Origin of the sequence: Gordonia amicalis (genome assembly GCF_022059885.1) — a bacterium.
In the GTDB taxonomy this organism is placed as follows: Bacteria; Actinomycetota; Actinomycetes; order Mycobacteriales; family Mycobacteriaceae; genus Gordonia; species Gordonia amicalis.
Genome location: NZ_CP091855.1, coordinates 3571863 through 3802548, shown reverse-complemented (window position 1 = coordinate 3802548; position 230686 = coordinate 3571863). Strand labels below are relative to the sequence as shown.

Sequence of the window (230686 nt, the reverse complement as noted above, 5' to 3'; positions counted from 1 at the left end):
AGCTGGTGTGGGATCTGATCGAGAATACCGTGTCCAAGGCGGAGCTGCGTGCGGCGCTCGCGGCGATCGATGAGCTGGTGCCGCAGGCGGATCCGGAGTGCGACTCGCAGCGGCTCGAGGAGCTGGCGAACCGGTACGCCACGGTGCGGGCGTTCCTGCCCGCGATGATGCGCAACATCGATTTCGGTGCCACCGCCGATGCCGCGCCGGTGTTGAAAGCCGTTGCCGCGCTGGCGGATCTGATCTCTCCGCAACGCACTGGTCGCGGCGGGTTACCGGCCCGCTGGCTTGATGCCCGCCGTGTCGATCACGACCTGGTCGGGGGCGGCTGGCAGCGCCTGGTCTACCCGCCCGAGCGGCCGGAACAGACCGTGGACCGGGCCGCCTACACCCTGTGTGTGCTCGAGCAGTTCCACGGGCATCTCAAGCACCGCAACATCTTCGCCGAGAACTCCTCCAAATGGCGTGACCCGCGTGCGCACCTGTTGTCGGGCATGGCGTGGGAATCCGCCCGCGACAGCGGCATGAACGTCCTCGGCCTGCCGGACAATCCGCGCTCGATGCTGGGCGAGCTGGGCGAAAGCCTCGACGCCACCTACCGGGAGCTGGCCGCACGGTTGGGTGCCGACACTCCGGCGACGGTGGACGAGGACGGGAAACTGCACGTGGCGGCGTTGAACGCGGTGCCGGACCCGCCGAGCCTGGTCGATCTGCGCCGCCGCACCGCGGCGATGATCCCGCGTGTGGACCTGCCGGAGATGGTCCTGGAGGTGATGAGCTGGTATCCGGAATTCGGGGAGTCGTTCACCCACGTCGCCGGCACCAAGGCCCGCGTCGCGGACTTGGGTGTGTCGGTGGCCGCACTCCTGTGCGCCCAGGCTATGAATGTCGGGCTCACACCGGTGACCTCGCCTGGCGCCGACGCGCGATCGGCTGCGCCACGTCGACCAGCACTACCTACGGGCGGAGACGATGGCCGCGGCGAACACGGTGCTGGTCAACGCCCAAGCCGAGGTGGCGTTGGCCCAGCTGTGGGGCGGCGGCTGCGTCGCCAGCGTGGACGGGATGCGGTTCGTGGTACCTGTCCGGTCGATCCACGCCCGACCCAACCGAAAGTACTTCGGGCCGAAACGGGGCAGTACCTGGCTGAACATGCTCAACGACCAGGCCGCTGGGCTCAACGCGATGGTTGTGTCGGGCACGCCGCGCGACTCGCTCAACGCCATCGACGTGATCCTGCGTCAACCCGAGGGCAGCAAGGTTCCCGACGACATCATTTCCGACGCCGGATCATATTCCGACATTGTCTTCGGCCTGCTGCATCTGCTGGGCCGCAAGTACCGGCCGCAGCTGAAGCACTTGCCCGACCAGCGGTTGTGGCGCATCGACCCGGCCGCCGACTACGGGCCCCTGGACAAGGCCGCACGAGGGCGGATCGACATCGAGAAAGTTTGCTCTCACTGGGAGGACATGTGCCGGGTGGCGGTGTCGATGAACCGTGGTGAGGTCTCCGCGCACGAGGTCACGCGCATGATTTCCCGCGACGGCAATCCCACCCATCTCGGCCAGGCCATCGCCCACTACGGCCGGATCTTCAAGACCCTGCATATCCTGCGGCTGGCCGACGACGAACCCTACCGGCGGGAAGCCAAGGCACAGGCCAACCTTCAGGAAGGACGCCACGACCTGGGCCGTACCGTGTTCCACGGCCGCAAGGGTGAACTCGTGCGCGCCTACCTCGACGGCATGGAAGATCAGCTGTCCGCGCTGGGGCTCGTTTTGAACATCATTGTGCTGTGGAATTCGGTGTATCTGAGCCGTGCTCTGGATGAGCTGCGTGCCCAGGGCTACCCGGTGCGTGACGAGGATGCCGCCCGGCTGTCGCCGTTCGTCCGCCGCCACATCCGTCTCGACGGTCACTACTCCTTTCTGCTGCCCGACCTCGGTGGTGCGCACCGGCCACTGCGGGATCCGGACGCTCCCGATGATGACGACTGATGAGTCTCGAGCGCCGGGCGTTCGGAACCGATCGCCACTGTTCACGGGCTGTTATCGTTGTCCGATATCGGTTTGGTCATTGCTGGTGTGGAGGGTGGCATGCGGGAGTTTCAGCGGGGTGCGGTGCGGTTGCACATCCTGCACCACGCCGCGCTCGAGGATGTGCACGGTGCGTGGTTGACCGAGGAGCTCGGCCACCACGGGTACCGGATCAGCCCGGGGACGTTGTATCCGACGCTGCATCGGCTCGAGGCCGACGGGCTGTTGACCTCGCGGCAGGAGGTGGTCGAGGGCCGGGCGCGGCGGGTGTATCGGGCCACCGACGCCGGGCGGGCGGCGTTGGCCGAGGACCGCCGTGCCCTGCTGGAGCTGGCGAGAGAGGTCCTCGGAGACGAGCTCGGCGAGCGGTCAGCGTGAATCCGCGGTGGCGGACGTGGCGGGGCGCAGCCGGGCGTCGAGGGACCAGGCGCCGGCGCCGACGATGAGCAGGAACAGGCTGCCGCACAGTTGCGCGAGGTCGGTGCGGGATTCGTGGACGAAGTCCCACCACCCGGACTTGCCGGTGAACAACGCCGCATCACCCCACAGGATGGGCAGTTTCGTGATCAGTAGTGCGCCTGCCATGTTGACGATCATCGGGATCACGGCCAGGCGGGTGAGCAGTCCCACGAGAATGAGGGCGCCGCACGCGATTTCGAAGATGCCGTCCAAGGGTGCGAGGACATCGGGGGCGGGGATGCCGGCCTTGTCGAAGCGTCCGGTGCCGAGCTGGTCGGGGTAGAGGAATTTCTGGATGCCTTCGAACAGGAAGACCGCGCCGACGTAGAAGCGGATCAGGACCACCGCCGCGGGTGCGGTGGTGGTGGTCAGTCGGGCCTGCCAGGTGTCGAACGGGGACACGGGATACCTCTCTGATCGGATGTGTCGAGGGTCAATCGTTGTTGTGGTTGCCCTCGCCCGGCACGGGTGCTGTGCGTGCCAGCGCGCGGCGGGTGAGGTAGGCGAGGGCGCCGAGCGCCAGGACCGTGGCCCCGGCCAGTACCGAAGACAGCGGCAGGGAGAAGGCCAGCACGAGGCATCCGGCCAGGCCCACCACCATGATGGGGCGCGCGGGACGGCCTTCGGCGGGGGTGAGGGTCCAGGCGGCGGCGTTGGCGATCGCGTAATAGGCCAGGACACCGAACGAGGAGAAGCCGATCGCACCGCGCACGTCCACGGTCGCGGCGAGGACGGCCACGATCACGCCGACGGTGAGTTCGGCGCGGTGGGGCACCTTGAACCGGGGGTGGACCGCGGCCAGGGCGTGGGGCAGGTGCCGGTCGCGCGCCATGGCCAGACTGGTGCGCGAGACCCCGAGGATCAGCGCGAGCAGCGACCCCAGTGCGGCCACCGCCGCGCCGACCCGCACCACCGGGGAAAGCCAGCCGCAACCGGCGGCGCGCACGGCATCCGACAGCGGCGCGGTGGCCGTGGCCAGGGTATCCGGGCCGAGCACGCTCAGCACCGCGACGGCGATGACGGTGTAGACGACCAGCGTGATACCCAGTGCGAGGGGAATGGCGCGCGGGATGGTGCGGGCCGGGTCGCGGACCTCTTCGCCGAGGGTGGCGATTCGCGCGTAGCCGGCGAAGGCGAAGAACAGCAGGCCCGCCGCTTGCAGGACACCGGCGGCGGTGACGTCGCCTCCGAGGTCGAGCCGGGTGGCGTGCGCGGTATCGGAGGTGAGGGTGGCCACGGCGACGGCGGCGAGCACGGCCAGCACGATCGCGACGATCGTGCGAGTCAGCCACGCGGTCTTCTGCACCCCGGCATAGTTGACCGCCGTCAGCGCGACCACCGCGCCGACGGCGACGGCGTGCGAATGCGCGGGCCAGGCGTAGCTGCCGACGGTCAGCGCCATCGCCGCGCAGGAGGCGGTCTTGCCGACGACGAACCCCCACCCCGCGAGGTATCCCCAGAAATCGCCGAGCCGTTCCCGCCCGTACACGTAGGTGCCACCCGAGGCCGGGTATCGTGCGGCCAGCCGCGCCGAGGAGGTCGCGTTGCAGTAGGCCACCACCGCCGCGACCGCCAAGCCCAGCAACAGCCCCGACCCCGCCGCGCGGGCCGCCGGAGCCAGGGCGGCGAAGATGCCCGCGCCGATCATCGACCCCAGCCCGATCACCACCGCGTCGGCGACCCCCAGCCGCCGGTGCAGCTCGTCGGGCACGTCGGTGGCCCGCGCCGTGCCCGACGGGTTGCTGTTCGACACCACCGGTTTCTCCTATCGTTCTCCGATATCGGGAGACGATATACGCGCGGCGTGTTGGTCGCCACCCGTCGGTTCGCGAGTCGACCACTCTGTCGGACGTGTGTGTCGCCGGATGCCGATGCGTGACACCGGCTGGGGCAGGGGATCCGGCGGTGCCCACCGGGATCAGGGACGGGAGACGGCCGGGGTGCGCAGGTGACGGCGCAGGGGTGGCAGTTCGACCAGACCGGCGGCCAGCAACGCCGCGCAGATGGCGGCCAGTACGCCACCGAGGACATCAATGGGGTAGTGCACGCCCAGATACACCCGGGCCGCCGCCACGACCAGGGTTGCGGTGGCGCCGACGGCCCCAGCCAGGATGCGCCAGCCGCCCTGCGTCACGAGCACCGCGGCCAGCGCGGCGGCGGCCGCGAGGGTGGTGTGGCCGCTGGGGAAGCTCTGTGCGTTGTCGGGAGCGATCACCCACAGCCGGCTCGGGGGCCGGGCCTCGGCCACACCCAGCTTGATCACGGACGCGATCATCAGCGCACCGCCGAGCACCAGCAGTGTCTGTACCGCGTCGCGACCTCGGCGGCGCCACCACAGTGCGGCCGGAGCCAGGATCGTCGCCGCGACCCCGACCGCCGCGGACGCCGCGTGCGTCGCGGCGATCGACAGCGCGGTCGACACCCCGTTACGCCACCCGGCCACCGCGTCATCGACCGCGATACCCCATCGCGTCACCTCGGTGCTCGTTGCCGCCGCCCCCACGCCAAGGAGCACCATCAGCATCACCGAGGCCGCAGCAAGCCTCTTCCACGCCGGGGAAGTCACGGCGCTGGGTGATCCTCGGTGCCGCACGCGGCCACCGCCAGCGGCACCGCACCGAGCCCGATCAGGAACCTACGACGTGTCAGCACAGACAATTGCGCACCCTTCGTCACGATCACGAGCCCATCGCTCGCACCCACACAACAAGATATCGACTCACGATATCGAACTCCGATAGTGTTTCCCAGGTATGCAGCTGGGCTGCCCGGGGTTCGAGGAGGTCGGATGAGTGCGGCAGACTTCGGGTTCGACGATGTCGTGGTGGTGCGCGACAGTGTGCGTGCGCTCGATGGGTTCAGCGCGGTCGTCCCCGGCCACGGTGTGACGGCCATTTACGGGCCCTCGGGGTCGGGAAAGTCCACGCTGCTACGGCTGTGCAATCGGCTCGAGATTCCCACCACGGGACGCGTGCTCTACGGTGGCCGCGATATCGCCGAACTCGATCCCCTGCGGCTGCGCCGACAGGTGGGCATAGTGTTCCAGCGACCCACACCATTTCCCGGCACGATCGCCGAGAACCTGCACACCGCCGACCCGGACGCGGATCCGCCGCGCATGCGGGAGGTGCTGGCGCGGGTCGGGCTGTCCGGGTCCTGGCTCGACCGCGACGCGACCGCGCTGTCCGGGGGTGAGGCGCAGCGAATGTGCCTGGCGCGCACCCTGATCACCGGACCCGAGGTCTTGCTGCTCGATGAACCCACCTCCGCACTCGACGAATCGGCCGTAGACATCGTGGAACGCGCGGTACTCGGGCTGGCAGGCGACGGAGTGACCGTGCTGTGGGTGACCCACGATCCACAGCAGGTCCGGCGTGTCGCCGACCGGGTGCTACGCATCGACGCCGGACGATGCGTCGGCCTCGACCCGGTCAACCCGCCACCGGACACCCTCGAGGAGATCCCATCGTGAACGATCTGATCAGCATCGCCGGGCTGGCGACCTCCCTGGCCCTGGTCGGGGTCGCCGCCACGATCTCGCTGTGGCAGCGCCTCGGCTTGCACCGGCAGATCCTGTGGGCCGCGGTCCGGGCGCTGGTTCAGCTGCTGCTGGTCGGGGCCGCGCTGAGCCTGCTGCTCGAACCCGGCCGGTCACTGGCGTGGTCGTGGCTGTGGACCGCGGCGATGGTCGCCTACGCCGGCGACGTCGCCCGCCGACGCGCACCCGAGTTCCCCCGCATCATGGCGCTGACCATCACCGCGTTCGCCGCCGCCGCCGCGATCACCCTCGGCGTCGTCTTCGGATTCCGGGTCCTTCCCCTGGAAGCACGCACCCTGGTCCCCATCGCCGGGATGATGGTCGGCAACTCCATGACCGCCACCGTGCTGGCCGCCCGCCGCCTCGTCGAGGAACTGCGCGACAAGCGCGACGAGGTCGAGGCCCGGCTCGCACTCGGCCAACCCTCCAGCCAAGCCGCCCGACCGTACGTGCGCGCGGCACTGCGCTCGGCGCTGACACCGCAGATCGAAACCACCAAAGCCACCGGCCTGGTATTCCTGCCCGGAGCGATGACCGGACTCATCCTCGCGGGCGTCGCACCGGTACAGGCCGTGCGGCTGCAAGCCGTCGTCATGTTCCTGGTCCTGGCATCGGTATCCACCACCACCGTCGTCGTGACTCTCGGACTCGTGCGGCGCGTGTTCACCACCGACCACCGACTCCTGCCGCTACCCCGACCACAACAAACCAGCCACGGCAGCACCGGCCCCGCGACGACCTGACCGTTTCGATCCCGTCGGCAGGCTCAGCGACCCGGACGGCGACGCGCGGCCGGGTCGGTGTCGGCCTGATAGCGCCGCAGCCCCTCGTCGGAGACCCTCGCGTACTTGGCGAGGCTGCGCACCGACGTGTGCCCCGACAGCTTCATCAGCAGCGGCGTCGACGCGCCGTCCTCGGCCGCGTGCGTCAACCGGGAATGCCGCAACTGGTGCAGCGTGTACGGGCCGTTGTCGTAGTGCCCGGTGTGGGCCTCGAACAGCTCGGCCGCGCGCCGGTAGGACAACCTGGCCCGGCCCGTCACCGGGTCGACATCGTTGCGGGCCACCGAGGGGCGGGCCCTGCGGTCGGTGAGGAACAACGGGCCGGTCCTGCGGCCCGCCAGCATCCGCGGCAACAACCGTGAAGTGCCGGTCTGCCACGCGATGACCTCACGCGCCCCACCCTTACGGGTCACCACCGCACACCGGTTCGCGATGTCGAGATCGGGCACATCCAGCATCAACACCTCCTCGGCACGCGCCGAGGACTCATACAGCAAATGCCACAACACCCGCTGCCGCAGGCCCGCATCCGATCCCAAGATCTCCGCGACGCGGTCCCGGCTCAGCGCCTTGCTGGTGTCGGGCGGCGCGGGCCGTGCCCGCAGCCGCACCAGCGGATCACCGGCCAGCCACTGCTGCTCCCGCCAGTACCCGCACGCCGACCCCAGCGCGGTCAACCGGATGTTGAACGTCTTCGCCGACTTGCCACCCCACACGAACGTGAACCACCCACTCACCCGATCCGGCTCCGAACCCAGCAGCGCCACATCCGTATCCGCCCCGAAGTCGGCGACGAGGCGAACCAGCGCCGCCGCGTACGTCGCGCGCGTGTTCGGCACCGTGATCGTCGCCAGATAGATCCGCACCGCATCGGCCAGCCGCACACCACCCGCCGACCGCGGCAGCCTCCGAACCTGTCCCATCCCACCGACCTCCCCACGCACTACCGCAGATAGTTTCCCGAGTCGCCCCCGCCCACGAGACGCATCGCGCCAGGACTCGCCCGAGACTACCGCACATAGTGCGTCACTATGTGCGGTAGATGCTTAGCGCCAGTTTCCGCAGAAAAAATGGGCAGAAGGCGAAAATCCTTCCACGCGAACGACTCTCACTCCTCAACCAGGCGACACGCCGGCCACCCAGGGAAGTCGCCGCAGGCACCGTTTCGTCGCGACCGAGCGCTACGAGCCGATTTATCTGGCCCGAATCCGATGCCCCGAGGGATCCTCTGGGCATCACCACACCAGCACTCGCTAACGCCAGTCTTCGCTCAACTGGACCCCACATGCCGGCACCATCTCGATGTCCTCGGTCGGCACGAGATGACGAAGCACCGAACCGTCGTTCTCGATCGAGAACCACGAACGGAAGCTGTCGTGACGCCGGATGAACTCGTTGACCGCCGTGGTCATCGCCTCCACATCCAGCGGGGCCGCGACGTCGAATGCCATGAGGCACAACCGGGCGAACCGGAAACCGGCGGATTCGTTGCGCCACGCAACTTTCAGGTATTCCTCCTGCTAATGCGACGCGGGGACGGGATGGGCGGGCGCCTGTCCGGCGGCGGTGACCGAGGCGAGTGAGGCCACCCAACTCGTCAGATGACCGGGGCGCGGGTCCCACTCCTCGATCAGTCCGAACTTAATCATCGTGTGACCACCTCTTTGCTGAAGGGGATTTGCTACCGGGTGAACCGGGTTTCGAGGCGCTTGTCATTCAGGTGACTTATAGCACTTCGACGGTCGCCCGGACGCTACATGAGATTGGTCGACGATGTAACGGGGTTCCGACGGATGGGCCTCGTTCTGGTGAAAATGTCAGGCTTCCTGGACAATTGACCACATCTGATGTCAGTTGGTCCCCTGGTGGACACCGTCGCTCTCGTCCGGCAGACTGCCTCCGCATCGCCTGTGATGCGGATCGCATCGCTGTGGTGCTGTGGGAAAGCGGAGTGGATGAACGAACAAGGTCTCACCGGGGTGAACGGTCGCCGCATGTTCGGTGCAGTGGGTCTCGTCGCGCTGTCGTGCTGGCGATGATGGTCGGTCTGCCCAGCCGTGCTGCCGCGGAGCCGAACCCGGCGTCGATCGTCGCCGAACACGTGCAGCCTGCGGGTGAGATCGACCTGGCGGTGCGGTCGACGGCGATGCGTCAGACGGTGACCGTCAAAGTTCTTCCCGCACGAGGGGATCGGCCGGCGCCCACGCTGTACCTGCTGAACGGCGCCGCCGGCGGTGACGGCGGCAGCAGCTGGTTCGACCGCACGGACATCCGGACGTACTTCGCCGATCAGAACGTCAACGTGGTCGTACCCATGGGTGGCACCGCGAGTTACTTCACCGACTGGCAGCATCCGGATCCCGTGCTCGGGGTGCAAAAATGGGCCACGTTTCTCACCTCGGAACTGCCCGCGGTGATCGACCGTCGTCTCGACGGGAACGGCCGCAACGCGATCGCGGGCATCTCGATGGCCGGGGCCTCGGTGTTCCAGCTCTCGCTGCACGCCCCCGAACTGTACGAGGCGCTCGGCTCGTTCAGCGGGTGTGCCCAGACCAGCGACCCGATGGGCCAGGCGGTCGTGCGAATGGTCGTGGAGGGACGCGGCCACGGCAACACCCTCAACATGTGGGGGCCGCCGACGAGTCCGGCATGGCGGGCCAACGACCCGTATGTGCACGCGGCGTCGTTTCGCGGCAAGTCGATCTATGTGTCCAATGGTTCCGGCACACCTGGGCGCTACGACACGATCGATGGCCCGGGCATCGACGGGAACCTCTCCAAACTGTTCGATCAGCTCGCCGTCGGTGCGGTGATCGAGACCGCGACGGCCGAGTGCACGCGCAACCTCCAGCGCCGGCTGCGCGAGGTCGGGGTGCCGGCGACCTTCCACCTTTACCCCGGCGGCACCCACTCGTGGCCGTACTGGCAGGACGAACTGCACCGCGCCTGGCCCCAGTTCCGCGCGGCGCTCGCACGCTGACACCTACGCGTGTCGCGGGTCGCATTCGGTGAGGACGTACCATAGTTCTCCGAACCGACGAGTGAGGAAGCGAATGAGCGAAGCGCCCGATCCCACCCCATCCGATCTCGACAAGTCCGAGCGTTCCGGGTCCGGGCGTTCCGGATTCCATCGAGTCCTGTTGAAGCTGGGCGGTGAGATGTTCGGCGGGGGAGAGGTCGGTCTGGACCCGGACGTCGTCGCGACCGTGGCCGATCAGATCGCCGACGTCGTCAACTCCGGTGTCCAGGTGGCCGTCGTCATCGGCGGCGGCAACTTCTTCCGCGGCGCCGAGCTGCAGCAGCGTGGCCTCGACCGTAGCCGCTCGGACTACATGGGCATGCTCGGGACGGTGATGAATTGCCTTGCTCTGCAGGACTTCCTGGAGAAGCGCGGCATCAGCACACGCGTGCAGACCGCCATCACCATGGGTCAGGTCGCCGAGCCGTACCTGCCGCTGCGCGCCCAGCGTCACCTCGAGAAGGGACGCGTGGTCATCTTCGGCGCCGGAATGGGCATGCCGTACTTCTCCACCGACACCACCGCCGCCCAGCGCGCGCTGGAGATCAAGGCGGAGGTGGTCCTCATGGCCAAGGCCGTCGACGGGGTCTACGACGCGGACCCGCGTACCGACCCGAACGCCCGAATGTTCACCGAGATCACCCACCGCGAGGTCCTCGACAAGGAACTCAAGGTCGCCGACGCGACCGCCTTCAGTCTGTGTATGGACAACAAGATGCCGATCTTGGTGTTCAATTTGCTCCAACAGGGCAACATCGCCAGGGCGGTGGCCGGAGACCGGATCGGCACGCTGGTCAGCACCTGACGAACACCCGCGCCCCGCACGAGAACACGGCCTCGCCAGGCCCTACCGAACGGAACAAGGACGAAGATGATCGACGACGCGCTGCTCGACGCCGAGGAGAAGATGGAAAAGGCGGTCAACGTCGCCAAGGAGGACATGGGCTCCATCCGCACCGGACGGGCGAATCCGTCCATGTTCAACAAGATCAACATCGAGTACTACGGCGCGATGACCCCGGTGACCCAGGTCGCGTCGATCAACACCCCGGAGCCGCGCCTGGTCGTCATCAAGCCGTACGAGGCGTCGACGCTGCGAGACATCGAGACCGCGATCCGCAACTCCGACCTCGGTGTGAACCCGACCAACGACGGCACGATCATCCGCGTCGCCATCCCGCAGCTCACCGAGGAGCGTCGTCGCGACCTGGTCAAGCAGGCCAAGGGCAAGGGTGAGGATGCGAAGGTCGCCATCCGTAACGTGCGTCGCAAGGCCGCCGACGAGCTCAAGCGCATCCAGAAGGACGGCGAGGCCGGCGAGGACGAGGTCACCCGTGCCGAGAAGGAACTGGACAAGACCACGGCCACCTACGTGCATCAGATCGACGAGCTGGTGAAGCACAAAGAAGACGAATTGCTCGAGGTGTGAGCGAGAAGGCATCCGACCCCGAGAAGAAGTCCGGGCCCGAGAAGAAGTCCGGGCCCGAGAAGAAGTCACGGGCAGGTCGTGACCTCCCGGCTGCGATCGCAGTCGGAGGCACGCTCGGGGTCAGCATCATCCTGATCCTGCTGTTCGCGCCGATGCTCTGGTACGGCCTCGTCGCCGTCGCGTTCGCGATCGCCACCTGGGAGGTCACCAAGCGGCTGCACACCGCCGGGTACAACGTCGCCTTCTGGCCACTGCTCATCGGCGGCCAGGTCATCATCTGGATCAGCTGGCCGTACGGGCCCACCGGAGTGCTGGTCGCCTTCGTCGCGACCGTCCTGGTGTCGATGGTGTGGAAGCTGCTCGCCCAGGGCATCTCGAACGCACCGGAGGACTATCTCGTAGACCTGGCACTCACCGTGTTCGTGCTGGCCTGGCTGCCGCTCCTGGCATCCTTCGGCGTCCACCTGGTGACGCAGGAGGACGGTGCGGCCCGGGTCGCGACGCTCATGGTGGTCGTCGTCTGCTCCGACGTCGGTGGATATGCCGCCGGTGTCCTGTTCGGCAAACACCCCATGGCGCCGGCGATCAGCCCCAAGAAGTCGTGGGAGGGCCTGGTCGGTTCGCTGCTCGTCGGCACGGTCGGCGCGGTCGGCTGCATCACGTTCCTGATCGGCAGCCACTGGTGGATCGGATTGATCCTGGGACCCGTCCTGGTCGTGTGCGCGACTCTCGGCGACCTGGTGGAGTCACAGGTCAAGCGCGATCTCGGCATCAAGGACATGGGGACGCTGCTCCCCGGCCACGGCGGCATCATGGACCGCCTCGACAGCCTGCTGCCCTCGGCGTTCGTGGTGTGGGCGGTGCTGACCGCTCTCCTCTGAAACGTGGGGCGCTAGCTGTACTGACCCGCCAGGTTGGGTACGCGGTCGGCGGGTGAGTCGCCTCTGAGTGCGGTGTGGCTGCGTTCGTGATTGTAGATGCGCAGGAACTCGTCGAAGGCGGCCACGCGTTCGGTCTCGCTGTTGTAGGGGCGGGCGTAGGCCCATTCCTCTTGCAGTGTGCGGTTGAATCGTTCCACCTTGCCGTTGGTTTGCGGCCGGTACGGTCGTGTCCATTTGTGTTTGATCCCGTTGTCGGCCAATCGTTTCCGGAACATTCTGGACCGGTAACAGGACCCGTTGTCGGTCATCACCCGTGTGGTCGTGACGCCGATCGAGGCAAAGTGGGCCAAGGCACGCGTCATGAACGCGGTCGCGGTTTCCTTCTTCTCATCAGCGAGGATCTCCGAATAGGCGTATCGGGAGTGATCATCGACGGCGTGGTGCAGGTAGGCGTATCCCAGGTTGGGGCGGCCATGCACGGTGCGGGGCCGGGACGGATCGCGATGGGCACTGGAATTGCGGCCGCCTCGGGCGCGGCCGTGCACGCGGTGCCCACCACCGTCGGGGATCCTGCCCAGCTTCTTGATGTCGACGTGGATCAAGTCCCCGGCAGCTTCGCGTTCATACCGGCGAACCTCACGTCGTCGTGCACGCACCGGTGCTCCGGTGGCCGGGTCGGTCCACGACAACCGCACACACTGGTACCGGGTGAGGATGCGGTGGACTGTGGACACGTTCAACCCCAGGTGGAACCCGATCCGAGCTGGTCCCCAACGGCGCGACACGCGTAACCCCACCACCCGGCGTTCCCGGCGACGGGTGGTGCGATGCGGGCATGAGCGGGGCCGGCTTGAGCGGTCAACCATCCCTGCGGGCCCGTGGTCGCGGTAGCGGTCGGCCCACCGTTTGGCCGTGGTCACCGAGACATTGAAACGGTCCGCGGCACGCCGCAGCGGCCACCCATCCTCGACAACACACCGAGCCAGACGCAGCCGGCCAGTCGGGGACAACGGTGAATTACGGTGAGACATGAAGACCTCCGGGTTGAGGAGCGGTTCTTAGACAGCTCCACACCTCACTCGGAGGTCTTCCCTATGTCGCGCCGACTCGCCGAACCCCGTACCTAACGTCCCGGGTCAGTACAGCTAGCCGGCGGCCTTCTTCAATGCCCGACGCAACTGCAGCATGCGGAGTCCGCCGACCAGGGCGACGATCAGCGCACCCGCGATCGCGGCGATCAGCAGGCTCACGCCCAGCGGGAGATTGACCTCCCAGAAGAGCAACTCGATCCGCTGACTCTCCAGGTTCTGCACGATGAACACCAGCAGCAGGACCAGGATGATCGCCCCGATGACCACGCCGAACCACGTCGCGCGCGTACGGGTGTGCTCGACGTCGGCGACGGTCTGCCGCAGGCGGTCGCGCTCGGCGAGGACGGCGTCGGGGTCGTCGCCGGCCGCTGCCGGGGTCGGTGGCACGGGCGCGGGATCAGAGGCGGACGCGGAGCCGGGCTCTCCCCGCGAACCCCACTGCGGGACCGGGTTCCCGCTTCGGCGGTGATCGGGTGTGGTCATGGGTTCATCATGACATGCGACAATGGGTCGATGACCTCATTACCGCTGGTGTTCGACGCGCCCAAACGCGGGCTGCCGCCGACACACTTCGCCGATCTCGACGCCGCCGGCCGCGTCGCGGCGCTGGCCGAAGTGGGTCTCCCGAAGTTCCGGGCCAACCAGTTGGCCCGGCAGTACTACGCCCGCCTCAACGGCGACGTCGAGGAGATGACCGATCTGCCCGCGGCGTCCCGCGACGCCGTGCGCGAGAAGCTGTTCCCGCAGCTCCTGACGCCGGTCCGGCACATCTCGTGCGATGACGACTCCACCCGCAAGACGCTGTGGCGACTGCATGACGGCACTCTCCTGGAGAGCGTGCTGATGCGATACACCGAGCGCAACACCCTGTGCATCTCCAGTCAGGCGGGCTGTGGCATGGCCTGCCCGTTCTGTGCGACCGGCCAGGGCGGTCTCGACCGCAACCTGTCGACGGCCGAGATCGTCGACCAGGTGCGGGCCGCCGCCCGCGCCCTTCGTGACGGTGAGCTCGGCGAGCCGGGTCGCCTGTCGAACGTCGTGTTCATGGGTATGGGAGAGCCGCTCGCCAACTACAAGCGCGTGGTCAGCGCGGTCCGGCAGATCACCTCGCCGGCACCCGACGGGCTCGGCATCTCGGCGCGGTCGGTGACCGTCTCGACCGTCGGTCTCGCACCGTCCATCCGGCGCCTCGCCGACGAGGGGCTCGCGGTCACGCTGGCCGTGTCCCTGCACACGCCCGACGACGAGCTGCGCGACACGCTCGTCCCGGTGAACAACCGCTGGTCGGTGGCCGAGGTCCTCGAGGCCGCACGCTATTACGCCGACACCACCGGACGCCGCGTCTCCATCGAGTACGCCCTGATCCGCGATGTCAACGATCAGCCCTGGCGCGCCGATCTCCTCGGGCAGAAGCTGCACAAGGCGCTCGGGTCCCTCGTGCACGTGAACCTCATCCCGCTCAACCCGACACCCGGCTCGGAGTGGGATGCCAGCCCCAAGCCGGTGGAACGTGAGTTCGTGCGCCGCGTCCGCGAGCAGGGCGTGTCCTGCACCGTGCGCGACACCCGTGGTCAGGAGATCGCCGCGGCGTGCGGGCAGCTCGCCGCGGAAGAGCGCTGAGCGGGCGAGACGCAACCAGGACACGAAAAACGCCGAGCGGCCAGGCCGCTCGGCGTTTCTCGGGGTCTTGGTCAGTGGTGGTTCAGGACCACTTGCCGCGGTTCATCCACCAGCCGCGTACGACGAAGAACAGGACGCCGGCCGCAAACGCGATGAGCCAGATGTCCTCGACATGACCGGTGTGGTTACCGATGAGCATGAACAGCAGGAAGGCCGCGAAGAAGAGGGCGGCACCGTAGAAGGTCTTCGTCGCCGATCCGAACCAGCCGAAGCGGGCGGACGGTGCATCGGCGGGCTCACGGCGCCAGCCGGTGTCGATGACCTCGGCGTGTCCGCCAGTGTGCTCCACATCGGTGCTTGCCACAGCCACTCCTCACAGCGCGGGTCGTCAGATGTCTGACGAACGGTAGTAGTTCCCGATCAGCATAGCGGCACAGTGATCTCGGAGACCGAGCCCGGTCGGTGATTCGATGACAGAATGCGGCTCATGGCTTCGTCCGACTTCCGCGCGGGCCCGAGCGCGGGCCGTTCCCTCGCCGACTTCCGCACCGAGAACTATCCCCGCGACATGGTCGGATACGGTTCCACGCCACCGGACCCGCAGTGGCCCGACGGCGCGAAGATCGCCGTCCAGTTCGTGCTCAACTACGAGGAGGGTGGCGAGAACAACGTCCTCGAGAACGACCGCGGCAGTGAGACGTTCCTGTCGGAGATGGTCGGCGCTCAGGCGTTCCCGAACCGGCACATGAGCATGGAGAGCATGTACGAGTACGGGTCGCGGGCCGGGGTGTGGCGCGTGCTGCGGACGTTCTCGCGGCGCGGGCTGCCGCTGACGATCTTCGCGGTGTCCCAGGCGATGGCCCGCAACCCCGAGGTGGCGGCCGCCTTCGTCGAGCGCGGCGACGAGATCGCCTGTCACGGATACCGATGGCTCAACTACCAGCTCATCGACCCCGAGGTCGAGCGCGAGCACATGCGGGCCGGCATCGAACTGCTGACCGAGATCACCGGCGAACGACCCCGCGGCTGGTACACCGGCCGGGATTCGCCGAACACCCGGCGGCTCGTCGTCGAGCAGGGCGGATTCACCTACGACTCCGACAGTTACGCCGACGACCTGCCCTACTGGGTGAAGGTCCCGCGCGGCGACGAACTCGTCGATCACCTCGTCGTGCCCTACACGCTCGACACCAACGACATGCGGTTCGCCTCACCCGGCGGATTCCCGTCGGGTGAGCAGTTCTTCGCGCATCTGCGCGATGCCTTCGACGTGCTCTACCGGGAGGGCGTCGAGGGGGCGCCGAAGATGCTGTCGGTCGGACTGCACTGCCGTCTCGTCGGCCGGCCGGCACGACTGGCCGCACTGGAACGGTTCCTCGATCACATCCAGTCCCACGACGACGTCTGGGTCACCCGACGCATCGACATCGCCGACCACTGGCGGCAGACCCATCCAGCGGAGCACTGACGGAAGGTGCACCCGACCGGCTGACACAATGGATACGTGCCCACACGTGTGTTGATCCTCGGTTCCACCGGTTCCATCGGCGTCCAGGCGCTCGAGGTGATCGCGGAACATCCCGATCGCTTCGAGGTCGCCGGCCTCGGGGCGGGCGGCGGAAATCTCGACCGGCTGGCCGAACAGGCCGCTGCCTTCGGCGTCCCCGCCACGCGGTTGGCCGTGGCCGACGCCGCCCGCGCCTCCGAACTGTCGGAGCGTCTCGGGGCGCCCGTGCTCGGCGGACCAGACGCCATGTGCGACCTCGTCGACGCCGTCACCGCGGAGACCGGCGTCGACGTCGTGCTGAACGCCGTCGTCGGATCGATCGGCCTGGCACCCTCGCTCGCCGTCCTCCGGACGGGCGCGCGCCTCGCGCTCGCGAACAAGGAGTCGCTCGTCGCCGGCGGGTCGCTGGTCCTCGACGCGGCGGCGCCCGGACAGATCGTGCCGGTGGACTCGGAGCACTCGGCGATCGCCCAGTGCCTGCGCGCCGGGACCGCCGCCGAGGTGGACCGACTGGTCCTCACCGCGTCGGGTGGACCGTTCCGCGGATGGAGCGCAGAACAGCTCGAGGAGGTGACCCCCGAGCAGGCCGGCCGCCATCCGACCTGGTCCATGGGCCCGATGATCACCCTCAACTCGGCGACGCTGGTCAACAAGGCCCTGGAGGTCGTCGAAGCGCATCTGCTCTTCGGCGTCGACTACGACCACATCGACGTGACCGTCCATCCGCAGTCGATCGTGCACTCGATGGTGACCTTCGTCGACGGTGCGACCGTCGCCAAGGCCTCCCCGCCCTCGATGAAACTGCCCATCGCGCTGGCGCTGGGCTGGCCGGATCGCGTACCCGGGGCGTCGACCGCCTGCGATTTCTCCACCGCCTCCGCGTGGACGTTCGAACCCGTCGACGACAAGGTGTTCCCGGCGATCGAGCTCGCCCGGACGGCCGGACGGGGCGGGGGGAGTCTGACGGCGGTGTACAACGCGGCGAACGAGGCGGCTGCCGAGGGCTTCTTCGCAGGTGCGATCCGATTCCCGCGCATCGTCGAGATCATCGGTGAGGTGCTCGGCGAGGCAGATCAGTGGCGTGTCGCGCCAGGTACTGTGGAGGAGGTCTTCGCCGCCGATCGGTGGGCCCGGGAACGCGCAGCTCAGCTGGTCGCGGCCGCTGTGTAGCTGGATGGAGTGAGTACGTGAGTTTCGCGATCGGTGTCACGCTCTTCGCGTTGGCGCTGTTGCTGTCGGTGGCCTGGCATGAGTGCGGTCACATGTGGGCCGCACAGGCCACCGGCATGAAGGTGCGTCGCTACTTCGTCGGCTTCGGACCCACGATCTGGTCCACGCGCCGCGGCGAGACCGAATACGGACTCAAGGCGATCCCACTCGGCGGCTTCTGTGACATCGCGGGCATGACCCCGCACGAGGAGCTCGCCGCCGACGAGCAAGACCGGGCGATGTACAAGCAGAAGGCCTGGAAACGCCTCGTCGTCCTGTTCGCCGGTCCCGCGCAGAACTTCATCCTCGGTTTCGTCCTGATCATCATCGTCGGCCTGAGTTTCGGACTGCCCGACCTCAGCCCGCCGCCGACCCCGGCCAAGGTCGCCGAGACCCAGTGCGTGTCGTCGACGATCACCATCTCCGGCGGTGAGCAGACCAACTCGCCGTGCACCGGCGGCGGTCCCGCGGCAGCGGCGGGCCTGCGGCCGGGGGACGAGATCGTGGCCGTCAACGGACAGCCCGTCGGCCAGGCCTCCGACCTGACCCCGGTCATCCGGGAATCGAAGGGCCCGGTCGTACTGACCGTCGACCGCGGCGACGAACGACTCGAGCTGACCATGACCCCCGAACCGGTCACGGTGACCGCGACCCGGTCCGATGGCACGACCGAGACCGTCAACTACAACATGGTCGGCATCGCCTACGACGCCCCACCGGCGATCAAGGACTTCAGCGGCTTCGACGTCATCCCGGGCGCCTTCGTCTTCACCGGCGACCTGATCAAGGAGACGTGGAACGCGCTCCTGTCGCTGCCCACCAAGATCGGTGCACTCTGGACCGCGGTGACCGGTGGCGAACGCGCCCTCGACACCCCGGTCAGCGTCTACGGCGCCTCGGTGCTCGGCGGCCAGGCGGTCGAACGCGGCCTGTGGGACATGTTCTGGATGCTGCTGATCAGCATCAACTTCTTCCTCGGCCTGTTCAATCTGGTCCCGCTGCTCCCGCTCGACGGCGGACACATGGCGATCGTCGGCTACGAGAAGGGCCGCGACACCGTCCGTCGCTGGTTCGGACGGGCCCCCGGCGCCGCCGTCGACTACTACAAACTCCTCCCGATCACCTACGCCGCGGTGGTGGTGATGGCCGGGTTCATGGTGCTCACGCTCACCGCCGACATCATCAACCCGATCAATCCGTGGTGACCTCCCACAACGAATCCCCAGCAGAGACCCGACAGCCCACCCGAATCACAGAGGTGAATCAGATGAACGCCCCGACTCCTGCCAACGCCGTGCCGATCGGACTCGGCATGCCGGCCGGACCCCCGCCGGTGCTGGCTCCGCGCCGCAAGACCCGGCAACTGTTCGTCGGCTCCGTCGGCGTCGGCAGCGACCACCCGATCTCGGTGCAGTCGATGACGACCACGAAGACCCACGACATCAACGCGACCCTGCAGCAGATCGCCGAGCTGACCGCGTCCGGCTGCGACATCGTGCGCGTGGCGTGCCCGCGACCCGAGGACGCCGAGGCGCTGCCGATCATCGCCAAGAAGTCCAAGATCCCGGTCATCGCCGACATCCACTTCCAGCCGAAGTACATCTTCGCAGCGATCGACGCCGGCTGTGCGGCGGTGCGCGTGAACCCGGGCAACATCAAGGAATTCGACGGCCGCGTGAAAGAGGTCGCGAAGGCCGCGGGCGAGGCCGGCATCCCGATCCGCATCGGCGTCAACGCGGGCTCCCTCGACAAGCGCATCCTGCAGAAGTACGGCAAGGCGACGCCCGAGGCGCTCGTCGAGTCGGCGCTGTGGGAGGCGAGCCTGTTCGAGGAGCACGGCTTCGGCGACATCAAGATCTCGGTCAAGCACAACGACCCGGTGATCATGGTCGAGGCCTACCGCCAGCTGGCCGCCCAGTGCGACTACCCGCTGCACCTCGGCGTCACCGAGGCCGGTCCGGCGTTCCAGGGCACCATCAAGTCCGCCGTCGCCTTCGGCGCGTTGCTGAGTGAGGGCATCGGCGACACCATCCGGGTGTCGCTGTCGGCGCCGCCGGCCGAGGAGATCAAGGTCGGCGATCAGATCCTGCAGTCGCTCAACCTGCGTCCCCGCAAGCTCGAGATCGTGTCCTGTCCGTCGTGCGGCCGCGCCCAGGTCGACGTCTACAAGCTGGCCGATGAGGTGACCGCCGGTCTCGAGGGCATGGAGGTCCCGCTGCGCGTCGCGGTCATGGGCTGCGTGGTGAACGGGCCGGGTGAGGCCCGCGAGGCAGACCTGGGCGTCGCCTCCGGAAACGGCAAGGGACAGATCTTCGTCAAGGGCGAGGTCATCAAGACCGTCCCGGAGGCGCAGATCGTGGAGACCTTGATCGAAGAAGCGCTGCGGATCGCCGAGGAAACAGGGGAAACTGGAGACGGCACGCACGTAGGCCCGCCTGTGGTCACCGTCTCCTAGGCCCTGCATCTCGGACCGAACAGGCGCTGCGCGAGTCCCTTGTCAGGGAAGTGAGGAGCGGTGGTGCTGAAGCTACTGGGCGACAAACCGCTCGGCGCGCGTGACGCGGCTGCCGTCGAACGCGTGCTCATGTCCGACCCGGTCGCGATGTGCATGGTCGCCGCGAGGTTCGAGACGCACGGCATCAACCCGCGGCTGCTCGGTGGGGAGCTCTGGACCGCACAGGACCCTTCGACATCGCTGTGCTTCTCCGGCGCCAACCTGATCCCGCTGATCGGGTCCCCCGACGACCTCGACCACTTCTCCGACCGCGCGGTCGCCGCACCTCGTGCCTGCTCGTCGATCGTCGGCCGGGCCGACCTGGTGCTGCCGATGTGGCAGCAGATCGAACCCGTGTGGGGGCCGGCGCGCGAGGTGCGGCCGGTCCAGCCGCTGCTGGTCCTGACCGGATGCCCGGCGGTCCCGTCGGATCCGGCCGTGCGGCTGGTCACCCTCGATGACCTCGACGCATACATGCCGGCCGCGATCGACATGTTCATCGGCGAGGTCGGCGTCGATCCCACTGCCGGCGACGGCGGGCGTTCGTACCGCAGACGACTGTCCTCGCTCATCTCGGCACAACGGGTTTTCGCGCGTTTCGACGGCCCCGACGTCGTGTTCAAGGCGGAGATCGGGTCGCTGTCCCGGCGGGTCGGCCAGATCCAGGGTGTGTGGGTGTCGCCGGAACGACGCGGCGAGGGTCTCGGCCTGGGCGGCACCGCCGCGGTCGCCGAGGCGGTTGCCGCCCACGGGCGACTCCCCAGCCTGTACGTCAACAGCTTCAACGAGACGGCTCGAGCGGTGTACGACCGCATCGGGTTCACCGAGGTCGGCACCTTCGCCACTGTCCTCGTCGACTGATCCGATCCCGTCTCAGGTCACAGCGAGACCTCCCGCGTGGCTACCGGGGATCGGTGCGTCGCAGCCATAGACTCGACCGCGATGTGGCGCACGAGAACTCGATGGACCCCGGCGGTGATCGTCGCGGTCTGTGCTGTCGTGATCACCGCCACCGCCGCCTGTTCCTCCTCGGAGGACGACGGTCCGCGCGGGGCCGCCGAACGATTCCTCGAGGCGTACTCGCAACAGGAACTCGACGCGGCCGCCGCCCTCACCGACGTGCCGCAGACCTCGCGGTCGGCGATGGAGTCGGCGTGGTCGGGACTGGCCGCCGAAGAACTCGAGACGAAGGCCGGTCGGGTACGCGTCACCGGTGACACGGCCGAGGTGCAGGTCGGCTACACGTGGACGCTCCCGCGCGGCCGGGACTGGTCCTACGACGCGACCCTGCGCATGGGCCGATCCGACGCCGGCTGGGCGGTTCGTTGGGCGTCGACCGCGATCCACCCGAAACTCGGCGCCGATCAACGCCTCTCGCTGCAGATCATCGAGGCGCCGCGGGCGACGGTCAACGAGGCCGACGGTTCGGAGGTCATGGTCAACGGCACGGTCGTCGGCGTGAACTTCGATGCCGGAGAGGCCACCGAGCAGGGTGCTTCGGTGGCGACCTCGGTCACGAGCGCGGTCGGCGTGCTGCGCCGGCTCAACCCGGATCTCGACGAACAGCTGATCACCGAACAGGTCACCTCGAGTCGCCGGCAGTATCCGCTGGCCCGCCTGTCGCACGCCCAGTTCGACCGGCTCCGCGACCAGCTCGCGATCCCCGGTGTCGTCACCAACGAACAGGCCGAGCTGGTTCCCAAGGACCCCAAGTTCGCGCCGGCACTGCTGACCGAGGTCAAGAAGGTCGTCGACGGCGAGGTCGCCGGGCGTGCCGGCTGGCGCGTGGTCTCGGTGAACCCCAACGGACTCGACGCCGCCGTGCTCGCCGACCACGACCCCGACCCGTCGCCGGCGGTGTCGCTCAGCCTGTCGCGGACGGTGCAGAACGCGGCGCAGCGAGCAGTCAACGCCACCAACAGGTTCCAGGTCGCGATGGTCGTCGTGCAGCCGTCCACCGGTCGCATCCTCGCCGTCGCGCAGAACCCCGCCGCGGACACGCAGGGGCCGATCGCGACGACCGGCCTGTACCCGCCGGGTTCGACGTTCAAGATGGTCACCGCCGCGGCCGCGATCAACCGCAAGATGGCCGGGCCCGATTCCGTCGTGGGTTGCCCGGGGGAGGTCCAGATCGGACCGCGTCTGATCCCGAACTACAACGGCTTCGCGCTGGGCACCGTGTCGATGCTGCAGGCGTTCGCCGCGTCGTGCAACACCACTTTCGCCAAGCTCGCCAGCCAGATGGGACCGTCCGATCTCGCCCACGCGGCCGCGGCGATGGGGGTCGGCCAGCAGTACACGATCGCCGGACTCGACGCGGTGTCCGGATCGGTGCCCATCGAGAACGAACTGGTCGCACGGAGCGAGGACGGTTTCGGGCAGGGGAAGGTGCTGGTGTCGCCCCTCGGACTGGCGCTCGTCGCTGCGACCGTCGCCAACGGTGTCAAAACGCCGGTGCCGCAACTGATCCTGGACAAGCCCACCAAGGTCGAAGGCCCGACCCCGACGATGCCGCCCGAGGTCTATCAGCAACTGCGGCCGATGATGCGGGCGGTGATCACCAGCGGTACCGCGTCGGTGATCGACGGTCGCGGAGCGGTCTTCGGGAAAACCGGTGAAGCCGAGTTCGAGGGCGGGTCGCACGCCTGGTTCGCGGGGTACCGCGGCGACATCGCCTTCGCGACCCTCGTGGTCCGTGGTGGCGACTCGAACAACGCCGTCGCCGTCACCCGCGACTTCTTCGACGGGCTGGGGCCGGGTTACGCGGTCCGCACGCCCTAACGGCGTTCGGGCAGGATCACCCGGCGGCCGCCGTGGTCGATGACCTCGACCGGATGGTCGTAGGTACGGCTCAACAGCTCGGCGGTCATCACCTCGTCGGTGGGGCCGACGGCCAGCAGCTCCCCGTGCTTCATGACTGCCACCCGGTCGGCGTAGGCGGCGGCGAGGGTCAGGTCGTGCACCACGAGCAGCACGGCGTTTCCGGCGTCGCGATGAACACGCAGGATCTCGAGGACCTGCTCCTGGTGGTGGATGTCGAGTGCGGCGGTCGGCTCGTCGAGCATCATGACCGGCGTGTCCTGGGCCAGGGCCCGCGCCAGCGACACCCGCGCCTGCTGCCCGCCGGACAGCTGGGCGAAGGGCCGGTCGACGATGTCGGCGAGTTCGCACAGGTCGACGGCGTCGGCGATGACCGCGGGGGAGTCGGCGGCCTCCGGGGTCCGCAGCCAGGGGTAGCGCCCCATGGCGACGACCTCGGCGACGGTGAACGGGGTGTCCACCCGGTTCTGTTGGGTGACCACACTGCGATGACGCGCGAGCTCTCGCAACGAGGTGGTGGCGACGTTCCGGCCGTCGATCGTCACGCGGCCACTGTGCGGGCGGCGCGTACCGGACAACACCGACAGCAGCGTCGACTTGCCGCACCCGTTGGGCCCGACCAGTGCGACGAGCTCGCCGGGATGGACCTCGAGGGAGACGCCGCGCACGACCTCGCGCCCGCCGAGTTCGACCCGGATGTCCTCGGCCGCGATCCCCGGCGTCCCGACGGCACGTGCGGCGGTCACCAGCCGGCTCCCGCGTGACGACTGCGGCGCAGCAGGATGAAGAAGACGGGCCCGCCGATCAGCGAGGTGAACATGCCGAGGGGGAGATCGGCGTCGCCGAGCATCGTGCGGGCCGCGAGATCGGCGCCGGTGATGACGAGCGCGCCGCCGATCACGCTGGTGGGCAGCAGGATGGAGTGTTTGGGTCCGACGATCAGCCGCATCACGTGCGGGACGACCAGGCCGACGAAGGCGATGATGCCGGCGAAGGCGACGGCCGCGGCGGTGAGGACCGCGGTCAGCACGATCGCCTGGCGTCGAACGGATTCCACGTTGACGCCCAGGGACGCCGCCTGGATCTCGCCGAGGGCGAGGAGGTCGAGCTTGTGGACGAGCAGTGCGCAGGCGGCAACACCTCCGATGACCAGCGGTGCCACCACCCAGATCTCGCTCCAGGTGCGGCCGGCCAGCGATCCCAGCTGCCAGAAGATGATCTGCTCGCGGGCGGCGGTGGAGGCGACGAAGGTCAGGAAGGCGATGACGCCCGCGGCGAAGGCGTTCACCGCGATGCCGGTGAGCACCAGCATGATCGCCGACGACGATCCGTCGCGCAGCGAGAGGAGGTAGACCGCGGCGGCGGTGACGAGGCCGAAGAGGAAGGCGGCCCCGGCCAGTGCCCAATTCCCGCCGGCCCCACCGACTCCCGCCGTGCCGCCGGCCAGGACGATGACCAGGCAGGCGCCGACGGCCGACCCGGAGGACACCCCGATGATGCTCGGTTCGGCGAGGGGATTGGCCAGTACGCCCTGCAACAGACAGCCCGCAGCGCCGAGGGCTGCACCGACGAAGAGCCCGAGCACGATCCGCGGGAACCGCACGTTCCACAGAGCCCCCTCACCGTTGGGGTGCGAGGGAAGCGGCCCGATCTCGAGATGGAAGTGGTGGGCGATGCTGCCCAGGACCTCCAGCGGCGGGATCTCCACCTGACCGATTCCGGCGGAGACGATCGCCAGCGTCGCGGTGGCGATCAGCATCACGAGCACCACGGTGAGGTTGCGGACCCGGTGCGAGCGGCCGACCGGCGGCGCGGTCGTGGCGTCGGCGGTCTGGACGCTCACGTGTAGATCGCCTTCGCCAGGGCCGCGAGCACCAGGCCGACGTCGGGGCCGAAGGCGAGGATCTTGCTCTCGTCGATCTGCACGACGCGGCGGTTGCGACCGGCCTCGGTGTCGGCGACTCCGGGAAGGGTGAGCACTCCGTCCGGACCGCCTACCGTGTCCGCGCCCTGTGTCATGACGATCAGGACGTCCGGGTCGGCGGTGATCATCGCCTCCGCGGTGATGGCGGTGAAGGCGCCGGTGAGCTGCGCGGCCTCGCCGGCATCCCGGCCACGTAGTTCGGCGATCAGATCATCGGCGCCCGAACCGGGTCCCGCGAGGAGCAGGAGATTGCGGCCGCGGATGTAGAGAAAGGCCATCGTCGGGTCGCCGGAGGGGTCGGGGACGAGATCGCGGGCCGCCTCGATCTGCGCATCGGTGCGTTCGACGAGCTTCTCACCGGCCGCGGGGACACCGAGCGCCTCGGCGACCGACCGCATCAACGTGTCGTTGGACGCGAGGTCGCGGATGGCGGGGAAGACCACCACGGTGACACCGGAGTCGCGGATCTGATCCACCGCGGTCGCCGGGACCGTCGATTCGCTGACCAGCAAGAGCGTCGGCGCAAGCGCCAGAACGGATTCGGCGTTGAGGCTGTGGCCGCGGTTGGTCACCACGGGGAGACCGACCGCGGACGGGAACGCCGTCGAGGTGTCGCGGCCGACGACGTGGGAGCCCAGACCGAGCGCGAAGACGATGCTGCCTAGGGTGCCGCTGATGTCGGCGGCGATGATCCGGCTGGTGTCGGTGACGGTGACCGGTCCGTAGCGCACCGAGTCGACGGTGACCGGCAGCGTCGAGGTCGGGTCGTCCTCGACGGGTGTCACGTCGGTGTCGTCGAGGACAGCCGTCTGTGGGCCGTTGCGCAGGTGGGCTCCGGGAGAGTGCCGGTCCTGTTCGATCGGGGTGACGAAGCACGCCGAGACGGTCAACGCGGTGAGGACCACCACCAGCCAGGTCCGCACCGATCTGATCGACGCGCCCACCGCCACCACCTTCGATTCGGGTTCCGACGCTCAACGGCGCGGATGTCTTAGGGCGAGCTTAGTTGTCGCGTCCGGGTCGTCCGCGCGCCGGTCCGCTTCGGAGGAGGTGGATAAAGTGGTCGCATGCCAGTTCGCAGCGCCCTGACTCCCGGTACCCCTACGCCGATCCGGACCGTGCCCGACTCCATCGAGCGGCCGGAGTACGTGTGGAAGCCGACGGTCGCCGAGGGACACGAACCATGGGTGCAGACCCCCGAGACCATCGAGAAGATGCGCCTCGCCGGCAAGATCGCCGCCAATGCGCTCGCCGAGGCGGGCAAGGCCGTCGCACCCGGCGTGACGACCGATGAACTCGACCGGATCGCCCACGAGTACATGGTTGATCACGGTGCCTACCCGTCGACGCTGGGCTACAAGGACTTCCCGAAGTCGTGCTGCACGTCGCTCAACGAGGTGATCTGTCACGGCATCCCGGATTCGACCGTCATCGCCGACGGCGACATCGTCAACATCGATGTCACCGCCTACATCGACGGCGTCCACGGCGACACCAATGCGACCTTCCTCGCCGGGGACGTCGAGCAGGAGGTCGTCGATCTCGTCGAGCGCACCCGCATCGCCACCGAGCGGGCGATCAAGGCGGTCAAGCCGGGTCGCGAACTCAACGTCGTCGGACGAGTCATCGAGTCGTACGCGAACCGCTTCGGCTACACCGTCGTCCGTGACTTCACCGGTCACGGCATCGGGGAGACCTTCCACAACGGGCTCGTCGTGCTGCATTACGACGAACCCAACGTCGACACCGTCCTCGAACCGGGCATGGTGTTCACCATCGAGCCGATGATCAACCTCGGCGGGCTGGCCTGGGAGATGTGGGACGACGGCTGGACGGTCGTCACCGCGGACCGGAAGTGGACCGCGCAGTTCGAGCACACCCTCGTGGTCACCGAGGACGGCGCGGAGATCCTGACCCTGCCGGACGCCTGATCCGGGGCCCCGCCTGATCAGGCGGGGAAGCGCACGGCCTGCGGCTCGTTGCTCGTCGTGGTGGTGCCGTTGCCGAGCTGGCCCTTGCCGTTGAGTCCCCAGCAATACATCCCGGAACCGGCGACCGCACACACGTTGGCCGAGCCGGTGGTGATCGCGGTGACGCCGGACAAGCCGTTGACCCGGTCCGGCGCGTGGTCGGGAAGCGCGCTCCGCGAACCCCAGCAGTAGGCGGAACCGCCCGCCGCGGCGCACGCGCCGTAACCCGCGGTCGAGACCTGCGTCGCGCCCCGCACGTCGATCGGCGTCGGCCGCAGCCGGTTGACCTCGGTGCCGTCGCCGAGCTGCCCGGACTCGTTCTCCCCCCAGCAGAAGACGGTGCCCGAGGCGCCGCCCGAGCCGTCGGCGACCGCGCAGGTCGAGTAGAGACTCGTGCTGATCGAGGTGGGGGAATCGAGGTCGAGCTTCGTCGGAACCGCCCGGTTGGTGGTGGTGCCGTCGCCGACCTGCCCGTCGGCGTTGTTGCCCCAGCAGTAGGCGGATCCCGCCGCGATGGCACAGGTCGTCGTGTGCGCGGACGAGACCGCCGTCACGTCGGACAGGCCCGGGACCCGCGTCGGCACCGGGACCGACGCGCCCGTGCCCGCGCCGGTCTGCCCGTTGAGGTTGTTCCCCCAGCAGTACAGGTCGCCCGAACTGATCGCGCAGGTGGTGAGGCCGACCGAGACCGCGCTCACATCGCCGAGACCGGACACCTTGGTCGGCAGCGTGACCTGCCGGCCGGACTGTCCGGCGCCGTGGCCCCAGCAGTACAGGTCACCCGAGGCGATCGCGCAGGTCTTGCCGAGCCCACCCATACTGACCGCCGACACCTCGTCGACGCCGGACACCTTCGCCGGTCGCGAGCGGTCTGTCGTGGAGCCGTCGCCGAGCGTGCCGTACTGGTTCCCGCCCCAGCAGAACAGCTCACCGCCACGCACCGCGCAGGTACTGTCGCCGCTCGAGGCGATGGACTCGAGGTCACCGCCCGAACCCGGTGTGGTGCTGGATGATCCGCCGGTCGAGGAACTCGCGGACGTCGACGCCCCCGAGGCCGTGCTTGCGGGGGCGTCGTCAGAACCGAGAAGGACGATCGCGGTGACGACGAGCGCCAGGACGAGGACGAACGCACCCACCCCGACACCCACGAACAATCCCGTTCGCTTCTGCGGCCGGGGTGGGCCCCCGGGCGGTGGGTTGAAGCCGCCGGCGAAGGCCGGGGCGGGGGTGTGCGGGTTGTAGCCGAGCGGATGCGTCCGAGGGGGTTGCCGGGTCTGCGGGTAGCGCTGCGCGGGTGGCTGGGCCCGTGGGGGGAACGCAGGTGCCGGGGTGGTGGGCGCGGCTCGGCGCGGGCCGGTCGCGGCCGCCCGCTCGAGGGCGGTCGCGAACTCTGCGCACGACGCGTACCGGTCGCCGGGCCGTTTGGCCAGCGCCCGGGCGAAGACCGCGTCGAGGTGTGCCAGTGCCGGATCGAGGTCCGAGGGCCGGGATACGGGTGAGTTCACATGGCCGGAGATGAGTGCCATCGGCGTCGTGCCCGGGAACGGCTGACTGCCGGTGAGGAGCTGGAAGGGTGGTGCAGGCCAGGGCGTACTGGTCCGAGGCGGGGATCGCGGTCTCTCCGGTGAGCAGTTCGGGAGCGGCGTAGGCCAGCGTGCCCACGAACAGGTTGGTCGCCGTCATCTTGTTCCCGTCGACGAGGCGGGCGATGCCGAAGTCGAGGACGGTCACGCGGCTGATGCGGCCATCCGGTCCGCGGGCGACGACGATGTTCGCCGGCTTGATGTCTCGGTGGATGACCCGCTGACCATGTGCGTGATCGAGGGCGTCGGCCACGCGGCCGGCGATGGTGACGACCTCGTCGACGGGCATCGGGCCGGCGCCGGTGAGGTCCTTGCCATCGAGGTAGGTCATCGAGAACCACGGGCTGCCGTTCTCCACACCGTGGGTGTAGACGGTGACGATGCCCGGGTGATCGAGGGCCGCCGCGGTACGGGCCTCGTTGCGGAACCGCTCGTGGAAGCTCGGGTCCGAGGGGTTGGGCGAGATGATCTTCAGGGCCTCACGGCGGCCCAGCGTCGGATGTTCGACGAGCCAGACCTGACCCATGCCGCCGCGTCCCAGCAGAGAGATGACGCGATACCCGGCGAACGTCGCCCCGGGTTCCACGATCTGCACGCCCGACGACCCCCGTTCCCGACCTGCCCTCACGGGCTCTCCCGACCACGCCCTCGCAGGCGTTGACGTCACTGTAACCAGCGTGGGCGGGTCGCGAGGTGAGTGGTGGTTCGTGTGAACGACGCCACCACTACGCTGTCGTGGTGGCCGATCTCGGTGGGGCGTTGCTGATTGGCGGGACCAGCAGTGACGCCGGTAAGAGTCTCGTCGTCGCAGGCCTGTGCCGTGCCCTGGCGCGCGACGGTGTCCGGGTCGCGCCGTTCAAGGCGCAGAACATGTCGAACAATTCCGTGGTCACCCCCGACGGTGGTGAGATCGGACGCGCCCAGGCGCTGCAGGCCTTCGCCTGTGGCCTCGAACCCTCGACGCGCTTCAATCCCGTGCTGCTGAAACCCGGCAGCGACCGACGTTCGCACGTGGTGCTGCGCGGGCGTCCCGCCGGTGACGTCGGCGCGCGCGACTACCTGACCTGGCGGTCTCGGCTGCGTGAGGTAGTCGCCGAGGAGCTCGCCGCGCTCCGCCGCGACTTCGACATCGTTCTCTGCGAGGGCGCGGGATCGGTCGCCGAGATCAACCTCCGCGACAGCGACATCGCCAACATGGGCCTCGCCCGATCCGCACGACTCCCGGTGCTGCTGGTCACCGACATCGATCGCGGCGGTTCCCTGGCCTCGCTGTTCGGTACCACCGCGATCCTCGAACCCGCCGATCAGGCGCTGATCGCGGGTTACGTCATCAACAAGTTCCGCGGCGACCCGACGATTCTCGAACCCGGACTACAGCAGGTCCGGGCGATCACCGGTCGTCCCACACTCGGCGTCGTGCCGTTCGCCGACGATCTCTGGCTCGACGCCGAGGACTCCCTGTCCGCACCCGTCGGGCGGCGGGTCGGCCCCCCGCTCGAGCCGGCTCGTTCACGCGCGCGGCTCCGCGTCGCCGCGATCCGGTTGCCGCGGATCTCGAACTCCACCGATGTCGAGGCGCTCGCCTGCGAACCCGGCGTCGACGTCACCTGGGTCGACGACCCGGGTAGCGTCGCTGCGGCGGACCTGGTGGTGATCCCCGGTACCCGTGCCACGGTCGCCGACCTGACCTGGATGCGCGATCGCGGGATCGCCGACGCGGTCACCGACCGCGCGGCACGAGGTGCCCCGACCATCGCCGTCTGCGGCGGCTTCCAGATGCTGGCCCGCACCATCGACGACGCGATCGAATCCGGCCGTGGCCGCGTCGACGGACTCGGCGTGTTCGACCTCGACATCGCCTTCGCGGCCGACAAGACGTTGCGGCAGGTCACCGGCACCGGCGGCGGGGGAGAGGCCATCGGCGGCTACGAGATCCATCACGGCCGCGTGGTCGGGTCGCGGGAGGACACCTGGATCGTCGACGACGTCGCCGGGCCGGAGGGGGCCGTGCGAGGTGCCGTTCGTGGGACGCACTGGCACGGACTGCTGGCCAATGACGCATTCCGCCGCCGGCTGCTCACCGAGGTGGCCGGCGAAGCCGGGGTCGCAGACTTCCGGGTCGCCGGGGACACCGAGGTCGAGGCGATCCGACGACGTCAGGTCGACACGATGGCGGATCTGGTGAGCGAGCACCTCGACCTCGACGCGGTGATGCATCTCATAGCGAACGGACCCCCGGCCTCGGCGCCGGTCATCCGCCACCAACTCGACGACCGCACCGGCCGGTCCCAGACGCTATCGTGGCCCAATGACTGAAGATCAGCGTCAGGTGACCGTCAACGGCCTCACCTTCGACGTCCGGATCGGGGGCCCGGATCAGGGCCCCTGGGTCCTGCTGCTTCACGGATTCCCGGTCAACGGAACCTGCTACGACGCGGTGCTTCCCCGACTCCACGAATCGGGTCTGCGCACGCTGGTCCTGAACCAGCGCGGTTACAGCCCGGGCGCGCGCCCGCCGGCCGTCGAGGACTATCACCTCAGCCATCTGGTGTCCGACGTCATCGGGGTGCTCGACGAACTGAAGGTCGGATACGCGATCCTCGTGGGACACGACTGGGGCGGCATCGTCGCGTGGCATCTGGCCGGCAAGTACCCCGACCGATTCACCGGGCTCGTGGTCGCGAGCACCGGCCACCCTTCGGCGATGCGGGACGCACTCGCGGCGAGCGATCAGCGCGAACGATCCTCGTACATCCTCGATTTCGTCGCCGATGGCGCCGAGGAGAAGCTGCTCGCCGACGACGGCGCGAAGCTGCGGGCCGCCGGTGTGACCGCCGACGAACTCGCCCCGTTGCGTGAACCGGGCGCGCTGACAGCTGCGCTGAACTGGTACCGGGCCAACTTCGTCGGCGACATCAAGGGGACCATGGCGTGCCCGCCGGTGGAGATCCCGACGACCCTGCTCTGGAGCGACGCCGACCCCGCGCTCGGCCGGGAGCAGGCGCAGGGCAGCGGCCGATACGCCTACTCCGACTTCCGGTTCTGCGAACTCGCCGGCGTCGACCACTGGATCCCGCAGAACGCCCCCGCGGCCCTCGCCAGCGAGATCGCCCTGCGGTCGACGGTGTTCTAGATCTCCAGGCCGAGGAGCGCGTTCTCGAGGACCTCGGGCATCGCCGGGTGAATCCAGTACTGGCCCTTGGCGACCTCGAGCGCGGTCTGGCCGAAGGACATCGCCTGGATGACGGGCTGGATCACGGTCGGTGCCTGCGGGCCGAGGATGTGCGCGCCGAGGATCTTGCCGGTGCCGCGTTCGGCGATCACCTTGCAGAACCCGGTGGTGTCCTCCATCGCCCAGCCGTAGGCGACGTCGCCGTAGGCCTGGACCTTCACCGTGATGTCGTACCCGGCGTCGCGTGCCTCGTCCTCGGTCAGGCCGACCGAAGCGATCTGCGGGTGCGTGAAGACGGCCGCGGGGACGAATCGATGGTCGAACTCGATGAGATCGTCGGCGTCCCACCCCTTCAGCAGGTTGGCCTGCACCACCCGCTCCTCGTGGTTGGCGACGTGCTTGAGCTGATACGGCGAGCTGACGTCGCCGAGCGTCCAGACCCCGCGCGCGGCGGTGCGGCCGTGGGCGTCGCAGCGCACGCGACCCTCCTCGTCGAGTTCGACGCCGATCGAGGACAGATTGAGGCGGTCGCCGTTGGGCTTTCGGCCGGTCGCGACGAGCAGGACGTCGGCCTCCAGCTGGGCCCCGTCCGAGAGCTGTAGGCGTACGCCGCCGTCGGGCAGGTTCTCCGCACCGGAGATCCCGGCGTGGAGGTGGACGTCCCACTTGTCCTTGGCCACCTGCGTGAAGCGGTTGGAGATGTCGGCATCCTGCTTGCGCAGCAGGGCGGGTCCGCGGGCGATGATCGACACCTTGGCTCCGAGCGCACCGAAGACGTGCGCGAATTCGGCTGCGATGTAACCGCTTCCGACGATGATCAGCCGCTCGGGCAGCTCCGGGAGCCGCATGACGTCGTTGTTGGTGTAGTACTTCACGCCGGAGTCGGCGATGACCGGCGGGATGACCGGCCGTGAACCGGCGGCCAGGACGACCTCGCGAGCGAGAACCGTCGCGCCGTCCGCGGTGACGAGACGGTAGCGGCCGTCCTCGTCACGGCCGTCGAACTCCACGTGCGAGCTGTAGACGGTGATGTTCTCGCAACGGTCGACGCGATACTCCTTGCCGCCCTCGGAGATCGGGTCGATCCGCCCGAAGACACGCTCGACGATGCCGGGCCAGTCCACCGAGTCGACCTTGGCGTGCACGCCGAGCCGCGCGCCCTGCGTGGCGACCTCGGCGACCTCGGCCGCGTAGACGAACATCTTGGTCGGGATGCATCCGACATTGAGGCAGGTGCCGCCGTAGACCCCCTCCTCGAAGATGGCGATCGTCGTGTCGGCGTAGCGCTCGTCGGGGATGGAGTTGCCGCTGCCGGAGCCGATGATGGCCAGGTCGACGACCTGCGTGGCGGTCATAGGATGCTCTCTTTTCTGGTGGGTTCCGATGCGTCGGTGCCGGAAGAGTCGGTGGCCGGACGGATGGTGTGCGTCAGCCAGGTGTCGACCTCGCGATAGGCCTGTTCACGTGCGTGCGTCACGGAGAGGAAAACATCGTGGCGGGCGTCGAGGATGGGGACCGTCGACACGCGTCCCCCGAGGCATCCGCTCCAGCGGGCGATCTGCCGGACGTCGAGGACGGCGTCGGCGCGATCGGTGGACGCCGAATAGGTCTTCGCGAAATGTGTCTTGTCCGAACGTAATACGAGCGTCGGTGTGCCGACGTCGATACCGTGATGCAGGTGACGCTGCCCGCTGCGGACCGCGTCGAGAAAACCGAAGGTGACGGGGAAGCCGCCCATCGGCTTGAGGGCGAGGTCGTAGGTCCACTCGCCGTACGCACTCTCGTGGAGACTCTCGCCATATGCAGAGGACAGCTCCTGCGGGATCACCCGGGTCGGGGACACCGCGGCGATCGCCTTGATGAGCATCGTCACCGGCAGCGTCCGCAGCACGGCATCACCCTGGAGATCGAACCACGGTGAGTTGAGCAGCAGGCCGTCGACGAGGGCGTGGCGGTCCGGGTTCTGCTCACGCAACCGGTCCAGCCACAGCGCGGTGATCAGGCCACCCGTCGAATGTCCGGCGATGATCATGCGGGTGTCCGCACCGACCTCCTCGGCGATCAGCGCCAGTGCGAGGCCGAGCTCCTCGTCGTAGCGGGCGAGATCCGTGGTGAAGTGGGCGGTGTGGTGCGCCTCCCGCGACCGTCCGCATTTGCGCAGGTCGATCGCATAGAACGCATAGCCGCGGTCGGTGAAGAAATCGGCCAGCGGCTCATGGAAGAAGTAGTCGGTGAAGCCGTGGACATAGAGCACCGCGCCGGCCACGGGGCGGTGACCCGCGATCCGCGCACCCGCCTCGGCACGGCGGATCAGGGTCGCGGTGACGGGGGACTCCCCGTCCGGATCGTCGCCCAGCGGGATCGTGCGGAGTTGGTAGTGGTCCAGGAAGCGGTCGGGTTGCCAGCCGGTGCCTGTGGATACGCTCACAGCAGCCAGCTTAGTGACCTGCCCGCGGGTCCATGGGGCCGTCGGGGTGTCGCGGATACCACAGTTGAGCAGCTCGATTCTGTGACAGAACGTGCCATGCTGGACAATGGCCGATGAAAAGATCGTTGATCAGCTTGAAGTGGAGTCCAGGTGTCGAAAACGGTGATCAAGACCGATGTGGCGTTGGTGGGTGCGGGCATCATGAGTGCCACCCTGGGAGCGCTGCTCCGGCAGCTGCAGCCCGATTGGTCGATCAGCCTGTTCGAACGGCTCGACGCGGCCGCCGCGGAGAGCAGCGACCCGTGGAACAACGCCGGTACCGGGCACTCGGCGCTCTGCGAGCTCAACTACACCCCCAAGACCGCCGACGGCGACGTCGACATCACCAAGGCGCTCAACATCAACGAGCAGTTCCAGGTGTCGCGCCAGTTCTGGGCACATGCTGTCGACAACGGCATCCTGGGTGATCCCTCGGAGTTCATCAACCCGATCCCGCATGTCGCCTTCACCCACGGCGAAGCCGGCGTGAAGTACCTGCGCAAGCGCTACGACAACCTCGCCGGCCAGACCCTGTTCGAGGGCATGGAGTTCATCGACGACCCCGCCGAGTTCACCAAGCGTCTCCCGCTGATGTCGGCCGGTCGCGACTTCTCCGACCCGGTCGCGCTGAACTGGTTCGACCAGGGCACCGACGTCGACTTCGGTGCGCTCACCCAGCAGCTGCTCAACTACGTCGCGCAGGGTGCCGACATCTACTTCGGTCACTCGGTGACCAACCTCTCGAAGCAGTCCGACGGCAGCTGGATCGTCAAGGTCCGCAACGGTCGCACCGGAGACACCCTGAAGGTCCACGCGAAGTTCGTCTTCGTCGGTGCCGGCGGCGGTGCGCTCCACCTGCTGCAGAAGTCGGGCATCAAGGAGGCCAAGGGCTTCGGCGGCTTCCCGGTGTCGGGTGAGTTCTTCCGCTGCACCAACCCCGAACTGATCGGCGAGCACCAGGCCAAGGTCTACGGTCAGGCCGCCGTCGGTGCGCCGCCGATGTCGGTGCCCCACCTCGACACGCGCGTCATCAACCACAAACCGGGTCTGCTGTTCGGCCCGTACGCCGGTTGGTCGCCCAAGTTCCTCAAGTCCGGCAAGATCACCGACCTCCCTGCCTCGATCAAACCGGGCAACCTGCTGCCGATGGTGTCGATCGCGCCGCAGGAGTTCGGTCTGCTCAAGTACCTCATCGGCGAGCTCGCCGCGAACAAGGCCGATCGCGTCAACACGCTGTCGGAGTTCGTGCCGCGTGCGCTCGGCGCGGACTGGGAGCTCATCACCGCCGGCCAGCGTGTCCAGGTGATCCGCAAGACGGGTGTCGGCGGCAAGCTCGAGTTCGGTACGGCCGTCGTGACCTCCGAGGACGGCACCATGTCCGGCCTACTCGGTGCGTCCCCCGGCGCCTCGACCGCGGTCCCGGCGATGCTGTCGGTGCTCGAGAAGTGCTTCCCGGCCGAGTACGCCGGCTGGTCGTCGAAGCTGACCGAGCTCATCCCGTCGTTCGGCCAGAAGCTCAATGGCAACCGTGACCTGTACCGACAGGTGTGGGACTGGACCAACAAGTCGCTGCGGCTGACCGGTCGTGACGCGAGCACCGTCGAGACCGACGCGCTCGCCCCCGCCACCGCGGGGTGATCCGCGGCGGCCATCTGTGCTAACCACGACACATGAGCCCGCAACCGCAGGAACATCAGCGACCACAGGTACATCGCAGTACGGCTGCCGACATCGACGCGGCGACGCTGTATCGCATCCTGAGGCTTCGGGTCGACGTCTTCGTCGTGGAGCAGGCCTGTCCGTACCCGGAACTCGACGGGCGTGACCTGGAGCCGACGACCCGCCAGTTCTGGATCACCGACAGCGCTGACGGTGACGTCGTGCTGGCGACCCTGCGCCTCCTCGACGAGCCGCCGGGTGCCGACGGTGGGCCCGTGTACCGGATCGGCCGTGCCTGTACGGAACGCGCGCATCGTGGCCGCGGTCTGGTCTCCCGGCTCCTGACTGCCGCGCTGGACGAGGTCGGCGAGCACCCCTGCCGGATCGAGGCACAGGCCTATCTGACCGAGATGTACGGAAAGTTCGGATTCGTCGCCGACAGCGACGAATACCTCGAAGACGGGATCCCACACGTGTCGATGCTCCGCCCCGGTTCGCGATGACCGAGATCTCCGAGCAGACCCCGGTACCGGTCCGCTACCCGTTCAGTGCGGTCGTCGGGCAGGACCGGCTCAAGCTCGCCCTCATCCTGTCCGCGATCTCACCGGGCATCGGCGGCGTCCTCATCCGCGGCGAGAAGGGGACCGCCAAGTCGACGATCGTGCGCGGGCTCGGACCGCTGATCGGTGGCGACGACCGGTCGGGGCGCGTCGTCGAACTGCCGATCGGGGCCACCGAGGACCGCGTGATCGGTTCACTCGACCTGACCTCCGTGCTGCGCGACGGCCGCGCGGAGTTCACCCCGGGACTTCTCGCCCGAGCGCATCGGGGCGTCCTCTACATCGACGAGGTCAACCTCCTCGCCGATCATCTCGTCGACGTCCTGCTCGACGCCGCGGCCAGCGGACGCGTGACCATCGAGCGGGACGGTGTTTCCCACACGCAGGCAGCAGATTTCGTACTCGTCGGCACGATGAACCCGGAAGAGGGAGAGCTGCGCCCGCAGCTGCTCGACCGCTTCGGTCTCGCGGTCGACGTCGCGGCCGGCAAGGACCTCGACGAACGAGTCGAGGTCGTCCGGCGGCGGATGGCGTTCGACGCCGACCCGGCCGGGTTCGCGGCGGAACACCTCGCCATCGAACACGAACTCGCACAGCGGATCGACGAGGCCCGCCGAGCGGTGGGCGGGGTCGAGGTCCCGACGCGTGAGCTGCGCCGGATCGCAGGCATCTGCGCGCACCTCGACGTCGACGGGCTCCGCGGCGACATCGTCGTGGCGCGTACCGCCGCCGCACACGCGGCCTGGCGCGGGGCGACCACGGTGTCCGAGGAGGACGTGCGGGCCGCCGTCGAACTCGCCCTGCCGCACCGCAGGCGCCGCAACCCGTTCGACGAATCCGGCCTGTCCACCGACCAGCTCGACGACGCGATGTCGGCCGGTCAGGATGCCGCCGGTCCCGAATCCCCCGAACCTCCCGACGACGACCCGACCTCACCCGGGGGCGGCCCGGACGGTGGCGCGCCCGCCCCAGGTGATCCTTCGGAAACCTCTGAGGCGCAATCGGATTCAGAAACGCAGTCGCAACCGGCGCCGGGGCCCGCCTTCGGTGCCGCGCCGAGGCCGACGGGGCGTCGCGTACGCGCACTCCGCGTCTCCGGGGTGGGGGACGGAGACCCGGGACGCCGGTCGAAGGCGCGCAGCCGGCGCGGCCACACCATCCACGCGGTCGACTTCGAGGACGGCCGGCCGGTGCACCTGTTCGCCACCGTCCTCGCCGCGGCAGGTCGGGCACCGCAGTCGTCGGTCCGGATCGCCGCACCCGACCTGCGCTCCGCCGAGCGTATCGGCCAGGAGGCGAATCTCGTTGTCTTCGTGGTGGACCTGAGCGGTTCGATGACCGCCCGGCGTCGGCTCACCGCGGTCGCGGAACTGTGCGTGGAGATGCTGCGGGATTCCTACACGCGTCGCGACCGGGTCGCCGTCGTCGTCGCCCGCGGCGGTTCGGCGACGCTGGCCGTGCCGCCCACCAAGTCGGTGGACATCGCGGTGCGCCGCCTCGCCGAGATCCGTACCGGTGGCCGTACGCCGCTGGCCGAGGGGCTGACGCTGGCCGGTGACGTCGTCGAACGCTGCCGGCGTACCGAGCCGAACCGGCGACCGCTCCTGGTGGTCCTCACCGACGGTCGGGCCACGTCGGGCCGGGACGCACCCGCACGCGCGCGGCTTGCGGCGTCGGTGATCCGGCGCCGCGGGATCGAGTCGGTGGTCGTCGACTGCGAGCAGGGGATGGTGCGACTCGGTCTCGCCGCCGACCTCGCCGGACACCTCGGCGCCGAGTTGCTGACCATGGACGAGCTGTCCGCGACCGCGCTGACGCGCGGCGCGGCCTGAGTCCGCCGAAGAAGGAGACAACCAGTGCCCCAGGGGGTTCCCGCGTCGGTTCCCGACGACGGTCTGACCACGCGCCAGCGTCGTAACCAGCCGGTTCTCGCCGTCCACACCGGAGACGGGAAGGGGAAATCCACCGCCGCGTTCGGGATGGCGATGCGCGCCTGGAACGCCGGGATGCGGGTCGCCGTCTTCCAGTTCGTCAAGAGCGCCAAGTGGAAGGTCGGGGAGGAGTCGGCGTTGCTGACCCTCGGACAGTGTCACACCGACACCGGCGCGGGCGGTCCGGTCGAGTGGCACAAGATGGGCCAGGGCTGGTCGTGGTTGCGGGCCAATACCGAGCACGCCGACGACCACGCCGCCGCGGCGCGAGCCGGCTGGGCCGAGATCGCCCGGCGGCTCGACGCCGGCGAACACGACTTCTACGTCCTGGACGAGTTCACCTACCCGCTCGACTGGGGTTGGGTCGACACCGATGAGGTCATCGAGACCCTCGCCCGCCGCCCCGGGCGTCAGCACGTCGTCATCACCGGCCGACGCGCGCCGCAGAAGCTGATCGATACCGCGGACCTCGTGACGGAGATGCGCAAAATCGCCCACCCGATGGATGCCGGCCGTAAGGGTCAGAAGGGCATCGAGTGGTAGCGGCCGCGGGCGGAGTGCCCACCGTCGTGATCGCCGCGCCGTCGTCGGGCAGCGGCAAGACGACGGTGACGACCGGCCTCATCGGCGCGTTGCGCGCGGCCGGTCACCGGGTGGCACCGTTCAAGGTCGGTCCCGACTACATCGACCCCGGCTATCACGCCGTCGCCGCCGGGCGTCCGGGCCGCAACCTGGACCCGAACCTGGTGGGCGAGGACCTGATCGCGCCCCTGTTCGCCCATGGCTCGATCGGAGCCGACATCGCCGTCGTCGAAGGGGTGATGGGCCTGTTCGACGGCCGGATCACCGGCGATGAGGTCGGCGCAGCCGGCACCGACGCGCTGGGCATCGGCTCGACCGCGCACGTGGCGTCGATCATCGGTGCGCCCGTCGTGCTGGTCGTCGACGCCGGCGGACACAGCCAGTCCCTCGCCGCAGTGCTGCACGGGTTCCTGTCCTACGACTCCTCGGTGCACATCGCCGGGGTCATCCTCAACCGGGTCGGCTCGCCGCGGCACGAGATGGTGCTGCGCCAGGCGTGCGCTCGCGTCGGTGTTCCGGTGTTCGGAGTGGTCCGACGCGATCCGTCCCTGACCGTGCCGTCCCGTCACCTCGGACTCATCCCCGCGGCCGAACGCAGCGCCGACGCGGTCGCCGCGGTGGCGTCGATGACCCATCACCTGCGGGGCTCCCTCGACCTCCCGGCGATAGTGGCGGCAGCGCGGCAGCGCCGGAGTCCCGACGCCGCACCGTGGTCGGCGGCCGAGGCACTCGCTCCCTATGTGGACGGCGCCCCGGCCCCGGCTGCGCGGCCCGTCGTCGCCGTCGCCGGGGGAGCGGCGTTCACCTTCGGTTATGCCGAACACGCCGAGATGCTGCGTGCCGCGGGCGCCGAGGTGGTCGCCTTCGACCCACTCTGTGACCGACTTCCGCCGGATACCGCCGGAGTCGTCATCGGTGGTGGCTTCCCCGAGGAGCACGCCGAGGAACTCGGCGCCAACGTCGAACTGCGTGCCGACCTGCGTGCGCACGCGGCTGCCGGCCGGCCCATCCATGCCGAATGCGCGGGTCTGGTCTATCTGGCCGAACACCTCGACGGACGTCCCATGAGCGGTGTCCTCGACATCGCCGGCAGCTTCGGGCCGAGGCTGACGCTGGGTTACCGCGACGCGGTGGCCGTGTCCGACTCGGTGCTGTTCCGTGCCGGGGAGCGCGTCACCGGGCACGAGTTCCACCGCAGCACCGTGACGACCGGGGAGGGAGCAGCGACGCCCGCATGGGCGTGGCGCGATGCCGAAGGTCGAAGCGCCACGGACGGCGTCATCACCGCCGCGGTCCACGCGTCGTATCTGCATCTGCATCCGGCGGCCATCCCGGAGGCGCTGCACCGCTTCCTGGCCCGAGTAGGCTCCAGATCGTGCACGATGCCGACCAACTGTTAGACGCAGGTTCCCCGATGACGGCACGCCGACTGCGCGAGACCCTTGACGCGTTGGCCACCCACGGTGCCGACGACCCCGATCTGCTGCGTCAGCTCCTCGAGGCCGTGCTCGTCGTCGGGCAGGGCGTCGAACTCGACCGCGCGTTGCAGCGCATCGTCGAGGTGGCCGCCGGTCTGGTGGATGCGCAGTACGGAGCGCTGGGTGTGCGCGGTCCCGACGGTGGTCTCAGCGAGTTCGTCCACATCGGGATCACCGATGCGCAGCGGGCGACGATGGGGCATCTGCCGGTGGGCCGGGGCGTACTGGGACTGTTGATCGACGACCCACGACTGCACCGCATCCACGACCTCGGCGCACATCCGACCTCGGTCGGGTTCCCGCCGAATCACCCGCCCATGCACACCTTTCTCGGTGCGCCGATCCTGGTGCGCGGCGAGGTGTTCGGCAGCATCTACCTCACCGAGAAGCGTTCGGCCGACGACTTCTCCGAGGTCGACGAGACGGTCGTCGCCGTACTCGCGGTGGCCGCGGGAATCGCCATCGACAACGCCGGACTCTTCGAACGCGCGCGGACCCGGCATCGCTGGATGCAGGTGCTGGCCCGTCGCGGTTCGGAACCACTGGCCGGTATCGCGTTGTCCGACACCATGTCCCGGATGTGTGTCGACGTCGCCGACCTGGTGGGCGCGGTCGACGTCTTCCTCGTCACCGAACTCGACGGCGAGGTGGAGTTGCGTGGTCACACCGGTGACCGTCTCGAGATCGACAGCTTCACCGCACCGCCGGCGAACGCCCTGGCCGTTCTGCGCGCGGGCTCGATCGCGCCGTCGCTGGTTCGCCGCGGGGCCCGTTGGACGTCGGTGCAACCGCTGCAGCGCGCGTCGGGAGCGTTCGGCTGGATGCTCATCACCCATCGTGACCGGCCGTACTGGGACGAGGAGGAGATCGCCGGACTGGCCGGTGTCGCCGAGATCGCCTCGCTGGCGGTGGTCTACGCCGAACAGCAGCAGATCGCCCGCGATCTCGAGGTGCTCGAGGACCGCCACCGCATCGCGCGGGATCTCCACGACCACGTCATCCAGCGGCTCTTCGCGGTCGGCATGTCGGTGCAGACCCTGCTGGCCGGATCGACCGATCCCGCTGCCGCCACCGCGCGTCTCGAACAGATCATGACCGACCTCGATCGCACGATCGCGCAGATCCGGACCTCGATCTTCGATCTTCAGACGGCGACGGCCAACGCCGACGGTTCGACCCTGCGTCGGCGCGTCCTCGACATCGTCTCCGAATTGTCCGGGCATGCGTCGATCTCGCCGAGCGTCGAGTTCGACGGTCCTGTCGACACCGTGGTGCCGGACACGCTGGGACCGCACATCGACGCGGTGCTGCGCGAAGGGCTCAGCAACGCCTTGCGCCATGCGCAGGCCGACCACATCGCGGTGGCGGTCCGAGCCGACGACGTGCTGACCGTCGAGATCACCGACGACGGCGTCGGCATCGGCACCGACGTCACCTACCGCGGTCTGGAGAACCTGACCCGGCGCGCCGAGGAGTGTGACGGGACGTTCAGCGTGGTCACCCGTCCGCGCGGCAACCGCGACGAGGGCGGGACAACACTCACCTGGTCGGTGCCGTTGATCGGTTGACGCCGGTCGGCTCCGCGGATCAGCCCTTGGGGTCGCGGAGTTTGGTCGCCATCACCGCGACCTGGGTTCGGCGCTGCATGTCCAGCTTGCCGAGGATGCGGGACACGTAGTTCTTGATCGTCTTCTCCGCCAAGAACATCCGTTCGGCGATCTGCCGGTTGGTCAGACCCTCCCCGATGAGGTTGAACACCTCACGCTCCTGATGGGTGAGCTCCTCGAGAGGGTCCTTCTCGGCCTGCTTGCCGTCGCGCAACTTGGCCAGCAGGGCAGCGGTCGACCGGTCGTCGAGCAGCGAACCGCCCTGTCCCACGGTGCGGACCGCGGCCACCAGGTTGTGGCCGAGGATCTGTTTGAGCACGAAGCCCGACGCGCCGGCGAGGACCGCGGCGAGGAGGGCGTCGTCGTCGGCGTAGCTCGTGAGCATCAGGCACTTCACGTTCGGGTCGGCGGCGCGGACGTCGCGACAGAGTTCGACGCCGTTGCCGTCGGGCAGACGGACGTCGAGGACCGCCACGTCGGGCTTGGTCGCGAGGATGCCGACCAGGGCCTCACCGACGGACGCGGCCTCACCGACGACCTCGATGTCGTCAGCGGTGCCGAGGAGGTCGCGGAGTCCACGTCGGACGAGCTCGTGGTCGTCGACGAGGTAGACGCGGACCGGGGCGGGGGTCGAATCGTCAGCCATGGTCTGAACGTACCGGACCGTCTCAGCTGCGAGAACTCACGACGCGGGTGCTGTGTCGACGGCGACAGTGACATTGTGTCGCCGGCAACAGTGACATTGTGTCGCGGGCGACAGCGTCCCGACCGGATTCGCGACGTCGGGCCCCAACGATGCGGGACTTTCTCCCCACGAGCAACACCCGTCTCCGGGAGCAGAGTGGTTGTCGACGGATTCTCGATCCGCCTGTCCACCCCGAACTTCGGACCAGGAGAGCACGTGACCACCCTCATCGGACCCCCCGAAACGATCGACAACGGGATGACCGGATCGGACCTGCTGCGCGAACTGCTACCCGTGTGCGAGACCGAGGTGGAGCGTCACATGCGGATGACCAAGGACTGGCATCCGCACCATTACGTGCCGTGGGACGAGGGCCGGAACTTCGCGATGCTCGGCGGCATCGACTGGGACCCCGAACAGTCGCAGCTGTCGGAGACCGCCAAGGCCGCGATGATCACCAACCTGCTCACCGAGGACAACCTGCCGTCCTACCACCGCGTCATCGCCCAGAACTTCAGCCTCGACGACGCGTGGGGCTGGTGGGTCGGCCGCTGGACCGCCGAGGAGAACCGCCACTCCGTGGTCATGCGCGACTACCTGGTCGTCACCCGCGGCGTCGACCCGGTGGAACTCGAAGAGATCCGGATGGCCCACATGACGGCGGGTTTCAATCCGCTGCCCGAGGACGACGGACAGCGGGACCACAGCTTCGACATGCTGTACGCCGTGGCGTATGTCAGCTTCCAGGAACTCGCGACCCGCGTCTCGCACCGCAACACCGGCAAGGCCTGCGGCGACCCGATCGCCGACCGCATGCTGCAGCGCGTGGCCGCCGACGAGAACCTGCACATGCTCTTCTATCGCAACATCGTGGCCGGTGCCCTCGACCTGGTTCCCGACCAGACGATGGCCGCCGTCTACGCGATCGTGTCGAACTTCCAGATGCCCGGCGCCACGATGCCGAACTTCCGGCGCAACGCGGTACTGATCGCCAAGGGCGGTATCTACGACCTGCCCCAGCACATGTCCGAGGTGGTCATGCCGGTGCTGCGCAAGTGGCGCATCTTCGAGCGCGACGACTTCGGTCCGCTCGGTGAGCACTACCGCGAACTGCTCGCCGACTTCCTCGAGCAGATGAACGTCAAGGTCGAGAAGTTCGAGGCGTCGCGCGAACGCGCCCTGCAGCGCGAGCGGGCACGGAGCCGGGCATGACTCTCGCGGAGCCGGTCGGGATGGATGGGTTCGGGAGTTCCGTGGGCGCGGATGCGTGCGGTTGTGACTCCGGGTTCGTCACGGCGATCTCGATGGCCGAGGCGGCCGCGGACCGGAACCCGGCCTGGTGGAACGAGATCCGGACCAGCGCCGACGACGCGCTCGACGCGGCCTACTGCAGCTCCAAGCTGCTCGGTGCGCTGATCCAGCGGCCGCCCACCGGCTCGGCGTCCCGGCCGCCGACATCTGGGGCCACATCCGCCGCACCGGCGAGCTGCCGCTCTAGATCACACCGGCTGAACACCGAGGGCCAGGTCTCGGCCCGGTAGTGTCACCTCCCATGTCTGGTCACTACCTCGTCGGCCTCGATCTCGCGGGCCGCAGGGTCGTCGTCGTCGGCGGCGGGTCCGTCGCACAGCGACGACTGCCGAACCTCATCGCGGCCGGAGCCGACGTACACGTCATCGCCATCGACCCCACACCGGCCGTCGAATCGTTCCAGGGCATCACTGTGACCCGCCGTGCGTACGCCGACGGTGATCTCGCCGGAGCGTGGTACGTGATGGCGTGCACCGACGATCCCGACGTCAACGCGGCCGTCGTCGCCGAGGCCGAACGCCGCCACACCTTCTGCGTGCGCGCCGACGACGCCCGGTACGGAACCGCGGTCACCCCCGCCTCCGGCCGCCACCGCGACGTACAGTTCGGCGTCCTCGCCGGCGGCGACCACAAACTGTCGGCGGCACTGCGCGCCGCGATCAGCCGAGCGCTGTCCGACGGTTCGCTGTCGGTCGCCGACGCCGCGCCGCACGCCGCGGGTGTCGCCCTGGTCGGCGGCGGTCCCGGCGACCCCGACCTCATCACCGTGCGCGGCCAGCGGCTCCTCGCCGAGGCCGACGTCGTGGTCGCCGACCGGCTGGCGCCGCCCGAGTTGCTCGCCGAGCTGGGCCCGCAGGTCGAGGTCATCGACGCCGCGAAGGTGCCCTACGGACGCGCGATGAAGCAGGAGGCCATCAACGACGTCCTCGTCACCAAGGCGAAGGAGGGCAAGTTCGTCGTCCGGCTCAAGGGTGGCGACCCGTACGTCTACGGCCGCGGCTTCGAGGAGCTGCAGGCCTGTGTCGCCGCCGGCGTGCCGGTCACCGTGGTGCCCGGCATCAGCAGCTCGATCGCCGCACCCGCATCGGCCGGCATCCCGGTGACCCACCGCGGCGTCACCCACGAGGTGGTCATCGCCTCCGGCCACGTCCCGCCCGGACATCCCGACTCGCTGATCGACTGGTCGGCGATGGGCAGGTTGCGCGGCACCCTCGTGCTGATGATGGCCGTCGAGCGTGTCGACCTCTTCGCCGACGCCCTGCTCGAGGCCGGCCGGCCCGCCGACACCCCGGTCGCCCTGATCGAGAACGGATCCCTGCCGACGCAGCGCCTGCTGCGCACCGACCTCGCGCATGCCGCCGAGGTCGCGGCGGCGGAGGGATTGCGCCCGCCGGCCATCGTCGTCATCGGTGAGGTCGCCGGGTTCACCGAGGGCTCCTGAGCCCGGACATCGGGTGAGCGGGGACACCGAACCAACGGGGATTGGCACATCGGCGCGCTCGGCCGGTACCGTCGTGCCTTATGTCGACTCCCGGATCCGTGCACGCTGGAGCTGTGGACAACTCCCAGTTCCGTCCGGTCTTCGGACTGCCGATCCTGGTGCTGTCCGGAATGCAGCTTCTCATGGTGCTCGACGGCACTGTCGCGGCGCTGGCACTCCCACGCATCCGCGATGCCCTGAGCCTCTCCGAATCGAGCGCGAACTGGGTCATCAGCAGCTATGTCCTGGCCTTCGGCGGGCTGATGCTGCTGGGTGGCCGTCTCGGCGACACCTTCGGTCGCAAGCGGATGTTCATGGTGGGCGTCGTGGCGTTCACCCTGACCTCACTGCTCTGCGGACTGGCGTGGAACGAGGCGAGCCTGATCGTCGGCCGCGCGCTGCAGGGCGCGTCGGCGGCGGTGGCCGCGCCCACCGCGATGGCGCTGGTCGCGACCACCTTCGCGCCGGGTAAACCCCGTAGCCAGGCCTTCGCGATCTACGCGGCGATGACGGGTGTCGGCTCGGTGGCCGGGCTGATCCTCGGCGGTGTGCTGACCGAGGTGTCGTGGCGCCTCGTGTTCCTCATCAACGTGCCCATCGGACTGGTCGTCGTCATCGGTGCGATGCTCGCGCTGCGTGAGTCGCAGGGGGAACGGTTGCCCCTCGACGTCCCCGGCGCGGTGCTCGGCACCCTCGGCTGCACCCTGCTGGTGCTCGGTGTCAACGAGGGGCCCAACGGGTGGGACTCGCCGGTCGTGATCGTCTCGTTCGTGCTCGGCGCACTGGCACTCATCGCCTTCGTGATCGTCGAGCGCCGCGCTCCCAACCCGATCCTGCCGTTCTCCCTGTTCGACAACAGCTCACGCGTCGCGGCACTGCTGGCGATCCTGTTCGCCAGCATGATCATGATGTGCATGGCGGTCTTCATCTCGCTCTACCTGCAGGGCATCTTGAAGTACTCGCCGATCCAGAGCGGTCTGGCGGTCGTCCCGTTCGCCTTCGGTCTCGGAATCGCCGCGGCGATCGCGTCGAAACTCGCCCTGATGGTCCAGCCCCGCTGGCTGGTCCTGGTCGGCGGTGCGGTCATCCTCGCCGGCTGCTTCTATGCGTCGTCGATCGCCACCGATGCGCCCGATTACTTCCCGGGCATCTTCATCCCGGTCGTCGTGATCGGCTTCGGTGTGGGGCTCGCGGTGATCCCGCTGACCCTGGCCGTGGTCGCCGGCGTCGGACCCCATGAGATCGGTCCGCTGACCGCCCTCGCACAGGTCGCCCAGAACCTCGGCGGTGCTGTCGGTCTGGTCGTGGTCGGTGCGCTGGTGACGTCGCGGGCGCTGTCCAGGGGCGGCACCACCGAACCGGTCGAGACCATGAATCCCGCCCAGCTGGCGGCCCAGGCGGAGGGTTACGGTCTCGCCTTCGCGGCCTGCGCCGGTATCGCGGTCATCGCCGCGATCGTGGTCCTGTTCATGCGGTTCACCCCTGAGCAGGTCGCCGAGGGGCAGGCGGCCCAGGAAGCCGCCGACGCGGGCGTCGACAAGTGACCGACGATCAGTCGGTGAGCACCACGATCTGATCGGGTGCGGCGATCTCGACGCGCTGGCCCGCGTCGGACAGTACGGCGGCCAGACCGTTGACGTCCCGCACGTTCCGCCGCGTGCGGACCAGCTCGCGGGCCATCAGGCCCTTGTAGTGCTTGTTGAAGTGACTCACGACCTTGCGTGAGCCGTCGGGCTGTTCGGTCATCACCGTTGCGGTGACCGCACCGCGGACGGGGCCGAGCTGCTGGTAGACGCCCGACCGCAGATCGATGACGAAGTCGTCCACGGCGTCGAGGGCCGGCGACAGTTCCGGCTTCCAGATCGACGCGAGCGTCGGCATCCCGGGGAGCTTCGAACCACCCGACAGCCGGTAGGCGGGGATCGGGTCGGCGGCGCGCACCACACCGAACAGTGCCGATCCGATGGCCAGGCGTTCGGCGGCCTTGGTCTTGCCCGCCTTCGTCAGCGAGGCGTGATCCAGGGCGTCATAGAGCACGCCGGTGTAGCGCTCGATGGCCGGGCGGGTGGGGGAGAGCCAGAGGTCGGCGTTGCGGTCGACCTCGGCGAGCTGAGTCGTCCCCAGACCCAGGGCCCGGCGGCTCGCGTCGAGGTCGCCGGCGAGATCGACGATGGCCTCACCGATGCGTTTGCGGACGGGGTTCAGTTCCGGAAACGACAGCGTGTCCAGGTCGAGGGGAGCCCCGTGCCCACCGTCGGATTTGGTCTCGGAGGGAGGCAGGATGACGAGCACCGGAACACCATAACTAAGCTGGTTTGTCGTGATCACACGCATGTCGACCCTGTTCCTGCGGACCCTGCGCGACGACCCGGCCGATGCCGAGGTGCCCAGCCACAAGCTGCTGGTGAGAGCGGGCTACGTCCGCCGCGTCGCGCCCGGTGTCTACTCCTGGCTGCCGCTGGGTCTGCGCGTCCTCAAGGCCATCGAGAACGTGGTGCGCGAGGAGATGAACGCGATCGGCGGCCAGGAGATCCTGCTGCCGGCGCTGCTGCCGCGTGAACCGTACGAGGCGACCAACCGCTGGACCGAGTACGGCGACGCGCTGTTCCGCCTCAAGGACCGCAAGGGTGCCGACATGCTCCTCGGGCCCACGCACGAGGAACTCTTCGCGACGCTGGTCAAGGGCGAGTACTCGTCCTACAAGGACATGCCGGTCATCCTGTACCAGATCCAGACCAAGTACCGCGACGAGGAACGGCCCCGCGCGGGCATCCTCCGCGGTCGCGAGTTCGTGATGAAGGACGCCTACTCCTTCGACCTCGACGACGACGGCCTCAAGAAGGCCTACAACCTGCATCGCGAGGCGTACCAGAAGATCTTCGAACGCCTGCAGATCAAGTACGTCATCGTCTCCGCCACGTCCGGCGCGATGGGCGGCAGCGCCTCCGAGGAGTTCCTGGCCGAGTCCGAGGTCGGCGAGGACACCTTCGTGCGGTGCCTGGAGTCGGGTTACGCGGCGAACGTCGAGGCGGTCGTGACGCGTTCGCCCGAACCGAAGCCGATCGACGGCCTGCCCGAGGCCGTGGCACACGACACCCCGGACACCTCGACGATCGAGACCTTGGTGACGTGGGCGAACGAGACCCTCGACGGTGAGTTCGCCGCGGCCGACACCCTCAAGAACGTGATGGTGAAACTGCGTGCGCCGGGCAAGGACTGGGAGATCGTCGGCGTCGGCGTCCCCGGTGACCGCGAGGTCGACATGAAGCGTCTCGAGGCATCCGTCGAGCCGGCCGAGGTCGAGTTGCTCACCGACGCCGACTTCGCCGCCAACCCGTTCCTCGTCAAGGGGTACATCGGGCCGAAGGCCTTGGCCGCCAACGGTATCCGTTATCTCGTCGACCCGCGTGTGGTCGACGGCACGTCGTGGATCACCGGTGCCGACGAGCCCGGACGCCACTACGTCGGCCTCGTGGCCGGCCGTGACTTCACGCCCGACGGCACCGTCGAGGCCGCGGAGGTCCGCGACGGCGATCCGTCGCCGGACGGCGCCGGAGTGCTGGTGAGCGCCAAGGGCATCGAGATCGGGCACATCTTCCAGCTCGGCCAGAAGTACACCGATGCCTTCGAGGTCGACGTGCTGGGCGAGAACGGCAAGCCGGTCCGGCTGACCCAGGGGTCCTACGGCGTCGGCGTGTCACGTCTGGTGGCGGTCATCGCGGAGCAGTCGCACGACGACAATGGGCTGCGCTGGCCGAAGACCGTGGCGCCGTTCGCCGTTCACCTCGTCATCGCGAACAAGGACGAGGCCGCGATCTCCGGTGCCGAGCAACTCGCCGCCGATCTCGATGCCGCCGGACTCGAGGTTCTCCTCGACGACCGCAAGGCGTCGCCCGGCGTGAAGTTCAAGGACGCCGAGCTCCTCGGCATGCCGACGGTGGTGGTCGTCGGACGCGGTTACGCCAAGGGCACCATCGAGATCCGCGACCGCTTCACCGGTGAGACCACGGAGGTGGCCGTAGACGGGGCGGTGGACGCGATCGTCGCGGCCGCCCGCGCCTGAGAATCAGCCCCTGCTTGTGATCAACCCGAGACAGGCGACCCCGGGAACGCGACCGTGACCGGGGTCTTCTGCAGCAGCGCCCGCCAGGTGGCGGCGCGGACCGCGCAGTCCGACAGGCCGTCGACGCCGATCCGGCGGCCGGCCTCGTCATCGGCCTGCTCGAGCAGGGCCCGGTATGCCGTCGTGCAATCCACCTCGGCCGCGAGTGCGGCCTGCGCGGCGGATTCGGGATCGGTCACCTGTACGGGGAGTGTGTAGCCCGCCGCGGCGAGCGGCGGGGTGCCACCGGCGGCGGAGATCGTCCGGTCGATCTCGTCACGACGGGCACGGTGCTCGGCGGCGTAGTCGTCGACCATGCGACGACGCGCGGCCGCGACGTACGCGGTGATCACCCCGTAGGCGAAGATCGCGGCGTTCTCGGCGCCGGCGGCGACGGCGAGCGGATCGCCGCTGTCGGCCACGGGCGACGGAGACGGGACGGGTGTGGTCATGCCAGTTGCACCTCTCGCATCGAGGTCACGGCGGCCGCGACCGATCCGACCAGTCCGGCCGGGTACCCGGACAGGGATATCGCCACATCACGGGCCTCACCCGACGACCGCTCGAGTTCGGCCCGCAGGCTCACGAGGGTCGGCGGTGCGGCGGGTGCGGGTGACGTCGAGGGTTGCGGCTCGTCGACGGTCGCCGCGACCTCCTGGTCGAGACGGATGATCTCCTCCCGCAGCGCCCGCCCATGCTCGGCGCGCTGATCGGCCACGACGGTGAGCGCCGCCGTATACCCGGGTTCGGCGGTCGCGAGCGAGCGAGCGCTCTTCTCGTCGGCGAGAGCGCTCCGCACTAGGGGTACCAGTCGCTCGGCGGTGACGGTCTCCTCCGACGGCCCGGTGCTGCAGCCCGACACGCCGACAACGCCCAGGCCGGCCACCGCGACCCCGGCAACGAGTCCGCCGCGCAGCACGGTGCGCCGATCCAATGTGGTCACGCGACACATGATGCCAGCCGCGAAACCGAGGTGGTCGGGGCACGCCCGGCGATCCACTAGGATGTGTCAAGCAACGACGTGCGAAACCAGGCACGGCCCGACAACTGAAGACGAGGGGAGTGGCATGCCGATCAGCCCGCCGCAGGTGAGTGAACTCGTCGAAAAGCTTGTCGCAGAGCAAGGTTTCGACCTCGAAGACGTCACCGTCAACCGGCGCGACGGCCAGGACGAACTGACGATCGTCGTCGACCGCGACGGCGGCAGCGACCTCGACGTCCTCGCCGACCTGTCCAACCGGATCTCCGAGGTCCTCGACGCGGATCCCGAACTCGCCGAAGGCGACCCCTACGTCCTCGAGGTGACCTCGCCGGGGGTCGACCGTCCGCTGACCCTTCCGCGCCACTGGCGCCGCAACGCCGGTCGCCGCGTCGCCGTCGACGTGGCCGCGCGGGAGGGGAGTGAGGCCCGCTCCGTGACGGGCCGCATCGGCAGGCTCACCGGGGAGACCATCGAGATCGTGATGAACCACCGCGGGCGGATCGCGGTCGAGTCCGTCCCGCTCGACGCGGTGACGACAGCGGTCGTGCAGGTCGACTTCTCGCAGCCGAGCGTGACCGAGCTCGAACTCTGCGGCCTCGACGCCGACGAGATCGAACGCCGGCGGGCGCGAGACCGGACGCAACTGAACAACTGAACAACCACGGACGAGAGAACAGCAGCGACAAGTGAAAAGCGGGGGACAAGTGAATAGGAGCCAGACCGCATGAACATCGACATCGGCGCACTGCGCATGATCGAGGCTGACAAGGGCATCTCGATCGAGACGGTCATCACCGCCATCGAGACCGCCCTGCTGACCGCCTACCGTCACACCGACGGCTTCGCGCCGCACGCGCGCGTCGACATCAACCGCAAGTCGGGTGCCGTCCGGGTGATGGCGCAGGAGGTCGACCAGAACGGCGACGTCGTCCACGAGTGGGACGACACCCCCGAGGGCTTCGGCCGGATCGCGGCCACCACCGCGCGCCAGGTCATCCTGCAGCGGCTGCGCGACGCGGAGAACGAGAAGAACTTCGGTGACCTCGTCGCCCACGAGGGTGAAATCGTCGGCGGCGTCGTCCAGCAGGACTCCCGCGCCAACGCCCGCGGCATGGTCGTGGTGCAGATCGGCAGCGACGCCAACAGCACCGAGGGCGTCATCCCGCCCGCCGAGCAGGTACCCGGCGAGGTCTACACCCACGGTGACCGCATCAAGTGCTACGTCGTCGGCGTGAGCCGCGGCCCCCGCGGACCCCAGATCACGCTCTCGCGAACCCATCCGAACCTGGTCCGCAAGCTGTTCTCGCTCGAGGTGCCCGAGATCGAGGACGGCTCCGTCGAGATCGTCGCGGTCGCCCGCGAGGCCGGCCACCGCTCCAAGATCGCCGTCCACACCGGTGTGGCCGGGCTCAACGCCAAGGGTGCCTGTATCGGCCCGATGGGACAGCGCGTGCGCAACGTGATGAGCGAACTCGCCGGCGAGAAGATCGACATCATCGACTACGACACCGATCCCGGGGTGTTCGTCGGGAATGCGCTGTCGCCTGCGAAGGTTGTATCGGTCACCGTGGTCGACGCGGCCGCGAAGGCGGCCCGCGTCGTCGTCCCCGACTATCAGCTCTCCCTCGCCATCGGCAAGGAAGGGCAGAATGCCCGGTTGGCCGCCCGGCTGACCGGTTGGCGGATCGACATCCGCTCCGACGCCGCGCCCGCGGTCGAAGGAGCCGCCGAGTGACGCGTGTGACAGCCGATTGTTCGCGATCGGCCCGGTCGCGCTAGACTGATCGATGGTTCAGCGTTCCGCCCCCCGCACGTCAACCAACCACAGGCCCGTCCGGATGTGTGTCGGTTGTCGGCAACGGGCAGAGATCACCGAATTGGTTCGTGTCGTCGCGCAGAAGTGTGACGACACCACCGGACTCGTGGTCGATCCCGCGAAGACCATGCCGGGACGTGGCGCTTGGTTGCATGCGAGGGCGGAGTGCATCTCTGTCGCGACGCGACGCAGGGCCTTCGCCGCGGCACTCCGGTCCCCCGGTCTGACCGCGGACCCGGAAGATCTCGCCGAACAGCTCGGCGTGATCACCCACTAAAAGATGGCTCCTCGGAGCCGGAACAGGTTGCAGAAGACATGAGCACACCGTGAAGTCCCCACGATGAGCATGTACCGGACATAAATCGAGGCCGTAGCGGGTTAGCCGCTTGGCCTCCAACAAAGGAGAGCAGTGGCAGGCAAAGCCCGCGTGCACGAACTGGCCAAAGAGCTCGGCGTGACGAGCAAGCAGGTGCTCGAGCGCCTCAAGGAACAGGGCGAGTTCGTCAAATCGGCGTCGTCGACGGTAGAGGCCCCAGTGGCCCGTCGACTGCGTGAATCATTCCCAGGCAAGGACGGGGCGAGCAAGGACGGCGGTTCGTCGTCGGCACCCGGTCCTCGCCAGTCGGCCAAACCCGGACCCAAGCCGTCCGGTGCGCCGAAGCCCGGAGCCGCCCCGGCAGCGCCGGCGGCGGGTCGTCCCACCCCGGGACCCCAGTCCACCGCGCCCCAGACCGGCGCACCCCAGACCGGCGCACCCCAGACCGGCGCACCCAAGCCGGGCGGCCCGAAGCCGGGTCCCGCCCCGGTCGAGACCCCCGCACCGGCTGCGGCCGAGCGTCCCAGTCCGGCCCCCGCCCCCGGCGGTCCCAAGCCGGCACCGGCACCTGCGGCCCCGGCCGCGTCGGCAGCTCCCACGCCGCCGACCAAGGCCCCGGGTCCCCGTCCCGGCCCCAAGCCCGGCCCGCGTGCTCCGCGCGTCGGCAACAACCCGTATTCGTCGGCCCCGGCTCCCGCGCCGCGCCCGGCGGCTCGTCCCGGCCCCGGCCAGGGCGGTCCGCGTCCCGGTGGCGGTCGTCCCGGTCCCGCCGGCCAGGGCGGACCCCGTCCCGGTGGCGGTCGTCCCGCACCCGGCCAGGGTGGTCCGCGTCCCAACCCGGGCAACATGCCCCCTCGCCCCAGCCCCGGCGCGATGCCCTCGCGCGCGGCGCGTCCTGACGCCCGTCCGGGTGGTCGCGGCGGTGCCGGCGGCGGCCGTGGCGGAGGCGCCGGCGGCGGCGGTTACCGCGGCGGACCCGGTGGCGGCGGCGCGCCCGGCGCACCCGCAGGTGGTGGCTTCCGCGGTCGTCCCGGTGGCGGCGGCGGTCGTGGCCGCGGTGGTGCAGCCGGTGCGTTCGGTCGTCCCGGCGGCGCCCCCCGCAAGGGTCGCAAGTCGAAGCGCGCAAAACGCGCCGAGTACGAGAGCATGCAAGCACCGGCCGTCGGTGGCGTCCGGCTGCCGCGCGGCAACGGCGAGATCATCCGTCTCGCACGTGGTGCCTCGCTCTCCGACTTCGCCGACAAGATCGACGCCAACCCGGCATCGCTGGTCCAGGCGCTGTTCAACCTCGGCGAGATGGTGACGGCGACCGAGTCGGTCAACGACGAGACGCTCGAGCTGCTGGGCTCGGAGATGAACTACCGCGTCCAGGTCGTCAGCCCGGAGGACGAGGACCGCGAGCTGCTCGGCAGCTTCGACCTCACCTATGGCGAGAACGAGGGCGGCGAGGAAGATCTCGAACAGCGCCCGCCGGTGGTCACCGTCATGGGCCACGTCGATCACGGTAAGACCCGACTGCTCGACACGATCCGTAAGGCCAACGTCCGCGAGGGCGAGGCCGGCGGTATCACGCAGCACATCGGTGCCTACCAGGTGAACACCCACCTCAACGGTGAGGATCGCCTGATCACCTTCATCGACACCCCGGGTCACGAGGCGTTCACCGCCATGCGTGCCCGTGGCGCCAAGGCGACCGACATCGCGATCCTCGTGGTCGCGGCCGACGACGGCGTCATGCCGCAGACGGTGGAAGCGGTCAACCACGCCCAGGCGGCCGACGTCCCGATCGTGGTCGCGGTGAACAAGATCGACAAGGAAGGCGCCGATCCGCAGAAGATCCGCGGACAGCTGACCGAGTACGGCCTGATCCCCGAGGAGTACGGCGGCGACGCCATGTTCGTCGACATCTCGGCCAAGCAGGGCGAGAACATCGACGCACTGCTCGAGGCCGTGTTGCTCACCGCGGACGCATCGCTCGACCTGCGTGCCAACCCGGACATGGACGCCCAGGGTGTCGCCATCGAGGCGCACCTCGACCGCGGCCGTGGCCCGGTGGCGACCGTGCTGGTCCAGCGCGGCACGCTCCGCGTCGGCGACTCGATCGTCGCCGGTGACGCCTACGGTCGTGTCCGTCGCATGGTCGACGAGCACGGCGAGGACGTCCCCGAGGCACTGCCGTCGCGTCCGGTCCAGGTCATCGGTTTCACCTCGGTCCCCGGTGCAGGTGACAACCTGCTCGTGGTCGAGGAGGACCGCATCGCCCGGCAGATCGCCGACCGTCGCAATGCGCGCAAGCGCAACGCGCTGGCCGCGCGCAGCCGCAAGCGGATCAGTCTGGAAGACCTGGATTCGGCTCTCAAGGAGACCAGCCAGCTCAACCTCATCCTCAAGGGTGACAACTCGGGTACGGTCGAGGCCCTCGAAGAGGCCCTGCTGGGCATCGAGATGGGCGACGAGGTGTCGCTGCGCATCATCGACCGCGGTGTCGGTGGTGTCACCGAGACCAACGTCAACCTGGCGGCGGCATCGGATGCGATCATCATCGGCTTCAACGTCCGCGCGGAGGGCAAGGCCACCGAGCTGGCCAACCGCGAGGGCGTCGACATCCGGTACTACTCGGTGATCTACCAGGCCATCGACGAGATCGAGAGCGCGCTCAAGGGCATGCTCAAGCCGATCTACGAAGAGGTGGAGCTCGGCCGCGCCGAGATCCGCGCCATCTTCAAGTCGTCGAAGGTCGGCAACATCGCCGGTTGCCTCGTCCAGTCGGGCATCATGCGCCGCAACGCGAAGGCGCGCCTGCTGCGTGACAATGTCGTGGTCGCCGAGAACCTCACCGTGTCGTCGCTCAAGCGCGAGAAGGACGATGCCACCGAGGTTCGCGAAGGTTACGAATGTGGTCTCACGCTGACCTACTCGGACATCAAGGTGGACGACGTGATCGAGACCTACGAGCTGCAGGAGAAGCCGCGCGACTGATGCGCGTGGGCTCCGAGCTCTCGTAAGACAACTCTCGACCCGCTGCCGTGCGCGTCGTCCCCGACGAGGGGACGGCGCGCACGGCACCGCTTACGGAAGGACTCCCGATGGCTGATCCAGCACGGGCACAGCGCCTGGCCAAGCGGATCTCGACGATCGTCGCCTCGGCGATCGCCTCCGAGATCAAGGACCCACGCCTGGCCTACGTGACGGTCACCGACACCCGCGTGACCAATGATCTGCACGACGCGACCGTCTACTACACGGTGATGGGCGAATCCATCGACGCCGAACCCGACTACGACGCCGCCGCGGCCGGACTGGCCAAGGCGACCGGCGTGCTGCGGTCCAAGGTCGGTGCCGGAACCGGCGTCCGCTTCACCCCGACCCTGCGTTTCGTCCTCGACACGGTGCCCGACGCGGCTCGTCAGATGGAGGAGCTCGTCGCACGCGCCCGCGCCAACGACGAACTCGTCGCACGGCGTCGGGCAGAGGCGTCACCGGCCGGTGACGCCGATCCCTACCGTTCGGCAGACGACGCCGGCGACGACGAGTGAACGCTTCGGCGAGTGCCGCGATCGCCGCGGAGCTGGCGACCGCGTCGGCGGTGACCATCTGCTGTCACGTCCGCCCGGATGCGGACACGATCGGCAGCGGTCTCGCACTGGGACTGGCCCTCGACCGGCGTGGCGTCGACGTCGAGGTGTCCTATCCCGGTGCCGAACAGCTACCGGCATCGCTCGGCGGTCTGCCCGGCAGCAAACTCCTGTGTTCACCGAACCAGGTGATCGGGCACCCGGTGGTGGTGTCGGTCGACGCTGCGAACCTCGAACGCCTCGACTCGCTGGGCGCCGTCTTCAGTGCGGCCGACACCTCGATCACCATCGACCATCACGCATCGAATCCCGGTTTCGGCGACCTCGATCTCATAGACCCGGCCGCCGACTGCACGTCGGTCCTCGTGCTCGACGTCCTCGACGAACTCGGGGTCGAACTCGACGCCGACATCGCCACCTGTATCTACGCCGGGCTGACCACCGACACCGGGTCGTTCCGCTGGGCCCGACCGCAGTCCTTCCGGATCGCGGCGCGCCTGTTGGAGACCGGCGTCGACGCACGCAAGTGGAGCCGCATCCTCTTCGATTCGCACCCGTTCGAGTGGTTCGCCATGATGTCGGACGTGCTGGCGTCGGCGAAGCTGGTCCCGTCGGCGTGCAACGGCGAGGGACTCGTCTACGCGATCGTCGACCAGCGGGCCCTCGCCGGAATGAGCTGGGAAGAGTCCGAGAGCGTCGTGGACACCATCCGGACCGCCCGTGACGCCGAGGTGGCCGCGGTGTTCAAAGAGAGCGCGCCCGGCGTCTGGACGGTGTCGCTGCGGTCCAAGGACGTCGTCGACCTCGTCCCGATCGCCCGCGCCCATGGCGGCGGCGGGCACCGGCAGGCGTCCGGTTACAGCGACACCGGCACCGCCGACGAGGTGGTCGCGAGATTGTTGGAGTCGCTCTGAGCGATGATGCGGGTGTCGCGCGGATCGCGACGCTGACCGTCTCGGCGCTCGCGGTCCTGATCGCACCACCGCTCTACCTGCTTCTCGACCTCGCGGTCGTCGGTCGTCTCGGCGGCGAGCAGCTCGCCGCACTCGGCGTCGGAACGCTGGTCCTCTCGATCGTCAGCACCCAGCTCACCTTCCTGTCGTACGGCACCACGGCCCGTGCGGCGCGCAGGTTCGGCGCGGGTGATCGGGCCGGTGCGGTGCACGAGGGCGTCCAGGCCAGCTGGATCGCGGTCGCCGTCGGTGTGGTGATCGTCGCGGTCGCCTATCCGCTCGCGCCCGTGGTCATGAGGTTGCTCGTCGGTGCGTCGTCGCCGGATTCGGCCGCGGTGGCCGCCGACGCCGCCCACTGGTTGCGGATCGCGATGTTCGGGGTGCCGCTGATCCTGCTGTCGATGGCCGGCAACGGCTGGATGCGCGGCGTGCAGGACACGCGCCGGCCGGTCTTCTACGTGGTCATCGGGCTGTCGCTCGCGGCGGTACTGGTCGCCGGCCTCGTGCACGGCATCGGACCGTTTCCGCGTCTCGGCCTTCCCGGTAGCGCCGTCGCGAACGTGATCGGGCAAGGGGTCACGGGCATGCTGTTCGCGGTGCGGGTGATCCCCGAGGCGTCCGGGGAGTCGCAGGGATTCCGACCGGACCGTCCGATCATCGTCGCCCAGTTCGCGATGGCACGCGATCTGATCGTGCGCAGTCTCTCGTTCCAGATCTGTTTCGTCTCGGCCGCCGCGGTGGCCGCCCGGTTCGGCGTCGCACAGGTCGCGGCCCATCAGCTCGTGCTGCAGCTCTGGGAGTTCATGGCGCTGTTCCTCGACTCGGTCGCGATCGCCGCCCAGGCACTCGTCGGTGCCGCGCTCGGCGGTGGTCGCCTGACGATCGCCGACGCCGTGGCCCGCCGCGTGACCGGGGTGTCGGTGGTCGCCGCGACCGCGATGGCCGCCGTTTTCGCCGCCGGTGCGTCGCTCATCCCGCGCATCTTCACCACCGACGACGCCGTGCTCGACGCCATCGGGGTGCCCTGGTGGTTCTTCGTCGGCATGCTGCCGATCGCCGGGGTGGTCTTCGCGCTCGACGGCGTGCTCCTCGGCAGTGGCGACGCCGCCTTCCTGCGCACCGCGACACTGACCGGTGCGCTCGTCGGGTTCCTGCCGTTGATCTGGCTGTCGCTGATCTTCGACTGGGGCCTGGCCGGCGTGTGGTCCGGCCTGGTGGTCTTCACGGTCATCCGGCTCGCGACCGTCGTGTGGCGTATCCGTTCCGGCCGGTGGCGGCAGGCGGGGGTCGTACCCGCCTGACCTGGCCTCGTCCCCGGTCAGCGCTGATCGTCGCCGGGACGCCCGATCTGGGTGGTGCGGAACGACGGGTCGTCGGGACGCCGTGGGGGCTGAGCGAGCGGTGGCGGTGACACGGGATACCGTTCGGTCTCCCGCTGGTCGATCTGATGGGCCTGGGTCCGGTACAGCTGGGTGGCGCGGTGGTCCTCGACGCTCGCCGCGGCCGCGGGTGCGCCTGCCGCCCGGGGTCTCCGCGTGGCGAGGCCGATGCCGTCGCATGCCCACAGGATCAGGATCGCCGCGAGCACGAACGCGATCTCGAACGTCACCACGCCCACGTGGTAACCGAGGGGTAGAGTGCCCCCGCTCGTGAGGTCCGCGCCGAAGTCGGGCTGATGGAAGTAGATCGCCCACGTCCCCAGGGAGAGCACCCCGGCCGCCGGGATCACGCCCAGCCAGGTGGCTGCCGACTGTCGCCGGGCGATGGACCAGACGATGACGACGCCGCTGTCGAACAGGGCGATGTTCGCCATCGCCGCCGCGTCGAGTACCCGTGTATTCCAGTCGGCGATCACGGACGAGTCGAGATAGAAGGGGAGGATCGCGACTCGTTCCAGGGCCAGGAGGAGCAGTCCCACGGACAGCACGAGCGCAAGGCGCAGACCGCTGCGCGTCCACGCCGCGGTGATCAGCAGGAACACGAGCGGCACGACTGCCGACGCGCCGAATCGAGCCCAGGAGTCGGTGCCCGCCGAATCCAGGGCGTAGAGCGACATCACGAGGGCGACGGTGAACGCGACGAGGATCGCGGTACTCACCAGCGCCTGCACCCACCAGGGTCCTCGATTGCCTATCACCGTTCGATCGTCCCACGTGAGACCGCCCCCGGCACGGGGTGATCACGACCTCTGGCACGATGGATCCTCGTGGCAACTTTGTGGGCGATCAGCGATCTGCACGTCGCCCATCGGGGCAACGAGCACATCATCGACGACATCCGGCCGACATCGCCGGAGGACTGGCTCATCGTGGCCGGTGACGTCGCCGAACGCACCGACGACATCGTCGACACCCTCCGCCGCCTGCGGACCCGTTTCCACACCGTCATCTGGGTCCCGGGCAATCACGAGCTGTACACCACGGCCAAGGACCCGCTGCAGGTGTTCGGTGTCGCCCGGTACGACTATCTGGTGCAGGCGTGCCGCGACATCGGCGTGGTGACCCCCGAGGACATCTATCCGCTGTTCGATCCCGGTGACGGCGGCGACCCGGTCCGCGTCGTCCCGATGTTCCTGCTGTACGACTACACGTTCCGGCCGGAGGGCACGGCCAACAAGCTCACCGCGCTGGCGCTGGCGCGCGAACGCAACGTGGTGGCGACCGACGAGTTCCTGCTCTCGCCCGAGCCGTTCCCGACCCGCGACGCATGGGGCCGGGCACGCATCGAGATCACCCGCCGCCGGTTGCAGGCGCTCGACCCGTCGGAGAAGACGGTCCTGATCAACCACTGGCCGTTGCGCCGCGAACCGTGTGATGCGCTCATCTACCCGGAGTTCGCGCTGTGGTGCGGCAGCGAGCTGACCGCCGAATGGCACACCGAGTTCAACGCCGCGTGCTGCGTGTACGGGCACCTGCACATCCCGCGGACCACCTGGTATGACGGCATCCGGTTCGAGGAGGTGTCCGTCGGCTATCCGCGTGAGTGGAAGCGACGCGGCCTGCCGAATCCGTTGATGCGCAACATCGTGCCCGGTGACGGTCTCGGCGAGACCGATCTGCCCGAGCACGGGGTGCGCTTCGACCTGCCGCCCGACTATGCCGAGCGGGCCGCGGAATTCCGGGCGCGTGTGGAGCAGCGGCAGGCAGAGCGCCGGACCCGGCAGGTGGAACGGCAAGCACGAAAGGACGACCGGTGATCGAACAACTCCTTCCATCCGGGGTCGCCTCGGCGGAGGCGTTCGACGATCCGCCCGGGCTGACCCCGATGCCCGCCGAGCAGGCGCTCATCGGCAAGGCCGTCGAGAAGCGTCGCCGCGAGTTCACCACCGTCCGTCACTGTGCGCGGCAGGCGCTGGCGGAGCTGGGTTACGAGCCGGTGCCGATCCTCAAGGGGGACAAAGGCGCTCCGATCTGGCCGGCCGGGATCGTGGGCAGTCTCACGCACTGCGACGGCTACCGCGCGGCGATCGTCGCCCACTCGATGGGGGTGCGATCCCTCGGCATGGACGCCGAACCGCACGACGCGTTGCCCGACGGCGTGCTCGAGCACACCAGCCTGCCCGCCGAACGTGAGGTCCTGGCGACCCGTCCGTCCGGCCTGCACTGGGACCGGCTGCTGTTCTGCGCCAAGGAGGCCACCTACAAGGCGTGGTTCCCGATCACCAAGCGGTGGTTGGGTTTCGAGGACGCCCTGATCACCTTCGAACAGACCGCGGAGACGTCCGGGACGTTCATCTCCCGCATCCTCATCGACCCGGCCGCGGCCGACGGCGGCGCGCCGGTGCTCGAGTTCCACGGCCGTTGGCTCGTCGAGCGGGGCATCATCACCACGACGATCGCGATGGTCTGAATGGCCGACGCAACCATCGAGAAGGCCGGTCTGCTCATCGTGGACAAGCAGGCCGGGATCACCAGCCACGACGTCGTCTCGCGGTGCCGCAAGATCTTCGACACCCGCCGGGTCGGCCACGCCGGCACCCTCGACCCGATGGCCACCGGCGTCCTCGTCGTCGGGATCGAGAGGGCGACAAAGCTTCTCGGTCTGCTGTCGCTGACCACCAAGTCCTACACCGCGACCATCCGCCTCGGTGCCTCGACCACCACGGACGACCGCGAGGGCGAGATCCTCACCACCGCGGACGCCTCCGGTGTCAGCGACGACGAGATCGCCTCGGCCGTCGCCGATCTCACCGGCGACATCCAGCAGGTTCCGGCGAAGGTCTCGGCGATCAAGGTCGACGGCCGGCGCGCGCATGCGCTCGTCCGCACCGGCGCCGAGTTCGACCTGCAGGCCCGGCCGGTCACCGTGTCACGATTCGACGTCCTGGCCACGCGGCGTGCGGGGGACACCGACAACGACACCGCGGGCGTCGTGGATCTCGATGTCGCGGTGGACTGTTCGTCGGGCACCTACATCCGGTCGCTCGCACGCGATCTCGGTGCCGCCCTCGGCGTCGGTGGGCACCTGACCGCGTTGCGCCGTACCGCCGTGGGGCCCTTCACCCTCGAACACGCCCGCACGCTCGACGAGGTCCGCGAGGACGGCCGCGTCAGCCTCGACATCGACGAGGCGGTGAAGCTGTCCTTTCCCCGCCGCGACATCAGCGACGACGAGGCCGAATCCATCAGCCAGGGACGATGGCTCGAGCCGATCGGCATGAAGGGCGTCTACGTCGTCGTCGACCCGCACGAGCAGGCCATCGCGCTCATCCAGGAGAAGGGCCGCCGGGCGAGTTCGGTGATGGTGGTGCGTCCGGCCACCCTGCGCTAGCGCGGGACGACGAAGATCGCGCGCGCGGCGATGTCGCCGAGGTCGATCGGCGTCGCGTCGTCGAGGGACACCGAGATGGTGCCGGCGAAGGGCCGCTTCTCGGCGACGGTGACGACACGGTCGAGGGCCACGCCGACCTCGTCGAAGTAGCGGAGCATCTCCGGGTCGGTGTCGGAGATGCGGGCGATGCATCCCGACGCCCCGACCTCGAGGTCGGCGAGCAGTGCCGCGGCGGGCGTGGGGATCGAACCGTCGAGTGCGGGGATCGGGTCGCCGTGCGGATCCCGGTCGGGGAAGCCGAGTTTCGCGTCGAGCCGGGCCATCAGCCGATCCGAGACGGCGTGCTCGAGGATCTCGGCCTCGTCGTGCACCTCGTCCCAGCGGTATCCGAGTTCGCGGACGAGGAAGGTCTCGAGGAGACGGTGGCGCCGCACCATCAGGATCGCCGCCTCGCGGCCCTCGTCGGTCAGCGTCACCGCGCCGTAGGGCTCATGGGAGACCAGGCCCTGATCGGCGAGTTTGCGGATGGCCTCCGAGGCCGTCGACGGGGACACTCCGAGGGACTGGGCCAGCAGCTTGGTCGTGACCTTGACGTCTTCCCACTCCTGGCTGGTCCAGATGACCTTCAGATAGTCCTGGGTGACCTGTGACAGTTCGGTCACCGGACGGTCTGATCCCCTGGGCATGGGTATGAGCTTAGCGTCACCTTGTCTGCTCGCCGACATCTCGTCGTCGACACCCCGTCCGTTCGTAGGCGTGTGGCGGTGGTGGTTTGGAACTGGTGCTCCCCGTAGGCTGGTCGCGTGTTGCGATGGCGAGGTCTTGATGACATCCCCGCGGACTGGGGACGGTGCGTGGTCACCATCGGTGTCTTCGACGGTGTGCACCGTGGGCATGCCGAACTGATCCATGCCGCCACCAAGGCGGCCGAAGAGCACGGGGTGCCGTCCGTGCTGATGACCTTCGACCCGCATCCGTCGGAGGTCGTGCGGCCGGGATCCCATCCGCCGCAACTGACCACGCTGACGCGACGGGCGGAGCTGGCCGAGGAACTGGGGATCGACGTCTTCTGCGTCATGCCGTTCACGCCGGAACTCGCCGCGCGCTCGCCCAAGGACTTCGCCCACGACATCCTCGTGGAGACACTGCATGCCGCCGACGTCGTGGTGGGGGACAACTTCACCTTCGGGCGCAAGGCCGCCGGCGACGTCGCGAAACTGACCGAGCTGGGTGCCAAGTTCGGCTTCGAGGTGCAGGCCATCTCACTGTTCGGCGAACAAGCGGTGACCTACTCGTCGACCTACATCCGTTCCTGCGTCGCGGCCGGTGACATGGACCGCGCCGCCGAGGCGCTCGGCCGCCCGCACCGGGTGGAGGGTGTCGTGGTGCGTGGGGACGGCCGGGGACGTGATCTCGGGTACCCGACCGCGAACGTCGCGCCGCCGATGTACGCCGCGATCCCCGCCGACGGCGTGTACGCCGCGTGGTTCACGATCCTGGGCGTGGGACCGGCCGTCGGCGAGGTGCTGCCGGGAGAGCGGTACCAGGCGGCGGTGTCGGTGGGCACCAACCCGACCTTCTCCGGGCGCACCCGCACCGTCGAGGCCTTCGTCCTGGACAAGAACGCCGACCTCTACGGCCAGCACGTGGCCGTGGACTTCGTGCACCGCATCCGCGGCATGGTCCAGTTCGACGGGATCGACGACCTCGTCACCGCCATGGGCGACGACGTGGCGAAGACCAGGGAGATCCTGGCGGCGGCCGAGACGCCGTGAGTACACCGCGCACAGGTGGCGCGCAGACCTCGGCGGTCGCCGCGGCCCTCGCGTCGGTCGTGCTGGGCCTGGTGGTCGTGGCCGCCACCTTCATGGAGTGGGTCGACCTCGGTTCGGTGGGGCTCGCACCGCTCAACCCGAACGGTTTCGGGGTTCACAACGGGCACTACGCGCAGACACTCGGAACCCAGCTGACGCTGGGGTGGTTCACCACCGCACTCGGCCTTCTCATCATCATCGGTGGTCTCCTGGTCCTGTTCGCCGTCGTGCGTCGGGTGGGGGCGCCTCATCCGGGTTTCGCCCTGGTCGCCGGGGCCGGTGTGGGCGTCGTCGTCATGGCCGGTGCGGTACCCGTGCGGCCTCTCGGTCTGACGCTGCCGCTGGGCCAGATCGGGGCGACGTCGGCGGCCGCCGACGTCGGCGAACCGACCGCCGGGTTGTTCCTGCTGCTCGCCGCCGCTCTGACCTCGGTCGTCCTCGGCCTGGTCGGTGTATCGCTCACCGGTCGCGAGTCCGCCGGAGCGGCCCGTCGCCTCCTCGCGATCGCGATCGTCGTCGGCGCCCTCATCGGCGTCATCGCGGTCGCGCTGGTGTGGTGGTGGCTCGGCCGCGATGCGGCCCTGAGCATCCACGGATTTGGGTCCGCACCGGGCGACAGGTAGCCTGATCAGTCGGTGTTGCTGCAGTCCGCGGTGGCACACCAGTGGTTCTCTTCCAGACGCGGCACTGAGAAACAGGAGTATCTCCATGGCATTGACTGCCGAGCAGAAGAAGGAAATCCTCACCGAATACGGTCTGCACGAGACCGACACCGGTTCGCCCGAGGCCCAGGTCGCGCTGCTGACCAAGCGCATCGTCGACCTGACCGAGCACCTCAAGCAGCACAAGCACGACCACCACAGCCGTCGCGGTCTGCTGCTGCTCGTCGGCCGTCGTCGTCGCCTGCTGAAGTACGTCGCCAAGGTCGACATCAACCGCTACCGTTCGCTCATCGAGCGTCTCGGCCTGCGTCGCTGATCGCGGGCCTGCGCGGAACAGACTTGCCGACCGGCCACCTCCCATCGGGGAGGTGGCCGGTTTCGTCTGTGTGCGGGCTCGTCATATTGAGGTATTGACAGCACGCGGTGATAGGCTGACAGACGGATCGTTGCCGTGAACTGATGGCAGTGCGTGACGACGAGCCAGATCGGTCCTCGGTAGTGGCCGCCGGAGCAAAGGTTCCGGCCGCTTCGATCGAAGGCCGTCTGAGCACTCAACCGGGCGCGAACACGTCGCGCCATTCACCCGCTGCCGTGTTTTCTCGGCGCGTTCTGGGTCGGTCCGATCCGCGCGTGCGACGAGTTCGACAGCACGACTGCACCGGCATCGGTGCACGCTGCGCACCTCGCGATGACCACCCTCAACCGCACAAGCGGCCATGTCTGAGTGGCCGCGCATCATGACGGCCGCTTACGGCAGCCGCTACGAAGGGATTCCACCCCACATGACAGATGTGACCACCACCGAAGACTTCACCGACGAGTACGACGACGCGATCACCGAGGCCACCGCGATCATCGACAACGGGAGCTTCGGCACCCGCACGATCCGGTTCGAGACCGGACGTCTCGCCCTGCAGGCCGCCGGTTCGGTGACCGCCTACCTCGATGACGAGAACATGCTGCTCTCGACCACCACGGCGTCGAAGCACCCGAAGGAGCACTTCGACTTCTTCCCGCTGACCGTGGACGTCGAGGAGCGGATGTACGCCGCCGGCCGCATCCCCGGGTCGTTCTTCCGTCGCGAGGGTCGTCCCTCGACCGACGCGATCCTGACCTGCCGCCTGATCGACCGCCCGCTGCGCCCGTCCTTCGTCGACGGTCTCCGCAACGAGATCCAGGTCGTCGTGACCGTGCTGTCGCTCAACCCGGACGACCTCTACGACGTCGTGGCCATCAATGCCGCGTCGGCGTCGACCCAGCTCGCGGGTCTGCCGTTCTCCGGCCCGGTGGGTGGCGTGCGCGTCGCGCTCATCCCGACCGAGGAGAACAAGGCCGGTCAGTGGGTCGCGTTCCCGACCGTCGAGCAGCTCGAAGGTGCCGTGTTCGACATGGTCGTCGCGGGCCGCATCGTGAGCGGTGAAGGCGACACCGCCGACGTCGCGATCATGATGGTCGAAGCCGAGGCGACCGACAACGTCATCGACCTGATCGCCGGTGGCGCGCAGGCCCCGACCGAGGCCATCGTCGCCGAGGGCCTCGAGGCCGCCAAGCCGTTCATCGCCCGCCTGTGCGAGGCGCAGAAGTCGCTGGCCGCGGCCGCTGCCAAGGACACCGGCGAGTTCCCGCTGTACCCGCCGTACCAGGACGACGTCTACGAAGCCGTCGCCGCCGCCGGCACCGAGCGCCTCGCGGAGATCCTGACGATCGCCGGCAAGCAGGAGCGCGACGACAAGACCGACGAGCTCAAGGCCGACATCCTCGCCCAGCTCGGCGAGCAGTTCGAGGGTCGTGAGAAGGAGATCGGCGGCGCCTACCGTTCGCTGACCAAGAAGCTGGTGCGCCAGCGCATCCTGACCGACCACTTCCGCATCGACGGTCGCGGCATCACCGACATCCGTGCACTCTCCGCCGAGGTCGGCGTGATCCCGCGCGCCCACGGCAGTGCGCTGTTCGAGCGTGGCGAGACCCAGATCATGGGCGTCACCACCCTCGACATGGTGAAGATGGCGCAGCAGGTCGACTCGCTCGGACCCGAGACGTCCAAGCGGTACATGCACCACTACAACTTCCCGCCGTACTCGACCGGTGAGACCGGCCGCGTCGGTTCGCCCAAGCGTCGCGAGATCGGCCACGGAGCGCTCGCCGAGCGTGCCCTGATGCCGGTGCTCCCGAGCGTCGAGGACTTCCCGTACGCGATCCGTCAGGTCTCGGAGGCGTTGGGCTCCAACGGTTCCACCTCGATGGGTTCGGTCTGCGCCTCGACCATGTCGCTGCTCAACGCCGGTGTGCCGCTGCGCGCCCCGGTCGCCGGCATCGCCATGGGCCTCGTCTCCGACACCGTCGACGGCGAGACCCGCTATGTCGCACTGACCGACATCCTCGGTGCCGAGGATGCCTTCGGCGACATGGACTTCAAGGTCGCGGGCACGAAGGACTTCGTGACCGCGCTGCAGCTCGACACCAAGCTCGACGGCATCCCCTCGCAGGTGCTCGCGGGTGCGCTCAGCCAGGCCAAGGACGCCCGACTGACCATCCTCGACGTCATGGCCGAGGCCATCGACGAGCCCGACGAGATGAGCCCGTTCGCACCGCGGATCACGACCATCAAGATCCCGATGGACAAGATCGGCGAGCTGATCGGCCCCAAGGGCAAGACGATCAACGGCATCACCGAGGAGACCGGCGCCAACGTCTCGATCGAGGACGACGGCACCGTGTTCGTCGGCGCCTCGGACGGTGTCAAGGCACAGGCTGCGATCGACCGCATCAACGCGATCGCCAACCCGCAGCTGCCGAAGGTCGGCGAGCGCTTCCTCGGCACCGTCGTCAAGACCACCGCGTTCGGTGCGTTCGTGTCGTTGCTGCCGGGTCGCGACGGCCTGGTGCACATCTCGAAGCTCGGTAAGGGCAAGCGTGTCAACAAGGTCGAGGACGTCGTGAACGTGGGCTCCAAGCTCCGTGTGGAGATCGCCGACATCGACGAGCGCGGCAAGATCAGCCTCGTCCCGGTCGACGAAGAGGCCGACAAGGCCGAGGCCGCGGCTGCCGAAGCGGCCACCGCCGACGCCTGATCCGTTCTGATCGAACCCACACCGGGCCCGTCGTCCATCACGGACGGCGGGCCCGGTGTCGTCTTCGACTCTCGGCCGCGTCCGCCTATCATCCGAGGGATGAACGGTCCGTCCGACCAGTTGACCGTCGCGCACCGCCGCGACGCGCAGCGCACACCTTCCGCGCGAACCGTGGCGGATCTGCTGCGGACCGCACCGGTGATCGGGCGGGCCGACATGACCGTGCGGCAGGCCGCGGTGCTGATGACCGAACGCGGTCAGGATTACGTGGTGATCCCGTTGTCCGACGCTGGACAAGGACCGGGCGGACACGGACCGGGGAGCCACGGGCTGCTCACCGACGCCGACATCCGGGCGCGGGTCGTCGGCGCCGGACGAAGCATCGACACCCCGGTGGGTGAGGTCATCGACGGTCCGGCGTTCGTCGTCGACTCCCGGACGGCGCCGGTCGACGCCCTCACCGAACTCGTCGACCGCGACCTCGCGGTCATCCCGGTCTGCGATGCCGCCGGGGCGGTGCTCGGTGTAGTCGGCGCCGGGGACTTCGTCGCCGACCCTGCGGGCGCGAGTATGCCGCTGCGCGAACAGATCTCGCGGTCGCAGACGGTCGGGGAACTACAGGAGCACGCCCGCCGGCTACCGCAGCTGGTCGCCGATCTCGTGCGACGGGACCGGCCGGCACACGAGGTCACCCGGGTCGCATCGCTCATCGTCGACGCCGTCGTGGTGCGGGGCCTGGCATTGGTCGTCGATCCGCATCCCGGCGTCGATCCCGCTGCCTACACGTGGTTGTCGCTCGGCAGCAACGCGCGCCGGGAACCGGTGCTGAGTTCCGATGTCGACTCGGCGGTGGTGTTCGACGACGCTCTCGGCAGTTCTGACCTCGACGCCCATCGCACGGCGTTCGAGAAGCTGGACGACCTGCTCCGCGGTGCCGGGCTGACCGTCGACACCAACGGGGCGGTCGCATCGAAGCCCCTGTTCTCGCGGACCCGCGCCCAGTGGCAGACGGCGGCGCGCGGCTGGATCGACGAGCCGCTGGCGAACAAGGGGATGATCTTCACCTCGCTGATCCTCGATGGCCGGCCCCTGTTTGCGTCGCGTCGGGAACTGTCCGGTTCACGTCGGGAATCGACCACGCCGACACCGGGAGTCGAGATCATCGGCGCATTGCGTGCCGATCCGCGCACCATGCGTCTACTGCTGGCGGAGTCGTTGTCGACCAAGGCGCGGCTGCGGTCGATGCGCGATGTCCTGACGCGGCGCGGCGGGACCCTCGACCTGAAGACCCATGCGCTGACTCCGCTGATCAACATCGCCCGGTGGGCGGCACTGAGCGTCGAATCCACCGAGGTGAACACGCGGGCACGGCTGCAGGCCGCCGCGGGCAGTGCATTGCTGCCGACCGGCGATGCAGCGACGCTGATGGAGGTGTTCGACGTCCTGCAACGGGTGCGGTTGCGGTACCAGGTGGCGCAGTTCGATCAGGGTGAGACGCCGACCGACGTCCTGGAGATGAAGCGGCTGTCTCCGCTCGACCGGAGCCTGGTGGCCCAGGCGGTGCGGGAGATCGCCGGCGTCCAGCGCAGAATGGCCGGTATGAGCCACTACCAGGTGAACTGAGATGCCATGTGCCTGATCCTCTTCGCGTGGAATGCGCATCCCGAGCATCGTCTGATCGTCGCGGCCAACCGCGACGAGTATCACCGGCGACGCACGTATGCGCTGTCCCGATGGGATGACCTGCCGATCATGGCCGGACGCGATGCGCTGGCCGGCGGCACCTGGTTGGGTGTCTCCGCGGAGGTGCCCGGCCGTGTGGCGATGGTGACGAACGTGCGGGTCGGTCCGCCGGAACGCACGGGCGTCCGTTCACGTGGGCAGCTGCCGGTGGACTTCCTCGGCGGTGGCGATGACCCGAAGGTGTTCGCCGACCGCGTCGTCGAACAGGCCGCCGACTACGACCCGGTGAACCTGCTCGTCGGTGACACCGGGACCAACGGGGACGCCGACGACCTCTGGTGGGTGACGAACCGACCGCACCCGCAGGCCGAACGGGTCGCCGACGGTGTGCACGGCGTGTCCAACGGTGCGCTCGACAACGACTGGCCGAAGGTCGTCGACGGTACTGCTGCGCTGCGTGAGCTGATCGCCGGCGGCGCCTCCGACGAGGACTACTTCGCGATGCTGGCCGACCAGGACCGGCCCGATCCGGTGCGTCTGCCCGACACCGGTGTCGGACCCGAGTTCGAGGCGGCCCTGTCGTCGAAGTTCATCAACATCCCGGGGTACGGCACGAGGGCGTCGACCGTGCTGCGCATCGGCTACGACGGCCACGGCGAGATCACCGAACGCCGCTACGGGTGGCGCGGGAAGCGGCGAGGGACCACCACGCTCAGGTTTTGAACTGCGCTCAGGTTTTGAACTGCGCACCGGTTCTGAACTAGTTGTGTGCGAACGGCAGAACCGCGACCGGTAGGCCGAGGGCCTCGCCGACCTCGGCGGTGAACAGCTCGCCGCCATGGGTGCTCAACCCGGACGCGAGAGCTGGATCAACCGCGCAGGCCGTCTCCCAGCCCTGATCTGCCAGACGCACGACGTAGGGGAGGGTCGCGCCGGTCAGCGCCTGTGTCGACGTGCGCGCGACCGTGCCCGGCATGTTGGCCACGCAGTAGAAGGTGGTGTCGTGCACGGCGAAGGTCGGTTCGGCGTGCGTCGTCGGATGCGAGTCCTCGAAGCAGCCGCCCTGGTCGATGGCGATGTCGACGAGGACTGTGCCGGGCTTCATCTCTGCGACAAGGCTGTTGGGCACCAGGACCGGTGCCTTCGCGCCGGGGACGAGGACGGCGCCGATGACGAGGTCGGCGTTCTTCACCGCCTCGTCGAGCGCGAGCCGGGTGCTGTAGCGCGTGTGGACGCGGCCGCCGAAGCGGGCGTCGATCGCGCGGAGTTTGGCGATGTCGAGGTCGAAGACGCTGACCTGCGCGCCCATGCCCACCGCGATGGTCGCGGCGTTCACGCCGCTGACCCCACCGCCGATGATCACGACCTCGGCGGGCTCGGTGCCGGGGACACCGCCCATGAGGACGCCGCGACCGCCCTCGGACTTCATCAGGTGATAGGCACCGACCTGTGGTGCGAGACGTCCGGCGACCTCACTCATCGGGGCGAGAAGGGGAAGTGCGCCGTCGGCGGTGCGGACCATCTCGTAGGCGATGGACGTGGTGCCGGAGGCGAGCAGGGCCGCGGTGCACTCCTCGCCCGCTGCCAGGTGGAGATAGGTGAAGATCGTCTGGCCCGCCCGCAGCAGGCCGAACTCCGAGGCGATCGGTTCCTTGACTTTGAGCAGCAGGTCGGCCTGCTCCCACACCTCGGCGGCCGTACCGAGGATCTGCGCGCCGGCGGCCTTGTAATCGTTGTCGGTGATCGCCGAACCCTCGCCAGCGCCCGCCTGGATGATCACGTCGTGCCCGCGATGGTGCAGTTCGGTGACGCCGGCCGGGGTGATGGCGACGCGGTATTCGTGGTTCTTGATCTCGGTGGGGACGCCGACGCGCATGATGCTCACTCTCGTCTCGAAGTTTGTACTGATAACCTGCCTTCAGGGTGAAGGAACTTCGGAAGTGTCACAATGTGCGCGAGGAAGATTCTCAACAGACCGGAAATCGTGAAGATGGTTCAGATCAGGAGGCTGAGATGCCCGCCACTCCGAAGGATGTTCAGCCCGGCGACCTCGACGCAACCGACCGCGAACTGCTGAAGCTCCTGCAGTCCGACGCCCGCATGCCCAACAGTGAGCTGGCCCAACGCGTCGGGATCGCTGCGTCGACGTGTCACGGCCGCATGCGCAGGCTCGTCGACCTCGGGGTCATCCGTGGATTCTTCGCCGACGTCGACCCGGCCGCTGTCGGCCGCCCGTTGCGCGCGATGGTCGCGGTCAGTCTCCAATCCGATGCGCGTGGTCAGATCCGACGATTCGTCGGCGAGATCGCCGCCTACGACGAGGTGATCGACGTGTTCTTCCTCGCCGGTGCCGACGACTACATGCTCCACGTGGCCACCGCCGACACCGAGGCGCTGCGCCAGTTCGTCGAGCGGCTCAACAGTCGACGCGAGGTCGCGGGCACCACCACGTCGCTGGTCTTCGAGCATCGTCGCGGCGATGCGCCGATCTACTGAGCAGGTGGTCGCCACTAGACTGGGCCCGTTGGCACGTCGAGATCGAAGAGGGTGGACATGAGCGGTATCAAGGTGGGCGTCCTGGGTAGCCAGGGCAAGGTCGGGCAGGCGATCGTCACGGCGGTCGAGAAGGCCGACGACCTCACCTACACCGTGGGCGTCGACAAGGGCGACTCGCTGGAGTTCTTCTCCGACACCGACACCGAGGTGGTCGTCGACTTCACCCACCCCGACGTCGTCATGGACAACCTGAAATTCCTCATCGCCAACGGGATTCACGCCGTCGTCGGCACCACCGGCTTCACCGAGGAACGTCTCGGGACCGTCCGCGGCTGGCTCGCCGAGAACCCGAAGGTCGGCGTGCTGATCGCCCCGAACTTCGCCATCGGCGCGGTGCTGTCGATGCGGTTCGCCGCGCAGGCCGCCAAGTACTACGACTCGGTGGAGGTCGTCGAACTCCACCATCCGCACAAGGCCGACGCACCGTCGGGCACCGCCTACCGCACCGCCGCACTGATCGGCCGCGCACGCGCCGAGGCCGGTGTCGGACCGAGTCCCGACGCCACCACCGAAGAACTCGACGGCGCGCGTGGGGCGGTGGTCGACGGTGTGCACGTCCACTCGGTGCGCCTTGCCGGCCTCGTCGCCCACCAGGAAGTGCTGCTGGGCACAGAGGGCGAGACCCTCACCATCCGCCACGACTCCCTCGACCGGTCGTCGTTCGCGCCCGGTGTGCTCCTCGGGGTGCGCAGCATCGCCGACCGTCCGGGTCTGACCATCGGGCTCGAAGAACTGATGGACCTCTGATTCCCATGGTCGATGACGGCACGCACGACGAGGGCACCCACACCGGCGACACCGAGGGTGGCGCGCCGCAGCTGGGTCCGAAGAAGAAGGACGCCCGGCCGATCGTCTGGATGATCGGCTTCCTCGTCGTGGCGCTGGTCGTCTACTTCGTACTTCTCGGCTGGCGTGGGTTCCAGCTGATCGCGACGGGCACCGTCGCGGGAATCGGGCTGGGACTCGGTGTCATCGCACTGCCGCTCATCGGCGCGTGGCTGATCTACGCGACGCTGCGGGCGGGTCTGGAACACCAGAAGCTCGCGGCGATCATGGCCGAGGAAGGCCGCGAGCTCGACATCTCGAACCTCCCGCACCGCGCTTCGGGCCGCATGGAACGCGACGCCGCCGACGAATTGTTCGCGCAGGTCAAGGCCGAGTGGGAAGCCGACCCGAACGACTGGCGCAACACGTACCGCATCGCCCGCGCCTACGACTACGCCGGCGACCGCCCCCGCGCCCGCGCGATGATGAAACGCGCGGTCGCACAGTTCCACGGGCGCGAACAGTAACGGGCAGGCCAGATGAGCGATCCGACGAGCCGGCTCGACGAGGCCGCCCGTCTCTGGGCCGACCACCTGGGGAACGCCGGACCCGAAAGACTCGGGGAGGCAAGCGGTTGCGCGGGTTGGACCATTCGCGACCTGATCAACCACCTGATCGGCGGCGGCTACCGTTACGCCATGTTGCTCGAAGGTGCCAGCGCCGCCGACACCTTGGCGACACGCGACGTCGACTATGTGGGTGCCGGCGACCCGATCGCCGAATTCTGGCGCAGCGACAACGCCTTTCGGGCTGCCGTCGAGTCGGCCGACCTCGACGTCGAGGTCGATCACCGCGCCGGCCGACGCCCGGGCCGCCAACTGCTGGTGATGCGAATCATGGAGCTGGCCCTGCACTCCCACGATCTGTGCGTGGGCCTCGATGCGGAGTGGGCTCCGTCGGACGGGCTGGTCGAGTTCGTGCTCACCGATGCGGCGCCGGTCATCGAGGAGCTGCGCGGGGTCGGATTGTTCGAGGCGCCGATCGAGCCGGCGTCCGATAGCGCGGCCGATCGGTTGCTGGCGTTCGCGGGGAGGTCCTGATGGCGGCCAAGCGGCTGTTGATCGTCCACCACACGCCGTCGCCGGCATGTCAGGAAATGTTCGAGGCGGTGCTCTCCGGTGCCACGGATCCGGAGATCGAGGGCGTCGAGGTGGTGCGTCGAGCCGCTCTGGCAGTCACCGCGAGCGACTTCCTCGAGGCCGACGGTTACATCCTCGGCACGCCCGCCAATCTCGGATACATCAGTGGCGCACTGAAACACGCTTTCGACGTCAGCTACTACCAGATCCTCGACTCGACGCAGGGTCGCCCGTTCGGTGCGTACTTCCACGGGAACCAGGGAACCGAGGGTGCGGAGAAGGCTGTCGACGCCATCACCACGGGCCTTGGCTGGGTGAAGTCTGCTGAGTACGTGGTGGTCTCGGAGAAGCCGACGAAAGACGACCGCGAGGCGTGCTGGGAGTTGGGCGCGACGGTCGCGGCGCAGCTGATGGGCTGAACGTCCGGCAAACCCACCACTTTTCGGCAGAATCACCACCTCGCGGGGTGCTGGGTTTGCCGAAAAAGGGTGGGTCTGTAGCTACTTGGCGGTCAGCTTGATGATCGGCAGTTCCCGATCGGTCTTCTCCTGGTACCCGGCGAAGCGCTCGTTCTTGTTGATCGTGTTCCAGGCCTGGGCGCGTTCGTCGCCGTGGAGCTGCTGGGCGCGGACCTCGACGGTCCTGCCGTCCACCTCGATCCGGGCCTTGTCGGGGTTCGCCTTCAGGTTGTGGTACCAACCGGGGTTGTTCACCGCGCCGTTCGCCGACGCCACGATCAGCCAACTGCCGTCGGGGCCCGGGAACCAGGCGAGCGGGGTCACCCGTTCCTGACCGCTCTTGCGGCCGACGGTCGTCAGCACGAGCGCGTTCATCCCGCCGAACTGTCCCTTGCGGCGGATCATAGGCGCGACGACCTTGTTCACGATCCGCATGAACGGTCCCTTCGGCACACGGCCGCCACGTGTACCTGCCGAGATCTCGAAGCTCATCGTCGTCTCTCCTTCGCCGGGATGGTCCCAGTGTGCTGCAACCGAGCGTTCCGCGGAACACTTCCGGAGCAGCCCGGACGTGGACTCCGGGCTATTCCACGTCGGCGAGGAGTCTGCTCACCTCGTACTGCCGCACCAGGAACGCCTTCTCGTCGAGCTTCTTGCGGCGCATCCAGGAGGTAACTTCCGAGTTGCACTTGCTGGCGTTGCACGAACCGCAGCACGGCACGACGTTGGTCACGGTGTAGCGGCCGCCGCGGGAGATCGCGAGCATGCAGTCGCGCTGGAGAGCCACCCCGGCCGCGCCGCAGTACGCACACCCGCCCCAGGCCTCCCGGAGTGAGAGCCACTGGGTGTCGGTGAGGTCGTTGTCGCGGGCGGCGACACGCTTGCGGCGTCGCTTCGCATAGCGATTGGCGCGGGTCGTGCTGCGAGTGGCCACGGGAGGAGACTACCGCGCGGACCACAAGAGTCACAGCGGTCACGCAGCGTGCGTGGGATCGAGGAGTAGTCGGCACCATGCGTCGTGCAGCCAGTTGGAGAACCGGTCCGATGTCCATCCGCGGCTCGTCACGAGCATCGAGTAGTACTCGGAGGAGTTCATGGTCCAGACGATGTCGGCGATCTCCTCGACGGTCAGATCGGTGCGCGTGGCGCCGGTCGAGACGAGATCTGCGGCGAGTCGACGCATGTTCTCGGCGCGTCGCGCAGTGATCTCGTCCCACAGGCTCCTCAGGTCGCCGTCGAGGGCCGCGGCGTCCCGGAGGACGAGGAACAACGGTGCGAGACGCCCCTGGATCGCGGTGACCGCGTCGGCGTAGATCGCCAGCTTCCGGCGTGCGTCGTCCTCGGCGCGCATGCGTGCGACGTAGTCGCGGTGAGCGCCGGGTATCGGCTGATCGGTCCCCGACAGTGCGAGTTCGATCAGTTCCCGGAACATCGCCGGCTTCCGGCCGACGACCGTGTAGACGGTGTCGGGCACGACTCCGGCACCGCGGGCGATCTCGGCGACGGTTGTCGCGGCATAACCCTGGGACAGGAACAATCCGCGGGCCGTGTCGAGGATGTTCGTACGGGTCTGCGCCGCGGCCGCGCGGCGCCGGCTTGCGTCATAGCGGCGCGTGGTCTGACCTGCAGATTGCTCATTGACTGTGTCGGGCATCAGCCCTAGTCTAAGGGCATCACAATTGATCCGATACATAGTCGGATGAAATTAGAGGAGCATCATCATGGCCGTCTTCGCCTGGACCCAGGACGTCCCCATCGACGCCGAGATGTACGGCGAGATCGCCCAGCGGATCGGGGACACCCCGATGCCCGGGCTCATCGTTCACTTGGTGATCGAGAACGCCGACAAGACCGTGAGCTACCTCGACGTCTGGGACTCGGAGGAGAGCTGCTTCGACGCGATGGAGAAGGTGGTACATCCCGCCGTGCGCCCGGTGCTCGCGGCGCACGGCGTCAACCCGCCGGGTGAGCCGCCCCGCACCCCGGCGACAGTCCTCGAGGTGCGCTTCGCGGACGGTGCGGCGGTCGGCCCGTAGACTGTCCGGCGTGAGCACGGCCATCCGCGATATCTCATCGACCGGGACGATCCCCACCCCGTACGAGGACCTGCTGCGCCTCGCGCTCGAGACGGGTACCCCGAAGGCGGACCGCACCGGCACAGGCACAAAGAGCCTCTTCGGTCATCAGCTGCGCTACGACCTGGCCGAGGGCTTCCCGCTGATCACCACCAAGAAGGTCCACCTCAAGTCGATCATCTACGAACTGCTCTGGTTCCTGCGCGGCGACTCCAACGTCCGCTGGCTCCAGGAACGCGGCGTCACCATCTGGGACGAGTGGGCCGACGAGAACGGTGACCTCGGACCGATCTACGGCGTCCAGTGGCGCAGCTGGCCGACGCCGTCGGGGAAGCAGATCGACCAGATCTCCGTGGCCCTCGAGACGCTCAAGAGCAATCCCGATTCGCGACGCAACATCGTGTCCGCGTGGAACGTGGGCGAGATCCCGCAGATGGCGCTGCCGCCGTGCCACGCGTTCTTCCAGTTCTACGTCGCCGACGGCAAGCTCTCCTGCCAGCTCTATCAGCGTTCCGCCGACCTGTTCCTCGGGGTGCCGTTCAACATCGCGTCGTACGCGCTGCTGACCCACATGATGGCGCAGCAGGCGGGCCTCGAGGTCGGCGAGTTCGTGTGGACCGGCGGCGACTGCCATATCTACGACAATCACGTCGACCAGGTGAACCTCCAGCTCTCGCGCGAGCCCTACCCGTATCCGAAACTCGAACTGCGCAAGCGTGATTCGATCTTCGACTACGAGTACGACGACATCGAGATCGTCGGCTACCAGTCGCATCCGGGGATCAAGGCGCCGGTGGCGGTGTGAGTTCCGACCTCTCGTGGGTCGCACTCCCGACGCGCGTCCGGTTGGTCTGGGCGCAGGCGCACGGCGGTGCGATCGGTCGCGACAACACCATCCCGTGGCGCGTCCCCGAGGACATGGCCCGGTTCAAGGAGAAGACCCTCGGCTATCCGGTCATCATGGGCCGCAAGACGTGGGATTCGCTGCCGCCGAAGTTCCGGCCGTTGCCGGGCCGCGTCAACATCGTGGTGACGCGCAACCCGGACTGGTCGGCCGAGGGGGCGGTGGTGGCCCGGACCATCGCCGAGGCACTGGTCCTCGCCGACGGCGAACCTGTCGGCATCATCGGCGGCGGCGAGATCTACGGCGCCGCAATGCGGTTCGCGACCGAGCTCTGCGTCACTGAGATCGACGTCGACGTTCTGGGTGCCGATGCATTCGCGCCGGAGATCGGACCGGAGTGGACGGTCGCCGACAAGGGGGAGTGGCAGACGTCCTCGACCGGCCTTCGCTACCGCTTCATCGACTACACACACGCCGGCAGAGACTGAGGGCACGGGGCTGATGGCGACGGAACGGTTGTCCGCGGCCCAGGCGCGTCGAACCGCGCTGGCCGCACAGGGATTCACCGATCGCTCACCGTCGGGCGCGCCGACCATGGCCCACCTCAAGAGGGTTGTCGGACGGACCGGTCTGCTCCAGATGGACTCCGTCAACATCGTCGCGCGGGCGCACTTCATGCCGCTCTACAGCCGGCTGGGTCCCTACGACCCCGACCTCCTGCATCGCGCTGCCTGGCAACCGGTGCGGGGCCGACGCCGTCTGGTCGAGTACTGGGCGCACGAGGCCGCGCTCATCCCGGTCGAGGACTGGCCGCTGTTCCGTTGGCGGATGGACGAATTCGCCGATGGCCGCTATCGGCACACCCGGGAGATCATGCGTCGCAACCGGAGTCTCGCCGACGACGTACGGGGTGTGATCGACGAGATCGGTGCCGCGACGCCGCGCACCATCGAGGCGGAACTCGGCATCGAGCGTGAACCCGGAACGGCCGGGAGTTGGTGGCAGCGTGGCGAGGTCAAACACCTGTGCGAGGCGATGTTCGCCGCCGGCGACCTGTCGGCCGTGCGGAACGGCAACTTCGTTCGCCACTACGATCTCACCGACCGTGTCGTCGGCGCCGACGTCGCCGCGGTGCGACCTGATCGTGCGCAGGCGCAACGCGAGCTCATCGCCCGAGCCGCACGCTCGCTCGGGGTCGCGACCGTCACCGACCTCGCCGACTACTACCGCATCAAGCCGGCGGATGCCCGGCCGGCCGTCGCCGACCTCGTCGAAGCGGGTGTGCTGCACGAGGTCTCGGTCGACGGGTGGCGTGACCCCGCCTACCTCGCCGACGGCGCGCCCATGCCGCGACGCATCGACACCTCGGCGATCCTGTCGCCGTTCGACCCCCTCGTGTTCTTCCGCCCACGTGCGCAGCGACTCTTCGACTTCCACTACCGCATCGAGATCTACGTCCCCGAACACAAACGCGTGCACGGCTACTACGTGCTGCCCTACCTGTTGGGCACCGACCTCGCCGCACGCGTCGACCTCAAGGCCGACCGGAGATCCCGAACCCTGTTGGTACTCGCCGCCTTCGGTGAGCCCGGCCACGATCGCCGCGTCGTCGCCGAGCGATTGGCTGCCGACCTGCGGAGATTCGCGGGCTGGCTCGACCTGGATGACGTGACGGTCGGCGCGAAGGGCGACCTCGCGCGCGATCTGCGAGCGGTGATGGGATGCTGAGCACCGGGAGATCGAAGAAACATGACGGGGACGACCTGAAGGAGAGATGCGACGATGACCGTGTCGTATGAAGGCAACGACTATCGCTTGGTGATGTTCGACCTCGACGACACCCTCGCACCGTCGAAGAGCCCGCTCGACGACCAGATGGTGGACCTGCTGCACCGGATGCTCGAGGTCAGCCTCGGTTGCATCATCTCCGGCGGCAACTTCACCCAGTTCGAGAAGCAGGTTCTCGCGCGCCTCGGCACCTTCGACTCGGTGGGCAACCTCCATCTGATGCCCACCTGCGGCACCCAATACGTCCGCTGGGACGGCGGCGAGTGGGAGACCGTCTACGCGGAGTACCTCAGCGACGACGAGAAGAAGCGCACGCTCGACGTCCTCGAGACCGGTGCCAAGGAACTGGGACTGTGGGAGAGCGAGACCTGGGGCGACATCCTCGAGGACCGCGGCAGCCAGATCACCTTCAGTGCGCTCGGGCAGAAGGCCCCGGTCGATGCCAAGGCCGCTTGGGATCCCGACGGCGCGAAGAAGGAGTCGCTGCGGGCATATGCCGCCGAGCGGCTGCCCGACCTCGAGGTGCGCAGCGGTGGTTCGACGTCGGTCGACGTCACCAAGAAGGGCATCGACAAGGCGTACGGCGCGCTCAAGCTGATGGACATCCTCGGCCTGACCACCTCCGACATCCTGTTCTTCGGCGACCGTCTCGACGAGGGCGGCAACGACTACCCCGTCAAGGCACTCGGTATCACCTCGATCGCCGTCCACGGCTGGCCCGACACCCACGCCAAACTGTCGGCGATCCTGGATCAGAGCACGTAGGTCACACGGCGGGGCGCCCGACGGGTTGGACACGCTGCGTCCCGCTGCGCACCCGAAAGGACTTCGCGTAGAACTGGCCCGACCGCGGATCGGTCTTGTCGTTCAGGAAATACCAGTCCATCTGGGTGGCGGACGGGGTGACGGTCAGCACCGAGTATCCGTGCGAGTCCAGCTCGCAGTAGCGGACGTGGTGATTGGCCGCACTGAACGCGGCCGCGATCGTCGGACCGGCGGTGTTCGCCGGCACGTTGAACATCTCGTCGATGTTGGTCGACGTCACCGACGTCCCGACCAGTTCCGTCGCGACGGTCCCGGCACCCGGATAGTTCGCGACGTCCACCGGGATGTCGCATGCCCACGACGAGTGGATGTCCCCGGTGATGAACACGACGTTGTCGACGCCGTTGTTCCTGATCGAGTCGAGGAGGCGCCGACGGTCGGCGGCGTAGCCGTCCCATTGATCCGCGTTGTAGGGGATGCCCTCCTCCGGTATCCCGAGCAGTTCGGTGACCGCCCCGGTGGTCTTCGGGTCGAGCGGCGGGATCAGTACCGGCGAGATCATGACCGGATTGCCGACGATCTTCCACCGGGTCTCCGACGAGGTGAGGCCGTTGGTCAGCCAGGACATCTGAGCCCGACCCAGCATCGTGCGGGACGGCTCGTCGATCCGTGCCGACACCGCGCTCACCTGGAGGTCGCGGTAGGAGCGCAGATCCAGCATCGACAGCTCGAGAAGTTTCCCGAACCGCAGGCGGCGGAACAGATGTCGGCCTTGCGGGTCGACGCCGGGGCGGATCGGCATCCACTCGGAGTAGGCGCGCAGGGCGGCGGCGCGTCGAACCTGCCACGACCCTTCGCCGGGCTGGTGATTCTCGGCACCCCCGCGCCAGCTGTCGTTCGACGACTCGTGGTCGTCCCAGATGCAGATGAACGGCGTCGACCGGTGCAGCGCGGCGAGGTCGGGATCGGTCTTGTACTGACCGTGACGGGTCCGGTAGTCACGCAGCGTTCGGATCTCGTGACGCGGGTCGTGGATCCGGACCGCGCCGGTCTTACCCGTGTACCGGCCGGTTTGGTACTCGTAGTAGTAATCGCCCAGGTGCACCACGGCGTCGAGGTCCCTCTGGTTGTTCAGGTGCCGGTAGGCGGCGAAATACCCGGCCTCCCAGTTGGCGCAGGACACGACGCCGAAGCGGATTCGTCCGACGTCGGCGCCGGTGGCGGGTGCGGTGCGGGTCGTACCGATCGGTGACGTAGCCCCGGCGACCGGTCCGGATGTCACGGTGAACCGGTAGTGGTACGTCGTCCGCGGACTCAGCCCGGTGGCGTCGACCTTGACGGTGAAGTCCCGCTCGGCCGAGGTCTGCACGACACCCGACCCGACGACCGCACCGAAGCCCGCGTCGCGCGCGATCTCCCAGCGCACCGAACATGCCGGTCCCACACCGGAACCCGGCGTCGAGGCGGCGGACTGGGTGATCCGGGTCCACAGGATGACCGCGTCGGGCAGCGGGTCGCCGGAAGCCACGCCGTGGGCGAAGGCCCGCGGGGAAGCAGCCTGAGCCGGGCCGGGATCAGCGACGACGGCGGGCAGGGTGAGTGCGGCCCCGGTGGCGACTGCACCGGTCCGCAGGAAAGTCCGTCGGGTGGACTCATGTCGGGTGGACACACAGGGACCTTACCCACCGTGGCCCGCGACGTCAGGCCGAATCCGAGCCCTTCGGGGCAGTGGGGGACAATCAGGGCACACAAACGTCGAATGGAGGGGACTGCGTGTCCGAATTGGTGCCGCTGAAGGTGCAGATGGTCGCCATGACCCAGTTCACCCCACCGGAGGACGTGACGTGGAGCACGGACGCCGAGGGCGGTGAGGCGCTCGTCGAGTTCGCCGGCCGCGCCTGCTACCAGAGCTGGGACAAGCCGAACCCGCGCACCGCCACCAATGCCGGATACCTTCGGCACATCCTCGAGGTGGGGCACCTGTCGCTGCTCGAACACGCGTCGGTCACCTTCTACATCAGCGGGATCTCGCGCTCGTGCACCCATGAGCTGATCCGGCACCGGCACTTCTCCTATTCGCAGCTGTCGCAGCGGTTCGTGCCCGAACACGACTCCAACGTCGTCGCGCCGCCCGCGATCGTCGGCGACGACCACCTCGAGGAACTCTTCACGGCCGCCACCGATGCGAGTCGTGAGGCGTACACCGAACTCCTCGCCGCACTGGAGGCGAAGTTCGCCGACGTGCCCAACGCGATCCTGCGTCGCAAGCAGGCACGTCAGGCCGCACGGTCGGTGCTGCCCAACGCCACCGAGACCAAGATCGTCGTGACCGGCAACTACCGTGCGTGGCGGCACTTCGTCGGTATGCGCGCCACCGAGCACGCCGACGTCGAGATCCGCCAGCTCGCGGTCGAGTGCCTGCGGCAATTGATGCAGGTGGCTCCCACCGTCTTCGGCGATTTCGAGATCGGCACGCTCGCCGACGGCACCGAGGTCGCGACCTCACCGTTCGTGCTGGAAGGGTGAGGCCCGTCACGGATACGGAGGCGGTAGCCTTGAGCACCATGAACGCAGTCCAGGAACCGCTGCACGAGCATCCCTTCGGGACGAACGTGGTGGCGATGGTGACCCCCTTCCGTCCCGACGGAAGTCTCGATCTGGACAAGGCCGCCGTCCTGGCCGATCACCTCGTGTCGAAGGGGTGCGACGGACTCGTCGTGTCCGGCACCACCGGCGAATCGCCGACCACCACCGTGCCCGAGAAGCTCGATCTGTTGCGCGTCGTGCTGGACGCCGTCGGCGACCGCGCCCGGATCACCCAGGGGGCGGGTAGCTACGACACCGCCGAGAGCGTGCGGTTCGCGATCGAGTCGGAGAAGGTCGGTGCCCACGGCCTGCTCGTCGTGACCCCGTACTACTCCAAGCCGCCGCAGTCCGGCATCCTCGCGCACTTCCGGACCGTCGCCGACGCCACCGCACTTCCCGTGCTGCTCTACGACATCCCGCCGCGCTCGATCGTGCCCATCGCCAACGAGACGATGCTCGCGCTCGCCGAACACCCGAACATCCGCGGTGTCAAGGACGCCAAGGGTGACCTGCACTCGGCCGCCGGCCTCATCGCCACCACCAAGCTCGAATACCTCTCGGGTGAGGACGCACTGAACCTCCCGTGGCTGTCGATCGGCGCCACCGGATTCGTCAGCGTCATCGGGCACCTGGTGCCGGATCGCTTGCGCGAGATGCAGATCGCGGTCGAGAAGGGTGATCTCGCGACGGCGCGGACGCTCAACACGTCGATGCTTCCGCTCGTCAACGCGATGGGACGCCTCGGAGGTGTCACGATGGTGAAGGCGGCGCTGCGCGTTCTCGGACTCGAGGTGGGCGATCCGCGTCTGCCCCAGGTGCCCGCCACCGGGCCCCAGATCGAGGAGCTGATCGTGGATCTTCGTGCGGCAGGTGTTCTCGCCTGATGATCGACAACACCGGCAGCGACAGCGGCGGGCCCGAAGCGCGGCCGGCGCGCACCCGTCGCCGCGCCGCCTCCCGCAAGGCCGGACCGCCCGCCACTCCGCCGGTGTCCGCGGAGCCGACCCCCGCGGAGCCGACCCCCTTGGAAGCCGTCCCGGTGGACTCCGTCCCGGCCATGATCGCGCCCGACCCGGCACCGCCTCGCGCCCCGAAGTCCGAGTCCGCCCCGAAGCATGCGTCCCGGCAGCGGTCCGGGTCGTCGTCCGGTGCCCGGCGCGGTCGCCACGAACGCGGCGGCGACGCGCGTGGTCGCCGGAACGAGCCGGCGACCCCGGCACCGGTCGATCGTCTCGGCACCCCGCGGCGCCTGCCCAAGGGCGGACTCCGGATCGTCGCGCTCGGCGGCATCGGCGAGATCGGCCGCAACATGACCGTCTTCGAGTACGACGGCCGTCTCCTGATCGTCGACTGCGGCGTGCTGTTCCCCGAGGACCAGCAGCCCGGCGTCGACCTGATCCTGCCGGACTTCCGCTACATCGAGGACCGCATGGACGATGTCGACGCGGTGATCCTCACCCATGGGCACGAGGATCACATCGGCGCGATCCCGTTCCTTCTGCGGCTGCGCAGCGACATCCCCGTCGTCGGGTCGAAGTTCACCCTCGCCCTCGTCGAGGCCAAGTGTCGGGAACATCGCCTGCGGCCCAAGCTCGTTCAGGTCACCGAGGGGGAGCGGACCACCCACGGTCCGTTCGACTGCGAGTACTTCGCGGTCAACCACTCGATCCCGGACGCCATCGCGCTCGCGATCCGCACGCCGGCGGGTCTCGCCCTGCACACCGGCGACATCAAGCTCGACCAGCTGCCCCTCGACGGTCGTCTCACCGACCTGGCCGGGTTCAGCCGTCTCGGTGACGAGGGCGTCGACCTGTTCCTCGTCGACTCGACCAACGCCGAGGTCCCCGGCTTCGTCACCCCCGAACGTGAGATCGGTGGTGTGCTCGACCAGGTCATCGGCAAGGCCAGGCAACGCGTCATCGTCGCGTCCTTCGCCAGCCACGTGCACCGCATCCAGCAGATCATCGACGTCGCGCACACCCACAACCGGCGCGTCTGCTTCGTCGGCCGGTCGATGGTGCGGAACATGCAGATCGCGCAGGACCTCGGCTACCTGTCGGTGCCGGACGGGGTGGTCGTCGACCTCGACACCGCCGCAACGCTTCCCGACCATCGCATCGTGCTGATCTCGACCGGTTCGCAGGGCGAGCCGCTGTCGGCGTTGTCGCGGATGGCGCGCGGTGAGCACCGCCAGATCAACATCCGCGCCGATGACCTGGTCGTGCTGGCCTCGTCGCTGATCCCGGGCAACGAGAACTCGGTCTTCGCCGTCGTCAACGGCCTGGCCAAGCGCGGTGCCACCGTGATCACCCAGCAGAGCGCCAAGGTCCACGTGTCCGGCCACGCCTCGGCGGGTGAGCTGCTGTACCTGTACAACGCGGTGCGGCCGTCGAATGTGATGCCGGTGCACGGTGAATGGCGCCACCTGCGTGCGAATGCCGCGCTCGCGGTCGCGACCGGTGTGTCCGAGGATCAGGTCGTGCTGGCCGAGGACGGCGTCGTGGTCGACCTCGTCGACGGCCGGGCCGAGATCGTCGGGCGCGTGCCGGTCGGACACGTCTACGTCGACGGACTGTCGGTCGGTGACGTCGGCGAGTCGACCCTGTCGGAGCGTCTCGTGCTCGGTGAGGGCGGTTTCATCGCGATCACCGTCGCGATCGATGCGACGACGGGGCGCGCGGTCAGCTCGCCGGAGGTCTCCGGCCGTGGCTTCTCCGACGACCCGGATGCGCTGAAGGCGGCTGCCGACCTGGTCAACCAGGTTCTCGACTCCCTGGCCGCCGAGGGTGTGAGCGACGCGCATCGCATCGCGCAGGGGATCCGGCGCGCCGTGGGCCGGTGGGTCTCCGAGGCCTACCGCCGCCGCCCGATGATCGTGCCGACGGTTCTCGCGGTGGGAGCCGACTGAACGGTACGACCGTATCGGAAACGCTCGCTACTGTGGACGGGGTGACAGGTGCACAGGAGGAACGAGCGGCTCTCGTCGAGACCCTGAAGAAGGTGGGCCCGGACGCGCCCACCCTCTGTGAGGGCTGGACCACCCGCGATCTGTTGGCTCATCTCGTCGTTCGCGAACGACGCCCCGACACCGGGCCGGGCATCCTGATCCCGGCGTTCGCCGGATACACCGAGAAGGTGCGGAGCAAGGCCGCCCGACGGGACTTCGACGAGTTGCTCGACGAACTCGCCTCGGGTCCGCCGGTCTACTCACCGTTCAAGCTCGTCGACCGGTTCGCCAATCTCGCCGAGATGTTCGTCCACCACGAGGACGTGCTGCGCGGGGGAGCGGACCCGAAGGGCCGCTGGACGCCGCGGATGCTGTCACCCGAGCTCGAGGCCGAGCTGCGCGGTCCGGCCACCTCGATGGGCAGGATGACGCTCAAGAAGATCCCCGCACGCGTCACCCTCCGTACGACCGCCGGTGAGGACCTGCTGACCGTCGGCTCCGGGAAGGACGTCGTGGTCACCGGGTCGATCGGTGAACTCGTCCTGTTCGCGTTCGGACGGGCACCCGTCGCCGTGAGCTTCGACGGCGATGCGGACGCGATCGCCGCGGTTCGTGAGAGTTCTCACGGCCTCTAGGGCGTGTCCCGATGCGACCGGGTAACAACTTCGACACGGCGCCGTTATCAGTGTTGCCCATGTGACTGAAGTGAACTCTGCCGACTAGTCTGTCGGTATGGCTTCGAAGGCAAGCACGGGTACGCGCACGTCCGCGTCTGGGTCGCGGGCATCCGGCACACGGTCGGGTGCGAAAAGTGCCGGACGGTCGACGGGTTCGGCGGCACGTTCGGGCGCGAGCAAGTCGGCCGGGACACGCTCCGGTTCCACCCGCTCCGGCGCGGGCAAAGCCGGATCGTCGCGCGCGTCGAACCGATCCACCGGCAGCGGCAAGTCCCGCGCACGGCAGTCCGCCACCGCGACGCCGCGCCGCCGGAACACGTCGGCCTCCGCCGAATCGGTCGATCTGCACCGCCGTTCGGTCGCCGCCGCCGGCGCCTCCGCGGTGGGGAAGGGGATCGGAGCCGGCTGGTCACTGTTCGCTCGTGGTGTCGGCAGCGCGGCCCGCGTGGGTTCCGGAGTCGGCCGCGGACCGCGGACCGAGTCGCGTCCGTTCGACGACGACGATTTCGATCTGGATGCCGTCGACGGTGACGACGCCGAGTACGACGATGTCGACGCGGACGTGGTGGGTCCGCGCGGTCAGGGACACAGTCATCGCCGGGACGGCGTCGCGCTCGGCCTGCTCGGGTTGGGGCTCCTGTTCGCGGCCAGTGTGTGGTTCGGCGCCGCCGGGCCGGTCGGTGCATTCTTCGAGGCGTTGATCCGCGCGATCGTCGGGTCCGCGGCCGTCGTGATGCCGGTCGCGCTCGTCGTGGTCGCGATCATGCTGATGCGGCGTCCGGCCGCACCCGAACGCCGTGGGCGCTACCTCGGCGGTGGCTCCCTCGTCGTGCTTCCCCTGCTCGGCATCATGCATCTGATCGCCGGTGCGCCGCTGGATCTGCCGGGCCGTTCGGCGGCGGCGGGCTTCGTCGGTTTCGCCATCGGCACGCCGCTCACCGCGGGGGTCACCGCCTGGGTGTCCGTCCCGATCCTGTTGCTGTGCATGGCCTTCGGTGTGCTGATCCTCAGTGGCCGGACCGTGCGCGAAGTCGTCGACGCCGCCGCCGGATACCTCGGCCTGGGGGTGTCCGGTGCCGACGGCGCGCCGTGGGAGGGCGACCTCGACTGGGACGAGGACGCGGAGAACTACGAGGATCCCGATTTCGGGGATCCCGCGGCGGACGATGCCGACGACGATGACGCGGACACCTACGGCTCCCGGGCGACCCGTCGCTCGTACTCGTCGAACCCGTACGACAACTACCCGCCCGACGAGACCCCGTCGCGGCCCTCGAGCCGGTCGCGGCGCAAGCCGGCCAAGGTCGCCGAGGAACCGATCGAAGACGCGGTCACCGAGAGCTTCGCCGATGCGTTCACCGAGCCGTTCGGGGACAACGCCCCCGACGAGCAGATGACCGAGGTGATCGACCCCCCGGCCCGTCCGGCTGCTCGCCGCACGGCGCCCGCCGCGCGTCCGGCACCCAAACCGGCGCCGAAACCGGCACCCGAGCCCGAACCCGACCTCGACGACGAGGAGGCCTTCTCACCGGCGGTCCCGGCTGCCGAGGGCGACTACCTGCTGCCGCCCCCGCATCTGCTGCTCGAAGGCGACCCGCCGAAGGCCGGCACCAGCGCCAACGACGAGATGATCGACCGGATGACCGGTGTCCTCGAACAGTTCAAGATCGATGCCGCGGTCACCGGCTACACGCGCGGACCGACGGTCACCCGGTACGAGGTCGAGCTGGGACCGGGCGTGAAGGTCGAGAAGATCACCGCGCTCCAGCGCAACATCGCCTACGCCGCGGCCACCGACAACGTCCGCCTGCTCGCGCCGATCCCGGGCAAGTCCGCGGTCGGTATCGAGGTACCCAACGCCGATCGTGAGATGGTCCGCCTGGCCGACGTCCTCAGCGCGTCGTCGACCCGCAAGGACAAGCATCCGCTCGTGATCGGTCTGGGCAAGGACATCGAGGGCGACTTCGTCAGCGCGAACCTGGCGAAGATGCCGCACCTGCTCGTCGCCGGTTCGACCGGCTCCGGTAAGTCGAGCTTCGTCAACTCCATGCTGGTGTCGCTGCTGAGCCGCGCCACCCCGGAGCAGGTCCGGATGATCCTCATCGACCCGAAGATGGTGGAACTCACGCCTTACGAGGGCATCCCGCACCTGATCACCCCCATCATCACCCAGCCCAAGAAGGCGGCCGCCGCCCTCGCATGGCTGGTGGAGGAGATGGAGCAGCGCTACCAGGACATGAAGGCGTCGCGGGTGCGTCACATCGACGACTTCAACGCGAAGGTGCGCTCCGGCGAGATCACCACTCCGCTCGGCAGCGAGCGGGTGTACAAGCCGTACCCGTACATCCTCGCCATCGTCGACGAGCTCGCGGACCTGATGATGACCGCGCCGCGCGACGTGGAAGAGGCGATCGTCCGCATCACGCAGAAGGCGCGCGCCGCCGGCATCCACCTGGTCCTCGCGACGCAGCGTCCGTCGGTCGACGTCGTCACCGGTCTGATCAAGACCAACGTGCCGTCGCGCCTGGCGTTCGCCACGTCGTCGCTGACCGACTCGCGCGTCATCCTCGATCAGCCGGGCGCCGAGAAGCTCATCGGCATGGGTGACGGCCTGTTCCTGCCGATGGGTGCCAACAAGCCGATCCGCATGCAGGGCGCCTACATCTCCGACGAGGAGATCGCGGCCGTCGTCGACTTCACCAAGGAGCAGGCCGAGCCGGAGTACACCGAGGGTGTCACCGCGGCGAAGGCCGGCGAGAAGAAGGACATCGACAGCGACATCGGCAACGACCTCGACGACCTGCTGCAGGCGATCGAACTCGTCGTCTCCAGCCAGTTCGGGTCGACGTCGATGCTGCAGCGCAAGCTGCGGGTCGGCTTCGCGAAGGCGGGGCGCCTGATGGACCTCATGGAGACCCGCGGCGTCGTCGGACCCAGCGAGGGTTCCAAGGCGCGTGAGGTGCTCGTCAAGCCCGACGATCTCGCGGGCGTGATCGCCTCGATCACCGGCGGTGGAGACGAAACAGACGGATCGGGCGACTGAAGAACTCTCTGACCTGAGGTTTCTGCGGAACTACTACCGCCTGTACTAAAGTGACGGCAGATCCATGAGGGGAGTATCCCCGACGCGGCGTCTCCGTCAATACGGTCAGGGCCCGCGATGATGCCGATCATCGTCGCAACCCTGGCCCGGAGCGTCGGCCGCCATCTCGGCGGGAGAGACCTCTGGCTCGTCAGCTGATGCTGCCTGCTGGAGGAATACCGTGGATGTCTCTGTATCCGTGTGGCTGATCACCTGCGTGGTGATCCTCGGATTGTTCGTGTTCGACTTCTTCTCCCACGTGCGCGTGCCGCACGCCCCGTCGCTCAAGGAATCGGGCATCTGGTCGGCGGTGTACATCGCGCTCGCCATCGTGTTCGGGCTGTTCGTCTGGTGGAAGTGGGGATCGACGTTCGGCGGCGAGTACTTCGCCGGCTACGTGACCGAGAAGGCGCTCTCGGTGGACAACCTGTTCGTGTTCGTCATCATCATGGCGAAATTCGCGGTGCCCCGTGAGTATCAGCAGAAGGTGCTGCTGCTCGGCATCGTCATGGCGCTGGGCATGCGCGGCATCTTCATCGCCGTCGGCGCCGCCGCGATCAACGCCTACAGCTGGGTGTTCTACCTGTTCGGCGCGTTCCTGATCTTCACCGCCGTCAAACTCGTCCGCGAGAGCGACGACCCCGTGGAGCACGAGGAACAGCGGGAGAGTCGTCTCGAGCGGTTCGTCAAGCGATTCCTGCGCACGCACGACTCCTACGACCGCGACAAGCTGTTCACCCGCGTCAACGGCAAGCGTCTCGCGACGCCGATGCTGATGGTCCTCATCGTCATCGGGTTCACCGACGTGCTCTTCGCCCTCGACTCGATCCCGGCGATCTACGGCCTGACCCAGGAGCCGTACCTGGTGTTCACCGCCAACGCCTTCGCGCTGATGGGCCTGCGTCAGCTGTACTTCCTGCTCGGCGGGCTGCTCGACCGGCTGGTGTACCTGTCGATCGGCCTGTCGATCATCCTCGCGTTCATCGGTGCGAAGCTCGTCCTGCACGCGCTGCACGAGAACACCCTGCCGTTCGTCAACGGCGGTGAGCATGTGAGCGTCCCGGAGATCTCGACGCCGGTGTCGTTGTCGGTGATCGTCGGTGTCCTGGTGATCACCACCGTCGCAAGCCTGGTCAGGAGCAGGTCAGCTGTGTCGAAGAGTTAGCGGCAGGGGTCAGAACGGTCCGAAGACCTGGGTCCACTCGTCGATCCGGACGGCGTCGACGGCCTCGTGCGCCTGGAACGGGTCGTTGGCGAAGAACGCCTCGGCGGCCTCGAGGTCGGCCGCGCTGATGATGATCAGCGCGCCCGACCCGTCCGGGTACGGTCCCGCGATGAGCACGTTGCCCGCCTTGTTCTCCTCGCCGAGCCACTGCCGATGAAGCGGCCGGTGCTGGTCGCGGAGCGCGGCCTTGGCCGGACGGTAGGTGTACTGGACGGCGAAATAGGGCATCGGTTCACTCCCGGGTGATGGTGGCCAGCATCCTGGTGTTCCCCAGGGTGTTGGGTTTGACGTAACTCAGGTCGAGGAACTCCGCGACACCGGTGTCGTACGAACGGCACATCTCCTCGAACACCTCGCGCGTGACCGGGGTGCCCTCGATCTCGCGGAAGCCGTGCTTGGCGAAGAAGCTCGTCTCGAAGGTCAGCACGAAGACGCGGGCCAGTTCGAGTTCGCGGGCGATCTCCATCAGCCGGCCGACGATCTTGTGCCCGATGCCACGTCCGGAGAACACGGGATCGACCGCGACCGTGCGAACCTCGCCGAGATCGGCCCACAGTACGTGGAGCGCACCACATCCCACGACCAGCCCGTCGAGTTCGGCGACCCAGAACTCCTGGACCGACTCGTAGAGGGTGACGAGGTTCTTCTCCAGGAGGATCCTGCCCGCGTACTTGTCGATCAGTTCCTTGATGCGCGGTACGTCCGACGTACGCGCGCGCCGGACGGCGATGTCCCGAGTAGTCGGTTCGGGCGCAACGGGATCCGCCGCGGACTCGGGTTGGGCGGGCTCCGGGGAGACGGGGGACATGGGAACTCACCTTAGTCCTGTGAGGGCGTGCGCCCCACGGTGATGTCGGGGCGCGTAGCGGCCCGGGTGACCTTCCGCGGGGCGTGGACCGATACCCTGTGGGGTGTGAGTACGAGAATTCCCGTGTATCGCGGAACCTGTCCGCGCTCGGGGGTGTGCTCATGACCGATCGCATTCGGCGGGCCGTCGACGAAAAAGGTATCGCAAATGTGGGCCGCGGGCCGGACCACATCACCGATCCCGTCGACCCGGTCCCGGTCGTCAACATCGCGAACGCCCTGACCGTCTTCCGGATCCTCCTGGTTCCGGTGTTCCTGACGGTGCTGTTCCTCGAGTCCGGAGAATCCACGCTGTGGCGCACGGTGGCGACGGTCGTCTTCGCCGTCGCGGCCCTGACCGATCGGTACGACGGCCGCATCGCCCGCGCGCGCGGACTGATCACCGACTTCGGCAAGATGGCCGACCCGATCGCGGACAAGGCCCTGATCGGTGGTGCGCTCGTCGGACTCTCGATCCTCGGCATCCTGCCCTGGTGGGTCACCGCGGTCATCATCGCGCGCGAACTGTGGGTCACCGCGCTGCGCTTCTGGGTGCTGCGGCACAAGGTCATCCCCGCCAGTCGCGGCGGAAAACTCAAGACGCTGCTGCAGGCGGTCGCCATCGGCCTGTACCTGGCGCCCCTCGGCGGCGGATGGGACATCGCCGCCGGCATCGTGATGGGTCTCGCGGTGGTCGTCACCATCTACACCGGCCTCGACTACACCTGGCAGGCGATCAAGGTCAGGTCCGGCGGCGGTTCCCGCACCGGCACCCCCGATCCGGAGCCGGCACCGCAGACGCGACGGGCCGTGGGAGGAACCGGCGCAGGGCGCTGAGTTCGACTACTGTCGGTGGAACCGCGGCCGGGGAACGATCCGGCTGCGTGAGGCGTTGGCCGAGGAGTGGACAGGGAGAGGAGACTCGATGGCGATGCTCTTACGTGAGGCGCTCGGCGACAGCCTGCGTCGGGTCCGCACGCAGCAAGGCCGGACCCTGCGTGAGGTGTCCACCGGTGCACGCGTGAGCCTGGGCTACCTCTCCGAGGTCGAGCGCGGCCAGAAAGAGGCCTCGAGCGAACTGCTCGCGGCCATCTGCGATGCACTCGACGTGGAGATCGCCGACCTCCTCCTCGACGTCGGGAACGCGATGCGTCCGGCCGAGACCATGACCCCCGAGGTCGCCGAGGCCGGTCTCACCGCGACCAAGGTGGTCATCCCCGCACCCGCCGGACGCCGGGACGCGACGGCGCTCGCGGCCGCCTGATCCACGTCGTCCGAATGACCATTTGAGTGCTGCGGCACTATCGGGAACCCGCAGCCACTAAATTGGTCTGCACAGTTCTCTCAAACCCCTGAATGGAGTGACGTAGAGCATGGCGAACCCGTTCGTGAAGTTGTGGCGGTACCTGACGGCACTCGGCAACGCGAAGATCGACGAACACGCCGACCCGAAGGTCCAGATCCAGCAGGCGATCGAAGATGCCCAGCGTCAGCACCAGGCGTTGTCGCAGCAGGCCGCCTCGGTCATCGGCAACCAGCGACAGCTCGAGATGAAGCTCAACCGGCAGCTCGAGGACATCGAGCGTCTGCAGGCCAACACCCGCCAGGCACTGACGCTGGCCGATCAGGCCGCTGCCGCCGGCGACACCCAGAAGGCCACCGAGTACACGAACGCCGCCGAGGCGTTCGCGGCGCAGCTGGTGACCGCCGAGCAGAGCGTCGAGGACCTCAAGTCCCTGCACGACCAGTCGCTTCAGGCCGCCGACCAGGCCAAGAAGGCCGTCGAGCGCAACGCGATGATCCTCCAGCAGAAACTCGCCGAGCGTTCCAAGCTGCTCAGCCAGCTCGAGCAGGCCAAGATGCAGGAGCAGGTCAGCGCATCGCTCAACCAGATGAGCGAGTTGTCGGTGCCCGGCAACACCCCGAGCCTCGACCAGGTCCGCGAGAAGATCGAGCGCCGCTACGCCAACGCCCTCGGTTCGGCCGAGCTGGCCAAGAACTCGGTCCAGGGCCGCATGCAGGAGGTCGAGCAGGCGGGCATCCAGATGGCCGGTCATTCGCGCCTGGAGCAGATCCGCGCCAGCATGCGCGGCGATGCCCTGCCGTCCGCGGGCGCCACCGCACCACCGTTGCAGAAGGGTCAGCCGGCGACGCAGGCCACCCCGCCGACCACCGAGCCGCCCGCGCAGAACTGATCCGCGGCACGTGCATGTTGCACTTGTCGCGGGTTCCGATGCGGGACATGCCTTTCCGGCGTTCGCCCTCGCCGAGCGGTTCGCCGCGGCCGGGCATCGGACCACTGTCCACACCGGACTGAACTGGTCGGCCGCCGCGCGTCGCCGTGGCATCGACATCGCCGAGCTCCCGGGTCTCGCGGCCACGGACGACGATGACGACGCCGACGCCGGGGACAAACTCAGCGCCCGCGCGGCACGCATGGCCGATCTGCTCGCGCCCCTGCTGGCGGAGTCCGGTGCCGACCTCGTCGTCTCCGACGTCATCACGGTCTGCGGGGGATGGGCCGCGCAGCTCCGGGGCCTTCCGTGGATCGAGCTGTCGCCGCACCCGCTGTACCTGCCGTCTCGCGGCCTGCCGCCGATCGGTTCGGGGCTCGCCCCGGGAACCGGCATCCGCGGTCGCGTTCGGGACACGCTGATGCGTGCCGCGACCGCGACCTCCATCCGCAAAGGCGAACGGCAGCGTGCTGCGGCACGGCTGTCGATCGGTCTCCCGGCGCACGACGGTGGTCCGTGCGCGCGATTCGTGGCGACGCTGCCGGGGCTCGAGGTGCCGCGGCCCGACTGGCCGGCCGACACCCATCTCATCGGTCCACTCCTGTGGGAACCCACCGACGACCTCTTCGACCGTCCCGACGGCGATGCACCGCTGGTGGTGCTCGCCCCGTCGACGGCGCAGACCGGCGCCCCCGACATGGTCGGTGTGGTCCTCGAGGCGCTGTCCGAGCGGATTCTGGGCCGTCGTGTCCGGGTGGTGGTCTCCGGGCTGCATCGTCCGTCCACCGCGGATCTCGCCCGCTTCGGCGACTCCTCGGCCCCGATCACCGCAGGGCTGGGACGGCAGGACGAGGTGCTGGCCGACGCGCAGGTACTGATCTGCGGCTCCGGTCACGGGATCCTGGCCAAGGCGATGAGCGCCGGGGTTCCGGTCGTCGCAGTACCCGGCGGCGGCGACCAGTGGGAGCTGGCGAACCGTCTCCGGCGCGCGGGTGCCGGCCGAGTGGTCCGCCCGCTCACGGTCGAGGCCGTCGCCGATGCCGTTTGCACCGTTCTCGACGACCCGGAGTGCACCCGGAGCGCACGGCGGATCGGGGCGAGCGGTGCCGACACCGTCGACCCGGTGGCGGTGGCCCACGCCGTCCTGGACCGTGCCGCGTTCCGTAGGGTGGGGCCGTGCGCCTGACCGAGTTCAACGAACTGATGACCACCGAATTCGGTGTGTCCAGGGCGGATTCGATTCTCGTCGACCACGTGCTCACCGAATTCGGTGGACGCACCGGGGCGCAGGCGATCGACGACGGGGTCGACCCGCGCGACGTCTGGGTCGCCATCTGCCGCGACTTCGACGTACCGCGCCGGCGTTGGTGACACGCCCCGCGTGTCACACTTGCCATCGAACACCTGTTCGTTCATCCTGGTGATCAGACGGAACCGTACGGACCGCCGCCGCGTCTGAGGTATGTGGATCGGGAAGCAGTATCGGGCTCGGGAGGGCCGCCGAGACTTGTCGGACCCACGCGATACCTTTCAGACATGAACGCCCGGACCGCACCGACCACCCGCCGGAAATCCGGCTCACAACCGAGGAGAACTCCCATGGCACCTGCGCCTCAAGACCGTGAGAAGGCCCTCGATCTGGCCCTCGCCCAGATCGACAAGAACTTCGGCAAGGGCTCGGTGATGCGCCTGGGCGAGGAGACCCGCCAGCCGATCGAGATCATCCCGACCGGTTCGATCGCACTCGACGTCGCCCTCGGTATCGGTGGTCTGCCCCGCGGCCGCGTCGTCGAGATCTACGGTCCGGAATCCTCGGGTAAGACCACGGTCGCGCTGCACGCCGTCGCGAACGCCCAGGCCCTGGGCGGTATCGCCGCGTTCATCGACGCCGAGCATGCGCTGGACCCCGATTACGCCGCGAAGCTCGGCGTCGACACCGACGCCCTGCTCGTGTCGCAGCCCGACACCGGTGAGCAGGCGCTCGAGATCGCCGACATGCTGATCCGCTCCGGCGCGCTCGACATCCTGGTCATCGACTCGGTGGCCGCACTCGTGCCCAAGGCCGAGATCGAGGGTGAGATGGGCGACAGCCACGTCGGCCTGCAGGCCCGCCTGATGAGCCAGGCGCTGCGCAAGATGACCTCCGCGCTGAACCAGTCGAAGACCACCGCGATCTTCATCAACCAGTTGCGCGAGAAGATCGGCGTGATGTTCGGTTCCCCCGAGACCACGACGGGCGGTAAGGCTCTCAAGTTCTACTCGTCGGTTCGCCTGGATGTCCGCCGTATCGAGACCCTGAAGGACGGCACCGATGCGGTGGGTAACCGTACCCGCGTGAAGGTCGTCAAGAACAAGGTCGCGCCGCCGTTCAAGCAGGCCGAGTTCGACATCCTCTACGGGCAGGGCATCAGCAAGGAGGGCTCACTGATCGACATGGGTGTGGCCGAGGGCTTCATCCGTAAGTCGGGCTCGTGGTTCACCTACGAGGGCGATCAGCTGGGCCAGGGCAAGGAGAATGCCCGCAAATTCCTGCTCGAGAACGTCGACATCCGCGACGAGATCGAGAAGAAGATCAAGGAGAAGCTCGGCATCGGCGCGACCGTCGACGCCGACGACATCGCCCCGGCACCGGTCGAATTCTGATCGGCTCCGCCTGATCCGATATGAACGAGGCATCAAGCCCCGAACCGACGGACCCCGAACGGACGCGCACGCGTCGGGATGACAATCCCGACCGGCGAGGCCCCAGCGCATGGGACTCTGCACTGCGACTGCTCGGGGTCCGTGCGCGTTCACGGCACGAGATGCGGGAGCGGTTGACCCGCAAGGGGTTCGACACGGACACCGTCGACGAGGTGATGGCCCGACTCGACAAGCACCAGTTGCTCGACGACACCGATTTCGCCGCCGAGTGGGTACGCTCCCGCCACCTGAACTCCGGAAAGGGACGCGTGGTGCTGCGTCATGAGCTCCGGACCAAGGGAATCTCCGAGTCGATCATCGCCGAGACCCTCGCCGAGATCGATCCCGACGACGAACGCGAGATCGCGGCCGGACTCGTCGCACGGAAGCTGACGCCGTCGGTCGTCGAACGCGTTGTCGCCGACCGTGCCGAACGAGAGAAGACCCTGCGTCGTCTGGTCGGTTTCCTTGTCCGGCGTGGCTATTCGCAGTCGCTGGCGTTCGACGTGGTGGGGGAGGCGCTCGGCGCACTGGAAGACGCCTGAGGCCTCCCCGTCACTCCGACGGCCTGGCTCAGAGCAGGTTCTCCGACGCGGCCAGTTCGGTCTTCTCCGGGTCGGCCGGCTCGGCGGCCGACCGTCGACCCTGACGCAGACGTCGTTCGACGTAGGTCGCGAGGTTCGAGAGCCCGAAGTTGATGACGATCATGATGATCGCCACCACGATCAGCGCCGGGATGTAGTTGCCGTAGCGGGAGGCCGACAGCAGGCCGCTGCGCACGACCTCCGAGTAGCCGATGATGTAGCCCAGCGCACTGTCCTTGAGTGCCACCACCATCTGCGAGATCAGTGCCGGCATCATCGCGGTGATCGCCTGGGGGAGCAGCACGATGCGCATCATCTGGCTCTTGCGCAGACCGAGCGACATGGATGCCTCGGTCTGGCCCTTGGGCAGCGAGTTGATGCCGGAGCGCAGGATCTCGGCCATCACCGATCCGTTGTAGAGCGTCAGCCCGGTGACCACCGCGGCGAACGCCAGCATCGACGACGGGAATATGCCGTAGATGGCGAACAGGAACCAGGTGAACACCATCAGGATCAGGACCGGGATCGCGCGGAAGACCTCGACGAACACACCCGAGACGGCCCGTACCCAGCGATGATCCGACAGCCGGCCGATGCCGAGGACGGCGCCGAGGATCAGCGAGAACACGATCGAGACGGCGGCCGCCGCCAGAGTGCGCCATAGTCCGGGCAGGATGTAGCCGGTCCAGGTGGACCAGGTGACGAACGGGCTCCACTTCTCGCCGGTGAACTGCTCGTTGGCGGCGAGTACGGAGATCACGTAGATCGCCATCGCCGCGAGGATCGCGATGAACAGGATCGCCATCAGGCGGTTCCGGGCCCGTGCGCGTGGTCCGGGTGCGTCGTACAGGACAGTCGATTCGGCGCTCATCGTTTCACCGCCAGTCGCTTGGCGAGGTAGCCGAAGACGGCCCCCTCGGTGAGGGTGATGATCATGAAGCCCACGGCGATGACGCCGAAGATCACGAACAGCTGGTCGGAGAAGGTCTCGATCTCGGTCTTCATGAGAGCCGCGGCCTCGGCGACACCGATGACCGAGGCGACCGTGGTGTTCTTGGTGAGCGCGATCAGGACGCTGCCCAGCGGGCCGATGACCGATCGGATCGCCTGCGGCAACACGATGACCCCGAACACCTGGGTGAACGACAGACCCAGCGACCGGGCCGCCTCGGCCTGCCCCAGGGGCACGGTGTTGAAGCCGGACCGGAGCGTCTCGCAGACGAAGGTCGACGTGTAGAGGACGAACGCGAGCACCGCGAGCCAGAAGTTGTTGGACTTGATCGTCGGCGCGAAGGTCAGGCCCAGATTCTGGTAGAGACCGATCGCGCAGAACAGCACGACGAGCATCAGCGGGGTGTTGCGGACCACGTTCACATAGACCCCGGCGAAACCGCGCATCACCGGGACGGGGGAGACCCGCATCGCGGCGAGGGCCGTGCCCCACACCAGCGAACCGATCGCCGAGTAGAAGGTCAGCTGGATCGTCACCCAGAAGGCGGGCCACAGCTGAGGACCCATGCTCTCCCACAGAGAGGCGTCATTCATCGATGGTTCCTCTCACTCGAGTCCGGGCGGGCACGGCTTGGATGGTGAATCGAGGAACTCGAGGTCACCGGGGTCGGGTTTGTAGGGGAACTTGGAGCCGGGGCGATCCGCGCGGGCGATGATCTCGTCCACGTACTCGTTGCCGAGGGCCTCGCGCAGGTCGGCGTTCCATGGTGACTCCCCGAGCCCGGCATCAGAGCTCCCGGCCGGGGTCAGCATGGCGTCGAGGGCCTTGTTGATCGCATCCACGGCGGCTTTGTCGCCGAGAGCGACACCGACGCCGTAGCGCTCGGTCGAGAACGGACTGCCGGCCGTTTTCAAGGCGTCCTTCACGCACGCGTCCTTGAGGTAGGTCATCTCGACGAGCTTGAACTCGTCCTTCCAGAAGTTGGCGTAACCGGCGAGGATCGCCTCGTCGGTCGTCAGGGCGTCGACCTTGTCGCGGCGCAGCGCTTCGACACACGCCGAGTAGGAGTCGTACTCCTGCAGCTGGACCGTCGGCAGCTGGGCCTTCACGTTCTGCGCCGATGTCGAGCCGGTGACCGAACAGAGCTTCTTGCCGTTGTCTAGGTCGGCCAGCTGCTTGATCGAGTTGTCGTCGGCGCGCACCATCAGGCCCTGGTAGGTCTGCAGGTAGGGGCCGCCGAACGACACCTTCTTGGAGCGGCTCGCGTTGATCGAATAGGTGGCGGCGATGAGATCGACCTCACCGTTGTCGATCATCGCCTCGCGACGGGCCGACGGCGTCTCCCGCCAGGTGATCTCCGGGTGGTCCACGCCGAGGTCGTCGGCGATCGAATTGACCACATACGTGGCGACCGAGGCGTCGAAGCCGGTGACGTTGCCGTTCGGCTCGTAGAGCCCGAGCCCCGGCTGGTCGAACTTGACGCCCAGGACCACCGAACCGTCGCGGATCGAGTTCAGCAGGCTGCGGGGCTCGGTGCTCCCGCAGGCCGACAGCAGTCCGGTCAGCAGTGCCCCGACCGCGAGAAGCAGTCCGGCACGACGCCATCGGGACAAGTGTTGATGTGTGTGTGGTGTGGTGTGGCTCATCCGCATCTCAGTGCCCCAGGATCTTGCCGAGGAAGTCGCGTGCTCGGTCGGTCTTGGGGGCGGTGAAGAAGGTGTCGGGTTCGGAGTCCTCGATGATCGCGCCGTCGGCCATGAAGATCACCCGATCGGCTGCCTTGCGGGCGAAGCCCATCTCATGGGTCACGACCAGCATCGTCATGCCCTCCTTGGCAAGGGAGACCATCACGTCGAGCACCTCGTTGACCATCTCCGGGTCGAGCGCCGACGTCGGCTCGTCGAACAGCATGATCTTCGGGTCCATCGCGAGGGAGCGGGCGATGGCGACACGCTGCTGCTGGCCCCCGGACAGCTGGGCCGGGTACTTGTCCTTCTGGCTCGCGATGCCGACCCGCTCGAGCAGTTCGAGTGCGCGCTTGTCGGCGTCGGCCTTGGACTTCTTGCGCACCTTCGTCGGTGCGAGGGTCACATTCTCGAGAATCGTCTTGTGCGAGAACAGGTTGAAGGACTGGAACACCATGCCGACATCGGCCCGCAGTCGCGCGAGATCCTTGCCCTCGGCCGGCAGGACCTGACCCTCGACCCGGATCTCGCCCTCATCGATCGGCTCGAGCCGGTTGATGGTCCGGCACAGCGTCGACTTGCCCGACCCGGATGGACCGAGGACCACCACCACCTGTCCGGCGGGAACCTCGAGGTCGATGTCCTTGAGTACGTGCAGCGAACCGAAGTGCTTCTGCACCCCGCGCATCGCGATCATCGGCTGGGACCCTGGGCCCGCGGACTTGCTCGGCGAAACGGTCATTCGTGAACCCTAACCAAATCCGTGCCATCGAGTCGCGCAGGTGACGCCGAATCGGCGATTTGCGTCGGCCCCGTACCCTGGTAGGAGTGAGTATCGAGTTGTCGGATCGGCCTGACGAGGCTGCATCAGCCCAGTCACCCCGCAGCTATCAGGTCCGGACCTATGGCTGCCAGATGAACGTCCACGACTCCGAACGCATCTCCGGTCTTCTCGAGGACGCGGGATACGTCCGTGCGGCCGAGGACGACGACGCCGATCTGGTCGTCTTCAACACCTGCGCGATCCGCGAGAACGCCGACAACAAGCTCTACGGCAACCTGTCGCATCTCGCGCCGGTGAAGACCAGCCGTCCGGGCATGCAGATCGCCGTCGGTGGATGCCTCGCGCAGAAGGACAAGGACACCGTCGTCGCCAAGGCGCCGTGGGTCGACGTCGTGTTCGGCACCCACAACATCGGCTCGCTGCCGGCGCTGCTCGACCGTGCCCGTCACAACGCGGAAGCGCAGGTCGAGATCCTCGACTCCCTCGAACGATTCCCTTCGACGCTGCCCGCCAAGCGCGACTCGGCCTACTCCGGCTGGGTCTCGGTGTCGGTGGGCTGCAACAACACGTGCACCTTCTGCATCGTGCCGTCGCTGCGCGGCAAGGAGGTCGACCGACGACCCGGTGACGTACTCGCCGAGGTCCAGGCGCTCGTCGACCAGGGCGTCGTCGAGGTGACCCTGCTCGGTCAGAACGTCAACGCCTACGGCATGTCCTTCGCCGATCCCGACCAGCCCCGCAACCGCGGCGCCTTCGCCGAGTTGCTGCGGGCCTGCGGGACCATCGAGGGGCTCGAACGGGTCCGCTTCACCTCGCCGCATCCCGCCGAGTTCACCGACGACGTGATCGAGGCGATGGCGCAGACCCCCAACGTGTGCCCGCAGCTGCACATGCCGCTGCAGTCCGGCTCCGATCGCATCCTGCGTGCCATGCGACGCAGCTACCGCCAGACCAGATTCCTCGGCATCCTCGACAAGGTCCGTGAGGCGATGCCGCATGCGGCGATCACCACCGACATCATCGTCGGGTTCCCGGGAGAGACCGAGGAGGACTTCCAGGCGACCCTCGACGTCGTCGAACGTGCGCGGTTCTCCAGCGCTTTCACCTTCCAGTACTCGCCGCGTCCCGGTACGCCGGCCGCGACGATGCCCGACCAGGTGCCGGCCGAGGTCGTCGGCGAGCGTTACCAGCGCCTCATCGCCCTGCAGGAGCGGATCTGCCTGTCCGAGAACGAATCCCTGACCGGCACCGAGGTGGAGCTGCTCGTCGTCGCCGACGAGGGACGCAAGTCCGCCAAGACCCGGCGCATGACCGGTCGCGCGCGTGACGGACGCCTGGTGCACTTCGCGCCCGGCGACGTCGCCTCCGGGATCCGTCCCGGCGACGTGGTCCACACCGTCGTGACCGCGGCCGCGCCGCACCACCTGATCGCCGACGCCGGGGTGCTCTCGCACCGCCGCACGCGCGCCGGCGACGCCTACGAGCAGAGCCGCACGCCGACCACGGCGCCCGTCGGGGTGGGCCTCGGTCTGCCGACTGTTGGTCCCCCCGCACCCGCGCCCGCGCCGACCGCCGACGCCGGATGCGGCAGCGCGTGCGGTGGCTGAGCGTGCACGAACTCGAGATCGAAACAAAGTGAGGCGATGACGATGTCCGAGGACCCGTTCAAGGAGTATGAGAGCGATCTCCGCAAGGCGGAGCGTCGTGTGGCCGGTGAGATCGACCCCGGAGCCCGCGCGGTCGTCGTGGCCGTCGCCGTGTTGCTCGCCATGGTGTCGCTGGTCCTGCCGCACACGGGCTCCGTGACCGGTCTCGAGGTGCTGTCCCTGACACCCGAGGCAGCGGCCGAACGAGTCACCATCGTGTCGAAGATCTTCGTCTACCTGGTGGCGATCTTCGGCATCGCGATGTCGATGCTCGCGCTGCTGACCCGCCGATGGGTTCTGGCGTGGATCGCGTTGTGCGGCTGTGCGATCGCCTGCGTGGCGGGCATGCTCGCGTGGTGGTCGCGCAACACCCCCGGCGTCGGTGGCGTCGAACCCCCGTCGGGTGTGGGCATCGGCCTGATCCTCGGCTGGATCGCGGTCTTCGTCCTCACCTTCCACTGGTCGCGCGTGGTGTGGGCGCGTTCGTCCTACCACCTGGCGATGGAGGCCGAGCGTCGCAGGCAGGCCGCCGAGCAGGAGGCCTACGCCTCCGCGCTCTACCGCAAGGACCCCGACGACCAGTCCTGAACGATCGGCTCCGCAGGCTCCGCTCCCTGAGGAGGCCCGGAGCCTGCGGAGGGCGTCAGCGGTCGGTCACGGCGCTCTGGGCGGCCACGGCCCACTCGCGCCACTGTGCGGCCTGTTCCCGCAGAGACGCCGCATCGCGGTCCTTGCCGCGTTCGGCTGCCTTGCGGGCCTGCTCCTCGAACTGTGCGGCGCGATCCGCGAACTGGGCGGCACGCGCCTGGGCCTCGGGGTCGGTGCGCTGCCATTGCGCGTCTTCGGCGTCGCGGATGCGCTTCTCGAGAGCACGCGCGCGTGCCTCCAGCGAGTGCATCTGATCGCGCGGCACCTTGCCGATCTCATCCCACTTGTCTCGGAACGCCCGGAACTCACGGCGTGCGCCGTCCAGGTCGGCGGACGGGTTGATGGCGCGCTCGGCGGCGTCGAGCAGCGCGATCTTGGCGGTCGCATTGGCGGCGAACTCGGCGTCGCGTTCGGAGGTCGCGGCGTTGCGGGCATTGAAGAAGACGTCCTGGGCGGCCTTGAATCGCTGCCACAGGGCTTCGTCGGTGTCGCGGGGGGCGCGGCCGGCGGCCTTCCACTCACCCAGGAGTTCGCGGAACTTCGCCGAGGTGGGGCCCCATTCGGTCGACGAGGACAGTTCCTCGGCGCGGGCGATCAGCGCCTCTTTGCGTTCCTTGGCGCCCGCTCGTTCGCGGTCGAGTTCGGCGAAGTGCGCACCGCGGCGGCGATTGAAGGCATCGCGTGCCTTCGCGTAGCGCTTCCACAGGGCGTCGTCGGTCTTGCGATCGATGCCCTTGATCGCCTTCCACTCGTCGAGGATCTCGCGGAGCCGGTCGCCGGCGCTCTTCCAGTTGGTGGCCTCGGCGCCGATCTGTTCGGCCTCGGTGGCGAGGGTCTCCTTGCGGGCGATGGCGGCGGCGCGGGTCTTCTCGCGCTCGGCGCGCAGCGACTCGGCGACCTCGTCGGCGCTGCCCACGATCGCCTCCAGCCGCCGCTGCAGCGCGGCGACGTCGCCGATGACATGGGCGTTGGGCAGATCGTCGAGCAGGTGCTTGGCCGCCGCCTGCGCCTTGCGCGGATCACCCGAGCGTGCGCTGAGGCGTTCCTCGAGGATCTCGACCTCGGTGGCGAGATCGTCGAAGCGGCGCGCGAAGTGGGCGAGACCCTCTTCGATCGTGCCGGCCTGCCACTGGCCGATCTCGCGCTCACCGTCGGCGGTCTTGAGCCAGACCACACCCGAGGAGTCGATCCGGCCGTAGCGGTGCGGGTCGCCGGCGCTGATGTGCGGAACGACAGGTTCGTGGGCTCCCGGCCGCGGGCCCGGCTTGGGGCGGGGGCCGGGTTTGGGTCCGGGCTTCGGCCCCGGCGCGCCCGTCTGGGGTGCCTGGGTGGCCGCGGAGGGATCGGTCGGGTGGGTCATCTGCACAAGTCCTGCCGCTCATTGGTGCCGCGCGTCACGGCTGCCGGTCGCTGGGTCGGTTCTCGCCGGGCATCGTAACGCCGCGGCGACAGCCGACAGTACGGATCCATTCAAGCAGTTCAGGCGCGTGCATGTGGCGTGCGTGCCGGCTTGCCGACATCCGTGTCGGGGTTCGGCCGTCGGCGGCCGCGCCCGGTTCGACTAGCGTCGTGGTGTGCTTGCGGCCGTCGTCTTCGTACCGAGTGCCCCGTTGCTGGTACCCGAGTTGACCGGTCCGTCGGCGTTCGACACCGAACCCGTGCGATCGGCGGTCGGTGATGCCCTCGCCGACGCCGCGGCGACCGGGATCGACAGGTGGGTCGTGGTCGGTGCGACCGACGACCCGGTGGCCGGGCCGGTCGCCGAGGCGGAATCGGGCAGTTTCGCCCGCTTCGGGGTCGATCTCCGGGTGAGCCTGGGCAGTGTCGGGCCGGACGCCGAGACCGGCCCCCGGATGAGCCTGTCGGGGCTGATCGGTGCCTGGCTGCGGGAGTCGGCGTCGCTGGGCCCGATGACCGCGTTCATCGTCGGCCGGGAGACGACGCCTCGTGAGTGCGCCGCGATCGGTGCGGATCTCGCCGCGCGGCTGGGCGAGTCGTCCGAGCGCGTCGGACTCCTCGTGGTCGGCGACGGCTCGACCGCGCTGACGCCCAAGGCGCCGGGCGGTGGTCGACGGGACTCCGCGGTCGCCCTCAACAAGGCGATCGTCGCCGCGATCGGCGGCGCCGACACGGCAACCCTGGCCGCACTCGAAGCCGGACCCTGTGACACCGAGGGGGTCGGCGGCCGGGTGGCGTGGCAGGTCGTCGCGGCCGCAGTCGAGAACTCCGGTTCCACCCTCGTCGCGAAGACGGGCTACGCCGACGCGCCGTTCGGTGTCGGCTACGTCGTCGCGACATGGACCGTCACCGGTGATCCGGCATGAGCGATCACTCGGCACCGCGGCCGATCATGGTCGTCGGTCCGACGGCGTGCGGGAAATCCGACCTCGCCCTCGACCTGGCCGAGCGGCTGGACGGGGAGATCATCAACATCGACGCCATGCAGCAGTACCGCGGCATGGACATCGGGACCGCCAAGGTGCCCGTCGCCAACCGCCGCGGCATCGTGCATCACCAGATCGACGTCCTCGACGTGACCGAGGTGGCCACCGTCGCCCGGTATCAGCAGGCTGCCTCCGCCGACGTGGAGCGTCTCCTCCACGCGGGGCGCATACCGGTGATCGTCGGCGGATCGATGATGTACATCCAGGGACTGCTCGACAACTGGCAGTTCCCGGCGACCGATCCCGAGGTTCGCGGCCGCTACGAGGAGATGCTCGCCGAGCGCGGTGTCGCCGAGATGCACCGCTTGCTCGCCTCGGTCGATCCGGCGGCGGCCGCCACCATTCTCGACACCGACGGTCGGCGCATCGTCCGTGCGCTCGAGGTGGTCGAACTGACCGGGCAGCCGTTCGCGGCATCGCAGCCGACGATCGGTGAACCCCGTTGGGGTACCACGATTCTCGCGCTCGACCGGGAGACCGTCGAACTCGACGACCGGATCGCGCGGCGTACCCGGCTGATGTTCGAGACCGGTCTGGCCGACGAGGTCGAGGCCCTGTGCGCCGCCGGACTGCGAGAAGGGCGGACGGCGTCGCAGGCGATCGGGTACAAACAGGTCCTCGCGGCACTCGACGGTGAGTACGACATGGCGCAGGCCGAGGAACTCACCTTCATCGGCACCCGCCGGTACGTGCGCAGGCAGCGGTCGTGGTTCCGGCGCGATCACCGCGCCGTCTGGCTCGACGCTGCCGCCCCCGATCTCGCCGACCGTGCCCTCGCGGCCGCCGCCGTGTGAGATCACCGGCAGCTGACGCTCTGCGGGACAAGTAGTCTGGTGCCCGTGAGTTCTCACCAGACCGGTCTGCGCTTCGTGAAGGGGCACGGCACCCAGAACGATTTCGTCGTGCTCGCCGACCCGGCCGCCGAACTGACCCTCGACACCGAGATGGTCGCGGCGCTGTGCGATCGTCAGCGGGGCATCGGGGCCGACGGACTGCTCCGCGTGGCGCGCACGGGTGCGCTCGTCGAACGCGGCGTCCTCGCCGCCCTTCCCGACGGGGTCGCGGCCGACGACTGGTTCATGGATTACCGCAACGGGGACGGCTCGATCGCCGAGATGTGCGGCAACGGGGTCCGGGTCTTCGCCCACTTCGTCCGCGCCACCGGACTCACCGCCACCGACGCCTTCACCGTGGGATCGCGCGCCGGTGCGCGGCCGGTGATCATCCACCACTTCGACGACGTGCACGCCGAGGTCACCGTGGAGATGGGCGTCGCGCGCCTCGACGGCACCTCGGTGGTGCGGATCGGTGACGACGTCTACCCGGGTGCCAAGGTCGACGTCGGCAACCCGCACCTGGCGTGCGTGGTCGCCGATCTCACCGCCGACGACCTCGCGGCCGTCGACTTCACCGCCGGAGTGGTCATCGAACCGGGCGACTTCCCGAACGGGGCCAATGTCGAGTTGCTGACCCCACCGGTCGAGGACGTCGACGGGCGCCTGTATGCACGGATGCGGGTCTTCGAACGCGGCGTCGGCGAGACGCGCAGTTGCGGAACGGGCCTGGTCGCGGCCACGCGAGCGGCTCTCGATGCACGCGGTCAGGACACCGGTGAACTGCGCATCGGCATCCCGGGCGGCGAGGTCACCGTGACCATCCGGCCCGACGGCTCCACCCTGCGCGGGCCCTCCATGCTGGTCGCCGACGGTGTCCTGCGACCCGGTTGGGATCGCTGAGCCGATAATCACGTGCTGAGCAGGGGTCGGACGTGAGACCATGGATCCCGTATGACCGAATCATCAGCACAGATCCTTTCCTCAGCGGACCTCGACGATCGCACCGGTGACATCCGGGACGACGATCCGACGGTCGGCGAACTCCAACTCTCCGAGCGCGCGTCACTGCAGCGCGTCGCCGGACTCTCCACCGAACTCACCGACGTCACCGAGGTCGAGTACCGGCAGCTCCGTCTCGAGAAGGTGGTCCTCGTCGGTGTCTGGACCGAGGGCAGCGCCGCCTCGGCCAAGGCCAACATGGCCGAACTCGCGGCCCTGGCCGAGACCGCCGGCTCGCAGGTCCTCGACGCGGTGATCCAGCGTCGCTCCAAACCGGACTCGGCCACCTACATCGGCAGCGGCAAGGCCGACGAACTCCGCGAGATCGTCCTCTCGACCGGCGCCGACACCGTCATCTGCGACGGTGAGCTCACCCCGGCGCAGCTCACCGCGCTGGAGAAGGTCGTCAAGGTCAAGGTCATCGACCGTACCGCGCTGATCCTCGACATCTTCGCCCAGCACGCCACATCCCGGGAGGGCAAGGCGCAGGTCTCGCTCGCGCAGATGGAGTACATGCTCCCGCGCCTGCGTGGTTGGGGTGAGTCGATGTCCCGCCAGGCCGGCGGCCGTGCCGGCAGCAACGGCGGCGTGGGCCTGCGTGGTCCCGGTGAGACCAAGATCGAGACCGACCGCCGTCGCATCCGTGAGCGGATGGCCAAGCTGCGGCGCGAGATCCGCGACATGAAGAAGGCGCGCACCACCAAACGTGCGGCGCGCCATCGTTCGTCGATCCCGTCGATCACGGTCGCCGGCTACACCAACGCCGGCAAGTCGAGTCTCGTCAACGCCATGACCGGCGCCGGCGTCCTCGTCCAGGACGCGCTGTTCGCGACCCTCGACCCGACAACCCGGCGCGCCACCCTCGACGACGGCCGGGCCGTGGTCTTCACCGACACCGTCGGTTTCGTCCGCCACCTGCCGACCCAGCTCGTCGAGGCGTTCCGGTCGACGCTCGAAGAGGTCGTCGACGCCGATCTCCTCCTGCATGTGGTCGACGGGTCGGACCCGTTCCCGATGGAACAGATCTCGGCCGTCCGTCAGGTCATCGGCGAGATCGTCGCCGAGGAGAAGGTCGAGGCGCCACCGGAACTGTTGGTCATCAACAAGATCGACGCGATCGACGGCAACCGGCTCACCGAGCTGCGCGGCGCGGTGGGTGCCGACGCGGTCTTCGTCTCGGCACGCACCGGTGAGGGACTGCCCGAACTGTTCGACCGGGTCCGCGAGTTCGTGGGCCGCGAGGACGTCGAACTCACCATCGAGGTGCCGTTCTCGCGCGGCGACATCGTCTCGCGGATCCACAGCGAGGGCGAGATCCTCGACTCCGAGCACACCGAGTCGGGCACCACCATGAAGGTCCGCGTCCCGGCCGCTTTCGCGGGCGAGATCGCGGACCTCACGGTGTAGACCTGCTCAGCCGGGGTCCGTTCAGTCGGCATCCAGATCGGTCTCGACGAGGGTGACGATCTTGTCGAGCGCAGCCTGATCCTCGGCGGTGACCACTACCTTGGCGCCCTTCTCGGCGCCGAGGGTCATGATCATCAGTGCCGAACCGGCGTCGACCGGGTCGCCGCCCTCGAGTTCGAGGGTCACGGTGCTGCCGGAGTCGGCGACGGCCTCGGCGATGATCGTGGCCGGCCGGGCGTGCAGGCCGACGGCCGATCCGACGGTGGCGGTGGTGCTGGGCATGGTGCCTCCTGTGTTGCTGGGATATCCGGTTGTCGTGCTGGATGAAACGTCGGGTATGAGTGGGTCTGGGATCAGGCTGCCACGGCCTCGAGGTCGGCCGCTGCCACCTCCCTGGTCCTGCCGAACTGCTTCGCCGCGGTCACCGCGACCGCGCTGAGCACGGTGCCGGCGACGAGGGCCACGAGGAACAGCACCCAGTTGTTCATGGCGAAGAAGACGAAGATGCCGCCGTGTGGGGCGCGGAGCTCCACACCGAACGCCATGATGAGCGCACCGGACAGTGCGCCGCCGGCCATCATCGACGGGATGACGCGGAACGGGTCGACCGCGGCGAACGGGATGGCACCCTCGGAGATGAACGATGCGCCGAGAAGCCAGGCGGCCTTGCCGTTCTCGCGTTCGGGTTCGGTGAACAGCCCGGGACGCAGCACCGTGGCGAGGGCCAGGGCGAGCGGCGGGACCATGCCGGCGCACATCACCGCGGCCATGATCTGGAACTGTGCGGGACCGGCGGTCGCCGCGTCGGCGATCCCGGCGGTGGCGAACAGGTATGCGGTCTTGTTGACCGGACCGCCGAGGTCGAAGCACATCATCAGGCCCAGCACGACGCCGAGGACGACGGCTGATCCGCCGGACATGCTCTCCAGGCCGGAGTTCATCTGCTCGGTCAGCCAGGCGAGCGGCTTGCCGAGCACCATGTAGAGCAGTCCGCCGACGATCATGCTGCCGAACAGTGGGATGACGACCACCGGCATCAGTCCGCGAGCCCACTGCGGGACCGGGAGCCGCGAGATCCACAGGCACGCCGCGCCGGCGATGAGACCGCCGATGAGTGCGCCGATGAAGCTGGCGCCGACCGAGAGGGACACGATGCCCGCGACGAAACCGGGGGCGATGCCGGGACGGTCGGCGATGGCGAAGGAGATGTAACCGGCGAGGACCGGGACGGCGAGTCCCATCACCCCCGACCCGATCGCGAAACTCACCGCGCCGAGGTACTGCAGGAGCCCGCCGGACGGCAGATCCCAGACGCTGTTGTTGAGCGCGATGTAGACGGCGTCGTTCAGGGACCCGGCGCTGTCGAGGGTGCTGTTGGCGATCTCGTACCCGGCCAGCAGGAAACCGAGGGCGATGAGCAGGCCGCCTGCCGCGACGAACGGGATCATGTAGCTGACACCGGTCATGAGTGCCTGACGGGTGCGCGCACCGAGTCCGACACCCGACGACGCGCCGGTCTCGGCGCCCTCGGTGCCTCCGTCGTCGGTCACCCGCGCGGCGTCCGGGTTCCGTCCGGCCGCAACGGCTTCGGCGATCATCGCATCGGGTTCGTTGATGGCTCGTTTGACGCCCGAGGCGATCACCGGCTTGCCGTGGAAGCGACCCTTGCCCTTCACCCCGATGTCGGTGGCGAAGATGACGGCGTCCGCGTTCGCGATGACCTCGGGGTCGAACGGCGTGGTGGCCGACGACCCCTGGGTCTCCACCGCGAAGTCGACATCGGCCCGGTCCGCGGCATACCTGAGCGCGTCCGCGGCCATGTAGGTGTGCGCTATCCCGGTGGGGCAGGCGGTGATCGCGACGATGTGCGGCCGGTTCTGCGTCGGCGTCCGGGCGGTGACCGGGGTGTCCGTGGCCGGCGCCATCGGCGCTGCCGGGGGAGTGGTTGCGGTCTTCTTGGCGTCGGGATCGATGGCCTCGGTGACCAGTTCGATGATGCGTTCGTCGTTCTCGGCGGCGCGGAGGGACGCGACGAAGTCGGGGCGGACCAGCGAACGCGCCAGGGAGCTCAGCACTTTCATGTGCGCCGCCGCACCGCCCTCGGGGGCGGCGATGAGGAAGACGAGGTCGGCCGGCCCGTCGGGTGCCCCGAAGTCGACCTGGCGCGACAGTCGCGCCATGGCGAGGCTCGCCGTCGTCACCGATGCGGTGCGCGCGTGAGGGATGGCGATGCCGCCGGGGAGCCCGGTGGCCGACTTGGCTTCCCGCTCGAGTGCCGCGCGGGCCAGATCGGCGGGGTCGGTGGTCCGTCCGGCAGCGGCCAGGGTGTCGGCGAGGGTGGTGATGACGGCGGCGGGGTCTGCACCGGCGTCGACGTCGAGACTCACCGTCTGGGCGGTGATGATCTGCTCGGTCATAGGATGTCCTTCGGCATGGAGGGGGTGGAGTGGTCGGGTGCCCGGTGGGGATTCGGTTCAGTTCATCGGGGCGGCCCCGGAGAGTTCCGTGACCGTGACCCCGGACAGGTCGAGGTGGTGGGGGGCGGGGGAGGAGGTGCCCGCCAGTGCGGCGGCGGCCGAACCGTAGGCGACGGCGGACCGCACACAGTCGGGAGCCGACGCGCCACGCGTCTGCGCGACGAGGAATCCGGCGAGGGAGGAATCACCCGCGCCGACGGTGCTGCGCGGAACGATGGGTGGCGGCGTCGCGCACCAGACGCCCGCCGGGGTGGCGAGTACGGCGCCCCGCGCCCCGAGCGTGGCCAGCACGGTGCCGCCGATCTGCTCGACGAGCGCCGTGGACGCGGCGACGATGGGACGGAGGTCGTTGCGGGAGAGCGATTCCCGCAACTCTGCCGGATCGGTGCCGGTGAGTTCGGCGAGTTCGTCCTCGTTCGGCTTGATCAGGTCGACCCGTCCGGCGGCGGCCGCACGCAGCGGTGCTCCCGAGGTGTCCACCGCCACGCGGCAACCGGCGGTGACCAGCGCGTCGGCGACGGTCCGATACCAGTCCTCCGGTACGCCGGGCGGCAGTGATCCGCACAGCGTGACCCAGTCCGCGCCGTCCGCGTAGGTGCGGATCAGTGCGCTCAGCGCGGCCAGTTGAGCCGCCGTCAGGTTGACGCCCGGGGCATTGATCTTGGTGGTGGTGCCGTCGGCTTCGGCAATGGTCACGTTCGAGCGCACCTCGCCGTCCACGGGGACCGCGTCGTAGGGGAGTCCGAGTTCGTCGAGGGCGGCGAGCAGCGGGTCGCCCGCACGCGCCGGGAGCAGTGCCCGGGTCGGTAGTCCGGCGGCGGCGACGGTGCGGGCCACGTTGACGCCCTTGCCGCCCGGCTGGGCGCGGACCACACCGGCTCGCTGCACCTCGCCGCGCCGGAGCGGGGTGTCGAGTTCGAGGGTGCGGTCGACGCTGGGATTGGCTGTGACGGTGAGGATCATGCGATCACGACCTCGACGCCGCGGGCGGACAGGGCGGCCGAGAACCTCGGATCGATGCCGGAGTCGGTGATCAGGACGTCGATGTCGTCGATGCCGGCGAATCCCGACAGCTCCTCGCGCTCCATCTTCGAACTGTCGGCGAGGACGACGACGCGTCGGGCCGCGGCAACCATCGCCGCCTTCACCGCCGACTCGTCGGGGTCGGGGGTGGACAGGCCGTGCGCCTCGCTGAGGCCGTTGGTGCCGATGAATGCGGTCGTCACGCGAAGCCGTCCCAGTGCGGCGACCGTCTCGGCGCCGACCGTGGCCTGGGTGAGTCCGCGGACGCGACCGCCCAGGGCGTGCAGACCGTCCGCGTGGCGGCCGGCGAGCAACCCGGCGATCGGCAGGCTGTTGGTGATCAGCGTCAGATCGCGGTCCCGCGGCATGGCCTCCGCCGCGCGGAACGTGGTGGTGCCGGCGTCGAAGAGCACCGATCCGCCGTCGGGCGGCAGGAAACGGAGGGCGGCGCGGCCGATGGCGGCCTTCTCCTCGATCTGTTCGGTCTCCCGTTCGGCGATGCCGAGTTCACCGATCACCCGCATCACCTCGGGGCGGACGGCACCGCCGTGCACGCGCTGCAGGTGCCCGCCGCGCTCGAGAACGGCCAGGTCGCGCCGAACCGTCTCGCTGGTCACGTCGAACTTCGCGGCGAGCTCGGCGACCGAGGCGCGCCCTGCGACGCGCACCTCCTCGGCGATGGCCTGCTGTCTCTCCTCGGCGTACACACCGGCTCCGTTCTGATCGTTCCTGCACACTCGGCCACCCCGTGAATGTGGGAATATGTGGCTTTCAATGTTGTAGTAACTGTGTTTACGCCTGTTTATGTTGACAAGTCAAGCCAAATTTGTAACCGTGGTCACATGACGCAGATTCTGACGGGGACGCCGGTCGTCGGTGGTGTGGCTCATGGACCCGCACTGTCGCCGGGACGCCGTCCCGACCACAGTGCGGAGGCGCTCGGCGCCGGTGTCGAGATCTCCGAGGACCAGCGCCCGGAGGAGGTCGCACGATTCACCGCGGCGGCAGGCGTCGTCGCCGCGCGACTCCGTGAGCGCGCGTCGCAGAACACCGGCGTCGCCGCGGAAGTACTCGCCGCCACCGCCGGACTCGCGGAAGACCGCGGCTGGATCGGTGCGGCGTCGGCCCTGATCGCCAGGGGTGCGTCGGCACCGTCGGCCGCCGTTGCCGCCACCGAACAGTTCGCCGCGGTGTTCACCAAGCTGGGCGGCCTGATGGCCGAGCGGGTCACCGACCTCAACGACGTCCGCGACCGCGTGCTCGCCGAACTCCTGGGACTGCCCGAACCCGGGGTGCCCACGCCGGAGGTGCCCTCGATCCTGCTGGCCGACGACCTCGCACCCGCCGACACCGCCGGCCTCGACCCCACCACCACGATTGCCCTCGTGACGCGACTGGGTGGGCCCACCAGTCACACCGCGATCATCGCCCGCCAGCTCGGCATCCCGTGCGTCGTCGCGGTGTCCGGACTCGTCGGGATCGATGCGGGTACGGCGATCCTCGTCGACGGCACCACGGGTGAGATCGCCGTCGACCCCGACGACACCGCCGCGCGAGCCCGAGTCGAGGAGTATCGGCGTCACGCCGCTCGCATCGCCGGGTGGTCGGGTCCGGGCCGCACCGGCGACGGGGTGGAGGTGGCGATCCTGGCCCACGTCGCCGACGGGTCGTCGGCCCGCGCGGCCACCGATCACCCGGTGGAGGGTGTCGGACTGTTCCGTACCGAACTGGCCTTCCTCGAGCGCGCCGACGAGCCGTCGGTCGACGAGCAGGCGTGCATCTATCGCGAGGTGCTGGACGCTTTCGATGGCCGCAAGGTGGTCATCCGCACCCTCGACGCCGGCTCGGACAAGCCGCTGCGCTTCGTGACCCATCCCGACGAGGCCAACCCGGCACTCGGTGTGCGCGGCGACCGAATCGCCTTGGCGCACCCCGAGATCCGCGCGCGCCAGCTCGACGCGATCGCCCGGGCGGCGCAGGAGGCCGACGCGCAGCCGTGGGTCATGGCCCCGATGATCGCCTCACCCGCCGAGGCTGCGGCATTCGCCGCGCAGGTGCGCGAGCGTGGACTCGTCGCCGGTGTGATGATCGAGGTCCCCGCCGCGGCGATCCTGGCCCCGGCGATCCTGGCCGAGGTGGACTTCGTCTCGATCGGCACCAATGACCTCACGCAGTACACGATGGCCGCTGACCGAATGTCCGCCGAGCTCGCATCGCTGACCGATCCGTGGCAGCCGGCCGTGCTGCATCTCGTCGCAACGGTCGCCCGGGCCGGACGTGATCAGGGGAAACCGGTGGGCGTCTGCGGAGAGGCCGCGGCCGATCCGCATCTCGCCTGCGTGCTGGTCGGACTCGGGGTCACCTCGTTGTCGAGCGCTCCCGTCGCGGCGCCCGCGGTCGGCGCCCAACTCGGCGCGGTCACCCTGGCAACCTGCGAAAACGCGGCGGCCGCCGCGCTGGCCGCCACCGATCCGGCTACGGCTCGCGCGGCGGCCGCCGCGGTACTCGACAGTGGCGCCGACACTGACAGCGACGAGGTCAGACTCGCCGCATCACGGTGACGACCTTGCCGAGGATGACGGCCTCGTCGCCCGGGATCGGGTCGAACAACTCGTTGTGCGGCATCAGCCAGACATGACCCTTCTGGCGTTTGAAGGTCTTGACCGTGGCCTCGCCGTCGATCATCGCGGCCACGATGTCGCCGTTGTCGGCCACGTTCTGCTGGCGGACGACGACCCAGTCCCCGTCGCAGATCGCGGCGTCGATCATCGACTCGCCGACGACCTTCAGCAGGAACAGCGATCCCTCGCCGACGAGCTCCCGGGGGAGTGGGAACACGTCCTCGACGGCTTCCTCGGCGAGGATCGGCCCGCCTGCGGCGATCCGGCCGAGCACCGGTACGAAAGTGGGCTCGGGTAGTGCTCCGCCGGTCGGCGACGTCGGCGTCGGGGGTTCGCTCGGCGCGATGTTCACCGCCCGCGGACGGTTGGCATCACGTTTGAGAAGGCCCTTGCGTTCGAGGGTCCGCAGCTGATGGGCGACCGAGGAGGTCGAGGTGAGACCCACCTCGTCACCGATCTCGCGGATACTCGGCGGGTAACCGCGTTCTCGCACGGATTTGCGGATCACCTCGAGAACTCCGCGCTGCCGCGGCGTCAGCGACGCCTCGGCCGCCGCCATGTCCGCCGGGGTGACGGGCTCGTCGGCGCCCCGCGCTCCGGTGCGCTTACCGCCGTCATCGCTCATGATCGGGTTCCTCTCGATTCCGAACGTGCTGGTAGATCGCTTGTCTGTCGACGAGCCTAGCCGAGAACGCCGACCGAATCAAACATTTGTTCGACGTGTCGCGAGACAATTGTCGGAGTGCCGTGCTACAAATCGAACATCAGTTCATCGAACAGATGATCGACATTCGAACAGTTCGATCGGGACGACGCGGTCCCACTCACGAACACCGTTCGACCGGATACACGGAGGGCACCATGCGCACCGCCACTCTCATCGACCCCGTCCACCTCGACCCCGTCCACCTCGACCCCGCCCGGCACGGCGGTCCCGTCCGCGGCGACGTCCTGGAGCGTCCGCGCCCGACACGTCGGGGAGACGCCCGGCGGCCCGTCGACAACCGTCCGGTGCCGGAATCGGTGGTCCGGGTCCGCCGCGTCGCCTCCACCCAGTGCGCGTCGCCGGTGGGTATGCGTGGTCGTGGACCGGTGGTCCCGGCGTCGCCTCCCGCCGAAACGGTTCCCGCGGCCGTCATCCGCCGGCGTCGCCGCACGGCGACCGCTGTCCTCGCCGGCGTCGCGCTCGCCCTGGCCGTGTGGGTCATCGCGGTCGTCGGCCAGAACTACGCCGCGTCGGTCACGCCTGCCGCGGTCGGCACCGAGGTCGTGCACGTTCGGTCGGGTGACTCGCTGAGCACGATCGCCTCGCGGGTCGCCCCCGAGATGCCGCGTGAGGCCGTCGTCGACGAGATCATCCAGCTGAATGACCTCGCGTCGAGCGGGCTGCGCGTCGGCCAGCCGCTCCTCACCCCCCGGTACCACTGAGGCCGGGCGGTATCCTCGATGACACAGGGACCAGCCGAGCACCGGCCCGGCATGCGGCGCGGCTGCATCAGAGCGTCCCGTGACCTGCGTGAGGATACGATGCGCTGCCCCTTCTGCAAGAACGACGACACCAAGGTCATCGACTCGCGTGTCGCTGATGAGGGGCAGGCCATCCGGCGCCGCCGCTCCTGCGTGGAGTGTGGGCGACGCTTCTCGACCGTGGAGAGTGCGGTCCTCTCGGTGGTGAAACGCAACGGCGTCACCGAACCGTTCAGTCGCGAGAAGGTGATGCGAGGTGTCCGGCGCGCATGCCAGGGGCGGCACGTCGCCGAGGACGCTCTCGCCCAGCTCGCCCAGCAGGTCGAGGACACCGTCCGCGCCAGTGGTTCGGCCGAGATCCCCAGCAACGAGGTGGGACTCGCGATCCTGAAGCCGCTGCGGGACCTCGACGAGGTCGCCTACCTGCGTTTCGCGTCGGTCTACCGGTCCTTCGACTCCCTCGAGGACTTCCAGCGCGAGATCGATGACCTCCGTGCCGCCTCAGCCGAGTCGGTCAAGAGTTCGTAGGACCCGCTTCTCCGACACCGGGAACGCGGTGCCCAGCCGTTCGGCGAACAATCCGACCCGCAGCTCCTCGACGAGCCACTGCGCCTCGTCGTTGACGTGCGCTTTCCGGTGTTCGGGTACCTGGGCCAGCCGCTGCGCCCAGCGTTCGGTCACGCGGTCGATCACGGCGACTCCGGCCTGATCGCGCGCGGCGGAAGCCGGCAGTGCCGTCAACCGTGCCTCGGCGGCCGCGAGGTAGCGCGGCACGTTCTCCAGATGACGTCGCGGAGTGGCGGCCACGAATCCGTCGAAGACGAGGTTGTCGAGTTGTTCGGCGACGTCGTCGGCGGCGAGCGAACCCGCATGACGGTCGATCGCGGCGCGTACCGGCGCCACCGAGCCGAGCGATTCCACCGCGAGGGAGAAATACTCCGGAGCCGACTCGGTGATCCGTGGACGGATCTTCTCGGTCAGGGTGCGGAACGCCTCGGGTGAACGCACGGCGGACACGGCCCCGGCGTCGAGGCCGGCGACGACGTCGCGGATAGCCCGGCGTGTGCAGTCGGCCAGCAGTGTATCGAGATCCGCATAGGGACTCTGGCTCAACGCGAGCCGGCCGGCGGCCCCGAGCGAACTCGCCACGCGCCGGTGCAGTGGCGGGATCGCCAGGTCGAGGAGTGCGACGATCCCCCTCTCCGCCAGGCGATCTCGGGCCTGCTCCGACACCGCGTCGATCACGACGACCCCGCGTGTACGTCCGGCGTCGTCGGTGATCGCGTCGACGGTCGGGTACCGGGTGAGGCGCTGACCGGCGATGTCGACGGTCCGCTGCGCGGCGAGAGTGCCGATGCCGTCGTCGGTCCAGTTGCGATACAGCGTGCGTTTCACCGTCTTCGACGCCGCGGGCGTCGTCGCACGCCGAAGCTCGTCGATCGAGTCGGCACGCGCGGTGATCCGTCCGTCGTCGTCGACGACCGCGAAATGCATCCGCAGATGGGTGGGAATCCGGTCGAGGTCGAAATCGGCTGCGGTGACCGTCATCTGGGTGATCGTGGTGAGTTCGCGGGCGAGCCCGACCGCGAGCGGTTCGCTGCGCGGCGTGAGACGGGCCAGCGCCAGGTCGGCGAACCGCTGGGCGGGTGACATCGACTTGCGCAACCTCTTGGGCAGCGATCTCACCAGTGCGGTGGCCAGTTCCGACCGCATCCCGGGCACGGACCAGTCGAAGCCCGCCGGCCGGACGTGGGGGAGCAGCGCGCGCGGGATGATCACGGTGACACCGTCATCGGGTGCGCCGGGTTCGAACCGGTAGCGGAGCTCGAGTCGGGTGTCGCCCTGCTGCCACGCACCCGGATAGTCGGTCGGTGCGGCCTCGGCGGTCGCCGTGACATCCTCGGGCTTCAGGTCCAGAAGAGCAGGATCGCTGCGCCGTGCCTTCTTCCACCACGTGTCGAAGTGACGTGCGGAGGTGACCTCGGCACCGACCCGGTTGTCGTAGAACTCGAAGAGCTGATCCTCGGTGATCACGAGTCCGCGTTCGCGCCTACGGTTCTCGACGTCGGCGGCGGCCTCGAGGAGGGCGCGGTTGCGTTCGAAGAACGGGTGCTGGGTACGCCAGTCTCCCTCGACGAGGGCATGGCGGATGAACAGCTCGCGCGAGACGACCGGGTCGATGGGACCGTAGTCGACGCGGCGACGGGCGACGAGGGTGACGCCGTAGAGGGTGACCCCCTCGTACGCCATCGCGGCGCCGCGTTTCGACGACCAGTGCGGCTCGCTGTGCGTGCGCTTGACCAGATCGCCGGCCAGTTTCTCCGCCCACAACGGATCGATCCCGGCGACCGTGTGCGCGAACAGCCGGGAGGTCTCCAGGACCTCCGCGGCCATGATGAACGCCGGCGGTTTCTTGGCCAGCGGTGACGCCGGGAAGATCATGAGCGTCGTGTTCCGCGCCCCGGTGAACTCACGACCCTCGGTGTTGCGGACCGCGATGTTGCTGAGCAGACCCGACAGGATCGCGCGGTGGACGGCGTCGGCGTCGACCTCCGGCAACTCCTCGCCGGCCGGACGCACGGGCCAGTCGAGATCCTTGACGATCTCGGTGAGCTGACGGTGCAGGTCCCGCCATTCCCGGATGCGCAGGAAGTGCAGGAACTCCCGCTCGCACATCCGCCGGAAGCTGCTGCTGGACAACTCCTTACGCTGTTCGTCCAGGTATCGCCACAGTTCGACGTAGGACAGGAAGTCCGACTGCGGCACGACGAATCGACGATGGGAGGCGTCGGCCGCCTCGCGATGTTCGGCCGGTCGTTCGCGCGGATCGGGTAGCGACATCGCGGATGCGATGACCAGCAGGTGGTCGAGGCAGCCGAGTTCGCGGCCGGCGATCAGCATGCGGGCGATCCGCGGGTCGACCGGGATCCGCGACATCGAACGGCCGATGGGGGTGAGGCGCGGCGGGCCGCCGTCGCGGCTCACGGTGATCGCGCCGAGTTCGGTCAGCACGCCCATGCCGTCGCGGATCGCGCGCTCGTCGGGCGGTTGGACGAACGGGAAATCTGCGATCTCACCGAGTTTGAGCGAGGTCATCTGCAGGATGACCGCGGCCAGGTTGGTGCGCAGGATCTCCGGGTCGGTGAACGCCGGCCGCGAGTCGAAGTCGTTCTCGCTGTAGAGCCGGATACAGACACCCGGGGCGACGCGACCGCATCGGCCGGCGCGCTGGCGGGCGCTGGCCTGCGAGACCGGTTCGATGGGAAGACGATTGACCTTGGTGCGGGTCGAGTACCGGCTGATGCGAGCGGTGCCGGTGTCGATGACGTAGCGGATGCCGGGCACCGTGACCGACGTCTCGGCGACGTTGGTGGCCAGGACGATCCGTCGGCCGTTCGACGGAGCGAAGACCTTCTGTTGGTCGGCGATCGACAGACGTGCGAACAGCGGGACGATCTCCGCACCGCCATCGCGGCCGGTTCCGGTCCGGCGCCGCAACGCATCCGCGGTCTCGCGGATGTCGCGCTCGGTGGGTAGGAACACCAGGATGTCGCCCCGGCCGCCGGCCCACAACTCGTCGATCGCGGCGTCGATGCCCTGGATCTGGTCGAGGTCGGCGTGCTCGCCGCCCCCGGTGTCGTCGCCGCTGTCCGGGCGTTCCTGCAGGCTCAGGGGCCGGTAACGGATCTCGACGGGGTAGGTGCGACCGGACACCTCGATGACCGGCACCGAGGCGTCGGGTGTGCTGAAATGCCGTGCGAAACGGGCGGGTTCGATGGTGGCCGAGGTGATGATCACCTTCAGGTCCGGTCGTTGCGGCAGCAGCCGGCGCAGATAGCCGAGGATGAAGTCGATGTTGAGGCTGCGCTCGTGGGCTTCGTCGATGATCAGGGTGTCGTAGCGCCGCAGCATCGGATCGGTGGCGATCTCGCGGAGCAGGATGCCGTCGGTCATCACGCGGATCAGGGTGTCGGCCCCCGAACGGTCGGTGAACCGGACCGAGTAGCCGACCGCGTCACCGAGTTCGGTGTCGGTCTCGTCGGCAATGCGCTTGGCCACCGAGCTCGCCGCGATACGACGCGGCTGGGTGTGCCCGATCGTGCCGCGGATGCCGCGCCCGAGTTCGAGGCAGATCTTCGGCAGCTGGGTGGTCTTGCCGGAACCGGTCTCACCGGCGACCACCACGACCTGGTGGTCCCGGATGGCGTCGGCGATCTCCTCACGAGCTGCCGACACGGGGAGTTCGTCCGGGAAGCGCAGCACCGGCACGCCTGCCCGGCGCCGTTCGAGGCGGTTGCGTGCCTTGGCCACGTCGGCGACGAGCTGCTCCCACTTCCGTGGGTCGGGGGTGCGGCCCAGCTCGTCGACCCGGCGGCGGAGTCGGTGAGCGTCGAGGATCCCCACCTGGTCGAGCGAGCGCAACAGCTGGGATCGGGAGATGCCGGGCTCAGGATCTCGCGGGGCTGGATCTGGGGACTCGACCGACATGATGACTCCAGGATATGGGTCGCTGCCGGGGGTGTTCACCTCGCCCGGCATCATGGGGGCATGGCTGATTCTTCGAGGGCACTGTCCGATACTCCTGGCGCTCTGTGGCACGGTTTCGCCGACATGGGTGCGGTGACCGCGAGTGGCCCGTTCGTCGTGACCAAGGGTGAGGGAACCCGCATCTGGGACCGCGACGGCAAGTCCTATCTCGACGCGACGGCCGGTCTCTGGTTCACCAACGTGGGCCACGGCCGCACCGAGATCGCCGACGCGGTGGCGCGTCAGCTCGGCACCATCGCGCACTATTCCAACTTCGGGGACATCGCGAGCGACGTCACGCTGCAGCTCGCCGACGAGCTGGCCGCGATCGCACCGGTGCCCGGGTCCAAGATCTTCTTCACCTCGGGCGGCAGCGACTCGATCGACACGGCGGTCAAGCTCGCCCGCCGGTACTGGGTGGAGCAGGGCAAGCCCGGCAAGCGCGTCGTCGTCAGCCGCACGAAGGCCTATCACGGCATGCACGTCGCCGGTACGTCGCTGGCGGGCATCCCCCTCAATCACGACGGCTACGGCGAGCTCATGCACGACGTGCAGAACGTCGACTGGGATGACGCGAAGAGCCTGCTCGGCCTCATCGAGCGAGTCGGTGCGGACAACATCGCCGCGTTCTTCTGCGAGCCGATCATCGGTGCCGGTGGCATCTACCTGCCGCCGGCCGGATACCTGGACGAGGTTCGCGCGATCTGCCGCGACCACGACGTCCTGTTCGTCGTCGACGAGGTCGTCACCGGCTTCGGGCGTATCGGCGGCGACTCGTGGTTCGCCTCGGCGCGCTTCGACCTGCAGCCGGACATGATCACCACCGCCAAGGGTCTCACCTCGGGCTATGTGCCGATGGGTGCGGTCTTCATCGCGCCGCGCGTCGCCGAACCGTTCTTCGCCGGCGGCGTCTGGTGGCGCCACGGCTACACCTACGGCGGTCACGCCGCCGCGGCGGCCGCCGCGCTGGCCAACCTCGAGATCATCCGCCGCGAGAACCTGCTCGCGGAGGCGACGCGGCTCGAGGGGGATCTCGCCACGGCGTTGTCCCCGCTGGCCGACCTCGATTCGGTCGCCGAGGTGCGCACCGGCCTCGGTGCCGTCACCGCGGTCCAGCTAGCCGACCCGGCATCGGCCCCGGCGGCGGTGGTGAAGCTGCGTGAGCACGGTGTCAGCACGCGCGCCGCGGGACAGGGTGCGCTGCAGATCTCGCCGGCCTTCGTGATGACGACCGAGGAGGTCGGCGAGCTCGCCGACCGTATGCGGGCCGCGCTGAGCTGACCTCGATACACGGCGTCCTCGCTCCGCTCGGTCGACGTACTCGGCCGGCGGAGGCCCTCCCGAAGACACCAGCCCATACACCAAGGCCCGGTTACCGAATCGATAACCGGGCCTTGTTGTCTGGACGCGCTATCAGGCGTTCGCGAGCACCTCGGTGGTGGCGATGGCCTGGGCCACGCCGGTCACGATCGAGGCGACCTTGAGGGCTTCGAAGATCGCCTCCCGGTCGACGCCGGCCTCGCGCAGGGTGTTCTCGTGGGCGGCGACGCAGTGTCCGCAGCCGTTGATCGAGGACACGGCGAACGACCACAGCTCGAATGCGGCCTTGTCCACGCCCGGGTTGCCGATGATGTTCATCCGCAGGCCGGGACGCAGGTCGTCGTACTTGCCGTCGAGAAAGCCGCGGCCGCGGTAGAACACGTTGTTCATGCCCATGATCGACGCGGCGCCCAGGGCGGCGTTGTATGCCTCGGCCGACAGGATGTCGGCGGCCTCGTCGGCGATCTCGCCGAGCACCTTGGCGTTCTTCGTGGCGGCGGCGGTCGACAGCAGCGTGCCCCACAGCTGCTCTTCGTTCAGCGCGGTGGTCCGGCTGATCGAGCCCAGGTTGAGCTTGAGGTCCTTCGCGTACTCCGGAAGGGCTTCCTTGAGGTTGTCGATACTCATCTGATCCCCTCTAGACGCCCGAGGTCATGAGCTCGCCGGCGTTGATCGTCGGGTCGCCCTTCTTCCAGTTGCAGGCGCACAGCTCGTCGGACTGCAGGGCGTCGAGGACACGCAGGACCTCGTCGACGTTGCGTCCCACCGAGCCCGCGGTGACCGACACGAACTGGATCTCGTTGTTCGGATCGACGATGAAGGTGGCGCGGTCGGCGACCCCGTCGGCGTTGAGAACGCCTGCAGCAGTAGCCAGTTCACGCTTGAGGTCGCTCATCATCGGGAAGGGGAGGGTCTTCAGGTCCTCGTGCTGTGCACGCCACTGGAAGTGGACGAACTCGTTGTCGACCGAGGCGCCGAGCACCTGGGTGTCGCGATCGGCGAACTCGTCGTTCAGCTTGCCGAATGCGGCGATCTCCGTCGGGCACACGAACGTGAAGTCCTTGGGCCAGAAGAAGACGACGCGCCACTGACCGGGGTGGTCGTCGGAGGTGACGGTGGTGAAGTAGTCATCGGGCTGCTGGGCGTTGACCTTGCTGAGGTCGCCGCCGATCACGGCGGTGAGGTTGTAGGCGGGGAACTGGTCACCGATGGTGAGCAGGGCCATGTATCGCTCCTTCAGCTGAGTGAGTGAGTGTACGGAAACTGCGCGCGAACGAATTTCGCGACGTACGAGTACCATCGTGCCGGATTTTGCGCGAAAGCGAAACGTGATTAGTAGCACTACACTGATAGCCATGCCCGATAAAACTTATCAGCCGACCGTCGCCGGACTGCGCGCCTTCGTCGCCCTGGCCCAGCGCAGACACTTCGGTGCCGCCGCAACGGATTTGGGCGTGAGTCAGCCCTCGCTCTCGCAGGCCTTGTCGGCGCTCGAGGCGGGCCTCGGGGTGACGCTCGTGGAGCGCACCACGCGCCGCGTCCTGCTGACCCCGGACGGAGAGGAACTGCTGCCGCGGGCGATCGCGGCCGTCGACGCCGTCGACGAGTTCACGGCGGCGGCCGCGGGTGCCGGACGGCCGTTGCACGGGACGATCCGTCTCGGTGTCATCCCGACCGTCGCGCCCTATGTGCTGCCGGCCGTGCTGCGCGGTCTCGGTGAGAGACTTCCCGACCTGCGCCCTCGAGTCGTCGAGGAGCAGACCGCCCGTCTCGTCGAGCAACTGCGGGGCGGGACGCTCGACGTGGCGCTCCTCGCGCTGCCGCTCGAGATCCCAGGGATCGTCGAGGTGCCGCTCTACACTGAGGATTTCGTCCTCGCCCTGCCGGCCGGGCACGCTCTCGCCGGAAAGCGCCGAGTGGATCCCAGCGCCCTGGCCGACCTGCCGTTGCTGCTCCTCGACGAGGGGCATTGCCTGCGGGACCAGGCGCTGGAGGTGTGCGCGCTCGCGGGTGTGCGTCCTGATCTGGGACAGACCCGCGCGGCGTCGCTGACGACGGCCGTGCACTGCGTCGTCGGCGGTCTCGGGGTGACCCTCATCCCGCAGACCGCGGTCGCCTCGGAGACCGCATCGGGGGACCTGGCGATCGCCACGTTCGCCTCGCCGCGTCCGGGGCGCCGGATCGGGCTGGTGTTCCGGCGGTCCGCACGCCACGACGAGTCGTATCGGGAACTCGGGTCGATCATCGGTGAGCTCGTCGCCGAGACGGGCGCCGTCACGTCGGTCTAGGCGGTCAGGCCTCCGCAGCCTCGGCGGCGAGTGCCTCCCACTCGTCGACGAGGCTCGAATCGACCTCGCGGACCATGGTGCCGAGGTCGACGACGATCTGTTCGATCTCCGGCGTCACGGCGCTGGTCGGAACACCTTGGCGCAGAACCCGATAGCAGTCGGACAGGTAACGCAGCACGACGCCCTCGCTCCGGGCCAGCCCGTACGCGGAGATCAGCTCGGTGAAGGTCATGGCCTTCTCCAGCATCTCGCGGAGTACCGACTTCGGGTTGGGCGGGAACGACGCCACCCAGGGGTGGCCGCGCCGATAGATCTCGAACGCGCCGAAGATCTCCTCGAAGAGGGGTTGCGGCCAGGAGATGTCCTCCAGGCGCGACATCCGTTCCTCGTACTCGATCCCGTCGGCCTTCATCTCGGCGATCGCCGCGTCCCGGGCCACCTTGCGCTGGGCCAGCAGCAACGGCCGCGGGTTCTCCAGCGTCGACTCGAGAATCGAGATCACATCCAGTGCGTACGTGGAGGACTCCGGGTCGAGGATCTCGAACGTGGCCATCGCGAAGGCCGACAGCGGATTGGTCAGCGCGAAGTTCTCCGGCATGTCCACGCTCATCGCGATGTGCCGTCCGGTCTCATCGGGGGCGTCGAGCTGCACGACGATCCCGGCATCGCGCAGACCGCGGTACAACTCGATGGTGTGCTTGATGTGGCGCAGTTGACGATCACGCGGTTCGTGGTTGTCCTCGAGCAGGTGCCGGACGGCGGCGAAACAATCGCCGGGCCGACCCAGGACCTCGAGCAGCATCGCGGTGGTCATCTGGAAATGCGACCGCAACGGCTCGTCGGGTGCGTCGATCAGCTGGGTGAAGGTCTTCTCACCCCAGGATACGAAGCCTTCGGGAGGCTTGCGGCGCACCAGCTTCCGCAGCTTCTTGGGATCGTCGCCGGCCTTGGCGACGGCGCGGGCGTTCTCCACGTCGTGCTCGGGTGCCTGGGCCACCACATAGCCGACGGTGTCGAAGCCGGCCCGGCCGGCGCGGCCCGCGATCTGATGGAACTCCCGCGCCCGGAGGCGGCGGACGCGACGGCCGTCGTATTTGCTCAGCCCGGCGAACAACACCGTCCGGATCGGCACGTTGATGCCCACGCCGAGGGTGTCGGTGCCGGCGATGACCTTCAGCAGTCCCTGCTGCGCAAGACGTTCGACGAGCCGCCGGTATCGGGGGAGCATCCCGGCGTGATGGACGCCGATGCCCGAGCGCAGCAGCTTCGACAAGGTGTTGCCGAAGCCGGTGGAGAACCGGAAGTCGCCGATGGCCTCGGCGATCGCGGCCTTCTGCTCCTTGTCGCAGATCTTGACGCTCAGCAATGCCTGCGCGCGTTCGACGGCAGCGGCCTGGGTGAAGTGCACCACGTAGATCGGTGCACGTCCGCGCTCGACGAGATCGGCGATCGTCTCGTGGATGGGCGTCATCGCATAGTCGTGTTCGAGGGGCACGGGACGCTGGGCGCCGGTGACCTCGACCGTGTCCCGGCCGGTGCGGCGGGTGAGGTCGTCGACGAAGAAGGAGACGTCGCCGAGCGTCGCCGACATCAGCAGGAACTGGGTGGAGGGCAGCTCGATGAGCGGCACCTGCCACGCCCAGCCACGGTCGGGCTCACCGTAATAGTGGAACTCGTCGGCGACGAGCGTGCCGATGTCGCTGTCGCCACCGGCCGCTAGGGCGAGGTTCGCGACGATCTCGGCGGTGGCGCAGATGATCGGCGCGTCCGGGTTGACCGTCGCGTCACCGGTCAGCAGGCCGACCTGGTCGGCACCGAACATCGCGCACAGCTCGAAGAACTTCTCGCTGACGAGGGCCTTGATCGGCGCGGTGTAGAAGGCGCGCTCACCCCGGCAGCGCGCGAAATACAGGGCGCCGGCGGCCACGAGCGACTTCCCCGAGCCGGTCGGGGTCGCCAGGATGACGTGGCTGCCGGCGAGCAGCTCGAGCAGTGCCTCTTCCTGGTGCTCGTACAGGTCGAGGCCGCGATCGGTCCACCACTGCGTGTAGGTGTCGAGCGCCTGGTCCTCGTCGTCGACGGGCGCCAGGGCCGCCGCGCTCGCGGTCAGATCGACGATTGCGGTCCCTCGTCTCCGGGCTCGTCGTCCTTCGAACTCTGCTCGGCGGCCTGTTCGGCGAGGAATCGTTCGAGTTCGGCACCGAGCTCGTCACCGCTGGGCAGCGACTCCTCGGCGGCCAACAGCGACGCGCGCTCCTCGGCGGCCTGCGTGAAGGTGTCGTACTGGGTCTCCAGTGCGGTGACGACCGACTCGATCTCGCTGTTGCCCTCGACCTCGGTGTCCACCTGTGCGCGCACCTTCGCGGCGGCGCTCTCCAGCGCGGCGAGCGGCAGGTCCAGACCGGCCAGCTCGGCGACTGCGCCGAGCAGTCGCGCGGACGCGGCCGGGTAGTTGGTCTGCGCCAGGTAGTGCGGCACGTGGACCGACAGGCCCGAGGCTCGGTAGTCGTGCTCGCTCATCCGCAGTTCGAGCAGCATCGAGGCACTGGCCGGCAGCTTCATCGCCGAACCCCAGCGGGGGAGGTTCCCCAGGGCGTCGGGGTCGCTGCCGTGTGCGGTGATCGACGGCGGGCGCGTATGCGGCACCGCCATCGGGATCGCGTTGAGACCGATGACATCCGTGACTCCGAGTCGGTCGGACAGGCGGCGCACCGCGTCGACGAACTGTTCCCAGCGCAGGTCGGGTTCGGCGCCCGCCAACAGCAGGAAGCCCTTGCCCGCGTTGTCGCGGATCGCGTGCAGCGTCAGTGCCGGCATCTCGACCTCGGTGAAGGTCTCCCCGCTGAACGAGATCGTCGGGCGCCGGGAGCGGTAGTCCATCAGTTCGTCGGAGGAGAACGTCGCGACCAGTTCCGACTCCAGGCTGTCCCGGAGATGGGTGGCCGCCAGCGCGACGGCGTGGCCGGCGTCGGCGAACCCCTCGAGCGCATGGATCAGAACCGGGCCCGTGCCATCGGCACGGGTGACCTGCGGAGCGGGAAAGGCGAGTTCGTACAGCGCGTCGTTCCGCGCAGGTTGCTCGTCCACGTCATCCCTCCTTGTACGTGGCAGCCGTGGCACAGCACGGCTGGATTCTCGTCATATGTCTCATTGTCTCGCACCGGGGTCGCGGGTGAGCACGGGCATCCGGCGAAACACCAACAGTGCAACGACATCGTCGCGCCGGGGATTCCCGAATTGGGTGTGTCACCCGCGTGGGTGAGCGGTCGCGGTGGCACAGTAGATCGCTGTGACCCCGGCAACCGTTACGCCCCGTACGTCTTGTGGCCGCCGCCTGCGCGTGTTCGTGCTGGCCGCTGCCTGCACCGTTCTCGCCGGTGGCGTCCTGTCGGCGTGCTCGATCCAGGGCGACGCCCAGTCGTCGAATCCGGACCTGTCGTCGAGGTCGGTGGCCGCCTCGGATTTCCCGGGTGGTCCGGCGAGCCCGATCCCGCCTCAGGCGGTGGCCAACGCGCTCGCCGACGTCACCGGTGGTCCGGCACCCGGACAGGGGAGCAACACCGAGGTGTCACCGGCCGAGTGCGCACCCTCACCGGTGTCCGCCGACGGCGCGGTCGCCCTTCTCGGTCCCGGGACCGCGGAACGATCGACCCTGACCACCGTCGTCGCACACGTCGACACGTCGCTCGCCGAGGTCGTGGGCCGCGCCGAGAAATGCCCGGAACTGACCACGACGACCTTCGGTGCGTCGTCGACAGTGACCACTGAGGTCCTGCCCGCACCGCCGGCACCCGACGGCGTCGCGACCGCGACCATCCGTCGCACGATCGTCACCGGTGGTGGTACCGCGCCGGTGACCACCAGCTCGCTCGCCCTGATCGGCGAGCGCGACGGGGTTCGCGTGTATGCCGAATATCGTTGGCCCGCAGCAGGTCCGGTACCCGCAGAGGATTCGGCGGCGCTCGACGAGCTGTTCACGAAGGCGGTGTCGGCGGCCTTCGGCTGAGACCCGCCGGCCTGTGGACGGGCCGCGGAGGTTGTCCACAGGTCTCCCGGCTCGCCGTCGTGGGGGCCGGGCACGACAGATGCTCTCGTGCATGCCCGGATTCTCGGCGTCCTCGCGCCTCTACCGTGACCCCATCGATCCGACGACGCTGCTCACGGCGATCCCGGCGCTGCTCGGCTTCCTGCCGGAGCGCTCGATCATCGTCGTCGCCTTCGCGCCCGACCGTGGGATCTCGGCCACCATGCGACACGACCTGGCCCTCGACGACACCGGGAACCCGACACCCGAGCTGTCCACGGTGCTGGCCGGCCTCGGGTCGATCACAGATTCCTATGGCGCCGAGGAGGTCGTGGCGATAGTCGCCGACGACCGTTTTCCGGCCGACAGTGCGCAATATCGGCGGGTGCTCGCGATCGCCGACCGGCACTTCGGCGCGATCGGGGGCGTCGCTGCCGGATTCGCGGTGGCCGCGTTCGATCCCGGGGCGCCGTGGTCGGTCATCTGGTGTCCCGACGGGCAGGCGTGGTCGATCGACGTCGTCGACGACCACGGTGGAGTTCTCGACGATCCGCAGACCTGTCCGACCGCCATCGCCGAGGCCGTGAAATCGGGCCGTCGAATCCTGCCGCGCCGGTCGGAGATGCGGGCGATGCTCGAACCCGTCGACGGCGAATGCAGCGCCTCACGGCCGGGCCCGGACTGCGACGACTGTCGGGTCCTCCCGGTCGGGTCGCTGTCCGACGCACACCTGCTGGACCTGGTGATGGACTCGATCGCCGACGCCGGGGAGTCGCTGGACTGCACCGAGGTCGCGCTGCTGGAACAGGCCGTCGTACGACCCCGCACCCGCGATGCGCTGCTCGTCCTCGCGGTCACCGACCTACGGGAGGACGCTGAGCTGGTCTGGCGGGAACTCACCCGGCGACTCGCCGGGCCCGGACGGGCCGGGGCCGCGACCCTGCTCGCGCACCTGCACTACATCGGTGGGGAAGGGGCCTACGCGGGCGTCGCACTCGACGTCGCCCTCGAATCCGACCCGGACGCGAAGCTCGCCGGACTCCTCGACGGCTGCCTGCGCTCGGGAGTCCGACCCGGCAAACTGTGGGAGATGATCGACGGTTCGTACGCCACCGCCCTGGCGCTCGGGGTGCGGATGCCGGAGATCACCCGGCGCGCCGCCGGGTGATCTCCGGATGTGACGGCCTCAGACCTTCACTGCCTCAGACTTCTACTGCCTCAGACCTTCACTGCCTCAGACCTTCTCGACGACCTTCTCGACGAACACCGAGTGCGCCATGTCCGGGGAGAGCTCCAGACCCTCGTGCCCGGGCGTGTTGATCGTGATGATGCCCGCGGAGTTGGTCACCGTCACCCGGGCATTCGGCACCACCCCGGCCTCCCGCAGCTGCGAGATGAGACCCACGTCGGACTGTGCGTGCTCCGACAGGCGCCGCACGATGACGGCCACGGTGTCGCCGGCGGGCAGATCTGCGAGACGGGTCGCGCCGTCGTCGGTAGTGGGCACCTCGACGCCGAGCAGTTCCAGACCCGGGATCGGGTTGCCGTAGGGCGAGGTCGTCGGGTACTCGAGCACGGCGAGCAGACGACGTTCGACGTTCTCGCTCATGACGTGCTCCCAGCGGCAGGCCTCCTCGTGGACCTGATCCCAGGGCATGCCGATCACATCGACCAGGAGCCGCTCGGCGAGGCGATGCTTGCGCATCACCGCGACGGCCAGCGAACGGCCGCGCTCGGTCAGCTCGAGGTGGCGGTCGCCCGCGACGCGCAGAAGTCCGTCGCGCTCCATCCGGGCAACGGTCTGGGACACGGTCGGACCGCTTTGGTCGAGGCGCTCGGCGATGCGCGCCCGCAGCGGCACGATCCCCTCTTCCTCGAGGTCGTAGATCGTCCGCAGATACATCTCGGTGGTGTCAACCAGATCGTTCACTGTGCCCAATCCCTTTCGTCCCCGCCAAGATTACCCTGTTTACCCACGGTGACCGCCCTCTCAGGGGCCGTCGTCTCGTCACCACGACCCTGACGGTACGCACGTGTGGTCGAACCGACATCGCTCACCCGGCCGCGAGTTGAACCACTAGCCTGAACGTGTGACCGACACTTCTGCGACGGCCGTCATCTGGAGCGAGGACTTCCTGTCCTACCGGTGGGCCCACACCCACCCGATGAACCCCGTGAGGCTCGCGCTGACGATGACCCTCGCCCAGAGCCTCGGCGTGCTCGACGACGTCGAGACCGTCCCGCCGCAGGCCATCGACGACGACGCGCTCACCGTGGTGCACAGCCGCGACTACATCGACGCCGTCCGCGCGGTGGGTTCCGGCACCGCGTCGCTGTCCGGTCCGCTCCTCGAGCGGCTGTTCGGACTCGGCGACGCCGACAACCCGGTGTTCGCCGGGATGCACGAGGCCGCCCGGCTCCTCGTCGGCGGCACCCTCGCCGCCGCGCAGACCGTGGCCTCCGGCGCTGCGACCCGCGCGGTCAACATCGGCGGCGGCATGCATCACGCGATGCGGGCACGCGCCGCGGGCTTCTGCATCTACAACGACTGCGCGATCGCGATCAGATATCTGCTGGACAAGGGATTCGACCGGATCGCCTACATCGACGTCGACGCCCATCACGGCGACGGCGTCCAGGTGGAGTTCGCGGCGGATCCGCGGGTGATGACGGTCTCGCTGCACCAGCATCCGGCGACGCTGTGGCCGGGGACCGGCTGGCCGACCGAGGTCGGCGACGGCGACGCGCAGGGGAGTGCGGTCAACCTCGCGCTGATGCCCAACACCGAGGATCGGCTGTGGCTGCGGGCCTTCCACGCCGTCGTGCCGTCGCTGATCGCCGGGTTCAAACCGCAGATCATCGTCAGCCAGTGCGGCGCCGACAGTCATCGCGCCGACCCGCTCACCGACCTGTCGCTCACCGTCGACGGTCAGCGCGCGGCGATGATCGCGATGCGTGAGCTCGCCGACAAGTACTGCGAGGGGCGCTGGATCGCGGTCGGCGGCGGCGGATACGGCGTGGTCAACGTGGTGCCGCGCAGCTGGACCCACCTGCTGGGCGTGGCGCTCGACCGCGAGGTGGACGTCACCGCGACCATCGACGAATCCTGGTGCGCCACAGCCGAACAGATCTCGACGCAGGTGCATTCCGACTACGCCCGGCCGCCGGTCGGGGTGATGGGTGACGGCGGTGACGTCGATTATCAGCCGTGGGACGGCGACGCCGGCCAGGAGCCGCCCGAGGGGGTGAGCGCGACGGCACAGCGACAGACCGATCGCGCCATCCTCGCGACCCGCCGCGCGGTGTACCCTCTGCACGGTCTCGACCCGGAGGATCCCCGTGACTGATCAGGACGTGTCGTCCACCCCAGAACACTCCACGACCGCGCCGCAGGCGTTGGCCGATCAGCCCGAACCCCGTGGCGCCTGGGACTATCCGCGGCACTGGATAGCCGACGTGCTGGCCTCCGACGGCGGTGTCGTGCACCTGCGGCCCATCGTGCCCGACGACGCCGACCGGATCGTCGCCTTCCATTCCAAGCTCTCCGAACGAACCCGCTACATGCGGTACTTCGGTCCGACGCCCACCCTGCCGCCCCGTGAGGTGGCGCGGATGACGACCGTCGACCACCAGCAGCGCGTCGCGATCGTGGCGGTGCTCGGTGGCGAGATCATCGCCGTCGGCATCTACGAGGGGCTCGCCTTCGACGGCAAGCCGGAGTCGGCCGAGGTCGCCTTCGTCGTCGCCGACGAACACCAGGGCCGCGGCCTCGGACCGGTCCTGCTCGAACATCTCGCCGGCGCCGCGGCCGAGAACGGTTTCACCCGCTTCGAGGCCGAGGTGCTCAGCGAGAACCCGAACATGGTCGCCGTGTTCCGGGACGCCGGCTACCAGCTGGCCCGCAGCTTCGACGGCTCGACGGTGCATGTGGAGTTCCTGATCGACCCCACCGAGGCACTGCTGTCGGTGCGCAACGCCCGCGAGAACGCGTCGGAAGCCCGCAGCGTCGCGAACCTGCTGCGCCCGACCTCGGTCGCGGTGATCGGCGCGTCGACCGACCCGAACAAGGTCGGAAACGCGCTGCTGGCCAACATCATCGCCGGGGGGTTCACCGGTCCGGTCTTCCCGGTGAACGGGCCCGCCCGAGTCGAGGAGGAACCGCCGAGCCCCGGGTCACAGCGCCCGGGCCGCCCGACGTCGCCGAACCGGCGGCGCACTCACGAACGTCCGCCGTCGGTGCGCGGCATCCGCGCCTACGAGACGGTGCGCGACATCCCGGATCCGGTGGACCTCGCGGTGGTCGCGGTCCCGGCGTCCCGGGTCAACGACGTCCTCGACGACTGCCTGGTGAAGGGCGTGCGGACCCTCGTCGTCGTGTCGTCCGGTTTCGGTGACTCCGGCGAGGAGGAGGGTCTGGAGAACGAGCGACGCCTCGTCGCGCAGGTCCGCGAACACGGCATGCGGCTCGTCGGCCCGAACGCGCTGGGCGTGGCCAACAACGACGCCGGTATCGCGCTGAACGCCACGCTCGCGCCGCGCATCCCCGCCGCCGGCCGGGTCGGGTTCTTCTGCCAGTCCGGCGCATTGGGCATCGCGATCCTCGACACCGCCGCCCGGCGCCAGATCGGGTTGTCGACCTTCGTCTCCGCCGGGAATCGCGCGGACGTCTCCGGCAACGACCTGCTGCAGTACTGGGACAGCGACGCCTCGACCGATGTGATCCTGCTCTACCTCGAGAGCTTCGGTAACCCGCGGAAGTTCTCCCGCATCTCCCGCCGGGTGTCGCGGGCCAAGCCGATCGTGGCGGTGAAGTCGGGCAGGGGAGCGATGAGCCCGGTGCGCGCGGCCCGGTCCGCGGCCAACTTCGACGACCAGATCGCGCGCATGATGCTCGAGCAGGCCGGTGTCATCCAGGTCGACACGATCCCCGAACTGTTCGACTGCGCGGCGTTGTTCGCCTATCAGCCGCTGCCGCGCGGACCCCGCGTCCGCATCATCGGCAACTCGTCGGTGTTGGGCAGCCTCGCCGCCGACCAGGCCCGCAACGGCGGCCTGGAGGTGGTCGACAACATCGATCTCGGCGCGGGGGCGACGGAGGAACTGTTCGAGGACGCCGTGTCGGCGGCAATGACCGACACCGGCGTCGACGCGATCGTCGTCGTCTTCGTGCCGCCGGTGGCCGTCGACGCCGACTGGCACGCCCGCGCGCTCATGGCCGCGGCCAACACCCCCGGTGCCGACGGTGCCAAACCGATCGTCACCACGTTCCTCGCCGTCGAGGGTATCCCGCCGGGCCTCACGAAACCCGGCCCGAACGGTCTGCCCGAACGCGGCTCCATCCCGTCCTATGCCAGCCCGGAGCGCGCCGCAGCAGCTCTCGCGCGCGCCTGGCAGTACGCCAAGTGGCGGATGCGGCCGGAGTCGGTCGTCCATCGGGCCGAGGGCACCGATCCGGAGGCGGCCCGCATGTACGTCCGCGAGGCGATGGACTCCGACGGCTCGTCGTCGGACCGTCTTCTCGGCCAGGTCGAGTCGGCGAGGCTGCTGCGGTGGTACGGCATCTCGGTCGTCCCGTTCCGTGAGGTCACGACGATGCACGAGGCGTCGGCGGCGGCCCGCGAACTCGGCTTCCCGGTCGCGGTGAAGGCGACCTCGTCGAAGTGGCGGGGACGTCTCGACCGCGAGGGCGCCCGGCTCGACCTGCCCGACGCGACCGCCGTCGTGAACGCCTTCGCCGAGCTGAGCGAGCTGACCGGCGACCACGTCCTCCACGTCCAGAAGATGGCACCGAAGGGCGTCGGCACGGTCATCCGAGTCCGCGACGACGAGTCCTTCGGTTCGGTGATCTCGTTCGGGCTGTCGGGACGGACCTTCGACCTGCTGGGCGATCACGGGTATCGCGCGATCCCGCTCGCCGAACTCGACGCGCGAGAACTGATCGACGAGCCGCGATCGGCGCCGCTCCTCAACGGCTACCGCGGTGAGGAGCCAGCCGACAAGGAGGCGCTCGTCGACCTGCTCCTGCGGATCTCCACCCTGGTCGACGACATCCCCGAGGTGCGCGAGGTGCTGTGCGACCCCATCCTCGTCTCGGTGGACGGCGCATCGGTACTCAATGCCCAGATACGCGTCGGCCCGGTGCCCGACAGGCGGGACACCGGACCGAGGCGGTTGAGCTAGGAGGCTCTCGAACCAGAGGACGTCAGCTGGCGTAGGCGCGCAGACGCTCGGCACGATCGCCGGCGCGGAGCTTGCCCATGACCTCGCGCTCGATCTGTCGCACGCGCTCGCGCGACAGCCCGAACATGCGGCCGATCTGATCGAGGGTGCGCGGCTGACCGTCATCGAGGCCGTAGCGCATCCGGATGACCTGCTGTTCGCGCTCGTCCAGGGTCGCCAGTACCGCACGGATGTCCGAGTGCAGCAGACCGGCGATGACGGCGTTCTCGGCGGAAGTGGCCTCGGCGTCCTCGATGAAGTCGCCGAGCGGGGCCTCCTCGTCGCTGCCGACCGGCATGTCCAGGCTCACCGGGTCGCGGCTGTGGTCGAGCAGATCGGCGATCTTCTCGGCCGGGATGCCCGACTCGCTGGCCAGTTCATCGTCGGTGGCCTCGCGACCGAGCTGCTGATGAAGCTCCCGCTTGATGCGGGCGAGCTTGTTCACCTGCTCGACGAGATGGACGGGGAGCCGGATGGTGCGGCTCTGGTCGGCCATGCCGCGGGTGATCGCCTGGCGGATCCACCACGTCGCGTAGGTCGAGAACTTGAAGCCCTTCGCGTAGTCGAACTTCTCCATGGCGCGGATCAGACCCAGGTTGCCCTCCTGGATGAGGTCGAGGAGCGGCATTCCGCGACCGGTGTAGCGCTTGGCCAGCGAGACGACGAGACGGAGATTCGCCTCGAGCAGATGGGACCGTGCGGCCTCACCCTCGCGGACGATGGTCGCCAGGTCGCGCTTCTTGGTTGCCGAGAGGCGCTTCTTGGTTGCCAGGACGTGCTTGGCGTAGAGGCCGGCCTCGATCTGCTTGGCGAGTTCGACCTCCTGCTCTGCGTTGAGGAGAGCGGTGCGTCCGATCCCGTTGAGGTAGACGCGGACGAGGTCCGCGGCGGGCGACTGGGCGTCGAGATCCTGTTCCGTCATCGCCGGGCGGGTGCCCGGGGCGGACGGATCCGCGAAACCTGTGGTCGGGGTCGAACGTGCAACTGTCGAGCGTGACATGCGGCCTCCTGACTTGAATACGTTCACTGGGTCCAACGTCCATGCGTTGGCGATAGTTCCCGAAAGTGATTCGTCGCAAACCCGGAGGAGGCTTGGTGACCTGCGAAGACTTTCACCGATTCGCAGGGACGGCTGAGAAGTTGCTGAGATGTCGGGCCGCGGGGGAACCCGCTGCGGTCCCGCCCCGTCGGTCGTCGGGATCGACGGTGACTCAGTCGTCGTCGGGGTCGACCACGTGACCGTCGACGGTGCGGTGGGGGAGTTGCTGTTCGGTGCGCGAGAGGGCGGGAGGGCCGACGACGTGATGATCGGCGCCGTACTTGTAGAGAGGTACCTCCCCCCGCTTGCGCGGCGGCCGGTCGTTGGCGATGAGCACCGCCATCCAGGGCAGCGGGATGGAGACGGCGACGATGGCCAGCGCAAGAAGCCCCGAACCGGTGAGCGAGTAGGCGACGCCGGCGATGATCAGCGCGGGGACGCGGAACGCCATCATGATCAGGTACTTGCGGACACGGGCCTTCTGCTGCGCCTCGAGGGAGTCCTGGGCGTCGGTGATCAGGAAGGTCTCGGCGGGCACGGCCGGATGTTCCGACCTGCCGAAGCGCTTCGAGTCCTCGTGGTGGCCGTGCGGCTCATTGCCGTTCGCGCCCATGGAATCCCTTTGTTCGAACACCCTCTCCACTGTCCCACTTTCGGTTGCTCTTTGCACTCACGGATTCCGGGCCCGGGCGCCGCCCTGTGCCGGATGCGCAGCGGCCTCTCTGTGCCCCGGGTGCCCCGGTGACGCACAATAGAGCAATGGCAACTGAAACCATCGAACGCCCCGATCTCGACGAGTGGACCGACACCGAGACCGACGAGCGGTCCGAAGCCGACGCCACCGACAGCAGTGACGACGACCGGCCCAAGTTCTTCCACTACGTCAAGAAGGACAAGATCGCGGAGAGCGCCGTGATGGGCAGCCACGTGGTCGCGCTCTGCGGCGAGACCTTCCCGGTGACCCGGGCGGCCAAGCCGGGTTCGCCGGTGTGCCCGAAGTGCAAGAAGATCTACGCCAAACTGCGCAAATAGCCGAGCGGGCGCCGGGACCGGTCAGTCGCTCCCGCGGTCACGCGTGGGCCGGCGGATCGGTCCCGACGACAGCCGGTCGGGGATCGTCTTGAGCTGACCGGTGATGTCGGAGGTCTGCGAGTTGACCCAATGCCGGACCTGGGTCGTCGTGGACGCCTTGGCCGGCCAGAACTGCTGCACCGCCGCGTTGAACTCGGCGCCGATGACGATGCCGAAGCCGAGCGAGAAGGTGAACAGCAGGAAGGCGATGGGCGTCGCCAGCGCACCGTAGGACACGCCGGCCTCGGTGATCTTCGTCAGGTAGATGCGCAAGACGTAGCTGGCGACCCAGAAGAAGACGCCCGCGACGATCGCGCCGCCGATGAGCCGGTGCCACGGGAGCGGATTGGGCAGTGCCAGGTGGTAGAGCGTCGTGAGGACGAACAGCAGCAGGACGGCGACGAACGGGAAGTAGCCGTAGTCGATGAGTGTGGTCACGAACGATCCCCAGGACGCGGGCACGATGGCCCGCAGATAGTTCGGTCCGAGGGCGACCAGCGGCAGCAGGAAGACCGCCACGAAGAGGAAGCCGACATAGAGGAACAGCGCGAAGAAGCGCTGCCACACCGGATGTCGGACCTCGTGCTGGTCGTGCGCCTTCGCGATCGAGGCGATGAAGCACGACATCGCCGAGGAGCCCGCCCACAGCGACAGGATGAAACCCACCGACATGAGTCCGATGCGGCCCCGGCCCAGCACGCTGTCGACGGTCGGGGTGATCAGGTCGTCGACGACGGTCTCGGTGAAGGTGCGCTGCGCGAATTCGATGATGCGGTCGTAGACGATGTCGACGGTGCCGGGACCGAACCAGCCCGCGACGTAACCGACCGAGCCGAGGAGCCCGAGCAGTAGCGGGGGCAGGGAGAGCGCCTGCCAGAACGCGGCCTGCGCCGCCCAACCGATGATCCCGTCGTCCCAGGATTTCACGATCGTGCGCCACACCACCCGGTGGATGTTGGGTAGTACCGGGGGGCCGGGTTCGTCCTCGGTGCCGTCGGAGTCGGGCGCCTTCGCGCGGCTCGCGGGGACGGGTTCGTCGACGCCTTCGGGCTTCGCCTCCTTCTCGGCGTCCTCGGGCTCCGCCCGCTTCTCCGCTCCGGTCGTCGTCCTGGGGGATTCGGGCATGACGGGGACGTCTCGTGATGCAGGAGCGGTGTCGCCGGACGCCGAGGTGTCCCCGACGAACGGGGCGGGCCGGCGAGGAGTCCGAAACGTGGTGTCGAGTGGACTGGTGTCGCGTTGACCGGCGTCGAGCGGCGCGGTCACGGCGTTCGACGGATTCGGACACACGGCAGCCACCGGCGACGTCGCGTCGCCGGCCAGCGGTACCGGGTTCCTCTTTCGCGTTGTGATGAGTTCAATATCCCCGATCAAGGGCCCGGAAGGGTACCCGGGTCACCAGGCGCGTCGTTCGGAGTGACCACGCGGGGATGCGCACGCGGCTGTCGGCGAGCCGCGACGAGGGGGTGTCGCGATGCGGGGGCGGGGCGGCCCCGGCGGTACGATTGCCGGGTCCCCTTCGGCGCGGGTCCTCCCAACGCGAGGGGTCATTTCATGCCCGGTAGGGAATCCGTACGCCGTCAGGAGCAGCACACACGTGACGTCAGCCGAACCCTCCACCAGCGCCGGGACCGATGCCGCGGCCCCCAACCGGCCTCAGCTGCGTGCGTGGCAGCGCCGTGCACTCACCAAGTACCTGACGCGCAAGCCGAAGGACTTCCTCGCGGTGGCGACCCCCGGTGCCGGTAAGACGACGTTCGGTCTACGGGTCGCCCGCGAGTTGCTCGACGACCGCACCGTCGAGCAGATCACCGTCGTCGCGCCGACCGAGCACCTCAAGCACCAGTGGGCGGAGGCGGCCGCGCGCGTGGGTATCGCACTGGATTCGCGTTTCTCCAACTCGGCCGGTCAGACCAGCTCCGACTACCACGGCGTGGTCCTCACCTACGCCCAGGTCGCGGCACACCCGACCAAGCACCGGGTCCGCACCGAGAACCGGCGGACCCTCGTGATCCTCGACGAGATCCACCACGGCGGCGACGCCAAGTCGTGGGGCGAAGCGATCCGCGAGGCCTTCGACGACGCCGAACGCCGACTGCTGCTCACCGGTACGCCGTTCCGCTCCGACGACTCGCCGATCCCGTTCGTCGTCTACGAGCCCGAACCCGGCGGAAACCAGCGTTCCAAGGCCGACCACACCTACGGCTACGCCGACGCCCTGAAGGACGGCGTCGTCCGTCCGGTGGTGTTCCTCGCGTACTCGGGTGAGGCGAGCTGGCGGACCAGCGCCGGTGAGGAGTTCACCGCTCGGCTTGGTGAGCCGCTGTCGGCCGAGCACACCGCCCGGGCCTGGCGGACCGCCCTGGATCCCCACGGCGACTGGATCCCCGCGGTCCTCACCGCCGCTCACACCCGACTCGGCCAGCTGCGTGCCAGCGGCATGCCCGACGCCGGCGGTCTGGTCATCGCGACCGACCAGTCGACCGCCCGCGACTATGCCGAACTGCTTACCGCCATCACCGGCAAGCAGCCGACCCTGGTCCTCTCCGACGACCCCAAGTCGTCGTCGCGGATCGCTGAGTTCTCCGCGTCGAAGGACGAGTGGATGATCGCGGTGCGCATGGTGTCCGAGGGCGTCGACGTGCCGCGGCTCGCGGTCGGCGTCTACGCCACCAGCTCGTCGACGCCGCTGTTCTTCGCGCAGGCGATCGGTCGATTCGTGCGGTCGCGGCGCCCCGGCGAGACCGCGAGCGTGTTCCTGCCGTCCGTCCCGGTGCTGCTCGACCTCGCGAGCCAGATGGAGGCCCAGCGCGACCACGTCCTCGGCAAGCCGCACCGCGAGAGCGACGGTCTCGACGATCAGCTGTTGATCGATGCGAACAAACAGAAGGACGAACCGGGGGAGGACGAGCCGGCGTTCCAGTCGCTGCACGCCGACGCCGAACTCGACCAGGTCATCTTCGACGGCGCGTCGTTCGGCACGGCGACCTTCGCCGGCAGCGACGAGGAATCGGACTATCTCGGCCTGCCGGGGCTCCTCGACGCCGATCAGGTGCGGGCACTCCTGCAGAAGCGTCAGGCCGAGCAGGTCGTGTCCCGGACGTCGGCCCCCGCGGCGGAGTCCGCGTCCGAACAACCGGAGCCCGGGCGCGGTCCCGGCACCACCGGGGAGAACCTGCACGCGCTGCGCAAGGAACTCAACACCCTGGTCGCCATGCACCATCACCGCACCGGCAAGCCGCACGGCATGGTGCACAACGAGCTCCGAACCAGGTTGGGTGGTCCGCCGACGGCGATGGCCAGCGCCGAGCAGCTCAAGGAACGCATTGCCGCTCTGCGGACGTGGCGCTGACCGGCACCGGACCCGAACACGAGAGAACCCGGCCGGATGATCCGGCCGGGTTCTTCTTCGTCTGTGGCTGTCGCCCGTCAGGCCATGACGAGTGTCAGACCAGTTCGCCCGCGGCTTCGACCACGGTGGCGCTGAGCTCCACCAGGCGCGCTTCGTGCTCGTTGAAGTGATGACGGCAGAAGAGAAGCTCGCCGCCCTTGGGCAGGACGGCACGTACCTTGGCTGCTGCGCCGCAGCGATCACAGCGATCGGCGGCGGTGAGCGGCAGGTAGATCGGGGCTGTGGTGGCGATGTCAGTCATGGTTCCTCCGTCCCGGTCCGGCGCCGGTGTCCGGTCGCCTTCCCTTCGAGCCGACACATCCGGGCGATGCGTCAACCTCACTCTGTCAGACGTTCGGCGGGTTCGTATTGTTCCGGCAGGTGCCATCGGTGTGTCGTCACTCACCGTTTACCTCGGGCAACAATGTGACAACGTCTGCCGGAAACCGTTTCAGGCTGCTGTCAGCCGGCTGGGGTCGGCGACTGGGAGCCGGCGACATCGGAGTCCGCATCCGGCACCTGCGCATCGGTGTCGGCGCCGACGAGCGCCACCTCCTGCTCCTCGCGGAAGTGGGTGATCGCGTCGGAGGACTCGTTCTCGCGGTCGCGCAGGTATTCGCGGAGCGAGTAGGCGAAGGCGGCCGCCCACCCGACGGCGATGACGACATAGAAGATGTTCCGCACACCGCCGGGGGCGTCGATGAAGTCGCTCTTGAGCAGGCTGCGCGTGTTGGTCAGGACGATGAGGCCGCCGACCGAGGCGCCGAGCAGGCGCGGCGGGATGTGGCGGACCAGCCAGGCGGCGATCGGGGCCGCGATGACACCGCCGACGAGAATGGCACCGACCCACGCGAAGTTGATGCCCTGGGAGCCGAGGCTGAACAGGAAGCCGAGGCTGGCAGCGACGGCGATGATGAACTCACTGGTGTCGATCGAACCGATCACCTTGCGGGGCTCGAGCCGGCCACTGGCCAGGATCGCCGGGGTACCGACCGGCCCCCAGCCGCCGCCACCGGTGGCGTCGACGAAGCCGGCGACGAAGCCCAGCGGGCTCAGGAAGCGCTTGCGCAGCGGCTTGCCGAGGTTGTGTCGGGGGATGCCCTGGAAGGTGAAACGGATCAGGATGTAGAGCCCGAGCAGCAGCAGGATGACGGCCATGAGGGGTGCGGCCGCCTCGGTCGACAGATTGGCGAGAATCGTCGCACCGAGGAAGGCGCCGATGGCACCCGGGATGGCGATGCGGCGGACCACGCGCCAGTCGACGTTGCCGAACTTCCAGTGGGAGACACCGGACACCAGCGTGGTGCCGATCTCGGCGAGGTGGACGGTGGCCGACGCCGCGGCCGGGTTGGTGCCGATCGCGAGGAGCAGCGTGGTGGTGGTGACGCCGTAGGCCATACCGAGGCTGCCGTCGACGAGTTGGGCGGCGAGGCCGACGAGGCCGATCAGGACAATCGTTCTCATGGAGGATCTTTCGGGGCTGGCACGCGGTCAGGGCGCGCCGAGGCTGGGACGAGCGCACGAAGGGCTCGCGATGACGGGTGGGGACAGGACGGTCCCGGGTGGGGTCGGTCGCATCAGCGACACAGCATCGAGGCCACCCGCAGCAGATCGACGGCGGGGCGGGTCACCAGAAGGGGACCACTCGCCGAGAGGGGACCATGGGGGCTGCTCCCGGACGACGTCAACGCATACGGCACCGGGTCAGCGTACGCAGCAACCTGCGGAAACAGAATCTGTCGGCCCGTCTCGGAATCTCTCCGCGTACAACCCTTGACAGAAGTCGACATGCCCTGCTCGATCTGCGAACCCGGAATTCGGCCCCGACAACGCGTTCGCCCCCGTCGCCGAGTGACGGCAACGGGGGCGACGGAGAGTGCGTGACTAGTCCAGGTAGTCCCGGAGGACCTGCGACCGCGACGGGTGGCGCAGCTTGGACATCGTCTTCGACTCGATCTGGCGGATGCGCTCACGCGTGACGCCGTAGACCTGGCCGATCTCGTCGAGGGTGCGCGGCTGGCCGTCGGTGAGACCGAAGCGCAGACGCACGACACCCGCCTCGCGCTCGGAGAGCGTCTCGAGCACCGACTGCAGCTGGTCCTGGAGGAGAGTGAAGCTCACCGCGTCGACCGCGACGACTGCCTCGGAGTCCTCGATGAAGTCGCCGAGCTGGCTGTCGCCTTCGTCGCCGATGGTCTGGTCGAGAGAGATGGGCTCCCGGGCGTACTGCTGGATCTCCAGCACCTTCTCCGGGGTGATGTCCATCTCCTTGGCGAGCTCCTCGGGCGTCGGCTCGCGGCCGAGGTCCTGGAGGAGTTCACGCTGGATCCGGCCCAGCTTGTTGATGACCTCGACCATGTGCACCGGGATGCGGATGGTGCGGGCCTGGTCGGCCATCGCGCGGGTGATGGCCTGGCGGATCCACCACGTGGCGTAGGTCGAGAACTTGTAACCCTTTGTGTAGTCGAACTTCTCGACCGCGCGGATCAGACCGAGGTTGCCCTCCTGGATGAGATCCAGGAACGCCATGCCGCGGCCGGTGTAGCGCTTGGCGAGCGAGACGACCAGTCGGAGGTTGGCCTCGAGCAGGTGGTTCTTCGCACGGTTGCCGTCACGGGAGATCCAGTTCAGGTCGCGCTTCTGCGCGGTGCTGATCTTCTCGCCGGAGTCCATCATGCGGCGAAGACGTTCGGTGGCGAACAGGCCGGCTTCGATGCGCTTGGCCAGCTCGACCTCTTCCTCGGCGTTGAGGAGGGCGACCTTGCCGATCTGCTTGAGGTAGGCACGCACGCTGTCGGCCGACGCGGTGAGCTCGGCGTCCTTGCGGGCCTGGCGAAGTGCCTCCGACTCCTCTTCGTCCCAGACGAAGTCGCCGGACTTGGCGGCGGGTTCGGTCTTCGCCGACTCCTTGGCCGGGGTCTTGGCGCCGGCGGGTGCCGTTTCGGCTTCCTCGTCCTCGTCGTCGGAGTCTTCGGCGTCGTCCTCGTCGTCGACCTCGAGGTCGTCGTCGATCTCCACGTCCTCGAGATCGGCGTCGGGACCGTCGATGTCGTCGATCGAGTCCGGATCGTCGGGCTCGGCGTCGGTGTTGTCCACACCCTCGGCGGAGGTGGCCTTCTTGGCAGCCTTCTTGGGGGCTGCCTTCTTGGTGGCCTTCTTCGCTGCTGCCTTCTTCGCAGGCGCCTTACGGGCAGCGGTCTTCTTCGCAGCCTTCTTGGCGGTCCGCTTGGCCGGGGCTTCGGTCGAGGCGGTGGTCGACTGGGTCTCGTCGGCCTCGGCGTCCCCCTGGCGGGTCTTGATGGCTGCCACGTACAACCTTTCGAACTTCTCTTCTGCGGTGTCTTTGTCGAGTCTTGTGAGACGTGACACGGCAGCACGAGCCGCCGTGGACAAGGGCTTGGTTTCTCGGTTCAGATGACCGGTGACGACCATTGTAACGACATCGGCCGGTCCGATGTGACAAAGCCCTGGTCAATCCAGGCGCGGCCTAGGTTTTGAGGCCTTGTGAGACGGCCATCGCCGCGCCGACGATCCCGGCGGTGTTCAACAGCGTGGCCGCCACGACCGGGGTCTGGTTGGTGAGCAGCGGGATCCACTTGTCGGCCTTGCGGCTGATGCCGCCGCCGGCGATGAACACCTTGGGCCAGAACAGTGCCTCGTAGGCCTTCAGCACGTCGGAGACCTTCTCGGTCCACTTCTCGTAGGACCAACCCTTCTCCTCCTTGATCCGCGAGGACGCCTGGTGCTCGGCCTCTTTCTTGCCGACCTGCATATGGCCCAGCTCGGTGTTGGGCACGAGGTTGCCGTTGATGAGGATCGCCGACCCGATGCCGGTGCCGAACGTCAGCAACATCACCACGCCGTCGACACCTTTGCCGGCGCCGTAGGCGTCCTCCGCCATCCCGGCCGCGTCGGCGTCGTTGAGCACCGACACCGCGCGACCCCCGAGGTGCCGGCTGAACAGTTCGTAGACGTCGGTACCGATCCACCCCTTGTCGATGTTGGCGGCGGTCCGCATGATGCCCTCGGTGACCACGCCCGGCAGGGTGATGCCGACGGGACCCGCCCAGTCGAAATGGGCGACGACCTCGGCGACGGCGGCTGCGACCGCCTCCGGGGTGGCCGGCTGCGGGGTGAGCACCTTGAATCGATCGCCGACGAGTTCACCGGAGTCGAGATCGACGATGCCGCCCTTGATTCCGGAGCCGCCGACGTCGACGCCGAAGCCCAGATGAGTGGGTGACGGCGAATCGTCGGTGGCGGGCGTTTCGGTCATGGCGGAGTCCCCTTCCGGGCCGGCGGTGATCGACACCAGGCTATCGGCGCCCGCAGCCGCCCGCGCGGCATCCTCCGGATGCGGCACTTCACGTCACCGGTGAGCGGCCCCGGCCGCCGATGTGCTGACATGGAACACGTGGATCAGACAATTCCGGTGGACGAACTGGCCGCCATCGCGGTGGACGTGGCGCAGGAGGCGGCCGCCCACGTGCGCCGCCGCCGACCCGAATTGTTCGGTGCGACAACGCCGCCGACAGCGGACGCGGCACCCGTCGATTCGGCCGCCGTGAACCCCGTCTCGACGAAGTCGACGGAAACCGACCCGGTCACCGTCGCCGACACCGAGACCGAACGGCTGATCCGGCAGCGCCTGCACGAGTCCCGGCCCACCGACGAGGTCCTGGGGGAGGAGCACGGTGGGAGTCGCGCCGTCCCGTCCGGAGTGCGCTGGGTGGTCGACCCCATCGACGGCACGGTCAACTTCATGTACGGGGTCCCGGCCTACGCGGTGTCGGTCGCCGCGCAGGTCGACGGCCGCTCGGTCGCCGGTGTCGTCGTCGACGTGGCGCGCGAGGTGGTCTATGGCGCCACCCTCGGTGGCGGTGCCTGGGTGGCCGACGGCGACGGCCTGCGCGTACCGCTGCGGTGCAACCCCGTCGATCGTGCGGAACTCGCCCTCGTGGCAACCGGTTTCGGCTATGCCGCGGACCGTCGGCGCGCGCAGGGACGGATCGTCGCGGACCTGCTCCCGCGGGTGCGGGACATCCGGCGGATCGGTGCCGCGGCACTCGACCTGTGCATGGTGGCCTCCGGCGCCGTCGACGCTCATTACGAGCACGGTCTCAGTCCCTGGGACTGGGCGGCCGGTGGTCTCATCGCCGCCGAGGCGGGTGCGGTCGTGGTGACGCCGCCACCGGACTCGCGCGCGGACGAGGGGCACATCACCGTGGCGGTGGCGCCGGGGATCGCCGACGAGTTCCTCGCCCTGCTCGATGGGGCCGGGGCCCGGGAACCGCTGACCTAGCGGGGTCGGTGGGGCCGATTCAGCACGGAGCCGAGTGGACCGCCTTCACCAACGCGGGATCGGCGCCGGTCTCGGGGTTCTTGGGGTCGGCCGACCGCAGCGCCTCGAGTGTCGCCTGCGCGTCCTGGGAGAGCTCGCCGCCCGAGTGATAGGTGCCGAGGGCGACATCGACCCCGGTGCCACGGCGTCCGTCGTCGACGAGCTGGGCGCAGGGGAACGCGAGCCAGGTCGCCGCCGCGGCGGCACGGCCGGCGGGCCCGAACCGGATCTGCGCCACGCAGTTGAGATCTCGGTTCGCGTAGACGGGATCGTCGGCGAACGGGGTGTCGGCGGCCGGCGTGAATCCCTGCGCCGCGAGGTCCTCGGACACCGACCGGGCAGCGCCCCGTTCCTCGGATGCGTTGAGGACCCGGACCTGGAAGGTCGACAGTGCGGCCGGAGCGACCTCCAGCATCTCGTCGCGCGGGACCTGGGTGAGGACGGGCGGTTCGGCCGGCTGTTGTGCGCCGGGTTCGACCGCGGTCGACGGAGTGGGCTGATTGCATGCGGTGGGGACCGATTCGCTGTTGTCGCCGCCGAGGACGATCGCCCAGACGACGACGCCGAGGACCAGCAGGACCACCACCGTGATGATCGCCGGGGCGTACCGGCGCCGCGGATACGGGCGGCCCTGTTCGTCGGTCGGGTAGCCGGTCGTAATCTTCGAGACCACCGTGGAACGACTCCTCACTGGGATTTCCCACTCGACCACGCCGTGGGCGCACTGCTCGAGCGGATGTACTTCACCGGGAGCGACGCCCCGCGCAATCTCCGCAACACTCTAGAGGGTCGATCCCACGGTGGGTGCGAGCCTCGCCGCGGGAGCCGTGTCTCGCCGTCTCCGAGGCGTCCGACCTGCCTGAATCGCGAGATTCCGGACGAGTTCGCGTTGCCACATTGACGATTGACCGGGCATGGTCTATTCTTCGGGCGCCCGCGCTTCCAGCCTCGGGGTGCAGCCGACATCAAATCGTGACCGAAGTCACACAATACGCCGGATTCTTGGGTACGAATCGTGCTCGAGACGACGTTGTAGTGACCCCACCGGCAAGACAATCCCGGCGGAGTCGTGCGCACACCCTCAGGTGACGGCCACGAGCCGGAACCGAGAGCGCCCCCTCACTCTCTGAACAAGTAAGGCACACAATGGCTACTGATTACGATGCGCCACGACGCACCGAGGCCGAGGACCTCAACGAAGACTCGCTCGAGGAACTGAAGGCCCGCCGCAGCGAGGCGCAGTCCGCGGCGGTCGACGTGGATGAAAGCGACACCGCGGAGTCCTTCGAGCTGCCCGGTGCGGACCTCTCCGGCGAAGAGCTGTCGGTTCGGGTCGTCCCGAAGCAGGCCGACGAATTCACTTGTACCAGCTGCTTTCTCGTCTACCACCGCAGCCGGCTGGCGGAGGAGAACGGCAACTCGCTGATCTGCGTCGACTGCGCATGAGATCCGCGGGACACCCGCGGAAGTGAACGACGACTCCCTGACCCACAGGGCCTGACGACGAAGGGGCCGCGCCATCAGGCGCGGCCCCTTCGTCGTATGGGGGTGCGGGTCGATCGGTCAGGCGCCTGCCGACGGGCGGTCGGCCGCGGCATCCGGGAGGTCGAGGGCGGCCAGCAGTTCGGCGGGGCGCCGGGTGGACACCAGCCAGTAGGGGGTCGGGTCGTCGGGGTCGTCGAGTACGACGAGGACCATCGTCTTCACCCAGAAGCGGTGCACCAGATAGGCGGCGGGGTCGAGCTGACGGCCGAGGGCGGCACTCTTGGCGGTCGCCGGGATGGAGGCCCCGCGGGCGACGACGGCCCGCGGCAGGCGGGCGCGATGTGCCTGGAGTTCGCGGTCGGCGGTCACCCGGACGCGGGTACGGCTCATCGACCACAGCACCAGGACGCTGAGGATCGCGGTGACGACGTAGCCGATCACGCTCCACTTGCTGCCGTGGGCGGACAACTGGATCTCGTAGCCCACCACACCGGTCACGACGGCGGCGGCCAGCCACCACCACCACGGCACGGTGAGACGCTCGTCGAAGAGGTCCGCGGAACCAGCGTCCCGGCGAGCCGCCGGATTCTCCGACGTGCCGCCGGTGTTGTCAGGCGATTGGGGTGCGGTCACGGTGACCAGCGTAGTCTGCGTGCGTGACCACAGCTCTTCCCCCTCTGCCGCCCATCGCGGTACGTCGACTCGACCCCGATCTGCCGTTGCCCACCCGAGCACATCCCGGGGATGCGGGCGTGGACCTGTGCTCGGCGATCGACCTGGAACTGCCGGCGGGACGACGTCAGTTGGTCGGTACCGGGATCGCGATCGCGTTGCCGTTCGGCACCGTCGGCCTGATCCACCCGCGCTCCGGACTGGCCGCGCGCGCCGGCCTCTCCATCGTCAACACCCCGGGCACCGTCGACGCGGGCTACCGCGGGGAGATCAAGGTGTGCCTGATCAACCTCGACCCCGAGCAGTCCATCACCATCTCGCGCGGTGACCGGATCGCGCAGCTGATCGTGCAGCGCGTCGAGCTTCCCGATTTCGTCGAGGTCGAGGAACTCGACGACACCAGCCGCGGCGACGGCGGATACGGATCCAGCGGCGGCCACGCCATCCTGAGCTGAGCACGACACGCCGAGGTCGGTCCGACGCCGCGTCGATTACTGTTCACACGGAACGCGGATTGACGAGGAGTAGACGATGACGAAGAACGGTTCGGATGAACTGCGGGTCGGTCAGGCACTGGGCCCCTACGACATCGACGCCCTCGCGACGGAACCCCACGAGCTGGAGAACTCCCACCTCGACCTGGGGTCGGTGCTCGTCCCGGTGGTCGAGGGCGGGCAGGTCACCGTCGAGATGTCGGAGGCGCACCAGCCGCAGAACGTCTATCTGGTCACCCCGATCGGCCGGATCTCGGTGAGTGCGTTCGCGGCGCCCAAGTCGCCGGGTACGTGGCGCGAGGTGGTCCGCGAACTGGCCGAGTCGTTGCGTGACGGCGGCGCTACGACCAGCATCGAGGACGGCCACTGGGGCCGGGAGGTCGTGGCCGAGGTCGAGGGCGCCACGCATCGCTTCATCGGCGTCGACGGCCCCCGGTGGCTGGTGCGCTGTGTCGGTAGCGGGCCGTCGGAGAGCGCCGAGGACCTCGCGCGCCTGAGTCGTGCCGTGCTGGCCGAGACCGTCGTGCGTCGCGGTTCGGATCCGCACCCGCCGCGGGAACCGCTTCCGATCGTCCTGCCGCCGGTCCTCGCCCATCAGGTGGCCGCCGCCCAGCAGCAGATCTTCGCCGAGGCGGAGGCGGGCGCGGAGGCCCCGGGCGGACCCCAGACACCTACCGGCGAGGTGGCCGGCTCCGACGACGAGTCGGAGGCCGTCGCCGGGGGAGCGCTGGACCAGGTGGCGCACGCCGCGGTCTACGGCGAGAACACTTATACCGACGCCCCGGCCGAGGGCGGTTCGGGCGGCCACGACGATCCGTCGGTCACCGCCGACCCGGACCCCGAGGACGACGCCCCGCTGCCGCCGTCGTCGGGCTCGGCGATGCAGCGCTTCTTCCGTCGTCGCTGAATCCGCTGCGGACGGGGTCTCACCTCGACAGGCGCGTGTATGCGGCGAGGCAACTGTCGCCGAGGAGCGCGGGATCGCGGCCCCACCCCTCGAGGGTGACCTCGACCAGTGCCGAACGCGGCGCGGCGTCATGCCAGGTGCGGGCGACCGCGATCGGGTGGATGGCGTCGTCCGGGGCCGCGACGAGTGCCAGTGGAACGGTGAGTCGGGTGATCTGCTCCGGTGTGGGCGCCGAGTAGTCCGCGGCATCGCGTAGCTGTCCGATGACCTCGGGGTGCAGGCGTCCCCAGGAGCGGGAGAGTTCGGCGGCCAGCCAGTCCGGGCTGCTCGCGGCCATCGCGGTGACCGTTGCGTCGAGCCCGTCGCGTTCCATCGCATCGGCCGTCGCCCGTGCGCTCGCCGCGGCGAGCGCGGAATCGGCGTCGCCGCTCCAGGCGGGCAGGGCCGCGAACACGCCCGCACATCGGTCGCCGGTGTCGGCGAGTGCCCATTCGAGGGCGATGGCGGCGCCGATCGACACCCCGCCGACCAGAACCGAGTCGTGTTCGACGGCCGCACGTTCGAGACCACGCCGATGGCCGGCGACCAGATCCGGCGTCGGCTCGAGCGCCACGAGCTCGACTCCGAGCATCGCCGCGGCGTGACCGAAGGCACGTGTGACGTGGTCGGCATCGGAGCCGGTCCCGGGAATCACCACCAGCGCGGTGGGTGTTCGTGTGGACGGACGGTCCATGTGGGGCATCAAAAGTTCATCCGGATGCAGGGCACCTGGAGATCATCCCCTAGGGTGTCCCGGGACTGCGGGTGAGCCCCGGTCGTCCACGTTGTCACCGGCCGATGCCGGGTCTACGCTGGCGGACAGTCACCGATCAATCGTTCGGTGGCCACGGACGCTGACGCGAAAGCCTGGTGCCCGGCTGAAATCCATTGGGAGGTTGGGATGCCCACCACTGCTGGTTATCTCAAGCGTCTGACCCGCCGACTCACCGAAGATCTCGGGAACGTCGAAGCGGAGCGAATCGCGGAGGAGTCGAAGGCGACGGGCGCACAACGCGCGTCGGACTGCACTCGCGGCGAGGAGGTCACCATGCACGGTGAGCTGCGTGCGGTGGAGACGTGTTCACGCGCGGCCAAGGCCGGCGTGAAGGCGGAGTTCTTCGACGGCTCCGACATCGTCATGCTCAAGTGGCTGGGCCGCAATCGCATCGCGGGTATCGAACCCGGCCGCAAGGTGACCGTGCGGGGACGTCTCGCCCTGCAGGACGGTCACAAGGTGATCTACAACCCCTACTACGAGCTGCAGGGCAGCGACGACGAGTGACACCCACGAGCGACACCGGCGAGCCGGGTGACGAGTCCATCGGCCACGACGTCGAACCGGATTCGGGTCCCGCCCCGACCCCGACGGTGCTCGAACAGATCGGCGGCGTCTCCGGGCTGATCTACTCCACGGTTCCGGTCGTGGTGTTCGTACCGGTGAACTCGTTCCTCGGCCTCCGGGCCGCCATCGTCGCCGCGCTCGCCGCCGCAGCCCTCGTCTTCGGCGTGCGGATCATCCGCCGCGAAGGTCTCACCCCGGCGATCTCCGGCCTCCTCGGCGTCGCGATCTGCGTGTTCATCGCCAGTCGCGTGGGGGACGCGAAGGGGTACTTCCTGTTCGGGATCTGGACCACTCTCGTCTACGCGGTGCTGTTCGTGGTCTCCATCCTGGTGCGCTGGCCCCTGATCGGCGTCGCCTGGCATCTGGTGAACGGGCAGGGGACCGCCTGGCGAAGGCATGGCCGGACGCTGCGCGCCTATGACATCGCCACCGCCCTGTGGGCACTGGTCTTCGCGGCACGCTATCTCACCCAGTCCGAGCTCTACGACCTCGGCGCCACCGGATGGCTGGCCTTCGCGCGGATCGCGATGGGATGGCCGCTGACGGCCCTGGCGGTGCTCGCGACCGTCCTGCTCGTCCGCCGCGCGGTCCGCGAGGAGGAGACCGTCAGCGCGTGATCCGCATGGCGTCGTAGAGCGCGGGTTCCGCCTCGGCCGGCGCGATGAAGACCAGTTCGTCACCGCCCTCGATCGGGTCGTCACTCTGCGGCACGATGACACGCCCGCCGCGCAGGATCGCGACCAGTGCCACGTCCCGCGGTAGCTCGAGCTTGCGGACCGGCTTGCCCGCCACCGGTGTGTTCGCGGGCAGGGTGAGTTCGACGAGATTGGCCTGGCCCTGTCGAAAGGTCATGAGCCGGACCAGATCCCCCACCGACACCGCCTCCTCGACGAGGGAGGCGAGCAGGCGCGGGGTCGAGACCGCGACGTCGACACCCCAGTCGTCGCCGAACAGCCATTCGTTGCGCGGGTCGTTGACCCGGGCAACGACCCGGTTGATCGCGAACTCGGTCTTGGCGAGCAGGCTCACGACCAGATTGGCCTTGTCGTCACCGGTCGCGGCGATCATCACGTCGAAGGTCTGCAGTTGCGCGTCCTCGAGCTTCGTGAGCTCGCACGCGTCGGCGAGAATCCACTTCGCGCCCGGCACCGCGTCCGGGTCGACGTGGTCGGCCTTCCGCTCGAACAGGGTGACGTCATGCGAGTTGACCAGGAGTTCGCGGGCGATCGAGCGCCCGACCGCGCCGGCTCCGGCGATGGCGACCTTCACGGATGACTCCTCGTCACTCAGGATTCGGGATGGGTGAACGGTTCCGCGGCGACTCGGCGCGCGTTGACCAGATTGTCGAGCAGGACGGCGACATAGATCACGTCGTCCTGCTGGAGAACGGTTTTGGCGTCGGGCAGGACCGGTCGGCCGACCCGGTTGAGGAAGGCTACGCGGGCACCGGTCTGTTCCTGGAACCTGCCTACCGAGACCCCGATCCACGACTCGTGGACGTCGACCTCGGCGACCGCGAGCGAACCCGACGGGTCACGCCACTCCGCCGTCGCCGTCTCACCGAGCGCGGAGACGAACCGTTCGGTCGTCCACGGCACCGTGGCGACGGTCGGGATGCCGAGCCGTTCGTAGACCTCGGCGCGTTTGGCGTCGTAGATGCGTGCGACGACACGTTCGACGTCGAAGGTCTCCCGGGCGACCCGCGCGGCGATGATGTTGGAGTTGTCACCGGAGGAGACCGCGGCGAAGGCGTCGGCGTGCTCGATCCCGGACTTCACCAGGATGTCCCGGTCGAACCCCACGCCGGTGATCGTGCGGCCCGCGAAGTCGGCGGACAACCGCGAGAAGGCGGACGGGTCCCGGTCGATGATCGCGACGTCGTGTCCGCGTTTCTGCATCGCCATCGCGAGCGACGATCCGACCCGCCCGCAACCCATGATGACTACCTGCACGACATTCCTCTCCCGATGCGGCGTGCGTGCCGCGAGTCGAACCTACCCGCCACGACGCGGACGCTCTAGGGTTGCCTGGTGTCCACCGTCTCCAAGGTGTCCGTTGCGACGAAGCGGCTCCTGCTCGGCAGGCCCTTCCGCAGCGACAAGCTGGGCCACACCCTGCTACCCAAGCGCATCGCCCTCCCGGTCTTCGCCTCCGACGCGATGAGCTCCGTGGCGTATGCGCCACAGGAGATCTTCCTGGTCCTCTCGGTCGCCGGGATCACCGCTCTCACCTTCACCCCGTGGGTTGCGATCGCCGTCGCCGTGGTCCTCGCGGTGGTGGTCGCCAGCTACCGGCAGAACGTGCACGCATATCCGTCGGGTGGTGGCGATTACGAGGTCGCCACCGTCAACCTGGGACCCAATGCGGGCCTCACCGTCGGCAGCGCCCTGCTGGTCGACTACGTCCTGACGGTGGCGGTGTCGGTGACCTCGGCGGCGGAGAACATCGGTTCGGCCGTTCCGTTCGTCAACGAGCACAAGGTCTGGTTCTGCGTCGGGGCGATCGTGATCCTGGCGGCGGTGAACCTGCGCGGCATCAAGGAATCCGGGGCGGTGCTGGCCATCCCGACCTATGCCTTCATCGTCGGCGTGCTGGGCATGCTCATCTGGGGCTTCACCGAGATCTTCGTCCTCGGCGAGGAGATCCGTTCGGAGACCGCCGACTTCGGAATCGTGGCGGAACAGGACAACCTCACCGGGCTCGCGCTGGCGTTCCTCGTGGCCCGATCGTTCTCCTCCGGGTGTGCCGCGCTGACGGGGGTCGAGGCCATCAGCAACGGCGTACCGGCCTTCCGGAAACCCAAGTCGCGCAACGCCGCGACCACGCTCCTGATGCTCGGTGGCTTCTCGATCACCCTGCTGCTCGGCATCGTCCTCCTCGCCCAGGAGATCGGCGCGAAGTACGTGATGGATCCCGCCCAGGACCTCGTCGGCACTCCCGAGGGCTACCAGCAGAAGGCGATGATCGCGCAGCTCGCGCACGCGGTGTTCGATTCGTTCCCGGCCGGTTTCTTCTTCGTCGCGACCGTGACGGCGCTGATCCTGTTGCTGGCCGCGAACACCGCGTTCAACGGCTTTCCGGTGCTCGGTTCGGTGCTGGCCCAGGATCGGTATCTGCCGCGTCAGCTGCACACCCGTGGTGACCGGCTGGCGTTCAGCAACGGCATCCTGTTCCTGGCCGTCGCGGCGATCATCTTCGTGGTCGCTTTCGGCGCGCAGGTGACCGCGCTGATCCAGCTCTACATCGTCGGCGTGTTCGTCTCGTTCACGCTGAGTCAGACCGGCATGGTGCGGCACTGGACGCGTCTGCTGCGCACCGAGACCGACCCGAGCGCCCGGCGCCGGATGGTGCAGTCGCGGGTGGTGAACTCGATCGGCCTGGTGATGACGGCGACGGTCCTCGTGGTGGTCCTGATCACGAAATTCACCGCGGGCGCGTGGATCGCGGTGCTGGCGATGGTCTCGATCTTCGTGCTGATGAAGCTGATCCACCACCACTACGCGTCGGTACAACGTGAACTCGATCGGGCCGAGACCGACGACGAGGGCGTGCTGCCCAGCCGGACGCATTCGATCGTTCTCGTGTCGAGTCTGCACATGGCCTCCAAGCGTGCCCTGCGCTATGCCCGGGCGACGAGACCGGACGTCCTCGAGGCGATCACGGTGAACGTCGACGACCGCGACACCCGCAAACTCGTGTCCGAGTGGGAGGCCAGCGACATCACGGTCCCGCTGAAGGTCATCGCCTCCCCGTACCGTGAGGTCACCCGGCCGGTGATCGACTACGTGCGGCGTGTGCGCCGGGAGTCGCCGCGCGACGTGGTGACCGTGTTCATCCCCGAGTACGTCGTCGGACACTGGTGGGAGCAGATCCTGCACAACCAGTCCGCGCTGCGGCTCAAGGGGCGCCTGCTGTTCGAGCCCGGGGTGATGGTGACCTCGGTGCCCTGGCAGCTCACGTCGTCGGACCGCCGCAAGGAGACCAAGAGGTACTGGGCGCCGGGTGAGACCCGCCGCGCCCTCGGCGAATCGGAGCGCACCCCATGACGCCATCGCCCCCGGCGCGCCGGGTCGAGGTCGCCGTCGACCGTCCGGCGAACGGCGGGGAGGCCGTCGGCCGTGCCGACGGCCGGGTGCTGTTCGTACGCGGCGCGATCCCCGGTGAGCGTGTGATCGCCGAGATCACCGACGACCGTCACGACTCGTATTGGCGGGCCGAGGCCGTCGAGATCCTCGACCCGTCGCCGTATCGGATTCCGGTGGCGTGCCCGGCGGCGGCCGGGGGAGCGGGATGCTGCGACCTCGGGCACATCGAACCCGGGCATGCGCGCGATCTGAAGCAGGCCGTGCTGCTCGACGTCCTGAGCCGGGTCGGCCATCTCGACGAGGCGACGATCGCCGACACCGACCTCGCGACCCGCGGGGTCGACCGGTTGCCCGGAACCGACACCGGCTGGCGCATCCGGACGCGGCTGGCCGTCGACGGACGTGGTCGCGCCGGGCAGCGCGCGTTCCGCGGTTCCGCGGTGATCCACGACGTCTGCGTACAGCCGGCGGCGGGGATGGTCGACGACCTCGCCGGTCGCCGGTTCACGCCGCACGCCGAGCTGGCGGTGGTCCTCGACGCCGACGGCACCCGGCACATCACCGAACTCGCGCCGATCGCCGAGGTTCGTCACGGCGACCCCCGCCGGCGCGCTCAGCAGAACCGTCGGCGCCGTTCCCGACCCCGCGCACAGGTCGTCGTCGAGGGCGCCGAGTTCGCGGTGCACCGCGTCGGCGGCCGCTCGTGGAACATCCCGGTGACCGGATTCTGGCAGGCGCACCGCGCCGCGCCGCAGACCTACGCCGACACGGTGGTCGGTTTCGTCGGTGAACATCTCGATTCCGGCCCCCGGGTCGCCTGGGACCTCTACGGCGGTGCGGGGGTGTTCGCCGGCGCCCTGCTGGACACATACGACACGGGCCTCGACGAGGTCCACATCGTCGACTCCGACGCCGGTGCGCTGGCGGCCGCGTCGGAGACCTTCGCCGACGACGGCGACCGCGTGGTCACCCACCGGGGTGAGGTGGCGGTCCGGATCCACGCCCTCGGCGAGGCGCCCGACATCGTCGTCCTCGATCCGCCGCGTACCGGTGCCGGCGAGCGCGTCGTCGACGCGATCACCGCCGCCCGACCGGCCGTGGTGGTGCACGTGGGCTGTGATGCGGCGCGGTTCGCGCGTGATCTCGGTCTCTTCGTCCGTTCCGGATATCGCGTCGCGCAGGTCCGCGGCTTCGACGCTTTCCCGCTGACACACCATGTGGAGGCGGTCGCGTGTTTGGTGCCGGCCTGAGCCGTCACCCGCGGTGTGGGTCCGTCGACCATCCGCGGGGCGGGGTGGATCCGAATGCTTCCGTAGACTGACGGGTTATGGGCCGGGGGTGTCTCCGGCGGCGTCGCGCGATGGAGGAAACGATGAGTGTGCTCGACCGGATCAGCTCGCCGGCCGATCTGCGGTCACTGGCGGAAGCGGAGTTGGAGACTCTCGCCTCCGAGATCCGGACGTTCCTGATCGAGAAGGTGGCGGCCACCGGCGGCCATCTCGGACCGAACCTCGGGGTGGTCGAACTGACCCTCGGGATCCATCGTGTCTTCGACTCACCGCACGATCCGGTCCTCTTCGACACCGGCCACCAGTGCTACGTCCACAAGATCGTGACCGGCCGCAAAGACGGGTTCGACAGTCTGCGCCAGCGTGGCGGCCTGACCGGCTACCAGGAGCGCGCGGAATCCGAACACGACTGGATCGAGTCCTCGCACGCCTCGGCGGCCCTCTCCTACGCCGACGGCCTGGCCAAGTCCTTCGAACTGACCGGGCAGCCGGACCGAACCGTCGTCGCGGTGGTCGGCGACGGTGCGCTCACCGGCGGTATGTGCTGGGAGGCGATCAACAACATCGCCGCGTGCAACCGGCCCGTCGTGATCGTCGTCAACGACAACGGCCGGTCCTACGCGCCGACCATCGGCGGCCTGGCGAGTCACCTCTCGGGTCTGCGCCTGCAGCCCGCCTACGAGAAGTTCCTCGACGAGAGTAGGCGCGTCGTGAAGCAGATGCCCGTGGTCGGCGAACCCGCCTACGCGGTGCTCCACGGTGTGAAGAGCGGCCTCAAGGACCTGCTGGCGCCCCAGGCGATGTTCACCGACCTCGGCCTCAAGTACGTCGGACCCGTCGACGGACACGACGTCGGTGCCGTCGAGTCGGCTCTGCGGCATGCCCGTGACTTCGGCGGCCCGGTCATCGTGCACACCGTCACCCGCAAGGGCATGGGCTATGCCCACGCCGAGAACCACGTGGCCGATCAGATGCACGCCACCGGGATCATCGACCCGGTCACCGGCCGGCCCACGAGCGTCGCCCCGCAGGACTGGACCAAGGTCTTCTCCGCGGCACTGCTCGATGCCGGCGCCAACCGTCCCGATGTCGTCGCGATCACCGCTGCGATGCCCGGACCAACCGGACTGACGCCGTTCGGCGAGCGCTACCCGGACCGCATGTTCGACGTCGGCATCGCCGAACAGCACGCGATGACCTCGGCGGCGGGCCTCGCCCTCGGCGGCCTGCATCCGGTCGTGGCCATCTACTCGACCTTCCTCAACCGCGCGTTCGATCAGCTGCTGATGGACGTCGCGCTGTTGAGACAACCGGTCACCCTCGTCCTCGACCGGTCGGGCATCACCGGACCCGACGGGCCCAGCCACCACGGCATGTGGGATCTGTCGCTCATGGCGATGGTTCCCGGCCTGCGGGTGGCCGCGCCGCGTGACGCGGTCCGGCTGCGCGAGGAGTTCGACGAGGCCCTCGGCGTCGACGACGGCCCGACCGCGCTCCGTTTCCCCAAAGGTGCGGTGCCGGAGGACATCCGGGCGGTCGAACGACTCGACGACGGTGTCGACGTGCTGCACCGCAGCGACCACGATCTCGGTCCGGCGACCGGCGATGTGGTCATCGTCGCGGTCGGCGCCTTCTGCAGCCTGGCCGTCGACACCGCAGAGCGCCTGGCCCGGCAGGGCATCGAGGCCACGGTCATCGACCCGCGCTGGGTACTGCCGGTCGCGACCTCGGTGGTCGAGGTCGCCCGTCGTCACCGCCTGGTCGTGACCCTCGAGGACGGATGCGTCAGCGGTGGTGTGGGATCGGCTGTCGCGGGAGCACTCTCGGCGGCCGAGGTACCGGTTCCGGTGCAGATCAAGGGCATCCCGCAGACATTCATCGAGCACGCCTCGCGCGGGGAGATCCTCGGCGAGCTCGGTCTGACCGCCCAGGACCTCGCCCGTTCGATCACCGCGACGGTGGCGGGAATGCAGGCCGGTCCCGCGCTGGAACGCCAGCTCGAGAACCCCGCCGATCCCGCGGAGAGCCGCGCCGAGGACTGACATCGGAGGACACGTGGCCGGGCAGGTGCCGCCGCTGGGTGTCGAGGAGGAATTCGTCCTCGTCGACCGCGAGACGGCACGTCCGGTCGCACGCAACCGCGAGGTGGCCGCGGCGGCCTCGGCTCGTGGACTCGACCTCGCCCTGGAGCTCACCTCATGTCAGGTCGAGATCGCCACGCCGACCTCCGACACCGCCAAGGAGATCGGTGATCACCTGTACCGGCTGCGGAGCATCGTCGCGGCGGCTGCCGACGACGTGGGGGTCGACGTCGTCGCATGCGGACTGCCGCCGCGGGTCCCGGAATCCTTCCCGGTGACCGACACGCCGCGGTATCGCGCGATGGCCGGACGATACGGCATGCTCGCCCACGAACAGGGCATCAACGGTTGTCACGTCCACGTCGGCGTACCCGACCGGGACGCCGCCGTGGCGGTGTGCAACTGGCTGCGCCCGTGGCTACCCGCGCTGCTCGCCCTGACGGCCAACTCCGCGATCTACCGTGATGCCGACTCGGGTCATGCGAGCTGGCGGTCGGTGTTGTGGTCCCGATGGCCGGCCGCGGGTCCGCCGCCGCACCTGCGATCGGCGGCCCATTTCGCCGAGCTGGTGGAGCTGCTGGTGGCGACCGGTGTGATCCTCGACCCGCACATGCTCTACTGGGATGCCCGGCCGTCGGATCATCTCCCGACCGTGGAGATCCGCGTGGCCGATGTGCAGATGCGCGTGGACGAGGCCCGGGCCTTCGCCACGATCGTCCGCGCCGCGGTGATGACCGCGCTCGACGACGTGGAGCGCGGGGCCGAATCCGTCTCGGCCACACTCGATCCGATGGTGCTGGCGGCCGCCTACTCGAAGGCGGCCCATGACGGTCTCGACGGTGACGCACTCGATCCCGTGACGGGCGGGCGCATGCCCGCCTGGACCAGGATCTCTGAGCTCGTCACCGTGGTCGGACCGGCGCTGAACCGGTTGGGACAGCGCGAGGAGGTCGACGCCGCGCTGCGCCGGACGTGGAGCGAGGGGAACGGCGCGTCACGTCAGCGGCGCATCTTCCGCGAGACTCATTCGGCGCCCGCGATCACCCGCGCGGCCACCGTGCGCGTCGACCGGTGACGGTCGATCTCGGCCCGGGCTCTCAGCGCAGGGTGGCGAGATTCGAGATCGACTTGTGCACATCGGACTCCAGCACCCTGGCGACCAGGCTCCCGACGGGTCCGTTGAGCAATCCGCCGGACACCTCGGCGGACAGATCGAAGTAGGAACCGTCGGCGATCTCGTCGACCTTCATGGCGAGGTCGATCTGGATGCCGCCGCGCCCGGTGCCGGCGAGCGCGATCAGCCTGGGCTCGTCGTATTGCGTGACGGTCCAGTGGATGACGTTCCGGAACCCCTTCACCTTGATCAGCGACGAGACCTTCGTCCCCTCGTCGATCGTGGCGGGGACCGGGGACTTCCAGCCGCCGAAGATGGTCATCCACTCGTCGAAGCGCGAGAGGTTGGCGGCGAGTGCCCAGGCCGCGCTGGGGTCGAGGTCCGAGTCGATGCCGACCGAGACTGTGGCCACTGAGTGCTCCCATTCCGTGAGGTCGTGCCTGGTGCGAGGTCGTGCCTGTCGGGGAGTCTCTTACCCAGGTCGGCCGCTGCCTATTCGGGTCCGTCGCCGGTCTCGGTCGCGCCGCCCCCGCGCAGGGCCTCGGTCAGCGCGTCGACGCTCAGCCGCCGCTGCCAGGGACGGGCTCCGGCGGCGGCGAGATGCGCGTCCACCGCCTCGGTGGTGACCGGTTTCCGCAGTCCGTCCCAGCACAGCTGGCGGACCACATCGGGGGCGAGGAGGTTCTCCACCGGGAGGTTGCGGCTCTCGGCGACCTCTTTGAGAGCGGGACGCACCTTCTGCATCCGGGCCGCGGCCTCCGGGTTGCGCTGTTCCCAGCGACTCACCGGTGGCAGTCCGGGGCCGTTGGTCTTGCGGGCCGGCAACTCGTTGTCGGGCAGTTCGCGGGCCCGTTGGAGGGCACTGAGCCAGATCCCGGCCTGGCGTCGCTGGCGGGGACCGCCGAAGATCGGCAGGCGGGTCAGCTCCGAGTTGGACCGGGGGTCGGCGGTGGCGGCGTTCACGATCGCGGTGTCGGGCAGCACCCGGCCCGGGGCGACATCCCGCCGTTCGGCCAATTCCTCACGCGCCATCCACAATTCGCGCACCGCGGCGAGGGCGCGGGCGGACTTCACGGTGTGGATGTTCGAGGTCTTGCGCCATCGGTCGGTGCGTGGCGGTGCCGGCGGACGGGACAGGACGTAGGCGAATTCCTCACGAGCCCAGCCGTCCTTGCCGGATTCGGCCAGCGCCGCGTCCATCGCGTCCCGCAACTCGACCAGAACCTCGACGTCGAGCGCGGCGTAGTTCAGCCATTCGTCGGGGAGGGGCCGTCGCGACCAATCCGCCGCACCGTGACCCTTGAGCAGGCCGAGGCCGAGGAACTGGGCGACCATGGCCGCCAGGTTCACCTTCGCCAGGCCGAGGAGTCGACCGGCCAACTCGGTGTCGTACAGCTCGACGCACTCGAAACCCAGCTCGCGCAGACACGGGAGGTCCTGATCGGCGGCATGCAGCACCCATTCGGGACCGCGCAATGCGTCGATCACCGGGGCGAGGGCCCCGGGATCGGCGATGGGGTCGAGCAGGAAGCTGCCGGCACCGCGTCGTTTGATCTGGATCAGATACGCACGCTGCGAATAGCGGTAGCCGGAGGCGCGTTCGGTGTCGACGGCGATGGGGCCCTCGCCCGCCGCGAGTGCTCGCGCCGCGTCGGCGAACTCCGCCGCGGTCGACAGCACCGGCGGGACACCGCCGGCGGGCGCGAGCAGCGGCTCGACCTCGGGAGCCTCGTCCTCCGGCGTCGGGTTCTCTGGTGGTGTGTCCACGGTGCTCACGTCGCGCCGAGTCGGGTCACGCCCGTCGGCGGGAGGCCGGCAGCCGATGCCAGCACCTCGCAGAACGCTTCGAGGTGTCCGTTGAGACCCTCGGCGGTCAACGCGGTCCACGACGCGCGGACCTCGAGCTGGTGGGCGCGCGGCGGTCCGGCGATGTCGCCGTAGCGCACCGACGTGGTGGAGGTGACGGTTCCACCGAGCGCGGTCACCTCGATGCGGCGGGCGGTGCCGTCGAGGGACGGGCCGTTCCCGGAGTGCTCGGGGGTGCTGCTCTCGCCGACCGGCACACCGAGGGCGTCGGACAGCCAGCTCCAGGCCACCTCGGGCAGCAGCGGATCCATCGCCAGTGCGGCCTCGACCTCGGCCTGCAGATAGGCGACGAGGCGGATCGTGCCGTTCCAGGCGTCCTGACCGGCGGGGTCGTACAGCAGGATCAGTCGTCCGAACGCGGAGCCCTGGGAATCGGTGGGAACGACGTCGGGGTCGTCCGGCGGGCGCACCTCGGCGCCGACCGCGTAGCTGTACGGCGCCAGGCGCTGCGGCGGGCGGATGGGCCCGACCTCGATCTCACGGCGGACGCGGGCAGCATGCAGCGACTCCACCGCCGCGCGGAAATCACCAGGCTCGTCCGGAGCTCCCGAAGAAGTCACCGTTCGACCGTAGGTGTGTCGCGCCTGGCAGCGGCGGAGGCGCGCCGGTTCACCGCCCCCGGAAATGGGGACGCGGGGTGAAGTCCCTGCCCTGATCCGTGCGGAACGTCGACATGGCAGAGTAAGCGGTGATGTCGAACGTAACTGGTACTCGGGTCCATCGGTCGCACCTGCCGCTCGTCGCCGCGGCCACGGGTGGGACTCCGTCACGCCGTCCGGTGTGGTTCATGCGGCAGGCGGGCCGTTCCCTGCCCGAGTACCGCGCGATCCGCGCGAACCACGGGATGCTCGAATCGTGCTTCGACGCCGAGTTGGTGTGCGAGATCACGATGCAGCCCGTCCGCCGTCACGACGTCGACGCCGCGATCCTGTTCTCCGACATCGTCGTGCCGCTCAAGGCCGCGGGGATCGACCTCGACATCGTGGCCGGGACCGGCCCGGTGATCGCCGAACCCGTGCGGTCGGCGGAGGCCGTCTCGCGCATCCCGCGTCTGGAGCCCGCCTCGGTCGGGGCGATCTCCCACGCCATCGAGCTGTTGCTCGCCCAACTCGGCGACACCGCGCTGATCGGCTTCGCCGGTGCGCCGTTCACCCTCGCCTCCTACCTCATCGAGGGTGGGCCGAGCCGCAATTACGAGCGCACCAAGGCGATGATGCACGGCGATCCGGAGACCTGGGCCGAGCTGATGGCGCGCCTGGCCGACATCACCATCGCCTTCCTGCAGGTCCAGCTCGAGGCCGGCGTCGACGCCATCCAGCTCTTCGACTCCTGGGCGGGCATGCTGTCGGCCGCCGACTACCAGCGTTTCGTGGCGCCGCACAGTGCCCGTGTCCTCGCGGAGGTCGCCGGGTACGGGGTCCCGCGCATCCACTTCGGCGTCGGGACCGGCGAGCTGCTGGCGCCGATGGCCCACGTCGGGGCCGACGTCATCGGTGTCGACTGGCGGGTGCCGCTCGACGAGGCCGTACGGCGAGTGGGACCGGGCAAGGCGGTCCAGGGCAACCTCGACCCGACGCTGCTCTTCGCGGGACCGGAGGTCGTGGAGAGCGAGGTCCGCCGCGTGGTCGCCGACGGTGACCGGGCGATCGCGGCCGGCGCCGTCGGCCACATCTTCAATCTCGGCCACGGGGTGCTTCCGGGTACCGATCCGGATGTCCTCACCCGCACGGTCGAACTGGTCCACAGCCTCTGATGAGTGCCGGGCCCCGGATCGCGGTCGTCGGCGGAGGTGTCTCCGGCCTGACGGCGGCGTACCGACTGCGGCGCGAACTCGGCGCCGACGCACGTATCGACGTTCTGGAAGCGGGTGAGCGGCTCGGCGGCGTCCTGCACACCACGACGGTCGGCGGACAGGCCGTCGACGTCGGGGCCGAGGCGTTCATCGTGCGGCGGCCGGAGGCTCTCGGCCTGGTCGACGAACTCGGGCTGGGGGATCGGGTCGTCTCACCGACCGGGCGCCGACCGGCCGTCTGGTCCGGCGGTCGCCTTCACCCGCTGCCGACGCCGGCGGTGATGGGTATCCCCGCGACGCCCGACGCGGTCGCCGGCCTCGCCGATCCGGCCGACCTCGAACTCATCCGCACCGAACCCGATCGCCCCTGGCACTGGGACCCGTCCGCGGACCCGACGGTCGGGGACCTCGTGACCGAACGTTTCGGCCCATCGGTGGTCGCCCGCAGCGTCGATCCCATGCTCGGCGGAGTCTATTCGAGCCTCGCCGGCGACATCGGTCTCCGGGAAGCACTGCCCGCCCTCGCCGCGCGTCTCGACGCCGGTGTGGCGAATCTCACCGACGCCGTCGCCGGTCTCGTCGCCGACGCCACCGGCTCGGGTCCCGTCTTCGGCACCCTCGTGGGCGGTTACCGGGTCCTCCTCGACGCCCTGCAACAGGCTGCGGCGGTGCGGCCTGAGCTCTGCGCCCACGTCCGTGAGCTCGAGCCGACTGCCACCGGCTGGACGCTGCACGTCGGCGGTCCTGCACGCGACGACGTCCGCGACTACGACGGTGTGATCCTCGCGATCCCCGCCTGGATGGCCGGCCACCTGCTGCGTCGTTCGCTGGCCGACTTCGCCGCCCCGCTGCGGGCGGTACAGGGCGCGTCGTCGGTGGTGATCTCGATCGCGCTCGCCCCCGGAACCCCGCTTCCCGATCACTCCGGGGTCCTGGTCGGCACCGGAGAAAGTCTGCGCGCCAAGGCCTTCACCCTCAGTTCGCAGAAGTGGGCGCATCTGTCACACGACGACGCGCCCGTCTCGGTCCGGGCGTCGTTCGGCCGGTTCGGTGCCCCGGTGCCGAGCGTCGACGACGAACCCGGCGTCGACGACCGATTGCGGACCGAGGCACTCGAGGACCTCGACGAGGTCTGCCGGGCCGCCGGCGTGGCACCCGCCTCGCCGCACGTCGTCGACACGTACGTGCAGCGCTGGACCGACGGGCTGCCCGTGTACGGACCGGGACACCTGGCCGCCATGGCGCGGCTCGCCGAGGCCCGCCCTCGCCGTCTCGTGCTCGCCGGCTCGTCGTATGCGGGCGTCGGCGTCCCGGCCTGTATCGGACAGGCCGGGCGCGCGGTGGCGGCGCTGCTCACCGACCTGACCTGACTGTTCGTCCGGGCGGACACGGTGGCACCATGTCAGATATGGCCCGCTTGGATTACTCAGAACTCAACTCGACGATCCGCTACCTCATGTTCTCGGTGTTCGCTGTTCGCCCCGGCGAGCTCGGCACCGACCGTGACCAGGCGAAATCGGATGCCGCCGACTTCTTCAAGTCCCTCGAGGACACCGGCGTCGTGGTCCGCGGGGTGTACGACGTGTCGGGTCTCCGCGCCGACGCCGACTTCATGATCTGGTGGCACGCCGCCGACGTCGAGTCCATCCAGGCCGCCTACGCGAAGTTCCGTCGCGAGACGGTTCTGGGACGCGCCTGCAACGCGGTGTGGAGCAACGTCGCCCTGCACCGTCCCGCCGAGTTCAACAAGAGCCACATCCCGGCCTTCCTCGCCGGTGAGGATCCGGGCAACTACATCTGCGTGTACCCGTTCGTGCGGTCCTACGAGTGGTACCTGCTTCCCGACGAGGAGCGTCGCAAGATGCTCGCCGACCACGGCAAGGCCGCCCGCGAGTACAAGGACGTGCGCGCCAACACGGTGTCGTCGTTCGCGCTCGGCGACTACGAATGGCTGCTCGCGTTCGAGGCACCCGAACTGCATCGGATCGTCGACCTCATGCGCGACCTGCGCGCCACCGAGGCGCGGATGCACGTCCGCGAGGAGACGCCGTTCTTCACCGGGCCCCGCGTCGAGGTCTCGGCACTCATCGACGCCCTGCCCTGACCTGAGAATCCAGAGAGGTACTCGCGTGAAACGCGAGTACCTGTACTTTTTGGTGTGTCCGATGTCACTGGAACGGATGAACATCGACCGGAAGCGCCGCGGGTGACGCGAACGGGACGGAACGTAAACGGAGCCTCAACACGAGGCAAAGACTGTCCTGATAAACGTGGAGGAGACTCTGATGGTCCGTATCATTCCCGCGGCCCGCGTCATCGCAGCACTGATGTTCGCGACTGCTCTCGCCGGCGCCGCCACCGCGACCGCGCAACCGTGCCAGATAGTGCTCCCCGACGGCCAGCTCGCACCGTGCGCTCCCGGTGTCGTCTCGACCGCGCCCAGCGACCCGGGGGCGAACAACGTCCCGGCGCCCGAGGCGGCACAGTTCGCCCACACGCCGCTCGAGCACGGACCGGATCTTCCAGCGCCGGAAGAGGAGGAGCCCGCGGACGACGGTGGCGAAGAGCTGCCTCCCGAGGAGTGAGGGTCGGGCAGTGACGCGCCGCGCTACTCGGCGGGCTCGAGCTTCAGGCTGATCGAGTTGATGCAGTAGCGCAGATCGGTGGGGGTGTCGTAGCCCTCACCGGCGAACACGTGGCCCAGGTGACTCCTGCAGTTCGCGCAGAGCACCTCGACTCGCTTCATGCCGAGCGAGTTGTCCTCGACCTCGATGATCTTGTCGCCGGCGAGGGGTGAGAAGAACGACGGCCAGCCACAGTGGGATTCGAACTTCTGCTCGCTGCGGAACAGCTCCGCGTCGCACGCCCGGCAGCGGTAGACGCCGACCGTCTTGGTGTCGGTGTACTCACCGGTGAAGGGCGCTTCGGTGCCGGCCTGGCGCAGAACCCGGTACTCGGCCGGGGTGAGGCGCTGCTTCCACTCCTCGTCGGTGAGGGTCGCCGGGTTCGTGGCGGGTGCGGTGCTCTCGGGCGTGCTGTCGGTCATGTCGTCCACGGTAGCGCGGGACGCGACAGCGTCGCGTTCCACGCTGTGCTACACGGACTTCGACAACGACAGCTCGTCGTCGGACTTCGTCGCCGGCACCGGGGGAGTGTCGGACTCCGACCGCATCACGGCATCCTCACCGGCGACGCCGTCGGAGCGCATGTCGAGGTAGCGGAACAGCAGCGAGCAGAACACCGCGATCATCAGCAAGGACCAGCCCCAGGTCACCTTGTTGTACTCGACCATCCAGCCGAAGGCCGTCCACCGCTGCGAGTAGAAGCTGTCGAAGGTCATGCAGCCGTACACGCCGAGCCAGGCCGGCCAGTTGCGCATCGCCGATCCGGGTAGCAGCACCGTCATGAGCAGCGGGAACAGCAGCATCGAGTAGTAGCCCTGGCCCAGCGAGCCGACGAGGAAAGTGGTGCCCAGCAGCACACCCGACGACGTCGCGAGCCACAGCAGTTCGTTGGTCTTGCGGTAGTAGCGGTACAGGAACCACAGCGAGAACGCGGCCATCAGCACGAAGGCGACACGCAGCAGCATCACCAGCCACGGTGCGACCCCGAAGTAGGCGCCGTTGCCGGCGATCGAGCTGTTGTAGTAGTCGCGGGCCTCGCCGAGGTAGGGGACGGTCCGGCTGATGAAGGCGTCGGCATCCACCGACAGCGGCAACGCGATCACCGTCAACACGAGGGGGACCGCGATGGCGAAGGCGAACACCCGCCACTGCCGGTTGAGCAGGGGCAGCAGCAGCAGCGGCGCCAGAACGGGTTTCACGGCCAGCGTCAGACCCATCGGGATGCCCGCCCACCAGTCGTGCCGTGAGCGCATCAGCATCAGGAAGGCGATCATGCCCAGCAGGACGAACGAGTTGAAGTTCGTGAAGATCAGTGTGTGCGAGACGGTTTCGGTGAAGAAGAAGACGAACAGGACCGTCGGCATCACCCATGAGTCCAGGGCATGGCCGAACATCCGGGTCAGCAGGTAGGCGCAGATCAGCAGGGCCACGACGCTGACCGCGATGAACGCCCAGCGTGCGCGTTCGTAGTCGATCACCGCGACCGGCGCCATCAGCAGGGTGCCCGACGGCGGGTACAGGTAGTGCGGGTCGACCGTGGCGTAGTTCTCGCCGTAGACCGGCAGGTTGTTGAGGAAGTTGTAGGCCGCGGCGTACACCGGCTTGAAATCGTCGGTGCGGTCGCCGTTGACGCCGAGGAACACCGACCGGTGCACGACCATGAGCAGGCTGATCGGCCACAGGATCATCGGGATGATCCGCTGCGCACTCATCTGGGGATACAGATACCTGTCGAGATTGGCCACCCGCGCACCGTACTACGGTCGGCCTCGGACACTCCGCAGAACCCTCCGGGCTGCACCGGGTCGGACCCGGTCAGGTGGGGCAACCGCGCTGGGTCGGCCCCCCGAGAGGCGTCTTGGTCACGTACTCGGCCGCGACCTGGGCCGCGCAGGCGCTGCGACCCAGCACCGAGAAGCCCAGTCCGTCCCAGCTGACGGTGACCGGCTCGGCCCCGGCGTTCATGAACAGCGGGACGAGTGTGCTCGCGCCGTTGCCCCCGTTCACCGGGTCCCGGGTGCCGTTGAGGATCAGCGGGTCGGCGGGCAGCGATGACGGTGGGCGCACCGCGGTGCCCGACGCCCAGCCGTTGCAGCGCACCAGCGACAGCGCGCTGTCGGAGCCGGTCAGCGGACTCTGCTTCGTCCAGGCCTCGACGAGACCAGGGATCTCGTTCTGCCCCACCGGGCCGGTGACGTCGTTGCACCGGGACACCAGGGCACCGTCACTCATCCGCAGGGTCGCGGCCCGATCGGCGAGCCGGACCAGCGCGGCCGTGTCGCCTCGGTCGGCGGCGGTGATGGCGCGGGACAGGTCGAGCAACGCGTCGGGACGGTCCGCCGCGAGGGCGAGTGTGGTGGTGATGGCGTTCAGTGCGGTGGTGTCCGACAATCCGTCGAGGCGTCCGGCACGTGCCTTGGCGAGCAGCCCGGTCATCGCACCGACGCCGTTCGTGCCGAGCGTGCAGCCGTCCAGTGCGGAACATCGCTGCGCGAAACCCTGCAGCGCCGTCTGCACACCCTGTGCGCGCAGGTTGGCCCTGTCCCGAGCGTTGGCACCGAAGGGGGTGGGGGTGTCGAGGATGATGCGTCCCGCTCGACCCCCGTACAGGGAGGCGTAGGACAGCACGACGTCGGAGCCCTCGCCGACGCCGATGAGACCCAGGTGTTCGACGCCCCACCGCTGCCGAAGCGTTTCGAGGTCGGCGGCGGCGAACTGTGCGCCGAAGTTGAGTTGGTAGGGCGTCAGGGTCTCCGTGCACCCGTCCGAGGCCGACGAGGCGGCCGAGGCGAGGCGGGAGATGCGCGCCTGGGTGGTGGTCCCACGGGTGGTGAGGCCGTTGTCGGCGATCGTGCTCCGCTCGAGCCGGGTCATGCAGTCCAGGTCCCCACTCTGGGGGATGCCGCGATGATCGACGGCCACCACCGGGTGGGCGTCCAGGAACGCCCGGCCCGCACCGGTGGACATCACCATCAGGGTTCGCGACGACGGGAGATCCGACCCCGAGGTGAGCACGAGCGGCGGGGCGTCGGCGGGCGTCGCCGCGGTACGGGCCCGGGTCGCCGCGATCCTCACGACCTCGCCGTCGGGTTTGTTCCGGTCGACCGGGGAGTCGAACTCCGCACATTCGATGGTCACCCCGGCCGGGCGGGTGATGCCGAAGCGTCCGCTGGTGCCAGCGGCGCAGTCGGTCCACTCGAGATCGGTCTTCGGTACGGCCAGCGCCGGCGCCGGGGGCGGCGCCGACGACGATGCGGCCGGGCCCTCACCGCCACCGCCACCGGGGATGAGTTCCGGACCGCGGTCGGGGCCCACCGCGCACGACGACACGACGATCGCGACGATCACACCCAGGACAGCCGTGACGGCGTGCGCTCTTCGCATGACCGCGAGCGTAGTCAACGACTCCCGCCGACGACCGTGCAGTGATCGGTTCAGTGGATGGACGACCGGCCGTGGCGCAACCAGCGCGTGAAGACGAAGCCGTCGTCGTCGGTGATGATCGCGGCCGGCGTCATCGCCCTGAGCGCCGCCGCGTCCTCGTCACTGTCATCTCCGTCGCCGGCGCGGACCGCGATCCGGCCGGAATGTCCGCCCGCAAGATGAGGGCTGGTCGTCAGGCAGATCTCGTCGAGCAGGTCGTCGGCGATGATCGAGCCGAGCAGGCTCGGTCCGCCCTCGCACAGCACCCGTGGCCAGCCCCGGTCCCCGCAGGTCGCGATCAGCGTCGACGACTCGACATCGTCCTCGCCGCAGTCGACGAGGGTGGCGCCGGCGTCGACGAGTGCGGCGCGTCGATCCCGAGGTGCCGACGCGCAGGTGAGCACCACGGTGTCGGGGTGGCTCAGCGGCGGATAGTCCGGTGGCACGGACAGTGACCGCGAGACCAGGGCGAGTGCCGGCGCCGGTGCCTGGCCGTTCTCCTTCCGGAGGTCGGCGAACACGTCGTCGGGTTGCGGCTGGCGATAACCCTCGGTGGCCGCGGTCCCGGCTCCGACGAGGACCACGTCGGCCAGCCCACGCAGCACGCGGAAGACGGCCTTGTCGCCGGGGCCGCCGAGGCCGCCCGACTTCCCGTCGTGCGTTGCCGCGCCGTCGATCGAGGACACCATGTTGGCCCGGACGAACGGTGCCGCGGCGCCGGGACCGGCGGCCGGGCGTGGGGGATACCGATAGTGTTCGGCCAGCGCGAGGAGGGTCTCGGGCCCCTCCCGGTCGGCATCTGCGGATGTGACCTGGGTCGCTTTCTGCAGGTGGAACATGCATCCATCATTCCGTGGATCGCTACTCTCCACACATGGCGGCCCGACTTTGCGATCGCAACCCTGCGACCTCGCCGGATGCACTCATCGACGAGATGGTGCCTCCGTCGACCTTCGACGACGTGAGTTTCGACTCCTACATCCCCGATCCGAAGGAGCCGTCGCAGGCCCAGGCGGTGGCCAAGGCCCGCGACTTCGTCGCCCGCGCGTCGAAGGCGCGCTCGGGGAAGAAGGGCCTGTTCTCCCGCAAGGCGCCCTCGCAGGGGATCGGGCTGTACCTCGACGGTGGGTTCGGCGTCGGCAAGACCCACCTGCTCGCCTCGATCTACCACTCGATGCCGGAGCCGAAGTCGTTCGCGACCTTCGTCGAGATGACCCACGTGGTCGGCGCGCTGGGGTTCGTGAACGCCGTCGAGCGGCTCTCGCAGCACACGGTGCTGTGCATCGACGAGTTCGAACTCGACGATCCCGGCGACACGATGCTGGTGTCCCGGCTGCTCACTGAGCTCACCGCGAAGGGTGTGTCGGTCGTCGCCACCTCGAACACCCTGCCCGGCCAGCTCGGCGAGGGCCGCTTCGCGGCGCAGGACTTCCTGCGCGAGATTCGCAAGCTGTCCGCCGTGTTCGAGACCATCCGCGTCGACGGCCCGGACTACCGCCACCGCGACCTCCCGCCCGCTCCGGACCCGCGCACCGAGGGTGAGCTTGTCGACATTGCCGATTCCACCGAGGGTGCGACCCTCGACGACTTCGACGCCCTGTGCGATCACCTGAGCACGCTGCACCCGTCGAAGTACAAGGATCTCGTCGACGGCATCTCGCTGGTGTGCATCACCGGCGTGCACCCTGCCAAAGACCAGTCGGTGGCTCTGCGGCTCGTGGTGCTCGCCGACCGCCTCTACGACGCGCACGTCCCGGTGACCGTGTCGGGCGCCAAACTCGACGAGATCTTCACCGACGAGATGCTCGCCGGCGGTTACCGCAAGAAGTACCTGCGCGCGACCTCGCGCCTGCTGGCGCTGTCGCGGTTCGCCGAATTGGCTGTCTGAGACACCCTGTCCGCTTCACGAGCGTTCCGCGGAACACTCGGGTTCCCGCTCGACCGCTTCCCTCCCGCTTATTGCGCCCGGTAAGCGGGAAGTAGACACGCCGGTCGGAGGGAAACACGCCCGCGGGAAGTTCTCACTCCCCGAACACTCCGCTACAGCTTCTGCGTGAACACATAGTCGTGTTCGACGCTGCCGCCGAGGTCGAAGGTCCGCACTCCGGCACGGGTGAAACCCGTCTTGGTGTAGAACTTCTGGGCCCGTTCGTTGAGCTGGTTCACACCGAGCCAGACCACTGCGCTACCGCGATCGCGGGCGCGGTCGAGTGCTGCGTTCATCAGCCCACGTGACGGGCTGAGGCCGGGACGCGAATGGTGGTCGGGGAGTACGTACATCTTCGACACCTCGGTCGCCGGCCGATCGGGAACGACCGCCGCGACAACGGGATCCGACGGATCGCCGTGCAGCACCAGCGCGTAGCCCAGGATCGCTCCGTCCTCTCCGTCCCGGGCGACGAGCACGTCGGCGTCCGGGTCGGTGATGTAGCCGCGGAAGTTCTTCTCGCCGAGGTTGGTCGCGATGAACTCGGCGATGTCCTCGGCGGCGGCGTGTGGCGGGCAGGCCAGCGGGAAGGTCGCACCGGCCACCTCGGCGACCGCCGCCGCCCGGTCGGGATCGGTGACGAGTTCGACGGTCACCGCGGGGGACGTCATGGCCGGGAGTCGGCCGATGCCAGGGGGCGTGCCGGATCGGCGGTCCAGGCGTTCATCGATCCGTCGTACACCGCGACGTCGTTCCGTCCGAGTGCCCGCAAAGCGAAAGCCGCTGCGGTGGCGGCGATCCCGCCGCCGCAGTAAGTGACCGGACGCACCGTGGGGTCGAGGGCGCCGACCTCGGTGAACAGACCGCGCAGCTCGTCGAGCGGCCTGAGGGCGCCGGATTCGTCGACGAGTTCGCCGAACGGGACATTGACGCTGCTCGGGATGTGACCGCCGGAGAACGATTCCCGGTCGAGCGCGTTGACCAACAGAACCGACGAATCCGCGGTGGCCGCGGCGACCTCGTCGGTCGACGCGATGCGTTCCGGCCGGCGTCGTGCGGTGAAAGTTGCTGCCGGATGGGTTGATTCGCCTGTTTCGGTGGGGAGTCCGGCCTTCGCCCAGGCGTCGAATCCGCCGTCGAGGACCACGACGTCGTCGAATCCTTCGAGACCGAACTGCCACCACAGTCGGGTCGCCCAGATGCCGTTGACGGTGTCGTAGACGACGACCGTCGAGTCGTCACCGATGCCGGCCTCGCCGACGGCCGCGGCGAACTTCTCCGACGACGCCGCCGCGAACGGGGCCTCGCCGTCCGGATCGGACAGCCCGGCGATCTGGTCGACGAACACCGCACCGGGCAGGTGTCCCTGCAGGTACGAATCGCGGCCGGAGGCGACGTGCGCACCGTCGGCGTCGAAGCTGAGATGAACCGTCGCGTCGACGATGCGCAGACGTCCCTCGCCGAGACGGGCATGCAGTTCATCCGGGGTGATCAGCGGTACGGAGGTCATGGCTGACACCGTAGTCCTGCCACTCCGCGGCGCGCCGTCAGGGATCGAGCGGCTCGTCCGGGATGGTTTCGGCGCTGATCGGTTCCGCATGGAAGTCGGCGAGATCGACGTGGCGGGTCCTGGCCCAGTAGTCGACGATCCGCCACGGGAGTACCGCCACGACACGACCCTCGGGGTTGCGGTACCAGTTGGTCATCGCCGGGTGCGTCCACACCATCTGCGCGTGCGCGCGGTCGACGGCGTCGTTGTACTCGTCGGTGACGTCGCGGCGCACCTCGAGTGCGCCGAGTCGGTTCTCGATCATGGCGCGGATGGCGTCGCAGACGTAGCGCACCTGGTACTCGAGGATGCTGATGAAGCTTCCGCCGTGTCCGAGTGCGGTGTTGGGGCCGGTCAGGATGAACAGGTTGGGGAAGTCGGGTGCGGTGATGCCGAGGTAGGCGTACGCGTCGTGATCGCCCCAGGCCTCGACCGTCGTCTTGCCGCTGCGACCGACGACGTCCATCGGGTACAGGTAGCGGTCGCTGTGGAAACCGGTCGCGAACACGATGATGTCGAAGTCGTGCGCCCGGCCGGTGCTGTCGACGAGACCGGTGGCGGTGACGGAGTCCACGCCGTGGCCCACCAGCTCGACGTTCGGCTGCCGCAACATGCGGAACCAGCCGTTGTCCAACAGCATCCGCTTGCCGAAGGGCGGGTAGTCGGGTGTCGACAGCTCGATCAGGTCGTCGCGGTCGCCCAGTTCGGCGCGCATGTAGCGCAGGTAGAACTCGCGGTGACCGTGATTCACGGCGTTGATCGATGCGGTGGGCTCGGGCCATTCGGGATCGACGTGCAGGGTGGAGTGGACCTTGTCGTTGAAGATCCAGGACAGCCGGGCGCGATACCACTCGCGGTAGCCGGGCAGGTTGTTCATCAGCCAGTGCACGCCGTCGCCGACGGGGGCGAAGTAGTCGTCGTTGGGGGCGATCCACTGCGGGGACCGCTGGAAGATCGTCAGCGACCCGACCTTGCCGGCGATGGCGGGACCGATCTGCATCGCCGAGGCGCCGGAGCCGACGATGGCGACGCGTTTGCCGGCCAGGGCGCCGGGCTCGTCGAGTTCCGTGGGCCAGTCGGCGGAGTGGAACATGCGGCCGGCGAAGGAGTCCATGCCGCTCAGCTGGGGGAGCTTGGGGCGATTGAGGATTCCGACGGCACTGATGAGAATCCGCGAGGTGAGGGTGCTCTGACTCCCGTCCCGGTCCCGGACCCGGACGATCCACTGCTGGGCGGCGGAATCATAGGTGGCGGAGAGGACCTCGGTGCCGAACCGGACGCGGTCGCGCACCGCGTGGCGGTCGGCGAAGGCCTGCAGGTAGCCCTGGACCTCGTCGCGTTTGCCGAAGTGGGTCGACCAGTCGTGGTCGAAGGACGAGATCGAGTACAGGTAGCTCGGGGTGTCCACACCGGCGCCGGGGTAGTGGTTCTCGTACCAGGAACCGCCGACGTCGTCGTTCTTCTCGAGAACGGTGTGCTCGATGCCGGCCTCCGCGAGCTGGGTGGAGATCAGCATCCCGGCCACGCCCGCGCCGATGACGAGGGCGGTCATCGTCGTGCCGAGGTCCGCGGGCAGCGTCGACAGGTGGCTGCCGCGGAGGTCGCCCCGCACGATCTCACTCATCATGGGGCCGAATTCCGGCGCCACCGGCTCGCCGGCGGTGAAGGACATCAAGGCGGCGACCAGTTCCTCGTCGGCCGGTTCGCGTGCGGGTGAACCCTGCTCGTACCAGTTCTCCAGGGCCTCGACGACGGCGTCGTGGATCTCGGCCTGCACCTCCTCGGGCAGCCCGCCCGTGGAGTTGTCGTCCATGCCGCGACTGCGCGTCGGACGGTATCGGTCACTCAGCCACCGGCGATCGCCGGTCATCTCCACCAACACGGCCAGCAGTGTCGGGATGTTGCCCGCGGCGACGGCCGAACGGATCTCCGAGGTGGTGGGGCGCGTCTCCGGACGGAGGGAAACTGATGTCATAGATGCAACTAACCACTGTTAGTCCCGTCCCGTCAACACCGGTGATCTCCCATCAATCGGCGCTTGACGCCTCCGATCCGGTATGGAACTGTGTGCTCAGTCATACTAACAACGGTTAGTGATCACGGAGGTTGACATGGAACTCAGCGAGGCAATGCGCACGACGGGCACCTGCCGCTACTTCAGCGACAAGCCGGTCGAGGACGAGGTGTTCTACCAGGCGTTCGACGACGCGCGCTTCGGCCCGCAGGGCGGCAACCGCCAGCCCGTCCGCTGGGTCGTGGTCCGCGACGACGCCACCAAGAAGGCCCTCGCCGACCTCTACCTGCCGTTCTGGGAGCCGTACTACAACTCGATCCTCGAGGGATCGAAGAAGGTCGGCGCCGTCCCCAAGACCATCGAGAGCGCGAACTACTTCGCACACCACCTCGCCGAGGTGCCCGCGCTCGTCGTGGTGTGCGCCGAGATGGAGGGACTGCACCCCACCGATCACGAGCTCGGCCGGCTCAGTGTCGTCGGCGGTGCGTCGATCTACCCGAGTGTGCAGAACCTGACACTCGCGCTCCGCCAGCAGGGCGTCGCCACCGCACTCACGACCCTGCTCTGTGCGGCCGAGAACGACGTCAAGGAACTGCTCGGCATCCCGGACGACTACATCACCGCCGCGCACATCGCCGTCGGCTACCCGCGAGACGGCTTCCCGCGCAAGCTCACCCGCAGCCCGGTCGAGGACATCGCCTACCTCGACCGCTTCGACAACCGGATGTTCGCGTGAGTGCCCCCGTCATGGCCTCGGACCGCACCTTGACCGAGATCCAGACCTCGCCGCTGGGTCGCGCGACCATCGGTGACCAGCTGCGCAGGCTGTCACGTTCGCAGGGTGGCAAGCCCGCGATCATCGCGTACGACGCCGACGGCGGCCGCACGTCGACCAGCTATCGCGAGCTCAACGGGATGGCCAACCGGGTCGCGCACGTCCTCGCCGACCTCGGTGTCCGACGCGGCGACCGCGTCGCGGTGATGAGCCGCAACCGCGTCGAGTCCGTAGCCACCTACTACGGCACGCTGAAGCTCGGGGCGGCGTACTCCGGGGTCAGCCCGATGTTCCGCGAGAAGGAGATCGCCCAGCAGCTGGGTCATCTGGAGCCCGCGGTGCTCGTTGTCGAGCGCGACCTGGCCTCGCTCGCCGGGCCGATCGCCGACAGCCTCGGGATCTCGGTCCTCGTCGTCGGGGAGTCGGCGTCGAACTCGTGGAACTCCTTCGACGACCTCGTCGGGCGGGCCGAGGACGCCGAGCCCGACGCCGACGTCGACGAACACGATCTGGCCATGATCGTCTACACCAGCGGTACCGAGTCGACGCCGAAGGGCGTGGAGATCGCGCACCGCAACTACCTGATCTCCACGGCCCCGGCGTACACGTGGGGACTGCGCTGCCAGAACGACGACGTCTGGCTGTACGTCATGCCTTTCCACACGATCGCCGGGATCGGCTCGCTCACGTCCCTGACCCTGCTGGGCGCCACGCTCGTGCTGCCGGCCGCGGTCGACCCGGCGACGTCCCTGCGGATGATCCGCGACGAGAAGATCTCGGTGCTCGCCCAGACCCCGACCTTCTTCATCGCCTTGGCCAACCACCCCGACTTTGGGCCCGACACCGTCGGCACGGTCCGCCGCTGTCTCACCTACGGCGGCCAGGTGTCGCCGCATGCGGTCGACGCATGGGCCTCCGCCACCCCGGAATCGGTGTGGGGAACGTACTGGGGCCAGTCCGAACTCACCCAGTTGGGGTCGGTCGGGTGGTTCAAGCGGCTCGAGGACGTGCCCGGTGCGGACCCGACCTGGATCGGCCGGCCGGTCGGCCATCTCGAGGTGCGTGTCGTCGACGCCGACGGCAATGATGCCGAGGAAGGCGAACTGCTCTGCCGCACACCGTCGGTCATGCTCGGGTACTTCAAGGACCCGGAGAAGACGGCGCAGGTCCTCGAGGGCGGCTGGGTCCACACCGGCGACATCGTGCGCATCGACGACGAGGGCAACATGTTCTTCCGCGACCGGCGCAAGGACATGATCAAGACCGGCGGATACAACGTCGCCTCCCAGGAGGTCGAGCGTGTGCTGCAGGCGCATCCCGACGTGGAACGGGCCGCGGTCGTGGGTCTGCCCGACCCGTACTGGTCCGAGGCGGTCACCGGTTTCGTCGTGCTCCGCGCGGGTACCTCGGTGTCCGCGGAGGACATTCGCGAGCACTGCCGATCCGAACTGGCATCGTACAAGGTGCCCAAGGCGGTGTATCTCGTCGACGAACTGCCGACCGACGCCCAGGGCAAGTTGCTCAAGCGCGAGTTGAGGAGAGCCTATGGAACCCCTCAGGGCTGACGACCCCACTGCGGTCGCTGCCGAGGTCGTCCCGGGTCGGGTGGCGGAGGAGCGTCCACGCACCCGCCGGGACGAGATCGCGGAGGCCGCGGCGCGCTACTTCGCCGAACACGGGTACGCCAACGCGGGGATGCGTGACATCGCCGAGGCCGTGGGCATGCGAGGTGCGAGTCTCTACAACCACTTCCACTCCAAAGAGGAGATCCTCTACGCGATCGCGCTGCGGATGACCGAGGATCCGCAGGCGGACCTGCTCCTGCTCGACGGTGAGGGCGGACCGGTTCAGCGGCTCACCGGCCTGGTCGAGGCCCACGTCCGGCGCCTCGCGCGCCACCGGGTGGAACACCTTGTGGCGCTGCGGGAACTGTCGGCGCTGACGCCCGAACACCGCCGGATCGTCACCGACTACCGCAAGTACTACCAGCGGCGCATCCGGGACGTGATCGAGGCCGGCGCCCGCATGGGCGTGTTCGAGGTGCGCGACGCCCATCAGTCCGCCATCGCGGTGCTCGACCTGATGAACGGCATCAGCTGGTGGCTGCGCGACGACCACGACGTCGACCAGTTGGTCGGCGACTACGTCGATTTCACGATCCGCGGGATCCTCCACCATCAGGCGGATTCGTGAGCGGTCCGCTCGCCGGTGTGCGCGTCGTAGAGATGCCGGGACTGGGTCCGACGCCGCACGCGGCGATGATGCTCGCCGACCTCGGCGCCGACGTCATCCGGATTCGACGCCCCGGCCCCGAGGCGCCCGGCCCGGACGGCATCGTCGAGGCGGACGCCGGCCTGTACCGGTCCCGCCGCAGTGTCGAGGCCGACCTCAAGGACCCCGCCGACCTGGCTCGCATCCGCGAGATGATCGTGCGCGCGGACATCCTCGTCGAGGGTTTCCGGCCGGGCGTCATGGAACGGCTCGGACTCGGACCCGAGATCTGCGACGACGCACCGCAACTCGTCTATGCCCGGATGACCGGGTGGGGACAGGACGGTGACCGCGCTATGTTCGCCGGTCACGACATCAACTACCTCGCCGTGACGGGTGTGCTCGAGGCGATGGGTCCGGCCGGATCACCGCCCGTGCCGCCACTGTCGCTGGCCGGCGACTTCGGCGGAGGATCGATGCTCCTCGTGGTCGGAGTGCTGGCCGCGCTGCACGACCGGTCGCGCACCGGGCGCGGGCAGGTCGTCGACGCCGCGATGGTCGACGGGGCCGGTCTGCTCGCACAACTGCAGTGGTCGTGGAAGGCGGCCGGCCGCTGGGTGTCCCGGTCGGAGGGCAACCTCCTCGACGGCTCCGCTCCCTTCTACGCGACGTACGAGTGCGCGGACGGCAGGTTCGTCGCCGTCGGGGCACTCGAGGAGAAGTTCTGGCGCAACCTGATCGGCACCCTCGGCCTCGGTGACCTACCCGACCGCTGGGATCGCACACACTGGCCGGTCATCTCCGCCGCGCTCGCCGCCCGGTTCGCCACGCGCAGCCGCGATCAGTGGGCCGATGAGTTCGCCGGTGTCGACGCGTGCCTGACGCCCGTGCTCGACTTCGACGAGGCGGCCGCCGATCCCGTTGCGCGGCAACGCGGTAGCTACGTCATCGTCGACGACGCCGTCCAGCCCGCACCCGCACCACGGTTCTCCCGAACTGTCCTGCCCGCACCGTCAGAGTCCTCGACCGCGGACCTGACGCAGATTCTCGATCATTGGTCGACCGATTCACCTGTGGAGGTGTCGTGAGTTTCGCCAGCCCGTTCCCCGACGTCGAGATCCCCGAGGTCAGCGTCCACGAGTTCCTGTTCGGCTCCATCGCCGACGACGAGCTCGAGCGCACCGCGCTGGTGGACCCGAAATCCGGTGCGGTGACGTCGTATGGGGAACTCATCACCCAGATCGACGCGGTTGCCGGCTGGCTGGCGTCGCGGGGGATCGGTGTCGGCGACGTGGTGGGCATCCTGTCGCCGAACATTCCGGCGTTTGCGACGGTGTTCCACGGCATCCTGCGCGCCGGTGGCACGGCGACGACGATCAACGCGCTGTTCACCGCACCTGAGATCGCCAAGCAACTCCGGGATTCCGGCGCCGCGATGCTGGTCACGATCTCGCCGATGGCAGCGCAGGCAAAGGCCGCCGTCGCCGAGGTCGGATTGGACGACACGAGCCTCGTCGTCCTCGACGGAGACGGACAGGAGATCTCGGGACATCCGAACGCCGCCCACGTGCTCGGCGCCGGACTACCCGCGCCCCAGGTGACCTTCGATCCGGCCACCCACGTGGCGGTCCTGCCCTACAGTTCCGGGACCACCGGCAATCCGAAGGGTGTCGCACTCTCGCACCGGAATCTGGTCGCTAACGTCGCGCAACTGAAGCCGTTGCAGGGCATGACCGCCGACGACGTGGTGATCGCGGTCCTGCCGTTCTTCCACATCTACGGCATGACCGTGTTGCTGAACGCGGCGCTGTTCAACCGTGCCTCGCTCGTCGTGATGCCGAAGTTCGACCTGGTGGAGTTCCTGGAGAACATCCAGAACCACAAGGTGACGATGGCCTACATCGCGCCGCCGGTCGCGGTGGCGCTGGCCAAGCATCCGATCGTGGACGACTACGATCTGTCGTCGTTGCACACGATGATGTCGGGTGCGGCCCCGCTCGATGACGAGCTGGGTCAGGCGGTCGCCAAGCGTCTGGACCTGCACATGCTGCAGGGCTACGGCATGAGCGAGCTGTCCCCGGTGTCCCACATCATCCCGTTCGATGCGAAAGCGATTCTCGGCCTCGAGGATCCACCCCTGTCGTCGACAGGCTGGCCGGTTCCGAACTCGGAGAACAAGATCGTCGACCCGGCCACCGGCGACGAAGTCCCGATGCCGACCGAGGGCCTGTCGGAGCCGGGTGAGTTGTGGGTGCAGGGGCCGAACGTGATGCTCGGCTATCTCAACAACGAGCAGGCCACCGCCGACACCATCGACGCCGACGGCTTTCTCCACACCGGCGATCTCGCGCAGGTCGACCCGACCGGTTGCGTGTACATCGTCGACCGCCTCAAGGAGCTCATCAAGTACAAGGGCTACCAGGTGCCCCCGGCCGAGTTGGAGGCGCTGCTCCTGACCCACGAGAAGATCGCTGACTCGGCGGTGATCGGCGTCATCGATGCGGAGTCGGGGGAGGAGATCCCCAAGGCGTTTGTGGTGCGGCAGCCGGATGCGCAGCTCACCGCTGATGAGGTGATGGGGTTCGTGGCGTCGAAGGTGGCTCCGCACAAGAAGGTTCGTGCGGTGGAGTTCATCGAGGCGATCCCGAAGTCGGCGTCGGGCAAGATCCTGCGCAAGGACCTGCGCACCTAGACGCGGAAAACGCTAGTCACAAACTAAATATGTCTCAATTGATTGACAGGCGACCAAATCTTTGTGATGGTGACCACACCCTGATCGATTGGAGACATACTGTGGCAGCCACCATTCCGACAACCGACCTGGAGCTGACGACGGCGGAGGGCGGGATCGCTCCGTACCCGGCAATCCTGGGTATCGCCGAACTGGGACCGGTCGTCTACCACGAGCCCAGCAGCTCGTATGTGGTCACCACCTACTACGACTGCGCCCGGGTGCTGGGTGACGCGAGGTCCTTCCGGCAGCCCGCGGTGATGTACGAGACCCTGTTCGGTGCTCCGACGATGACGAGCGTGGAAGGCAAGCGGCACAAGGAGCTTCGGAGTATCTGGTCGTCGGCTTTCACCCGTGCCGAAGTGCGGTCCCGATGCGAGGGAATGGTCGAGGAGGCCGTCCGTAGGCGCGTCGACGACGTGTGTCGCCGGGTCGCTGCCGGCGAACAGGTGGAGGTCGTCAGGAATCTGACCCGCCAGATCCCTTCCGACGTCATCGCCGAGATGACGGGTGTGCCGCGCGAGGACAAGAGCGACTTCATCCGTTGGAGCGATCAGTTGGTGGCGATTTTCGAGTCGGAGGCAGCGACGGGGGAGCGCAAGGCCGAGCTCCAGATGCACGGTGCGCAAGGGGTTGCCTCGCTCAACGACTATGTGGCGGGCCGTCTCCGGTCCGGAGCGCACGACGACGCCCCGGACCTGATCGGGGACATGGTGCGGAGCGACGTGTCCATGTCCGTCGAGGAGATGGTGGCGTCGGTGTCGCTTCTGGTCTTCGGCGGCAATGACACGAGCTCGAACCTGATGGCGACGACGCTGTGGGCATTGGGCCGGCATCCGGAGCAGTGGGAACTGCTCAAACAGGATCGATCACTCGTCCCCCACGCGATCGAGGAGGTCAACCGCTGGTGGAGTGTCGGTCAGACAAACTGGCGGGTCGCCGACGAGGGTGCGGAGGTCGCCGGCGTGTCGATTCCGGCGGGCTCGACAGTGCTGTGCCTGGTGGGTGCGGCCAACCGGGACCCGAGCCGCTGGGATGACCCGCACAAGTTCGACATCACGAGAGAGTACTTGCGGAATCTCGGCTTCGGCTCCGGGTCTCACATGTGTCTCGGCAAGTCGCTGGCACAACTCGAGATCGAGACGTGGCTCAACAACATGCTCGACGGTCTGCCCCGGTGGCGGGTTGCGCGTGCCGACTGGAACGCGCCCTTCGGCACTCCACTCGGCCCGGCGGCGTTGGTCATCGAGGCCGACCCGGTGGCCGATGGCGCGGTGATGTCTGCGGCGACGGGCGCGGTGTGAATGAACACCGTCCTGTGTCCGGCATGCGGGGCGATCGTGGAGAGTGACGACGAGGGCGACCTCATCGCGCGCGTCCGGGAGCACACCGAGACCGCGCATGACTACGTCATCCCGTCGGAACATGTCCTGCTCGCCATGAACCGGGACGACGAGTTCCACTGACTCCGACGGCAACAGGTATCCCGGGATCGCCAAGATTCTCGGTGGCTACCCGGCACCCACGTGTCGGTCGACACGTGGGAACGCTGGGTCGTCGACAGGGACTTGGGGGCTACAGCTAGCGAGACCGGGGTGCGTCTAACCCACGTCGCGCTTGCTGAATCCGGCGACGCCGAGGGCCACGGCGACGGCTGCCAGTGCGGTGACGCCGAGAACTCCGCCCGCCGTCACGGTGTCGAGGGGAGCCTGCGGCAGATGATGGAACGGCGACGCCACGCGTGTCCACTCGGGTAGCTGGAAGGACTCGGCCAGTATCTCGGCGACGAGGCAGTACGCGAAGTACGTCCAGGCGAGGATCGCGGCGGCCCGGGGCAGGCAACCGACGCCGGCCACGGCGACCGTGACGATCAGCCAGACGGCCGGGACGTACACCGCGGCCGCGGCGAGCAGGCGTGGGATCTGGCCGAGATCACCGATGGTGAGGCCATAGGCCAACCCTTCGCCGACCGCGCCGGCAGCCAGGACGACGGTGCTGCCCGCGAGTGCCATCGCGATATGGCCGGCGAGCCAGGCGATCCGGTTGGTGTTCGCCGCGATGATCGGCTCCGCCCGTCCGGCGGTCTCCTCTCGGCGCGCCCGCAGGGCACTGTTCACCCCGTATCCCGCCGACAGCAGGGCGGCGATCGTGAGCGTGAGCGCGAGGTAGGCGTCGACGGCGTCCGCGGCGCCGCCGGGCAGGAACTCCGCGATCTGCGGGTTGTCCGCGATGAAGTCGGTGATCGCGTCGCCGAACGATCCGTATGCGGCCGACAGGACGAACACGCCGGCCACCCAGGCGGCGATGGATCCGCGGTGCAGACGCCACGCCATCCCTGTCGTCGTCTGCGACAGTCGCGATGCCTCCGCACGCCCGGCGCGGTTGCCGAAGATCCCGGCGCCGAAATCGCGGTGTTCGGAGACGGCCACTGCGGCTGCGAGGGTGAGCAACGACGCGACCAGTGGCAGGAGGAGGGGCCACCATCGGTCGGTGGTGTAGGGAAGCGTGCGCTGGCCCCAACCGATCGGCGAGAGCCACGACGCCGCTCCGTTGCCGACATCACCGATTGCCCGCAGCACATACGCCAGCCCGAGCATGGCCGTGATCGATCCGTACACACTGCGGGGGTTCTCGAAGATCTGCGCGGCCAGCGCCGTGAGCGTCGCGAAGGTGAGACCCACACCTGCCAGTGCCGCTCCGAAGAGCACCGACCCGCCGAGCGGGAGCCCGGTGGCCGCGGCGGTGACTGCGACGGCGACCCCGGCGGCTAGGTTCGCGAGGGCGGCGAGGGCCAGTGCGGTGGCGACCGGTGCATCGCGGCCCACACGCGTCGACCGGAGGAGTTCGGCGCGGCCGTTCTCCTCGTCGGTGCGTGTGTGGCGACCGACGAGAAACATCGACATGAGTCCGAGAACGATTGCGGCATAGCCGGATATCTCGAACACGACCTCGCCGCCGATGCTGGCGAGCAGTTCTTTGGGTCCGGCGAGTGCGACGACTGCAGGACTTCCGCCGAGGGTCTCGCGCAGGGCGGCCAGTTTGGCGGGGGTGTCGTAGAGGTTCTGGCTGCCGACGGCTTGGAAGCCCACCAGGGCTGCGGTTCCGCCGATCCACGCGAGGAGGGCGGCTCGTTCGCGTCGCAGGTAGAACCGGAGCAGGGTGCCGAGACCGGTGGCGTCCGCCTTCCGCCCCGCGCTGCCCACCGATCGCCGCTCGGCGACCTGCGTCATCTCGATCTCCGCCATCCGGTCTCAGCCCCCGTAGTGCCGGAGGAAGATGTCCTCCAAGGTCGGTGGAGCACTGGTCAGGTCGCGGACGCCCAGGGTCGCGAGTTCGCGGACCACGGTGTCCAGTGCGTTGGCGTCGACGGTGCAGCGGATGCGATGCCCGTCACGGATCAGGTCGTGCACGCCGGGAACCTCGTCGAGTGGCGCGGGATTGTGGGCGGTCTCGGCACTGATCTCGAGGCGGCCGAGGTGGCGGAGTTCGGTCAGCGAGCCGCTGTCCACCGTCCGGCCCGCCCGGACGAGGGTGACCCGATCGCAGAGGGCTTCGACCTGGGCCAGGATGTGGCTCGACAGCAACACGGTGCGTCCACGCCGGCGCTCCTCCTCGATGCACCGCTGGAACTCGGCTTCCTTGAGCGGGTCCAACCCGGCCGTCGGCTCGTCGAGGAGGAGGAGTTCGGCATCGGAGGCCAGCGCGGCGATCAGCGCGACCTTCTGCCGATTGCCCTTCGAGTACGTGCGGGACTTCTTGCGCGGGTCTAGTTCGAAGCGCTCGATCAGTTCGTCGCGACGACGCCGGTTCCGGTCGCCGCGGAGATTGCACAGGAGATCGATGACCTCGCCGCCGGTGACGCCCGGCCACAGATTCACCTCACCGGGCACATAGGCGATGCGTCCGTGCAGGTTCACGTCGTCCCGCCACGGATCGCGGTCCAGAACGCGTACGACACCCGAATCCGCCCGCAGCAGCCCGAGCAGAATCCGGATCGTGGTCGTCTTGCCGGAGCCGTTCGGTCCCAGGAAGCCGTGGACCTCGCCGTCGTCGACGGTCAGGTCGAATCCGTCGAGGGCCTTGACATGGCCGAACGACTTGGTCAAGTTCTGGATCGTGATCGCGGCCACGATCTCAGATTAGAACGCTTCGGGCGTTTTGGTCGCGGGGCCGAAAGTCATCTGATCGCGGATCGGGCGTCCGGACCGGGAAGTGGCGGAGCGGAGGCGTCGCTCGGGTGGCGTGTCGCGGGGGAGGACTGCGATAAAGTCTATTGATGAACCATTCACTGATAGAGTATGTGGCGGTCGGGTGCCGTTCTTCCAGTGCATGAGAGGACCACGATGACGAAGGTCGCGGGGATACCAGCAGAGTCGGTTCGGCATCGGTATCCGCACGTGTTCGAGCCGTTGCAGCTCGGCTCGGTGACGATACCGAACCGGATCGTCAGAACCGCGCACACGACGCACCAGCCGCTGACCCCGGGTGGCGGACTGGCCGAATATCACCTCGAACGGGCTCGCGGCGGCGTCGGTCTGTCGATCCTGGGTGCCGCCTCGGTGCACCCGTCCGCGGCCATGGAACTGGCGCCCTACGATCCCGCGACGGTCCCGGCATACAGCCGACTGATGTCGCGGATCGAGCGGTATCCGATGAGACTCATGCAGCAGTTGTGGCACCCGGGATCCGCGGCCCATGCGAATGCGCTGGGCGGGCCGATGTGGTCGGCCGGCGATGTTCCCAACCCCGTCCGGGGTCTCGTGCCGATCCCGATGACGCAGACCATGATCGACGATGTCGTCGAGGGATTCGCCGTCTCGGCCCGTCATGTCCGGGAAGGCGGGCTGCACGGTGTGGAGATCCACGCCGGACACAACTACCTGGTCTCGCAGTTCCTGTCGCCGGTGACCAACAACCGGACCGATGACTACGGGGGGTGCGAGGAGAACCGGTTGCGGTTCCTGCGCGAGATCGTTGCCGCGATCCGGCAGGAGACCGGTGCCGATTTCCCGATCGGTGTGCGATTGTCCAGCGACGAGGACGTCCCCGGTGGCAACACTCCGGCCGACGCCCGGAGGATCGCCGAGGCGCTCGGGGACTCGGTCGATTTCGTCGATGCCTCGTTCGGCGGGTACTACCGCTTCGTGCGGATGATGGCGACAGGAGACGGCTATCCCCTCGGCTATGAGCTGCCCGCCTCGGAGCAGGTGACGCGTGGACTGGCCGTTCCCACGATCGTCACCGGCCGGATCATGACACTCGACGACGCGGAGCGTGTCCTGGCCTCCGGCCAGGCCGACATGGTGAGCATGGTCCGGGCACTGATCGCCGATCCGGAGATCGTCCGCAAGACGGTCGACGGTCGGGAGGCCGAGATCCGGCCGTGTATCGGCACCAACGAGGGGTGCGTCGCGGGCCGTCGTGGGACCTTCGGCTGCGTGGTGAATCCCGTTGCCGGCAAAGAGGTCACGTGGACAGCTGATCCGTCGCCGGCGCCGCGGGCGAAACGTGTGCTGGTGGGTGGGGGCGGTCCCGCGGGGATGGAGGCGGCCCGCGCCGCTGCGCTGCGCGGCCATGACGTCGAGCTGCTGGAGATGACGCGGCAGCTCGGCGGGCAGGTCGCGATCGGCGCGGCGGCACCCCACCGGTCGGACTACGGGGCGCATGTCCGTTGGCTGGCCGACGAGCTCACCCGATTGGGGGTGAGGATTCGCCTGGGCGTGCCACTGGAGCCGGACATCGTGAGCAGTCTGGCGCCGGATGTGGTGATCGTCGCGGTCGGTGCCTCACCGCGGACGGACGGGTTCACCGCGGCCCGGCCGGCCTTCCGGTTGTCGACGGCGGCCCGCCGCCGGGTCCGGACATCGTGGGAGGTACTGGGTTTCGGTGGGCGGATCGACCGCGCGTCGAGGGTGGTGGTCTACGACGACGACGGCGACTTCGAGGCCATCTCCGTGGTGGAGAGCCTGCTCGACCGGGCGTGCGACGTCATCCTGGTGACCCGGCATCCCACGTTCGGGGTGGGTCTGCCGGAGCCGGCGTCCACCGCGCAGGCCGCGCGCGACCGGATCGCGGGCCATCCGGGCTTCGAACTCATCGCGGACGCGGTGCTGACCGATATCGGGGAGGACGGAGTAGGGGTCGAGTTCCTCGGCTCCGGTCGCACCCGCCGGGTCGTCGCCGACACGGTCGTGATGGTTGGGGCGCGGGAACCCAATCGTGAAGTGGCCGAGGTGATCACCGAGGTCTTCGAAGGTGAGGTCCACGTCATCGGTGACGCGTCGGTGCCGGGCCGGCTGCGCACTGCCGTCCTGGACGGGGCGACGGTCGGGCGAAGCATCTGAATCAACCTGTTCAGGCGATCTGCCACGAACCCGGTCGCGGCCCGGTAGTGTCCCGGTATCAGTGAAGTCTAGTAGTCAATAGTCTCGATAAAGACTATTGGGTTGCGTGCCGGGCGCTGATCATCCGCGACCATCTCGCCCCGGATCTGGCTGGACCCCAGGGACAAGGAGAACTCATGAAGATCGGCTTGCGGTACGACATGCGAGCGCCCGATCTCGGTTCGGGGTCGGCGAGCCCGCGCGACCTGTACCGGGCCGCCGTCGAGCAATGCCTCTGGGCCGACAAGAAGGGCTTCAACACCGTCTACCTGGCCGAACATCATGGGGCAGAGGACAACTACTGTCCGTCGCCGCTGATCCTGGCGGCCGCGATCGCCGGAGCCACCGAACAGATAGAACTGCACTTCTCCGCACTGTGCGTCACGATGCACGACCCCCTGCGGCTCGCGGAGGACCTCGCTGTGCTCGACCTCATCGCAGGTCCCGGCCGGGTGTTGGTCACCGCCGGAATCGGGTACCGGCCCGAGGAATTCGACATGTTCGGCGTCGACTTCCCCAATCGTGGCAAGGTCTTCGAGGACAAGCTCGAAGTCCTCCGCGCCGCGTGGCGCGGTGCGGAATTCGACTACCGAGGCACCCGCGTCCGCGTCACACCGGTCCCGGGAACCCCGGGTGGACCGACTCTGTACATCGGGGGAAACGCCAAACCGTCCGCCCGGCGAGCGGCACGGATGGGCCTGGGTTACCGGCCGGCCACCGAGGACCTCTACCGCTTCTACGTGGAGGAGTGTGTCAGGCTCGGGCATCCCGAACCCGAACCGTTCCCGCGGCACGGTCCGGCGTTCCTTTACGTGGCCGAGGATCCGGAACAGGCCCTGGAGCAGGTGGCACCGCACGTCATCTATGCCAGCAACATGTACGCCTCCTGGGCAGGCGAGCGGGCGAACGCCACCACGAATGGGTACTGGGCCCAGAAGAGCGATCTCGACTCCATCCGGAACGATCCCTCGATGTGGATCGTGAGTCCGGATGAAGCGGTACGACGGCTCTCCGAACTCGACGACGGCTACGAGTTGCGGGTGCATTCGTTACTCGGTGGTCTCTCACCCGAATTGTCCTGGCGCAGCCTCGAATTGCTGGTCGACAAGGTGCTTCCTCACGTTCGCTCGGCACAGCCGGTGAGTTGACTGTTGACTGGCCGTCCATCCGACCGGCAGGGGAGCGAGGCTCCGTGACGGTTATGTCTCACTTCACGGTCGAATCCGAGTGTGAGCCAGTTCATAGGTAGGTACCTAGGTACTTTTGCGAATGGATTCGGGTGTCCGCGCCGACCAAGGTGGGAGGTGGCAAAAGGAGGCCTGGTCATGAACGCTATGCAGCTGGACGTACTGGAGCGAGTGGCTGTCGATCAATTGGCAGCACACATCGTCGGGTCGCGCGACGTGGTGATGTCGGCCCCGCGCACGTGCGTCGCCGAGACGGACACCTCGGCCGTGCGCAGGCTCGTCGAACTGGGTCTCGTCGACGACAATGCGGATTCGACCGGTCGGCCGCGAATCCGGGTCACGCCCGCCGGTGTCGAGGCGCTGGCCTACCTCGCGTCGGTGGCTTGAGAAGGATCAGAGGCTCTCGTCGGCGCTGACCCACCGCGCGATCTGCGTGCGCGACCGGAACCCGAGCTTGGTCAGGATGTGGTCGACGTGGGCGTCGACGGTACGGGCGGAGATCGTCAGTTTGGTGGCGATCTCCTTGTTCGTGAGGCCGTCCGCGACCAACGTCGCCACCTCGTTCTCGCGGCGGGTGAGGGAGGAGCGTAGAGATGCGGTCCCCGAGCGTCCCTGGGTCGCGGGCGTCCGGCCGGAGACGAGCTGGACCGCGACCTCGAGAGTCGACTCTCGCCCCATCGCATAGGACTTCTCGAAGCCCTCGTCGCCCAGCTCCGCGCGCAACTTCTTCTCGACGGTGGTCGTCACCGGGTTGATCGCGGCCTGGGCGAGAGTCATGTGACTGTGTTGGTGCCACACGGTCTGCGCCGACCCCAAGAGTGTCGCCGCCCGTTCGGGGTCGGTGCCGGCGGCACACCACCCGCTGACCTCGATGCACACGGCAACCATGCCGGGATAGTCGAAGGCCCGATACAATTCGATCGCTTCGGCCATCAACGCCTTTGCGGCGCTGATGTCTCCCTGGTGCCAGCGAAGAATGCCCATCGGACCCAGTGCGATGGCCTTCACCAGGTGCGTGCCGTGCTGATCGGCATAGTCGAGGTAGCGAGTCGTGTACTGGTCTGCGTTCTCGTCTTCGGTGATGAAGGCATACAGCGCGGACAGTGCCAGACAATCCGCGACGAACCCGACGTTCACCCGGTCTGACCTCCCCGCGATCGCTTCCTCGGCGAGGTCGAAGGCCCGGGGTGCGTCGTGACGCAACGACGCTTCCAATCCTGCCGCGAACCGCGCGCTGAAGACGAGCTCGTCGGTCGCGGCCACTCGTTCGGCGAGTTCGGTGTACTCGGCGAGATACGTGTGTGCTCGCTCGACCTCACCGACGAGGAAACCGAGGACACTGCCGATGAGCAGTGCATTCGTCCGATCGACCGTCGGCTCGCCGAGCAGGTCGACCGCGCGGTTCGCCCACTCGAATCCTTCCCGCAGGGTCCCCGACTGTGACCAGTACGGGCGAAGGGTGCGCACCATCTCGGCCGCCGCGGCCCCGTCTCCCGTCTCGAGGCTGAACGCCAGTGCCTCGCGGATGTTCGCGTGTTCGGCGCGGGTGCGCCGGAACCACTCGACGTCGTCCGGACTGCAGTAGTCGGTGTCCGAGGTCTGGGCCAGGCGTAGGAAATGGTCGCGATGGCGCATTCGCACCGCAGTCGCATCGGAGGACGACTCGAGCTTCGCGAGGGCGTACTGGCGCATCGGTTCCAACAATCGATAGCGTCCCTGCGGCTCGTGGTCCTCGTCGACGCGCACGATCATCGACTTGTCGAGGAGCCCGATCAGTTCCCGCAGCACCCCTGCGCCCGTCTCGGAGGGTAGGCAGACGCCATCGGCGGTCTCCGCGGTGAAACCGCCTGCGAAGACCGAGAGCTGTTCCCACACTTGACGTTCGCGTGGTGAACACAGCTGATAACTCCAGTCCACCACGGACTCCAGGGTCCGGTGGCGTGCCGACCGGTTCCGTTCGCTCGACATCATCATCGCGGAGTCGCCCAGTCGCGCTGCTATCTCGGCGGGCCCGAAGACCCTGATATTGGCGGCGGCCAGTTCGATCGCCAGCGGCAGTCCCTCGAGTCGTCGGCAGATCTCCTCGACCGCGGCGCGATTGTCCTCGGTGACGCGGAAATGGGGCTGTGCGGCCGAGGCGCGTTCTTCGAACAGTTGCATCGCCTCGCCCAGGCCTCCCGGCGATCCCAGGGTCAGCGGACTGACGGGGAACAGCTGTTCGCCCTCGACGCCGAGTACCTGGCGGCTGGTCGCGAGGATCTTCACGGCTGGGGCCACCGACAGCAATCGGCCGACCACCTCGGCGCACGCGTCGATGAGATGCTCACAGTTGTCGAGCACCAGGAGGAGCTTCTTCGCGCGCAGGTGCTCGGCCAACGTGCCGAACGCGTCGGAGGAATCACTCGGGAGGCCGAAGAGTCCGCACAGGGTCTGTGTCAGCAGACCGGTCTGCCGGAGGTCGGCGAGTTCGACGAGCCAGACGCCGTCGGGGAACTCGCGTCGTACGCTGGCGGCGACGGCGAGGGCCAGACGGGTCTTCCCGACTCCGCCGACGCCGGTCAGCGTCAGCAGTCGTGCGGTTCCGAGCAGCGATCGTGCTCTGGTCAGATCGTCACGCCGGCCGACGAAGCTCGTCAGTTCCACCGGGAGGTTGCCGCTCGGACGCGCAGTCACCGGCCCAGTATCTCACCTTGCCTGCGGGAGAAGTCGGCCTCCATCGGACCGGTCGGCGACGGTCATCGGTCTCCTTCGTCTGTCGGCCGACCGGCGTTGAGTGCAGCGGCCTTTCGCTGCCGCCAGGTGTCGAGGTCGGCGTAGTCGCGGATGGCACCGATCGTGTCGCCGGCGAGTTCGAAGACTCCGGGACCTCGATCGCTGCTTCGTGAGCTCCGAACCAGAACCGGTCGACGCGCTCGACGAATGTCCGATCGTGATCGGCGAGGTGACTTATCGGTTCCCAGCTGACTCGGTCGGCGGCCGTCAAGGAGACACGTAACGCATCCACGACGGCGGTGCGGCCCGTCACCGGTGGGTGGGGCACGGCCAGGTGGTACGAGATGTCCTCGGCGAGACAGCAGGCGAGGGCGTCGAAGTCGCGGGAGTTGACGGCGTCGAAGAATTCCGCGACGGGGCGGGGCAACTCGATCAACACGGCTCCTTCGTCCTCGGCGATTGTGACGTAGCCTACAAGTAAGTAGTCTATAACTCAATTAATGAAAACACGATATAACAGCGCGTCAGGAGGGATCGGGATGACCGAAACAGTAGGCGGCGTAACGGAATCGGGCGTGGAGATGAACCGCGTCGACCTGGACGGCGCCGGCGCCGACGCCGACCGCGTGGAGCGGTGGCGCGCGGAGGTCGAGGCCGTCTTCGAGTCCCGGACCGCGACATCGCGCGAGGCGTTCGCTCGGGCACGCGAGCACATTCCGGGCGGGGTTCCCGGCGGTCTCGGCTTCATGAGTCCCCATCCGGTCTACTTCGAGCGCGCCGACGGCGCCTACGCGTGGGACGCCGACGGCAACAAGTATCTGGATGTGATGTCCGGCGACTGGTTGCTGCCGCTCGGGCACTGTCACCCGGATGTGTTGGACGCGACAATCACTCAGTTGCGGCGGGGCACCACCTATTGCTCGCCGCACGTATCGCTGGGTGCCGACCTGGCGGCCGAACTCCATCGTCGTCTCCCGTCGATGGAGCAGATCAGGTTCACCGCGTCCGGTACCGAGGCGACGATGACGGCGCTACGTCTGGCGCGTGCTTTCACCGGCCGGCCGAAGATCGCCAAGATGCGCGGTGGCTACCACGGCACCCACGACCTGTCGCTCGTCGCCAACGGCCGCTTCGCGGATCCGGGCGCGATCCCGCCCGGCCTCATCCCCGGCGTCGAGGATGCCGTGGTGCTGTTGCCGTACAACCACTCCGATGAGTCCGAGCAGATCCTGGACCGGCATGCCGACGAGATCGCCGCGGTCATCGTCGAGCCGATCCTCGGTGGAACCGGGATGATTCCGGCGACCCCGGAGTTCCTGGCCAGACTCCGCGAGGTCACGAGGCGGCACGGAATGCTCCTCATCCTCGACGAGGTCGTCTCGTTCCCGATGGGTGTCCACGGGGCGCAGGGGCATTTCGGGATCGAACCCGACCTGACCACCCTGGGCAAGGCCATCGGCGGCGGCCTGCCGCTGGCCGCCTACGGTGGCCGCGCCGACATCATGTCGCTGGTCGATCCGGTTCTCGATCCGATGACGCAGATGCGGCACGCGACCACTCTCGGCGGGATACCGGCGACCCTCGCCGCGGGGCTGGCGCAGGTCCGCGCGCTGACACCCGAGGTACACGACCATCTCAACCGGCTCGGCGAACAGCTCCGGCAGGGTGTCCGCGACATCGGCCGCCGGCGTCACGCGCCGCTCCAGGTCACCGGCTTCGCCCACGTCTTCGGCATCCACTGGACCCCGACGCCGGTCGTCGACCTGGAGACGGCTCTCACCTCGGACAAGGCGGTGACCAACCTGCTCACCACCAGCCTCTACAACCAGGGGATCCTGATGTTCAAATCGGCACTCGGGACGGTGACGTCCCCGATGACCGACGACGACGTCGCGATGTTCCTCGACGCGCTGGAACGCTCGGTCGTCGACAGCGGGCTCGTGGGCTGAGGCGTTCCGGGCCGGCCGCGCCGATCCGGTCGGCCCGGGCGGCCCGGTCAGCCCCGCGCGGCGTCGACGAGCGGGGCCAGGTTCGCGAGGACTCCGAGCCAGTCGGCGGCTTCGGTGATCTCCGAGCAGAAGTTGGTCTCGACGATGACGCCTTCCAGGCCGGCGGCAACGCATTCGCTGACGCGTGTGGTCATCTCTGCCACGTCGAGCCGTACGCCCGCGGTGGATTGCTGGGCGACGCGATAGATGGCGTCGAGTGGCGCCATCGAGGCCGGACGCCGGCTGTTCATCTGTCCCAGGGTGTCCACGACCGTGGCGATCGGGACGGAACCGGGATTCCAGAGGTCGAAATCCCTTGCCGTCCTCGCGAGTCCCTGCTCGGAGTACATGCCGGACATCAGTTTGGGTGGGGACACCGGTTTCGGACGCATCACTGCGGGGCCGATCTCGAAGAACTCCCCGTGATGCTCGACCGGATCCTCGCCCCAGCAGGCTCGCAGGGCTGGAACGAAATCGTCCATACGCCGGCCGCGGGTTCGGGGGTCGACACCCATGGCCACATGCTCTTCCACCGACCAGCCCACACTCAGCCCGACGACGGTCAACCGTCCGGCGCTGAGCTGGTCGATCGTGGCCAGACGATTGGCAAGTTGGGCGGGCCAGTGATTTCCGCCCACCAGGATGCTCGTGCCCAGCTCCATGCGAGTCGTCCAGGTGGCCACCGCGGCCAGCAGCTCGGTCGGGGCCCAGACCGAGCGGTAGACGTCGGGTTGCGACTGGGCGCTGCCGCCGTACTCGCCGGCCTGCTTGAGTGAGTACAAGAAGTGGTCCTGCACCCAGAGCGAGTCGAAACCCATGTCGTCCGCCTGCTGGACGAAGTCGCGGACGAGTGACGCGGACACGGCTGGACCGAGCTGGGGGAGTGTCAACCCGATCGAGGTCATGATCGCTCCGTCCGACGGTCGGTGGGCGCACATCCCCTAAGTACTCGCATGCAAAATAACTTAGCAGTCGACTTATTGGGGAGGGGTTGTTCACGTGCCCCGGGTATGGCCACACAACGAATTCAGCCCCGATCCGCAGATCGGGGCTGAATGACGATGGTGCGCGATACAAGGATTGAACTTGTGACCTCTTCCGTGTCAGTTTTCGTATCTGGGCGTTTGCGAGAAACCGTGAGAAACTGCCGCCGACTCGGAAATACGCCCTGAACTGTGGATAATCCGATTCGTCACACCGTGGGCCGACAAGCGCAAACCGCGGGCAACCGGATCATCTGGCAACCCGTTGGCAACCCGGACGGGTTCTGATCGTCAATAGCCGTACGCGAATCAGGAACCCGACCAGGTGACCGTGTCGTCCTGTTCGAACGCGTCTAGGTCATCGCTGAGCTGTGCGTACTTCGGATCGTCGAGGACAAGGAATAGTGCCACTACGGCCGCCACGGCCGCGGTCGCAATGTCGCGGATGGGGAAAGGTTGTTTCGTAGTCACCCTCGCCGTGGTCGGGTGCGCCAGCTGCTTGTTGATTCGTTGCAGGACGGCGTCACTGAGGACGGGGTCCAGTCCCATGTCCCCGTCCGCATCCTTCAGGTCGGGACATACTTGCCATGCTCGGATGTCGTCGGCGCGACTGGGAGACTCGGGCCGAAAGAACTCGTGGATCACGCGCGCGTGGATCAGGAACGATTCGAGATACGCGTCGTGATCGGCCTTCTCGATTGAGCCGGGGGTCATCGCGTCGTAATCCGGATACGCCGAAAGTCGGCGCGCCGTGTGCATCAGCATTCGGACTTCGTATTCAATATGCGGCAGGAAATCGTCGTGGGGCATGCGGTCGAACGCTACCTTCACGAGCCGCCGCCAGGCGGAGAATCCGATGACTGTTAAGGGGGCGTTGAGCGGATGAGCTTTGCGGACGTCGGGGTCGTCGCCTCGGTAGTGGCTGCAGTGGGTTCGGTAGCAGTGCTCTGGACTGGCCGGAAACGTCAAGCCTTCGAGCTGACGCGGGTCAACGACAACACCATGTTGCTGCGCCGGGTTCGGCGGCCTGCGGTTGTACTCCTCGACGACCCGTTTGTCCTGTGCCACGGGACCGTTCCGACACTCCACCGGGCGGGTACGCTCCGGAACCACCTGATGCGGTTTGGGGACGAGCGATTACTCGACGTCACAGGTATTCCCGTTGGTGAGTCGGTCGGCATCTTCTATGCCAGGGTTTGGTCACCACGTCCGACTCAGGCTCGGGTTGCAACCGAGAAAAACCAGAGGCGCTGGGCCCGCAGACGCGACCGTGGGAAGGTTTCAAGCTGGGGCGGCCTCCGACTGTGACGGCGCCCCGATTCTGAGGGGCTGGCGACGATATCCATTGCGCGGCAGCGTAATTCGAGTTTCATCTGACATGGGTCGACGGCCTTTAGGTCTTTCATGGGGCTCTCAGGGGCCTGTTTGCCCTGGTCAGGGGCGTATAGGCCCTATACCCCCAGACCCGCACATCCACGAGAGGACAGTACGCGGCGGTGCTCTGCGCGAGACGGTGGGGGAGGGGTGGACACCCCCCTCCCTGGCCGACGTGCCGAACCGACGACCCTCGGATACGACGTGACCCCGACACCGCACGTGGCAGTATCGGGGTCCCAGATCGACGCAGACGGCCGATCCCTCGTTAGTCGGGCAAGTACCGGCCGAAGCCCCGATCGGTGGCGTCAGCGCGTCCGAGTCCGCGTCGGGTCGTCGGCGGACGGTGTTCGGCGGCGTCGTCCGTGGTGCTCGTCGATTCGTCCGTGGTGCGACCCCTCGTCTCCCGTTCGGCTTCCGCTTCCGTGCTCGTGTGCGGCCGGTCCCTCATCGCCTCGTCGAGGTAGCGGCCGAAGCCTCGATCAGCCATCAGTTCCCCTCCTCGCTGAGCACACCACGAGGCGCAGGACGAGACCCCTCGTCCAGGCCGCACCACCACCGCAACGCCGTGTGCGAGGACCCCTCCCCAACAGCACGCGGCGCAGTGGACCCCTCCCACTGCGCCCCCTGGGTCCGGGCCTCGGCCTGCGGCGAGTTGTGCTCTCGCGCCTGCTCGTCGGTCACGAAGTCGCCGACCTTGACCCGCGGCGGCGGTACCACGCGCAACACACCACGATGGACCTCGAAACCGCGGTCGAGGACGGCCGCAACCCACATGCGGACGGCCTGCACGTGCTCCCAACGCGAGACCGCGGAACGCCACAGACGCAGCGCCGACAGCGCGCCGTCGTCGCCAGCGTCGACCAGCTCACCCGCGTCTGCATCGACGGTGAGGCCGGCCAAATTGAGCCGCTTGTGAGCCTGCGCCGCGTCGCGCAGCACCTTCCCCGCCTCCTCGATCACGGCGGCGTCGATCTCGGCGAGAACGGCCACCACCGCGGCCTCGGCGCGCTCTGCGGCTCCCCGTTCGATCGCCTTGCGCAACGTGGATTCCACGCCTTGGTCGATGTGGTCGATTCGGTCTCGCTGCCAGTCGATCAACGGCGCCAGGGTCGGCGGCACCTTCTCCCGCTTCTCGGCCGCGTCCAGGGCCGCGGCGGCGGCGTCAGTCGTGCGGGCTCGCAGATTGTCGGCCTTGATCCGCGCGGTCATCTCCCGGGACTCCTCGTCGACCCGGGACAGCGCGCGGGACAGCGCACCTTCGGCGTGCCTGTAGCGCACGAGGTCGAGCACGGTGGCCCCGACCTCCCCGGCGTCGGCCAGCTTCGGCGTCATAGGGTGCTGCGCGACGCTGCGCGGGGCCCTCTGCGGCACCACCAACGCGTTCGCGCGTGCGGTCTCGCGGGCCATACGGGCATCGGAGTTTCGGGCTTCGGTGTCCCTGTTGGCCGCTGCGATCTCGGCTCGGCTCATCGGCGGGCGGTCGAGCTCGTACGGGTCGGGGTCGCGGCGGCGGCTCTCGCGGAACGCCTCGGGCGGCGGCGGCGTGTTGGGATCGAAGCTCGTCGTCATGGGTCCTCACTTCCCGGCCGGATGGCCGTTGTTGGTGTCGGTCTGTTGGGGGTGCGTGGTCTCGGTGCGGCGTCGTGCCGCGTAGGTCTCGTCTGACTCACTGGGCCACTGGTATTCGGGGTGCCACGTGGTGCCCGCCGTCGGATCTCGCATCTGCCGATCGCAGTACTCCGCGAACTGCGCTCGGCGGGCCTCCTGCCGCTCGACGTCGCGCTGTCGGCGGGGTCCCTCACCGCGTGTCATCTGGTCGGCTCCTCGTCTTGTTCTGTTCCCCTATAGGGATTGACCGGAACGGAACGGCTTACGCCGTTGCCGTTCCTCCGGGCGTGTTCCGAAATATTCCGAGCGACGGAACAACACGAATTGCGTCGTGACCTGCGACGATGGGCGGGTCTCGCGTGAAGTTGTTCCGTCTCGTTCCGGTGCTCAGAACGTCTCCACTCGGTTGTCGGTGAGGTCGTCTTGTTCCGAGGGTCGGAATAAGAGGACCGCGCGTCGCAAGGTTGGTCATTAGTGCAGGTAGGAGTGATTTATAAACGGACCGCTCGACTCTTAGGCGCATTCGGTCCCATCCTCGTCGGGGTCGGGAACACCGAGATTGCCACCGGGCCGGAACGGCAACACGAGCTTGTGAGCGCTCGCGCGGTACACCGTGACCCGACGACCACCGGCACCCCGTGGCTCAGTCGTGGCGGACACCTTGCCCTCACCCACCAACTCGGCCACGACGTCGCTGCGCTTCTGTGCGTTGCCCGGGATCACCGACTTGAGTTGGCCCGCGGTGAGCCCGCCATCGGAGGTGCGGAGGTGATGCAGGATCGTCGTTCGGAGATCGGCGACCGGGCTCGCGGGGGCAACATCACCGACCTGCCAGCGAACCGGCGCAATGGTGCCGTCGTCGCGCTGAGGGGGAACCGTGATGTCGACCCCGTACCGCGCACCACCGGTCTGCCGTGAGCCGTACTCGACCTCCAGCCAGAACGCCCCCTGGTCGAGGTCGGGGTCGGCACGGTGGCGCTGGAGCACCCAACTGTCGGCCCACTCACCTACGCCGCTCATGGAGATGTCGTGCAGGTCGAGCGACCCTCCGGTGCCTTTTCTGAAATGGTCGAGAACCAATAGCGCGCAACGATTCTCAGTGAGTGCAGACAGATCGGCGAGCATCCCGCCGCGGGCGTAGAGGTTGCTGGTCTCGACGTCGGACGCGTGTACGTTGTACAGGCTGTCCACGATCAACAGGCGGGGCCGGAATGCCTCGATAGCGGCGTCGATGTTGGCTGACCACTCCGGTGTGCCCATCCGTGCGCGGTCGTGGGTGACGTGAAACGGTAACGCGCGCATGTCATCCCCAACGATCCCGTAACCCGCGCACACCGCCTGGAACCGTCGCTGAAACGGAACCGCGCCACCTTCGGCGGCAACGTAGAGAACCGGACCGGGCTCGGGCACCCGGAACCGTCCGAGGAACGGCTTCCCGCTGGCGACTGCGACCGCCATCATCAGCGCGTGATAGGTCTTCAGGGTCTTCTTTTGACCAGCGATAACGCCGTACGTCAGAGCAGGAATCAGGGGCTCGATGAGGTACTCGATCGGCGCTACCGGTGCGGCCAGGTCGGCTGACGAATGCCACGACCAACCGTCGCCATCGTCGTCCCCGGCGTCGGTGTCGGTGACGGTTGGCGGGGTCGAAGCCAACTCAAGGCTCGCCCGGAACGCCTCGATGTCGATGTCGCCGTCCTTGGCGGTGTACCCGCCGACGGTCGAGATCCGGATGAGGTCATCGGCGATGTCGGCGCGCAGCTTCGAGACCTCGCCGCACAGCGCGCGCCGCCACTCAGACTTCGCCTGCAAGATGTCCCGGCGGGCCTCACCACCCTCGGCCCCGCCCAGGGTCTCGGTGAGGAAGGCCTTGCGGACGCGGCTGATCGCGAGCTTCAGTCCGTGGTGCCCCTCGGCCGCGAGCTGCACGACCTCGTGCAGTCGGCCGAGCATCATGTCGTGCGCGCCGGAGGACATCTCCTCGGCCAGCTTCTCGGGGTTGGTCGCCCGATTCATGTGGCCGGACGGGTCCTCCTCGTAGCCGGGGATCTCGGTTTCGAGCCACTGGACGGCCTCTTCGACGTCGTCGATCTCCTCGATCACGCGCGTCTGACCGGCCTCACCCTTACACAGATGCTCGATCCACGGCTCCGGCAGGCTCGGCAGGTCGGCCACGTCCGGCGGGCCGTCCATCGGCTGCTCGTCGAGGTCGTACCAGCGGTAGACCCGGTCCTCGGTCTCCGACGGCCACGCGACGGCGTACCGGTGGGTGCGCTGGATGACCTCGATGTCGCGGCCCGGCTTGCCCTTCCACTTCAGGTCGGCGGGGACGAGGAAGAACCGGATCCCCGACGGGTTGTCGGGGTCGCGCGAGGTCGAGCGGTACGTCATCGGCAGCGGGCCGAGCTCGTCGATCAGATCGCGCAGGGTCTCGTAGCCGTGCTTGTCGTCGTAGTCGTCGACGTCGAGACCGATGACCTCCCAGGTCGTGTTGTCTTCGGCGTCGACGAAGCGCGGCATCCGGAGACCGAGGTTCGGCCGAACCGGACCGCGCCACAGCTCGGGGATCTCGTTTTCGTCCGGGTACGGCTTGTTGCCGGTGGTGTCGTCCGGCGGCGGGTACTTCATGCCCTCGGGCAGCGGCAGCGGACAGTGCCAACCGGCGTCGAGGTAGAGGTCGAGCGCGGCAGTGGCCAGATGTCCGACCTCCGAAGTACTCTCGATCCGAGCGTTCTCCTGCTCTCTGGGGCCTCGGCTGGCAACCGTGGCGGCGGCGTCCGACTTCCGGGTCGGGCGCCGTTTCTCATTCCTGGGCAATTTTCCTCATTTCGATTGCGCGCGAGACGTTTCGCGCCGAGCGCTCCCCGGTTGTGTGCGAGATCAGGCGGCGACGTGTTGCTCGATCCAGAGTTCGACGTCCAGGCGCCGGTAGCGAATGCGGCGGGCGAGCTTCACATACCGCGGCCCGCGGCCCTCTTTGCGGATATTGCGCATCGTGAACGGGCTGAGCCCCGCCAGGTATGCCGCTTGGCGCTCGTCGAGCAGAACCGAATGATCGGCGGGCAAGACTGGCGCGGGGGCAGCGTCGGCGGCGCTGCGAGCTTCGGTGACGTCGATTGTGTCGTTCACGGTGTTTTCCTCCGGTGCGGTCGCTTGCAGTACTCAAATGACACCACACAGAATCACCGACGACGGGCATAAAAGCATTGCAGCACAATAGTTCTCACGGTTGATAGTCAACCGAGACAAGTTCCGCTGTCCTCTGCGGCCGACGCTGGCGAACCGCTGACCAGCTACGACACTCGCGCTCATGATCGCCAACCGTGACAACTATCTAGCCTGGTCAGGGCTGTTTTTGAGGAGTGATCTGTGTCACAACTAGATGTCAGTCGGCAAGTGTGGCCGGTAGACGTCAACTGTGAACGCGTCACTGACGTAGGCTGCGACCGTGAACAACTCAGAGAATCGGCACGACCGGGTCACGGGCAAGCCGATCGACAACCATTACAGCGAATGGAAGACGCGCACCAAGCGGCCGAGCGGATGGAAGAAAGACGCCGCTGGCAACCTCACTGAGCCGCGCGGGAGACGGTGGCGGGTCAAGTACCAACTAGACGGCGCCCGGCGGGCCGAAGACTTCGACCGCAAGGATGAGGCGGAGAACCGGATCGCGCAGCTTCAGGCAGAGTTCCGCGACGGCTCGCACGTCGACCGACGCAAGTCGTCCACGACCGTCGCGACCGTCGCCGACGCATGGCTGAAGTCGCTCGTCATCGACAAGAGCGCGAGCACACAAAAGAACTACGCCTCGATACTGAACAACCACGTCACGCCGGTATGGGGCACGCGCGAGCTGGGGGCGATCACGCACGGTGATGTGGTGTCGTGGGTCGCCGACCTGAAGGGGTCCGGCCTCTCGGCGGCAACTGTCCACCGGTGCTACGTCGTCCTGTCCGGGATCCTCGACTATGCCGTGGCCGACGGCCGACTCCGCGGGAATCCGGCCGCGAAAGTGAAACTGCCCAAGGTCGACGACGGCGGCGACGTGTTTCTGTCTGCCGAGGAGGTCGACCGGATGGCGCGCGCCGCGGACTACCTGGCGATGCTGCGCACCAACCGCTCGCGCGTCGGCCGCGACCGCGATGCAGAACTGACCCTAGATCGCGACGACAATGGTGTGCCGGTCATCCCTCCCGCTCCTGCCTCACCCGACGGTCTACTGATCCGGTTCGCGGCGTACTCGGGCCTGCGCGTCGGCGAACTGTCCGGACTCCAGGTGCGCGACCTCGATCTCGCGAAGGGCCTTATTCACGTCCGGCGCGCAAACACAGAGGTCGCCGGTCGCCTCGTGCCCGGTCTGCCGAAGGGGGACAAGGTGCGCGACGTCGAACTGGCACCGCATCTCGCGAACGATCTCCGCGCACACGTCGCGGGCAGGGTGGCGACCGACCCGGTGTTTGTCGGGGCCACCGGGGCGCCGATCAGACGGAGCAACCTCAACAAGCGCGTCATCATCCCCGCGGCCGGTCTGTCGGGGGTGTCGAGCGCCGATCGCGTCGTGACCATTCACGCGCTGCGGCACACGTTCGCCTCCCTCTGCGCGTCCGCGGGGGTGCGCATCGAGATCGTCAGTCGGTGGATGGGCCACGCGTCGGTGGCGATCACGCAACGGGTGTACGTCGGTCTGTTCCGGGAGGACTTGGCGGCGTCCGCTGGGTTGCTCTCGGCGGTTGCCACGGCGGTCACTCCGGCGACCCCGACACTGCGCGTCGTGGGGGAGTGAGTGCGTGCAGGTGCGTGCAGAACGTTCCCGGTTTGCCCCGGTTTGGGGAACAACTGGCAACCCGTTGGCAACCCATACGGTTCAGACAGCAAGAGAGGCGGTCCCGATTGTCTCGGAAACCGCCTCTGACCTGTTCTAACTGTGGTGCGCGATACAAGGATTGAACTTGTGACCTCTTCCGTGTCAGGGAAGCGCTCTCCCACTGAGCTAATCGCGCGGGTATATGAAATTGTGGTGTGGAGGTGGCGACGGGAATCGAACCCGTGTACACGGCTTTGCAGGCCGTTGCCTCACCACTCGGCCACACCACCAGATGCGAGTCGACTCGCGCCGAGCGGATGACGGGATTCGAACCCGCGACCCTCACCTTGGCAAGGTGATGCGCTACCAGCTGCGCTACATCCGCATGCCCACGAGCGATCTTGTGGATCTTGCTGCTCGCGGTGCGAAGAGAAACTTACGCGATGGATTCCGAACTTTACAAATCGCCTGGTCAGAGGGCTGGAGAAAGACGAATTCCCAGCGTGTGATTACTCCGGACCGGCAAAACCGATGACTGTGACGTGGCGCACGTCCGTGATTTGGGAACTCTGCGGAACCCGTGTAATCTTCTGGCTCGTGCGCAGGCGCCCCTGTCACCGACATCAGGCGCCCGACACGGTCCCGTGGCTCAGTGGAAGAGCGTCCCGTTCACACCGGGAAGGTCGCTGGTTCGATCCCAGCCGGGACCACAGAGACAAAGGCCTCATCGTGACGACGAGGCCTTTGTTGTCTCCTCACGAGAGCCGATCGCTCCCGGAACCCGCTGAGCGTCGTCTAGTCCTCCAACGGCCACACGATCAGGGTCTGCATCGACGACAGATCGTTCTCGTCGGGCTCGGTCAGGTAGCTCTCCCACATCACCCCGGCCGGCCTCAGATTCTGGGCCTGCATCCACTGCATCAGCCGGCCGTAGGTCTGCTCCATCGCATCGTAGGAGCCGATGTGCAGGATCTGCGCGGCGCGACCGCCCGGAAGGGTTTCGGTAGTGACTTCTCCGTCCACCGAGACGTCGCGGTCGGTGGGAAACCCGGCCGCCACATCCACAGTGTCCGTGGGCATGCCGTAGTAGAGGCCCAGCGGCGGTCCGACAACGCTTGCTCCCGCGTTCCGCATCGCGTCGTCCACCGCGTGGAACGAACGATCGAAGAATTGGGGAAGGCCGGTCATCGGGACCTTCTCGCGATGTACCGCGACCCGCGCCGGGGTCAGCTCGACGATCTGGGGTTCGGTGGACGGATCTGTCATGCCTGGTCTCCTTCGCGTCGTGTCGGTGCGGGTTCGGATCTCACTTGGCGAAACGTTTCGTCAAACCGGTCAGTGTGCTGTCCACGAGTCCCTTGATCACCCTTTTGCGCACGAACCCGGGCAGCGGCAGATTGTGATGGATCGTGAGCTCATAGGTGACCGAGGTCGTGTCAGGGCCCGTCGCGTCGAGTTGGTAGCGGCCTTCCTGGCCGGTCTGCATGCGCCCTTCGAGCATCGACCAGCTCATGCCGTCGTCGCGGTGCTCATAGGTGAGCGTGTAACTGTCTGTCCCGACGGTCGCGGACGCCTTGAACCTGGCCGTGCGGGGAAGTCCGGTCTTCGGGTCGGTCTCGAGTACCTCCGCCTCGAGGATCTCCGGAATCCACTCGGGCTGGCTCTCGAGGTCGCGCAGCGTCGCGAGCACGGTCTCGAGCGGGGCGCCGACCTCGACGGTCTGGGAAGCGCGGTCAGTGGGCATGATCATCCTCACCGTAGTAGCCGAGTTTGAGCAGGTCGGTGATCTCGCTGATGAGCGGCATCCGCGGGTTGGTGCGGTTGCTCAGGTCCTGGAACGCATTCATCGCGAGTTCGGGCAACGCTTCGAGGAACTCGTCCTCGGCCACGCCGATCTCCTTGAGGGTCTGGGGGATTGCCAACCGGCGCAGCAGACCGTCGACACCTGCGAACAGCCGGCGTCGGCTCTCGTCGGGCTCGCGTCCGCCGAAGATGACCCGTCCCAGCTGTGCGTACTTCTCCGGCGCGACGTACGCCGAGTATCCCGGCGCGGGCATGAACTTCGTCGGCACCGCGGCGTTGTAGCGCAGCGTGTGAGGCAGGAACACGCCGTTCACCCGACCGTGCGCGATACCGAATGCAGCGCCGACGGCGTGGGCGAGCGCGTGATTGGTCCCCACGAACGCGTTCGAGAAGGCGAGCCCCGCGAGAGTGGCGGCGTTGGCCATGTCGGTGCGGGCCGCGAGGTCGGTCGGATCGTCGTACGCACGGGGCAACGCGTCGAAGATGAGTCGTGCGGCCTGGACGCAGAACGCGTCGGTGTACGGGGAGGCGAAGATCGAGGCGACGGCTTCCAATGCGTGGGTGAGCGCGTCGACGCCGGTGTCGACGGTCAGTGCGCGGGGCATGGAGAGGGTCAGCGTCGGATCCACGATCGCCATGTCCGGGACGAGGGAGTAGTCGACGAGGGTCTCCTTGCGGCCCGCGACGGTCAGTACCGCGGCCGGTGACACCTCGGACCCGGTGCCCGCGGTGGTGGGAATCGCCACCAGCCGCAGGGTGTGCGGGTCCTGCGGGTACTCCGCCAACCGCTTGCGGGGATCGAGGAACGGCAGGGTCAGCTCGGCCAGGTCGGTGTCGGGGTGCTCGTGGAAGAGCCGGATCGCCTTGGCGGCGTCGATCACCGACCCGCCTCCGACGGCGATGAGCAGATCCGGCGGCTGACCCTCCAGCACGGCGACGCCACGACGGATCGTCGCCTCGTCCGGTTCCGGCTCGACCTCGGCGAAGACCCGGACGTGTTGGGCGTGCAAGTGGGCACGCACTTCGTCGACCACTCCGCGTTCGGCGCTCAGGGCGGCGGTGACGACCACGACATCCGTGCACGGGACGTCGCGAAGATTGTCCAGTGCGCCGGCGTTGAAGAACGTGTTCGCGGGCACGCGGAACCACTGGGACGGGGTACGTCGATGAGCGACGGTCTTGATGTTCAGCAGCTGGAGATAGTTCACGTTCTCGGTGGTGCTCGACCCGCCCCAGGTGCCGCAGCCCAGCGAGAAGGTGGGCGGGAGATCGTTGTAGATCCCGCCCAGGGCTCCGACTGCGGTGGGTGCGTTGACGAGGATCCGTCCGGTGCGTACTGCGGCACTGTAGGCGTCGACGACCGACTGATCGTTGGCATAGACGGCAGAGGTGTGGCCGAGACCGCCGTGTTCGGCGACCAGGACCGCGGCGTCGATCCCGTGATGCACGTCGCGGGCGCGGACGAGTCCGAGGACGGGCATCAGCTTCTCCTGCACGAGCGGGTGTGCCGCGAGCTCGTCGAGATCCGACGGCAGCGGCGCCAGCAGCACCTTCACCGAAGGGTCCAGGGTGAAACCGGCGCGGGCGGCCAGTTCCGGAGCCGGCTGGCCGAGGGCGCCGAGATTGACCTTGTCGCCGTCGCCGAACGCGAAGTCGGCGATGGCCGCGGACTGCTCGTCGGTGAGCAGGTGTGCGCCCATCCGGCGGAACTCCTCGACCGTGGCGTCGTAGATCGCGTCGTCGACGATGCAGGTCTGTTCCGCGGGGCAGATGACGGAGGCGTCGAAGGTCTTGGAGATCAGGATGTCGACGACAGCGGCTTCGATGTCGGCGGTCCGGTGCAGGTAGATCGGCGCGTTGCCGGGTCCGACGCTGAGTCCGGGTTTGCCGGCCGCGTTGGCGAGCGCGACGATCTTCCGCCCGCCGGTGACCCAGATGAAGTCGACGAGCCGGTGCCGGAACAGATAATGGGTCACCTCGTGGGCGGCGTCGGGGATCACCTGCAGAGCGCCGGGGGGCATCCCGGCCGCCTCGGCGGCCTCACGCAGGATTGCCACCGTCCGTTCACAGGAACGCGCCGCCACCGGCGAGGGGCGGAAGACGATGGCATTGCGCGTCTTCGCCGCGACGATCGCCTTGTACAGCACCGTCGACGTGGGATTGGTGACCGGAGTGATCGCGAGCACGACGCCGATGGGCTCGGCCACCCGCACGACACCGCGTTCGTGGTCCTCCCCGATCACGCCCACCGACTTCTTGTCCTTGAGGTGGTCGTGGAGGAACTCCGTCGCGACATAGTTCTTGACGACCTTGTCCTCGAAGACCCCGAAACCGGTTTCCTCGATCGCCACCGCGGCGAGTTCGGCGGCGGCCCGCACCCCGGCCCGCGCCATGGCCGCGACGATCGCGTCGACCCGTTGCTGGTCGAGTGTGCGGAACTCGGTCGCTGCGGCCGCGGCCCTCTCGACCACGGCATCGACCTCGGCGGTGGTCTCGGGTGTCAGCGTCGACGCTCGGGAGTGGTCTGGCGTCTGCGATCCGGTGTCCACATGGGGGTTCGGCATTCGATATCACCTCGAACCGGTGTCGTCGCGCCCTCGGTCCATGCGCGGCCGTGTGGGCGCACGTTACTCGCGCTCGTGGCGCGAAGGACCCGTTTGCCACTCCGCGGCGCGAACTTTCGCTTCATGGCCGGCGACCGCCTCATCCGGGTCGGGATTCCACGAAATCGGCGATCACCTCCTTCACCCGGTCGCGCTGACCGAGGAGGAGATGTCCGCCGGAATCGAGGCCGAGCAGTCGTGCGCCGGGGATCCTCGACGCCGCGTCACGGGCCGCGTCGTAGGACGCCAGCGGATCATCGGCGGCGTGCACGATCAGAGTCGGCGCCTCGATCGCCTCGAGGTCGTAGGTGCCGATCTCCGGGTCGGCGACATAGGCGTCGAACACCGCGCCCCGCCGACGCCAGGCGACGGGGAAGATGCTCTCCGAGATCTCCTCGGCGACACGGCGCTCATCGGCCGAACGAGGGAACCCCGGCGGCACACCGAGGAGGCGGAGGAACGTCGGGTGGGCGAAGGCTTTCAGGGGCCACAGCGCGTGATCGGAATAGAACCACCGTGCCCACCGGGGTGGTATGCGTGCCGTGCGGCTCCCCGGAAAGTTCCCGGAGAGGATGATCAGGTGCCGAACCCGGTGGGGATGGCGCAGCGTGAACTGGACCGCTGCGCTCGTGCCCGCGGAGATCCCGATGACGTCGACCTCGTGGTGGCCGAGGTGATCGAGCAGTTCGGCGAAGACGTCGGACTGGGCGGCGACCGAGGGCTCGGCGGGCATCACCGATCCCAGATATCCGAAGCGGGACGGGACGATGATCCTTCGGTCTGGCAGCAGGTCGCGCACCGACAGCAGTCCACCGTCGCAGCCCTGGAAGATGCCGTGGCTCACCAGGACCGACTCACCCGCGCCGTGTGCCGCGTATTCGACAGCGCCACAGCGGGATTCCATCACATGGCGGGTGACCGCCCCGACCCGCTTCCGTGCTGCGACGAGGTCTCGGACATAGGCGATGCCGAGCACCCCGGCGACCGATGCCAGGGCGCCACCGGCGATCAGGCCTCCGGCCCACGCCCTGCTGGTTCGTCCGTCCGGGGGAGTCATCGGAAGCGGACCGTTGTCCCGGGCGCCAACTGGACCAGTTTCTCGCGACACTGCACATCGATCGGAGCGACGTCGCGTTTCTCAGACGTGACCTCGACGCCGCTGCCGCTGACCCGCAATTGCAGACGGTGCCGACGGTAGTAGACGCGGAAGGACAAGACGCCCAGGGATCGCGGCCACCGCGGGTTGAGGATCAGGCGGTCGTCGCGGAGCTCGAGGCCCGTGAAACAGCGCTGCAACAGGTCGATGCTCCCGGACATGGCCGCGAGGTGGATACCCTCCGACGTCGTACCGCCCTGGATGTCGGTGATATCGGAGTCGAGGACTCTCTCGAAGAACGACACCGCGTGTTCGCGATCGCCGCGGGCGAGCACCCACGCGTGGACGACCGAACTCAATGTCGACCCGTGCGAGGTCCGGGACATGTAGTAGTCGATGGTGTGCGGGATCATCTCGGGCGGCAGCCCATAGCCCAGGCGTTCCAGCAACTCTCGCAACTCCTCCGCAGAAAGAAGATAGAAGAGCATGAGAACGTCGGCCTGCTTGGACACCTTGTACCGGTTCACGTCGTCGTTCTCGGCCTCCAGGATGCGGTCCAGCCGCTGGATGTTCCCGTACTCGGCGCGGTAGGCGTCCCAATCCAGTTCGACCAGTTCGTCATATCCCTCGAACTGGCTGATCGTGCCGTCGTGGAAGGGGACGAACATCCGGCAGGTCAGTGTCCGCCACAGCTCGAGTTCTGGTTCGCGCAAGCCGATCTCGTCGAGCAGATTGACCCGATCACGCTGCGGGATGGTCGCCAGGGCATCAAGAGCGCGCCGGATGACCCACACCGCCATCACATTCGTGAACGCGTTGTTGTCGATCCCGTCGTAGGGTGCCTCGGGGTAGCCGGAGTGGAACTCGTCGGGCCCGATGACGCCCCGGATCGCGTACCGGTCGTGGCGCGGGTCGTAGGTCGTGATGTCGGCCCAGAACCGGGCGATCTCGACGAGCAGTTCCGCGCCGGATTCGATGAGGAAGTCGAGGTCGTGCGTCACCTGGAAGTACTGCCACACGTTGTAGGCCACAGCCAGGCCGATGTGGTGCTGGCGGGCGCTGGGGTCCGGGTTCCACCGTCCCGAGCGCGGGTTGAGGTGCAGCTTCTGGCTCTCCTCCCGGCCGTCGCTTCCGGACTGCCAGGGGTACATCGCACCCCGGTGGCCGGCTTCGCGGGCGGCGACCCGCGCTTCCCCGAGACGCCGGAACCGATAGCGGAGCAGTGCCTTGGCGAGTTTGGGGAGCCGGGGGGTGAGCACGGGCAGGACGAAGACCTCGTCCCAGAAGATGTGGCCGCGATAAGCCTCACCGTGCAGGCCCCGCGCCGGGATTCCGACGTCCATGTCGATGGTGTTCGGTGAGACCACCTGCAGAATGTGGAGCATGTGGAACCGGAGCGCCCGTTGCGCGTCGGGGTGCCCTTCGAGGTCGGTGCGGCACAGATCCCACATGCGCACGCACGCCCTGGCGTGATCGGTGAGCAGGTCGTGGAACCGTCCGAGCCGGGCAAGGGTGCGCGACGCGGCGACACCGGGTTCGGAGATCCCGTTGTCGCGTGAGGTGTACAGCGTCGCGACCTTCTCCACGATGACCTCTTCACCCGCGGCGATGTCGACACCGATCCGGTGCCCGATCCGACCCTGATCGGAGATCAGGTCGTAGTGGGCGGGCAGCTGTTCGTTCCCGCGCCACACCGTGGTCCGAGCGCCCACCGCGATGATGACGCGGGACTGGTTGGTCTGCACCCGCAACAGAACCGAATCTGTCGAATCCGCCGTCCCCTCCGGGACGGTGAGATGCCTGCTCGCCAGCTCCCGGTAACGCTCCACCCCGGAATTGGTGACGGTGCCGTCGATCATCGAGGAGACCTCGATCCTGCCCGACCAGTCCTCGGCCAGGATTCTGGTGTCCAGGGCGCCGACATGACGTTGGTCCATCGACACGAATCGGCGTTGCCGGACGGTGGTGGTGCGGCCGTGCGCATCGCGGTAGCGGAGGTCGCGGGTCAGCATCGCGCGCCGTAGGTCGAGCGTCTGACGGAACGACAACACCTCGACATCGTCGATGCTGAACCAGTCACCGCTGTCGATCCGGAAGGTCAGCGGCAACCAGTTCGGCAGGTTGACCAGGCTCTCGTTCTCCACCTCTCCGGCGGGCAGTCGGTCGGTGAGCCGGTTGTACACGCCGGCGGCGTAGGTGCCCGGGTAGTGCACCGGTCCGGCATCGCACTCCGAGGCCGCCCCACGCGTCGCGAAGTAGCCGTTGCCGACGGTGCACAGGGCTTCGCGGAGCTTCTCCGCGGGCGGATCGTAGGAGTCGTAGGTCAGTGACCAGTCCGACGGGGGCTCGCTCGCCTGCTCGACGTGATCGGCGATCTGGGCCAGCAGTGCCGGGATCGCCGCGGGTGACTCCGCGGCGAACTGGGCGGCCGTGCGGCGGTCGCGGTTCTCCTCGGCGCGCACCACGATCCCGATCCCGTCGGTGGCGATCCGGTCGAAGGCGTCCTCGTCGGTGAGGTCGTCGCCGAAGTAGATCGTGATCCACCCCCGGTCGACGGCGCCCACCTGGTGGCGGACCCACTCCAGCGCCTGCCCCTTGTCCCAGTCGACGTCGGGTTTCAGTTCGAGGACCATGCGGCCGGGGAGGGCTCGCAATCCCTGGCGCACACCGATCTCGCGCGCCGCCACGATGATGTCCTCGACATCGTCGGGGGAGGCGTTGCGGAAGTGGACGGCGACACTGAAATGTTTGGGCTCGACCAGGACTCCGTCGACAGCGGCAAACCGCTGCCGAAGTTCCTCGGATGCCGCCGCGATCGTCGGCGTGGACGTGCGGGCCACCTCGTTGACGAGGTGCTCGCCCCCCGGTCCGAGGAGTTCGAGGCCGTGACAACCGGCGTACCAGAGGCCGGGAAGCCCCACGCGCTCGCGGATGTCGTCGAGGTCGCGGCCGCTGATGACGGCGACCGGACACAACTTCGCCAACCGGGTCAGCGCCTCGGCGGCACCCTCGACGAGGACCGCAGCGGACGGATCGTCGACGATGTCGGACAGGGTTCCGTCGAAATCGAGGAAGACCACGGGGCGTCGAGATGCGGCGATGGCGTGCAGGTGCTCGAGGTAGGTCAGTGCGTCGGGCATCGTCGAGATCCGGGCGCCGCCGAGGCGTACCCGGATGTCGGCGGGATCACCGACCACGGCGTCGGCGCCGAGACGGCGGAGTTCCTCGGCCCGCGCCGGTGTCCCGATCGCCACGACCAGCGCGAAACCGCCCCGGCGAGCTGCGGCCACGCCTTCCGGGGTGTATTCGACGACAGCGCATCGCAGAGGTGACACGCCGAGGCGCCGGGCGATGTCGAGCAACCCGGCCGGGTCGGGGTGAGCGGTGCCCTCGAGCTGTTCGGGCGGGGTGTCGGTCATGTTCGCGGCGAACAGGCCGTCGAGCTCGGGGCCCAGGGTGCGCCCGACCGAGCGGGCCCCGCAGACGATTCCGAACCCGCGGAGACGCTGGACGAGACCGGCGGTGGACTCGATCGCCCGCGGGTGCGCCTCAGTGGTCGGGTGGCCGAAGCCGACGATCACGCCGTCGTGCAGACGCGCGTCGATCGTCACCGGTCGTGTCGGGGCCGCCGTGGTCGCCATCGTTCCAGCATGCCCCCGGGCACCGGGTGATCGGGCGAACTTCTGGTAAAGGTATCGCGGCGGCGGGCCTCATGTCCGCGTCGGCGATGGTCGCCGAGATGCCGGTAGCCTGAACACGGCTTGGGCGACGGCGGAGTAGGGGAGACATGACGGAGTCGTGGTGGAAGCGACTGCGGATCCGGGCGCGTCATCGCCGGTACGTGGTTCGCTCCAATCCCCGCTGGCATCGGATCTACCGCATCGCGGTCGCCGTCGTCGGCACCGTCGTCCTGCTGTGCGGGCTCGTCACCATCCCGTACCCGGGTCCCGGCTGGCTCATCGTCTTCCTCGGACTGGGAATCCTGGCGTCGGAGTTCGACTGGGCTCATCGCCTGCTGAAGTTCGCACGCGCGAAGTACGACGCCTGGATGGAATGGATCGGCCGGCAACACTGGTCGGTGCAGTCCGTCTTCTGGATCGGTACCTGCGCGATCGTCGTGGGCACCCTCTGGCTCCTCGGGGCCCTGCAGACGGCGGCCGGTTGGGTGAACCTCCACTACGAGTGGCTCGCGAGTCCCATTTTCTCCTGATCGCTCACCCGAGCCGCGCCGCAGAGGAGGGGTTCGGTCGGGCGGGATGACACGCGGATACCATCAGAGTCGCAAACGTCCCCTACGGACGCGCCCTTCGCGTGTCCGAACCTATTCGAGGAGCGTCCCCGTGCCCGACGACGTCCAGGTGACCAGCCCAGCCACGATCCGTGTGCCGGCTGGAACGACCGCGGGCACCGCACTTCGTGATCACGACCTCCCCAACAAGGGGCCGGATGCGATCGTCGTCGTCCGCGACGCGCACGGCGACCTTCGTGACCTGTCCTGGGCGCCGGCCGAGGACGCCGAGGTCGAACCCGTTGCGGCCGACACCGAGACCGGACGCAGCGTCATCCGGCACTCGTGTGCCCACGTGCTCGCGCAGGCGGTCCAGGATCTGTTCCCCGAGGCCAAGCTGGGTATCGGACCGCCCATCAAGGACGGCTTCTACTACGACTTCGATGTCGCCGAGCCGTTCACACCCGAGGACCTCAAGGCCCTCGAGAAGAAGATGAAGCAGATCATCAAGTCCGGCCAGCGCTTCTCGCGCCGCGTCTACGACTCGAAGGACGAGGCGCGCGCCGAGCTGGCGGACGAGCCGTTCAAGCTCGAGCTGATCGACGACAAGGGCGCCGCCGACGATGCCGAGGTCATGGAGGTCGGCGGCGGTGAGCTGTCCGTCTACGACAACCTCAATCCGCGCACCGGCGAACGGATCTGGTGCGATCTGTGCCGCGGTCCGCACGTGCCGACCACCAAATACATCGCGGCCTTCAAGCTGACCCGGTCGTCGGCCGCCTACTGGCGCGGTGACCAGGACAATGCCGACCTACAGCGCGTGTACGGCACCGCATGGGAGTCGGCGGAGGCGCTCGACGCCCATCTCGAACTGCTCGCGGAAGCGGAGAAGCGCGACCACCGCAAGCTGGGTGCCGAACTCGACCTGTTCAGCTTCCCCGACGAACTCGGCTCGGGACTGCCGGTCTTCCACCCCAAGGGCGGCATCATCCGCAAGGAGATGGAGGACTACTCACGGGCGCGTCACGTCGCCGCGGGATATGAGTTCGTCAACACCCCGCACATCACCAAGTCGCACCTCTACGAGGTCTCCGGTCACCTCGACTGGTACCGCGACGGGATGTTCCCGCCCATGCACGTCGACGCCGAGTACGACGAGAACGGCGAGCTTCGCAAGCCCGGCCAGGACTACTACCTGAAGCCGATGAACTGCCCGATGCACAACCTGATCTTCCGGGGTCGGGGACGTTCGTACCGGGAACTGCCGCTGCGCATGTTCGAGTTCGGGTCGGTGTACCGGTACGAGAAGTCCGGCGTGATCCACGGGCTGACCCGAGTGCGCGGTATGACGCAGGACGACGCGCACATCTACTGCACGCAAGACCAGATGCGCGACGAGCTGACGTCGATCCTCACCTTCGTCCTGGGGCTGCTCAAGGACTACGGTCTCGACGACTTCTACCTCGAACTGTCGACGAAGGACCCGAAGAAGTTCGTCGGCTCCGACGAGGTGTGGGAGGCGGCGACGAACACGCTCGCCGAGGTGGCACAGGCCTCCGGTCTGGATCTGGTGCCCGATCCGGGTGGTGCCGCGTTCTACGGCCCGAAGATCTCGGTGCAGGCCAAGGATGCGCTCGGTCGCACCTGGCAGATGTCGACGATCCAGCTCGACTTCAACCTGCCGGAGCTGTTCGGTCTCGAATACACCGCGTCGGACGGGACCAAGCAGCGGCCGGTGATGATCCACCGCGCGCTGTTCGGTTCCATCGAGCGGTTCTTCGGCGTGCTCACCGAGCACTACGCGGGCGCTTTTCCGGCGTGGCTGTCCCCGGTCCAGGTCATGGGCATCCCGGTCGCCGAGGCGTTCGCCGATCACCTGCAGGGCGTCGTCGACGCGCTGCGGGCCGCCGGTGTCCGTGCCGAGGTCGACCACTCCGACGACCGCATGCAGAAGAAGATCCGCAACCACACCACCGGCAAGGTTCCCTTCATGCTGCTCGCGGGCGAGCGCGACGTCGAAGCGCATGCGGTGAGCTTCCGGTTCCGCGACGGGTCCCAGATCAACGGTGTCCCGGTGGGTCCCGCGATCGCCGCGATCACCGACTGGGTGGCGAGCCGGCGCAACGAGTCGCCGACCGGGGAACTCCTGGAGGCGAAGCTCGGCCCGGTGGGGGCGGTCGATGGCTGAGGCATCCGGCGAGATCCGCGACGAGGGCGTCGGTGTCGGTGATCGTCTGGAGCGGCTGTGGAGTCCGCACCGGATGACCTACATCGCCGACCCGCAGCCGGCGGCGAAGACCGGTCACCCCTTCCTCGACATCCCGACGATGTCCGACGAGGACGGTCTGATCGTCGCGCGCGGCGAAGCCGTGTACGCGGTGCTCAACCTCTACCCGTACAACCCCGGTCACACGATGGTGGTCCCGTACCGCCAGGTCGCCGACCTCGAGGACCTGACACCCGCCGAGTCGGCCGAGCTGATGGCGTTCACGCAGCGGATGATCCGCACGATCAAGGCGGTCTCGAACCCGAACGCCTTCAACGTGGGACTCAACCTGGGCTATGCCGCGGGTGGCTCGCTGTCCGAGCACTTGCATCAGCACATCGTGCCTCGCTGGATGGGCGACGCGAACTTCATCACCATCGTCGGCGAGACGAAGGTGATGCCGCAGTTGCTGCGCGACACCCGGTTGCTGCTCGCCGAGGCGTGGCAGCGCTTTGATGACTGAGGGGGAGGGAGCTCGCGGATGCTGAGCATTCTGGGTCGGGCGTCGGTCTCCAAGGTGACGCTGCCGATGGGGCGGGCGCTGCTGCGGACCGGTCTGACCCCGGACATCATGACCGTCATCGGAACGGTCGCGACCGTGGCCGCCGCCCTCACGCTGTTCCCCATGGGGTACCTCTTCCTGGGCACCCTGGTGATCTGGCTGTTCGTCATGTTCGACATGCTCGACGGCGCGATGGCGCGTGCCCGTGGTGGCGGGACACGGTTCGGCGCCGTCCTCGACGCCACCTGTGACCGCATCGCCGACGGCGCGATCTTCGCCGGACTCGTGTGGTGGTGCACCGTCACCGAACCGCACCACCTGCTCCTGGTCGCGACCCTGATCTGCCTGGTCACCTCTCAGGTCATCTCGTACGCGAAGGCCCGGGCCGAGGCCAGCGGCCTCTACGGCGACGGGGGGCTCATCGAGCGTCCCGACCGGCTCATCATCGTGCTCGTCGGTACCGGTCTCACCGGTCTGGGCCTGCCCTGGGCGGTCCACGTGGCGATGTGGCTGCTCGCCGTCGGCAGCGTGATCACCGTCGGCCAGCGCATGTGGTCGATCTCGAACTCGCCCGGTGCCCGCGACCTGATCCCGCTGAAGGCAGACCCCGACGGCGACACCGGGAACGACGGCACCGCGAACGACGGCACCGATTCCGGCGCCAACGGATCGACTCCCCCCGACGGAGCGCGATGACCGACGTCGCCGCTCTCGCCGCCGACCTCGGATACCGGGCCGGCTGGGCCGCGGTGCGGAGGGCGCCGGAACGCGCCGCACGCGCCGTGTTCGACCGTGCCGGAGAATTCGCCGGTCGCCGCCACGGCGGCCCGGAACAGCTGCGCCGCAACCTGGCCCGCGTGATCGGCACCGACCCGGCGAACGTCCCCGACGACCTCGTCGCCGACGCCGTGCGGTCCTACGCCCGGTACTGGTGCGAGGCCTTCCGCCTACCCACCCAGGACCGGGCCACGGCGGCGTCGACTGCCACGCTGCCGGACCCCGACCACGCCCGTCTCGACGCCGCGGTGGCCCGCGGCAAGGGCGTCGTGCTGGCGTTGCCGCACACCGGCAACTGGGACATGGCCGGGGTGTGGCTCGTCCATCACTACGGCAAGTTCGCGACGGTCGCCGAGCGGCTGAAGCCGGAGTCGCTGTTCACCCAGTTCGTCGAGTACCGCGAGTCGCTGGGTTTCGAGATCTTCCCGCTCAGCGGCGGTGAACAGCCACCGTTCGGTCTACTCGCCGACCGGCTGCGCGCCGGCGGCATCGTGTGTCTGCTGGGGGAACGCGACATCGCCCGTCAGGGCGCCCCGGTCACCTTCTTCGGCGAACGAACCCGGATGCCGGCCGGGTCGGCGCGCCTGGCCATCGAGACCGGGGCAGCGCTGATCCCCGTCCACCACTGGTTCGAGGAGGCGCCGTACTCCGCGATGTCCTGTGGTGAGGAGATCGACGTCTCCGGTGGGGTCGAGGCGACGACGCAGGCGCTCGCCGACGCATTCGCGGTGAACATCGCCGCGCATCCCGCCGACTGGCACATGCTGCAGCCGCTCTGGGAAGCCGACTGGACCGACAAGCAGAAGGCGCGGCTGGCCGACACCGGGGGAGCGACATGAGAATCGGGATGATCTGCCCCTACTCCTTCGACGTTCCCGGAGGTGTGCAGGCGCACGTCACCGAACTCGCCCACGTCTTCATCGGCCGCGGCCACGAGGTCAGCGTCCTCGCCCCGGCATCGCGTCGTACCGAACTGCCCGAGTACGTCGTGCGTGCGGGCCCGTCGCTGGCGATCCCGTACAACGGGTCGGTGTCGCGGGTGAACTTCAGTCCGAAAGGCTATCTACGACTGCGTCGTTGGATCGCGGAGAACGGCTTCGACGTCCTCCACGTCCACGAGCCCAATTCGCCGTCGATCTCCATGCTCTCGCTGATGGTCGCCTCCGGCCCGATCGTCACGACCTTCCATACCGCGACGTCGAAGTCGCTGTGGCTCAGTGCTTTCCAGGGAATCCTTCGTCCGTACCACGAACGCATCGCCGGCAAGATCGCGGTCTCCGAACTCGCCCGGCGCTGGCAGATGGAGTCGCTGGGGTCGGATGCCGTGGAGATCCCCAACGGCATCGATGTCGGCAGCTTCGCCAACGCCAGACCGCTCGACGGCTATCCGCATGCGGGCGGCACGATCCTGTTCCTCGGTCGCTTCGACGAACCGCGCAAGGGCATCGACATCCTGATGCGCGCGCTGCCGGCGGTCGTCGCCCGGTTCCCCGACGTGCGCGTCCTCGTCGTCGGTGGCGGCAACCAGGCCGCTCTGCGCCGGCGGGCCGGGACCCTCGCCGGCCACCTCGTGTTCCTCGGTCAGGTCGACGACGCCACCAAGGCGCGCGCGCTCGCATCGGCCGACGTCTACTGCGCACCCAACCTCGGCGGCGAGAGCTTCGGAATCGTCCTCGTCGAGGCGATGGCCGCCGGAGCCGCAGTGATCGCCAGCTCGCTGAACGCCTTCCGGCGCGTCCTCGACGACGGCCGGGCGGGCAAGCTCGTCGACACCGGGTCGCCGGATGAGCTGGCCGCGGGGATCATCTCGCTGCTCTCCGACGACGAGGCGCGTGAGCAGCTGGTGGCCGCGGGTCGCGTCCGGGCGGACAAATACGACTGGTCACGGGTGGCCGACCAGATCCTGCGCGTCTACGACACCGTGACGGTCGGTGCCGGACCGGTGGTGGTGTCGGACTGATGGCCACCTGGATCGTCATCGGGATCGTCCTGGTCCTGCTGGTCGTCGGCTGGGCTTATCACACCGCCAACCGGCTCGACCGCCTCAACGTACGGGTCGACCTCGCCCGGCAGTCCCTCTATGCGAGTCTCGACCGTCGCGCCGTCGTCGTCCGCGCCATCGCCGCCGAACTGGCTGCCGCCGAGGCGGGCGGCCCGTCCGCATCGGCCCGAGAGCTGGCCGCACTGGCCGACCGTGCCGAACGATCCGCTCCCGAGGCGCGTGAGGACGCGGAGAACGCGGTGTCGGCGGCACTGGCCCGCACCGACGGCCGCGGACGGTCTCCGGCCCTGGTCATCGAGCTCGCCGACGCCGAGACGCGGGTGATGATGGCCCGCCGTTTCTACAACGATGCGGTGCGCGACACCCGGGCGCTCGCCGAGCGGCGACTGGTCCGCTGGCTGCGTCTCGGCGGCCGCGCGTCGCCGCCGACGTACTTCGAGATCAACGAACGCGTCACGCCGGGTCAGGGCGAGTGATCCTGGTACCAGCGCGTTCGCCGGGCTGACCTAGACTGGTTCCACGCTGCCGCGGGCTCCGCTGGGGCGGATCGGCTGCGGCACGCCGAGACAGCGACATGAGGAGAAATCAGTGAGTCACAACGGCGCGACCGTTCCCGAGGTCGGTCAGGGCACCGCCCGGGTCAAGCGGGGGATGGCCGAGATGCTCAAGGGCGGCGTGATCATGGATGTGGTCACCCCCGAGCAGGCGAAGATCGCCGAGGACGCCGGCGCGGTGGCCGTGATGGCTCTCGAGCGGGTGCCCGCCGACATCCGCGCCCAGGGTGGGGTCTCGCGGATGAGCGACCCGGACATGATCGACGGGATCATCTCCGCGGTGTCGATCCCGGTGATGGCCAAGGCGCGCATCGGGCATTTCGTCGAGGCGCAGATCCTGCAGAGTCTCGGCGTCGACTACGTCGACGAGTCCGAGGTGCTGACCCCGGCCGACTACTCCAACCACATCGACAAGTGGGCGTTCACCGTGCCGTTCGTGTGCGGTGCGACCAATCTGGGTGAGGCGCTGCGTCGCATCACCGAGGGTGCGGCGATGATCCGTTCCAAGGGTGAGGCCGGTACCGGTGACGTGTCCAACGCCACCACGCACATGCGCAAGATCCGCGACGAGATCCGCCGCCTGACGTCGCTGCCGAAGGACGAGTTGTACGTGGCGGCAAAGGAACTGCAGGCTCCCTACGACCTGGTGGTCGAGGTCGCCGAGGCCGGCAAGCTGCCGGTGACGCTGTTCACCGCCGGCGGTATCGCCACCCCGGCGGATGCGGCGATGATGATGCAGCTCGGCGCCGAGGGCGTGTTCGTGGGTTCGGGGATCTTCAAGTCCGGCAACCCGGCTCAGCGTGCGGCCGCGATCGTGCAGGCCACCACCTTCCACGACGACCCCGACGTGCTGGCGAAGGTCTCGCGCGGTCTGGGCGAGGCCATGGTCGGCATCAACGTCGACGACATCCCGCAGCCGCACCGCCTGGCCGAGCGCGGCTGGTGACCCCGTCCGCCGGAACGCCCCTGTTCAACACGCCGGAGACCGAACAGTCGACATGCGTAGCGAGCCGGGGGTGTTCCGGCGGTAGGATCTGCTGATCATGGATGCGGCGACCATTGTTCGGGACACCTCCGTCTCGGGCACACACATCGTGGGTGACTTGCGGCTCGAGTGGTCGGCGGCGTGCAACGTCGGACGGGTCCGCGAGACCAACGAGGACGCCGCACTCGCCCTTCCGGGCATGTACCTCATCGCCGACGGCATGGGCGGTCACGACAGCGGCGAACTCGCCAGCGAGGCCGCGCTGCTCACCCTCGCCGAGGCGACGAGCGCCGGCGAACTGAACGCCACCAGGCTCCAGCTCGACGATCTGCTGGTCGCGGCGCAGCGCCGCATCGGCGAGATCGACACCGAGACCGACCGCCGCGCGGGTACCACCGCCACCGGCGCCGTGCTCGTCACCCACGAACAGAGTCCGCACTGGCTGGTCCTGAACATCGGCGACTCGCGGACCTACCGGTACCAGAACGGGTCGCTGCAGCAGCTGACGACCGACCACTCGCAGGTCCAGGAATTCATCGACGCGGGCTTCCTGACGCCGGAGGAGGCGCGAACCGACCCGCGCCGCAACGTCATCACCCGCGCACTCGGTGCGGGGATGGTCGATCCTGTACCGGACTTCTTCAACACGCCGGCCTTCCCGGGCGACGTCCTGCTCCTGTGTACCGACGGGCTCACCGGTGAACTGCCCGACGAGGAGATCGGCGACATCCTCGCCAACGCATCGACCTCTGACGAGGCCGCCGAACGTCTCGTCGACGCGGCGCTCGCGCTCGGTGCCCACGACAACGTCACCGTCATCGTGGTGACCGTGCACGAGTCGGTCCCGACCCTGACGATGCCCGCTCTCGACGGGGAGACCACCGGCGAGGCGACGGTCGCCGGCCCCGAGTGACCGAGGCGATCTGATGAATCCAGGTCACGACCCCTCGGTGCACGACCACCCCGGGACTCCGAGCGCCTCCGAGAGCGCCGACACCGGGATGGACGCCGGCGCAACCTATGTCGAGTACTGCGGCGAACGGATCGCACTCGATGCCGAGCGGCGCTTCTTCATCGGTCGTGAGGCCGATCTGTCCATCGACGACAACCCGTATCTCCATCGCCGATTCCTGGTGGTGCACAACGAGAACGGGCTGTGGTGGCTGACCAATCTGGGCACCCACCTGTCGGCGAGCGTCTCCGCAGGCGACGTCGGATTCTCGGCCACGCTCGGCCCGGGCGCGCGGATGCCGCTCGTGTTCGGCGAGACGACCATCGTGTTCACCGCCGGACCCACCACCTACGAGCTGAGCGTGTTCGCCCGTGCGCCGCAGGTGAAGTCGGTGACCCGCCCGGAGTTCAGCGGCGGCCACACCACCCAGGGCGTTCCGACCCTGACCGAGAGTCAGAAGCTGCTGATCGTCGTGCTGGCAGAGGAGATCCTGCGCCGCGAGGGGACCGGTGCCTCGGCGATCCCGTCCTCGGCACAGGCGGCGCGGCGCCTGGGCTGGCCGCTGACCAAGTTCAACCGCAAGCTCGACAACGTCTGCGACAAGCTCGACCAGCTCGGGGTCAGCGGAATGCGCGGCGGTGGCGGCAAACTCGCCAGCAACCGCCGGACCAAGCTCGTCGAGTACGCGGTGTCCTCGCGCATCGTGACCCGCGAAGACCTCCCGCTCATCGACGCCGAGGCGGCGAGGAACGCCGCCGGCTGATGCCGACCGTCTGACCTGCGGTCATGGCATGGGTAGTTCTCCCCATGCGGTGGGGAGTTCTCCCCATCGACCGGGACGCGAAACGCTCATAATCTTCAACTCATCGCCGGAACGACCCGGCACCGACCATCCGGTTCGATTGAGTGAAGAGGAAGCACCCATGACTGCGATCGCCCACCCGGCCCCCCAGCACCTGCGCCAGATCAACGCTCGACGCGACGCCGAGGCACAGGCCCGCCGGCAGGAGGCCCTGGCCCGTCTCGCAGCCCGCCGGATGCCGCTTCCCGGACAGGTCTCCCGCCAGAGTCAGCCCGGACTCGGCCACCGCGCGGGTCACCCCCACCTGCACCGCGTCGCCTCGCCGATGCCGGTCGCGGAGAGCGCGGTGAAGGTGGAGACCTCCACCGGTCGCGCGAAGCCGAACCTCACCTCCCGCGAGGTCGAGGTGCTCCGGACCTGGATGCTCGTCGACTCCAAGCCCGCCGTCGCCCAGGAGCTCTACATCTCGCTGGGCACGGTCAACACCCATCTGACCCGGATTCGCGCCAAGTACGCCGAGATCGGTCGTCCCGCCCCCACCAAGGCGTCGCTCGTCGCCCGCGCCATCCAGGACGGGATCATGACGCTCGACGAGCTCTGAGGCCCGGCGTCCGGACCGGTGAACTCTGTGGTCCGGCCTCCGGCCGGGTCGCCCGGTGCGGAATACTGGTCTGCGTGGCAGCCATCGAGGACATACTCCAGGTCGAGCGGATCGAGACCGACATCTACCGGGGTGGTGCGTTCCCGAGTCACCTCCAGCGCACCTTCGGCGGACAGGTCGCCGGACAGGCGCTGATGTCGGCGACGCGGACGGTCGACGACGACCATCATGTCCATTCGCTGCACGGATACTTCCTGCGGCCCGGTGACCCGGACATTCCCACCGTGTTCCTCGTCGACCGCGTCCGCGACGGTCGTTCCTTCGTCACCCGGCGGGTCACCGGAATCCAGCGCGGCGAGGCGATCTTCATGATGTCGGCCTCGTTCCACGTCCGCACCGACCAGGGCTATGAACACCAGGACCGTATGCCACCGGTCCCGGACCCCGAAGAACTCAACGACCGCCTCGACGAGCTCGCGGAGGAAGAGCGTGCGGTGTTCAAGGAGTGGCGCAACTTCGACCTCCGCATCGTGCCGCCCGAGAAGTTGGTGACCTCGCCGTATTTGGCTGCGCAACAACGGGTCTGGTTCCGTTATCGGCATCCGCTGCCCGGCGACACGGTGTTCCACGTGGGAACGCTCGCCTACATGAGCGACATGACGCTCCTCGGGTCGTCGCGGGTGCCACACCCCGAGGTCAACCCCCAGGTCGCCTCCCTGGACCACGCGATGTGGTTCATGCGCCCGTTCCGCGCCGACGACTGGTTGCTCTACGACCAGACCTCGCCGTCGGCCGACGGCGGCCGCGCCCTGACGCAGGGCCGGATCTTCGACCGGCAGGGACGCATGGTCGCGGCCGTCACACAGGAGGGACTCGCCCGCACCGGTCGCGAGATGCCCGAGGATCAGCACGCCCGGACCGATCGGTGAGCGCCGGATCGCGACCGCGGATCGGGGTTCTCGCGCTACAGGGTGACGTACGCGAGCACGTCCACGCCTTGCAGGCCAGCGGCGCAGAGGCCCTGCCCATCCGCAGGCGGGCCGAACTCGACGAGATCGACGGCATCGTCATCCCGGGCGGGGAGTCGACGACGATGAGCAAGCTGCTCGGCATCTTCGATCTCTTCGATCCACTCGTCGAGCGCCTCTCCGACGGACTGCCGGCCTACGGTTCCTGCGCGGGCATGATCATGCTCGCCTCCACCATCCTCGACACCCGTCCCGATGCGCGGCACCTCGACGCCCTCGACATCACGGTGCGCCGCAACGCCTTCGGTCGTCAGGTGGAGAGTTTCGAGACCGATCTCGACTTCGCCGGCATCACCGATCGCGTCGGCGCCCCGGCGATGCGCGCGGTCTTCATCCGGGCGCCGTGGGTCGAGTCGATCTCGCCCGACGTCGAGGTTCTCGCCCGGGTCCCACGGGGTCCGGCCGAGGGGAGGATCGTCGCCGTACGCCAGGGGAAGGTGCTCGCGACGTCGTTCCATCCGGAAGTGACCGGCGACCGTCGTGTACATGAATACTTCGTGGAGATGGTGCGTCGGTAAGATCGTGCCGAACCAGCGATAGTGCAAGCGCCTGCGGCAGGAGTCGGCAGGTAGAGGAACGCCGGATGTGGGGCTCGTGGGCCCGGCAGCGTGCCGCGGGCACCCCCCGCCGCGCACCGGCACCGGGAAAGGACGGACATGAGCGGCCATTCCAAATGGGCCACCACCAAGCACAAGAAGGCGGTCATCGATGCCAAGCGCGGCAAGATGTTCGCCAAGCTCATCAAGAACATCGAGGTGGCGGCACGTACCGGCGGTGGTGACCCGGCCGGCAACCCGACTCTCTTCGACGCCATCCAGAAGGCGAAGAAGTCCTCGGTGCCCAACGACAACATCGAACGCGCCCGTAAGCGCGGCGGTGGTGAAGAGGCGGGCGGCGCCGACTGGCAGACCATCATGTACGAGGGCTACGGCCCCAACGGCGTGGCGATCCTGATCGAGTGCCTCACCGACAACCGCAACCGCGCCGCCGGTGAGGTCCGCACCGCGATGACCCGCAACGGCGGCAACATGGCCGACCCGGGCTCGGTGTCGTACCTGTTCACCCGTAAGGGCGTCGTCACGCTCGAGAAGAACGGCCAGTCCGAGGACGACGTCCTGATGGCCGTGCTCGACGCCGGTGCCGAAGAGGTCACCGATCTCGGGGACACCTTCGAGATCGTCAGCGAGCCGACCGACCTGGTCGCGGTGCGCAGCGCCCTGCAGGACGCGGGTATCGACTACGACTCGGCCGAGGCCAGCTTCCGCGCATCGGTGGAGGTCGCCGTCGATGCCGACGGCGCGCGCAAGGTCTTCAAGCTGATCGACGCACTCGAGGACTCCGACGACGTGCAGAACGTCTACAGCAACGTCGACATCAGCGACGAGGTCCTCGCCGAGCTCGAGAACGACTGATCGCCCACCGCCTTCACGAGGGCGTGTTGATCATCGGAGTTGTCCCCGCGCCCCGATAGGATCTCGAACAACTGTTCGTAACACTGTTCGGATTCCTGGGAGGGTACGAGTGCGCGTCATGGGCGTCGATCCGGGTCTCACCCGGTGCGGTATCGCACTGGTGGAGTCGGGTCGTGGGAGGTCGGTGACCGCACTCGACGTGGACGTGGTGCGCACGCCGAGCGACATGGAACTGGCCGAGCGTCTGCTGGCCGTCTACACCTCGGCGTGTCACTGGCTCGATGTCCATCAGCCCGATGTGGTCGCCATCGAACGGGTCTTCGCGCAGAACCAGGTGTCGACCGCGATGGGTACCGCGCAGGCCGGCGGCGTGATCGCGCTCGCGGCGAGCCAGCGTGGCGTACCCGTACGCTTCCACACGCCGTCGGAGGTCAAGGCCGCCGTCACCGGCAGCGGTCGCGCGGACAAGGCGCAGGTCACCGCGATGGTCACCCGGATTCTCGGCATGCAGACCAAGCCGAAACCCGCCGACGCCGCGGACGCACTCGCGCTCGCGATCTGTCACTGCTGGCGCGGGCCCATGATGGAGCGGATGGCCGCCGCGCAGAAACAGGCCGACGCGGCCGCCGCGAAGCACCGTCAGCGGCTCGCCCAGGCACGAGAGGGGAGTCGCGCATGATCGCGTCAGTCCGCGGTCCGGTTCTCGAGATCGCCCTCGACCATGCCGTGATCGACTGTGCCGGAGTCGGTTACCGGGTGCTCGCGACCCCGGTGACGTTGTCGCGGCTGCGGCGCGGCGACGAGGCGACGCTTCTCACCTCGATGATCGTCCGCGAGGACTCGATGACGCTGTACGGGTTCACCGAACCCGACGCCCGCGCGCTGTTCGCGCTGCTGCAGACGGTGACCGGGGTCGGTCCGCGGCTGGCGATGGCGACTCTCGCAGTCCTCGAGCCGGAGGCGTTACGTCGCGCACTCGCCGACTCCGACACCAAGGCGCTGACGTCGGTGCCCGGCATCGGCAAGCGCGTCGCCGAACGACTCTGCGTCGAACTCCGGGACAAGGTCGACCGGCCGGCGGGCGACACGTCGGCCGGCACCGTCGTCGCCGGCGGAATCCGCGAACAGGTCGCCGAGGCGCTCGTCGGCCTCGGCTTCACCGCCGGCCCGGCCGAGAAGGCGGTCACCGCGGTGCTCGCCGAGAATCCCGACGCCGACGCCTCCACCGCGCTCCGCCGCTCGTTGGCGCTGCTGGGCAAGGCCTCGTGATGACGGGCGACCCCGACGACCTCGAGGAACGCGAGGTCAACGCGACACCGGTCCGTTCCGACGGTGACCTCGACGCAGGCCTGCGTCCCCGGTCGCTGGCCGACTTCATCGGTCAACCGCGCGTCTGCGAACAGCTCGAGCTCGTCCTGCACGGGGCGAAGGGACGCGGCGGGACCCCCGACCACATCCTGCTGTCCGGTCCACCGGGACTCGGCAAGACCTCGCTCGCCATGATCATCGCCTCGGAGATGGGCGCCGCGATCCGCGTGACGTCGGGACCGGCGCTCGAACGCGCCGGTGACCTCGCCGCGATGCTGTCGAATCTCGTCGAGGGTGACGTCCTGTTCATCGACGAGATCCACCGCATCGCCCGGCCGGCCGAGGAGATGCTGTACCTCGCGATGGAGGACTTCCGCGTCGACGTGGTGGTCGGCAAGGGGCCGGGCGCCACGTCGATTCCGCTGGACGTCGCCCCGTTCACCCTGGTCGGCGCCACCACCCGCTCCGGCTCGCTGACCGGCCCGCTGCGCGACCGCTTCGGGTTCACCGCGCACATGGAGTTCTACGACCCGGCCGAACTCGTCCAGGTCCTGAACCGTTCCGCGGGAATCCTCGGCATGGGACTGCGTCCCGACGCCTCGGAGGAGATCGCGCGCCGCTCGCGCGGCACGCCCCGCATCGCCAACCGTCTGCTTCGCCGTGTCCGTGACTACGCCGAGGTCCGCGGTGACGGCTCGATCACCGTCGACGTCGCCCGGGCCGCGCTCGCGGTCTACGACGTGGACGAACTGGGCTTCGACCGCCTCGACCGGGCCGTCCTCGACGCTCTGATCCGGGCGTTCGGCGGGGGACCGGTCGGGGTCTCGACGCTCGCCGTGGCGGTGGGCGAGGAGCCCGCGACCGTCGAAGAGGTCTGCGAGCCCTTCCTCGTCCGCGCGGGGATGATCGCCCGCACGCCGCGTGGCCGGGTCGCCACCGCAGCGGCGTGGCATCACCTCGGTCTGACGCCGCCCGCCGGCGCGATGAACGCGTCCTTCGGCGCCCGGCCCCGCGACATCGGGACGGACCCGCTGTTCGACGAGCTGTGACCCCCACCCGCGCTGCGTGACGTCGCCGCATGTGACGCGGGGCACCACCTGCGGGGATGATCTTGCCGGCGGACGTGGCACACTGTGTGGAGCACAGCGTGGCCGTTGCCGCCTCACGCCCGTCGGCGCGGGGCGGTGGTCCACGCGGTACACCCCGAAAACACAAAGGACTGACTCTCACCCATGGACGCTCTGCTCTTCCCCCTCTTGCTGGCCCTTCTCGCCGGCTTCATGTTCTTGTCGATGCGGAAGCAGAAGAAGCGCATGGCCGAGATGCAGGACATGCAGAACTCGGTGTCCACGGGTGCGCGTATCCAGCTGACCTCCGGCCTGTACGGCACCGTCATCGACGCCACGTCGTCGGATTTCGTCGATGTGGAGATCGCCACCGGCGTGATGACCCGCTGGAACCGCCTCGCGATCATGCGCGTCATCCCCACCGACGAGGCCGCCGCCACCTACGCGGGCCACACCGCACCCGAGGTCGAGTACGACGACTACGCCGACCACTCGGACTCGGTGAGCCTGGACAAGCCGTCGTCCGACGACGCGCGCGACACCGACAAGTAATCCCCGCGCAGCGCCGCGCCGTCCAACGGCATGGCGCCTCCTGCCCACCTCCCGCGCAACGCCTGTCTTGCTGAGGTCTGCGTGCCGCGCTGTGATCTCGGCGCGCGCACGCAGACCTTCGGAGTCGGTGGGTCATGCGGTCCCAGCATCCTCGGCCGGTTGACGTTCCCAAAGGAGACCTGAACAGCTGTGACTACTCCTCGTTCGACTGCAAAGGCGGACAAGCCCGCCGGCAAGCGGTCGCGACCGAGTCGAGAGATCCCGCCGTGGCGTCCGCTCGTGGCCTTCCTCGCGCTCCTCGCCGTCGTGTACGGGCTGATCTACTTCACCGGTCCCCAGACGCTCGAACCCAAACTGGGCATCGACCTCCAGGGCGGAACCCGGGTGACGCTCACCGCGCGCACCGAGGACGGCAAGGAGCCGACGCGGCAACAGCTCGACCAGGCCAAGCAGATCATCGAGCAGCGTGTGAACGGGCTCGGTGTGTCCGGCTCCGAGGTCGTCGTCACCGGCAACAACCTCGTGATCACGGTGCCCGGCGAGGACGGCGCGCAGGCCAAGTCGCTGAGTCAGACCGCGCGGCTGTACGTGCGGCCGGTGGTCGGCGCCACCGCGGCGACCCCGCAGCCGCCGAAGCCGGAGGACCAGACCGCGAAACAGGCCGACGCGATGCCCACCGAGGTGGCCGCGGCGGCGATCGCCGAACAGCGCAAGCTCCGCCAGGCCCCCGGCGACGCCAAGCAGGAACAGCTGGTGCCGCTGCAGGAGCAGATGGCGAAAATGGACTGCTCGCCGACCGCCAACGACCCCCTCCGGGGCAACGACCTGCCCGACCAGTACCTGGTGGCCTGTTCCACCGACGGCAAGGAGGTCTACCTCCTCGGCCCGCAGATCATCGACGGTCGCGACATCAAGGACGCGTCCGCCGGCACCGATCCGCAGACCGGTGAGTGGGTCGTCACCCTCGAGTTCAAGGGCAAGGCGGCGGACTTCTGGCCCAAGTACACCGCGCAGGAGGCCCCCAACCGCACGCAGACCGCGTTCACCCTCGACTCGGCGGTCGTCTCGGCGCCGGCGATCAACGAGCCGATCCCCGGTGGCCAGACCCGCATCAGCGGCAGCAGCGCCGACCCGTTCACCGAGAAGTCGTCGAACGAGCTCGCGAACGTGCTGAAGTACGGCTCGCTGCCCCTGTCGTTCAATGCCTCCGATGCCGAAACCGTCTCGGCGACACTGGGTCTCTCGTCGCTGAAGGCAGGTCTGCTCGCCGGCGCGATCGGTCTCGTCGCGGTGTTGATCTACGCGCTGGCCTACTACCGGATGCTCGGCCTCCTGACGACGCTGTCACTGGTGCTCGCCGGTGCGATGGTCTACGGCATCATCGTGCTGCTCGGACGCTGGATCGGGTTCACGCTCGACCTCGCCGGCATCGCCGGTCTGATCATCGGTATCGGTATGACCGCGGACTCGTTCGTCGTCTACTTCGAACGCATCAAGGACGAGATGCGCGAGGGCCGGAGTTTCCGTTCGGCCGTGCCACGCGGTTGGGCCAGCGCCCGCCGCACCATCTGGTCGGGTAACGCGGTCAGCTTCATCGCCGCCGCGGTGATCTACATCCTCGCGATCGGCGAGGTGCGCGGCTTCGCGTTCACGCTGGGCCTCACCACGATTCTCGACGTCATGGTCGTCTTCCTGGTGACCCACCCACTGGTGGTCTACGCCAGCCGGTCGGCGTTCCTGTCCAAGCCGAGCGTCAACGGCCTCGGCGCGGTCACCGAGGTGGCCCGCGAGCGAAAGGTCGCAGCCCGCCGCCAGGCCGAGGCCACCGGCACCGAAGCGGCCCGCGTCGACGCGTCCACCAGCGAGAAGGGGACTGTGCGATGACCCGTCCGGACAACCCGAACAAGGACGCGCGGGAGACCACCGGCACCACGGTCGCCGAACCGCCGGCGCCGTCCACCGGGACCGACGCCGACTTCGTCTCCGACACCCGGCGAGGGTTCTTCGCCCGGCTCTACACCGGCACCGGCGCCTTCGAGATCGTGGGCAAGCGGAAGACCTGGTACATCGTCACCGCCGTGATCATGCTGATCTGCCTGGCGTCCATCGCCATCCGCGGGTTCACCTTCGGCATCGACTTCGAGGGCGGCACCCAGATGTCGGTCCCCGTCGTCTCGTCGGAGGTCACCGCGGACTCGGTCGAGAAGGTCGTCGCCGAGGCCCTCGGCGAAGAGCCCGAATCGGTCCAGACCGCGGGCGCCGGCGACAGCGCCACCGTGCAGGTGCGCACCGAGACCCTCGACATCGCCCAGGCCGAGGCGGTCACGCGCGCGCTCGCCACGGAGTTCGGTCCCGAGCTGGCACCCAACGAGGTCAGCATCTCCGACGTCAGTTCCACCTGGGGCCGTGAGATCACCGAGAAGATGGTTCTCGCGCTCGCGGTGTTCCTGGTCATCGTGTTCGCCTACATCGCCGTCCGGTTCGACCGGGAGATGTCGATCGCGGCCATGGCATCGCTGTTCTTCGACATCGTGTGCACCGCGGGTGTCTACTCGCTGGTCGGCTGGGAGGTGACGCCGGCGACGGTGATCGGCCTGCTGACCATCCTCGGCTTCTCGCTGTACGACACGGTCGTCGTGTTCGACAAGGTCGCCGAGAACACCCGCTCGGTCCTGCAGACGACGCGTCGTACCTACGGCGAGCAGGCGAACCTCGCCATCAACCAGACCCTGATGCGATCGATCAACACGACGATCATCTCGGTGCTGCCGATCATCGCCCTGATGGTCGTGGCGGTGTGGCTGCTCGGGGTCGGCACGCTGAAGGACCTCGGCCTGATCCAGCTCGTCGGCGTCGTGGTCGGCGCCTACTCGTCGATCTTCCTCGCCGCGCCGCTGCTGGTGACGTTGAAGGAACGCCGTCCGGACGTCGCCCGGCACACCACGAAGGTGATGAACCGTCGTGCCGGGATCACGTCCGGCGCCGGCTCGACCGACACCGAGCGGCCGGTGCGTCGTCGCCGCGGCGCGGCCGACACGGACGACACCGACCGGGCGGTACCGACCGGCAAACGCCGTCGCAACCGCTAGTCTCACCGACGTGATCGTCAGGCACCGGGAGTTCATCAGGGTCCTGAGCCTGCTCGTCGGGGTCGTCACGGGCGCGGGCGTCCTGACGGCGTGCGGGGACGACGGGCCACCGACCCTCGACTACGTGGTCGACGCCCACGTGACCAGCTACAACGCGAACACCGTGGACGGCAACGCCGACGGAGTGATCATGGCGACCAGTCGCCTCCTGCCGGGTTTCAGCCTGCTCGGACCCCGGGGGCAGGTCATCCCGGACCGCGACGTCGGCACCGTGACCCGGATCCCCGGACGCGCCACGGCGCTGCGGTACGAGTTCACCCCCGAGGCCGCCTTCACCGACGACGTCGCCCTCGACTGCGACGACCTGGTGTTGGCGTGGGCAGCGATGAGTGGGCGCTTCCCCGGTTTCACGCCGGCGACGACGGCCGGGTACCGCGACATCGAGAAGGTGGAGTGCGCGCCCGGCGCGAAGTCGGCGACGGTGACGTTCGCGCCAGGACGTGAGTACCGCGACTGGCTGTCGCTGTTCGGCGCGGGCACGTTGCTGCCCGCCCACGTGGTGGCCCGCGAGGCCGGAGTCGCCAACGTCGTCGACCCCATCCGGGCGATGGACCGCGGTGCGCTGGCCCGCATCGCCACCGCCTGGAACACGGGCTTCGATCTGACCTTCGGTCCGGTCGACCATGCGCGGTTCCCGGCCTCCGGGCCCTACCGCATCGACCGCTACTCACGGTCGGGCGGACTCGTCCTGATCCCCAACGAATCGTGGTGGGGCGACAAGCCCGAGACCTCGCGCATCGCGATCTGGGGCCGCGGCACCGATTCGGCGCGCCGCCTTCCCGACGGGAAGTTCGACATCGTCGACGTCACCGCGGGAATCGTGGAGGGTGACATCGCCGGCACACCCGGCGCGGACGGACCGGCCTCACCCGCCCGGGCGCTCGGCGTGGAACAGGTCGTGCTCGCGGGACGAGGCGTCTTCGGGGACGTGCGGATGCGGCAGGCCTTCGCCTCCTGCGTTCCGCGTGCCGACCTCGCCCGTGACTTCTCCGGCGGCGCCCAGGTGTGGAATCTGCGCGTGCTCGCACCCGCCGACAACCTCGCCGGGCCGATGAACACCGAGTTCGGCCGCGCCTACCAGCGCCCGGATCTCGAACGGGCACGGACGCTGCTGCGCGCCGCGACCGGTCAGGGCGCGGGGGACGGGACATCGACGACCTCGGGTCTGCAGCCGCGTCGTGTCCGCATCGGGTACGTGGCGCCGACCCTGCGGTGGCAGCAGATGGTGGCGGCCATCGCGGCGTCCTGCCGGGAAGCCGGATTCGTCGTCGAGGATGTCGCCACGCCCGACGTGCAACCAGAATCACTGGGCAAGGATGTCGATGCCCTGATCACCGCCGGGGGAGACTCCTTCGCCGCATCCGGCGCCGCGGACCCGAGCCGGGACGCCTACACGCTGCGCGGCGGTGACCCGCTCAACCTCTCCGGCACCGGGGGCCCTCAGGTCAGTCGTGGGATCGACCAGTTCGCGGTCACCGTGTCCGTACCCGACCGGCTCCGTCTGGTCCGCTCGATCGAGAACGCGAGCTGGTCGTCGATGCCGTCGATCCCCCTGTTCGCCGCGCCGCGCATACGGCAGTGGAAGGATCAGGTGGGTGGCGTCGCGGCCGGACTCAGTCGCGCAGGCACCGGGTGGAACATGGATCGATGGACGATCGGCAAATGACGGTCGAGTGGCAGTGCAGACAAGCGGTAGGGGAGAACTGATGGGTGGCGTGGTACCCGAACGGACCGCGGAAGCGGTGGCACGTGCCCAGGCGGCGATCGCCCGGCACACCCGCCTCGTCGACGACTTCCCGAGCGCCGGGATCGCCTTCAAGGACCTGACACCGGTCCTGGCCGACGCGGAGGGATTGTCCGCGATCGTCACGGCCCTGACCCACGGCTGCGGCGCGATCGACCTCGTCGCCGGCATCGACGCACGCGGCTTCCTCCTCGGTGGTGCGGTCGCCCGCGAACTCGAGGTCGGGGTGCTCGCGGTGCGCAAGGGCGGCAAGCTGCCGCCTCCGGTGCACGCGGTCAGCTACAGCCTCGAATACGGCAGCGCGACGCTGGAGATCCCCGCCAACGGTCTCGACCTGAGCGGGCAGCGCGTCCTTCTCGTCGACGACGTGCTGGCCACCGGCGGTACCGCGGTGGCCGCTGCGGGTCTGCTCAGCCGGGCCGGGGCGAGTGTCACCGGCGTCGCGGTGATCATGGAGCTCGTCGGGCTCGGCGGGCGCGACACGATCGCTCGCGGGCTGGGCCCAGAGGTGCCCGTCCACTCGGTGGCGCTCGACTGACGGTCGCGGGTGACCGAGGATCTAGACTCGATTGAGACCACGACAGGACACGGACCATACGGAGGAGGACCGGCGATGCCCGATGAATCCGGCACGGCTGAGCGCTCCGTGACTCCCGCGGCCGACTCGTCTGCCTCGCCGGTCGGCGAGGGCACCGGACCCGGCGTCCCCACCGCGACGTCGACCTCGACCTCGCCATCCGCCTCGCGGCGCGTGCGCGCCCGTCTGGCCCGCCGCATGACCGCCACCCGCAGCCAGGTCCGGCCGGTCCTCGAGCCCCTGGTCACGCTGCACCGCGAGATCTACCCGAAGGCCGACGTCGCCCTGCTGCAGCGGGCCTACGACGTCGCCGAGGAGCGCCACAGCGGACAGAAACGCAAGTCCGGCGACCCGTACATCACCCATCCGCTGGCGGTCGCGACGATCCTCGCCGACCTCGGCATGGACACCACCACCCTGATCGCCGCACTGCTGCACGACACGGTCGAGGACACCGGCTACTCGTTGCAGGCGCTCGAACGTGACTTCGGCCCCGAGGTCGCCCATCTCGTCGACGGCGTGACCAAACTCGACAAGGTCGCGCTGGGCAGTGCCGCCGAGGCCGAGACCATCCGCAAGATGATCATCGCGATGGCCCGCGACCCGCGTGTCCTCGTGATCAAGGTCGCCGACCGGCTCCACAACATGCGGACGATGCGCTTCCTCCCGCCGGAGAAGCAGGCGCGCAAGGCGCGCGAGACGTTGGAAGTCATTG

215 protein-coding genes, 4 tRNA genes and 2 pseudogenes (1 of these 221 running past the window's edge) are annotated in these 230686 nt (G+C 68.5%); 136 read left to right on the top strand and 85 right to left on the bottom strand.

Translation table 11 applies throughout. From position 1 onward, the window contains the following. Positions 1-972 precede the first annotated feature (972 nt). Together IHQ52_RS17390 and IHQ52_RS17385 are read left to right on the top strand one after the other, a co-directional pair. Entirely contained in the window at positions 973-1998 is a 1026-nt protein-coding gene (locus IHQ52_RS17390; protein ID WP_238063687.1) for a Tn3 family transposase, read from the top strand. 99 nt (positions 1999-2097) lie between these two features. Further along, positions 2098-2415: an Rv3488 family transcriptional regulator gene (locus tag IHQ52_RS17385; protein WP_006438151.1), complete on the top strand. Its 318-nt coding sequence runs from the start codon at positions 2098-2100 to the stop codon at positions 2413-2415. Here the strand turns inward: IHQ52_RS17385 and IHQ52_RS17380 are convergent. The 3 genes from IHQ52_RS17380 to IHQ52_RS17370 form a co-directional block, all read right to left on the bottom strand. Beyond that, positions 2407-2898: a DoxX family protein gene (locus IHQ52_RS17380; RefSeq protein ID WP_006438150.1), complete on the bottom strand. Its 492-nt coding sequence runs from the start codon at positions 2896-2898 to the stop codon at positions 2407-2409. The genes IHQ52_RS17385 and IHQ52_RS17380 overlap by 9 nt on opposite strands. A 31-nt stretch (positions 2899-2929) precedes the next feature. Continuing rightward, positions 2930-4144: an APC family permease gene (locus IHQ52_RS17375; protein WP_238064295.1), complete on the bottom strand. Its 1215-nt coding sequence runs from the start codon at positions 4142-4144 to the stop codon at positions 2930-2932. A 270-nt stretch (positions 4145-4414) separates the two neighbouring features. Then, a complete protein-coding gene (locus tag IHQ52_RS17370; protein ID WP_210738451.1) occupies positions 4415-5062 on the bottom strand; it encodes a phosphatase PAP2 family protein in 648 nt (215 codons plus the stop codon). 222 nt (positions 5063-5284) lie between these two features. On the opposite strand from IHQ52_RS17370, the gene IHQ52_RS17365 reads away from it, so the two are divergent. Together IHQ52_RS17365 and IHQ52_RS17360 are read left to right on the top strand one after the other, a co-directional pair. Continuing rightward, entirely contained in the window at positions 5285-5968 is a 684-nt protein-coding gene (locus IHQ52_RS17365; RefSeq protein WP_006438147.1) for an ABC transporter ATP-binding protein, read from the top strand. Next, a complete protein-coding gene (locus IHQ52_RS17360; protein WP_006438146.1) occupies positions 5965-6777 on the top strand; it encodes an ABC transporter permease in 813 nt (270 codons plus the stop codon). The genes IHQ52_RS17365 and IHQ52_RS17360 overlap by 4 nt, the downstream gene beginning before the upstream one ends. Positions 6778-6800: 23 nt before the next feature. Here IHQ52_RS17360 and IHQ52_RS17355 read toward each other — a convergent pair whose 3' ends face one another. Continuing rightward, positions 6801-7739, bottom strand: coding sequence for a tyrosine-type recombinase/integrase (locus tag IHQ52_RS17355; RefSeq protein ID WP_006438145.1), 939 nt, complete (start codon positions 7737-7739; stop codon positions 6801-6803). 366 nt (positions 7740-8105) lie between these two features. Continuing rightward, positions 8106-8465 (bottom strand): annotated as a pseudogene (locus IHQ52_RS23710) (condensation domain-containing protein); the annotation flags it as partial. 386 nt (positions 8466-8851) lie between these two features. Here IHQ52_RS23710 and IHQ52_RS17345 point away from each other — a divergent pair. From IHQ52_RS17345 to IHQ52_RS17330, 4 genes are all read left to right on the top strand, one after another. Further along, entirely contained in the window at positions 8852-9796 is a 945-nt protein-coding gene (locus IHQ52_RS17345) for an alpha/beta hydrolase (RefSeq protein ID WP_081598271.1), read from the top strand. Between the two features lie 73 nt (positions 9797-9869). Further along, positions 9870-10640, top strand: coding sequence for a UMP kinase (gene pyrH, locus IHQ52_RS17340; protein WP_006438142.1), 771 nt, complete (start codon positions 9870-9872; stop codon positions 10638-10640). A gap of 66 nt (positions 10641-10706) precedes the next feature. Then, entirely contained in the window at positions 10707-11264 is a 558-nt protein-coding gene (gene frr / locus IHQ52_RS17335) for a ribosome recycling factor (RefSeq protein ID WP_006438141.1), read from the top strand. Continuing rightward, a complete protein-coding gene (locus IHQ52_RS17330) occupies positions 11261-12145 on the top strand; it encodes a phosphatidate cytidylyltransferase (protein WP_006438140.1) in 885 nt (294 codons plus the stop codon). Before frr ends, IHQ52_RS17330 begins: the two co-directional genes overlap by 4 nt. An 11-nt stretch (positions 12146-12156) precedes the next feature. On the opposite strand, the gene IHQ52_RS17325 is transcribed toward IHQ52_RS17330, so the two are convergent. Beyond that, positions 12157-13176 carry an IS481 family transposase gene (locus IHQ52_RS17325; protein ID WP_238063685.1) on the bottom strand — a complete coding sequence of 340 codons (1020 nt, stop codon included), beginning with the start codon at positions 13174-13176 and terminating at the stop codon, positions 12157-12159. Positions 13177-13290: 114 nt separating this feature from the next. After that, complete coding sequence (locus tag IHQ52_RS17320; RefSeq protein WP_006436370.1) at positions 13291-13719, bottom strand: LapA family protein; 429 nt, start codon at positions 13717-13719, stop codon at positions 13291-13293. A gap of 30 nt (positions 13720-13749) precedes the next feature. Here IHQ52_RS17320 and rlmN point away from each other — a divergent pair, with 30 nt between their 5' ends. Continuing rightward, entirely contained in the window at positions 13750-14856 is a 1107-nt protein-coding gene (gene rlmN, locus IHQ52_RS17315) for a dual-specificity RNA methyltransferase RlmN (protein ID WP_006436371.1), read from the top strand. An 82-nt stretch (positions 14857-14938) separates the two neighbouring features. Here rlmN and IHQ52_RS17310 read toward each other — a convergent pair whose 3' ends face one another. Next, positions 14939-15220: a DUF2631 domain-containing protein gene (locus IHQ52_RS17310; protein ID WP_006436372.1), complete on the bottom strand. Its 282-nt coding sequence runs from the start codon at positions 15218-15220 to the stop codon at positions 14939-14941. A gap of 114 nt (positions 15221-15334) precedes the next feature. Here IHQ52_RS17310 and puuE point away from each other — a divergent pair, with 114 nt between their 5' ends. The 6 genes from puuE to IHQ52_RS17280 all read left to right on the top strand — a co-directional run bounded on the left by puuE (position 15335) and on the right by IHQ52_RS17280 (position 22847). Then, entirely contained in the window at positions 15335-16324 is a 990-nt protein-coding gene (puuE, locus tag IHQ52_RS17305) for an allantoinase PuuE (protein WP_006436373.1), read from the top strand. 36 nt (positions 16325-16360) lie between these two features. Beyond that, on the top strand, positions 16361-17533 hold the full coding sequence (gene dxr / locus IHQ52_RS17300; protein ID WP_006436374.1) for a 1-deoxy-D-xylulose-5-phosphate reductoisomerase: 1173 nt from the start codon (positions 16361-16363) through the stop codon (positions 17531-17533). Between the two features lie 17 nt (positions 17534-17550). Then, the gene (locus IHQ52_RS17295; protein ID WP_006436375.1) at positions 17551-18777 is read left to right on the top strand and encodes a M50 family metallopeptidase; all 1227 of its coding nucleotides are present in this window, start codon (positions 17551-17553) and stop codon (positions 18775-18777) included. 62 nt (positions 18778-18839) lie between these two features. Continuing rightward, positions 18840-20027, top strand: a complete 1188-nt coding sequence (gene ispG, locus IHQ52_RS17290; protein ID WP_006436376.1) for a flavodoxin-dependent (E)-4-hydroxy-3-methylbut-2-enyl-diphosphate synthase — start codon at positions 18840-18842, stop codon at positions 20025-20027. 63 nt (positions 20028-20090) lie between these two features. Continuing rightward, positions 20091-20927, top strand: a complete 837-nt coding sequence (locus tag IHQ52_RS17285) for a GNAT family N-acetyltransferase (protein ID WP_040004737.1) — start codon at positions 20091-20093, stop codon at positions 20925-20927. Between the two features lie 81 nt (positions 20928-21008). Beyond that, positions 21009-22847: a penicillin-binding transpeptidase domain-containing protein gene (locus IHQ52_RS17280; protein ID WP_006436378.1), complete on the top strand. Its 1839-nt coding sequence runs from the start codon at positions 21009-21011 to the stop codon at positions 22845-22847. On the opposite strand, the gene IHQ52_RS17275 is transcribed toward IHQ52_RS17280, so the two are convergent. The 3 genes from IHQ52_RS17275 to IHQ52_RS17265 are packed head-to-tail and all read right to left on the bottom strand — an operon-like array spanning position 22844 to position 25733. Next, positions 22844-23632 carry a heme ABC transporter ATP-binding protein gene (locus IHQ52_RS17275; RefSeq protein WP_096273833.1) on the bottom strand — a complete coding sequence of 263 codons (789 nt, stop codon included), beginning with the start codon at positions 23630-23632 and terminating at the stop codon, positions 22844-22846. The genes IHQ52_RS17280 and IHQ52_RS17275 overlap by 4 nt on opposite strands. Further along, positions 23629-24729 (bottom strand): FecCD family ABC transporter permease, encoded by a 1101-nt coding sequence (locus tag IHQ52_RS17270; protein WP_096273835.1) that lies wholly within the window; start codon positions 24727-24729, stop codon positions 23629-23631. Before IHQ52_RS17270 ends, IHQ52_RS17275 begins: the two co-directional genes overlap by 4 nt. Continuing rightward, positions 24726-25733, bottom strand: coding sequence for a heme/hemin ABC transporter substrate-binding protein (locus tag IHQ52_RS17265; protein ID WP_096274942.1), 1008 nt, complete (start codon positions 25731-25733; stop codon positions 24726-24728). Before IHQ52_RS17265 ends, IHQ52_RS17270 begins: the two co-directional genes overlap by 4 nt. A gap of 144 nt (positions 25734-25877) precedes the next feature. On the opposite strand from IHQ52_RS17265, the gene map reads away from it, so the two are divergent. Next, positions 25878-26741, top strand: a complete 864-nt coding sequence (gene map / locus IHQ52_RS17260) for a type I methionyl aminopeptidase (RefSeq protein WP_006436382.1) — start codon at positions 25878-25880, stop codon at positions 26739-26741. 17 nt (positions 26742-26758) lie between these two features. Here map and IHQ52_RS23845 read toward each other — a convergent pair whose 3' ends face one another. Both IHQ52_RS23845 and IHQ52_RS23840 read right to left on the bottom strand, forming a co-directional pair. Then, positions 26759-27928: an RCC1 domain-containing protein gene (locus tag IHQ52_RS23845; protein WP_477190248.1), complete on the bottom strand. Its 1170-nt coding sequence runs from the start codon at positions 27926-27928 to the stop codon at positions 26759-26761. Continuing rightward, complete coding sequence (locus tag IHQ52_RS23840) at positions 27855-28991, bottom strand: serine/threonine-protein kinase (protein ID WP_442903154.1); 1137 nt, start codon at positions 28989-28991, stop codon at positions 27855-27857. The genes IHQ52_RS23845 and IHQ52_RS23840 overlap by 74 nt, the downstream gene beginning before the upstream one ends. A 110-nt stretch (positions 28992-29101) precedes the next feature. Between IHQ52_RS23840 and IHQ52_RS17250 the strand changes: the two genes are divergently transcribed. Continuing rightward, positions 29102-30679 carry a cobyric acid synthase gene (locus IHQ52_RS17250; RefSeq protein ID WP_174324724.1) on the top strand — a complete coding sequence of 526 codons (1578 nt, stop codon included), beginning with the start codon at positions 29102-29104 and terminating at the stop codon, positions 30677-30679. A gap of 13 nt (positions 30680-30692) precedes the next feature. Continuing rightward, the gene (locus IHQ52_RS17245; RefSeq protein ID WP_006436386.1) at positions 30693-31496 is read left to right on the top strand and encodes an alpha/beta fold hydrolase; all 804 of its coding nucleotides are present in this window, start codon (positions 30693-30695) and stop codon (positions 31494-31496) included. On the opposite strand, the gene mtr is transcribed toward IHQ52_RS17245, so the two are convergent. Both mtr and IHQ52_RS17235 read right to left on the bottom strand, forming a co-directional pair. Then, positions 31493-32890 (bottom strand): mycothione reductase, encoded by a 1398-nt coding sequence (gene mtr, locus IHQ52_RS17240; RefSeq protein WP_006436387.1) that lies wholly within the window; start codon positions 32888-32890, stop codon positions 31493-31495. The genes IHQ52_RS17245 and mtr overlap by 4 nt on opposite strands. After that, complete coding sequence (locus IHQ52_RS17235; protein WP_006436388.1) at positions 32887-33963, bottom strand: alpha/beta hydrolase; 1077 nt, start codon at positions 33961-33963, stop codon at positions 32887-32889. The genes mtr and IHQ52_RS17235 overlap by 4 nt, the downstream gene beginning before the upstream one ends. Positions 33964-34113: 150 nt before the next feature. On the opposite strand from IHQ52_RS17235, the gene mqo reads away from it, so the two are divergent. From mqo to IHQ52_RS17205, 6 genes are read left to right on the top strand one after another with little or no spacing between them, the layout of a single operon-like run. After that, a complete protein-coding gene (mqo, locus tag IHQ52_RS17230) occupies positions 34114-35640 on the top strand; it encodes a malate dehydrogenase (quinone) (RefSeq protein ID WP_006436389.1) in 1527 nt (508 codons plus the stop codon). A 32-nt stretch (positions 35641-35672) separates the two neighbouring features. Next, on the top strand, positions 35673-36164 hold the full coding sequence (locus IHQ52_RS17225; RefSeq protein WP_024498426.1) for a GNAT family N-acetyltransferase: 492 nt from the start codon (positions 35673-35675) through the stop codon (positions 36162-36164). Next, a complete protein-coding gene (locus tag IHQ52_RS17220; RefSeq protein ID WP_024498427.1) occupies positions 36161-38053 on the top strand; it encodes a VWA domain-containing protein in 1893 nt (630 codons plus the stop codon). The genes IHQ52_RS17225 and IHQ52_RS17220 overlap by 4 nt, the downstream gene beginning before the upstream one ends. A 24-nt stretch (positions 38054-38077) precedes the next feature. After that, the gene (gene cobO / locus IHQ52_RS17215; RefSeq protein WP_191834430.1) at positions 38078-38695 is read left to right on the top strand and encodes a cob(I)yrinic acid a,c-diamide adenosyltransferase; all 618 of its coding nucleotides are present in this window, start codon (positions 38078-38080) and stop codon (positions 38693-38695) included. Continuing rightward, positions 38689-40134 (top strand): cobyrinic acid a,c-diamide synthase CobB, encoded by a 1446-nt coding sequence (locus IHQ52_RS17210; RefSeq protein WP_248664779.1) that lies wholly within the window; start codon positions 38689-38691, stop codon positions 40132-40134. The genes cobO and IHQ52_RS17210 overlap by 7 nt, the downstream gene beginning before the upstream one ends. 14 nt (positions 40135-40148) lie before the next feature. Further along, positions 40149-41780 carry a GAF domain-containing sensor histidine kinase gene (locus tag IHQ52_RS17205; protein WP_024498430.1) on the top strand — a complete coding sequence of 544 codons (1632 nt, stop codon included), beginning with the start codon at positions 40149-40151 and terminating at the stop codon, positions 41778-41780. Between the two features lie 19 nt (positions 41781-41799). On the opposite strand, the gene IHQ52_RS17200 is transcribed toward IHQ52_RS17205, so the two are convergent. Continuing rightward, positions 41800-42465, bottom strand: a complete 666-nt coding sequence (locus IHQ52_RS17200) for a response regulator (protein WP_191834428.1) — start codon at positions 42463-42465, stop codon at positions 41800-41802. A 255-nt stretch (positions 42466-42720) separates the two neighbouring features. On the opposite strand from IHQ52_RS17200, the gene IHQ52_RS17195 reads away from it, so the two are divergent. The 4 genes and pseudogenes from IHQ52_RS17195 (at position 42721) to IHQ52_RS17180 (ending at position 46839) form a co-directional block, all read left to right on the top strand. After that, positions 42721-43716 (top strand): acyl-ACP desaturase, encoded by a 996-nt coding sequence (locus IHQ52_RS17195; protein ID WP_191834427.1) that lies wholly within the window; start codon positions 42721-42723, stop codon positions 43714-43716. Further along, positions 43713-44002, top strand: a pseudogene (locus IHQ52_RS17190) (hypothetical protein). Before IHQ52_RS17195 ends, IHQ52_RS17190 begins: the two are co-directional and overlap by 4 nt. Positions 44003-44056: 54 nt before the next feature. Next, a complete protein-coding gene (cobA, locus tag IHQ52_RS17185; RefSeq protein ID WP_238063681.1) occupies positions 44057-45256 on the top strand; it encodes a uroporphyrinogen-III C-methyltransferase in 1200 nt (399 codons plus the stop codon). A gap of 80 nt (positions 45257-45336) precedes the next feature. Beyond that, entirely contained in the window at positions 45337-46839 is a 1503-nt protein-coding gene (locus IHQ52_RS17180) for a DHA2 family efflux MFS transporter permease subunit (protein ID WP_040004735.1), read from the top strand. A 7-nt stretch (positions 46840-46846) separates the two neighbouring features. Here IHQ52_RS17180 and yaaA read toward each other — a convergent pair whose 3' ends face one another. Beyond that, positions 46847-47629: a peroxide stress protein YaaA gene (yaaA, locus tag IHQ52_RS17175; protein WP_174324725.1), complete on the bottom strand. Its 783-nt coding sequence runs from the start codon at positions 47627-47629 to the stop codon at positions 46847-46849. On the opposite strand from yaaA, the gene IHQ52_RS17170 reads away from it, so the two are divergent. Next, a complete protein-coding gene (locus IHQ52_RS17170) occupies positions 47628-49358 on the top strand; it encodes a proline--tRNA ligase (RefSeq protein WP_040004739.1) in 1731 nt (576 codons plus the stop codon). The two genes, yaaA and IHQ52_RS17170, sit on opposite strands and share 2 nt — an antisense overlap. A gap of 20 nt (positions 49359-49378) precedes the next feature. Here IHQ52_RS17170 and IHQ52_RS17165 read toward each other — a convergent pair whose 3' ends face one another. Further along, positions 49379-49849 (bottom strand): ferritin-like domain-containing protein, encoded by a 471-nt coding sequence (locus IHQ52_RS17165; RefSeq protein WP_006436402.1) that lies wholly within the window; start codon positions 49847-49849, stop codon positions 49379-49381. Next, the gene (locus tag IHQ52_RS17160) at positions 49846-50349 is read right to left on the bottom strand and encodes a hypothetical protein (protein ID WP_051995400.1); all 504 of its coding nucleotides are present in this window, start codon (positions 50347-50349) and stop codon (positions 49846-49848) included. The genes IHQ52_RS17165 and IHQ52_RS17160 overlap by 4 nt, the downstream gene beginning before the upstream one ends. A 115-nt stretch (positions 50350-50464) precedes the next feature. Here IHQ52_RS17160 and rimP point away from each other — a divergent pair, with 115 nt between their 5' ends. The 7 genes from rimP (at position 50465) to IHQ52_RS17125 (ending at position 58340) form a co-directional block, all read left to right on the top strand. Continuing rightward, a complete protein-coding gene (gene rimP / locus IHQ52_RS17155; RefSeq protein WP_006436404.1) occupies positions 50465-51034 on the top strand; it encodes a ribosome maturation factor RimP in 570 nt (189 codons plus the stop codon). A 69-nt stretch (positions 51035-51103) separates the two neighbouring features. Next, the gene (gene nusA, locus IHQ52_RS17150) at positions 51104-52114 is read left to right on the top strand and encodes a transcription termination factor NusA (protein WP_006436405.1); all 1011 of its coding nucleotides are present in this window, start codon (positions 51104-51106) and stop codon (positions 52112-52114) included. Between the two features lie 103 nt (positions 52115-52217). Next, positions 52218-52472 (top strand): YlxR family protein, encoded by a 255-nt coding sequence (locus IHQ52_RS17145; protein WP_040004736.1) that lies wholly within the window; start codon positions 52218-52220, stop codon positions 52470-52472. Between the two features lie 132 nt (positions 52473-52604). Next, the gene (gene infB / locus IHQ52_RS17140) at positions 52605-55490 is read left to right on the top strand and encodes a translation initiation factor IF-2 (protein WP_182156135.1); all 2886 of its coding nucleotides are present in this window, start codon (positions 52605-52607) and stop codon (positions 55488-55490) included. Positions 55491-55597: 107 nt separating this feature from the next. Beyond that, positions 55598-56047 (top strand): 30S ribosome-binding factor RbfA, encoded by a 450-nt coding sequence (gene rbfA, locus IHQ52_RS17135; protein WP_006436409.1) that lies wholly within the window; start codon positions 55598-55600, stop codon positions 56045-56047. Further along, positions 56044-57000 carry a DHH family phosphoesterase gene (locus tag IHQ52_RS17130; protein WP_006436410.1) on the top strand — a complete coding sequence of 319 codons (957 nt, stop codon included), beginning with the start codon at positions 56044-56046 and terminating at the stop codon, positions 56998-57000. Before rbfA ends, IHQ52_RS17130 begins: the two co-directional genes overlap by 4 nt. Beyond that, entirely contained in the window at positions 56982-58340 is a 1359-nt protein-coding gene (locus IHQ52_RS17125) for an MATE family efflux transporter (RefSeq protein ID WP_182156157.1), read from the top strand. The genes IHQ52_RS17130 and IHQ52_RS17125 overlap by 19 nt, the downstream gene beginning before the upstream one ends. Positions 58341-58357: 17 nt before the next feature. Here the strand turns inward: IHQ52_RS17125 and IHQ52_RS17120 are convergent, their stop codons facing one another. Continuing rightward, positions 58358-59137, bottom strand: a complete 780-nt coding sequence (locus tag IHQ52_RS17120) for a hypothetical protein (protein ID WP_238063675.1) — start codon at positions 59135-59137, stop codon at positions 58358-58360. 108 nt (positions 59138-59245) lie between these two features. Between IHQ52_RS17120 and IHQ52_RS17115 the strand changes: the two genes are divergently transcribed. From IHQ52_RS17115 to truB, 3 genes are read left to right on the top strand one after another with little or no spacing between them, the layout of a single operon-like run. Next, positions 59246-60235 (top strand): metallophosphoesterase family protein, encoded by a 990-nt coding sequence (locus IHQ52_RS17115; protein ID WP_006436413.1) that lies wholly within the window; start codon positions 59246-59248, stop codon positions 60233-60235. Continuing rightward, positions 60232-60888, top strand: a complete 657-nt coding sequence (locus IHQ52_RS17110; RefSeq protein WP_006436414.1) for a 4'-phosphopantetheinyl transferase family protein — start codon at positions 60232-60234, stop codon at positions 60886-60888. Before IHQ52_RS17115 ends, IHQ52_RS17110 begins: the two co-directional genes overlap by 4 nt. Beyond that, entirely contained in the window at positions 60889-61809 is a 921-nt protein-coding gene (truB, locus tag IHQ52_RS17105; RefSeq protein ID WP_006436415.1) for a tRNA pseudouridine(55) synthase TruB, read from the top strand. Here truB and IHQ52_RS17100 read toward each other — a convergent pair. Next, positions 61806-62495 (bottom strand): metal-dependent transcriptional regulator, encoded by a 690-nt coding sequence (locus tag IHQ52_RS17100; RefSeq protein ID WP_006436416.1) that lies wholly within the window; start codon positions 62493-62495, stop codon positions 61806-61808. The genes truB and IHQ52_RS17100 overlap by 4 nt on opposite strands. A 117-nt stretch (positions 62496-62612) precedes the next feature. Between IHQ52_RS17100 and IHQ52_RS17095 the strand changes: the two genes are divergently transcribed. The 6 genes from IHQ52_RS17095 (at position 62613) to IHQ52_RS17070 (ending at position 69762) form a co-directional block, all read left to right on the top strand. Beyond that, positions 62613-63584, top strand: a complete 972-nt coding sequence (locus IHQ52_RS17095) for a bifunctional riboflavin kinase/FAD synthetase (RefSeq protein WP_238063670.1) — start codon at positions 62613-62615, stop codon at positions 63582-63584. Continuing rightward, positions 63581-64246 carry a hypothetical protein gene (locus tag IHQ52_RS17090; RefSeq protein ID WP_096273854.1) on the top strand — a complete coding sequence of 222 codons (666 nt, stop codon included), beginning with the start codon at positions 63581-63583 and terminating at the stop codon, positions 64244-64246. The genes IHQ52_RS17095 and IHQ52_RS17090 overlap by 4 nt, the downstream gene beginning before the upstream one ends. A gap of 85 nt (positions 64247-64331) precedes the next feature. Further along, positions 64332-64601, top strand: coding sequence for a 30S ribosomal protein S15 (gene rpsO, locus IHQ52_RS17085; protein WP_006436419.1), 270 nt, complete (start codon positions 64332-64334; stop codon positions 64599-64601). A 466-nt stretch (positions 64602-65067) separates the two neighbouring features. After that, positions 65068-67356: a polyribonucleotide nucleotidyltransferase gene (locus tag IHQ52_RS17080; protein ID WP_096273855.1), complete on the top strand. Its 2289-nt coding sequence runs from the start codon at positions 65068-65070 to the stop codon at positions 67354-67356. A 99-nt stretch (positions 67357-67455) separates the two neighbouring features. Then, on the top strand, positions 67456-68979 hold the full coding sequence (locus IHQ52_RS17075; protein ID WP_024498453.1) for a putative nucleotidyltransferase substrate binding domain-containing protein: 1524 nt from the start codon (positions 67456-67458) through the stop codon (positions 68977-68979). 6 nt (positions 68980-68985) lie between these two features. Further along, positions 68986-69762, top strand: coding sequence for an NRDE family protein (locus IHQ52_RS17070; RefSeq protein ID WP_096273856.1), 777 nt, complete (start codon positions 68986-68988; stop codon positions 69760-69762). Positions 69763-69799: 37 nt separating this feature from the next. Here the strand turns inward: IHQ52_RS17070 and ald are convergent, their stop codons facing one another. Next, positions 69800-70915, bottom strand: coding sequence for an alanine dehydrogenase (gene ald / locus IHQ52_RS17065; RefSeq protein ID WP_096274944.1), 1116 nt, complete (start codon positions 70913-70915; stop codon positions 69800-69802). 137 nt (positions 70916-71052) lie between these two features. Between ald and IHQ52_RS17060 the strand changes: the two genes are divergently transcribed. The 5 genes from IHQ52_RS17060 to IHQ52_RS17040 are packed head-to-tail and all read left to right on the top strand — an operon-like array spanning position 71053 to position 73918. Next, on the top strand, positions 71053-71535 hold the full coding sequence (locus IHQ52_RS17060; RefSeq protein WP_024498456.1) for an Lrp/AsnC family transcriptional regulator: 483 nt from the start codon (positions 71053-71055) through the stop codon (positions 71533-71535). Between the two features lie 57 nt (positions 71536-71592). Beyond that, on the top strand, positions 71593-72342 hold the full coding sequence (gene dapB, locus IHQ52_RS17055; protein WP_096273857.1) for a 4-hydroxy-tetrahydrodipicolinate reductase: 750 nt from the start codon (positions 71593-71595) through the stop codon (positions 72340-72342). Positions 72343-72347: 5 nt separating this feature from the next. Further along, positions 72348-72887 carry a membrane protein gene (locus IHQ52_RS17050; RefSeq protein WP_024498458.1) on the top strand — a complete coding sequence of 180 codons (540 nt, stop codon included), beginning with the start codon at positions 72348-72350 and terminating at the stop codon, positions 72885-72887. A 12-nt stretch (positions 72888-72899) separates the two neighbouring features. Continuing rightward, positions 72900-73460 (top strand): TIGR03086 family metal-binding protein, encoded by a 561-nt coding sequence (locus IHQ52_RS17045; RefSeq protein ID WP_024498459.1) that lies wholly within the window; start codon positions 72900-72902, stop codon positions 73458-73460. Then, positions 73460-73918: a flavodoxin family protein gene (locus IHQ52_RS17040; protein WP_024498460.1), complete on the top strand. Its 459-nt coding sequence runs from the start codon at positions 73460-73462 to the stop codon at positions 73916-73918. Before IHQ52_RS17045 ends, IHQ52_RS17040 begins: the two co-directional genes overlap by 1 nt. 81 nt (positions 73919-73999) lie before the next feature. On the opposite strand, the gene IHQ52_RS17035 is transcribed toward IHQ52_RS17040, so the two are convergent. The 3 genes from IHQ52_RS17035 to IHQ52_RS17025 form a co-directional block, all read right to left on the bottom strand. Further along, positions 74000-74449: a nitroreductase family deazaflavin-dependent oxidoreductase gene (locus IHQ52_RS17035; RefSeq protein ID WP_024498461.1), complete on the bottom strand. Its 450-nt coding sequence runs from the start codon at positions 74447-74449 to the stop codon at positions 74000-74002. Between the two features lie 91 nt (positions 74450-74540). Then, entirely contained in the window at positions 74541-74891 is a 351-nt protein-coding gene (locus IHQ52_RS17030; protein ID WP_024498462.1) for an HNH endonuclease, read from the bottom strand. 39 nt (positions 74892-74930) lie between these two features. Continuing rightward, positions 74931-75611, bottom strand: coding sequence for a TetR/AcrR family transcriptional regulator (locus IHQ52_RS17025; RefSeq protein WP_024498463.1), 681 nt, complete (start codon positions 75609-75611; stop codon positions 74931-74933). Between the two features lie 67 nt (positions 75612-75678). Here IHQ52_RS17025 and IHQ52_RS17020 point away from each other — a divergent pair, with 67 nt between their 5' ends. The 5 genes from IHQ52_RS17020 to IHQ52_RS17000 are packed head-to-tail and all read left to right on the top strand — an operon-like array spanning position 75679 to position 79429. Continuing rightward, positions 75679-75993: a hypothetical protein gene (locus IHQ52_RS17020; RefSeq protein WP_024498464.1), complete on the top strand. Its 315-nt coding sequence runs from the start codon at positions 75679-75681 to the stop codon at positions 75991-75993. A gap of 10 nt (positions 75994-76003) precedes the next feature. Continuing rightward, positions 76004-76837 carry a thymidylate synthase gene (locus tag IHQ52_RS17015; protein ID WP_024498465.1) on the top strand — a complete coding sequence of 278 codons (834 nt, stop codon included), beginning with the start codon at positions 76004-76006 and terminating at the stop codon, positions 76835-76837. Then, positions 76834-77364, top strand: coding sequence for a dihydrofolate reductase (locus IHQ52_RS17010; protein WP_024498466.1), 531 nt, complete (start codon positions 76834-76836; stop codon positions 77362-77364). Before IHQ52_RS17015 ends, IHQ52_RS17010 begins: the two co-directional genes overlap by 4 nt. 13 nt (positions 77365-77377) lie before the next feature. Then, complete coding sequence (locus IHQ52_RS17005; RefSeq protein WP_024498467.1) at positions 77378-78604, top strand: winged helix-turn-helix domain-containing protein; 1227 nt, start codon at positions 77378-77380, stop codon at positions 78602-78604. 54 nt (positions 78605-78658) lie between these two features. Further along, positions 78659-79429: an HAD-IIB family hydrolase gene (locus IHQ52_RS17000; RefSeq protein ID WP_024498468.1), complete on the top strand. Its 771-nt coding sequence runs from the start codon at positions 78659-78661 to the stop codon at positions 79427-79429. A gap of 1 nt (position 79430) precedes the next feature. On the opposite strand, the gene IHQ52_RS16995 is transcribed toward IHQ52_RS17000, so the two are convergent. Beyond that, on the bottom strand, positions 79431-81098 hold the full coding sequence (locus IHQ52_RS16995; protein ID WP_024498469.1) for an alkaline phosphatase D family protein: 1668 nt from the start codon (positions 81096-81098) through the stop codon (positions 79431-79433). Positions 81099-81202: 104 nt separating this feature from the next. On the opposite strand from IHQ52_RS16995, the gene thyX reads away from it, so the two are divergent. The 6 genes from thyX to IHQ52_RS16965 all read left to right on the top strand — a co-directional run bounded on the left by thyX (position 81203) and on the right by IHQ52_RS16965 (position 89886). After that, on the top strand, positions 81203-81955 hold the full coding sequence (gene thyX / locus IHQ52_RS16990) for an FAD-dependent thymidylate synthase (protein ID WP_024498470.1): 753 nt from the start codon (positions 81203-81205) through the stop codon (positions 81953-81955). Between the two features lie 38 nt (positions 81956-81993). Further along, positions 81994-82899 carry a 4-hydroxy-tetrahydrodipicolinate synthase gene (dapA, locus tag IHQ52_RS16985; RefSeq protein ID WP_024498471.1) on the top strand — a complete coding sequence of 302 codons (906 nt, stop codon included), beginning with the start codon at positions 81994-81996 and terminating at the stop codon, positions 82897-82899. Then, the gene (locus IHQ52_RS16980) at positions 82899-84923 is read left to right on the top strand and encodes a ribonuclease J (protein ID WP_024498472.1); all 2025 of its coding nucleotides are present in this window, start codon (positions 82899-82901) and stop codon (positions 84921-84923) included. The genes dapA and IHQ52_RS16980 overlap by 1 nt, the downstream gene beginning before the upstream one ends. 41 nt (positions 84924-84964) lie before the next feature. Beyond that, positions 84965-85597 carry a TIGR03085 family metal-binding protein gene (locus tag IHQ52_RS16975; RefSeq protein WP_040004753.1) on the top strand — a complete coding sequence of 211 codons (633 nt, stop codon included), beginning with the start codon at positions 84965-84967 and terminating at the stop codon, positions 85595-85597. A 97-nt stretch (positions 85598-85694) separates the two neighbouring features. Beyond that, positions 85695-88682 carry a DNA translocase FtsK gene (locus IHQ52_RS16970; protein ID WP_040004746.1) on the top strand — a complete coding sequence of 996 codons (2988 nt, stop codon included), beginning with the start codon at positions 85695-85697 and terminating at the stop codon, positions 88680-88682. 220 nt (positions 88683-88902) lie between these two features. Next, entirely contained in the window at positions 88903-89886 is a 984-nt protein-coding gene (locus IHQ52_RS16965; protein WP_006436443.1) for a TerC family protein, read from the top strand. 9 nt (positions 89887-89895) lie between these two features. Here IHQ52_RS16965 and IHQ52_RS16960 read toward each other — a convergent pair whose 3' ends face one another. Both IHQ52_RS16960 and IHQ52_RS16955 read right to left on the bottom strand, forming a co-directional pair. Then, on the bottom strand, positions 89896-90174 hold the full coding sequence (locus tag IHQ52_RS16960; protein ID WP_006436444.1) for a YciI family protein: 279 nt from the start codon (positions 90172-90174) through the stop codon (positions 89896-89898). A 4-nt stretch (positions 90175-90178) separates the two neighbouring features. Beyond that, the gene (locus IHQ52_RS16955; RefSeq protein WP_006436445.1) at positions 90179-90754 is read right to left on the bottom strand and encodes an amino-acid N-acetyltransferase; all 576 of its coding nucleotides are present in this window, start codon (positions 90752-90754) and stop codon (positions 90179-90181) included. Between the two features lie 161 nt (positions 90755-90915). Here IHQ52_RS16955 and pgsA (IHQ52_RS16950) point away from each other — a divergent pair, with 161 nt between their 5' ends. From pgsA (IHQ52_RS16950) to IHQ52_RS16920, 7 genes are all read left to right on the top strand, one after another. After that, positions 90916-91629 carry a CDP-diacylglycerol--glycerol-3-phosphate 3-phosphatidyltransferase gene (gene pgsA, locus IHQ52_RS16950; RefSeq protein ID WP_040004755.1) on the top strand — a complete coding sequence of 238 codons (714 nt, stop codon included), beginning with the start codon at positions 90916-90918 and terminating at the stop codon, positions 91627-91629. A gap of 88 nt (positions 91630-91717) precedes the next feature. Further along, positions 91718-92056, top strand: a complete 339-nt coding sequence (locus tag IHQ52_RS16945; protein WP_006436448.1) for a helix-turn-helix domain-containing protein — start codon at positions 91718-91720, stop codon at positions 92054-92056. Positions 92057-92165: 109 nt separating this feature from the next. Then, positions 92166-92987: a phage shock protein PspA gene (gene pspA / locus IHQ52_RS16940; protein ID WP_006436449.1), complete on the top strand. Its 822-nt coding sequence runs from the start codon at positions 92166-92168 to the stop codon at positions 92985-92987. A 10-nt stretch (positions 92988-92997) separates the two neighbouring features. Continuing rightward, positions 92998-94212, top strand: coding sequence for a glycosyltransferase (locus IHQ52_RS16935; protein WP_006436450.1), 1215 nt, complete (start codon positions 92998-93000; stop codon positions 94210-94212). Further along, a complete protein-coding gene (locus IHQ52_RS16930) occupies positions 94203-94397 on the top strand; it encodes a DUF3046 domain-containing protein (protein WP_006436451.1) in 195 nt (64 codons plus the stop codon). Before IHQ52_RS16935 ends, IHQ52_RS16930 begins: the two co-directional genes overlap by 10 nt. 228 nt (positions 94398-94625) lie before the next feature. Next, entirely contained in the window at positions 94626-95669 is a 1044-nt protein-coding gene (gene recA, locus IHQ52_RS16925) for a recombinase RecA (protein ID WP_006436452.1), read from the top strand. 20 nt (positions 95670-95689) lie between these two features. Further along, a complete protein-coding gene (locus IHQ52_RS16920; protein ID WP_006436453.1) occupies positions 95690-96253 on the top strand; it encodes a regulatory protein RecX in 564 nt (187 codons plus the stop codon). Between the two features lie 28 nt (positions 96254-96281). On the opposite strand, the gene IHQ52_RS16915 is transcribed toward IHQ52_RS16920, so the two are convergent. The 4 genes from IHQ52_RS16915 to gluA are packed head-to-tail and all read right to left on the bottom strand — an operon-like array spanning position 96282 to position 99626. Then, complete coding sequence (locus IHQ52_RS16915) at positions 96282-97163, bottom strand: amino acid ABC transporter permease (protein WP_238063668.1); 882 nt, start codon at positions 97161-97163, stop codon at positions 96282-96284. Beyond that, positions 97160-97837, bottom strand: coding sequence for an amino acid ABC transporter permease (locus IHQ52_RS16910; protein WP_238063666.1), 678 nt, complete (start codon positions 97835-97837; stop codon positions 97160-97162). The genes IHQ52_RS16915 and IHQ52_RS16910 overlap by 4 nt, the downstream gene beginning before the upstream one ends. A gap of 12 nt (positions 97838-97849) precedes the next feature. Continuing rightward, the gene (locus IHQ52_RS16905; RefSeq protein WP_182156134.1) at positions 97850-98890 is read right to left on the bottom strand and encodes a glutamate ABC transporter substrate-binding protein; all 1041 of its coding nucleotides are present in this window, start codon (positions 98888-98890) and stop codon (positions 97850-97852) included. A gap of 7 nt (positions 98891-98897) precedes the next feature. Further along, positions 98898-99626: a glutamate ABC transporter ATP-binding protein GluA gene (gluA, locus tag IHQ52_RS16900; RefSeq protein WP_024498485.1), complete on the bottom strand. Its 729-nt coding sequence runs from the start codon at positions 99624-99626 to the stop codon at positions 98898-98900. Positions 99627-99769: 143 nt separating this feature from the next. Between gluA and miaB the strand changes: the two genes are divergently transcribed. Continuing rightward, positions 99770-101320 carry a tRNA (N6-isopentenyl adenosine(37)-C2)-methylthiotransferase MiaB gene (gene miaB, locus IHQ52_RS16895; RefSeq protein WP_006436458.1) on the top strand — a complete coding sequence of 517 codons (1551 nt, stop codon included), beginning with the start codon at positions 99770-99772 and terminating at the stop codon, positions 101318-101320. 36 nt (positions 101321-101356) lie between these two features. After that, positions 101357-101947, top strand: a complete 591-nt coding sequence (locus IHQ52_RS16890; RefSeq protein WP_006436459.1) for an Rv2732c family membrane protein — start codon at positions 101357-101359, stop codon at positions 101945-101947. 55 nt (positions 101948-102002) lie between these two features. On the opposite strand, the gene IHQ52_RS16885 is transcribed toward IHQ52_RS16890, so the two are convergent. Beyond that, the gene (locus tag IHQ52_RS16885) at positions 102003-103367 is read right to left on the bottom strand and encodes a DUF349 domain-containing protein (RefSeq protein ID WP_174324726.1); all 1365 of its coding nucleotides are present in this window, start codon (positions 103365-103367) and stop codon (positions 102003-102005) included. A 214-nt stretch (positions 103368-103581) separates the two neighbouring features. On the opposite strand from IHQ52_RS16885, the gene IHQ52_RS16880 reads away from it, so the two are divergent. Genes IHQ52_RS16880 through hflX form a run of 4 tightly spaced genes read left to right on the top strand, consistent with a single transcriptional unit; the run spans position 103582 to position 107693 of the window. After that, on the top strand, positions 103582-104331 hold the full coding sequence (locus tag IHQ52_RS16880) for a class III extradiol ring-cleavage dioxygenase family protein (RefSeq protein WP_006436461.1): 750 nt from the start codon (positions 103582-103584) through the stop codon (positions 104329-104331). Then, entirely contained in the window at positions 104328-105245 is a 918-nt protein-coding gene (gene miaA / locus IHQ52_RS16875) for a tRNA (adenosine(37)-N6)-dimethylallyltransferase MiaA (RefSeq protein ID WP_006436462.1), read from the top strand. The genes IHQ52_RS16880 and miaA overlap by 4 nt, the downstream gene beginning before the upstream one ends. 39 nt (positions 105246-105284) lie before the next feature. Beyond that, positions 105285-106187 carry a diaminopimelate epimerase gene (gene dapF / locus IHQ52_RS16870; RefSeq protein ID WP_006436463.1) on the top strand — a complete coding sequence of 301 codons (903 nt, stop codon included), beginning with the start codon at positions 105285-105287 and terminating at the stop codon, positions 106185-106187. 51 nt (positions 106188-106238) lie between these two features. Beyond that, positions 106239-107693 (top strand): GTPase HflX, encoded by a 1455-nt coding sequence (hflX, locus tag IHQ52_RS16865; protein WP_006436464.1) that lies wholly within the window; start codon positions 106239-106241, stop codon positions 107691-107693. A 21-nt stretch (positions 107694-107714) separates the two neighbouring features. Here hflX and IHQ52_RS16860 read toward each other — a convergent pair whose 3' ends face one another. The 4 genes from IHQ52_RS16860 to IHQ52_RS16845 all read right to left on the bottom strand — a co-directional run bounded on the left by IHQ52_RS16860 (position 107715) and on the right by IHQ52_RS16845 (position 111900). Beyond that, on the bottom strand, positions 107715-107975 hold the full coding sequence (locus tag IHQ52_RS16860) for an HPr family phosphocarrier protein (protein ID WP_006436465.1): 261 nt from the start codon (positions 107973-107975) through the stop codon (positions 107715-107717). A 71-nt stretch (positions 107976-108046) separates the two neighbouring features. Next, the gene (locus IHQ52_RS16855; protein ID WP_238063664.1) at positions 108047-110110 is read right to left on the bottom strand and encodes a PTS fructose transporter subunit IIABC; all 2064 of its coding nucleotides are present in this window, start codon (positions 110108-110110) and stop codon (positions 108047-108049) included. 57 nt (positions 110111-110167) lie between these two features. Next, positions 110168-111133, bottom strand: coding sequence for a 1-phosphofructokinase (gene pfkB / locus IHQ52_RS16850; RefSeq protein ID WP_238063662.1), 966 nt, complete (start codon positions 111131-111133; stop codon positions 110168-110170). Beyond that, positions 111130-111900 (bottom strand): DeoR/GlpR family DNA-binding transcription regulator, encoded by a 771-nt coding sequence (locus IHQ52_RS16845; protein WP_006436468.1) that lies wholly within the window; start codon positions 111898-111900, stop codon positions 111130-111132. Before IHQ52_RS16845 ends, pfkB begins: the two co-directional genes overlap by 4 nt. A 135-nt stretch (positions 111901-112035) precedes the next feature. Here IHQ52_RS16845 and IHQ52_RS16840 point away from each other — a divergent pair, with 135 nt between their 5' ends. After that, on the top strand, positions 112036-113754 hold the full coding sequence (locus IHQ52_RS16840) for a phosphoenolpyruvate--protein phosphotransferase (protein WP_238063659.1): 1719 nt from the start codon (positions 112036-112038) through the stop codon (positions 113752-113754). On the opposite strand, the gene lexA is transcribed toward IHQ52_RS16840, so the two are convergent. Beyond that, positions 113732-114439, bottom strand: coding sequence for a transcriptional repressor LexA (gene lexA, locus IHQ52_RS16835; protein WP_006436470.1), 708 nt, complete (start codon positions 114437-114439; stop codon positions 113732-113734). The genes IHQ52_RS16840 and lexA overlap by 23 nt on opposite strands. A 236-nt stretch (positions 114440-114675) precedes the next feature. On the opposite strand from lexA, the gene IHQ52_RS16830 reads away from it, so the two are divergent. Beyond that, positions 114676-115242, top strand: a complete 567-nt coding sequence (locus IHQ52_RS16830) for a LysM peptidoglycan-binding domain-containing protein (RefSeq protein ID WP_238063649.1) — start codon at positions 114676-114678, stop codon at positions 115240-115242. Between the two features lie 99 nt (positions 115243-115341). Next, the gene (gene nrdR, locus IHQ52_RS16825) at positions 115342-115809 is read left to right on the top strand and encodes a transcriptional regulator NrdR (protein ID WP_006436472.1); all 468 of its coding nucleotides are present in this window, start codon (positions 115342-115344) and stop codon (positions 115807-115809) included. On the opposite strand, the gene hrpA is transcribed toward nrdR, so the two are convergent. Next, on the bottom strand, positions 115783-119769 hold the full coding sequence (gene hrpA / locus IHQ52_RS16820; RefSeq protein WP_238063647.1) for an ATP-dependent RNA helicase HrpA: 3987 nt from the start codon (positions 119767-119769) through the stop codon (positions 115783-115785). The genes nrdR and hrpA overlap by 27 nt on opposite strands. 60 nt (positions 119770-119829) lie before the next feature. Between hrpA and IHQ52_RS16815 the strand changes: the two genes are divergently transcribed. Further along, a complete protein-coding gene (locus IHQ52_RS16815) occupies positions 119830-121089 on the top strand; it encodes an aminotransferase family protein (protein ID WP_006436474.1) in 1260 nt (419 codons plus the stop codon). 132 nt (positions 121090-121221) lie between these two features. On the opposite strand, the gene IHQ52_RS16810 is transcribed toward IHQ52_RS16815, so the two are convergent. Both IHQ52_RS16810 and IHQ52_RS16805 read right to left on the bottom strand, forming a co-directional pair. Further along, positions 121222-121755 (bottom strand): alkyl hydroperoxide reductase, encoded by a 534-nt coding sequence (locus IHQ52_RS16810; RefSeq protein ID WP_006436475.1) that lies wholly within the window; start codon positions 121753-121755, stop codon positions 121222-121224. Positions 121756-121765: 10 nt separating this feature from the next. Beyond that, a complete protein-coding gene (locus IHQ52_RS16805; RefSeq protein ID WP_238063638.1) occupies positions 121766-122353 on the bottom strand; it encodes a peroxiredoxin in 588 nt (195 codons plus the stop codon). A gap of 130 nt (positions 122354-122483) precedes the next feature. Here IHQ52_RS16805 and IHQ52_RS16800 point away from each other — a divergent pair, with 130 nt between their 5' ends. Beyond that, entirely contained in the window at positions 122484-123416 is a 933-nt protein-coding gene (locus IHQ52_RS16800; protein WP_024498503.1) for a hydrogen peroxide-inducible genes activator, read from the top strand. Positions 123417-123420: 4 nt separating this feature from the next. Here the strand turns inward: IHQ52_RS16800 and IHQ52_RS16795 are convergent, their stop codons facing one another. Together IHQ52_RS16795 and IHQ52_RS16790 are read right to left on the bottom strand one after the other, a co-directional pair. Then, positions 123421-125526 carry a DEAD/DEAH box helicase gene (locus tag IHQ52_RS16795; protein ID WP_035760358.1) on the bottom strand — a complete coding sequence of 702 codons (2106 nt, stop codon included), beginning with the start codon at positions 125524-125526 and terminating at the stop codon, positions 123421-123423. Then, positions 125523-126503, bottom strand: coding sequence for a PAC2 family protein (locus IHQ52_RS16790; protein ID WP_024498504.1), 981 nt, complete (start codon positions 126501-126503; stop codon positions 125523-125525). The genes IHQ52_RS16795 and IHQ52_RS16790 overlap by 4 nt, the downstream gene beginning before the upstream one ends. Before the next feature lie 253 nt (positions 126504-126756). On the opposite strand from IHQ52_RS16790, the gene IHQ52_RS16785 reads away from it, so the two are divergent. Together IHQ52_RS16785 and IHQ52_RS16780 are read left to right on the top strand one after the other, a co-directional pair. Next, positions 126757-127422 carry a hypothetical protein gene (locus IHQ52_RS16785; RefSeq protein WP_024498505.1) on the top strand — a complete coding sequence of 222 codons (666 nt, stop codon included), beginning with the start codon at positions 126757-126759 and terminating at the stop codon, positions 127420-127422. 91 nt (positions 127423-127513) lie between these two features. Further along, a complete protein-coding gene (locus tag IHQ52_RS16780) occupies positions 127514-128608 on the top strand; it encodes a DUF4192 domain-containing protein (protein ID WP_238063636.1) in 1095 nt (364 codons plus the stop codon). 66 nt (positions 128609-128674) lie between these two features. On the opposite strand, the gene IHQ52_RS16775 is transcribed toward IHQ52_RS16780, so the two are convergent. Beyond that, positions 128675-129370, bottom strand: a complete 696-nt coding sequence (locus IHQ52_RS16775; protein ID WP_024498507.1) for an iron-dependent transcriptional repressor DtxR — start codon at positions 129368-129370, stop codon at positions 128675-128677. A gap of 160 nt (positions 129371-129530) precedes the next feature. On the opposite strand from IHQ52_RS16775, the gene IHQ52_RS16770 reads away from it, so the two are divergent. Next, on the top strand, positions 129531-130787 hold the full coding sequence (locus tag IHQ52_RS16770; RefSeq protein WP_024498508.1) for an acetoin utilization protein AcuC: 1257 nt from the start codon (positions 129531-129533) through the stop codon (positions 130785-130787). Further along, positions 130780-133620, top strand: coding sequence for a bifunctional acetate--CoA ligase family protein/GNAT family N-acetyltransferase (locus tag IHQ52_RS16765; protein WP_024498509.1), 2841 nt, complete (start codon positions 130780-130782; stop codon positions 133618-133620). The genes IHQ52_RS16770 and IHQ52_RS16765 overlap by 8 nt, the downstream gene beginning before the upstream one ends. 22 nt (positions 133621-133642) lie before the next feature. Here IHQ52_RS16765 and IHQ52_RS16760 read toward each other — a convergent pair whose 3' ends face one another. Further along, a complete protein-coding gene (locus IHQ52_RS16760; protein WP_174324729.1) occupies positions 133643-134581 on the bottom strand; it encodes a sigma-70 family RNA polymerase sigma factor in 939 nt (312 codons plus the stop codon). Between the two features lie 289 nt (positions 134582-134870). Next, positions 134871-135311, bottom strand: coding sequence for a DUF3099 domain-containing protein (locus IHQ52_RS16755; RefSeq protein WP_024498510.1), 441 nt, complete (start codon positions 135309-135311; stop codon positions 134871-134873). A 146-nt stretch (positions 135312-135457) separates the two neighbouring features. Between IHQ52_RS16755 and IHQ52_RS16750 the strand changes: the two genes are divergently transcribed. Then, positions 135458-135730 (top strand): DUF3039 domain-containing protein, encoded by a 273-nt coding sequence (locus IHQ52_RS16750; RefSeq protein WP_024498511.1) that lies wholly within the window; start codon positions 135458-135460, stop codon positions 135728-135730. Positions 135731-135751: 21 nt separating this feature from the next. Here the strand turns inward: IHQ52_RS16750 and IHQ52_RS16745 are convergent, their stop codons facing one another. Beyond that, positions 135752-137068 carry a YihY/virulence factor BrkB family protein gene (locus tag IHQ52_RS16745; RefSeq protein WP_024498512.1) on the bottom strand — a complete coding sequence of 439 codons (1317 nt, stop codon included), beginning with the start codon at positions 137066-137068 and terminating at the stop codon, positions 135752-135754. A gap of 298 nt (positions 137069-137366) precedes the next feature. Here IHQ52_RS16745 and IHQ52_RS16740 point away from each other — a divergent pair, with 298 nt between their 5' ends. Then, entirely contained in the window at positions 137367-139121 is a 1755-nt protein-coding gene (locus IHQ52_RS16740; protein ID WP_024498513.1) for a DEAD/DEAH box helicase, read from the top strand. 94 nt (positions 139122-139215) lie between these two features. Here IHQ52_RS16740 and IHQ52_RS16735 read toward each other — a convergent pair whose 3' ends face one another. The 4 genes from IHQ52_RS16735 to ppgK form a co-directional block, all read right to left on the bottom strand. Then, positions 139216-139422 carry a DUF7455 domain-containing protein gene (locus IHQ52_RS16735; RefSeq protein ID WP_006436490.1) on the bottom strand — a complete coding sequence of 69 codons (207 nt, stop codon included), beginning with the start codon at positions 139420-139422 and terminating at the stop codon, positions 139216-139218. A 200-nt stretch (positions 139423-139622) separates the two neighbouring features. Beyond that, a complete protein-coding gene (locus IHQ52_RS16730; protein WP_024498514.1) occupies positions 139623-140624 on the bottom strand; it encodes a sulfite exporter TauE/SafE family protein in 1002 nt (333 codons plus the stop codon). Between the two features lie 420 nt (positions 140625-141044). Next, positions 141045-142592 (bottom strand): RNA polymerase sigma factor, encoded by a 1548-nt coding sequence (locus IHQ52_RS16725; protein WP_081712414.1) that lies wholly within the window; start codon positions 142590-142592, stop codon positions 141045-141047. 55 nt (positions 142593-142647) lie between these two features. Further along, the gene (ppgK, locus tag IHQ52_RS16720) at positions 142648-143436 is read right to left on the bottom strand and encodes a polyphosphate--glucose phosphotransferase (RefSeq protein WP_024498516.1); all 789 of its coding nucleotides are present in this window, start codon (positions 143434-143436) and stop codon (positions 142648-142650) included. A gap of 129 nt (positions 143437-143565) precedes the next feature. Here ppgK and IHQ52_RS16715 point away from each other — a divergent pair, with 129 nt between their 5' ends. Beyond that, entirely contained in the window at positions 143566-144462 is an 897-nt protein-coding gene (locus tag IHQ52_RS16715; protein ID WP_024498517.1) for an inositol monophosphatase family protein, read from the top strand. Between the two features lie 19 nt (positions 144463-144481). Here the strand turns inward: IHQ52_RS16715 and cei are convergent, their stop codons facing one another. Further along, complete coding sequence (gene cei / locus IHQ52_RS16710; RefSeq protein ID WP_024498518.1) at positions 144482-145174, bottom strand: envelope integrity protein Cei; 693 nt, start codon at positions 145172-145174, stop codon at positions 144482-144484. Between the two features lie 473 nt (positions 145175-145647). Between cei and IHQ52_RS16705 the strand changes: the two genes are divergently transcribed. Beyond that, positions 145648-145947, top strand: coding sequence for a DUF4193 domain-containing protein (locus IHQ52_RS16705; RefSeq protein ID WP_006436496.1), 300 nt, complete (start codon positions 145648-145650; stop codon positions 145945-145947). 117 nt (positions 145948-146064) lie between these two features. Here the strand turns inward: IHQ52_RS16705 and IHQ52_RS16700 are convergent, their stop codons facing one another. Beyond that, positions 146065-146619: a DUF3093 domain-containing protein gene (locus IHQ52_RS16700; protein WP_024498519.1), complete on the bottom strand. Its 555-nt coding sequence runs from the start codon at positions 146617-146619 to the stop codon at positions 146065-146067. 23 nt (positions 146620-146642) lie between these two features. Here IHQ52_RS16700 and dut point away from each other — a divergent pair, with 23 nt between their 5' ends. Both dut and IHQ52_RS16690 read left to right on the top strand, forming a co-directional pair. Then, positions 146643-147113, top strand: a complete 471-nt coding sequence (gene dut / locus IHQ52_RS16695) for a dUTP diphosphatase (protein ID WP_024498520.1) — start codon at positions 146643-146645, stop codon at positions 147111-147113. A 76-nt stretch (positions 147114-147189) separates the two neighbouring features. Beyond that, entirely contained in the window at positions 147190-148059 is an 870-nt protein-coding gene (locus IHQ52_RS16690; protein WP_024498521.1) for a DUF3710 domain-containing protein, read from the top strand. A 19-nt stretch (positions 148060-148078) separates the two neighbouring features. On the opposite strand, the gene IHQ52_RS16685 is transcribed toward IHQ52_RS16690, so the two are convergent. Further along, positions 148079-148801: an alpha/beta hydrolase gene (locus tag IHQ52_RS16685; RefSeq protein ID WP_024498522.1), complete on the bottom strand. Its 723-nt coding sequence runs from the start codon at positions 148799-148801 to the stop codon at positions 148079-148081. Positions 148802-148999: 198 nt separating this feature from the next. Between IHQ52_RS16685 and IHQ52_RS16680 the strand changes: the two genes are divergently transcribed. Then, positions 149000-149380: an OB-fold nucleic acid binding domain-containing protein gene (locus IHQ52_RS16680; RefSeq protein ID WP_006436501.1), complete on the top strand. Its 381-nt coding sequence runs from the start codon at positions 149000-149002 to the stop codon at positions 149378-149380. Beyond that, the gene (locus IHQ52_RS16675; protein WP_024498523.1) at positions 149377-150057 is read left to right on the top strand and encodes a DUF3159 domain-containing protein; all 681 of its coding nucleotides are present in this window, start codon (positions 149377-149379) and stop codon (positions 150055-150057) included. Before IHQ52_RS16680 ends, IHQ52_RS16675 begins: the two co-directional genes overlap by 4 nt. Here the strand turns inward: IHQ52_RS16675 and IHQ52_RS16670 are convergent. Together IHQ52_RS16670 and IHQ52_RS16665 are read right to left on the bottom strand one after the other, a co-directional pair. Next, positions 150047-150709 carry a potassium channel family protein gene (locus IHQ52_RS16670; protein WP_006436503.1) on the bottom strand — a complete coding sequence of 221 codons (663 nt, stop codon included), beginning with the start codon at positions 150707-150709 and terminating at the stop codon, positions 150047-150049. The genes IHQ52_RS16675 and IHQ52_RS16670 overlap by 11 nt on opposite strands. Before the next feature lie 17 nt (positions 150710-150726). Continuing rightward, positions 150727-151392, bottom strand: coding sequence for a potassium channel family protein (locus IHQ52_RS16665; RefSeq protein ID WP_006436504.1), 666 nt, complete (start codon positions 151390-151392; stop codon positions 150727-150729). Positions 151393-151470: 78 nt separating this feature from the next. On the opposite strand from IHQ52_RS16665, the gene IHQ52_RS16660 reads away from it, so the two are divergent. The 4 genes from IHQ52_RS16660 to IHQ52_RS16645 all read left to right on the top strand — a co-directional run bounded on the left by IHQ52_RS16660 (position 151471) and on the right by IHQ52_RS16645 (position 157970). Then, positions 151471-153486: an APC family permease gene (locus IHQ52_RS16660; protein WP_238063634.1), complete on the top strand. Its 2016-nt coding sequence runs from the start codon at positions 151471-151473 to the stop codon at positions 153484-153486. Next, positions 153483-154775: a class I SAM-dependent RNA methyltransferase gene (locus IHQ52_RS16655; protein WP_238063633.1), complete on the top strand. Its 1293-nt coding sequence runs from the start codon at positions 153483-153485 to the stop codon at positions 154773-154775. Before IHQ52_RS16660 ends, IHQ52_RS16655 begins: the two co-directional genes overlap by 4 nt. Before the next feature lie 122 nt (positions 154776-154897). Beyond that, complete coding sequence (gene dxs, locus IHQ52_RS16650; protein WP_238063631.1) at positions 154898-156856, top strand: 1-deoxy-D-xylulose-5-phosphate synthase; 1959 nt, start codon at positions 154898-154900, stop codon at positions 156854-156856. A gap of 13 nt (positions 156857-156869) precedes the next feature. Beyond that, positions 156870-157970 (top strand): carboxylate-amine ligase, encoded by a 1101-nt coding sequence (locus tag IHQ52_RS16645; protein ID WP_238063627.1) that lies wholly within the window; start codon positions 156870-156872, stop codon positions 157968-157970. A 22-nt stretch (positions 157971-157992) separates the two neighbouring features. Here the strand turns inward: IHQ52_RS16645 and IHQ52_RS16640 are convergent, their stop codons facing one another. The 3 genes from IHQ52_RS16640 to IHQ52_RS16630 form a co-directional block, all read right to left on the bottom strand. Then, positions 157993-158421: a type II toxin-antitoxin system Rv0910 family toxin gene (locus tag IHQ52_RS16640; RefSeq protein ID WP_006436509.1), complete on the bottom strand. Its 429-nt coding sequence runs from the start codon at positions 158419-158421 to the stop codon at positions 157993-157995. An 80-nt stretch (positions 158422-158501) separates the two neighbouring features. Then, positions 158502-159776 carry an HRDC domain-containing protein gene (locus tag IHQ52_RS16635; RefSeq protein WP_006436510.1) on the bottom strand — a complete coding sequence of 425 codons (1275 nt, stop codon included), beginning with the start codon at positions 159774-159776 and terminating at the stop codon, positions 158502-158504. Between the two features lie 5 nt (positions 159777-159781). Next, positions 159782-160435, bottom strand: coding sequence for a DUF3000 domain-containing protein (locus tag IHQ52_RS16630; protein WP_191834403.1), 654 nt, complete (start codon positions 160433-160435; stop codon positions 159782-159784). Positions 160436-160566: 131 nt separating this feature from the next. Between IHQ52_RS16630 and hemE the strand changes: the two genes are divergently transcribed. From hemE to IHQ52_RS16610, 4 genes are all read left to right on the top strand, one after another. Continuing rightward, positions 160567-161628 carry a uroporphyrinogen decarboxylase gene (gene hemE, locus IHQ52_RS16625; RefSeq protein WP_006436512.1) on the top strand — a complete coding sequence of 354 codons (1062 nt, stop codon included), beginning with the start codon at positions 160567-160569 and terminating at the stop codon, positions 161626-161628. Then, on the top strand, positions 161628-163037 hold the full coding sequence (locus IHQ52_RS16620) for an FAD-dependent oxidoreductase (protein WP_238063626.1): 1410 nt from the start codon (positions 161628-161630) through the stop codon (positions 163035-163037). Before hemE ends, IHQ52_RS16620 begins: the two co-directional genes overlap by 1 nt. 38 nt (positions 163038-163075) lie before the next feature. Next, positions 163076-163771, top strand: coding sequence for a hydrogen peroxide-dependent heme synthase (gene hemQ / locus IHQ52_RS16615; protein ID WP_024498532.1), 696 nt, complete (start codon positions 163076-163078; stop codon positions 163769-163771). A gap of 181 nt (positions 163772-163952) precedes the next feature. Then, positions 163953-164252 carry a hypothetical protein gene (locus tag IHQ52_RS16610; protein ID WP_198362506.1) on the top strand — a complete coding sequence of 100 codons (300 nt, stop codon included), beginning with the start codon at positions 163953-163955 and terminating at the stop codon, positions 164250-164252. Positions 164253-164275: 23 nt separating this feature from the next. Here IHQ52_RS16610 and msrB read toward each other — a convergent pair whose 3' ends face one another. The 4 genes from msrB to IHQ52_RS16590 form a co-directional block, all read right to left on the bottom strand. Beyond that, complete coding sequence (gene msrB / locus IHQ52_RS16605) at positions 164276-164713, bottom strand: peptide-methionine (R)-S-oxide reductase MsrB (RefSeq protein WP_096274947.1); 438 nt, start codon at positions 164711-164713, stop codon at positions 164276-164278. A gap of 48 nt (positions 164714-164761) precedes the next feature. Further along, positions 164762-166036 (bottom strand): glycosyltransferase family 87 protein, encoded by a 1275-nt coding sequence (locus IHQ52_RS16600; protein WP_096273867.1) that lies wholly within the window; start codon positions 166034-166036, stop codon positions 164762-164764. Positions 166037-166106: 70 nt separating this feature from the next. Continuing rightward, positions 166107-167675: an alpha/beta hydrolase gene (locus IHQ52_RS16595; RefSeq protein ID WP_210738283.1), complete on the bottom strand. Its 1569-nt coding sequence runs from the start codon at positions 167673-167675 to the stop codon at positions 166107-166109. 50 nt (positions 167676-167725) lie between these two features. Continuing rightward, positions 167726-168553: a dihydrofolate reductase family protein gene (locus tag IHQ52_RS16590; protein ID WP_006436519.1), complete on the bottom strand. Its 828-nt coding sequence runs from the start codon at positions 168551-168553 to the stop codon at positions 167726-167728. 35 nt (positions 168554-168588) lie between these two features. On the opposite strand from IHQ52_RS16590, the gene zapE reads away from it, so the two are divergent. Continuing rightward, the gene (gene zapE / locus IHQ52_RS16585; protein WP_006436520.1) at positions 168589-169602 is read left to right on the top strand and encodes a cell division protein ZapE; all 1014 of its coding nucleotides are present in this window, start codon (positions 168589-168591) and stop codon (positions 169600-169602) included. 152 nt (positions 169603-169754) lie between these two features. Here the strand turns inward: zapE and IHQ52_RS16580 are convergent, their stop codons facing one another. From IHQ52_RS16580 to IHQ52_RS16570, 3 genes are read right to left on the bottom strand one after another with little or no spacing between them, the layout of a single operon-like run. Then, entirely contained in the window at positions 169755-170312 is a 558-nt protein-coding gene (locus tag IHQ52_RS16580; RefSeq protein ID WP_238063618.1) for a GNAT family N-acetyltransferase, read from the bottom strand. After that, the gene (locus IHQ52_RS16575; RefSeq protein WP_024498540.1) at positions 170309-171151 is read right to left on the bottom strand and encodes a sulfurtransferase; all 843 of its coding nucleotides are present in this window, start codon (positions 171149-171151) and stop codon (positions 170309-170311) included. Before IHQ52_RS16575 ends, IHQ52_RS16580 begins: the two co-directional genes overlap by 4 nt. Positions 171152-171188: 37 nt before the next feature. Then, positions 171189-173165, bottom strand: a complete 1977-nt coding sequence (locus IHQ52_RS16570; protein WP_024498541.1) for a flavin-containing monooxygenase — start codon at positions 173163-173165, stop codon at positions 171189-171191. 136 nt (positions 173166-173301) lie between these two features. Between IHQ52_RS16570 and IHQ52_RS16565 the strand changes: the two genes are divergently transcribed. The 7 genes from IHQ52_RS16565 to IHQ52_RS16535 all read left to right on the top strand — a co-directional run bounded on the left by IHQ52_RS16565 (position 173302) and on the right by IHQ52_RS16535 (position 180387). Continuing rightward, positions 173302-173940: a nitroreductase family protein gene (locus IHQ52_RS16565; RefSeq protein ID WP_006436524.1), complete on the top strand. Its 639-nt coding sequence runs from the start codon at positions 173302-173304 to the stop codon at positions 173938-173940. Positions 173941-173951: 11 nt separating this feature from the next. Beyond that, positions 173952-175544: a class I adenylate-forming enzyme family protein gene (locus IHQ52_RS16560; protein ID WP_191835006.1), complete on the top strand. Its 1593-nt coding sequence runs from the start codon at positions 173952-173954 to the stop codon at positions 175542-175544. Next, complete coding sequence (locus tag IHQ52_RS16555; RefSeq protein WP_024498543.1) at positions 175525-176172, top strand: TetR/AcrR family transcriptional regulator; 648 nt, start codon at positions 175525-175527, stop codon at positions 176170-176172. Before IHQ52_RS16560 ends, IHQ52_RS16555 begins: the two co-directional genes overlap by 20 nt. Further along, entirely contained in the window at positions 176169-177278 is a 1110-nt protein-coding gene (locus IHQ52_RS16550) for a CaiB/BaiF CoA transferase family protein (protein ID WP_024498544.1), read from the top strand. Before IHQ52_RS16555 ends, IHQ52_RS16550 begins: the two co-directional genes overlap by 4 nt. Then, the gene (locus IHQ52_RS16545) at positions 177275-178882 is read left to right on the top strand and encodes an AMP-binding protein (protein WP_024498545.1); all 1608 of its coding nucleotides are present in this window, start codon (positions 177275-177277) and stop codon (positions 178880-178882) included. Before IHQ52_RS16550 ends, IHQ52_RS16545 begins: the two co-directional genes overlap by 4 nt. 101 nt (positions 178883-178983) lie before the next feature. After that, positions 178984-180225: a cytochrome P450 gene (locus IHQ52_RS16540; protein WP_024498546.1), complete on the top strand. Its 1242-nt coding sequence runs from the start codon at positions 178984-178986 to the stop codon at positions 180223-180225. Continuing rightward, a complete protein-coding gene (locus IHQ52_RS16535) occupies positions 180226-180387 on the top strand; it encodes a DUF1059 domain-containing protein (RefSeq protein WP_152528514.1) in 162 nt (53 codons plus the stop codon). 135 nt (positions 180388-180522) lie between these two features. Here the strand turns inward: IHQ52_RS16535 and IHQ52_RS16530 are convergent, their stop codons facing one another. Next, the gene (locus tag IHQ52_RS16530) at positions 180523-182166 is read right to left on the bottom strand and encodes an ABC transporter permease (RefSeq protein ID WP_024498547.1); all 1644 of its coding nucleotides are present in this window, start codon (positions 182164-182166) and stop codon (positions 180523-180525) included. 6 nt (positions 182167-182172) lie between these two features. Continuing rightward, a complete protein-coding gene (locus IHQ52_RS16525; RefSeq protein WP_024498548.1) occupies positions 182173-183051 on the bottom strand; it encodes an ABC transporter ATP-binding protein in 879 nt (292 codons plus the stop codon). 213 nt (positions 183052-183264) lie between these two features. Here IHQ52_RS16525 and IHQ52_RS16520 point away from each other — a divergent pair, with 213 nt between their 5' ends. The 3 genes from IHQ52_RS16520 to IHQ52_RS16510 all read left to right on the top strand — a co-directional run bounded on the left by IHQ52_RS16520 (position 183265) and on the right by IHQ52_RS16510 (position 186878). Continuing rightward, positions 183265-185265, top strand: a complete 2001-nt coding sequence (locus IHQ52_RS16520) for an oxidoreductase (RefSeq protein ID WP_191834400.1) — start codon at positions 183265-183267, stop codon at positions 185263-185265. Between the two features lie 176 nt (positions 185266-185441). Next, entirely contained in the window at positions 185442-186452 is a 1011-nt protein-coding gene (locus IHQ52_RS16515) for an LLM class flavin-dependent oxidoreductase (protein ID WP_191834399.1), read from the top strand. 177 nt (positions 186453-186629) lie between these two features. Beyond that, on the top strand, positions 186630-186878 hold the full coding sequence (locus IHQ52_RS16510) for a hypothetical protein (RefSeq protein ID WP_191834398.1): 249 nt from the start codon (positions 186630-186632) through the stop codon (positions 186876-186878). 6 nt (positions 186879-186884) lie between these two features. On the opposite strand, the gene IHQ52_RS16505 is transcribed toward IHQ52_RS16510, so the two are convergent. Both IHQ52_RS16505 and IHQ52_RS23785 read right to left on the bottom strand, forming a co-directional pair. Next, positions 186885-189164 (bottom strand): ATP-binding protein, encoded by a 2280-nt coding sequence (locus IHQ52_RS16505; RefSeq protein ID WP_191834397.1) that lies wholly within the window; start codon positions 189162-189164, stop codon positions 186885-186887. Continuing rightward, a complete protein-coding gene (locus IHQ52_RS23785) occupies positions 189103-189642 on the bottom strand; it encodes a nuclear transport factor 2 family protein (RefSeq protein ID WP_394855147.1) in 540 nt (179 codons plus the stop codon). The genes IHQ52_RS16505 and IHQ52_RS23785 overlap by 62 nt, the downstream gene beginning before the upstream one ends. A 100-nt stretch (positions 189643-189742) precedes the next feature. Here IHQ52_RS23785 and IHQ52_RS16500 point away from each other — a divergent pair, with 100 nt between their 5' ends. Continuing rightward, positions 189743-191152 (top strand): aspartate aminotransferase family protein, encoded by a 1410-nt coding sequence (locus IHQ52_RS16500; protein ID WP_191834395.1) that lies wholly within the window; start codon positions 189743-189745, stop codon positions 191150-191152. Between the two features lie 47 nt (positions 191153-191199). Here IHQ52_RS16500 and IHQ52_RS16495 read toward each other — a convergent pair whose 3' ends face one another. The 7 genes from IHQ52_RS16495 to IHQ52_RS16465 all read right to left on the bottom strand — a co-directional run bounded on the left by IHQ52_RS16495 (position 191200) and on the right by IHQ52_RS16465 (position 198288). Continuing rightward, positions 191200-192096, bottom strand: coding sequence for a TIGR03619 family F420-dependent LLM class oxidoreductase (locus IHQ52_RS16495; protein WP_191834394.1), 897 nt, complete (start codon positions 192094-192096; stop codon positions 191200-191202). 387 nt (positions 192097-192483) lie between these two features. Further along, positions 192484-193242 carry a hypothetical protein gene (locus IHQ52_RS16490; protein WP_191834393.1) on the bottom strand — a complete coding sequence of 253 codons (759 nt, stop codon included), beginning with the start codon at positions 193240-193242 and terminating at the stop codon, positions 192484-192486. A gap of 574 nt (positions 193243-193816) precedes the next feature. Further along, positions 193817-194038: a hypothetical protein gene (locus IHQ52_RS16485; RefSeq protein WP_191834392.1), complete on the bottom strand. Its 222-nt coding sequence runs from the start codon at positions 194036-194038 to the stop codon at positions 193817-193819. Next, a complete protein-coding gene (locus IHQ52_RS16480; RefSeq protein ID WP_191834391.1) occupies positions 194038-195120 on the bottom strand; it encodes a hypothetical protein in 1083 nt (360 codons plus the stop codon). The genes IHQ52_RS16485 and IHQ52_RS16480 overlap by 1 nt, the downstream gene beginning before the upstream one ends. A gap of 6 nt (positions 195121-195126) precedes the next feature. Beyond that, positions 195127-195363: a hypothetical protein gene (locus IHQ52_RS16475; RefSeq protein WP_191834390.1), complete on the bottom strand. Its 237-nt coding sequence runs from the start codon at positions 195361-195363 to the stop codon at positions 195127-195129. 309 nt (positions 195364-195672) lie between these two features. Further along, the gene (locus IHQ52_RS16470; protein ID WP_191834389.1) at positions 195673-197976 is read right to left on the bottom strand and encodes an AAA family ATPase; all 2304 of its coding nucleotides are present in this window, start codon (positions 197974-197976) and stop codon (positions 195673-195675) included. A 63-nt stretch (positions 197977-198039) separates the two neighbouring features. Next, positions 198040-198288, bottom strand: a complete 249-nt coding sequence (locus IHQ52_RS16465; RefSeq protein WP_223121893.1) for a helix-turn-helix transcriptional regulator — start codon at positions 198286-198288, stop codon at positions 198040-198042. A 319-nt stretch (positions 198289-198607) separates the two neighbouring features. Here IHQ52_RS16465 and IHQ52_RS16460 point away from each other — a divergent pair, with 319 nt between their 5' ends. After that, on the top strand, positions 198608-199942 hold the full coding sequence (locus tag IHQ52_RS16460) for a tyrosine-type recombinase/integrase (protein WP_191834388.1): 1335 nt from the start codon (positions 198608-198610) through the stop codon (positions 199940-199942). Positions 199943-200084: 142 nt separating this feature from the next. Here the strand turns inward: IHQ52_RS16460 and IHQ52_RS16455 are convergent. The 3 genes from IHQ52_RS16455 to IHQ52_RS16445 all read right to left on the bottom strand — a co-directional run bounded on the left by IHQ52_RS16455 (position 200085) and on the right by IHQ52_RS16445 (position 200348). After that, positions 200085-200159, bottom strand: a tRNA-Val gene (locus tag IHQ52_RS16455). A 20-nt stretch (positions 200160-200179) separates the two neighbouring features. Continuing rightward, a tRNA-Cys gene (locus IHQ52_RS16450) sits at positions 200180-200253 on the bottom strand. A 22-nt stretch (positions 200254-200275) separates the two neighbouring features. Further along, positions 200276-200348: transfer RNA gene (locus IHQ52_RS16445), tRNA-Gly, on the bottom strand. Positions 200349-200601: 253 nt separating this feature from the next. Between IHQ52_RS16445 and IHQ52_RS16440 the strand changes: the two genes are divergently transcribed. Further along, positions 200602-200673, top strand: a tRNA-Val gene (locus IHQ52_RS16440). 85 nt (positions 200674-200758) lie between these two features. Here the strand turns inward: IHQ52_RS16440 and IHQ52_RS16435 are convergent. From IHQ52_RS16435 to otsB, 5 genes are all read right to left on the bottom strand, one after another. Beyond that, positions 200759-201229: a GyrI-like domain-containing protein gene (locus tag IHQ52_RS16435; protein WP_159405565.1), complete on the bottom strand. Its 471-nt coding sequence runs from the start codon at positions 201227-201229 to the stop codon at positions 200759-200761. Between the two features lie 40 nt (positions 201230-201269). Continuing rightward, entirely contained in the window at positions 201270-201707 is a 438-nt protein-coding gene (locus tag IHQ52_RS16430) for an SRPBCC family protein (protein WP_191834387.1), read from the bottom strand. Continuing rightward, complete coding sequence (gene adhE, locus IHQ52_RS16425) at positions 201697-204330, bottom strand: bifunctional acetaldehyde-CoA/alcohol dehydrogenase (protein WP_238063616.1); 2634 nt, start codon at positions 204328-204330, stop codon at positions 201697-201699. The genes IHQ52_RS16430 and adhE overlap by 11 nt, the downstream gene beginning before the upstream one ends. Positions 204331-204469: 139 nt before the next feature. Beyond that, the gene (locus IHQ52_RS16420) at positions 204470-205426 is read right to left on the bottom strand and encodes an alpha/beta fold hydrolase (RefSeq protein ID WP_191834386.1); all 957 of its coding nucleotides are present in this window, start codon (positions 205424-205426) and stop codon (positions 204470-204472) included. Further along, positions 205423-209106, bottom strand: a complete 3684-nt coding sequence (gene otsB, locus IHQ52_RS16415) for a trehalose-phosphatase (RefSeq protein WP_191834385.1) — start codon at positions 209104-209106, stop codon at positions 205423-205425. The genes IHQ52_RS16420 and otsB overlap by 4 nt, the downstream gene beginning before the upstream one ends. Positions 209107-209252: 146 nt before the next feature. On the opposite strand from otsB, the gene IHQ52_RS16410 reads away from it, so the two are divergent. The 23 genes from IHQ52_RS16410 to IHQ52_RS16300 all read left to right on the top strand — a co-directional run. Then, the gene (locus IHQ52_RS16410) at positions 209253-209675 is read left to right on the top strand and encodes a TIGR02611 family protein (protein WP_159405570.1); all 423 of its coding nucleotides are present in this window, start codon (positions 209253-209255) and stop codon (positions 209673-209675) included. Positions 209676-209805: 130 nt separating this feature from the next. Continuing rightward, positions 209806-211881: a threonine--tRNA ligase gene (gene thrS / locus IHQ52_RS16405; protein WP_191834384.1), complete on the top strand. Its 2076-nt coding sequence runs from the start codon at positions 209806-209808 to the stop codon at positions 211879-211881. Then, the gene (locus tag IHQ52_RS16400; protein WP_006436352.1) at positions 211874-212422 is read left to right on the top strand and encodes an ATP adenylyltransferase; all 549 of its coding nucleotides are present in this window, start codon (positions 211874-211876) and stop codon (positions 212420-212422) included. Before thrS ends, IHQ52_RS16400 begins: the two co-directional genes overlap by 8 nt. 18 nt (positions 212423-212440) lie before the next feature. Continuing rightward, positions 212441-213157, top strand: coding sequence for a phosphatidylinositol phosphate synthase (gene pgsA / locus IHQ52_RS16395; RefSeq protein ID WP_238063614.1), 717 nt, complete (start codon positions 212441-212443; stop codon positions 213155-213157). After that, the gene (locus IHQ52_RS16390; RefSeq protein ID WP_006436350.1) at positions 213154-214077 is read left to right on the top strand and encodes a phosphatidylinositol mannoside acyltransferase; all 924 of its coding nucleotides are present in this window, start codon (positions 213154-213156) and stop codon (positions 214075-214077) included. Before pgsA (IHQ52_RS16395) ends, IHQ52_RS16390 begins: the two co-directional genes overlap by 4 nt. Beyond that, positions 214074-215198, top strand: a complete 1125-nt coding sequence (locus IHQ52_RS16385; RefSeq protein ID WP_006436349.1) for a glycosyltransferase family 4 protein — start codon at positions 214074-214076, stop codon at positions 215196-215198. The genes IHQ52_RS16390 and IHQ52_RS16385 overlap by 4 nt, the downstream gene beginning before the upstream one ends. Continuing rightward, positions 215198-215716 (top strand): LemA family protein, encoded by a 519-nt coding sequence (locus IHQ52_RS16380; protein ID WP_006436348.1) that lies wholly within the window; start codon positions 215198-215200, stop codon positions 215714-215716. The genes IHQ52_RS16385 and IHQ52_RS16380 overlap by 1 nt, the downstream gene beginning before the upstream one ends. Before the next feature lie 112 nt (positions 215717-215828). Then, positions 215829-216740, top strand: coding sequence for a pyridoxal 5'-phosphate synthase lyase subunit PdxS (gene pdxS / locus IHQ52_RS16375; RefSeq protein ID WP_006436347.1), 912 nt, complete (start codon positions 215829-215831; stop codon positions 216738-216740). A 97-nt stretch (positions 216741-216837) separates the two neighbouring features. Beyond that, positions 216838-217692: a PP2C family protein-serine/threonine phosphatase gene (locus IHQ52_RS16370; protein WP_006436346.1), complete on the top strand. Its 855-nt coding sequence runs from the start codon at positions 216838-216840 to the stop codon at positions 217690-217692. Positions 217693-217705: 13 nt separating this feature from the next. Continuing rightward, positions 217706-218494 carry a hypothetical protein gene (locus IHQ52_RS16365; RefSeq protein WP_006436345.1) on the top strand — a complete coding sequence of 263 codons (789 nt, stop codon included), beginning with the start codon at positions 217706-217708 and terminating at the stop codon, positions 218492-218494. Positions 218495-218654: 160 nt separating this feature from the next. Beyond that, positions 218655-219134, top strand: coding sequence for a helix-turn-helix transcriptional regulator (locus tag IHQ52_RS16360; protein WP_006436344.1), 480 nt, complete (start codon positions 218655-218657; stop codon positions 219132-219134). Positions 219135-219208: 74 nt separating this feature from the next. Continuing rightward, entirely contained in the window at positions 219209-220063 is an 855-nt protein-coding gene (locus IHQ52_RS16355) for an acyl-CoA thioesterase (RefSeq protein ID WP_006436343.1), read from the top strand. After that, positions 220060-220680: a pyridoxal 5'-phosphate synthase glutaminase subunit PdxT gene (gene pdxT, locus IHQ52_RS16350; protein ID WP_006436342.1), complete on the top strand. Its 621-nt coding sequence runs from the start codon at positions 220060-220062 to the stop codon at positions 220678-220680. The genes IHQ52_RS16355 and pdxT overlap by 4 nt, the downstream gene beginning before the upstream one ends. 138 nt (positions 220681-220818) lie before the next feature. After that, positions 220819-221574, top strand: a complete 756-nt coding sequence (locus IHQ52_RS16345; RefSeq protein ID WP_006436341.1) for a YebC/PmpR family DNA-binding transcriptional regulator — start codon at positions 220819-220821, stop codon at positions 221572-221574. A gap of 109 nt (positions 221575-221683) precedes the next feature. Next, positions 221684-222253 (top strand): crossover junction endodeoxyribonuclease RuvC, encoded by a 570-nt coding sequence (gene ruvC / locus IHQ52_RS16340; protein ID WP_006436340.1) that lies wholly within the window; start codon positions 221684-221686, stop codon positions 222251-222253. Then, a complete protein-coding gene (gene ruvA / locus IHQ52_RS16335; protein WP_024497172.1) occupies positions 222250-222843 on the top strand; it encodes a Holliday junction branch migration protein RuvA in 594 nt (197 codons plus the stop codon). The genes ruvC and ruvA overlap by 4 nt, the downstream gene beginning before the upstream one ends. Continuing rightward, positions 222843-223931, top strand: coding sequence for a Holliday junction branch migration DNA helicase RuvB (gene ruvB / locus IHQ52_RS16330; RefSeq protein WP_024497171.1), 1089 nt, complete (start codon positions 222843-222845; stop codon positions 223929-223931). Before ruvA ends, ruvB begins: the two co-directional genes overlap by 1 nt. A 183-nt stretch (positions 223932-224114) precedes the next feature. Then, positions 224115-224501 carry a preprotein translocase subunit YajC gene (gene yajC, locus IHQ52_RS16325; RefSeq protein WP_024497170.1) on the top strand — a complete coding sequence of 129 codons (387 nt, stop codon included), beginning with the start codon at positions 224115-224117 and terminating at the stop codon, positions 224499-224501. Between the two features lie 189 nt (positions 224502-224690). Further along, entirely contained in the window at positions 224691-226385 is a 1695-nt protein-coding gene (gene secD / locus IHQ52_RS16320; RefSeq protein WP_024497169.1) for a protein translocase subunit SecD, read from the top strand. Beyond that, entirely contained in the window at positions 226382-227590 is a 1209-nt protein-coding gene (gene secF, locus IHQ52_RS16315; RefSeq protein ID WP_024497168.1) for a protein translocase subunit SecF, read from the top strand. The genes secD and secF overlap by 4 nt, the downstream gene beginning before the upstream one ends. A gap of 10 nt (positions 227591-227600) precedes the next feature. Continuing rightward, complete coding sequence (locus IHQ52_RS16310; protein ID WP_024497167.1) at positions 227601-229316, top strand: ABC transporter substrate-binding protein; 1716 nt, start codon at positions 227601-227603, stop codon at positions 229314-229316. 40 nt (positions 229317-229356) lie between these two features. After that, complete coding sequence (locus IHQ52_RS16305; RefSeq protein WP_024497166.1) at positions 229357-229932, top strand: adenine phosphoribosyltransferase; 576 nt, start codon at positions 229357-229359, stop codon at positions 229930-229932. Between the two features lie 75 nt (positions 229933-230007). Then, positions 230008-230686, top strand: the start of a protein-coding gene (locus IHQ52_RS16300) for a RelA/SpoT family protein (protein ID WP_024497165.1). Its footprint extends 1697 nt past the window's final position; only the first 679 of its 2376 coding nucleotides appear in the window; its start codon is at positions 230008-230010; its stop codon lies off the right edge, out of view.

What these genes read in the sequence shown, in the direction of transcription:
- IHQ52_RS17160 (WP_051995400.1), bottom strand. Translation starts at nt 50,349, where the DNA reads ATGTGTCGCGTGACCACATTGGATCGGCGCACCGTGCTGCGCGGCGGA.
- IHQ52_RS16420 (WP_191834386.1), bottom strand. Translation starts at nt 205,426, where the DNA reads ATGACTCCCCCGGACGGACGAACCAGCAGGGCGTGGGCCGGAGGCCTG.
- IHQ52_RS16365 (WP_006436345.1), top strand. Translation starts at nt 217,706, where the DNA reads ATGAATCCAGGTCACGACCCCTCGGTGCACGACCACCCCGGGACTCCG.
- nusA (WP_006436405.1), top strand. Translation starts at nt 51,104, where the DNA reads ATGAACATCGACATCGGCGCACTGCGCATGATCGAGGCTGACAAGGGC.
- zapE (WP_006436520.1), top strand. Translation starts at nt 168,589, where the DNA reads ATGGCGGCCCGACTTTGCGATCGCAACCCTGCGACCTCGCCGGATGCA.
- IHQ52_RS16815 (WP_006436474.1), top strand. Translation starts at nt 119,830, where the DNA reads ATGGCTGATTCTTCGAGGGCACTGTCCGATACTCCTGGCGCTCTGTGG.
- IHQ52_RS17385 (WP_006438151.1), top strand. Translation starts at nt 2,098, where the DNA reads ATGCGGGAGTTTCAGCGGGGTGCGGTGCGGTTGCACATCCTGCACCAC.
- IHQ52_RS16530 (WP_024498547.1), bottom strand. Translation starts at nt 182,166, where the DNA reads ATGGCGGAGATCGAGATGACGCAGGTCGCCGAGCGGCGATCGGTGGGC.
- IHQ52_RS16345 (WP_006436341.1), top strand. Translation starts at nt 220,819, where the DNA reads ATGAGCGGCCATTCCAAATGGGCCACCACCAAGCACAAGAAGGCGGTC.
- truB (WP_006436415.1), top strand. Translation starts at nt 60,889, where the DNA reads ATGGCCGACGCAACCATCGAGAAGGCCGGTCTGCTCATCGTGGACAAG.
- IHQ52_RS16960 (WP_006436444.1), bottom strand. Translation starts at nt 90,174, where the DNA reads ATGCCCTATTTCGCCGTCCAGTACACCTACCGTCCGGCCAAGGCCGCG.
- pyrH (WP_006438142.1), top strand. Translation starts at nt 9,870, where the DNA reads ATGAGCGAAGCGCCCGATCCCACCCCATCCGATCTCGACAAGTCCGAG.
- IHQ52_RS16980 (WP_024498472.1), top strand. Translation starts at nt 82,899, where the DNA reads ATGATCGACAACACCGGCAGCGACAGCGGCGGGCCCGAAGCGCGGCCG.
- IHQ52_RS16860 (WP_006436465.1), bottom strand. Translation starts at nt 107,975, where the DNA reads ATGCCCAGCACCACCGCCACCGTCGGATCGGCCGTCGGCCTGCACGCC.
- dapB (WP_096273857.1), top strand. Translation starts at nt 71,593, where the DNA reads ATGAGCGGTATCAAGGTGGGCGTCCTGGGTAGCCAGGGCAAGGTCGGG.
- lexA (WP_006436470.1), bottom strand. Translation starts at nt 114,439, where the DNA reads ATGAGCGATGACGGCGGTAAGCGCACCGGAGCGCGGGGCGCCGACGAG.
- yaaA (WP_174324725.1), bottom strand. Translation starts at nt 47,629, where the DNA reads ATGCGTGTGATCACGACAAACCAGCTTAGTTATGGTGTTCCGGTGCTC.
- IHQ52_RS17225 (WP_024498426.1), top strand. Translation starts at nt 35,673, where the DNA reads ATGAGCCCGCAACCGCAGGAACATCAGCGACCACAGGTACATCGCAGT.
- IHQ52_RS17280 (WP_006436378.1), top strand. Translation starts at nt 21,009, where the DNA reads ATGTGGCGCACGAGAACTCGATGGACCCCGGCGGTGATCGTCGCGGTC.
- IHQ52_RS16500 (WP_191834395.1), top strand. Translation starts at nt 189,743, where the DNA reads ATGACCGAAACAGTAGGCGGCGTAACGGAATCGGGCGTGGAGATGAAC.
- gluA (WP_024498485.1), bottom strand. Translation starts at nt 99,626, where the DNA reads ATGATCGCGATGCGCGGGGTGCAGAAGCACTTCGGTTCGCTGCACGTA.
- IHQ52_RS16805 (WP_238063638.1), bottom strand. Translation starts at nt 122,353, where the DNA reads ATGGCCCTGCTCACCATCGGTGACCAGTTCCCCGCCTACAACCTCACC.
- IHQ52_RS17180 (WP_040004735.1), top strand. Translation starts at nt 45,337, where the DNA reads ATGTCGACTCCCGGATCCGTGCACGCTGGAGCTGTGGACAACTCCCAG.
- ald (WP_096274944.1), bottom strand. Translation starts at nt 70,915, where the DNA reads ATGCGCGTCGGCGTCCCCACCGAGATCAAGAACCACGAATACCGCGTC.
- ppgK (WP_024498516.1), bottom strand. Translation starts at nt 143,436, where the DNA reads ATGACCGAAACGCCCGCCACCGACGATTCGCCGTCACCCACTCATCTG.
- IHQ52_RS16690 (WP_024498521.1), top strand. Translation starts at nt 147,190, where the DNA reads ATGACGAAGAACGGTTCGGATGAACTGCGGGTCGGTCAGGCACTGGGC.
- IHQ52_RS16535 (WP_152528514.1), top strand. Translation starts at nt 180,226, where the DNA reads ATGAACACCGTCCTGTGTCCGGCATGCGGGGCGATCGTGGAGAGTGAC.
- IHQ52_RS16780 (WP_238063636.1), top strand. Translation starts at nt 127,514, where the DNA reads ATGCCCGGATTCTCGGCGTCCTCGCGCCTCTACCGTGACCCCATCGAT.
- adhE (WP_238063616.1), bottom strand. Translation starts at nt 204,330, where the DNA reads ATGCCGAACCCCCATGTGGACACCGGATCGCAGACGCCAGACCACTCC.
- IHQ52_RS16685 (WP_024498522.1), bottom strand. Translation starts at nt 148,801, where the DNA reads ATGCCCCACATGGACCGTCCGTCCACACGAACACCCACCGCGCTGGTG.
- IHQ52_RS17000 (WP_024498468.1), top strand. Translation starts at nt 78,659, where the DNA reads ATGACCGTGTCGTATGAAGGCAACGACTATCGCTTGGTGATGTTCGAC.
- IHQ52_RS16800 (WP_024498503.1), top strand. Translation starts at nt 122,484, where the DNA reads ATGCCCGATAAAACTTATCAGCCGACCGTCGCCGGACTGCGCGCCTTC.
- IHQ52_RS17070 (WP_096273856.1), top strand. Translation starts at nt 68,986, where the DNA reads ATGTGCCTGATCCTCTTCGCGTGGAATGCGCATCCCGAGCATCGTCTG.
- IHQ52_RS17200 (WP_191834428.1), bottom strand. Translation starts at nt 42,465, where the DNA reads ATGGCTGACGATTCGACCCCCGCCCCGGTCCGCGTCTACCTCGTCGAC.
- dapA (WP_024498471.1), top strand. Translation starts at nt 81,994, where the DNA reads ATGAACGCAGTCCAGGAACCGCTGCACGAGCATCCCTTCGGGACGAAC.
- ispG (WP_006436376.1), top strand. Translation starts at nt 18,840, where the DNA reads ATGAACGCCCCGACTCCTGCCAACGCCGTGCCGATCGGACTCGGCATG.
- IHQ52_RS16520 (WP_191834400.1), top strand. Translation starts at nt 183,265, where the DNA reads ATGACGAAGGTCGCGGGGATACCAGCAGAGTCGGTTCGGCATCGGTAT.
- dxs (WP_238063631.1), top strand. Translation starts at nt 154,898, where the DNA reads ATGAGTGTGCTCGACCGGATCAGCTCGCCGGCCGATCTGCGGTCACTG.
- IHQ52_RS16725 (WP_081712414.1), bottom strand. Translation starts at nt 142,592, where the DNA reads ATGGTCGTCACCGGTCATCTGAACCGAGAAACCAAGCCCTTGTCCACG.
- hrpA (WP_238063647.1), bottom strand. Translation starts at nt 119,769, where the DNA reads ATGTCGGTCGAGTCCCCAGATCCAGCCCCGCGAGATCCTGAGCCCGGC.
- IHQ52_RS16560 (WP_191835006.1), top strand. Translation starts at nt 173,952, where the DNA reads ATGGCCTCGGACCGCACCTTGACCGAGATCCAGACCTCGCCGCTGGGT.
- IHQ52_RS16855 (WP_238063664.1), bottom strand. Translation starts at nt 110,110, where the DNA reads ATGACCGAGCAGATCATCACCGCCCAGACGGTGAGTCTCGACGTCGAC.
- IHQ52_RS16840 (WP_238063659.1), top strand. Translation starts at nt 112,036, where the DNA reads ATGACGCAGATTCTGACGGGGACGCCGGTCGTCGGTGGTGTGGCTCAT.
- IHQ52_RS16360 (WP_006436344.1), top strand. Translation starts at nt 218,655, where the DNA reads ATGACTGCGATCGCCCACCCGGCCCCCCAGCACCTGCGCCAGATCAAC.
- IHQ52_RS16830 (WP_238063649.1), top strand. Translation starts at nt 114,676, where the DNA reads ATGCGCACCGCCACTCTCATCGACCCCGTCCACCTCGACCCCGTCCAC.
- IHQ52_RS17205 (WP_024498430.1), top strand. Translation starts at nt 40,149, where the DNA reads ATGACGGCACGCCGACTGCGCGAGACCCTTGACGCGTTGGCCACCCAC.
- IHQ52_RS16750 (WP_024498511.1), top strand. Translation starts at nt 135,458, where the DNA reads ATGGCAACTGAAACCATCGAACGCCCCGATCTCGACGAGTGGACCGAC.
- IHQ52_RS16890 (WP_006436459.1), top strand. Translation starts at nt 101,357, where the DNA reads ATGACGATGTCCGAGGACCCGTTCAAGGAGTATGAGAGCGATCTCCGC.
- IHQ52_RS16590 (WP_006436519.1), bottom strand. Translation starts at nt 168,553, where the DNA reads ATGTTCCACCTGCAGAAAGCGACCCAGGTCACATCCGCAGATGCCGAC.
- IHQ52_RS17100 (WP_006436416.1), bottom strand. Translation starts at nt 62,495, where the DNA reads ATGCCCAGGGGATCAGACCGTCCGGTGACCGAACTGTCACAGGTCACC.
- frr (WP_006438141.1), top strand. Translation starts at nt 10,707, where the DNA reads ATGATCGACGACGCGCTGCTCGACGCCGAGGAGAAGATGGAAAAGGCG.
- IHQ52_RS16595 (WP_210738283.1), bottom strand. Translation starts at nt 167,675, where the DNA reads ATGCGAAGAGCGCACGCCGTCACGGCTGTCCTGGGTGTGATCGTCGCG.
- map (WP_006436382.1), top strand. Translation starts at nt 25,878, where the DNA reads ATGCCAGTTCGCAGCGCCCTGACTCCCGGTACCCCTACGCCGATCCGG.
- IHQ52_RS17060 (WP_024498456.1), top strand. Translation starts at nt 71,053, where the DNA reads ATGCCCGCCACTCCGAAGGATGTTCAGCCCGGCGACCTCGACGCAACC.
- IHQ52_RS16735 (WP_006436490.1), bottom strand. Translation starts at nt 139,422, where the DNA reads ATGACTGACATCGCCACCACAGCCCCGATCTACCTGCCGCTCACCGCC.
- hflX (WP_006436464.1), top strand. Translation starts at nt 106,239, where the DNA reads ATGACCGAATCATCAGCACAGATCCTTTCCTCAGCGGACCTCGACGAT.
- IHQ52_RS16945 (WP_006436448.1), top strand. Translation starts at nt 91,718, where the DNA reads ATGGCGATGCTCTTACGTGAGGCGCTCGGCGACAGCCTGCGTCGGGTC.
- IHQ52_RS17145 (WP_040004736.1), top strand. Translation starts at nt 52,218, where the DNA reads ATGTGTGTCGGTTGTCGGCAACGGGCAGAGATCACCGAATTGGTTCGT.
- IHQ52_RS16610 (WP_198362506.1), top strand. Translation starts at nt 163,953, where the DNA reads ATGGTCCGTATCATTCCCGCGGCCCGCGTCATCGCAGCACTGATGTTC.
- IHQ52_RS16400 (WP_006436352.1), top strand. Translation starts at nt 211,874, where the DNA reads ATGGCTGAGGCATCCGGCGAGATCCGCGACGAGGGCGTCGGTGTCGGT.
- IHQ52_RS16475 (WP_191834390.1), bottom strand. Translation starts at nt 195,363, where the DNA reads ATGACACGCGGTGAGGGACCCCGCCGACAGCGCGACGTCGAGCGGCAG.
- IHQ52_RS16970 (WP_040004746.1), top strand. Translation starts at nt 85,695, where the DNA reads ATGGCTTCGAAGGCAAGCACGGGTACGCGCACGTCCGCGTCTGGGTCG.
- IHQ52_RS16715 (WP_024498517.1), top strand. Translation starts at nt 143,566, where the DNA reads ATGGAACACGTGGATCAGACAATTCCGGTGGACGAACTGGCCGCCATC.
- IHQ52_RS16480 (WP_191834391.1), bottom strand. Translation starts at nt 195,120, where the DNA reads ATGACGACGAGCTTCGATCCCAACACGCCGCCGCCGCCCGAGGCGTTC.
- IHQ52_RS16555 (WP_024498543.1), top strand. Translation starts at nt 175,525, where the DNA reads ATGGAACCCCTCAGGGCTGACGACCCCACTGCGGTCGCTGCCGAGGTC.
- yajC (WP_024497170.1), top strand. Translation starts at nt 224,115, where the DNA reads ATGGACGCTCTGCTCTTCCCCCTCTTGCTGGCCCTTCTCGCCGGCTTC.
- otsB (WP_191834385.1), bottom strand. Translation starts at nt 209,106, where the DNA reads ATGGCGACCACGGCGGCCCCGACACGACCGGTGACGATCGACGCGCGT.
- IHQ52_RS16760 (WP_174324729.1), bottom strand. Translation starts at nt 134,581, where the DNA reads ATGACGGAACAGGATCTCGACGCCCAGTCGCCCGCCGCGGACCTCGTC.
- IHQ52_RS17320 (WP_006436370.1), bottom strand. Translation starts at nt 13,719, where the DNA reads ATGACCACACCCGATCACCGCCGAAGCGGGAACCCGGTCCCGCAGTGG.
- IHQ52_RS16730 (WP_024498514.1), bottom strand. Translation starts at nt 140,624, where the DNA reads ATGAGAACGATTGTCCTGATCGGCCTCGTCGGCCTCGCCGCCCAACTC.
- IHQ52_RS17375 (WP_238064295.1), bottom strand. Translation starts at nt 4,144, where the DNA reads ATGATCGGCGCGGGCATCTTCGCCGCCCTGGCTCCGGCGGCCCGCGCG.
- ruvB (WP_024497171.1), top strand. Translation starts at nt 222,843, where the DNA reads ATGACGGGCGACCCCGACGACCTCGAGGAACGCGAGGTCAACGCGACA.
- IHQ52_RS16955 (WP_006436445.1), bottom strand. Translation starts at nt 90,754, where the DNA reads ATGTCCCCCGTCTCCCCGGAGCCCGCCCAACCCGAGTCCGCGGCGGAT.
- pgsA (WP_040004755.1), top strand. Translation starts at nt 90,916, where the DNA reads ATGACCGATCGCATTCGGCGGGCCGTCGACGAAAAAGGTATCGCAAAT.
- IHQ52_RS16390 (WP_006436350.1), top strand. Translation starts at nt 213,154, where the DNA reads ATGACCGACGTCGCCGCTCTCGCCGCCGACCTCGGATACCGGGCCGGC.
- IHQ52_RS17165 (WP_006436402.1), bottom strand. Translation starts at nt 49,849, where the DNA reads ATGACCACACCCGTCCCGTCTCCGTCGCCCGTGGCCGACAGCGGCGAT.
- IHQ52_RS16910 (WP_238063666.1), bottom strand. Translation starts at nt 97,837, where the DNA reads ATGAATGACGCCTCTCTGTGGGAGAGCATGGGTCCTCAGCTGTGGCCC.
- IHQ52_RS16430 (WP_191834387.1), bottom strand. Translation starts at nt 201,707, where the DNA reads ATGCCCACTGACCGCGCTTCCCAGACCGTCGAGGTCGGCGCCCCGCTC.
- IHQ52_RS17035 (WP_024498461.1), bottom strand. Translation starts at nt 74,449, where the DNA reads ATGAGCTTCGAGATCTCGGCAGGTACACGTGGCGGCCGTGTGCCGAAG.
- miaA (WP_006436462.1), top strand. Translation starts at nt 104,328, where the DNA reads ATGAGCGATCACTCGGCACCGCGGCCGATCATGGTCGTCGGTCCGACG.
- IHQ52_RS16655 (WP_238063633.1), top strand. Translation starts at nt 153,483, where the DNA reads ATGACGCCATCGCCCCCGGCGCGCCGGGTCGAGGTCGCCGTCGACCGT.
- pgsA (WP_238063614.1), top strand. Translation starts at nt 212,441, where the DNA reads ATGCTGAGCATTCTGGGTCGGGCGTCGGTCTCCAAGGTGACGCTGCCG.
- IHQ52_RS16410 (WP_159405570.1), top strand. Translation starts at nt 209,253, where the DNA reads ATGACGGAGTCGTGGTGGAAGCGACTGCGGATCCGGGCGCGTCATCGC.
- cobA (WP_238063681.1), top strand. Translation starts at nt 44,057, where the DNA reads ATGTCTGGTCACTACCTCGTCGGCCTCGATCTCGCGGGCCGCAGGGTC.
- IHQ52_RS16485 (WP_191834392.1), bottom strand. Translation starts at nt 194,038, where the DNA reads ATGGCTGATCGAGGCTTCGGCCGCTACCTCGACGAGGCGATGAGGGAC.
- puuE (WP_006436373.1), top strand. Translation starts at nt 15,335, where the DNA reads ATGCGGCTCATGGCTTCGTCCGACTTCCGCGCGGGCCCGAGCGCGGGC.
- IHQ52_RS16755 (WP_024498510.1), bottom strand. Translation starts at nt 135,311, where the DNA reads ATGGGCGCGAACGGCAATGAGCCGCACGGCCACCACGAGGACTCGAAG.
- IHQ52_RS17325 (WP_238063685.1), bottom strand. Translation starts at nt 13,176, where the DNA reads ATGTCTCACCGTAATTCACCGTTGTCCCCGACTGGCCGGCTGCGTCTG.
- IHQ52_RS16435 (WP_159405565.1), bottom strand. Translation starts at nt 201,229, where the DNA reads ATGACAGATCCGTCCACCGAACCCCAGATCGTCGAGCTGACCCCGGCG.
- IHQ52_RS17040 (WP_024498460.1), top strand. Translation starts at nt 73,460, where the DNA reads ATGGCGGCCAAGCGGCTGTTGATCGTCCACCACACGCCGTCGCCGGCA.
- IHQ52_RS17080 (WP_096273855.1), top strand. Translation starts at nt 65,068, where the DNA reads ATGACAGATGTGACCACCACCGAAGACTTCACCGACGAGTACGACGAC.
- IHQ52_RS17170 (WP_040004739.1), top strand. Translation starts at nt 47,628, where the DNA reads ATGTCGACCCTGTTCCTGCGGACCCTGCGCGACGACCCGGCCGATGCC.
- IHQ52_RS16705 (WP_006436496.1), top strand. Translation starts at nt 145,648, where the DNA reads ATGGCTACTGATTACGATGCGCCACGACGCACCGAGGCCGAGGACCTC.
- IHQ52_RS17005 (WP_024498467.1), top strand. Translation starts at nt 77,378, where the DNA reads ATGGCGACGGAACGGTTGTCCGCGGCCCAGGCGCGTCGAACCGCGCTG.
- IHQ52_RS17365 (WP_006438147.1), top strand. Translation starts at nt 5,285, where the DNA reads ATGAGTGCGGCAGACTTCGGGTTCGACGATGTCGTGGTGGTGCGCGAC.
- IHQ52_RS16810 (WP_006436475.1), bottom strand. Translation starts at nt 121,755, where the DNA reads ATGAGTATCGACAACCTCAAGGAAGCCCTTCCGGAGTACGCGAAGGAC.
- mtr (WP_006436387.1), bottom strand. Translation starts at nt 32,890, where the DNA reads ATGACCGCCACGCAGGTCGTCGACCTGGCCATCATCGGCTCCGGCAGC.
- IHQ52_RS16915 (WP_238063668.1), bottom strand. Translation starts at nt 97,163, where the DNA reads ATGAGCGCCGAATCGACTGTCCTGTACGACGCACCCGGACCACGCGCA.
- IHQ52_RS17045 (WP_024498459.1), top strand. Translation starts at nt 72,900, where the DNA reads ATGAGCGATCCGACGAGCCGGCTCGACGAGGCCGCCCGTCTCTGGGCC.
- hemQ (WP_024498532.1), top strand. Translation starts at nt 163,076, where the DNA reads ATGGCCCGCTTGGATTACTCAGAACTCAACTCGACGATCCGCTACCTC.
- msrB (WP_096274947.1), bottom strand. Translation starts at nt 164,713, where the DNA reads ATGACCGACAGCACGCCCGAGAGCACCGCACCCGCCACGAACCCGGCG.
- pspA (WP_006436449.1), top strand. Translation starts at nt 92,166, where the DNA reads ATGGCGAACCCGTTCGTGAAGTTGTGGCGGTACCTGACGGCACTCGGC.
- IHQ52_RS16680 (WP_006436501.1), top strand. Translation starts at nt 149,000, where the DNA reads ATGCCCACCACTGCTGGTTATCTCAAGCGTCTGACCCGCCGACTCACC.
- IHQ52_RS16570 (WP_024498541.1), bottom strand. Translation starts at nt 173,165, where the DNA reads ATGACATCAGTTTCCCTCCGTCCGGAGACGCGCCCCACCACCTCGGAG.
- IHQ52_RS17025 (WP_024498463.1), bottom strand. Translation starts at nt 75,611, where the DNA reads ATGCCCGACACAGTCAATGAGCAATCTGCAGGTCAGACCACGCGCCGC.
- IHQ52_RS16385 (WP_006436349.1), top strand. Translation starts at nt 214,074, where the DNA reads ATGAGAATCGGGATGATCTGCCCCTACTCCTTCGACGTTCCCGGAGGT.
- secF (WP_024497168.1), top strand. Translation starts at nt 226,382, where the DNA reads ATGACCCGTCCGGACAACCCGAACAAGGACGCGCGGGAGACCACCGGC.
- IHQ52_RS16575 (WP_024498540.1), bottom strand. Translation starts at nt 171,151, where the DNA reads ATGACCTCCGTACCGCTGATCACCCCGGATGAACTGCATGCCCGTCTC.
- pfkB (WP_238063662.1), bottom strand. Translation starts at nt 111,133, where the DNA reads ATGATCCTCACCGTCACAGCCAATCCCAGCGTCGACCGCACCCTCGAA.
- IHQ52_RS17075 (WP_024498453.1), top strand. Translation starts at nt 67,456, where the DNA reads ATGAACGGTCCGTCCGACCAGTTGACCGTCGCGCACCGCCGCGACGCG.
- IHQ52_RS16495 (WP_191834394.1), bottom strand. Translation starts at nt 192,096, where the DNA reads ATGACCTCGATCGGGTTGACACTCCCCCAGCTCGGTCCAGCCGTGTCC.
- IHQ52_RS16380 (WP_006436348.1), top strand. Translation starts at nt 215,198, where the DNA reads ATGGCCACCTGGATCGTCATCGGGATCGTCCTGGTCCTGCTGGTCGTC.
- rlmN (WP_006436371.1), top strand. Translation starts at nt 13,750, where the DNA reads ATGACCTCATTACCGCTGGTGTTCGACGCGCCCAAACGCGGGCTGCCG.
- IHQ52_RS16920 (WP_006436453.1), top strand. Translation starts at nt 95,690, where the DNA reads ATGAACGAGGCATCAAGCCCCGAACCGACGGACCCCGAACGGACGCGC.
- rimP (WP_006436404.1), top strand. Translation starts at nt 50,465, where the DNA reads ATGCCGATCAGCCCGCCGCAGGTGAGTGAACTCGTCGAAAAGCTTGTC.
- IHQ52_RS16305 (WP_024497166.1), top strand. Translation starts at nt 229,357, where the DNA reads ATGGGTGGCGTGGTACCCGAACGGACCGCGGAAGCGGTGGCACGTGCC.
- IHQ52_RS16370 (WP_006436346.1), top strand. Translation starts at nt 216,838, where the DNA reads ATGGATGCGGCGACCATTGTTCGGGACACCTCCGTCTCGGGCACACAC.
- IHQ52_RS17390 (WP_238063687.1), top strand. Translation starts at nt 973, where the DNA reads ATGGCCGCGGCGAACACGGTGCTGGTCAACGCCCAAGCCGAGGTGGCG.
- rbfA (WP_006436409.1), top strand. Translation starts at nt 55,598, where the DNA reads ATGGCTGATCCAGCACGGGCACAGCGCCTGGCCAAGCGGATCTCGACG.
- IHQ52_RS16885 (WP_174324726.1), bottom strand. Translation starts at nt 103,367, where the DNA reads ATGACCCACCCGACCGATCCCTCCGCGGCCACCCAGGCACCCCAGACG.
- IHQ52_RS17345 (WP_081598271.1), top strand. Translation starts at nt 8,852, where the DNA reads ATGATGGTCGGTCTGCCCAGCCGTGCTGCCGCGGAGCCGAACCCGGCG.
- nrdR (WP_006436472.1), top strand. Translation starts at nt 115,342, where the DNA reads ATGCGCTGCCCCTTCTGCAAGAACGACGACACCAAGGTCATCGACTCG.
- IHQ52_RS17355 (WP_006438145.1), bottom strand. Translation starts at nt 7,739, where the DNA reads ATGGGACAGGTTCGGAGGCTGCCGCGGTCGGCGGGTGGTGTGCGGCTG.
- rpsO (WP_006436419.1), top strand. Translation starts at nt 64,332, where the DNA reads ATGGCATTGACTGCCGAGCAGAAGAAGGAAATCCTCACCGAATACGGT.
- IHQ52_RS17050 (WP_024498458.1), top strand. Translation starts at nt 72,348, where the DNA reads ATGGTCGATGACGGCACGCACGACGAGGGCACCCACACCGGCGACACC.
- IHQ52_RS16510 (WP_191834398.1), top strand. Translation starts at nt 186,630, where the DNA reads ATGAACGCTATGCAGCTGGACGTACTGGAGCGAGTGGCTGTCGATCAA.
- ruvA (WP_024497172.1), top strand. Translation starts at nt 222,250, where the DNA reads ATGATCGCGTCAGTCCGCGGTCCGGTTCTCGAGATCGCCCTCGACCAT.
- IHQ52_RS16565 (WP_006436524.1), top strand. Translation starts at nt 173,302, where the DNA reads ATGGAACTCAGCGAGGCAATGCGCACGACGGGCACCTGCCGCTACTTC.
- IHQ52_RS16515 (WP_191834399.1), top strand. Translation starts at nt 185,442, where the DNA reads ATGAAGATCGGCTTGCGGTACGACATGCGAGCGCCCGATCTCGGTTCG.
- IHQ52_RS16905 (WP_182156134.1), bottom strand. Translation starts at nt 98,890, where the DNA reads ATGAGCCACACCACACCACACACACATCAACACTTGTCCCGATGGCGT.
- hemE (WP_006436512.1), top strand. Translation starts at nt 160,567, where the DNA reads ATGTCGAACGTAACTGGTACTCGGGTCCATCGGTCGCACCTGCCGCTC.
- recA (WP_006436452.1), top strand. Translation starts at nt 94,626, where the DNA reads ATGGCACCTGCGCCTCAAGACCGTGAGAAGGCCCTCGATCTGGCCCTC.
- IHQ52_RS16580 (WP_238063618.1), bottom strand. Translation starts at nt 170,312, where the DNA reads ATGACGTCCCCCGCGGTGACCGTCGAACTCGTCACCGATCCCGACCGG.
- IHQ52_RS17220 (WP_024498427.1), top strand. Translation starts at nt 36,161, where the DNA reads ATGACCGAGATCTCCGAGCAGACCCCGGTACCGGTCCGCTACCCGTTC.
- IHQ52_RS16620 (WP_238063626.1), top strand. Translation starts at nt 161,628, where the DNA reads ATGAGTGCCGGGCCCCGGATCGCGGTCGTCGGCGGAGGTGTCTCCGGC.
- IHQ52_RS17020 (WP_024498464.1), top strand. Translation starts at nt 75,679, where the DNA reads ATGGCCGTCTTCGCCTGGACCCAGGACGTCCCCATCGACGCCGAGATG.